The organism is Flavobacterium cucumis, assembly GCF_900148835.1.
In the GTDB taxonomy this organism is placed as follows: domain Bacteria; phylum Bacteroidota; class Bacteroidia; order Flavobacteriales; family Flavobacteriaceae; genus Flavobacterium; species Flavobacterium cucumis.
The window spans coordinates 576,714-807,399 of the sequence record NZ_FRYK01000001.1 but is presented as its reverse complement, the minus strand read 5'-3'; the positions used below and the strand labels follow the sequence as shown (position 1 = coordinate 807,399).

The 230,686-nt window shown below is 32.5% G+C and carries 221 protein-coding genes and 3 tRNA genes (2 of these 224 only partly in view); 132 read left to right on the top strand and 92 right to left on the bottom strand.

Translation table 11 applies throughout. From position 1 onward, the window contains the following. Positions 1–51, bottom strand: the 5' portion of a protein-coding gene (gene rnr, locus BUE95_RS03870) for a ribonuclease R (RefSeq protein WP_073581605.1). 2,127 nt of this gene lie to the left of the window's left edge; 51 of the gene's 2,178 nt are visible here — the first part of the coding sequence; the start codon lies at positions 49–51; the stop codon falls past the left edge of the window. A 124-nt stretch (positions 52–175) separates the two neighbouring features. Here rnr and BUE95_RS03865 point away from each other — a divergent pair, with 124 nt between their 5' ends. From BUE95_RS03865 to BUE95_RS03845, 4 genes are all read left to right on the top strand, one after another. After that, positions 176–412, top strand: coding sequence for a hypothetical protein (locus BUE95_RS03865; protein ID WP_073581603.1), 237 nt, complete (start codon positions 176–178; stop codon positions 410–412). Positions 413–456: 44 nt separating this feature from the next. Next, complete coding sequence (locus tag BUE95_RS03860; RefSeq protein WP_073581601.1) at positions 457–696, top strand: hypothetical protein; 240 nt, start codon at positions 457–459, stop codon at positions 694–696. Positions 697–1,319: 623 nt separating this feature from the next. Then, on the top strand, positions 1,320–1,751 hold the full coding sequence (gene rpiB / locus BUE95_RS03850) for a ribose 5-phosphate isomerase B (protein WP_073581597.1): 432 nt from the start codon (positions 1,320–1,322) through the stop codon (positions 1,749–1,751). A gap of 23 nt (positions 1,752–1,774) precedes the next feature. Then, on the top strand, positions 1,775–2,608 hold the full coding sequence (locus BUE95_RS03845) for an NAD(P)H-hydrate dehydratase (protein WP_073581595.1): 834 nt from the start codon (positions 1,775–1,777) through the stop codon (positions 2,606–2,608). On the opposite strand, the gene BUE95_RS03840 is transcribed toward BUE95_RS03845, so the two are convergent. Continuing rightward, positions 2,573–2,845: a DUF1294 domain-containing protein gene (locus tag BUE95_RS03840; protein WP_073581593.1), complete on the bottom strand. Its 273-nt coding sequence runs from the start codon at positions 2,843–2,845 to the stop codon at positions 2,573–2,575. The two genes, BUE95_RS03845 and BUE95_RS03840, sit on opposite strands and share 36 nt — an antisense overlap. Positions 2,846–2,898: 53 nt before the next feature. Between BUE95_RS03840 and BUE95_RS03835 the strand changes: the two genes are divergently transcribed. After that, complete coding sequence (locus tag BUE95_RS03835; RefSeq protein ID WP_073581591.1) at positions 2,899–5,025, top strand: Tex family protein; 2,127 nt, start codon at positions 2,899–2,901, stop codon at positions 5,023–5,025. A gap of 122 nt (positions 5,026–5,147) precedes the next feature. Here BUE95_RS03835 and BUE95_RS03830 read toward each other — a convergent pair whose 3' ends face one another. Further along, the gene (locus BUE95_RS03830; RefSeq protein WP_073581589.1) at positions 5,148–5,354 is read right to left on the bottom strand and encodes a Sec-independent protein translocase subunit TatA/TatB; all 207 of its coding nucleotides are present in this window, start codon (positions 5,352–5,354) and stop codon (positions 5,148–5,150) included. 130 nt (positions 5,355–5,484) lie between these two features. On the opposite strand from BUE95_RS03830, the gene BUE95_RS03825 reads away from it, so the two are divergent. The 19 genes from BUE95_RS03825 (at position 5,485) to BUE95_RS03735 (ending at position 25,304) form a co-directional block, all read left to right on the top strand. Continuing rightward, positions 5,485–6,357, top strand: a complete 873-nt coding sequence (locus tag BUE95_RS03825; RefSeq protein ID WP_073581587.1) for a murein hydrolase activator EnvC family protein — start codon at positions 5,485–5,487, stop codon at positions 6,355–6,357. Position 6,358: 1 nt separating this feature from the next. Next, entirely contained in the window at positions 6,359–7,849 is a 1,491-nt protein-coding gene (locus tag BUE95_RS03820; RefSeq protein WP_073582420.1) for a GH3 auxin-responsive promoter family protein, read from the top strand. 2 nt (positions 7,850–7,851) lie between these two features. After that, positions 7,852–8,676 carry a carboxypeptidase-like regulatory domain-containing protein gene (locus tag BUE95_RS03815; protein ID WP_073581585.1) on the top strand — a complete coding sequence of 275 codons (825 nt, stop codon included), beginning with the start codon at positions 7,852–7,854 and terminating at the stop codon, positions 8,674–8,676. 42 nt (positions 8,677–8,718) lie between these two features. Continuing rightward, complete coding sequence (locus tag BUE95_RS03810) at positions 8,719–10,410, top strand: DUF6909 family protein (protein ID WP_073581583.1); 1,692 nt, start codon at positions 8,719–8,721, stop codon at positions 10,408–10,410. Positions 10,411–10,416: 6 nt separating this feature from the next. Continuing rightward, positions 10,417–11,370, top strand: a complete 954-nt coding sequence (locus BUE95_RS03805; protein ID WP_073581581.1) for a hypothetical protein — start codon at positions 10,417–10,419, stop codon at positions 11,368–11,370. Then, positions 11,370–12,383: a dTDP-glucose 4,6-dehydratase gene (gene rfbB / locus BUE95_RS03800; RefSeq protein WP_073581579.1), complete on the top strand. Its 1,014-nt coding sequence runs from the start codon at positions 11,370–11,372 to the stop codon at positions 12,381–12,383. The genes BUE95_RS03805 and rfbB overlap by 1 nt, the downstream gene beginning before the upstream one ends. Before the next feature lie 81 nt (positions 12,384–12,464). Then, positions 12,465–13,322, top strand: a complete 858-nt coding sequence (gene rfbA, locus BUE95_RS03795; protein ID WP_073581577.1) for a glucose-1-phosphate thymidylyltransferase RfbA — start codon at positions 12,465–12,467, stop codon at positions 13,320–13,322. 82 nt (positions 13,323–13,404) lie between these two features. Further along, positions 13,405–13,956, top strand: a complete 552-nt coding sequence (gene rfbC / locus BUE95_RS03790) for a dTDP-4-dehydrorhamnose 3,5-epimerase (protein WP_073581575.1) — start codon at positions 13,405–13,407, stop codon at positions 13,954–13,956. Then, the gene (rfbD, locus tag BUE95_RS03785) at positions 13,950–14,816 is read left to right on the top strand and encodes a dTDP-4-dehydrorhamnose reductase (RefSeq protein ID WP_073581573.1); all 867 of its coding nucleotides are present in this window, start codon (positions 13,950–13,952) and stop codon (positions 14,814–14,816) included. The genes rfbC and rfbD overlap by 7 nt, the downstream gene beginning before the upstream one ends. Positions 14,817–14,958: 142 nt before the next feature. Then, a complete protein-coding gene (locus BUE95_RS03780) occupies positions 14,959–15,528 on the top strand; it encodes a hypothetical protein (RefSeq protein WP_073581571.1) in 570 nt (189 codons plus the stop codon). A 44-nt stretch (positions 15,529–15,572) separates the two neighbouring features. Next, positions 15,573–16,781 carry an O-antigen polymerase gene (locus BUE95_RS03775; RefSeq protein WP_073581569.1) on the top strand — a complete coding sequence of 403 codons (1,209 nt, stop codon included), beginning with the start codon at positions 15,573–15,575 and terminating at the stop codon, positions 16,779–16,781. Between the two features lie 387 nt (positions 16,782–17,168). Next, positions 17,169–18,161: an O-antigen ligase family protein gene (locus tag BUE95_RS03770; RefSeq protein ID WP_159433492.1), complete on the top strand. Its 993-nt coding sequence runs from the start codon at positions 17,169–17,171 to the stop codon at positions 18,159–18,161. Next, positions 18,158–18,958, top strand: coding sequence for a glycosyltransferase (locus BUE95_RS03765; RefSeq protein WP_073581565.1), 801 nt, complete (start codon positions 18,158–18,160; stop codon positions 18,956–18,958). Before BUE95_RS03770 ends, BUE95_RS03765 begins: the two co-directional genes overlap by 4 nt. Continuing rightward, positions 18,955–20,163, top strand: a complete 1,209-nt coding sequence (locus tag BUE95_RS03760; RefSeq protein ID WP_073581563.1) for an O-antigen ligase family protein — start codon at positions 18,955–18,957, stop codon at positions 20,161–20,163. Before BUE95_RS03765 ends, BUE95_RS03760 begins: the two co-directional genes overlap by 4 nt. Beyond that, positions 20,150–21,280: a glycosyltransferase gene (locus BUE95_RS03755; RefSeq protein ID WP_073581561.1), complete on the top strand. Its 1,131-nt coding sequence runs from the start codon at positions 20,150–20,152 to the stop codon at positions 21,278–21,280. Before BUE95_RS03760 ends, BUE95_RS03755 begins: the two co-directional genes overlap by 14 nt. Beyond that, positions 21,264–22,013, top strand: a complete 750-nt coding sequence (locus BUE95_RS03750; RefSeq protein WP_234977621.1) for a class I SAM-dependent methyltransferase — start codon at positions 21,264–21,266, stop codon at positions 22,011–22,013. Before BUE95_RS03755 ends, BUE95_RS03750 begins: the two co-directional genes overlap by 17 nt. Positions 22,014–22,215: 202 nt before the next feature. Continuing rightward, a complete protein-coding gene (locus tag BUE95_RS03745; protein ID WP_073581559.1) occupies positions 22,216–23,199 on the top strand; it encodes a UDP-glucuronic acid decarboxylase family protein in 984 nt (327 codons plus the stop codon). Positions 23,200–23,304: 105 nt separating this feature from the next. Continuing rightward, positions 23,305–24,552: an undecaprenyl-phosphate glucose phosphotransferase gene (locus BUE95_RS03740; RefSeq protein ID WP_394333984.1), complete on the top strand. Its 1,248-nt coding sequence runs from the start codon at positions 23,305–23,307 to the stop codon at positions 24,550–24,552. After that, entirely contained in the window at positions 24,552–25,304 is a 753-nt protein-coding gene (locus BUE95_RS03735) for a glycosyltransferase family 2 protein (RefSeq protein ID WP_073581555.1), read from the top strand. The genes BUE95_RS03740 and BUE95_RS03735 overlap by 1 nt, the downstream gene beginning before the upstream one ends. A gap of 30 nt (positions 25,305–25,334) precedes the next feature. Here the strand turns inward: BUE95_RS03735 and BUE95_RS03730 are convergent, their stop codons facing one another. Genes BUE95_RS03730 through BUE95_RS03720 form a run of 3 tightly spaced genes read right to left on the bottom strand, consistent with a single transcriptional unit; the run spans position 25,335 to position 27,231 of the window. Then, complete coding sequence (locus BUE95_RS03730; protein WP_073581553.1) at positions 25,335–26,645, bottom strand: phenylacetate--CoA ligase family protein; 1,311 nt, start codon at positions 26,643–26,645, stop codon at positions 25,335–25,337. Beyond that, positions 26,645–26,947, bottom strand: coding sequence for a HigA family addiction module antitoxin (locus BUE95_RS03725; protein ID WP_073581551.1), 303 nt, complete (start codon positions 26,945–26,947; stop codon positions 26,645–26,647). Before BUE95_RS03725 ends, BUE95_RS03730 begins: the two co-directional genes overlap by 1 nt. A 2-nt stretch (positions 26,948–26,949) precedes the next feature. Continuing rightward, positions 26,950–27,231, bottom strand: coding sequence for a type II toxin-antitoxin system RelE/ParE family toxin (locus tag BUE95_RS03720; protein WP_073581549.1), 282 nt, complete (start codon positions 27,229–27,231; stop codon positions 26,950–26,952). A gap of 94 nt (positions 27,232–27,325) precedes the next feature. Here BUE95_RS03720 and purD point away from each other — a divergent pair, with 94 nt between their 5' ends. Continuing rightward, on the top strand, positions 27,326–28,597 hold the full coding sequence (gene purD, locus BUE95_RS03715; RefSeq protein WP_073582416.1) for a phosphoribosylamine--glycine ligase: 1,272 nt from the start codon (positions 27,326–27,328) through the stop codon (positions 28,595–28,597). Between the two features lie 20 nt (positions 28,598–28,617). On the opposite strand, the gene BUE95_RS03710 is transcribed toward purD, so the two are convergent. Then, on the bottom strand, positions 28,618–28,848 hold the full coding sequence (locus BUE95_RS03710) for a DUF6341 family protein (protein WP_073581547.1): 231 nt from the start codon (positions 28,846–28,848) through the stop codon (positions 28,618–28,620). Positions 28,849–28,894: 46 nt separating this feature from the next. Between BUE95_RS03710 and BUE95_RS03705 the strand changes: the two genes are divergently transcribed. Further along, entirely contained in the window at positions 28,895–29,824 is a 930-nt protein-coding gene (locus BUE95_RS03705; RefSeq protein WP_073581545.1) for a DUF6427 family protein, read from the top strand. On the opposite strand, the gene upp is transcribed toward BUE95_RS03705, so the two are convergent. After that, on the bottom strand, positions 29,819–30,472 hold the full coding sequence (gene upp, locus BUE95_RS03700) for a uracil phosphoribosyltransferase (RefSeq protein ID WP_073581543.1): 654 nt from the start codon (positions 30,470–30,472) through the stop codon (positions 29,819–29,821). The genes BUE95_RS03705 and upp overlap by 6 nt on opposite strands. 74 nt (positions 30,473–30,546) lie before the next feature. Between upp and BUE95_RS03695 the strand changes: the two genes are divergently transcribed. Together BUE95_RS03695 and BUE95_RS03690 are read left to right on the top strand one after the other, a co-directional pair. Then, the gene (locus tag BUE95_RS03695; RefSeq protein ID WP_073581541.1) at positions 30,547–31,152 is read left to right on the top strand and encodes a DUF4254 domain-containing protein; all 606 of its coding nucleotides are present in this window, start codon (positions 30,547–30,549) and stop codon (positions 31,150–31,152) included. A 10-nt stretch (positions 31,153–31,162) separates the two neighbouring features. Continuing rightward, positions 31,163–32,200 carry a glycosyltransferase family 9 protein gene (locus BUE95_RS03690; protein WP_073581539.1) on the top strand — a complete coding sequence of 346 codons (1,038 nt, stop codon included), beginning with the start codon at positions 31,163–31,165 and terminating at the stop codon, positions 32,198–32,200. 42 nt (positions 32,201–32,242) lie between these two features. Here BUE95_RS03690 and BUE95_RS03685 read toward each other — a convergent pair whose 3' ends face one another. Continuing rightward, positions 32,243–33,295: a ferredoxin--NADP reductase gene (locus BUE95_RS03685; protein WP_073581538.1), complete on the bottom strand. Its 1,053-nt coding sequence runs from the start codon at positions 33,293–33,295 to the stop codon at positions 32,243–32,245. A 473-nt stretch (positions 33,296–33,768) separates the two neighbouring features. On the opposite strand from BUE95_RS03685, the gene BUE95_RS03680 reads away from it, so the two are divergent. The 4 genes from BUE95_RS03680 (at position 33,769) to BUE95_RS03665 (ending at position 36,050) form a co-directional block, all read left to right on the top strand. Further along, a complete protein-coding gene (locus BUE95_RS03680; protein ID WP_073581536.1) occupies positions 33,769–34,104 on the top strand; it encodes a PadR family transcriptional regulator in 336 nt (111 codons plus the stop codon). A gap of 1 nt (position 34,105) precedes the next feature. Next, positions 34,106–34,738: a hypothetical protein gene (locus BUE95_RS03675; protein ID WP_073581534.1), complete on the top strand. Its 633-nt coding sequence runs from the start codon at positions 34,106–34,108 to the stop codon at positions 34,736–34,738. Between the two features lie 74 nt (positions 34,739–34,812). Then, complete coding sequence (locus BUE95_RS03670; protein ID WP_143165221.1) at positions 34,813–35,355, top strand: hypothetical protein; 543 nt, start codon at positions 34,813–34,815, stop codon at positions 35,353–35,355. Further along, the gene (locus tag BUE95_RS03665; protein WP_073581530.1) at positions 35,352–36,050 is read left to right on the top strand and encodes a hypothetical protein; all 699 of its coding nucleotides are present in this window, start codon (positions 35,352–35,354) and stop codon (positions 36,048–36,050) included. Before BUE95_RS03670 ends, BUE95_RS03665 begins: the two co-directional genes overlap by 4 nt. Positions 36,051–36,088: 38 nt before the next feature. Here BUE95_RS03665 and BUE95_RS03660 read toward each other — a convergent pair whose 3' ends face one another. Continuing rightward, positions 36,089–36,601: an acyl-CoA thioesterase gene (locus tag BUE95_RS03660; RefSeq protein WP_073581528.1), complete on the bottom strand. Its 513-nt coding sequence runs from the start codon at positions 36,599–36,601 to the stop codon at positions 36,089–36,091. 98 nt (positions 36,602–36,699) lie between these two features. After that, complete coding sequence (locus tag BUE95_RS03655; RefSeq protein ID WP_073581526.1) at positions 36,700–37,641, bottom strand: HU domain-containing protein; 942 nt, start codon at positions 37,639–37,641, stop codon at positions 36,700–36,702. Between the two features lie 326 nt (positions 37,642–37,967). On the opposite strand from BUE95_RS03655, the gene dprA reads away from it, so the two are divergent. The 4 genes from dprA (at position 37,968) to BUE95_RS03635 (ending at position 42,856) form a co-directional block, all read left to right on the top strand. Next, positions 37,968–39,071, top strand: a complete 1,104-nt coding sequence (gene dprA / locus BUE95_RS03650) for a DNA-processing protein DprA (protein WP_073581524.1) — start codon at positions 37,968–37,970, stop codon at positions 39,069–39,071. Between the two features lie 281 nt (positions 39,072–39,352). Further along, on the top strand, positions 39,353–39,571 hold the full coding sequence (locus BUE95_RS03645; protein ID WP_317041528.1) for a GIY-YIG nuclease family protein: 219 nt from the start codon (positions 39,353–39,355) through the stop codon (positions 39,569–39,571). A 56-nt stretch (positions 39,572–39,627) separates the two neighbouring features. Beyond that, positions 39,628–42,201: a phosphoenolpyruvate carboxylase gene (locus BUE95_RS03640; RefSeq protein ID WP_073581522.1), complete on the top strand. Its 2,574-nt coding sequence runs from the start codon at positions 39,628–39,630 to the stop codon at positions 42,199–42,201. Between the two features lie 31 nt (positions 42,202–42,232). Further along, positions 42,233–42,856 (top strand): hypothetical protein, encoded by a 624-nt coding sequence (locus BUE95_RS03635; RefSeq protein WP_073581520.1) that lies wholly within the window; start codon positions 42,233–42,235, stop codon positions 42,854–42,856. 61 nt (positions 42,857–42,917) lie between these two features. Here the strand turns inward: BUE95_RS03635 and trpS are convergent, their stop codons facing one another. Then, complete coding sequence (trpS, locus tag BUE95_RS03630; protein ID WP_073581518.1) at positions 42,918–43,886, bottom strand: tryptophan--tRNA ligase; 969 nt, start codon at positions 43,884–43,886, stop codon at positions 42,918–42,920. A 130-nt stretch (positions 43,887–44,016) separates the two neighbouring features. Between trpS and BUE95_RS03625 the strand changes: the two genes are divergently transcribed. Further along, positions 44,017–44,757 (top strand): lysophospholipid acyltransferase family protein, encoded by a 741-nt coding sequence (locus BUE95_RS03625; protein ID WP_073581516.1) that lies wholly within the window; start codon positions 44,017–44,019, stop codon positions 44,755–44,757. 89 nt (positions 44,758–44,846) lie between these two features. On the opposite strand, the gene BUE95_RS03620 is transcribed toward BUE95_RS03625, so the two are convergent. The 4 genes from BUE95_RS03620 to recA all read right to left on the bottom strand — a co-directional run bounded on the left by BUE95_RS03620 (position 44,847) and on the right by recA (position 48,514). Beyond that, positions 44,847–46,463, bottom strand: coding sequence for a hypothetical protein (locus tag BUE95_RS03620; RefSeq protein WP_073581514.1), 1,617 nt, complete (start codon positions 46,461–46,463; stop codon positions 44,847–44,849). Beyond that, entirely contained in the window at positions 46,460–47,002 is a 543-nt protein-coding gene (locus BUE95_RS03615) for an RNA polymerase sigma factor (protein WP_073581512.1), read from the bottom strand. The genes BUE95_RS03620 and BUE95_RS03615 overlap by 4 nt, the downstream gene beginning before the upstream one ends. 11 nt (positions 47,003–47,013) lie before the next feature. Then, the gene (locus tag BUE95_RS03610; protein WP_159433491.1) at positions 47,014–47,388 is read right to left on the bottom strand and encodes a hypothetical protein; all 375 of its coding nucleotides are present in this window, start codon (positions 47,386–47,388) and stop codon (positions 47,014–47,016) included. A 121-nt stretch (positions 47,389–47,509) separates the two neighbouring features. Beyond that, positions 47,510–48,514, bottom strand: coding sequence for a recombinase RecA (gene recA / locus BUE95_RS03605; protein ID WP_073581508.1), 1,005 nt, complete (start codon positions 48,512–48,514; stop codon positions 47,510–47,512). A gap of 215 nt (positions 48,515–48,729) precedes the next feature. Between recA and trhO the strand changes: the two genes are divergently transcribed. From trhO to BUE95_RS03560, 9 genes are all read left to right on the top strand, one after another. Continuing rightward, complete coding sequence (gene trhO, locus BUE95_RS03600) at positions 48,730–50,088, top strand: oxygen-dependent tRNA uridine(34) hydroxylase TrhO (RefSeq protein ID WP_073581506.1); 1,359 nt, start codon at positions 48,730–48,732, stop codon at positions 50,086–50,088. Further along, positions 50,088–51,329: a peptidase U32 family protein gene (locus BUE95_RS03595; RefSeq protein WP_073581504.1), complete on the top strand. Its 1,242-nt coding sequence runs from the start codon at positions 50,088–50,090 to the stop codon at positions 51,327–51,329. Before trhO ends, BUE95_RS03595 begins: the two co-directional genes overlap by 1 nt. Next, on the top strand, positions 51,329–51,559 hold the full coding sequence (locus tag BUE95_RS03590) for a ferredoxin (RefSeq protein ID WP_073581502.1): 231 nt from the start codon (positions 51,329–51,331) through the stop codon (positions 51,557–51,559). The genes BUE95_RS03595 and BUE95_RS03590 overlap by 1 nt, the downstream gene beginning before the upstream one ends. Before the next feature lie 180 nt (positions 51,560–51,739). After that, positions 51,740–52,903, top strand: a complete 1,164-nt coding sequence (locus tag BUE95_RS03585; protein ID WP_073582414.1) for a PSP1 domain-containing protein — start codon at positions 51,740–51,742, stop codon at positions 52,901–52,903. Then, positions 52,884–53,381: a gliding motility lipoprotein GldH gene (locus BUE95_RS03580; RefSeq protein WP_073582412.1), complete on the top strand. Its 498-nt coding sequence runs from the start codon at positions 52,884–52,886 to the stop codon at positions 53,379–53,381. The genes BUE95_RS03585 and BUE95_RS03580 overlap by 20 nt, the downstream gene beginning before the upstream one ends. A gap of 1 nt (position 53,382) precedes the next feature. Beyond that, positions 53,383–55,674 carry a penicillin-binding protein 1A gene (locus BUE95_RS03575; protein WP_073581500.1) on the top strand — a complete coding sequence of 764 codons (2,292 nt, stop codon included), beginning with the start codon at positions 53,383–53,385 and terminating at the stop codon, positions 55,672–55,674. A 17-nt stretch (positions 55,675–55,691) separates the two neighbouring features. Then, on the top strand, positions 55,692–56,390 hold the full coding sequence (locus tag BUE95_RS03570) for a CoA transferase subunit A (RefSeq protein WP_073581498.1): 699 nt from the start codon (positions 55,692–55,694) through the stop codon (positions 56,388–56,390). 40 nt (positions 56,391–56,430) lie between these two features. Further along, positions 56,431–57,087 (top strand): CoA transferase subunit B, encoded by a 657-nt coding sequence (locus tag BUE95_RS03565; RefSeq protein ID WP_073581496.1) that lies wholly within the window; start codon positions 56,431–56,433, stop codon positions 57,085–57,087. 91 nt (positions 57,088–57,178) lie between these two features. Continuing rightward, positions 57,179–58,342, top strand: coding sequence for a class I SAM-dependent rRNA methyltransferase (locus BUE95_RS03560; protein WP_073581494.1), 1,164 nt, complete (start codon positions 57,179–57,181; stop codon positions 58,340–58,342). A gap of 577 nt (positions 58,343–58,919) precedes the next feature. On the opposite strand, the gene BUE95_RS03550 is transcribed toward BUE95_RS03560, so the two are convergent. The 4 genes from BUE95_RS03550 to BUE95_RS03535 all read right to left on the bottom strand — a co-directional run bounded on the left by BUE95_RS03550 (position 58,920) and on the right by BUE95_RS03535 (position 63,079). Then, positions 58,920–60,521, bottom strand: a complete 1,602-nt coding sequence (locus tag BUE95_RS03550; protein ID WP_073581490.1) for a fumarate hydratase — start codon at positions 60,519–60,521, stop codon at positions 58,920–58,922. A gap of 131 nt (positions 60,522–60,652) precedes the next feature. Beyond that, a complete protein-coding gene (locus tag BUE95_RS03545; RefSeq protein WP_073581488.1) occupies positions 60,653–61,201 on the bottom strand; it encodes a transposase in 549 nt (182 codons plus the stop codon). A gap of 60 nt (positions 61,202–61,261) precedes the next feature. Beyond that, a complete protein-coding gene (locus tag BUE95_RS03540; protein ID WP_073581483.1) occupies positions 61,262–61,636 on the bottom strand; it encodes a hypothetical protein in 375 nt (124 codons plus the stop codon). A 3-nt stretch (positions 61,637–61,639) separates the two neighbouring features. Next, complete coding sequence (locus BUE95_RS03535; RefSeq protein ID WP_073581462.1) at positions 61,640–63,079, bottom strand: nucleoside recognition domain-containing protein; 1,440 nt, start codon at positions 63,077–63,079, stop codon at positions 61,640–61,642. 129 nt (positions 63,080–63,208) lie between these two features. Between BUE95_RS03535 and BUE95_RS03530 the strand changes: the two genes are divergently transcribed. Continuing rightward, positions 63,209–66,196: a S8 family serine peptidase gene (locus tag BUE95_RS03530; protein ID WP_073581460.1), complete on the top strand. Its 2,988-nt coding sequence runs from the start codon at positions 63,209–63,211 to the stop codon at positions 66,194–66,196. Positions 66,197–66,227: 31 nt separating this feature from the next. On the opposite strand, the gene BUE95_RS03525 is transcribed toward BUE95_RS03530, so the two are convergent. From BUE95_RS03525 to BUE95_RS03505, 5 genes are all read right to left on the bottom strand, one after another. Beyond that, positions 66,228–66,941, bottom strand: a complete 714-nt coding sequence (locus BUE95_RS03525) for a 3'-5' exonuclease (RefSeq protein WP_073581458.1) — start codon at positions 66,939–66,941, stop codon at positions 66,228–66,230. Between the two features lie 18 nt (positions 66,942–66,959). Further along, positions 66,960–67,244 (bottom strand): hypothetical protein, encoded by a 285-nt coding sequence (locus BUE95_RS03520; protein ID WP_073581456.1) that lies wholly within the window; start codon positions 67,242–67,244, stop codon positions 66,960–66,962. A 2-nt stretch (positions 67,245–67,246) separates the two neighbouring features. Then, a complete protein-coding gene (locus BUE95_RS03515) occupies positions 67,247–68,404 on the bottom strand; it encodes a serine hydrolase domain-containing protein (protein WP_073581453.1) in 1,158 nt (385 codons plus the stop codon). A gap of 61 nt (positions 68,405–68,465) precedes the next feature. Then, positions 68,466–68,939 carry a methylated-DNA--[protein]-cysteine S-methyltransferase gene (locus tag BUE95_RS03510; protein WP_073581451.1) on the bottom strand — a complete coding sequence of 158 codons (474 nt, stop codon included), beginning with the start codon at positions 68,937–68,939 and terminating at the stop codon, positions 68,466–68,468. 73 nt (positions 68,940–69,012) lie between these two features. After that, on the bottom strand, positions 69,013–69,489 hold the full coding sequence (locus BUE95_RS03505; protein ID WP_073581448.1) for a DUF1573 domain-containing protein: 477 nt from the start codon (positions 69,487–69,489) through the stop codon (positions 69,013–69,015). A gap of 144 nt (positions 69,490–69,633) precedes the next feature. Here BUE95_RS03505 and BUE95_RS03500 point away from each other — a divergent pair, with 144 nt between their 5' ends. Together BUE95_RS03500 and BUE95_RS03495 are read left to right on the top strand one after the other, a co-directional pair. Continuing rightward, a complete protein-coding gene (locus tag BUE95_RS03500) occupies positions 69,634–70,902 on the top strand; it encodes a sensor histidine kinase (protein ID WP_073581445.1) in 1,269 nt (422 codons plus the stop codon). Next, positions 70,895–71,581 carry a response regulator transcription factor gene (locus BUE95_RS03495; RefSeq protein ID WP_073581442.1) on the top strand — a complete coding sequence of 229 codons (687 nt, stop codon included), beginning with the start codon at positions 70,895–70,897 and terminating at the stop codon, positions 71,579–71,581. The genes BUE95_RS03500 and BUE95_RS03495 overlap by 8 nt, the downstream gene beginning before the upstream one ends. A 4-nt stretch (positions 71,582–71,585) precedes the next feature. Here the strand turns inward: BUE95_RS03495 and BUE95_RS03490 are convergent, their stop codons facing one another. Together BUE95_RS03490 and hemB are read right to left on the bottom strand one after the other, a co-directional pair. After that, positions 71,586–71,999 (bottom strand): c-type cytochrome, encoded by a 414-nt coding sequence (locus tag BUE95_RS03490; protein WP_073581439.1) that lies wholly within the window; start codon positions 71,997–71,999, stop codon positions 71,586–71,588. A gap of 7 nt (positions 72,000–72,006) precedes the next feature. Next, positions 72,007–73,002 carry a porphobilinogen synthase gene (gene hemB / locus BUE95_RS03485; RefSeq protein WP_073581436.1) on the bottom strand — a complete coding sequence of 332 codons (996 nt, stop codon included), beginning with the start codon at positions 73,000–73,002 and terminating at the stop codon, positions 72,007–72,009. A gap of 102 nt (positions 73,003–73,104) precedes the next feature. On the opposite strand from hemB, the gene BUE95_RS03480 reads away from it, so the two are divergent. Further along, entirely contained in the window at positions 73,105–73,737 is a 633-nt protein-coding gene (locus BUE95_RS03480; protein WP_073581434.1) for a hypothetical protein, read from the top strand. A gap of 8 nt (positions 73,738–73,745) precedes the next feature. Then, positions 73,746–75,602, top strand: coding sequence for a hypothetical protein (locus BUE95_RS03475; RefSeq protein ID WP_073581431.1), 1,857 nt, complete (start codon positions 73,746–73,748; stop codon positions 75,600–75,602). 54 nt (positions 75,603–75,656) lie between these two features. On the opposite strand, the gene hemF is transcribed toward BUE95_RS03475, so the two are convergent. The 8 genes from hemF to hemA form a co-directional block, all read right to left on the bottom strand. Further along, entirely contained in the window at positions 75,657–76,559 is a 903-nt protein-coding gene (gene hemF, locus BUE95_RS03470; RefSeq protein WP_073581427.1) for an oxygen-dependent coproporphyrinogen oxidase, read from the bottom strand. A gap of 1 nt (position 76,560) precedes the next feature. Further along, positions 76,561–77,664, bottom strand: coding sequence for a tetratricopeptide repeat protein (locus BUE95_RS03465; protein WP_084530216.1), 1,104 nt, complete (start codon positions 77,662–77,664; stop codon positions 76,561–76,563). Between the two features lie 12 nt (positions 77,665–77,676). After that, entirely contained in the window at positions 77,677–78,702 is a 1,026-nt protein-coding gene (hemE, locus tag BUE95_RS03460) for a uroporphyrinogen decarboxylase (protein WP_073581422.1), read from the bottom strand. Positions 78,703–78,789: 87 nt separating this feature from the next. After that, complete coding sequence (locus BUE95_RS03455; protein WP_159433490.1) at positions 78,790–79,398, bottom strand: uroporphyrinogen-III synthase; 609 nt, start codon at positions 79,396–79,398, stop codon at positions 78,790–78,792. A gap of 46 nt (positions 79,399–79,444) precedes the next feature. Beyond that, the gene (locus BUE95_RS03450; RefSeq protein WP_073581418.1) at positions 79,445–80,152 is read right to left on the bottom strand and encodes a potassium channel family protein; all 708 of its coding nucleotides are present in this window, start codon (positions 80,150–80,152) and stop codon (positions 79,445–79,447) included. Between the two features lie 10 nt (positions 80,153–80,162). Beyond that, positions 80,163–81,905 carry a TrkH family potassium uptake protein gene (locus BUE95_RS03445; RefSeq protein WP_073581416.1) on the bottom strand — a complete coding sequence of 581 codons (1,743 nt, stop codon included), beginning with the start codon at positions 81,903–81,905 and terminating at the stop codon, positions 80,163–80,165. A gap of 12 nt (positions 81,906–81,917) precedes the next feature. Continuing rightward, positions 81,918–82,838: a hydroxymethylbilane synthase gene (gene hemC / locus BUE95_RS03440; RefSeq protein ID WP_143165220.1), complete on the bottom strand. Its 921-nt coding sequence runs from the start codon at positions 82,836–82,838 to the stop codon at positions 81,918–81,920. Beyond that, entirely contained in the window at positions 82,835–84,091 is a 1,257-nt protein-coding gene (gene hemA, locus BUE95_RS03435; RefSeq protein WP_073581412.1) for a glutamyl-tRNA reductase, read from the bottom strand. Before hemA ends, hemC begins: the two co-directional genes overlap by 4 nt. A 232-nt stretch (positions 84,092–84,323) precedes the next feature. Here hemA and BUE95_RS03430 point away from each other — a divergent pair, with 232 nt between their 5' ends. The 5 genes from BUE95_RS03430 to BUE95_RS03410 all read left to right on the top strand — a co-directional run bounded on the left by BUE95_RS03430 (position 84,324) and on the right by BUE95_RS03410 (position 89,172). Then, positions 84,324–85,196, top strand: a complete 873-nt coding sequence (locus BUE95_RS03430; protein WP_073581410.1) for a helix-turn-helix domain-containing protein — start codon at positions 84,324–84,326, stop codon at positions 85,194–85,196. Positions 85,197–85,299: 103 nt separating this feature from the next. After that, positions 85,300–86,322 (top strand): ferrochelatase, encoded by a 1,023-nt coding sequence (gene hemH / locus BUE95_RS03425; RefSeq protein ID WP_073581408.1) that lies wholly within the window; start codon positions 85,300–85,302, stop codon positions 86,320–86,322. Positions 86,323–86,325: 3 nt separating this feature from the next. Then, positions 86,326–86,880 carry a CopD family protein gene (locus BUE95_RS03420; protein ID WP_073581406.1) on the top strand — a complete coding sequence of 185 codons (555 nt, stop codon included), beginning with the start codon at positions 86,326–86,328 and terminating at the stop codon, positions 86,878–86,880. Between the two features lie 71 nt (positions 86,881–86,951). Continuing rightward, positions 86,952–88,379, top strand: coding sequence for a sensor histidine kinase (locus tag BUE95_RS03415; protein ID WP_073581404.1), 1,428 nt, complete (start codon positions 86,952–86,954; stop codon positions 88,377–88,379). A 10-nt stretch (positions 88,380–88,389) separates the two neighbouring features. Beyond that, positions 88,390–89,172, top strand: coding sequence for an enoyl-CoA hydratase/isomerase family protein (locus BUE95_RS03410; protein WP_200778603.1), 783 nt, complete (start codon positions 88,390–88,392; stop codon positions 89,170–89,172). Positions 89,173–89,350: 178 nt separating this feature from the next. Here the strand turns inward: BUE95_RS03410 and BUE95_RS03405 are convergent, their stop codons facing one another. The 6 genes from BUE95_RS03405 to BUE95_RS03380 form a co-directional block, all read right to left on the bottom strand. Further along, positions 89,351–89,995: an HD domain-containing protein gene (locus BUE95_RS03405; RefSeq protein ID WP_073581400.1), complete on the bottom strand. Its 645-nt coding sequence runs from the start codon at positions 89,993–89,995 to the stop codon at positions 89,351–89,353. 62 nt (positions 89,996–90,057) lie between these two features. Beyond that, entirely contained in the window at positions 90,058–91,050 is a 993-nt protein-coding gene (locus BUE95_RS03400; RefSeq protein ID WP_073581398.1) for an acyl-ACP desaturase, read from the bottom strand. A 2-nt stretch (positions 91,051–91,052) separates the two neighbouring features. After that, on the bottom strand, positions 91,053–91,787 hold the full coding sequence (locus BUE95_RS03395) for a lysophospholipid acyltransferase family protein (RefSeq protein ID WP_073581397.1): 735 nt from the start codon (positions 91,785–91,787) through the stop codon (positions 91,053–91,055). Between the two features lie 86 nt (positions 91,788–91,873). Next, on the bottom strand, positions 91,874–92,284 hold the full coding sequence (locus BUE95_RS03390; RefSeq protein WP_073581396.1) for a BrxA/BrxB family bacilliredoxin: 411 nt from the start codon (positions 92,282–92,284) through the stop codon (positions 91,874–91,876). 102 nt (positions 92,285–92,386) lie between these two features. Further along, positions 92,387–93,526, bottom strand: coding sequence for a lycopene cyclase family protein (locus tag BUE95_RS03385; RefSeq protein ID WP_073581395.1), 1,140 nt, complete (start codon positions 93,524–93,526; stop codon positions 92,387–92,389). Further along, positions 93,526–95,781 (bottom strand): TonB-dependent receptor, encoded by a 2,256-nt coding sequence (locus tag BUE95_RS03380; protein WP_073581394.1) that lies wholly within the window; start codon positions 95,779–95,781, stop codon positions 93,526–93,528. Before BUE95_RS03380 ends, BUE95_RS03385 begins: the two co-directional genes overlap by 1 nt. 84 nt (positions 95,782–95,865) lie before the next feature. On the opposite strand from BUE95_RS03380, the gene BUE95_RS03375 reads away from it, so the two are divergent. From BUE95_RS03375 to BUE95_RS03360, 4 genes are all read left to right on the top strand, one after another. Then, positions 95,866–96,513: a metal-dependent transcriptional regulator gene (locus BUE95_RS03375; RefSeq protein WP_073581393.1), complete on the top strand. Its 648-nt coding sequence runs from the start codon at positions 95,866–95,868 to the stop codon at positions 96,511–96,513. A gap of 2 nt (positions 96,514–96,515) precedes the next feature. Continuing rightward, complete coding sequence (locus BUE95_RS03370; protein ID WP_073581392.1) at positions 96,516–97,334, top strand: ZIP family metal transporter; 819 nt, start codon at positions 96,516–96,518, stop codon at positions 97,332–97,334. Positions 97,335–97,391: 57 nt separating this feature from the next. Then, positions 97,392–97,781 (top strand): hypothetical protein, encoded by a 390-nt coding sequence (locus tag BUE95_RS03365; RefSeq protein WP_073581391.1) that lies wholly within the window; start codon positions 97,392–97,394, stop codon positions 97,779–97,781. A 104-nt stretch (positions 97,782–97,885) separates the two neighbouring features. Continuing rightward, positions 97,886–98,719, top strand: a complete 834-nt coding sequence (locus tag BUE95_RS03360) for an HAEPLYID family protein (protein ID WP_073582410.1) — start codon at positions 97,886–97,888, stop codon at positions 98,717–98,719. Positions 98,720–98,923: 204 nt separating this feature from the next. Here the strand turns inward: BUE95_RS03360 and BUE95_RS03355 are convergent, their stop codons facing one another. The 4 genes from BUE95_RS03355 to BUE95_RS03340 form a co-directional block, all read right to left on the bottom strand. Beyond that, complete coding sequence (locus BUE95_RS03355) at positions 98,924–101,143, bottom strand: TonB-dependent receptor family protein (protein ID WP_073581390.1); 2,220 nt, start codon at positions 101,141–101,143, stop codon at positions 98,924–98,926. A 254-nt stretch (positions 101,144–101,397) separates the two neighbouring features. Further along, positions 101,398–103,500, bottom strand: a complete 2,103-nt coding sequence (gene feoB / locus BUE95_RS03350; RefSeq protein ID WP_073581389.1) for a ferrous iron transport protein B — start codon at positions 103,498–103,500, stop codon at positions 101,398–101,400. 5 nt (positions 103,501–103,505) lie between these two features. Further along, positions 103,506–103,733, bottom strand: coding sequence for a FeoA family protein (locus BUE95_RS03345; RefSeq protein WP_073581388.1), 228 nt, complete (start codon positions 103,731–103,733; stop codon positions 103,506–103,508). Positions 103,734–103,831: 98 nt separating this feature from the next. Next, positions 103,832–104,527 (bottom strand): SCO family protein, encoded by a 696-nt coding sequence (locus tag BUE95_RS03340; RefSeq protein WP_073582407.1) that lies wholly within the window; start codon positions 104,525–104,527, stop codon positions 103,832–103,834. 128 nt (positions 104,528–104,655) lie between these two features. Between BUE95_RS03340 and BUE95_RS03335 the strand changes: the two genes are divergently transcribed. After that, positions 104,656–108,093, top strand: a complete 3,438-nt coding sequence (locus BUE95_RS03335; protein WP_073581387.1) for a T9SS type A sorting domain-containing protein — start codon at positions 104,656–104,658, stop codon at positions 108,091–108,093. Between the two features lie 3 nt (positions 108,094–108,096). Next, positions 108,097–110,166, top strand: a complete 2,070-nt coding sequence (locus BUE95_RS03330; protein WP_073581386.1) for a M13 family metallopeptidase — start codon at positions 108,097–108,099, stop codon at positions 110,164–110,166. 121 nt (positions 110,167–110,287) lie between these two features. Here BUE95_RS03330 and BUE95_RS03325 read toward each other — a convergent pair whose 3' ends face one another. The 6 genes from BUE95_RS03325 to BUE95_RS03300 all read right to left on the bottom strand — a co-directional run bounded on the left by BUE95_RS03325 (position 110,288) and on the right by BUE95_RS03300 (position 114,988). Further along, positions 110,288–111,211 carry a DMT family transporter gene (locus tag BUE95_RS03325; RefSeq protein WP_073581384.1) on the bottom strand — a complete coding sequence of 308 codons (924 nt, stop codon included), beginning with the start codon at positions 111,209–111,211 and terminating at the stop codon, positions 110,288–110,290. Positions 111,212–111,213: 2 nt separating this feature from the next. After that, entirely contained in the window at positions 111,214–112,083 is an 870-nt protein-coding gene (locus BUE95_RS03320; protein ID WP_234977620.1) for an SDR family oxidoreductase, read from the bottom strand. Positions 112,084–112,146: 63 nt separating this feature from the next. Next, positions 112,147–112,497: a hypothetical protein gene (locus BUE95_RS03315; RefSeq protein WP_073581382.1), complete on the bottom strand. Its 351-nt coding sequence runs from the start codon at positions 112,495–112,497 to the stop codon at positions 112,147–112,149. An 11-nt stretch (positions 112,498–112,508) separates the two neighbouring features. Further along, positions 112,509–112,973, bottom strand: a complete 465-nt coding sequence (locus tag BUE95_RS03310; protein WP_073581380.1) for a hypothetical protein — start codon at positions 112,971–112,973, stop codon at positions 112,509–112,511. 2 nt (positions 112,974–112,975) lie between these two features. Beyond that, positions 112,976–113,461, bottom strand: coding sequence for a DUF6265 family protein (locus tag BUE95_RS03305; protein ID WP_073581378.1), 486 nt, complete (start codon positions 113,459–113,461; stop codon positions 112,976–112,978). Continuing rightward, entirely contained in the window at positions 113,462–114,988 is a 1,527-nt protein-coding gene (locus BUE95_RS03300; protein ID WP_073582403.1) for a carbon-nitrogen hydrolase family protein, read from the bottom strand. A gap of 354 nt (positions 114,989–115,342) precedes the next feature. Between BUE95_RS03300 and BUE95_RS03295 the strand changes: the two genes are divergently transcribed. The 3 genes from BUE95_RS03295 (at position 115,343) to BUE95_RS03285 (ending at position 116,551) form a co-directional block, all read left to right on the top strand. Then, complete coding sequence (locus tag BUE95_RS03295; RefSeq protein ID WP_073581376.1) at positions 115,343–115,663, top strand: single-stranded DNA-binding protein; 321 nt, start codon at positions 115,343–115,345, stop codon at positions 115,661–115,663. Between the two features lie 119 nt (positions 115,664–115,782). Next, positions 115,783–116,106, top strand: coding sequence for a single-stranded DNA-binding protein (locus BUE95_RS03290; protein ID WP_073581374.1), 324 nt, complete (start codon positions 115,783–115,785; stop codon positions 116,104–116,106). 7 nt (positions 116,107–116,113) lie between these two features. Continuing rightward, positions 116,114–116,551 carry an HRDC domain-containing protein gene (locus tag BUE95_RS03285; protein ID WP_073581372.1) on the top strand — a complete coding sequence of 146 codons (438 nt, stop codon included), beginning with the start codon at positions 116,114–116,116 and terminating at the stop codon, positions 116,549–116,551. A gap of 33 nt (positions 116,552–116,584) precedes the next feature. Here BUE95_RS03285 and BUE95_RS03280 read toward each other — a convergent pair whose 3' ends face one another. From BUE95_RS03280 to metG, 5 genes are all read right to left on the bottom strand, one after another. Then, entirely contained in the window at positions 116,585–117,487 is a 903-nt protein-coding gene (locus BUE95_RS03280) for a histone deacetylase family protein (RefSeq protein WP_073581370.1), read from the bottom strand. Next, entirely contained in the window at positions 117,488–118,111 is a 624-nt protein-coding gene (locus BUE95_RS03275; protein WP_073581368.1) for a chloramphenicol acetyltransferase, read from the bottom strand. It abuts the gene before it with no gap. A gap of 289 nt (positions 118,112–118,400) precedes the next feature. Then, complete coding sequence (locus BUE95_RS03265; RefSeq protein WP_073581364.1) at positions 118,401–118,919, bottom strand: ferritin; 519 nt, start codon at positions 118,917–118,919, stop codon at positions 118,401–118,403. Positions 118,920–118,992: 73 nt separating this feature from the next. Continuing rightward, complete coding sequence (locus BUE95_RS03260) at positions 118,993–119,676, bottom strand: HAD family hydrolase (protein ID WP_073581362.1); 684 nt, start codon at positions 119,674–119,676, stop codon at positions 118,993–118,995. A 71-nt stretch (positions 119,677–119,747) separates the two neighbouring features. Next, on the bottom strand, positions 119,748–121,805 hold the full coding sequence (gene metG, locus BUE95_RS03255; protein ID WP_073581360.1) for a methionine--tRNA ligase: 2,058 nt from the start codon (positions 121,803–121,805) through the stop codon (positions 119,748–119,750). A gap of 155 nt (positions 121,806–121,960) precedes the next feature. Between metG and BUE95_RS03250 the strand changes: the two genes are divergently transcribed. From BUE95_RS03250 to BUE95_RS03110, 28 genes are all read left to right on the top strand, one after another. Further along, the gene (locus BUE95_RS03250) at positions 121,961–122,857 is read left to right on the top strand and encodes a S66 peptidase family protein (protein ID WP_073582401.1); all 897 of its coding nucleotides are present in this window, start codon (positions 121,961–121,963) and stop codon (positions 122,855–122,857) included. Between the two features lie 41 nt (positions 122,858–122,898). After that, complete coding sequence (locus tag BUE95_RS03245) at positions 122,899–123,258, top strand: YraN family protein (protein WP_073581358.1); 360 nt, start codon at positions 122,899–122,901, stop codon at positions 123,256–123,258. Positions 123,259–123,325: 67 nt separating this feature from the next. Beyond that, positions 123,326–123,991, top strand: a complete 666-nt coding sequence (locus tag BUE95_RS03240) for an aspartate kinase (RefSeq protein WP_073581356.1) — start codon at positions 123,326–123,328, stop codon at positions 123,989–123,991. Positions 123,992–124,096: 105 nt separating this feature from the next. Beyond that, entirely contained in the window at positions 124,097–126,715 is a 2,619-nt protein-coding gene (gene porW / locus BUE95_RS03235) for a type IX secretion system periplasmic lipoprotein PorW/SprE (protein ID WP_073581354.1), read from the top strand. Between the two features lie 17 nt (positions 126,716–126,732). Further along, the gene (locus tag BUE95_RS03230; RefSeq protein ID WP_073582398.1) at positions 126,733–127,089 is read left to right on the top strand and encodes a bactofilin family protein; all 357 of its coding nucleotides are present in this window, start codon (positions 126,733–126,735) and stop codon (positions 127,087–127,089) included. Between the two features lie 3 nt (positions 127,090–127,092). Beyond that, on the top strand, positions 127,093–127,311 hold the full coding sequence (locus BUE95_RS03225; protein WP_073581352.1) for an AtpZ/AtpI family protein: 219 nt from the start codon (positions 127,093–127,095) through the stop codon (positions 127,309–127,311). A 486-nt stretch (positions 127,312–127,797) separates the two neighbouring features. After that, positions 127,798–128,955, top strand: coding sequence for a F0F1 ATP synthase subunit A (atpB, locus tag BUE95_RS03215; RefSeq protein WP_073581348.1), 1,158 nt, complete (start codon positions 127,798–127,800; stop codon positions 128,953–128,955). A gap of 38 nt (positions 128,956–128,993) precedes the next feature. Further along, on the top strand, positions 128,994–129,188 hold the full coding sequence (locus BUE95_RS03210; RefSeq protein ID WP_014165720.1) for an ATP synthase F0 subunit C: 195 nt from the start codon (positions 128,994–128,996) through the stop codon (positions 129,186–129,188). A gap of 87 nt (positions 129,189–129,275) precedes the next feature. Further along, complete coding sequence (locus tag BUE95_RS03205) at positions 129,276–129,776, top strand: F0F1 ATP synthase subunit B (RefSeq protein ID WP_073581346.1); 501 nt, start codon at positions 129,276–129,278, stop codon at positions 129,774–129,776. A 4-nt stretch (positions 129,777–129,780) separates the two neighbouring features. Then, positions 129,781–130,314 (top strand): ATP synthase F1 subunit delta, encoded by a 534-nt coding sequence (gene atpH, locus BUE95_RS03200; RefSeq protein WP_073581344.1) that lies wholly within the window; start codon positions 129,781–129,783, stop codon positions 130,312–130,314. Positions 130,315–130,337: 23 nt separating this feature from the next. Continuing rightward, a complete protein-coding gene (gene atpA / locus BUE95_RS03195) occupies positions 130,338–131,915 on the top strand; it encodes a F0F1 ATP synthase subunit alpha (protein WP_073581342.1) in 1,578 nt (525 codons plus the stop codon). Positions 131,916–131,988: 73 nt separating this feature from the next. Then, positions 131,989–132,846, top strand: a complete 858-nt coding sequence (atpG, locus tag BUE95_RS03190) for an ATP synthase F1 subunit gamma (protein WP_073581340.1) — start codon at positions 131,989–131,991, stop codon at positions 132,844–132,846. 133 nt (positions 132,847–132,979) lie between these two features. Further along, positions 132,980–133,192 carry a hypothetical protein gene (locus BUE95_RS03185; protein WP_073581338.1) on the top strand — a complete coding sequence of 71 codons (213 nt, stop codon included), beginning with the start codon at positions 132,980–132,982 and terminating at the stop codon, positions 133,190–133,192. Positions 133,193–133,299: 107 nt separating this feature from the next. Beyond that, positions 133,300–135,642 (top strand): S9 family peptidase, encoded by a 2,343-nt coding sequence (locus tag BUE95_RS03180; RefSeq protein ID WP_073581335.1) that lies wholly within the window; start codon positions 133,300–133,302, stop codon positions 135,640–135,642. A gap of 1 nt (position 135,643) precedes the next feature. Next, positions 135,644–136,069 carry a GNAT family N-acetyltransferase gene (locus BUE95_RS03175; RefSeq protein WP_073581333.1) on the top strand — a complete coding sequence of 142 codons (426 nt, stop codon included), beginning with the start codon at positions 135,644–135,646 and terminating at the stop codon, positions 136,067–136,069. A gap of 5 nt (positions 136,070–136,074) precedes the next feature. Then, positions 136,075–136,527 (top strand): hypothetical protein, encoded by a 453-nt coding sequence (locus tag BUE95_RS03170; protein WP_073581331.1) that lies wholly within the window; start codon positions 136,075–136,077, stop codon positions 136,525–136,527. A 30-nt stretch (positions 136,528–136,557) separates the two neighbouring features. Beyond that, positions 136,558–138,018: a lipopolysaccharide biosynthesis protein gene (locus BUE95_RS03165; RefSeq protein WP_073581329.1), complete on the top strand. Its 1,461-nt coding sequence runs from the start codon at positions 136,558–136,560 to the stop codon at positions 138,016–138,018. A gap of 75 nt (positions 138,019–138,093) precedes the next feature. Further along, positions 138,094–138,528 (top strand): dUTP diphosphatase, encoded by a 435-nt coding sequence (gene dut, locus BUE95_RS03160; protein WP_073581327.1) that lies wholly within the window; start codon positions 138,094–138,096, stop codon positions 138,526–138,528. A 125-nt stretch (positions 138,529–138,653) separates the two neighbouring features. Beyond that, positions 138,654–139,664 carry a sugar phosphate nucleotidyltransferase gene (locus tag BUE95_RS03155; protein WP_073581325.1) on the top strand — a complete coding sequence of 337 codons (1,011 nt, stop codon included), beginning with the start codon at positions 138,654–138,656 and terminating at the stop codon, positions 139,662–139,664. After that, complete coding sequence (locus tag BUE95_RS03150) at positions 139,665–141,005, top strand: tetratricopeptide repeat protein (protein WP_073581323.1); 1,341 nt, start codon at positions 139,665–139,667, stop codon at positions 141,003–141,005. It begins immediately after the preceding gene. Then, positions 141,006–141,770, top strand: coding sequence for a lipoprotein insertase outer membrane protein LolB1 (locus BUE95_RS03145; protein ID WP_073581321.1), 765 nt, complete (start codon positions 141,006–141,008; stop codon positions 141,768–141,770). 48 nt (positions 141,771–141,818) lie between these two features. After that, positions 141,819–143,054 (top strand): murein hydrolase activator EnvC family protein, encoded by a 1,236-nt coding sequence (locus BUE95_RS03140; RefSeq protein WP_073581319.1) that lies wholly within the window; start codon positions 141,819–141,821, stop codon positions 143,052–143,054. Between the two features lie 71 nt (positions 143,055–143,125). Then, a complete protein-coding gene (locus BUE95_RS03135; RefSeq protein ID WP_073581317.1) occupies positions 143,126–144,073 on the top strand; it encodes a 2-hydroxyacid dehydrogenase in 948 nt (315 codons plus the stop codon). Positions 144,074–144,191: 118 nt separating this feature from the next. Then, positions 144,192–144,533 (top strand): TM2 domain-containing protein, encoded by a 342-nt coding sequence (locus BUE95_RS03130; RefSeq protein WP_073581315.1) that lies wholly within the window; start codon positions 144,192–144,194, stop codon positions 144,531–144,533. 2 nt (positions 144,534–144,535) lie between these two features. Further along, on the top strand, positions 144,536–144,949 hold the full coding sequence (locus BUE95_RS03125; RefSeq protein WP_073581313.1) for a DUF2752 domain-containing protein: 414 nt from the start codon (positions 144,536–144,538) through the stop codon (positions 144,947–144,949). After that, on the top strand, positions 144,946–145,392 hold the full coding sequence (locus tag BUE95_RS03120; RefSeq protein ID WP_073581311.1) for a magnetosome magnetite crystal formation protein family: 447 nt from the start codon (positions 144,946–144,948) through the stop codon (positions 145,390–145,392). Before BUE95_RS03125 ends, BUE95_RS03120 begins: the two co-directional genes overlap by 4 nt. Further along, positions 145,376–146,164, top strand: coding sequence for a M48 family metallopeptidase (locus BUE95_RS03115; protein WP_073581309.1), 789 nt, complete (start codon positions 145,376–145,378; stop codon positions 146,162–146,164). Before BUE95_RS03120 ends, BUE95_RS03115 begins: the two co-directional genes overlap by 17 nt. Positions 146,165–146,172: 8 nt before the next feature. Beyond that, positions 146,173–146,601, top strand: a complete 429-nt coding sequence (locus BUE95_RS03110; protein WP_073581307.1) for an RDD family protein — start codon at positions 146,173–146,175, stop codon at positions 146,599–146,601. A gap of 41 nt (positions 146,602–146,642) precedes the next feature. Here BUE95_RS03110 and BUE95_RS03105 read toward each other — a convergent pair whose 3' ends face one another. After that, on the bottom strand, positions 146,643–148,433 hold the full coding sequence (locus tag BUE95_RS03105) for a GNAT family N-acyltransferase (RefSeq protein ID WP_073581305.1): 1,791 nt from the start codon (positions 148,431–148,433) through the stop codon (positions 146,643–146,645). Positions 148,434–148,626: 193 nt separating this feature from the next. On the opposite strand from BUE95_RS03105, the gene BUE95_RS03100 reads away from it, so the two are divergent. The 3 genes from BUE95_RS03100 (at position 148,627) to BUE95_RS03090 (ending at position 151,623) form a co-directional block, all read left to right on the top strand. Further along, positions 148,627–149,388 (top strand): exodeoxyribonuclease III, encoded by a 762-nt coding sequence (locus tag BUE95_RS03100; RefSeq protein ID WP_073581303.1) that lies wholly within the window; start codon positions 148,627–148,629, stop codon positions 149,386–149,388. Positions 149,389–149,515: 127 nt separating this feature from the next. After that, on the top strand, positions 149,516–150,481 hold the full coding sequence (locus BUE95_RS03095; RefSeq protein WP_073581301.1) for an OmpA family protein: 966 nt from the start codon (positions 149,516–149,518) through the stop codon (positions 150,479–150,481). A gap of 101 nt (positions 150,482–150,582) precedes the next feature. Continuing rightward, on the top strand, positions 150,583–151,623 hold the full coding sequence (locus tag BUE95_RS03090; protein WP_073581299.1) for an aldo/keto reductase: 1,041 nt from the start codon (positions 150,583–150,585) through the stop codon (positions 151,621–151,623). A 74-nt stretch (positions 151,624–151,697) separates the two neighbouring features. On the opposite strand, the gene BUE95_RS03085 is transcribed toward BUE95_RS03090, so the two are convergent. The 6 genes from BUE95_RS03085 to serS all read right to left on the bottom strand — a co-directional run bounded on the left by BUE95_RS03085 (position 151,698) and on the right by serS (position 159,124). Next, entirely contained in the window at positions 151,698–153,308 is a 1,611-nt protein-coding gene (locus BUE95_RS03085; RefSeq protein WP_073581297.1) for a DUF4139 domain-containing protein, read from the bottom strand. A gap of 67 nt (positions 153,309–153,375) precedes the next feature. Further along, on the bottom strand, positions 153,376–154,728 hold the full coding sequence (gene mgtE, locus BUE95_RS03080; RefSeq protein ID WP_073581295.1) for a magnesium transporter: 1,353 nt from the start codon (positions 154,726–154,728) through the stop codon (positions 153,376–153,378). Further along, positions 154,718–155,497 carry a 16S rRNA (adenine(1518)-N(6)/adenine(1519)-N(6))-dimethyltransferase RsmA gene (gene rsmA, locus BUE95_RS03075; RefSeq protein ID WP_073581293.1) on the bottom strand — a complete coding sequence of 260 codons (780 nt, stop codon included), beginning with the start codon at positions 155,495–155,497 and terminating at the stop codon, positions 154,718–154,720. Before rsmA ends, mgtE begins: the two co-directional genes overlap by 11 nt. Position 155,498: 1 nt before the next feature. Then, entirely contained in the window at positions 155,499–155,825 is a 327-nt protein-coding gene (locus BUE95_RS03070; RefSeq protein WP_073581291.1) for a DUF4286 family protein, read from the bottom strand. 171 nt (positions 155,826–155,996) lie between these two features. After that, positions 155,997–157,745 carry a tetratricopeptide repeat protein gene (locus tag BUE95_RS03065; RefSeq protein ID WP_234977618.1) on the bottom strand — a complete coding sequence of 583 codons (1,749 nt, stop codon included), beginning with the start codon at positions 157,743–157,745 and terminating at the stop codon, positions 155,997–155,999. A 107-nt stretch (positions 157,746–157,852) separates the two neighbouring features. Beyond that, positions 157,853–159,124 carry a serine--tRNA ligase gene (serS, locus tag BUE95_RS03060; RefSeq protein WP_073581287.1) on the bottom strand — a complete coding sequence of 424 codons (1,272 nt, stop codon included), beginning with the start codon at positions 159,122–159,124 and terminating at the stop codon, positions 157,853–157,855. Between the two features lie 242 nt (positions 159,125–159,366). Between serS and BUE95_RS03055 the strand changes: the two genes are divergently transcribed. The 4 genes from BUE95_RS03055 to BUE95_RS03040 all read left to right on the top strand — a co-directional run bounded on the left by BUE95_RS03055 (position 159,367) and on the right by BUE95_RS03040 (position 162,948). Beyond that, positions 159,367–161,295 (top strand): M1 family metallopeptidase, encoded by a 1,929-nt coding sequence (locus BUE95_RS03055; RefSeq protein ID WP_073582396.1) that lies wholly within the window; start codon positions 159,367–159,369, stop codon positions 161,293–161,295. A 70-nt stretch (positions 161,296–161,365) separates the two neighbouring features. Then, positions 161,366–162,694, top strand: coding sequence for an RIP metalloprotease RseP (rseP, locus tag BUE95_RS03050; protein WP_073581285.1), 1,329 nt, complete (start codon positions 161,366–161,368; stop codon positions 162,692–162,694). Positions 162,695–162,765: 71 nt separating this feature from the next. Continuing rightward, positions 162,766–162,839, top strand: a tRNA-Asn gene (locus tag BUE95_RS03045). A gap of 35 nt (positions 162,840–162,874) precedes the next feature. After that, a tRNA-Asn gene (locus BUE95_RS03040) sits at positions 162,875–162,948 on the top strand. Between the two features lie 38 nt (positions 162,949–162,986). Here BUE95_RS03040 and BUE95_RS03035 read toward each other — a convergent pair. Next, positions 162,987–163,580: a 2OG-Fe(II) oxygenase gene (locus BUE95_RS03035; protein ID WP_073581283.1), complete on the bottom strand. Its 594-nt coding sequence runs from the start codon at positions 163,578–163,580 to the stop codon at positions 162,987–162,989. 196 nt (positions 163,581–163,776) lie between these two features. Here BUE95_RS03035 and BUE95_RS03030 point away from each other — a divergent pair, with 196 nt between their 5' ends. The 4 genes from BUE95_RS03030 (at position 163,777) to BUE95_RS03015 (ending at position 166,751) form a co-directional block, all read left to right on the top strand. Then, positions 163,777–165,066 (top strand): NAD-dependent succinate-semialdehyde dehydrogenase, encoded by a 1,290-nt coding sequence (locus BUE95_RS03030; protein ID WP_073581281.1) that lies wholly within the window; start codon positions 163,777–163,779, stop codon positions 165,064–165,066. Between the two features lie 2 nt (positions 165,067–165,068). Then, a complete protein-coding gene (locus BUE95_RS03025) occupies positions 165,069–165,569 on the top strand; it encodes a nuclear transport factor 2 family protein (protein ID WP_073581279.1) in 501 nt (166 codons plus the stop codon). A 144-nt stretch (positions 165,570–165,713) separates the two neighbouring features. After that, on the top strand, positions 165,714–166,151 hold the full coding sequence (locus tag BUE95_RS03020) for a hypothetical protein (RefSeq protein ID WP_073581277.1): 438 nt from the start codon (positions 165,714–165,716) through the stop codon (positions 166,149–166,151). A gap of 18 nt (positions 166,152–166,169) precedes the next feature. Next, on the top strand, positions 166,170–166,751 hold the full coding sequence (locus BUE95_RS03015) for a globin family protein (protein WP_073581275.1): 582 nt from the start codon (positions 166,170–166,172) through the stop codon (positions 166,749–166,751). Positions 166,752–166,800: 49 nt separating this feature from the next. On the opposite strand, the gene BUE95_RS03010 is transcribed toward BUE95_RS03015, so the two are convergent. Next, the gene (locus BUE95_RS03010; RefSeq protein ID WP_073581273.1) at positions 166,801–167,757 is read right to left on the bottom strand and encodes an NAD-dependent epimerase/dehydratase family protein; all 957 of its coding nucleotides are present in this window, start codon (positions 167,755–167,757) and stop codon (positions 166,801–166,803) included. Between the two features lie 221 nt (positions 167,758–167,978). On the opposite strand from BUE95_RS03010, the gene BUE95_RS03005 reads away from it, so the two are divergent. From BUE95_RS03005 to BUE95_RS02985, 5 genes are all read left to right on the top strand, one after another. Then, positions 167,979–168,587 carry a hypothetical protein gene (locus tag BUE95_RS03005; RefSeq protein ID WP_073581271.1) on the top strand — a complete coding sequence of 203 codons (609 nt, stop codon included), beginning with the start codon at positions 167,979–167,981 and terminating at the stop codon, positions 168,585–168,587. A gap of 93 nt (positions 168,588–168,680) precedes the next feature. After that, entirely contained in the window at positions 168,681–171,944 is a 3,264-nt protein-coding gene (gene mfd / locus BUE95_RS03000) for a transcription-repair coupling factor (protein WP_234977629.1), read from the top strand. 130 nt (positions 171,945–172,074) lie between these two features. Then, on the top strand, positions 172,075–172,617 hold the full coding sequence (locus BUE95_RS02995) for a hypothetical protein (protein WP_143165216.1): 543 nt from the start codon (positions 172,075–172,077) through the stop codon (positions 172,615–172,617). A gap of 172 nt (positions 172,618–172,789) precedes the next feature. Continuing rightward, entirely contained in the window at positions 172,790–173,293 is a 504-nt protein-coding gene (locus tag BUE95_RS02990; RefSeq protein WP_073581265.1) for a DUF2975 domain-containing protein, read from the top strand. A 2-nt stretch (positions 173,294–173,295) separates the two neighbouring features. Further along, positions 173,296–173,502 (top strand): helix-turn-helix domain-containing protein, encoded by a 207-nt coding sequence (locus BUE95_RS02985; protein WP_073581263.1) that lies wholly within the window; start codon positions 173,296–173,298, stop codon positions 173,500–173,502. Between the two features lie 181 nt (positions 173,503–173,683). On the opposite strand, the gene BUE95_RS02980 is transcribed toward BUE95_RS02985, so the two are convergent. The 6 genes from BUE95_RS02980 to panC all read right to left on the bottom strand — a co-directional run bounded on the left by BUE95_RS02980 (position 173,684) and on the right by panC (position 179,268). Then, positions 173,684–174,379 (bottom strand): DUF547 domain-containing protein, encoded by a 696-nt coding sequence (locus tag BUE95_RS02980; RefSeq protein ID WP_073581261.1) that lies wholly within the window; start codon positions 174,377–174,379, stop codon positions 173,684–173,686. Between the two features lie 108 nt (positions 174,380–174,487). After that, entirely contained in the window at positions 174,488–175,849 is a 1,362-nt protein-coding gene (radA, locus tag BUE95_RS02975) for a DNA repair protein RadA (RefSeq protein ID WP_073581259.1), read from the bottom strand. 4 nt (positions 175,850–175,853) lie between these two features. Continuing rightward, positions 175,854–177,053 carry an alpha/beta hydrolase gene (locus BUE95_RS02970; protein ID WP_073581257.1) on the bottom strand — a complete coding sequence of 400 codons (1,200 nt, stop codon included), beginning with the start codon at positions 177,051–177,053 and terminating at the stop codon, positions 175,854–175,856. 38 nt (positions 177,054–177,091) lie between these two features. Further along, positions 177,092–178,054, bottom strand: coding sequence for a lysylphosphatidylglycerol synthase transmembrane domain-containing protein (locus tag BUE95_RS02965; protein ID WP_073581255.1), 963 nt, complete (start codon positions 178,052–178,054; stop codon positions 177,092–177,094). A 1-nt stretch (position 178,055) separates the two neighbouring features. Next, positions 178,056–178,406 carry an aspartate 1-decarboxylase gene (gene panD, locus BUE95_RS02960; protein ID WP_008255780.1) on the bottom strand — a complete coding sequence of 117 codons (351 nt, stop codon included), beginning with the start codon at positions 178,404–178,406 and terminating at the stop codon, positions 178,056–178,058. A 13-nt stretch (positions 178,407–178,419) separates the two neighbouring features. After that, positions 178,420–179,268, bottom strand: coding sequence for a pantoate--beta-alanine ligase (panC, locus tag BUE95_RS02955; protein WP_073581253.1), 849 nt, complete (start codon positions 179,266–179,268; stop codon positions 178,420–178,422). Between the two features lie 107 nt (positions 179,269–179,375). On the opposite strand from panC, the gene BUE95_RS02950 reads away from it, so the two are divergent. From BUE95_RS02950 to BUE95_RS02930, 5 genes are all read left to right on the top strand, one after another. Next, entirely contained in the window at positions 179,376–180,182 is an 807-nt protein-coding gene (locus BUE95_RS02950; RefSeq protein ID WP_073581251.1) for a glycogen/starch synthase, read from the top strand. Between the two features lie 15 nt (positions 180,183–180,197). Beyond that, positions 180,198–181,898, top strand: coding sequence for a BamH family beta-barrel-assembly machinery protein (locus BUE95_RS02945; RefSeq protein WP_073581249.1), 1,701 nt, complete (start codon positions 180,198–180,200; stop codon positions 181,896–181,898). Between the two features lie 2 nt (positions 181,899–181,900). Next, positions 181,901–183,748, top strand: coding sequence for a glutamine--fructose-6-phosphate transaminase (isomerizing) (gene glmS, locus BUE95_RS02940; protein ID WP_073581247.1), 1,848 nt, complete (start codon positions 181,901–181,903; stop codon positions 183,746–183,748). A gap of 152 nt (positions 183,749–183,900) precedes the next feature. Next, positions 183,901–185,412 carry a F0F1 ATP synthase subunit beta gene (gene atpD / locus BUE95_RS02935; protein WP_073581245.1) on the top strand — a complete coding sequence of 504 codons (1,512 nt, stop codon included), beginning with the start codon at positions 183,901–183,903 and terminating at the stop codon, positions 185,410–185,412. An 85-nt stretch (positions 185,413–185,497) separates the two neighbouring features. After that, positions 185,498–185,779 carry a F0F1 ATP synthase subunit delta/epsilon gene (locus tag BUE95_RS02930; RefSeq protein ID WP_073581243.1) on the top strand — a complete coding sequence of 94 codons (282 nt, stop codon included), beginning with the start codon at positions 185,498–185,500 and terminating at the stop codon, positions 185,777–185,779. 50 nt (positions 185,780–185,829) lie between these two features. Here BUE95_RS02930 and BUE95_RS02925 read toward each other — a convergent pair whose 3' ends face one another. After that, a complete protein-coding gene (locus BUE95_RS02925; RefSeq protein ID WP_073581241.1) occupies positions 185,830–187,329 on the bottom strand; it encodes an aminotransferase-like domain-containing protein in 1,500 nt (499 codons plus the stop codon). Between the two features lie 76 nt (positions 187,330–187,405). Between BUE95_RS02925 and BUE95_RS02920 the strand changes: the two genes are divergently transcribed. After that, positions 187,406–189,217: a TonB-dependent receptor plug domain-containing protein gene (locus BUE95_RS02920; RefSeq protein ID WP_073581239.1), complete on the top strand. Its 1,812-nt coding sequence runs from the start codon at positions 187,406–187,408 to the stop codon at positions 189,215–189,217. A gap of 166 nt (positions 189,218–189,383) precedes the next feature. Then, positions 189,384–190,469 (top strand): biotin synthase BioB, encoded by a 1,086-nt coding sequence (gene bioB, locus BUE95_RS02915; protein ID WP_073581237.1) that lies wholly within the window; start codon positions 189,384–189,386, stop codon positions 190,467–190,469. A gap of 206 nt (positions 190,470–190,675) precedes the next feature. Here the strand turns inward: bioB and BUE95_RS02910 are convergent, their stop codons facing one another. The 3 genes from BUE95_RS02910 to aspS form a co-directional block, all read right to left on the bottom strand. Next, the gene (locus BUE95_RS02910; RefSeq protein WP_008255794.1) at positions 190,676–190,876 is read right to left on the bottom strand and encodes a cold-shock protein; all 201 of its coding nucleotides are present in this window, start codon (positions 190,874–190,876) and stop codon (positions 190,676–190,678) included. An 81-nt stretch (positions 190,877–190,957) separates the two neighbouring features. Then, positions 190,958–191,188 (bottom strand): hypothetical protein, encoded by a 231-nt coding sequence (locus BUE95_RS02905; RefSeq protein ID WP_073581235.1) that lies wholly within the window; start codon positions 191,186–191,188, stop codon positions 190,958–190,960. Between the two features lies 1 nt (position 191,189). Beyond that, positions 191,190–192,935, bottom strand: coding sequence for an aspartate--tRNA ligase (gene aspS / locus BUE95_RS02900; protein ID WP_073581233.1), 1,746 nt, complete (start codon positions 192,933–192,935; stop codon positions 191,190–191,192). A 91-nt stretch (positions 192,936–193,026) separates the two neighbouring features. Here aspS and BUE95_RS02895 point away from each other — a divergent pair, with 91 nt between their 5' ends. Both BUE95_RS02895 and BUE95_RS02890 read left to right on the top strand, forming a co-directional pair. Beyond that, complete coding sequence (locus BUE95_RS02895) at positions 193,027–194,034, top strand: TlpA family protein disulfide reductase (protein ID WP_073581231.1); 1,008 nt, start codon at positions 193,027–193,029, stop codon at positions 194,032–194,034. Between the two features lie 163 nt (positions 194,035–194,197). Beyond that, entirely contained in the window at positions 194,198–194,542 is a 345-nt protein-coding gene (locus tag BUE95_RS02890) for a toxin-antitoxin system YwqK family antitoxin (protein ID WP_073581229.1), read from the top strand. 51 nt (positions 194,543–194,593) lie between these two features. On the opposite strand, the gene BUE95_RS02885 is transcribed toward BUE95_RS02890, so the two are convergent. From BUE95_RS02885 to BUE95_RS02850, 8 genes are all read right to left on the bottom strand, one after another. Further along, positions 194,594–198,067: an efflux RND transporter permease subunit gene (locus BUE95_RS02885; protein WP_073581227.1), complete on the bottom strand. Its 3,474-nt coding sequence runs from the start codon at positions 198,065–198,067 to the stop codon at positions 194,594–194,596. Between the two features lie 20 nt (positions 198,068–198,087). Then, the gene (locus BUE95_RS02880; protein ID WP_073581225.1) at positions 198,088–199,251 is read right to left on the bottom strand and encodes an efflux RND transporter periplasmic adaptor subunit; all 1,164 of its coding nucleotides are present in this window, start codon (positions 199,249–199,251) and stop codon (positions 198,088–198,090) included. A 4-nt stretch (positions 199,252–199,255) separates the two neighbouring features. Next, on the bottom strand, positions 199,256–200,596 hold the full coding sequence (locus BUE95_RS02875) for a TolC family protein (protein ID WP_073581223.1): 1,341 nt from the start codon (positions 200,594–200,596) through the stop codon (positions 199,256–199,258). A gap of 15 nt (positions 200,597–200,611) precedes the next feature. Further along, positions 200,612–201,214, bottom strand: a complete 603-nt coding sequence (locus BUE95_RS02870) for a TetR/AcrR family transcriptional regulator (RefSeq protein WP_073581221.1) — start codon at positions 201,212–201,214, stop codon at positions 200,612–200,614. 102 nt (positions 201,215–201,316) lie between these two features. Further along, positions 201,317–204,490, bottom strand: coding sequence for an efflux RND transporter permease subunit (locus tag BUE95_RS02865; RefSeq protein ID WP_073581219.1), 3,174 nt, complete (start codon positions 204,488–204,490; stop codon positions 201,317–201,319). Between the two features lie 31 nt (positions 204,491–204,521). Next, entirely contained in the window at positions 204,522–205,589 is a 1,068-nt protein-coding gene (locus BUE95_RS02860) for an efflux RND transporter periplasmic adaptor subunit (RefSeq protein ID WP_073581217.1), read from the bottom strand. 4 nt (positions 205,590–205,593) lie between these two features. Beyond that, positions 205,594–206,934, bottom strand: coding sequence for a TolC family protein (locus BUE95_RS02855; RefSeq protein ID WP_073581215.1), 1,341 nt, complete (start codon positions 206,932–206,934; stop codon positions 205,594–205,596). Between the two features lie 3 nt (positions 206,935–206,937). Continuing rightward, positions 206,938–207,534, bottom strand: a complete 597-nt coding sequence (locus BUE95_RS02850; protein WP_073581213.1) for a TetR/AcrR family transcriptional regulator — start codon at positions 207,532–207,534, stop codon at positions 206,938–206,940. Between the two features lie 139 nt (positions 207,535–207,673). Here BUE95_RS02850 and BUE95_RS02845 point away from each other — a divergent pair, with 139 nt between their 5' ends. Both BUE95_RS02845 and BUE95_RS02840 read left to right on the top strand, forming a co-directional pair. Beyond that, positions 207,674–208,648, top strand: a complete 975-nt coding sequence (locus BUE95_RS02845) for a polyprenyl synthetase family protein (RefSeq protein ID WP_073581211.1) — start codon at positions 207,674–207,676, stop codon at positions 208,646–208,648. A 48-nt stretch (positions 208,649–208,696) separates the two neighbouring features. Further along, a complete protein-coding gene (locus BUE95_RS02840; protein ID WP_073581209.1) occupies positions 208,697–209,050 on the top strand; it encodes a hypothetical protein in 354 nt (117 codons plus the stop codon). On the opposite strand, the gene BUE95_RS02835 is transcribed toward BUE95_RS02840, so the two are convergent. The 4 genes from BUE95_RS02835 to BUE95_RS02820 form a co-directional block, all read right to left on the bottom strand. Further along, positions 209,034–211,673 carry a peptidase associated domain and porin domain-containing protein gene (locus BUE95_RS02835; RefSeq protein ID WP_073581207.1) on the bottom strand — a complete coding sequence of 880 codons (2,640 nt, stop codon included), beginning with the start codon at positions 211,671–211,673 and terminating at the stop codon, positions 209,034–209,036. The two genes, BUE95_RS02840 and BUE95_RS02835, sit on opposite strands and share 17 nt — an antisense overlap. Beyond that, a complete protein-coding gene (locus tag BUE95_RS02830; protein ID WP_073581205.1) occupies positions 211,663–212,388 on the bottom strand; it encodes a GLPGLI family protein in 726 nt (241 codons plus the stop codon). Before BUE95_RS02830 ends, BUE95_RS02835 begins: the two co-directional genes overlap by 11 nt. A gap of 63 nt (positions 212,389–212,451) precedes the next feature. Continuing rightward, the gene (locus tag BUE95_RS02825; RefSeq protein ID WP_073581203.1) at positions 212,452–212,742 is read right to left on the bottom strand and encodes a hypothetical protein; all 291 of its coding nucleotides are present in this window, start codon (positions 212,740–212,742) and stop codon (positions 212,452–212,454) included. A gap of 82 nt (positions 212,743–212,824) precedes the next feature. Continuing rightward, entirely contained in the window at positions 212,825–213,370 is a 546-nt protein-coding gene (locus BUE95_RS02820) for a hypothetical protein (RefSeq protein ID WP_073581201.1), read from the bottom strand. 115 nt (positions 213,371–213,485) lie between these two features. Here BUE95_RS02820 and BUE95_RS02815 point away from each other — a divergent pair, with 115 nt between their 5' ends. The 3 genes from BUE95_RS02815 (at position 213,486) to BUE95_RS02805 (ending at position 218,862) form a co-directional block, all read left to right on the top strand. After that, positions 213,486–216,257 (top strand): 2-oxoglutarate dehydrogenase E1 component, encoded by a 2,772-nt coding sequence (locus tag BUE95_RS02815; RefSeq protein ID WP_073581199.1) that lies wholly within the window; start codon positions 213,486–213,488, stop codon positions 216,255–216,257. 86 nt (positions 216,258–216,343) lie between these two features. Further along, the gene (gene odhB / locus BUE95_RS02810; protein WP_073581197.1) at positions 216,344–217,561 is read left to right on the top strand and encodes a 2-oxoglutarate dehydrogenase complex dihydrolipoyllysine-residue succinyltransferase; all 1,218 of its coding nucleotides are present in this window, start codon (positions 216,344–216,346) and stop codon (positions 217,559–217,561) included. Positions 217,562–217,641: 80 nt separating this feature from the next. Further along, positions 217,642–218,862, top strand: coding sequence for a TCR/Tet family MFS transporter (locus BUE95_RS02805; protein ID WP_073581195.1), 1,221 nt, complete (start codon positions 217,642–217,644; stop codon positions 218,860–218,862). On the opposite strand, the gene BUE95_RS02800 is transcribed toward BUE95_RS02805, so the two are convergent. Next, complete coding sequence (locus BUE95_RS02800; protein ID WP_073581193.1) at positions 218,863–219,300, bottom strand: retropepsin-like aspartic protease; 438 nt, start codon at positions 219,298–219,300, stop codon at positions 218,863–218,865. It abuts the gene before it with no gap. A gap of 99 nt (positions 219,301–219,399) precedes the next feature. On the opposite strand from BUE95_RS02800, the gene BUE95_RS02795 reads away from it, so the two are divergent. From BUE95_RS02795 to BUE95_RS02755, 9 genes are all read left to right on the top strand, one after another. Beyond that, positions 219,400–220,179, top strand: coding sequence for a TatD family hydrolase (locus BUE95_RS02795; RefSeq protein WP_073581191.1), 780 nt, complete (start codon positions 219,400–219,402; stop codon positions 220,177–220,179). 63 nt (positions 220,180–220,242) lie between these two features. Beyond that, a complete protein-coding gene (locus BUE95_RS02790; RefSeq protein ID WP_073581189.1) occupies positions 220,243–221,382 on the top strand; it encodes a lysophospholipid acyltransferase family protein in 1,140 nt (379 codons plus the stop codon). Continuing rightward, positions 221,369–222,400, top strand: coding sequence for an asparaginase (locus BUE95_RS02785; RefSeq protein WP_073581187.1), 1,032 nt, complete (start codon positions 221,369–221,371; stop codon positions 222,398–222,400). The genes BUE95_RS02790 and BUE95_RS02785 overlap by 14 nt, the downstream gene beginning before the upstream one ends. 74 nt (positions 222,401–222,474) lie before the next feature. After that, a tRNA-Ser gene (locus tag BUE95_RS02780) sits at positions 222,475–222,562 on the top strand. 84 nt (positions 222,563–222,646) lie between these two features. Then, a complete protein-coding gene (locus tag BUE95_RS02775; RefSeq protein WP_073581185.1) occupies positions 222,647–223,459 on the top strand; it encodes a MotA/TolQ/ExbB proton channel family protein in 813 nt (270 codons plus the stop codon). A 20-nt stretch (positions 223,460–223,479) separates the two neighbouring features. Next, the gene (locus tag BUE95_RS02770) at positions 223,480–223,905 is read left to right on the top strand and encodes a hypothetical protein (RefSeq protein WP_073581183.1); all 426 of its coding nucleotides are present in this window, start codon (positions 223,480–223,482) and stop codon (positions 223,903–223,905) included. 2 nt (positions 223,906–223,907) lie between these two features. After that, positions 223,908–224,525 carry an ExbD/TolR family protein gene (locus BUE95_RS02765; protein ID WP_073581181.1) on the top strand — a complete coding sequence of 206 codons (618 nt, stop codon included), beginning with the start codon at positions 223,908–223,910 and terminating at the stop codon, positions 224,523–224,525. A 15-nt stretch (positions 224,526–224,540) separates the two neighbouring features. Then, positions 224,541–225,017, top strand: a complete 477-nt coding sequence (locus BUE95_RS02760; RefSeq protein ID WP_073581179.1) for an ExbD/TolR family protein — start codon at positions 224,541–224,543, stop codon at positions 225,015–225,017. A 74-nt stretch (positions 225,018–225,091) separates the two neighbouring features. After that, positions 225,092–225,760 carry a porin family protein gene (locus BUE95_RS02755; RefSeq protein WP_073581177.1) on the top strand — a complete coding sequence of 223 codons (669 nt, stop codon included), beginning with the start codon at positions 225,092–225,094 and terminating at the stop codon, positions 225,758–225,760. On the opposite strand, the gene BUE95_RS02750 is transcribed toward BUE95_RS02755, so the two are convergent. The 4 genes from BUE95_RS02750 to BUE95_RS02735 form a co-directional block, all read right to left on the bottom strand. Then, positions 225,755–226,366, bottom strand: a complete 612-nt coding sequence (locus BUE95_RS02750; protein ID WP_073581175.1) for a hypothetical protein — start codon at positions 226,364–226,366, stop codon at positions 225,755–225,757. The genes BUE95_RS02755 and BUE95_RS02750 overlap by 6 nt on opposite strands. A gap of 6 nt (positions 226,367–226,372) precedes the next feature. Then, positions 226,373–227,836, bottom strand: a complete 1,464-nt coding sequence (gene rpoN, locus BUE95_RS02745; protein ID WP_073581173.1) for an RNA polymerase factor sigma-54 — start codon at positions 227,834–227,836, stop codon at positions 226,373–226,375. An 84-nt stretch (positions 227,837–227,920) separates the two neighbouring features. Next, positions 227,921–229,369: an asparagine--tRNA ligase gene (gene asnS, locus BUE95_RS02740; protein WP_073581171.1), complete on the bottom strand. Its 1,449-nt coding sequence runs from the start codon at positions 229,367–229,369 to the stop codon at positions 227,921–227,923. A 30-nt stretch (positions 229,370–229,399) separates the two neighbouring features. After that, positions 229,400–230,686: the 3' portion of an efflux RND transporter permease subunit gene (locus BUE95_RS02735; RefSeq protein ID WP_073581169.1), read on the bottom strand. 1,125 nt of this gene lie beyond the right edge of the window; the window shows 1,287 of its 2,412 coding nt (coding positions 1,126–2,412); the start codon falls outside the window, past its right edge; it ends in the stop codon at positions 229,400–229,402.

The following is a 230,686-nucleotide window of genomic DNA, read 5'->3' as shown; positions in this document are numbered from 1 at the left end:
TGCAGTAAAATCTTTTGGCTTCTTTCCTAATTTTTTTGGTTTCTTACTCATTGTATCTTTTCTAAATTATTGTGAAAGTTACGAAATTGTTATAAGTAATTACTAACTTGTCTTCAAGTTTTAATGAAAAAATAACTTTTCGTATATTTGTGAAATAACGAAAAATGTAAAAGATATGAATGATTTTGTAGTAGTTGCTATTTTTAACAACCAAAAAGAAACCATGAAATTAAGAAGTGTATTGGAAAGAAAAAAAATTCCATACATAATTCAAGATGAAACAGTAGTATCAGTTGATCCATTACAAAGTATTGGTTTTGGAAATATTACTTTAAAAGTAGAAGAATCAAATGTAGATAAAGTAAAAAGAATACTTATCGATTCTAAGAAAGAAAAATTAATTGTTCAATAAAAATTAAGGATTTACAAATTGTAAATCCTTTTTTATTTAATCTTATGGAAAATTTTATTACCGTAGCAATTTTTAACTACCAACACGAAACAATAATTATTAAAAATATATTAGAGCAAGAGGGTATAACATTCTTTTTTGAAAATGAAACTATTATTGGAATAGATCCATTTGCCAGCATAGCTTACGGAGGCATAAAATTAAAAGTACATCAAAACGATGAAGCAACTGTACTAGAAATTCTAAAAAAACTAAACGAAGACGATCATTTAAAAATTGTTTAATTTTTCAAAATCTGAAAGTTTTCAACATATATTAAAAACAATAAAAAATATTTTTAATTAAATTTAAATTTATGATGATTATTATAGTGTGTTAATATGTGGAATAAGTTTTTATATAAACCTTTTTTTTAAAAGTTATTCCAAGTTATACAAACTAATTAACAATAATACTTTCATTTAATAAATTGAAAATCTGTGCGTTTTTTGTTTTTGAATCATGGTTATTAACAATTGTTAAAAATGATTTTTATAGCAAAAATGTAAATAAGTTTACAACTTGCTTTATGTTAATAACCTTAGAAATTTTATTGATAATTTTTCAACAAAAAAGAATAACTCTTCTTGATTTTTTCAATTCAATTTTGGATTACAATTTTTTTCTATATGTCTTAAAAAAACTTCTAATTTTCTATCTAAAGTTATTAACAATTGGTGTTAATTTAATATTAACTGATTATCAATGATTTACATTTAGAAGTTAACAATGTCTATTTTTTAGATCATTTTATTGTATAATTTATTGATTTTAAACAAATTGATTAAATAATATTCAAAATAGTAAAGTAATTATTAATCCTTCCTAATCTTTAGTATTTTTGCATGTATAAAACACACAACAACTTATGAAAATTTCAATTGGAAACGACCATGCTGGTCCAGATTACAAAAAAGCTATTGTTGAATATTTAGAAGAAAAAGGACACATCGTTTACAACCATGGAACCGATTCTTTTGAAAGTGTAGATTACCCAGATTTTGGTCATCCTGTAGCATACGATGTAGAAAGCAAAAAAGCCGATTTAGGAATTGTAATCTGCGGTTCAGGAAACGGAATTGCCATGACAGCAAACAAACACCAAGATATTCGTGCTGCTTTATGTTGGACTAAAGAAATTGCTGCTTTAGCACGTCAACATAATGATGCTAATATTATTAGTATTCCAGCTCGTTATACTTCAATTCAGCAAGCTATTGAAATGGTAGATACTTTTTTAAATACACCATTTGAAGGCGGAAGACATGGAAATCGCGTAAAAAAAATCGCTTGTAAATAATCCAAAACTTAAAAACAATTCAAATGGAAGTCGTAAAATTAGATTTGAATTGTATTAAAAATAGTTATAAAAAACGACCATGTGACTCTCATAAAGGTTTACATGGTCATGCTTTATTAATTGCAGGAAGTTTAGATAAAATGGGCGCTGCTATTATTGCTTCTAAAGCATGTTTACGTTCAGGTGTTGGCTTATTAACCGTTGCTTTTTATTCTGAAAATAAAAACGTTCTTTTCCATTCAATTCCCGAAGCGATGTATGCTAATACTTGTGTGATGAACGATTTATCACCTTACAATGCAATCGGAATTGGTCCCGGAATTGGAGTAGATGAAATCAGCCTGCAATATATTTACGAATTATACGAAAATAAACTTCCCGTTGTTTTTGATGCTGATGCTTTAAATATAATTGCGAAATATAAAATCGATTGGAAGCATTTTAATTTTCCATTTGTGCTAACACCACATCCAAAAGAGTTTGACCGTTTATTTAGCGAACTCAATTCAGAATCAGAAAGAAGAAGTATAGCCATCCAAAAAGCCAAAGAATTAAATTGTGTTATTGTTTTAAAAGGACATAAAACTTTCATCACTGACGGAATTCAAACTTTTGAAAACACTACAGGAAATTCAGGTTTAGCAAAAGGCGGTTCGGGTGATGCCTTAACAGGAATGATTACTTCGTTTTTAGCCCAAGGTTATACAATTTTACAAGCGGCTAAATTAGGTGTTTATCTTCACGGATTAGCAGCTGATATCACACTTCAAACACAAAGCGAAGAAAGTATGTTAATAACCGATGTTATTGAAAATATAGGTTTAGCTTTTAAACATTTGCATTCCGAAATAAAATAAAACAATCTGAAGTATTGCAATAGCATAAAAAGCTAATGTAAAAGAAAACTTATTGGTTTTGTGTTTGAAAAGGTACATGCTTACAATTCCTCCAATAGTTCCACCAACGCCAGTCAAAAAAAGTAATTTGAATTCTGAAATTCGTCTTTTATTCTTTTTAGCTTGCCATTTATCGTAGCCAAATGTTAAAAAACAAAGGTTATTTATCACAATTAAATAAATAAATAGTGCTTCCAAAAGCTAATAATTTTGTCCAAAGATAGTATTTTAGCAATTCAATTTTATTTACAATGACCAATATTCAATTCATTCAAAACCAAACCAACATTGCTCCAAAAAGCATTGAAGCTACTATAAAATTACTTTCGGAAGATTGTACGATTCCATTTATTTCGCGTTACCGAAAAGACCAAACTGGAAATTTAGATGAGGTGCAAATCGAAGCCATTTCGAAATTAAACAAACAATATGATGAAATCATCAAGCGAAAAGAAAGTATTTTAAAATCGATTGAAGAGCAAAATGCACTTTCACCAGAATTGAAATCAAAAATTGAAAACAGTTTCGATTTACAAGAATTAGAAGATTTCTATTTACCCTATAAAAAGAAGAAAAAAACCAAAGCCGATGTTGCTCGTGAAAACGGATTAGAGCCATTGGCAAAAATCATCATGAGTCAAAAAAATGATGATATTGAGTTTTTAGCCTCTAAATATTTGAATGCAAACGTAAAAAATGAAGACGAAGCGTTACAAGGCGCTCGCGATATTATTGCCGAATGGATTAACGAAAACATCTTTATTCGTAAAAATCTTCGTAGAATGTTCCAACGAAAAGCTGAAATCACCACGAAGGTTGTAAAAACCAAAAAAGATGACGAAGCGGCTCAAAAATTCTCTCAATATTTCGATTGGGCAGAACCGATTTCCAAAGCACCATCACATCGTTTATTAGCCATGTTGCGTGCCGAAGCGGAAGGTTTTGTAAAGTTAAATGTCGCTGTTGAAAAAGAAGAAGCATTAGATTTTATCGAAGAAAATATTATCAAAAATAAAAATTCGGATGCAACCGAACATTTGGAGTTGGCGATAAAAGACAGCTACAAACGCTTGTTAGAACCCGCTATTTCAAATGAAACGTTGCAAGAGGCAAAAGCCAAAGCCGATATCAAAGCGATTGATGTGTTCTCTGAAAATTTACGTCAGTTGTTGTTAGCACCACCCTTAGGTGAAAAACGAATTTTAGCTATCGACCCTGGTTACAGAACCGGTTGTAAAGTAGTGTGTTTGGATGAAAAAGGGGATTTGTTAAATAACGAAACCATTTATCCACACGCACCACAAAACGACACCGCTATGGCGATGAAAAAAATTCGTTCGATGGTGAATGCGTACAACATTGAAGCGATTTCTATTGGTAATGGAACAGCTTCTCGAGAAACGGAATTTTTTATTAAAAAAATTGCTTTCGATAAACCGGTCCAAGTTTTTGTAGTTTCGGAAGCTGGAGCATCGGTGTATTCTGCGAGTAAAATTGCCCGTGAAGAATTTCCTAATTATGATGTAACGGTTCGTGGTTCGGTTTCGATTGGAAGAAGACTTTCTGATCCATTGGCAGAATTAGTAAAAATTGATCCAAAATCAATCGGAGTTGGACAATATCAGCACGATGTGGACCAAACCAAATTACAATCTGCTTTAGATAGTACGGTAATGAGTTGTGTGAATTCCGTTGGGATTAACATTAATACAGCAAGTAAATCGTTGTTAAGTTACGTATCTGGAATTGGTGAAAAAATGGCGGAAAATATTGTCGCCTATCGTTCAGAAAACGGACCTTTTGAAGATAGAAAACAATTGAAAAAAGTACCACGATTAGGAGAAAAAGCGTATCAACAAGCAGCCGCATTTATTAGAATTCGCGACGGAAAAAATCCGTTAGATAATTCAGCGGTGCATCCAGAAGCGTATTCAATTGTGGAAAAAATGGCTAAAGATTTAGGGATCAAAACCAATGAATTAATTGCTAACAAAGAAAAAATAGCTCAAATAAAACCAGAGAATTACATCACAGCTGAAATCGGAATTTTAACGTTGAAAGACATTTTAAAAGAGCTAGAAAAGCCAGGTTTAGACCCAAGAAAAGCAGTAAAAATTTTTGAATTCGACCCGAATGTTCGCTCTATTAACGATTTAAAAACGGGTATGATTTTACCAGGAATTGTGAATAACATTACTGCTTTTGGTTGTTTTGTTGATTTAGGAATCAAAGAAAGTGGTCTAGTTCACATTTCACAACTAAAAGAAGGCTATGTTTCCGATGTAAACGAAGTAGTAAAAATGCACCAACACGTTCAAGTAAAAGTTGTTGAGGTGGATGAAGCTAGAAAGAGAATTCAGTTGACGATGATTTTATAATTCCCCCTCTTTTAGAGGGGTGCCCGAAAGAGCTGGGTGTCAAAAAAAAAATCCCAAACTTCAGATTCTGAAACAAGTTCAGAATGACAAAAAGTTTGGGATTTTAAATATTGAAAAGAAAATTATTCTTTTTCTTTCGTTTCTTCTTCTTTTTTTGAATTAGCAGGTTGCTCGTCTTTTGCTGCGTTTTTGAACTCTTTAATACCAGTTCCAATTCCTTTCATTAATTCTGGAATTTTTTTACCACCAAAAAGTAAAACCACAATGGCAATAATAAGGATTACTTGCATAGGACCAATTACTCCTAAAAATATAGCTAGTGCATTCATTTGTTCTAAAATTTAAAGTACAAAGATATAAAGAAATTAACAAATGATTATTTTTTAACGATTAATTATACAAATCGAAATTAGAAACCCGTTGTATTTAGTATATTTGTGTAATTAATATGTTTTAAAAATGGCTAATAAAAGGCTAAAAAGACAACTTTTATTAAGAAAATTATTCAACAAGAGAAGGTTAGTTATTCTTAACGAAGATACTTTTGAAGAAACTTTTTCGTTAAAATTAAATTTAATGAATGTCTTTGTAGTGGCAACTGTTGGTGCTATTTTAATCATTTTTGTTACCACTTATATCATTGCTTTTACGCCTTTACGCGAGTATATTCCAGGTTATGCTTCTTCAAAATTAAAAGAAGAAGCCTTGGAAATGGCAATAAAATCAGATTCTCTTGAAAAATCAGTGAAAATCAATAATGCTTATATTGCTTCCATAAAAAAAGTACTTACAGGCGATTTAGAATATGTAAAGTTGAATAAAGATTCCATAAAAGCTTTAAATGCAGAGGCACTCGATTTATCGGAACTCACTCCAACTGAAAAAGAAAATGAACTAAGAGAACAGGTAATTAAAGAAGACAAATACAACGTTTTTGAATCTTCAAAACCTAAAGTAAGTTTTGTTTTGTTTCCGCCTGCTCAAGGAAGTATTTTGCAAAGATACAATGCTGTAAATAAACATTTAGCGGTTAAAATTGCCCTTACCAACAATACACCAATTAAAGCAGTGGCAGCAGGAACCATTATTTTTTCCGATTGGACGCCAAGTTCGGGTTATGTAGTGATTGTGCGTCATAAAGATGATATTTTATCGGTGTATAAAAACACAGCTTCGGTAACTAAAACGCAAGGTAATACGGTCAAATCAGGAGAAGTTATCGCTCTAGCTGGAAACGCAAATACAGTTCAAAATTCAGGTGCAACCTTACATTTTGAATTATGGAAAGATGGTTTCCCAATTGATCCAACGCAGTTTATCAATTTCAATTAACATGTCAGTAAAAGCTTTTGCAGCAAAATTATTTGCAAAAAGAATTCATGCCAAAACCCAAAAATGGGCTAATAATCCAGTTGAAACACAACAAAAAGTGTTTCAAGAGTTAATTAAAGAAGCGGCTCAAACGCAATTTGGAAAAGATCACGATTTTGGTGCAATTAAAAATCATTCCGATTTTATTCAAAAAGTGCCAGTTCGCGACTATGAAGGTTTGAAATATTATGTGGATAAAGTGGTAAAAGGTGAAGAGAATGTACTTTGGAAAGGTAAACCGCTTTATTTTGCCAAAACTTCCGGAACTACTTCTGGTGCCAAATATATTCCTTTGACAAAAGAATCAATGCCGTTTCATATTCAAGCCGCTCGAAATGCTATCTTGAGTTATATTCAAGAAACGGGAAAAGCCGATTTTGTATCAGGAAAAATGATATTCTTGCAAGGAAGTCCCATTTTAGAAGAAAAAAACGGTATCAAACTCGGAAGATTATCCGGAATTGTAGCGCATTTTGTCCCAAAATATTTACAAAAAAACCGCATGCCAAGCTGGGAAACCAATTGCATTGAAGATTGGGAAACCAAAGTTAATGCGATTGTAGAAGAAACAATAGAGGAAAATATGACCGTGATTTCTGGAATTCCATCGTGGGTACAAATGTATTTTGAGAAGTTGAAGGAAAAAACTAATAAACCCGTTGGCGAAATTTTTAAAAACTTCAATTTATTCATTTATGGAGGTGTGAATTACGAACCTTATCGAGCGAAATTCGAAAACTTAATTGGTAGAAAAGTAGATTCGATTGAATTGTTTCCAGCTTCCGAAGGCTTTTTTGCTTACCAAGATTCACAGAAAGACAAAGGCATGCTGTTGTTATTGAATTCTGGAATTTTCTACGAATTCATTAAAGCCGACGAATTTTTCACCGAAAATCCAAAGCGTTACACCATTGGCGAAGTGGAATTAGGTGTTAATTATGTTTTAATTATTTCCACTAATGCCGGACTTTGGGCTTACAATATTGGTGATACGATTCAGTTTACGAGCCTAAAACCATATCGTGTGATTGTTTCGGGAAGAATCAAACATTATATTTCTGCTTTTGGTGAACATGTTATTGGAAAAGAAGTGGAATCAGCATTAAAAGAAGCCATGGAAGGAACGGATGTTAGTGTAAACGAATTCACAGTCGCACCACAAATTACACCAAAAGAAGGATTACCTTATCATGAATGGTTTATTGAATTTGAAAATGAGCCTGAAAATCTAGAAGATTTTGCATTGAAAATAGACACTGCTATGCGCAAACAAAATGTGTATTATGACGATTTGATTGTTGGGCATGTATTGAGAACATTAGTCATCACAAGTGTTCCAAAAAACGGTTTCCAAGACTATATGAAATCGATAGGCAAATTAGGTGGACAAAATAAATTACCAAGATTAAGTAACGATAGAAAAATTGCTCAGTTTTTTGAGATAAAAGAATAAAGATGAAAGAAAATAGAGTGATTTGGATTTTTTTGATTGTTTCACAATTTGCTTTTTCGCAAATCCGTGGCGTCGTCAAAGACAGTATTTCAGGCGAACCAATTCCGTTTGTGAATATTTGGGTGGAGAATGAAACGGTTGGAACTACTTCGGAAGCGGATGGGACGTTTTTTTTACAAGCTTCAAAAGAGAAAAACATTGTGATTTCGGTTTTAGGTTACGAAAGAAAAACGTTGAAAGGAACTGAAATTTCGGAAGTTTTTTTAAAACCTACTACTTATGATTTAAGAGAAGTGGTAGTCCTTAATAAAAAGCAAACTAAAAAAGTTGAAATCGGTAATATTGAAAACGCTATTTTTCAATCGTTTGATAGCGGACCTAAAATAGAAGCGAAGTTTTTTCCTTATCAACCTTCTTATAGCAAAACAAAGTTTATAAAAGAAGTTACCATTTTTACCGACAGCAGAATAGACAACGCCACTATAAAAATTCACTTTTACAGCGTTGATGAAAATGGATTTCCAGGCGAAGAATTGTTAACCAAAGATTACGTTGTTACCCTTAAAAAAGGCATAATCAAACATCGTTTTAATATATCCCAATTCGATTTGGTTTTTCCTGAAAAAGGAATGTTTGTGGCTTATGAAAAATTATTAATTGAGAGTAATAAAACGGGCACAAAATACCAACCTTATGTATTGTATAATTATATAGATAGGGAATTCTTTTACACTTATGCATATGGAAAATGGAGCAAACAATCGAGTAATAATTCAGGAAAAATCAGTGTTTATGAACCCTCAATTAACCTGATTTTATCGAACTAAAATAAAAAGCATTACATTTGTAGGTTAGAAAATATAAAATTAATGAAGGACATTAAGAACATTTCGCGCTCAAGAGCGCAAGAGTCGTCAGCAGCTATTGAACGACTGTACATTACCATGAGACATTTATTTAACAGAGGTTTTTATAAACCAATGGGTGTTTCAGGAGAAACATTGAGAGAAGCTTTATTATCGCTTCGACCAGAAATTTATGGCTCTATTGCTGAAGAAAAAGTTGAGTTAAACGGACTTTTATATGTAATTGAGCGTTTACCTATTGGAATTGAAGAATGCCGCTACATCAACTTAACTTCAGATGAAGGCTACTCAAACTCGCATTTTAAAGCGATTGTTCCGCCAAAGAGAAGAAGAAATTGTTATCGTATTGATGACGAACAAATGAATGTGGAAATTACACGCGGTCGTTCGGATATTTATGATATTTTGACGCATTTAACGTTCATCTTTATTGAATCGCACAAAATCAAAGATCGTGTTTTAATTGATGATGAAGGCGCGGTTTCTCGCGATTGGCAAAAATTAGAATTAGCAGTAAAACAAACTAAAAAACTAAGTTTAATTGATCGTGAAAAAGCCATTTCACATGCGGCTAACGTTTTAGGAAGAACTTTTGCTGAGGTGCAAGATATTTACGATGATTTTGCAACAATTGAAGCTCCAGATCGCTTTTTACACGTAGTGTATTGGTTAGGTAAATTAGCAATTGAAGAAGTAGTCGATAATAATAAAAGAACGATTACGTTTAGTCCAATTTTGAGAGAACGATTAGGACATCATATTTATGGTGATATTTGGGCTACTACTATTAAAGACGTCTTACTTAAAAACAATTTAATAGATAGACCCATTCATGTTATAAGTGCAAATATGCATAGTGTGATGAATTCCCTATTTGCGGAACCGGTTTTAGGAAAAAAATACAAAAACACTCCAGAATTTCAGATTTTTGAAGATTTAAGTAGTTCGTCTAACAAAGAGTTACGAAAAAAAGTAGAAGAATTTGCATTAACCCAGGGAATGATTTCTTTACCAGATACCTCGGGTACCAATATTGATGTTCAAATTTTTGATACAGCTAAAATTGATTTCAAGAAAACCATTTTCGCAGAAGCTAAATTAGCTAAAGAAAAGCCGGTTATCATTGTAATGGATTACGCATTTGGGGAACAGGCCTTCGAAACTATTGATGAATTATTGAAGCCTTATAAAGTAGAAAAGAAAAATAAAATTTTCTTAAATGTTGAATCGGTTTCCATTATGGGTAAAGCAGGTATTTTAGAAGGAGGAAAAGGAGACATCATGATTCCATGTGCACACGTAAACGAAGGAACGGCAGATAACTATCCTTTTAATAATGAGTTGACAAAGGAAATGTTTGAAGGTAACGGAATTCCGGTTTATGCTGGACCGATGATTACGGTTTTAGGAACCTCTCTTCAAAACCGAGATTTGTTGAAGTTTTTTCATGAATCTACATGGGAAGCTATTGGTCTAGAAATGGAAGGTGCTTATTATCAAAAAGCCATTCAATCGGCATCTAAGATTAGAAAAAGTATCAATCCAGATGTAAAAGTTAGGTATGCTTACTACGCTTCTGATAATCCATTGGAAACAGGAAGTACTTTAGCTTCTGGAGGATTGGGTACGACAGGTGTAAAACCGACGTATTTAATTACGATCAAAATATTAGAACAAATTTTTAACGTAAAATAAGCATTAATGAGCACAAATTCTCAAGATCAAGAAATCGATTTAGGACAAGTTTTTTCTAAGATTGGTGGTTTTTTCACCAAATTAATTGAACGATTTTTTGACTTTATTTTCTTTCTAAAAAAGAAAATTCTTGTAATAATAGTATTATTTATTACTGGAGTAGTTTTAGCTTTTCTTATTGATTTTAAAGTTTATAAACATGAAGTTTCTGTAATTCCAAATTTTGGTAGTAATGAATATTTATATAAAAAAATTGAACAAATTAATGCCAAATTAAAAGAAAACGATTCCCTTTTTTTTAAGCAGCTTGGAATAAAAAGATACGATAAGATTAAAGAAATAGAAATCGATGCTTATCCCGCTATTTATTCATTTGTTAATAATAAAGATCAAGAAAATAATTTTGACTTTATTAAATTAATGGCAGAGGATGGGAATATCGAAAAAATTATGAAAGATGAGATTACTAGTAAAAACTATTATCATCATAAAATAGCAATTCAAACAAATGGGGTTTTTAATAAAGAAGAGTTTATAACGCCAATTTTAAATTATTTAAATTCTAATCCTTTTTTTGAAACACAGAAACAGGTTTATCAAAAAAATTTAAAAGAAAAAATTAGTCTTAATGACTCCTTAATCAACCAAATCGATAATTTGATTTTGCTTTTATCCACTAATAGTTCTCCTGGGTCTATTTCAATTTCTGAAAAAAATAGTATTCCTGAGTTGATTGAAAAGAAAGACAAATTAATTATCGAAAAGCAAAAATTATTGAATTATGAAATTATCAATAATCAAATTATTAAGGAAGAAAGTAGTATCTTAAATATTAGAGAATATAAACCTCTATTATTGAATAACAAGGTTTTATTTCCTTTAATCTTAATATTGATTTATTTGTTATCCTATTTTTTGTTGGCTACATATAAGAAACAATCGGAAAGAATTAAGAAATAATGAAAAACATTTTAATAACAGGAGGTGCCGGATTTATAGGTGCTAACTTTGTACCATATTTTATTGATAATAATCCAGAATATCATCTAGTAAACTTGGATTTACTAACTTATGCTGGAAATCTTGACAATGTAAAAGAAGTAGAAAAGCATTCCAGATATACATTTGTTCAAGGTGATATTTGTGATAGCAATTTCATAGCAACATTATTTCAAAAATTTCAATTTCACGATGTAATTCATTTCGCAGCAGAAAGCCATGTAGACAACTCAATTTCAGGCCCGGAAGCTTTTATTAAAACTAATGTTTTGGGAACATTTAACCTTTTGGACACTGCAAGAAAACTATGGATGTCGGCTCCTAATCAATACCATATTGGATTTGAAAATTCTCGTTTTCACCATGTTTCTACAGATGAGGTGTATGGAACATTAGGCGAAACGGGTTTATTTGAAGAAACCACTCCTTATGCACCAAATAGTCCATATTCTGCTTCAAAAGCGGGTTCTGATATGATTGTGAGAAGTTATTTTCACACCTATGGAATGAATGTGGTAACCACTAATTGTTCTAACAATTATGGTCCGAAACAACATGATGAAAAGTTGATTCCGACGATTATTCGTAAAGCGATTCAAGGAGATAGTATCCCAATTTATGGAGACGGAAAAAATGTTCGTGATTGGTTGTATGTATTAGATCACTGCAAAGGAATTGAATTGGCTTTTAAAAAGGGAAAAGCAGGAGAAACTTACAATATAGGTGGAAGAAATGAACGCAACAATTTATATATTGTAGATAAGGTGTGTGCTATTTTAGACGAAATGAAGCCAAAAGCATCAGGAAGTTACAAAGATCAAATCACCTTTGTAAAAGATAGGCCTGGTCACGATTTACGTTATGCTATTGATGCTACCAAAATAGAAATTGAACTAGGTTGGAAAGCTGATGAAAATTTCGAAAGTGGAATTTTAAAAACGGTCGAATGGTACTTAAGAAAATATGCCAATTAATCAATTAGTCGATTTATTGACTTCTTAGAACATTGATTATTATTGACTCATGGAATGTTGTCTAATTGACAAATTGAAGTTATGAAAGGAATTATATTAGCAGGAGGCTCAGGAACACGTTTGCATCCTTTAACATTGGCGGTAAGTAAGCAGTTAATGCCTATTTACGACAAACCGATGATTTATTACCCATTATCAACTTTGATGTGGGCAGGAATTCGTGAAATTTTAATTATCTCAACACCTCATGATTTACCTTTATTTCGCCAATTATTAGGCGATGGAACTAAATTAGGATGTCGCTTTGAATATGCAGTTCAAGAACATCCAAATGGTTTAGCCGAAGCTTTTATCATTGGAAAAGATTTTGTTGGAAACGATAAAGTAGCACTTATTTTGGGGGATAATATTTTCTATGGAACAGGTTTAGCAGAATTGCTACAGGCAAATAATAATCCAGACGGAGGTATTATTTATGCGTATCATGTACACGATCCTGAGCGATATGGAGTTGTTGATTTTGATAAAGACGGTAAAGTATTGTCAATTGAAGAAAAACCAGCTCAACCTAAATCCAATTATGCGGTTCCGGGAATTTATTTTTACGATAATGAGGTATTGGATATCGCAGGAAATATTAAGCCAAGTCACCGAGGTGAGTTAGAAATTACAGATGTGAATAAAGAATATTTGAATCGTGGTAAATTGCAAGTCAGTATTTTAGACAGGGGAACTGCTTGGTTAGATACAGGAACTTTCCAATCGTTAATGCAAGCGGGACAATTTGTTGAAGTTATTGAAGAACGCCAAGGTTTAAAAATTGGAGCTATAGAAGAGGCAGCTTATAAAATGGGATTCATAGATGCGAATCAATTAAAAACATTAGCGGAACCTTTGCTAAAAAGTGGTTACGGAAAACATTTGATGAGCTTAATTTAATTTGCCGATATGCCAATAATCAATGTGCCAATGAAGTTAATTGGCTAATAGACATATCGTCCAATTGATACATTATTTTTTTATGACATTTACAGAAACCAAGCTAAAAGGATGTTTTATCCTGGAACCCAAAATAATTAAAGACGAACGTGGTTATTTCATGGAGAGTTTTAACGAAAAGACTTTTCAGGAAGGAATTGGGCAAAAGGTAACTTTTGTTCAAGATAATCAATCTTTTTCAACTCGCGGTGTTTTGAGAGGATTGCATTACCAATGTGGTGAGCACGCTCAGGCAAAACTAGTTCGAGTTTTACAAGGAGAAGTTTTAGATGTAGCGGTTGATTTACGTCCAAATTCGGAAACGTATGGTGAATATGAAGCCGTTTTACTTTCGGCAGAAAACCAAAAGCAATTTTTTGTTCCTAGAGGTTTTGCTCATGGATTTTTAGTATTATCGGAAACAGCAACTTTCTTCTACAAATGCGATAATTTTTACAACAAAGAAAGTGAAGGTGGTTTGATTTTTAATGATGAAACTGTTAATATCAATTGGAATTTTCCAACAAATGAATTGCTTATATCCGAAAAAGACCAAGTTTTACCAAATCTTGAAAATGCTAAAAAAGTATGGTAGTATTAGTCACGGGTGCTAATGGTCAGTTAGGGCAATCTATTCAATCTATTTCAGGAAACTATCCCGAAATAGATTTTGTGTTTTGTTCTTCATCTGAATTAGATATTACGAATTTTGAAAATTGTCAAGCAGTTTTTTCAACCTATAAACCTCATTTTTGTATCAATACTGCTGCTTATACTGCAGTTGATAAAGCAGAAAGTGAATTTGAGAAGGCTCATTTAATTAATGTTATTGGGCCAGAAAATTTGGCAAAAGCTTGCAGAGAACACGATACCATTTTACTCCACATTTCAACGGATTTTATTTTTGATGGTACTTTGACACAACCCTATTTAGAGACAAATATTCCAAACCCACAAAGTGTTTACGGACAAACTAAGTTAGATGGAGAACAGGCAGTTCAAAAAATTTGGAATAAACATTTTATTATTAGAACATCTTGGGTATATTCTCAATTTGGAAATAATTTTATGAAAACCATGCTACGATTAGCATCAGAACGCGATAGTCTTTCTGTTGTTGCAGACCAAATTGGAACACCAACAAACGCAGTTGATTTAGCTGAGGTTTTGATAAAAATAATAGAATCTTGTTATGCAGAACTTGTTTCAGCATCTAATTATGGAATCTATAATTTCTCAAACGAAGGGCAATGTTCTTGGTATGATTTTGCCAAAGAAATTTTTCATCAAAAAGGAATATCAATTGATTTAATACCAATTCCAACCACAGCATATCCTACTCCAGCAAAACGACCTTCTTATAGTGTTTTAAGTAAATTAAAGATTAGAAAGGTTTTTAACATTAGTGGTAAGGATTGGAAAGTAAGTTTGAAAGAGTGTTTATTTGAATTTTAGATTTTAAGAGTCAAAAAAATTATAATTATTTTTTAAACTTTAAATCATTTTTTAAATTTTATATAATCGATTTAAATGGTTTATTACTTAAAAAAACTAATTTTGCAAAAAACAAATACTAAAATCATTAACACTATTTTTTATGAAAAAGCATTTTACAACTCTTTATTTAGTTGGAATTTCCGTTATTTTATCGTTTTTTATAATTTCATGTAAAAATGAAACGGAAGATAAAAACGTTATTAATGAAACTGTTATTGAAGAAAAGCCAATTACTTTTGATATAATTGTTGATTTAAAAATAAAGAAAGACGACGATTTAATTATTTATTATAAAGACGGAACTAATGAGTGGATTGTTGAAGATAAATCTGTTTGGAATACAGTAAAAGGGAGTAATGATTTTCAGAAAGTAGTTTTTAAATTGCCTGAAGGTGTTCTTCCAAATGATTTCAGATTTGATATTGGCAGAAATGAATTTAAAGGACAAGAGCCTATAGAAATAAGAAGTGTTACTTTAAGCTATATAGATAAAAATTTTGTCGTTACTGAGGAAATGTTTAATAATTTTTTTAAACCGAATCAGTTCATAAAATATAATGAAGAAACAAAAGAATTTTCATTTAATGAAGTAGATGGAAATTATGATCCTTTCTTTGAAGTAACACCTCAAATGTATTCTCAGTTAACTAATATTGTTTTAAATAATTAATTTTCATTTTCTGGAGATTAATTATTTTTACTGAGCTAAAAAAAATGAAATTTTTTAAGAAATATATAGAAAAACATGCCTCACTATTAGTAATAATAGCTGGGGCTTTTAGTTTTTTTTTATCTAATATACTCAATAAAGAAATATTTTCCGCTAAAGAGTATGGTTATTACTCTATTTTTATTACATATTTATCTGTTATATATTTGTTTGGAATATTGGGATTAGAACAAAATTTATTAAGATTTTCATCAAAAAAAAATAATACTATTGAGACCCAAATCACTCAAATAAGAGTGATTTTTTTAGTTAGTATTTTAAGCACTTTAGTAGGGTCGTTATTTTTTTTATTTTTTTATCCTGAAATAAAAATATTTTACGCTCTTTTATTAATTATAACTTATTCTATGATTAATAAACTTTTTTTGTCCAATTTATTTAGAGTGAATTTAAATTTTGTCTACTCTCAACTAATTTCAAATTTTTGGAAAATAGTTTTGTTTCTAATATCTATAGTTTTTTTCATTTTTAAAATTAAAAGTTTTGAAAAATTGATATTACTTATTTCGTCAAGCATCCTTGTAATTTTTGTTTTTTCTTTAATTCTTTTTAAGAAAAAAATACAGATTAAATATGTCAATGATATAAATGATAAAACTCTTTATACATCAGCGCTTCATTTTTTTATATCAATTACTTTATTTACAATTTTAATTTTTGCAGATCGTTTTATTATTGAAAAAAAATTTTCGGTAGAAGAATTTGGAAATTATTTTTATCTAACCAATTTTTTTTTAGCACCTTTTTCAATCATTCAGAATTATATAGGATTCAAGCAATTAATTTATTTTAAACACAATTTTTCATTTCCTGAATTTAAATTAATAAATCTAAAGAATTTTATATTAGGAATATTTTTATCGTTTGTTCTGTATTTTTTTTCAACAGCATTAACTAAATTAGGATTAAGTACATTTAAATTTGAAAGTTATTTTTATGATATTTTAATTATTTTATTAATTGGAGTATTACGACTTTTTTCATCCTCAATTTTATCTGCATTTGAAGCGTTAGCAAATGTTGAATCACTTAAAAAGGCGAATATGTATATTATTACAATAACATTTATTTCTTTATCAATTGCTAATATTTTTTGTTTTTCTATCATAACAGTTTTACTTTGTTTTGTCGTAATTTGGTTTTTCCGGTCATTGACTCATTTGTATTTATTAAAAAAACAGCTAAATATTTAAACAATGAAGATCACCTTGAATAAAATTTATACTTTTTTATTTTTTACAAGTCTTTTTTTTCTTCCTTTCAATTCTTGGGAAGGAATCAAAGAATTTGGTGAATTCAAAAGAGAATCTTCAGCTATTTTTCTGTTGATTGGTTTTTTAATATTGGTAGTAGAAATTTTGTGTAATAATAAAATATTGATTCCATATAAAAACTATCTTTTCAGACTAGTTTTATTCTTTTTGATATGGTGTTTAATAGCCACAATTTTGAATTTTCCATCAGTTTTTACAGCTTATTTTAAACAGACTTCTGGTGCCACGCGATTTTTAAGGCAGTATTTTGCATTAATACTTTCTTCTGTTTTGTTTTGTTTTGTTTACACTTATTCAATAGCAAAAATGACACTAGAACAGGTTTTATTCTCAATTAGAAAAGTTTTTTTAATATCATTCTTTATCGTTTTTCTTTATGGTTTTCTTGAAATATTGTATTCAGTTTTTGGGTTTCATCCAGCTTATTTAATCTTAAGGTTCTTTGATTATTTTCCGTTTACTGAATATGATTCGGATATTAATGGTAGAATTTCTTCCGTTTGTTGGGAGCCTCCAGCTCTTGCTACATATCTTATTACAATTTCAGGTTGGATGTTTAGCTATGTATTAACACATAAAGGAATATTAAAGTATGTACCTTCAATGATGATTTTGTTACTTACGTATTATTCTGGTTCTAGGACAGCTTTAGTGGTGATATTAATTCAACTTATTGTGTTTTTGTTTATTGTTTTAAATAGAAAGCAAAAAATGAAAACTTTGTTTTACTTATCTGTCATTTCTGTTCTTTTTTTCGGTTTTGTATTTTTGTCTGATGGAAATAAAGTGATTAGAAATATTGAAAAAAAGATAGAATCACTTGATTTTAAAGGAAATTTAAAGAGTAATATTTCTAATCAATCTCGTTTCGGAATCCAATATGCTAATTTAGTCGTGTTTTCAGAAAATCCAATTATTGGTGTTGGTTTTGGACAACAAGGTTACCACGCCATTAATCATTATCCAGCTTGGGCTAAAAAAGACAATTATGAGTTTAAACAGATTTATTTGAATAAGAAAAACCCTACGTTTGCTCCTGGCTATAACTTATATGTTAGGTTGTTAGCTGAGACAGGAATTGTAGGCTTAGGATTGTTTCTTTCTGTTTTTTTTATAATTTATAAACAATTAAAAAAAGGTTTAGAAAATTTCACTTCGAATGATAAAGTTTTAATTACAGTTTTAATTGTTTCATTTGTTGGATTTACATTAAATTGGCTACAAATAGATACTTTTAGAGTATATGGTTTTTGGTTTTGTTTGGCAATTATGTTTTTAATTAATAAGGAGAAAGCATGAATAAAAATGAAGTAGTTGTTTTAGTACCTCATTATAATGATACTAGCGGATTAATAATTTCATTACAATCTATAGACGCTTCAGAAAATGTTGACGTTTTAGTTGTTGATGATGGTAGTTGTTACAATAAAATAGATGAAGAAGAATTAAAGGATCATTTCAAAGCCAATGGAAAAATGATTTTTTTATATCAAGAAAAAAATAAAGGAATTGAACATGCGCTTAATTTGGGTCTTGAATATATTTTAAAATGCGATTACAGATTCGTTGCTAGATTGGATTCTGGGGATAAATGTTTAAGCAAAAGGTTTAATATTCAAAGTAAATATTTGAAAAATAATCCAAAAATAAAACTCGTTGGTTCAAATGTTATAGTAAATGATACAAAAGGTAATTTATTATATAAAATTATACTACCAACAGATAGTTTGCTGATAAAAAACAGAATGTATATTACATCAACAATTATTCATCCAACGATTATGTTTGATAAAGAAATTATTAAGGAAGTTGGGTTTTATCCAATAAATTATAAAGCTGCTGAAGATTATGCATTTTATTTCAAGATTTTAAAAAAATATGATTTTTCAAATATAAATGAGTTCTTATTAGAGAAAGAATTAAGTCCTAACAGTATTTCTGTTCAAAAAAGAAAATTGCAAGCTTATAATCGTCTTAAAGTTATTTTAGATAATTTTTATTTTGGTTATTATCCTATTTTTGGTTTAATCAGAAATTTTATTTTGTTAATTGTCCCTAACAAGATTCTAATATTCATTAAAAGAGTAATGAAATGAGTAAGAATATTTTTTTTAAAGATAATATTTTTGATTTCCTGTTTGTTTTTTTGATTTTAGTTTTACCTTTTTCAAAGGCTTTAACAAATATCATTATAGCTTTTTCTGCTTTTTTATTCATAGTTAGATTTGAAAAGAAAAAAAATAGTAATTACTTTAAGTCACCTTTTTTTATATTAGCCATTCTAGTTTTATATCTTTATTTTCAAGCCATTATTAATGGTAGTTTTTTCCAAGATTTTGGATTTTATAAAAAATACCTTTATCTGATTATTATTCCAGTTTTATTCTTAGAAATAAAGAATACACAACTTTTAAAGCTTTTTTCAATAATAGTAATTAACATCACAATATTTATTTCAATTTTCAAAATATTTAAATTTTATTATTATTTTAATTATTTACCACTGGCTGATGGTTGGGCTACTAATACAGTTTTATACCTTGAGAGGCCTTACGCTGGACTATTTAGTGTTATATGCTTGATTTTGTCATGTGAGCAAATAATAACAAGAACAAAAAGTAAGTTTTTTTTTATTTTTAGTTTCGCATTATCATTTTTCTTTCTTTTTTTTATTTCCATTAGAATTTCTTTAATTACCCTATTTGTTATTGTTTTAACTTATGTGTTTTTTTACATGAAAATGACTTCAAAAAAGAAGATTTTTTTATCAATATTTCTTATGATCTCATTAACGTCAATTACCTTCTTAAATAAGAACATTGCAAAAAGATTTTTCATTGATAAAAACATTTCAGATATAGTCCAAACTATAATAGAGTTTGAACCCAGAATTGTAATTTGGAGATGTGCAGATCTAATAACCGAACAAAAAGATTTTTCTGTTTTTTTTGGAACAAATTCTTACTCTGACATTAAAAATAGTTTGATAAATTGTTATTCAGATAGTATTACGGATAATTCCAGAAGAAATTGGTTTTTGGTAAATAAGTTTAATACTCACAACCAGTTTATTGATTTATATTTAATAGGTGGTTTAATAGCTTTTTTAATTTTTATTATCTTCCTAACAATTAGTATTATTAACAATCATAAAAGTTTTTTTTCAGTAGCAATTTTTATTACTTTCACAATGGTATTATTAATTGAAAACATTTTTCATAGACAATTTGGTTGTTTAATTTTTAGTATTTTTACTTCTTTATACTTTACTAAAAAAACAATTAAAGATGTCTCAAATTAAAATAGCACATATATTACATTCTGTAGGGGGTGTTGATGTTTCTTTAAGGTTTATATTGAAAAACATTGATGATGATAAATTTGAAAATATAATCATACATGGTTATCATGATACAAATCATAATTTCTTCAATAAAAAAAACAAAAAACTTGTTTCATATAAAGTTCCTATAGAAAGGAATATTTCTTTTTTTAAAGATATCACATCAGTTTTTCAGACTTATAAAATTTTAAAGAGTGAAAAACCTCAAATAATTCATGCTCATAGTGCAAAAGGAGGGGTGATAGGGAGATTTTTAGGTTTTATTTTAGGAATTAATGTCTTATACACTCCTCAAGCTTTTTCTTATTTATCTTCTGAAATAAAATTTAAAAAATTTCTTTTTTTACAAATTGAAAAATTTTTAATCACTAAATCTAATTATCTTTTAGCTTCTTCAAATTCTGAGAGATTGAGAGCTATTAACGAAGTTGGTTATAAGAAAAATAATGTAATCTTATTTAACAATTCTATTCAGGAAGTACTTTCAATAAAACAGTTATCAATTGACAAAACATGGCCAAATAAATACATATGTACAGTTGGAAGACCATCCTATCAAAAAAATATTGAGTTAATGATTAGGGTGGTAAATGAAGTAAGAAAAGAGCAAAACATACACTTAGTAATTATGGGTGTGGGTCATCATTCAGACAGATTGTCTAATGTACAAAAATTAATTCAAGAGTATGGTTTATCGGATGCAGTCACATTAATAGACTGGACAGAAAGAGAAAATATATTTAATATTATAAGTAATTCTAAATTATATATTTCTACATCTCGATACGAAGGTTTACCTTATTCAGTAATAGAATCACTAGCTTTAGGGAAGCCATGTATTGTTTCAGATTGTGATGGGAATAGAGATTTAATTACTAACGGATATAATGGTTTTGTAATTAAAGATGAAAATATTGAAGAATTTAGTGAGAAGATAAAACTAGTATTTAACGACGAAGTACTATCAAAAAAACTATCTGAAAACGCCAAAAAAAGTTTTGATGAGGATTATAATATTGAGAAAAATATTTTAAAACTTCAAGAGATTTACTCTAAATATGCAATTAAAAATTAATTTAATTTCAATGAAAAGTTTTTTAAATAAAATAATTAGAAGAGAAAAATTTAACCCTACTTTATTGGGGCTTTTTATAAATCATAATTTTAATATTAGGAGATTGCTTTATAGATGTTTAAAATCTAATTCTCAATTACTTTCTGGTAAAGTTTTAGATTTTGGCTGTGGTTCAAAACCATATGAGCATCTATTTACTAAAGCAGAGCAATACATCGGAGTAGATTATCAAATTGAGGGAAGAATAGAAAATTTAGACAAAATCGATTTTTTCTATGATGGTAAAAGTATACCCTTTGAAGATAATTCGTTTGATGCTATTTTATGTACAGAAGTACTAGAACATGTTTTTAATATAGAGGAAATACTCGCAGAATTTAAAAGAATTTTAAAGCCAGGAGGTAAAGCTTTAATAACAACTCCCTTTATGTGGGAAGAACATGAGATGCCTCACGATTTCGCAAGATATACTGGGCCAGCACTAAGTCATCTGTATCAAAAAAATGGTTTTGAAATCATTAGTAATATAAAACTAGGTAATACAATTTATGTTATTTTCCAATTTTGTTTAAATTATCTAAAAAACATTTTCCCTGAGAGTAGGTTATTTCGTCAAATCTTACTTATTCCTTTCTCATTTTTTTTAAATTCTTTAGGATTAATTTTAGGATTAATTTTACCAAAAGACCAAGGATCTTATTTTAATAACGTTTTTATATTAAATAAGAAGTGAGAAACTTGTTTTGGTGATCAATATAATTTGAGTTTTACTTTTTTTAATGCTTTAAATTTATTTAAGACTAAAATTAAATCCAAACATTTTATATATTATGTTTTGACATCATTGATGATAAGCTTATTTTTGACCATGTCATTTGTTAAACAAATCAGAATTGTTTGGATTTGACAAACAATAAAAAAGACAATAAATTATTATGAAAAGAATATTAATTACAGGTGCAGCAGGTTTTTTAGGCTCTCATCTTTGCGATAGATTTATTAAAGAAGGTTATTTTGTTATCGGAATGGATAACCTAATTACGGGTGATTTAAAAAATATTGAACATCTTTTTAAGCTTCAAAATTTCGAATTTTACCATCATGACATTACAAAATTTGTTCATGTACCCGGCAAATTAGACTATATTTTACATTTTGCATCCCCAGCAAGTCCAATAGATTATCTAAAAATTCCAATTCAAACTTTAAAAGTAGGTTCGCTGGGCACACATAATTTACTAGGTTTAGCACGTGTTAAAAAGGCTAGAATCCTTATTGCTTCAACATCAGAAGTTTATGGGGATCCTTTAGTACATCCACAAACAGAAGAATATTATGGAAACGTAAACACTATAGGACCTAGAGGTGTTTATGACGAAGCCAAACGTTTTCAAGAATCTATAACTATGGCGTATCATACTTTTCATGGTGTTGAAACTAGAATTGTACGAATTTTTAACACATATGGACCAAGGATGCGATTGAACGATGGCCGTGTTATTCCAGCATTTATTGGACAAGCACTTCGCGGTGAAGATTTAACTATTTTTGGAGACGGAAGTCAAACCCGTTCTTTCTGTTATGTTGATGATCAAGTAGAAGGAATTTTTAGATTATTGCATTCAAATTATCATTTACCAGTAAACATTGGAAACCCAGATGAAATTACGATTAAAGATTTTGCAGAAGAAATCATTAAATTAACTGGAACCGATCAAAAAGTTGTTTATCATCCGCTTCCAATAAATGATCCCATGCAACGTCAACCCGATATTACTAAAGCAAGAGAAATATTAGGTTGGGAAGCAAAAGTATCACGTGAAGACGGAATGAAATTAACCTATGCGTATTTTAAATCACTTTCTCCAGAAGAATTGGCTAAAGAAGAACATAAAGATTTTACAAAATACATTCATTAATTGAAAAACAAAACAGGCAGATACTCCGTTTATATTAGACCAATACAAATTATTCTAGATTTAGTTATTATTAATTTTCTAGTTATAGTTTGTATGAGAACTGCTATGAGTAATATTGGATATCATGTCTTGTTATCCTTTTTTTGGTTGATTGTGTCTTATTATTCCGGGTATTATGAGGTTTACAGGTATAGTAAAGAAATTGAGATTTTTGCCAAATTATTAAAGCAATTTTTTTTAACAAGTTTAATCACTTTTGCTTATGTTGGTTTTAAATATAAGTACGTAACAGTAGATGAAGTAGGGTATTATATCTTATGCTGTTTCTTATTAGTGGGATTCGTTAAATTTTCTATTTTCTTTCTCCTTAAAAAATACCGTATTCTGTATGGTGGAAATCAACGAAATGTTGTTATTGTTGGAAACGGTAAAAGTGTTGACGAGTTAAAAGCATTCTTTACAACAAATCCCGACTATGGTTATAATCTTTCCCAGATATTTGATTTAAAGAAGATAAAGAAAAAAGAAATACTTGAAAGTAAAAACTTTGTAATCGATAACAAAATTGACGAAATTTATTTATCTATAAATACTTTAACACATAGAGAAATTAATAGTTTTATACATTTTGCGGATAATAATTTAAAAACTGTAAAGTTCTTGCCAGATAGTAAGAATACTTTTTTGAGAAATCTAGCGGTCGAATATTATGGTTATATCCCAATAATTTCTTTACGAACGATTCCTTTAGATAAAGAAGTCAATAAGCGATTGAAACGTTTTTTTGATATCGTATTCTCAACAGCGATAATTGTTTTCTTGTTGTCTTGGTTGACTCCAATTTTAGCGTTGATTATTAGATTGGAATCTAGAGGTCCCATTTTTTTTAAGCAAAAAAGAAATGGTTTGAACTATGAAGAATTTTTTTGTTATAAATTCCGCTCAATGTATTTAAACCCTATAGCCGATTTAGAACAAGTTCAAAAGAATGATCCCAGAATTACCAAAGTAGGAAAGTTTATACGAAAAACTAGTATTGATGAATTGCCTCAGTTTTTTAATGTATTGTTAGGAGATATGTCAGTTGTTGGACCTAGACCTCATATGGTAAGCCATACTGAAATGTATGCGAAAAGCGTTGATAAATTTATGGTAAGACATTTTATAAAGCCAGGGATTACAGGTTTGGCTCAAACAAATGGTTTTAGAGGAGAAGTTGAGACAGAGAAGGATATAATTAATCGTGTAAAATATGACATTTTCTACCTTGAAAATTGGTCATTACTTCTTGATATTAAGATTATTTTTGCAACAATAATCAATACCATTAAAGGAGAAAAAAAAGCCTACTAATGAATGCTTTAGTATCAATAATAACCCCCTCATATAATTCTGCAAAATTCATTGCTGAAACAATACAATCGGTACAAAACCAAACCTATTCAAATTGGGAAATGATAATTGTAGATGATGGTTCTTCGGATGAAACCGAAAGTGTAGTTTTATCCATAATTCAAAATGACGATCGAATACAATTTCATAAATTAGGCCAAAATTTTGGTCCAGCAGTAGCTCGAAATACCGGTATTGAAAAAGCGTATGGTGATTATTTGACATTTATCGACGCCGATGATATTTGGTTCCCAACCTTTATCGAAAACAACATCAAAACCATTAAAGAAATTGGTATTCCATTCGTGTTTTCGTCCTATAAAAGAGCTAATGAAAAATTAGAGTTTATTTTTTCGGATTTTATTGTTCCGCATAAAGTTTCCTATACAGATATTCTAAAATCGAATTCTGTAAGTTGTTTGACAGCTTTTTTAGACATTAAAAAGTTAGGCAAAAAGTACATGCCATTAATCCGAAAACGTCAAGACATGGGATTGTGGTTGAATTATTTAAAAGTCATTCCTTTCGCATACGGAATACAAGAAACACAAGCAATTTACAGAATCAGAGAAAACTCACTTTCCAGAAGAAAATCGAATTTGATTCGATACCAATGGCAATTTTATAGAGAAGTTGGGAGACTTAATATTGTTCAATCTACTTATTATATGTTGCATTGGATGTATCGCGGTTTTATGAAGTATAGAAATTAGTTTTCGACTTTGCTCAAACTTACAAATCAATTATAAATTTGATTGAAATTGCTTCAATTTCCCTCTTTTTGTGCGTTCCAAAACTTTTTTTCGGTTGTAAGTAAAATGCAATCCAGGTTCTAAATATTTAGCAATTGCTTTTTCAATTTCTTGAGTTTGTTCCAAAGTCAATTCTACAGAACTCACATAATCAATCTCAAAACTATCTATTTTGGTTTGGCGCACAATGAATTCTTTTACGTTCCCATCATCTTCAATGATGCTTTTGGTTACGTAGTAAAAGGTTAATCCTGGCGATTTTTTTCCACTTGGTAAAAGTGCAACATCGCTGGTTCTTCCAATTAATTTTTTTAGTATGGGTTTTTTCAACGTGCTTTTTTCATCCAGAATTCCAATATCGCCAATTTCATAACGAATAAACGGATGCGCTTTGTTGTACAAGGAAGTAATCACTATTTTTCCTTTTTTTCCATAAGGAACAGGTTGGTTATTTTCATCCAAAATCTCTAAAAACAAGGTTTCCGAATTCACTTGCCATTCGTCATTTGGATGCTGAAATGCAATCAAGTCTAATTCCGAAGCACCATATTCATTGACAACGGGAATTCCTAAATATTTTTCAAGCAAGATTTTGTCTTCTTCAAACAACATTTCAGATGTTACCATACAAACTTTCAACGTTGGGCAAACATCGGTTAAAATGATATTTCGCGCTTGTAAATATTTTCCAAAAAGGACAATCGAGCTTGTATAACCATTGATGTAATTAAACTTTTCGGTTTTAAAATGTTCCAAAACACCATCTAAAATTGTATCCGATAAATCAAAAATCGGGAAACGATATCTTTTGCTTAAAAAGTCTTTCAAACGCTCTTTTCTGTACCCAATAAAATCCATGGGAATGCCATAAAATCGCGCTTGATACGACGAATTAAAATCAACACCATACCAACCAAAACGATACATAATCGAAGCCCAAGTAAAGGCATGCGCTTCTTTATCTTTAGCAAAAACAAATGGATCACCACTTGAACCTGAAGTTTTATTTACAAAAACAGTTTTTTCGGAATAGCCTTTTGAAAGTCGATCTTTTAAAGGTTTTTGTAAATCTTTTTTGGTTAGAACGGGTAATTCGTTCCAATTGTCGAAAGTTTCTTTCCCAACTAAATTATGATAAAAAGGATTGTTTTTCAAATGAAATTCTACAATTTCTCGCTTTTTAGTTTCGAGATAATCAGGATAATCTGCTTCGGAAATCGCTAGAATTTTTTCAAAATCAGCCTGAGCATTCGCAATCGGAAAACCGCTTAATTTTAAAGAAAGATGAAACAAGTTGAACATTAGGCTACTTTTTTATCATCAAAAGGAATGATGTTTTTAAATTCTAATTCTTTCTGTGTTTTTTCAAATTCAATATCATAATCGTCTTGTAGGCCCAACCAAAATTTGGCAGAATTTCCAAAATAATTACTCAGTCTAATCGCAGTATCAGCCGTAATTCTTCTTTTTTCTTTGATGATTTCCGATATTCTAGTTTGAGGAACATCAATATCTTTAGCTAATTTATAAGCTGTTATTTCTAATGGAATCATGAATTCTTCCAATAAAATTTCACCTGGATGTATGTTTTTTAATCTACTCATAATTAATGATAATCTATAATTTCAACGTCAAAAGCATTATTGTTTTCCCACTTAAAAACAATGCGCCATTGATTGTTAATTCGGATACTATAAAAATCTTTTAAGTTTCCTTTTAATTTCTCCAGTCGGTTCGATGGCGGAATTCTTAAATCATTGATATCCATTGAATTGTGTAACATTCTCAGTTTTCGTCTTCCAATTTCTTGAATTTCAATGGATGGCTTTTTTACGGCTATACCATTCCAAATTTTTTCGGTGTTTTTATCTCCAAAAGAAATTATCATACTTTTCGCGTTACTAACGTCAAAGGTAGGAAAAAAAATTATTATTTGTGTTCAAAACGAAGTATTTTTGCCAAACAACATAACAACACACAAAATGACTATTTTACTACTTGGTTCTGGCGGTCGAGAACACGCACTAGCTTGGAAAATGCTTCAATCTTCAAAATGTACTTCTCTTTTTGTTGCACCTGGAAACGCAGGAACAGCATCCATCGCAAAAAATGTGGATTTGAATCCGAACGATTTTGATGCTGTCAAAGCTTTTGTTTTACAGGAGAAAGTGGAAATGGTTGTGGTTGGACCTGAAGATCCATTGGTTTTAGGAATTTATGATTTCTTTAAAAATGACATTCAAATCAATCACATTCCAGTAATCGGTCCATCAAAAGTGGGAGCACAATTGGAAGGAAGTAAAGAATTTGCCAAAGAATTTTTAGTAAAACACAACATTCCAACGGCTCGTTACGAAAGTTTTACAAAAGAAACTGTAGAACAAGGTTGTGCATTTTTAGAAACTTTAGAAGCACCATATGTTTTAAAAGCAGACGGATTAGCAGCAGGAAAAGGTGTTTTAATTTTATCCGATTTAGAGGAAGCGAAAACGGAGTTGAGAAATATGTTGGTGGGAGCTAAATTTGGACAAGCGAGTTCAAAAGTAGTCATCGAAGAGTTTTTAGACGGAATCGAATTAAGTTGTTTCGTTTTAACCGACGGAACATCATATAAAGTATTACCAACAGCAAAAGATTACAAGCGAATCGGAGAAGGTGATACAGGATTAAATACCGGCGGAATGGGTGCGGTATCTCCAGTTCCATTTGCGGATGCAGTTTTATTAGAAAAAATTGAAACTCGAATTGTAAAACCAACCATTGCAGGTTTACAGAAAGACGGAATTGAATACAAAGGATTTGTTTTCATAGGATTAATCAATGTGAAAGGCGAACCAATGGTAATCGAATACAATGTTCGTATGGGTGATCCAGAAACAGAAGTAGTAATGCCAAGATTAAAAAGTGATTTAGTTGAAATTTTTCAGGCCATCTCGAATCAGCAATTAGATAAAATTACTTTGGAAATTGATGAAAGGGCAGCAACAACTATTATGGTCGTTTCAGGTGGTTATCCAGAGGATTACGAAAAAGGGAAAGAGATTTTCGGATTGGAAAATATAATAGATTCTATTCCATTTCATGCAGGAACAAAATTACAGAATGGTAAAGTTGTGACCAATGGAGGTCGCGTGATAGCTGTAACTTCTTACGGGAAAGATTTTCAAGAAGCCATAAAAAAATCTTATCAAAGTATAGCTAAGCTACAATTTGATAAGATGTATTTTAGAACAGATATTGGTAGGGATTTATAATCCTTGCTAGTATCTTAAAATTATTTTAAAAATGAGTGTGCTGTTGTATCTTGGTCATCTTCATTGTTGGCCTTAAAGATGTTCAATTGTTTAATCCAATAGGTCATAGCCGCACAACAAATAATAATAAAAATCCAGTTTAAGATATTTGCAGTCCACCAATCAGTTAATTCTAGTTCTCTTAACCAATCCATAGGTAAGAATAAAAAATCTACGAAAAGTGATTGTATTCCTTCAAAAAATGATTTCATTTTGATAAAGTATTATATTTACACCACAAAAATATAAAATATTCGGATGATAGCAAGCGTTTTTAGTAAAACAAGACCATTTAATTATTTAATGATAGGCATTTTATCATTATTTTTTATTGTGTTGAAGACTATTTCCACAGCTTCACCAAGTGCAGATTGGTTCTATTACGTTGAAGGTTTTGGTTATGGCATTTTAATTTTCTTTTCTTTATTTTTAACGGATTTTATCGCTTTGAAGAACGACTTGATAAAAGGTAATAATTACGCTTTATTGTTGTTTTTTATTTTTTTACTTTTTTTTTCTTCTTTTTTTCAAAACAAAGAGATAATAGTATCTAATTTTATGTTATTATTAGCTTTAAGAAAGTTGATTTCATTAAAATCTTTCTCAGCTACTAAAGAGAAAATCTTTGATGCTTCTTTTTGGATTTTCTTGGCGGCATTATTTCATTTTTGGAGCATATTTTACATAGTTTTAGTATTCATAGCTATTATACTCCACGTTTCTAAAGATTATCGAAATTGGATTATTCCTTTTATATCATTGTTTGCAGTAACGGTTTTGTTTTTTCTTGCGAACAGTATTATGAACAATAGTTTAATGAGTGAAATATTGAGCCAAACGTACGTTAGTTTTGATTTCTATTATTTTGATAATATTTACCAAAGAATTGCATTAGCTCTTTTTTCCTCTATTAGTTTGTTTGCTTTTATTTCGCATCTTTTTGATATTCCTAAAAAAGCGTTGAATTTACAATCTTCTCACAAAACGATATTATTTTCCTTTCTTTTAGGTTTGGGGATTTACATACTTTCAGCTAATAAAAACAATGGATGTCTTGCATTTTGTTTTGCTCCTTTAGCAATAATAGGAGCTAATTTTATAGAAAAAATCGAAAATAATTGGGTAAGAGAAATAGTGTTGTATTCTTTGTTGATTTGTGGGCTTTTCTTTTTTGTAATGCAACTATAATTTAATTCCATAAGCTAAATCTCCAGCATCACCTAAACCAGGAACGATATAATTGTGTTCGTTCAATTTATCATCTAAAGCGGCTACCCACAAATGACAGTTTTCAGGAACATTTTCTTCCAAATATTGAATTCCTTCGGGGGTAGCAATCACAACTGCAATATGAATTTCTTTTGGTTTTTGTTCTAAATGCAATTTATGTAAAACGGCTACCAATGATTGTCCAGTAGCTAGCATTGGGTCAATTAAAATCAAGTTTTTTCCCTCGAAAGAAGGCGCCGCTTGATATTCTACTAAAATTTCAAATTTATCATCATTGTTGTAATGATGACGATAAGCCGAAACAAATCCGTTTTCTGCATTGTCAAAAAAATTCATAAAACCTTGATGTAAAGCCAATCCTGCACGAAGTATTGAACATAAAACTACAGGTTCGGCAATGGTGGTAGTATGTTTAATACCTAGCGGTGTTTGCACATCAATTTTTTTATAATCAAGTGTTTTACTTAATTCGTAGGCCATTATTTCCCCAATACGCTCAATGTTTTTTCTAAAACGCATACTGTCTTTTTGGATGTTCACATCACGAATTTGCGCCAAAAAATGATTGAGAATACTGTTTTGTTCAGAGATATAATGAATGTGCATTGATTTTATTTTTTGTATTTCAGGATAAAAGTACAAAAAAACCTTATTTTTGTAGTCACTTAAATATGAATATTATGTTTGCTGAATTTGCATTTCCCATTTTTGAACAAAGTATCAAAACATATCACATTATTGACGATGTGTATCAACCTGTTTTAAATCCTTATGAAAAGGGAACAATTGAATATTTGTTGTTTGCAAAAAACTGGGTAGATACCGTGCAATGGCATTATGAAGATATCGTTCGTGATCCCAATATTGATCCAGTTGCAGCCTTAGATTTAAAACGTAAAATTGATGCTTCGAATCAAGTTCGTACCGATATGGTGGAATACATCGACAGTTATTTCTTAAATAAATATAAAGATGTTCAGGTAAAACCAAATGCAAAAATAAATACGGAAAGTCCAGCTTGGGCAATTGATCGTTTGTCGATTTTAGCTTTGAAAATTTACCACATGAACGAAGAGGCAACTCGTGCAGAAGCTACAGCGGAACACAGAGCTAAATGTCAAGAAAAATTAAATGTATTGTTAGATCAAAAAAACGATATGTTTACTTCAATTAGCCAATTAATCGAAGACATTGAAGCAGGTGACAAATACATGAAAGTGTATAAACAAATGAAAATGTACAACGACGAGGAGTTAAATCCGGTGTTGTATCAAAATAAAAAATAGTCATCATTTGATGTCTAAATCCAAACACATATTGGTAATAAGGCTCTCTGCCATGGGTGATGTCGCAATGACAGTTCCTGTGTTGAGAGCCTTAGTTTTACAATATCCGAAAGTAAAAATTACCGTAGTTTCCCGACCTTTTTTCCAACCTTTTTTTGACGGAATTCCGAATGTGAATTTCTTCGGTGTGGATTTGAAAGAGCGACATAAAGGTTTTATCGGATTACTTCGATTATTTTCCGATTTACGAAAATTGAATATTGATGTGGTAGCCGATTTACACAATGTGCTTCGTTCTAAAGTTGTCCGAACGTTATTCGCATTAAGCGGAAAAAAAGTTGCTGCAACCGATAAAGGAAGAGTTGAAAAAAAAGCCTTAACGAGTTTAACCAACAAAGTTTTTGCTCCAGTAACGCCAATGGTTGAAAGACATGTGAAAACGCTCAAACAACTTGGATTTTCAATTGATTTATCAAATCCGCAATTTCCAGAAAAGGCTAATCTATCGGAAGAAATCATCTCAATTACGGGAACTAAAAATCAAAATTGGATTGGAATTGCACCTTTTGCGCAATATGAAAGTAAAGTCTATCCGTTGGATTTGATGCAAGAAGTAATTGATGGTTTAGCCGAAAATAAAGACCAAAAAATCTTTCTATTTGGTGGAGGAGAAAAAGAAATTCAATTACTGAATCAATTGCAAAACCAACATAATAACGTAATCGTTTTAGCTGGAAAATTAAAATTCAAACAAGAATTGGAAGTGATTTCCAATTTAGACGTTATGCTTTCAATGGATTCAGGAAATGCGCATATTGCTTCGATGTTGGGCGTGAAAGTTATTACGCTGTGGGGAGCCACGCATCCTTATGCAGGTTTCAAACCTTTCAATCAACCCGATGATTTTTGTTTGACTTCAGATAGAACGCAATATCCATTATTACCAACTTCTATTTATGGAAACAAAAAAGTGGAAGGTTATGATGATGTGATGCGAACGATTTTACCAACTCAAGTTATTGAAAAAATAAATTCCAATTTTATCTAGGTAAAATTGGAATTTAGAATTTATTATTTGGGATTTCAATGATTATACATCATCAAAATCAATCTTAATTGTGGCTGTTGTTGGATGTGCTTGACATGCTAATGTTAATCCTTCAGCAATTTCAGCATCAGATAAAATTTGGTTCTTTTTTAAGATTGCTTCACCTTCGGTAATTCTACAAATACAACTGCTGCAAATCCCACCTTGACAAGAATACGGAACATCTAAACCTTGTTTCAAAGCCGCTTCTAATAAAGTTTGTTTTTGACTCATTTCAAAAGTCGTTTCTTCATCGTCAACTAAAATAGAAATTTTAGTGTGACCATCAGCGTTCGCAACGGTTTCTCCTTCGCTTGATGATGTCGAGAACAATTCGAATTTAATATCTGAATCTGAAATATTGTTTTCTTTTAAAGTATCCGAAACCAAATTAATCATCTCTTCCGGTCCGCACAAATAGAATTTTGAGAATTCCATTTCGGCATGTTTGTTTTTCAAGATGAAGTTTACGGTTGATTTTTCAATTCGGCCAAACAAAGCATTGTCAGCAGTAGATTGACTGTACACATATTGCACGAACAAACGCCCCACATATTGCAATTGTAACTCGTGTAATTGATTGTGGAAAATGGTATCTTTTTCCGATTTATTCCCATAAACTAAAACAAAAGTACTATTTGGCTCTTCTTCTAAAACCGATTTTAAAATCGAGTAAACAGGAGTAATTCCACTTCCAGCTACAAAAGCAGCGTAATTTTTTTGACGTTCTGCTTTAGGTTCGAAAGTGAATTTTCCTTCTGGAGTTCCTACTTCGATTACGTTTCCAACCACTAATTTTTCATTGGCAAACTTAGAGAAGAATCCATTTTGGATGGCTTTAACGGCAATTCGTAATTCACCACTTTTTGGAGCAGAACAAATTGAATACGCTCTTCTAATTTCTTGTCCGTCAAGCGTGATTTTTAAGTTTACGTATTGTCCAGCCACGAATTGGTAATACGATTTTAATTCGTCGGGTACATTAAAAAGAATCGAAACCGCATCGGCCGTTTCTTTGATGATTTCTTTAATGCTTAATTTATAAAATGATGACATGTGATTTATTTTTTACAAAAATACTATTTATCAAGAAAATAGAAGATAGAATTTAGAAAATAGATTTCCGGATATTATTTTAACCACAAGGAACACAAAGAAGGCACTAAGTTCACTAAGATTTTGGATTTTCATGTTTTTTGGAACACAGATTGATAAAATTATTGAAATAGTTATAATCTTTTATGAACTTATTAAAGTAAAACTAAGTTTCACTTTTTATATTCTTATATGACTTTTATGTTTTAATTTACTGACTTTGAATTTTATTTTGAACTTGATTTTTGGACTTGAACTTGCACTTGATTTTGTCTTTCCGAGCTTGCTAGGAATCTCCTATGAAGTAGGCTAATATTTGAGCGAAGCGAAAACAATTGTCCTTGATTTTTGAATTTGTTCTTGAACTTAAAAAAATACTTAAGAATGTTATGCATAAGAAAATTATGCATATATTTGTTATTCAATTTAGGCTTATGAAAAATTCACAATTATATAAAGGTAGTTTAAATACCATCATTATGAAGCTTTTAGAAGAGCAAGGCAGAATGTATGGCTACGAAATCACACAAAAAGTAAAAGAAATCACCAAAGGCGAATTGAACATTACCGAAGGCGCTTTGTATCCCGCTTTACACAAATTAGAAGCCGAAGGTTTATTAGATGTTGAAGTAGAAAAAGTAGATAATCGCTTAAGAAAATACTACAAACTCACCGAAAAAGGCACCACAGAAACCGTGAATCGTTTAGCTGAATTAGAAGAATTCATCAAAAACATGCAAACGATTGTAAATCCTAAATTGAGTTATTAAGATGAAGTTGACTACTGAACAAATAGCAATAATTTCAGATTATATAGATTATTGTGGAATAAAGGAGATAGATATTAAACTAGAGTTAGTAGATCACATTGCTTCTCAAACTGAAGAAGCAATAGTTATGGATGATATTTCTTTTGAGCAAGCATTAAGAGAAGTAATGGCAAATTGGTATCCATTATTTATAAAGGAAAAAAGTTTTCATATTGGGCTATTTTACACTTTTCCAAAGATTGTAATGAAGAAAATAGAAGCAAGAATTAAGAAAACTTACATCTATCTAGCTATATCATTCATATTATGGACACTTTTAACTTTTGCTTTAAAGTTGGAGTTTTCAATAAATGAAATTACAAATTCTGTTGTAAATTTTATTAGTATTGCAATAGGTATTGCTGTTGTATCAATTTTGATTCGTATAAATTTTAAAACAAAACCAACAACGTATAGATTTTTGGTAAACCAATCTTCTCCGGTTTTACTTTTATTACTTTTTATATATGCATTTGATGCTGAAATGAATTCATTAAAAGTATATTTCTTGGCTTTGGTTTTTGTGCAATTTGTTTTTATGTGTATTAATTTTGATAACCACATAAAATGTATTAAAAAATATCATTTAGCATGAGTCTTTCTTCTGAAAACATTCAATTCATAGACAACTATCTTAAAAATAGTGAAGTCATCTATTACGACATTCGAATGGAAATGCTTGACCATGTTGCAACCGCTGTAGAGCAAAAAATGCAAGCTGAAAATTTAGATTTTTATGATGCTTTCAAAAGTTATATGGTGGTGAATAAAAAGGAAATTTTGAAAGGGAATAAAGAGGAAGGATTATATTTTAAAGAACCCTTGAAAAAGTTTGGCTTGTTTGCAATTCAACCATTTCAGATACTTTTAGCGATAGGGATTTTTTCTATAGTTTATTTTTTTTCTAATATATATGGGTTAAATGTATATTCAAACTATCTATATCTATTCATAATTATAACTTATTTGATATTTGGCATTTCACATTTTTTACTAACTAAAAGAAAGAAATTCTATTACATTGATAGAAATTTTTCAATCATTTTTCTACTTTTTCAAATCGCAAATCCACTGCATAGAAATGCTAATGAAAATTTAGTAACTTTTGTTGTTTTTAATTCCAGCATATTATTTGTCTTTTTTGCTTTTCTCCGATTTTATTATTTAGAAATGAAATCTTTTAAACAAAAAAATCAATTTTTATTCCAATGAAACTAACTCCAGAACAAATAGATCGCCTTTACCAGTTCACGCGACAACATTACGTGGAATGGTACGATTTACAAACCGAATTAGTAGATCATTTGGCCAATGCAATTGAACAACAATGGCAAGAAAATCCGAAAATTTCGTTTGAAGATGCCTTGCAAGTGGAGTTTAAAAAGTTTGGCATATTTGGGTTTATGGAGGTTATTAAAGAAAAACAAATAGCATTAGGGAAAAAATATAAAAAGTTTGTTTGGAATGAATTAGTTCAGTTTTTTACGATACCCAAAATTATTTTTACACTACTTTTAACCCTTTTGTTTTATTATCTTTTTCATCTTCTCTTTTCAAAAGATTTATTAAGTGCCTTTCATTTATTAATAGCTTTTATTGGATTTATTTTTGCTTTTCGAATCAATTCGAAGTATCAAAAATACAAGAAAGAGAAAGGCAAAGTTTGGTATTTAGAAGAAATGATTAAAAATTATAGTTTCATGTTATTTTTTGGTTATTTACCTTTTCAATTAGGAAATAGTTTGTTGCGTCTAGATTTTAATTCGGATGGAATAATTGGCTTTATGGTTTTTTTTACCGTCATCTTTTATTTATGTCTCTTCATAATTGTGTTTGAAATCCCATCCAAAGCAGAAGACTACTTAAAAGAAACTTATCCCGAATATGCTTTAGAAAACGTGAATTAAACAAAAAACCTACTCGTTAAAAAGTAGGCTTTCGTTTGTTATTCTACAAATAACGCTTTTAATTCCGTTGCTTCGTTAGGCTTCATTTTTCCTGCCAAAACTAAACTTAATTGTTTTCTTCTTAAAGCGGCATCGTATCGTTGTTTCTCTAATTCGGTTTGCGGTTCAATGGGTGGTACCGGTACCGGTCTCCCTGTTTCGTCAACAGCTACAAATGTATAGATTGCTTCGTTTGCTTTATTTTTAATGCCCGATTCCCGGTCTTCAATCCAAACATCAATAAAGATTTCCATAGAAGTATTAAAAGTTCGTGATACTTTTGATTCCACAGTAACGACACTTCCCAAAGGAATAGCACGAGTAAAAACCACATTGTTTACAGATGCCGTCACACAAACCCGTCTAGAATGTCTACGTGCTGAAATACTTGCAGCTCTGTCCATACGTGCTAATAATTCACCACCAAACAAGTTGTTAAGAGGATTGGTTTCACCAGGCAATACCACATCAGTTAAAGTGGTTAATGATTCTGAAGGAAATTTTGCTTGCATTGTTTTTTTTGCAAATATAATGAGGAATTTGAAAATAAAACGTATAAAAAAACCCCAAAACTGGGATTTCAATACTATTTAAACGAAGTGTTAAAAATTTATTCGATTAACAACCAAGCTTCAGTGTTATGCGTTTTTTGTATGTTCTTTCTTTCAACTTGAGCTTCGCTTAATGTTTTAAAACTAGCATACACCACAGGATACAATTTAGAGGCATTCATAGGAAGCATTTTAGCATTTTCAAAACCAGCAACTTTTAATTCTGCAATTGCTTTTTGTGCATTGGCTTCACTTCTGTAGGCGCTAGCAACTAAATGATAGGGTGTTTCTTCTTCAGTAGTCGTAGTCATATTGAGTACTACAGTTTGTTCAGGTACACTAATTAAAAAAGTAGCTTGTTGAATTTGTTGTTGTACTTTTTCTTGTACATTTTTTCTAACTGCTAAAGTTTTGGATGCAACAAGTTTGTTTTGGAAATCTAGATAAGCATAAGCACCCACTCCTAACATAACAGCAAATGCCGCAGCATATTTCAAATAAGAATAATCTCTTTTTCTTTCAGGAGTGAAAATGATTGGTGCTTTTTCTTCTAAAGCTTCTACTTCTTGCTTTAAAACTTCTCTTGTAATTTCAGGAGAAACAAAGCTACTCAAACCAAATGAATCGGTTAAATAATTTACCGTATTAGCAGGTTCAAAAACCCAGTTCATTTCGGAGTTCACTGAGATTTCGCCAATGTTTTTTAATACTATACGATTGCGATTTTGTAACAAATAGGTCCATTCGTTTACTATATCACCAATTTTGATTACCGCTAGTTCGTACGACATTTTTTCTTGTAATGCCACATGATTAGCCAATAAACCATCATTGTTTTTTACATTAGCATTAAACGAAACCACTTTTTTTGGTGGAAAAAACGAATTTGTATTTCCAGTAACGTGAGCGGACACAGTTTCGGTTAAAAAAGCACCAAAACCAGGTACAGTAACACACTGATAACGATATAATAAGTCGGATATATGTTTTTCTATCTGCATAACAACAAAGTTAGATAATCAATAGCAATATCAAAATTTTATCAACAAAAATTATTAACAATTGCGGTTTTTACTGTAAATAATTGAAAGTGAGTTTATTCGCCATCCTGAGCTTGTCAAAGGGCTGCTGTCCGCTTTACACGGTGCCGCTCCCATCAGGTAAGGTTTTCATTTTCTTTCTTGGTCTTTGTTTTCTATGTAAAATGGAATGTCTTGTGCGGTTAAGATAATTTTCTATGTTTCTATGTGGTAAAAACCTTTGGATTATTCCTAAAAACCATTACTTTTGTTCTTCAATTATACGCCAAATAAATTTTATACACGCCATGACACAGTCAGAATTATACCACACGCTTGCACTCCTGCAAGTGGAAGGAGTAGGAGATGTAATCGCTAAAAAACTCATCCAACATTGCGGAAACGCCACAGAAGTCTTCGCTTCAAAAAAATCTCATCTTCAAAGAATTGACGGCATTGGTTCGGTTGTAATTAAAAATTTACAAGACAAATCGGTATTTGCAAAAGCGGAAGCCGAACTCCAATTCATCGCAAAAGAAAATATTTCCACTATTTATTTTCAAGAAAAAAACTATCCCGAACAATTAAAAAACTGCTATGACAGTCCCGTAATTTTATTCCAAGCAGGGAATATCGATTTGCAAAACCAAAGAATTATCAGTATTGTTGGTACACGTCAAATCACAACCTATGGAATGGAATTTACTAAGAAATTGATTGAAGAAATTTCAATTTTAAACCCACTAATTGTTAGTGGTTTTGCTTACGGTGTTGATATATATGCCCATCAAATGGCAATGGAATGTGGTTTGCAAACGATAGGTGTTTTAGCACATGGCTTAAATCAAATTTATCCTAAAGTTCATAAAAAATACATGGCAAAAATGGAACAAAACGGAGGGTTTTTGACCGAATTTTGGAGTACGAGCAATCCAGATAAAGAGAATTTTATTAAAAGAAATCGCATCGTTGCGGGAATTAGTGAAGCGACCATCGTCATCGAAAGTGCCGAAAGAGGAGGTTCGTTGGTAACAGCAAACATTGCTAACGATTATAACAGAGAGGTTTTCGCTGTTCCAGGAAGAACAACAGATAAATACAGCCAAGGCTGCAATAATCTGATTAAAACACAACGAGCACATTTGTTAACATCAGCAGCTGATTTGGTTTATATTTTGAATTGGGAATTGCAACGCGGAACTAAAAAAGGGGTACAGAAACAATTGTTTGTGGCCTTAACCGATGAAGAGCAAATCATCTACGATTACCTTCAAAAAACAGGCAAAGAAATGATGGACATCATCGCCTTAGCATGCGATTTTCCGATTTATCGTATTTCCTCGATTTTGTTAAATATGGAACTAAAAGGAGTGATTAGACCTTTACCGGGTAAGATGTTTGAAGTGGTTTAAACATCTTCTTGTCAAGCTAAACTTGTTTCAGCTTCTCGTTTATGTATGGAGATTCCGAAACAAGTTCGGAATAACAGAATACGTCTAGAGATATTTTTTGTCAAGCTGAACTCATTTTAGCTTCTCCGAATTTTAAAATAATTAGATTCTGAAACGAGTTCAGAATGACAAAACAATAACAAAATGGCATATAGAACATATCATAATTATTGGGTTTATATTCTCACTAATAAACCAAAAGGAACACTTTAATAGGTGTAACAGGTGGATTAGATGACAGAATGGAACGACATGTAAATCAAGAAGGAAGTAAATTTACCTCAAAGTATAATTTAAAAGTATTAGTTTATTTCGAAGAATTTCAGTTTGTAAATGACGCAATTGCAAGAGAAAAACAACTAAAGAATTGGCATCGACAATGGAAAATTAATCTAATTGAAGAATCAAATCCTAATTGGGAGAATCTTTGGAATCCTTTAGATCCTGAAACAAGTTCATGATGACAAGTATAACATTTTAATTTTAAACTCGTAAATTAGTGTCAAAATTAAAAACCATGTACACACTTCCAAAAATTGAACGATTCCAGCAAAATGTTGCTTCAAAATATACCATTTATAATAGTGTTTTTATCACATTGCCTTTTGATGAGATTAATAATACGGGTGTTTTGTTGCCTTTGTTTTCTGAAGTTTGTGAAAATGGTTATAAAAACGAACAAAGTCCGGCGGAGATTTTTGAAACCTTCGTAATGAAATATTTAGACAATCCTTCTGAAACAGAAAAAATCAGTTTATTGTTTCGATTTATTCAATATGTGGAGCGCCAAGTGGTGCTTTTTGATGCGATTGAAGATGCCGCTTTTCCAATTGTAAACAATATGGAAGGCAAAAGTTCACTTCGTGCCATTAAAGAAAACGCAGAATCGGAAGGAAAAACCAAAGAACTGAGAGAATTTCTAGAAAATTTCAAAGTTAGAACGGTTTTAACTGCGCATCCAACACAGTTTTATCCAGGTTCGGTTTTAGGAATTATTACCGATTTAACAGAAGCTTTGAAATCAAATAATCATATTGTAATTAAAGATTTGTTAGCGCAATTGGGTAAAACGCCATTTTTCAAAAAAGAAAAACCAACTCCTTATGATGAAGCTGTGAGTTTAATTTGGTACTTGGAAAACGTCTTTTATCCAACGGCAAGCGAAATGGTGCATTACCTTCAAAAGAATATTTTCAAAGGGAATGAACTCAAAAATGATGTACTCAATTTAGGTTTTTGGCCAGGTGGCGATAGAGATGGAAATCCGTTTGTAACTACTGAAATCACATTGAAAGTAGCTGAGCGTTTACGTACTTCTATTTTAAAATGTTATTACACCGATATTCGAAAATTAAAACGAAAGTTAACCTTCACAGGTGTTGACGTGATTATTTCCGAATTGGAAAACAAGTTATACCGCTCGGTTTTTTATTCGCAAGGAGAAATTTTTATTTCTTTGGAGGAATTCAAATCGCAATTACAAAATATTAAAAATATCATTATTGAAAAACATCAATCGCTTTATGTGGATGAGGTAGATTTGTTGTTGAATAAAGTCAATTTGTTTGGCTTTCATTTTGCCACTTTAGACATTCGTCAGAACAGCAAAATTCACAAAACGGTTTTTCAGGATATTGATCAAAAAGAGAAAAGTTTGTTTCCAGCAGATTATTTTAGCTTATCGGAACCAGCAAAAATTGATATTTTATCCAAAGCTTCTGCCCAACTAAAAGCTTCTGATTTTGATAATGAAATTACGAAAGAAACCATCAGTTCCATAGAAGCGATTCGTACGATTCAAGAAAATAATGGCGAATTAGGCTGTAACCGTTACATTATTAGTAACAACGAAAGCGCTTTGAACGTCATGGAAACCTTGGCGATGTTTCAGTTGTGCGATTGGAATAACCCTTCGGTTGATGTGGTGCCACTTTTTGAATCGGTGGAAGATTTGCATAAAGCCGATTTGGTTATGGAACAATTGTACACGAATTCGGTTTATGCGAATCATTTGAAAAATCGGGGTAATCAGCAAACCATCATGTTAGGTTTCTCTGATGGCACAAAAGATGGTGGTTATCTAATGGCAAATTGGGCAATTTATAAAGCAAAAGAAGCCTTGACCGAAATTTCCAGAAAATACAATATCAAAGTTATTTTCTTTGACGGTCGTGGTGGACCTCCAGCGCGTGGTGGTGGAAAAACGCATCAGTTTTATGCTTCGTTAGGTCCAAAAATTGAAAGTCAGCAATTGCAATTAACGGTGCAAGGACAAACCATTAGTTCTAATTTTGGAACGTTAGATTCGTGTCGTTATAATTTAGAGAATTTGGTGAGTGCGGGTGCGAAAAATCAGGTTTTCAACACCAATCAAAATGAATTGACGCTTTCTGAAAATGCCATTTTAGAACAATTAGCTGAAATTAGTTTTAAGAAATATATTGATTTTAAAAATCATCCGTTGTTTGTGCCTTATTTGGAAAAAATGAGCACGTTGAATTATTACGCTAAAACCAATATCGGTAGCCGACCATCCAAAAGAAAATCAGAAGCGAAATTAAATTTAGATGATTTAAGAGCGATTCCTTTTGTGGGTTCTTGGAGTCAATTGAAGCAAAATGTGCCTGGATTTTTTGGACTTGGAACGGCATTAAAACATTTTGAAGACCAAAACCGTTGGGACGAAGTAAGTCACTTGTACCAAAATTCGTTGTTTTTCAGAACGTTGTTGGAAAACAGTATGATGGCGTTATGTAAATCGTTTTTCCCGTTGACAGCTTATATGAAAAATGATCCTGAATTTGGCGCTTTTTGGACGATAATTCACGATGAATATTTAGAAACTAAACGCTTGTTATTGAAAATTTCTGGTTTCAAAGAATTAATGGAAAACTATCCCGACGGAAAAGCTTCCATAGAAATGCGTGAAAAAATGGTGGTGCCTTTATTAACGATTCAGCAATACGCCTTGTTAAAAATTAAAGCGTTACGAGAAAGCCCAACACCAGACGAAAAGTTAATTGCAGTTTATGAAAAAATAGTAACGCGCTCGTTGTTTGGTAATATTAACGCAAGTAGAAATTCGGCTTAGTTTTTGTTGTTGATTTTATAAATTCAGGTTTATGCAAAAACTAATTCTACTTACATTTTTTTCTTTCTTTATAATTTCTTGCACCGAGAAAGAGAAAACCTATGAAGAATTAGAAGCAGAAGTTTTGTGTGATGTGTTGCCACAATTGGCTCATGAATTTATTACAACAAAACTTCCTCCGCCTCCACCACCTGAAGAAGATTATGATAAGTACAATTATAAGCCTCTTTCAATTGAAGATTTTAAAAAACTAAGAGAAATTCAGAAAGATTCAATTAAGTTATTGGCTAAAGAAAAGCATAAGTTAATTATTGGAATTAATTATAATTTATTTGAAATAAATGGAAAAGAGTTAGATATAAAGAAAAAGTTTTTCATAGATTCTCAAGTTCAAAGAAAGTTTAAAATTAATGAGTTAGAAAAATCAAATTTAAAGTTTAAATACTTTGAACCTGATTCAATAAGATTAAAAGGAGAATTTATTAATGATGAAGGTGTTTCGTCATTAATTTCAATATCAAGAGTATTGTTTAATTCATCAAAGAATGAATCATTTTTTGAATTATTTCCTTTTGGATATATGCCTTCTAAAATTGTGATTATTTCCAAAAAAGAAAACAACAGATGGGTTGTAAAAGAAATTATAGAACAATAAAAAACCTCAAAATTTAGACTTCTAAACTTTGAGGTTTTTATATATAGAAATTTGAATTTTATTAATATCCCAACTTCTCTCTAACTCTTTTCAAAACGCCATTTGCCACTGCACTTGCTTTTGCGGCACCTTCCAATAATAATTTATCTACTTCTTCTAAGTTGTTGCTGTAGTAATTGTATTTTTCTCTTTCGGTTTTGAATTTCTCTTCTATCAATTCAAATAAGGCTTGTTTCGCGTGACCGTAGCCGTAATTTCCACCTAAATAGTTGGCTTTCATTACTGCTGTTTGTTCTGGTGTTGCTAACAATTTGTACATAGCAAAACAATTACAAGTATCTGGGTTTTTTGGATCTTCTAATGGCGTACTATCAGTTTGAATTCCCATAATTTGTTTGCGAAGCGCTTTGTCATCCACAAAAATATTAATGAAATTATTTCTCGATTTACTCATTTTTTGTCCGTCTGTTCCCGGAATAATCATGATTTGCTCATCAATTTTCGCTTCAGGTAATACAAACGTTTCACCCATTTGGTGATTAAAACGCGAAGCCACATCGCGCGTTATTTCTAAATGTTGCAATTGATCTTTTCCAACAGGAACAAAGTTAGCATCATACAATAATATATCGGCAGCCATTAACATCGGATATGAAAATAATCCCGCATTTACATCATCTAATCTATCGGCTTTATCTTTGAAGGAATGCGCTAATGTTAAACGTTGGAACGGAAAAAAGCAACTCAAATACCAAGAAAGCTCTGTAGTTTGAGGTACATCAGATTGGCGGTAAAAAACCACACGATTTGTATCTAAACCACACGCCAGCCAAGCCGCCGCAACACTATACGTATTTTGTCTTAATTCTGCTCCATTTTTAATTTGCGTAATCGAATGCAAATCGGCAATGAAAAGAAAAGACTCGTTATCAGGATTGTTTGCCATTTGAATAGCAGGTATAATTGCTCCTAATAAATTACCTAAGTGAGGCGTTCCTGTACTTTGAACTCCAGTTAAAATTTTTGCCATTTTTTTTGTTTTAACGCTAAGCGTTGCTAAGTTGTTATTTAGAAATGCAAAGGTAAAGTAAAAACAGAAAAGTAAAAAGAGATAGGTTTTATTAAAATGATTACTTTTGGAAATCAAATCATCTTGCTTAATGAAATTTTTGAAATATCCGCTCACCCTTTTATATCGTATTTGGTTTTACATTTTGGTTTTAGTGCCAATTATTGTGTTATTTCCATTTATTCTAGTTACAATTTTAAGTGAAAAAACCTATCCGTTATTTTTTAGAATTGCGCGTATTTGGGCAAAGTTTATTTTAATTGGAATGGGATTTCATTACAAAATAGAAGGCGATGAAGTTTTTGAAGATGGGAAAAGTTATATGCTAGTAGCTAATCATACTTCGATGACGGATATTATGTTAATGCTGATTGCAGTGAAAAATCATCCTTTTGTATTTGTAGGAAAAAAAGAATTGGCTAAGATTCCGATTTTTGGATTTATCTATAAACGTGTTTGTATTTTGGTTGATAGAAGTAGTAGCAAAAGTCGCTATGCGGTTTTTGAACGCGCTCAAAAACGAATTCATCAAGGATTAAGTATTTGTATTTTTCCTGAAGGTGGTGTTCCCGAAGAACATATAGTATTAGATGAATTTAAAGATGGCGCTTTCAGAATTGCAATTGAACACGGTTTACCAATTGTACCAATGGTGTTTTTTGATAACAAAAAGCGTTTTTCGTATACTTTTTTCAGCGGAAATCCAGGAAAAATGCGTGCTAAAATTTATCCAATAATTGAAACGAAAGGAAAAACATTAGAAGATAGAAATGCATTGAAAAAACAAGTAAGGGAAGTTATTTTACAACCTTTATTGGAGGATTTAAAATAAAAAAGTCCAAACGCATTTGGACTTTTTCAGTTTCATTTTAACTAGAAATGAAACAACTTAACTATAAATTTAAGCTTAACCAACAAAGCTTAAAAACTAAAACTAATTCCGGTATACAAGCCTATAAAATAAGGCTTGAAGTTACCGGAATTTTCACTAAACGTATTGATCTGGTATTTAAACATAGGTTGGAAATTAGCATTAAAACTTTTCCAGAACGAGTATTTAAAACCCAAACCGACATTACTACTAAAATGTATGCTGTTTAAATTATTTGCTTTTCCTACTTCCATTTCGATGCCATTTGCCACTAACGAAATGTTGTTTTGATTTAAAAATAAGGTACTCATTCCACCAATTACTTCGACACCAAATTTTTTATCTAATACTTTGTAACTTAACTCTAAAGGCACTTCAATGTAACCTATGTTTTGTTGTAACGCTCCCACGTTGTTTTCAAGAATTACATTTTCTACATCACCCAAAAAAGCTTCTGTAGTATTATTTTTAGAGGTAAAAATCATATTTGTAGCATCGGCATTTCTTGATATAGAAGGAATATTACTTTCAACCGCTCTAAGTCTTGCATCAAAAACTACATCATTTGTGTTGTAGCTCAAATTAATATTGTTTATACCTGTTCTTAAACTTAATTTATTATTTATTGTATAACTTCCAGCTATTCCAAAACTTAAAGTAGTTGCATAATTTTTGCTGTTTGAATCGAATTGCTCATCAATAGAAGATCCTTGCGCTAAAGAATTAAAATAAACAGGCGACGCATTTGTGCTAATCGCCCATTTACTTCTTTTTTCTTCTTTTTCATCTTCATTTTTCCCAGCCTCTTTTTCTTTAAGCAATTCCTCTAATGGATTTAATTCTTTTGGAATTTCAACAATTAGAGTACTATCTTTAGACAAGATTTCATTTAGAGTAGCGGTAGGGCTTATTACCTTACTTTTTGTGAAATTTATGCCATTGTTAACAATCGTGTTTGATGTTTTGTTAAAAAAAGAAACATCTTGTTTTTCTTTGTCAATAGCGGTATTACTATCACTATTATTTTTATCTACGAAATTATTCTCAACAAGGTTTTCAAAACCATTATTGTTTTTATTTAATTTAGGATTTAACCCATTATTAGCTTTGTTTTTTTCGGAATTAACAAAGATGTTAACCCTGTTATTTTGCTTATGTAAAGGCTCCTCTTTTTCGTTTGAAGATGCTGTTTGAGTTAAAGAAGATTTAACATTGTCTTTTATTACATTATTTGAAACGACATTATTTTTACTGTTATGATTGAAACTCGAATTAATGCCGTCATTATTTTGATGTACTAAATTATCTATAGGTTTTTCAGTCGTATTTTTATTTGATTGCGTATCAGTAATGATTTCAGTATTGTTTGGTGTGTTAAATTTAGAATCAGTTGCGTCTTTTTTGGCATCTTTCGTGTTTACAATAGTAGAATTAGAGTCGGGTATCTCTATTTGATTTTCGTCAGAGAAATTCCAAATTAAACCAGCTATTAAGAATAATGAAGCTGCAATTCCCGAAATTTGAAACCAAACAGGCACAATTCTTTTTTTCTTCTTTTTCTCATTTAAACGACTAGCAATCAAATCCCAAGAGTCTTGTGGCGGTAAAGCTTCAAAATCTTTGAATTTTTCTTGAAATAATCGTTCTATGTTTTTGTTGTCTTTCATTTACTTTTTTTTACCTCAAAACTATTATTTGACTCTATCTTGCTTTTCAGAATAGCTTTTGCTCTAGCTAAATTTGATTTAGACGTTCCGATGTTAATTTCTAACATCTCAGCAATCTCTTTATGAGAATATCCGTCCAAAACATATAAATTAAAAACCAATCGATATCTGTCGGGTAATTCTTGAATAATCTTAGTTAAAAATTCCAGACTAATGTTATCATCATCAATTTCAACTTCTTCTTCCTCAGCAATTTTTTCTGAAATTATTTCAAAAACGTTATGTTTCCTATATTGTTGTAAAACGTAATTTATCGTAATTCGCTTGGCCCACCCTTCAAATGAACCTGTATTTTTGTATTGATTAATTTTTTCAAATATCACTAAAAAACTTTCCTGTAAATTGTCTTGAGCCTCTTCATAATTGCGAGAATACTTTAAGCACACAGAGAACAACTTTGGTGCTAACAAGCGATAAAGTTGTTCTTGTGCTTTAGTATTATTGACTTTGCATTCATGTATAAGTTGCTCTAAGATCAATTTATTACGTGTTAATTAACTGGAATGTCGTGGATAATAAATGTGTCATTACCTTCATCGTCAGTGCCTGTCCAAAATTTAAAAATATAGTTTCCAGTATTTGTAACATGAAAATTAAAGGTTTCCTCAACTAACACATTTACAATCGGTGCACAATTACTTCTATTTTCAACTAAATTTTTAATAGCACAAACTCTTGTATTTAAATCTTTCTCATAATAAATACCATAAGATGTATGACAATTAGTAGGTTTGAAATATTTCATAGTGATTTGATAGGTTTCTCCTAAAACAAATTCAGTTGGCATTTCAACGGACGCTACAGGTAATACATCAACAGTAAAACTAGGATCATCTAATTCACAAGAATTAAATAAGAATAGCATACTTATTAATAAAACTAATTTTTTCATTTTAATAAATTTGTTTTTCTATAAGATTATGTAGTTGTGAAAAGGTTGCGTTAAGTAATAAAAAAAATCACGCTCCAGGCGTGATTTAATTTTTTTAAGCATTGTTTTCTTTGATAAGTTCTTTAATTTTTTGCTCCAATTCATCCATTAATTCTGGATTGTCTTTAATTAATGCCTTCACAGCGTCTCTACCTTGACCTAATTTGGTTTCACCATAACTAAACCACGAACCACTTTTTTTAATGATTTCGAATTCTACAGCAAGATCTAAAACCTCACCTACTTTAGAAATGCCTTCACCATACATAATGTCAAATTCAGCCGTTCTAAAAGGTGGTGCTACTTTATTTTTTACAATTTTAACTTTGGTTCTGTTACCAATAACGTTTTCACCATCTTTAATCTGGGTAGATTTACGAATATCGATACGTACGGAAGCATAAAATTTCAATGCATTTCCACCAGTAGTAGTTTCTGGACTTCCAAACATTACTCCAATTTTATCACGTAATTGGTTAATGAAGAAAACTGTACAATTGGTTTTATGAATCGTTCCTGTTAATTTTCTAAGTGCTTGCGACATCAAACGAGCGTGTAATCCCATTTTAGAGTCTCCCATATCGCCTTCAATTTCACTTTTTGGCGTTAATGCAGCAACAGAGTCAATAACTACAATATCAACAGCACCTGATCGGATTAAACTTTCTGCAATTTCTAATGCTTGTTCACCATTATCAGGTTGTGAAATAATTAAGTTATCAATATCAATTCCTAATTTTTCAGCATAAAAACGATCAAAAGCATGTTCGGCATCAATAAATGCTGCAATTCCACCTGCTTTTTGAGCTTCAGCAATGGCGTGTAAAGTTAACGTAGTTTTACCTGATGATTCTGGACCGTAAATTTCGATGATTCTTCCTCTTGGGTATCCATTTACACCAAGTGCTAAATCAACACCTAACGAACCTGTAGGAATAGCTTCCACTTCTTCAACTGCGCTATCACCTAGCTTCATTACGGTACCTTTTCCGTAGGTTTTGTCAAGTTTGTCTAGTGTTAGTTGTAAGGCTTTTAATTTTGCTTCTTTGTCTGAACTCATAATATTTGGCTTTAAATTGATAACAATTCTTTTTTGGTAAAAATACAGCTTTTTTCAATTGCTCCAAAAAATGTTAATATGTTTTCAAACCTATTTAAAGATTTGATTTTTAATCAATTTTATTACCTTTGCATCCGAATTCTTCCATTTAGAATTCACCACATAATTCTGTACAGACGCGATAAATCGCGTCTCTAACTTAAAACGTTTATAGCATGCAACTGTACAACACCTTAAGCGCAGAAGAAAGAGCTCAATTAATTGATGAAGCCGGAAAACAACGTCTTACATTATCTTTCTATGCGTATGCCAAAATTGAAGACCCTAAAAAATTTCGCGACGCTTTATTTATCGAATGGAACAAACTCGATGCTCTTGGTCGAACGTATGTAGCCAAAGAAGGTATCAATGCTCAAATGTCGGTTCCAGCCGAAAATTTCGAAGCTTTTAGAGAAACTTTAGAAGCTTACGATTTTATGCGTGGCATTCGATTGAATGTTGCCGTAGAACACGATGACCATTCTTTCTTAAAACTAACCGTAAAAGTTCGAGATAAAATTGTAGCCGATGGTTTAAACGATGAAACGTTTGATGTAACCAATATCGGAGTACATTTGAAAGCTAAGGAATTCAACCAAATATTAGAAGACCCAAACACGATTGTAGTTGATTTTAGAAACCATTACGAAAGTGAAATCGGTCATTTTAAAGGAGCAATAACTCCTGATGTAGAAACTTTTCGTGAATCGTTACCAATTATCAACGAACAATTAAAAGATTTCAAAGAAGATAAAAACTTGGTGATGTATTGCACCGGAGGAATTCGTTGTGAGAAAGCGTCGGCGTATTTCAAACATCAAGGGTTTAAAAATGTGTTTCAACTTGAAGGCGGAATCATCAATTACGCGAAACAAATCAAAGAAGAAGGTTTGGAAAGTAAATTCATCGGAAAAAACTTCGTTTTCGATCGCAGATTAGGAGAAAGAATTACCGATGATATTGTTTCGCAATGCCACCAATGTGGAAAACCTTGTGATAATCACACGAATTGTTTGAACGACGGTTGTCATTTATTATTCATCCAATGTGACGAATGTAAAGCAGCCATGGAAAATTGTTGTTCTACTGAATGTTTAGAAATCACACATTTGCCATTGGCCGAACAAGTTAAACTTCGTAGAGGAAAACAAGTAGGAAATAAAGTCTTCCGAAAAGGAAAATCGGAGAATTTGAAATTCAAACATTCAGGTGAATTGTCAGATAAACCTTTGGCTGTAGCCGAAAAAACAAAAGACATTCGTCAGAAAATAAAAGTAAAAAAAGTATTGCTTGGTAAAGCCGAACATTATTATGTGAAAGCACAAGTGGGACTTTTCGTTATAGAAAACCAAGAGCTTAAAGTTGGTGACAGCATTCTAATTTCGGGACCAACAACTGGAAACCAAGAATTGGTTTTAGAAAAAATGTTCGTGAACGGAACTGAAAATGCAGTGGCTAAAGTTGGCGACAAAGTAACTTTCGAAGTGCCTTTTAGAGTAAGATTATCGGATAAATTATTTAAAATTATCAGCTAATGACAACTTCTGGAAGAATAGAATTGATGGCTCCTGCAGGAAATTTCGAATCCATGCAAGCGGCCTTGGATAATGGTTGTGATTCCATTTATTTTGGCGTCGAACAATTAAATATGCGCGCTCGTGCAACCGTGAATTTCGTTTTAGACGATTTACCTGAAATTGCGCGTCGTTGCAACGAAAAAAATGTTAGAACGTATCTAACGCTAAATACCATCATTTACGATCACGATTTATCGATTGTAAAAACGCTTTTAACTAAAGCTAAAGAAGCCGGAATTACAGCTGTAATTGCATCTGACCAAGCAGTTATTATGACGGCTCGCACGATGGGAATGGAAGTGCATATTTCCACTCAATTGAATGTTACTAATATCGAAACTGTAAAATTCTACGCAATGTTTGCCGATACGATTGTATTGTCTCGTGAGTTGAGTTTACGCCAAGTGAAGAAAATCACAGATGATATCAAAAAAGAGCAAATAAAAGGACCAAGTGGCAATTTGGTAGAAATTGAAATCTTTGGTCACGGTGCTTTGTGTATGGCGGTTTCAGGCAAATGTTATTTAAGTTTACATTCGCATAATTCTTCAGCAAATCGTGGGGCTTGTAAACAAAATTGTCGTAAAAAATACACGGTTATCGATCAAGAATCAGGTTTTGAAATCGAATTGGATAACGAATACATGATGTCGCCAAAAGACTTATGTACATTAGACTTTCTCGACCAAGTCATTGATTCCGGCATCAAGGTTTTAAAAATTGAAGGTCGTGGACGTGCTGCAGATTATGTAGCAACCGTTATTAAAACCTATCGTGAAGCTATCGATTCGTATTATGAGGGAACGTTTACCAAAGAAAAAATCAACAGTTGGATGGAAGCTTTGGCAACCGTTTACAATCGTGGTTTTTGGAGCGGTTATTATTTGGGACAAAAATTAGGCGAATGGTCAGATAATCCTGGTTCTAATGCGACTCAGAAAAAAGTATATGTTGGGAAAGGAATGCATTATTTTCCAAAATCAAGTATAGCCGAATTCAAAATTGAAGCTTACGATATCAAAAAAGGTGATAAAATTTTAATTACGGGTCCGTCAACAGGAGCGCAAGAATTAATTTTAGAAGATTTCTTCGTAAATGATGCAACTTCAGATAAAGCAAGTAAAGGTGATAGTTGTACTTTAAAAGTACCGTTCCGCATTCGTTTATCGGATAAAATGTATAAAATTGTAGAAAACTAATGGTTGTTGTTACGCTTCAAAGAGACAAATGTATTGGCTGTAATTACTGTGTTGAAATGGCACCCGCACAGTTTCAAATGTCAAAAAAAGACGGAAAATCAGTATTAATAAAATCGGTTGACGCTAAAGGTTTTTATACCTTAAAATCACCCGACCATATGATTGTTGAAAATTGTGAGTTAGCGGCAAAAGCTTGCCCTGTGCATATTATTACCGTAAAAGAAACTTAATTTTTTGTTTTACAATACTATATGAAAACCTATTTCGTTTAACTATGAGATAGGTTTTTTCTTTTTGGTGAACTTCGAGATTGATTTTTGAAAGTTTCCATAAAAAATCAATATCTTTACGCTCAAAAACATTTTAGAAACGTAGTCCAACAAACGGACAATCAACATATATTCAAAATTATGGCATGTACAAACTGTTCCACGGGTGCTAAAGACGGCACACCAAAAGGATGTAACAATAACGGGACTTGCGGCACCGATAGCTGCAACAAACTTTCGGTTTTCGATTGGTTGTCAAATATGACGTTACCAGGTGGTCAAGAACCATTTGATGCGGCTGAAATCCGTTTTAAAAATGGAAGAAAAGAGTTTTTTAGAAATACCGAAAAGCTAACTTTAGCTATTGGAGATATTGTTGCTACTGAGGCTTCACCGGGGCACGATATCGGAATTGTGACTTTGACAGGAGAATTGGTTAAAATTCAAATGAAAAAGAAAGGCGAAAATCCCAATAAAGAATTAGCTAAAATTTACAGAAAAGCTTCTCAACGCGATATTGACATTTGGACAGAAGCTCGAAATAAAGAAGAAGCGGTTCGTATGCGTGCTCGTGAAATTGCTATCAATTTGAAATTAGAAATGAAAATTTCGGATGTAGAGTACCAGGGCGATGGCTCTAAAGCTACGTTTTATTATACAGCAAATGATCGTGTAGATTTCCGTCAATTAATCAAAGAATTTGCACAAGAGTTCAAGATAAGAATCGAGATGAAACAAGTAGGTTTCCGCCAAGAAGCCGCTCGTTTAGGAGGAATTGGTTCTTGCGGAAGAGAATTATGCTGTTCTACTTGGTTGACTGATTTTAGAAGTGTAAACACTTCGGCAGCACGTTACCAACAATTATCGTTAAATCCTCAAAAATTAGCGGGTCAATGCGGTAAACTAAAATGTTGTTTAAATTATGAATTAGATACGTATTTAGATGCATTGAAAGACATGCCCGATATGGATACGAAATTATATACTGAAAAGGGTGATGCTTATTGTCAGAAAATTGATATTTTCAAAGAAATCATGTGGTTTTCTTATGCCAATGCTCCGGCACAATGGTTAGTTTTACCAGTTTCAAAAGTAAAAGAGATTGTGGCAGTTAATAAGAAAAAGGAGCGAGTAGCCGCCTTGGAAGATTTTGTGATTGAAAACATTCAAGAAGTAGAGAAAAAATTTGAAAATGTGGTAGGACAAGATAGTTTAACTCGTTTTGATCAACCCAAGAAAAAGAATAACAATAAAAACAAAAAACGTAAACCATCAAATTTTAAAAATGCTCCTAAAAAAGACTAAATTTATTGGGTTAGTACTCTTTGCTTTGCTTTTTCTCTCTTGTGACGAAAAGCAGTTTTTCAGCGAATACAGTGAATTAGATGGAACTTGGAAAAAGTCAGACACCTTACGTTTTGAATTTCAACAAACGGATACAATAAACCCGTATCATTTGTTTTTAAATGTAAGAAATAATAATGACTATCCTTTTAACAACTTGTATTTGATTGTTACCATGAAAGAACCTGGAAACGCGCCAAGCGTAAAAGTTGACACTTTGGAATATCAAATGGCTAATCCAGATGGTACTTTACTAGGAAAAGGTTTTTCAGATGTAAAGGAAAGTAAATTGTGGTATTTGGAAAATTTTAAATTTAAAAGAACTGGAAAATATCAGGTTGAGGTAGTTCAGGCCGTTAGAGAAACGGGTAAAGTTGATGGGGTGTCTGAGCTAAAAGGAATAACAGAATTAGGATTAAGAATTGAAAAAATAAAATAGTATGGCCACCAAAAAAGCAAATACAAGCGATTTTTCATTGTATAAAAGAAAGTTTTGGCAATTATTCGCCTATGGATTTTTAGGAGTGATATTGTTATTCTTGTTTGCATCTTGGGGATTTTTTGGAAAAATGCCTTCATTTGATGATTTAGAAAATCCAGACTCAAATGTGGCTACAGAAATCATTTCTTCAGATGGTGTTGTTATTGGTAAATTTTATAAAGAGAACAGAACACCTGTTAAATATGAAGAATTGCCACAGCATCTAGTGAAAGCTTTGGTGGCTACCGAAGACGAGCGTTTTTATGAACATTCTGGTATTGACGCTAAGGGTACATTGAGAGCAGTTATTCGTTTAGGAAGAGATGGAGGAGCAAGTACAATCACGCAACAGTTAGCTAAAAATTTATTTCATGGAGAAGGTTCAAAGTTTATTTTGTTTAGAGTTATCCAAAAAGTAAAAGAATGGATTATTGCTATACGTTTAGAGCGTCAGTATACGAAGCAAGAAATTATTGCTTTGTACCTAAATCAAGTAGATTTTGTAAATGGAGCAGTAGGAATTCGTTCGGCAGCTAAAATATACATGAACAAAGAACCAAAAGATTTGACAATTGAAGAATCGGCTTTGTTTGTAGGGATGTTAAAAAACCCATCATTATACAATCCAAATCGTAAAAAAAGAGCCCAATTGGTTTTGGATAGAAGAAATACAGTTTTGGGACAAATGGAAAAAAACGGTGTAATTTCTGAAGCAAAAAAGGAGGCGTTAAAAAAACTTCCCATAAAATTAGATTTTAGACCTGAAAGCCATTCAGAGGGAAGTGCGACTTATTTTAGAGAGTATCTAAGAGATTATATGAAAAAATGGGTCAAAGACCATTTAAAAGAAGATGGAACAGAATATGATTTGTATCGCGATGGATTAAAGATTTATACTACCATTGATTCAAAAATGCAACAATATGCTGAAGAAGCAGTTATTGAGCATTTAAAAAATTTGCAAAAAGAATTTTTTTCTGCTACCAAAGGAAAAGAAAATGCGCCATTTGTAGATATCACGCCTGAGCAAACGAAGCAAATCATGATGCAAGCAAAGAAAAATTCGGAGCGATGGAGAAAAATGGATTTGAATGGGAAATCAGAAGAAGAGATTTTAAAATCTTTTGATGTTCCTACGAAAATGAAGATTTTTACTTATGAAGGCGAGAAAGACACCCTTATGAAACCAATAGATTCCATTTTGTACTACAAGCATATGTTGCAAACCGGTATGATGGCTATGGAACCTAGAAGTGGTCATATCAAAGCTTGGGTAGGTGGAGTAAATTATAAATATTTTCAGTACGATCACGTGGGACAAGGTGCCAGACAAGTTGGATCAACTTTTAAACCCTTTTTGTATGCAACTGCAATTGAACAATTAAATATTTCACCATGTGACTCTATTATTGATAGTTATTTTACGATGCCAAAAGGAAAATGGGGAATAGATGCCGATTGGTCACCAAGAAATTCGGATGGAAATTACAGAGGAACCATAACATTGCAAAAGGCTTTAGCAAATTCTGTTAACACGGTTTCAGCAAAATTGATTGATAGAGTGGGACCACAAGCTGTGGTAGATATGGCAAAAGAATTAGGCGTTACTTCTACTATTCCGGTTCAGCCTTCTATTGCGTTAGGAGCTGTAGACATTACAGTGGAGCAAATGGTTGGTGCTATGAGTACATTTGCCAATCAAGGGGTTTACGTAAAACCAACATTTATCATTAAAATTGAGGACAAAAACGGGGTAGTAATAGATCAACCAATACCTGTTACAAAAGATGTTGTAAACAAAGATGTTGCTTATGCCGTTGTTAAATTAATGGAGGGTGTTACTACTTCAGGGACTGGTGCCCGTTTGAAATGGGGTGGCGGTGGCATCATGCAATACGATTACAGTTTTGGAAATCCTATTGCTGGTAAAACAGGAACTTCTCAGAACAATTCCGACGGTTGGTTTATCGGAATGGTACCCAATTTAGCTACTGGAATTTGGGTTGGAAATGAAGATAGAGCAGCGCATTTTAGAGATACCAGAAGAGGTCAAGGTGCTACAATGGCACTTCCAATATGGGGTCTTTTTATGAAAAAATGTTATGCAGATAGTGATTTAGATGTATCAAAAGAACCTTTTGAACGTCCTGATGACTTAAAAATAAAAGTAGACTGTTGGGTGCCTAAAAAAGTAGTAGATACGACTGCTGTTCCAACAGACGAACCTAATATGGATGAATTCGGATTATAAACAACAACAAACTAAATATGATTTCTAGAAAAGTAAATAACGTTAAAGAAGCTTTAGAAGGAATTCAAGACGGAATGACTGTAATGTTAGGCGGTTTTGGTCTTTGCGGTATTCCTGAAAACAGTATTGCCGAATTAGTTCGTAAAAATGTAACCAATTTAACTTGTATTTCAAACAATGCAGGTGTGGATGATTTCGGATTGGGCTTACTATTACAAAAACGTCAAATCAAAAAAATGATTTCTTCTTATGTAGGAGAAAATGCAGAGTTCGAACGTCAAATGCTTTCAGGGGAATTGGAAGTAGAACTAACACCACAAGGAACTTTAGCTGAAAAATGTCGTGCTGCTCAAGCCGGAATTCCAGCATTCTTTACCCCAGCAGGTTACGGAACCGAAGTAGCGGAAGGGAAAGAAGTTCGTGAATTCAATGGAAAAATGCACGTTTTAGAACATGCCTATAAAGCCGATTTCTCAATCGTAAAAGCATGGAAAGGTGATGAAGCAGGTAACTTAATTTTCAAAGGAACCGCTCGTAACTTTAATGCACCCATGGCTGGAGCTGCTAAAATCACTATCGCTGAGGTAGAAGAATTAGTGCCAGCAGGAACTTTGAATCCAAATGAAATTCACATCCCAGGAATTATGGTCAACCGTATTTTCCAAGGAGAGAAATTTGAAAAAAGAATTGAGCAAAGAACAGTTCGTCAAAAGTAATCAGTGTTCAGTTTTTAGTGTTCAGTAAAAAGAAATAATTATGTTATCAAAAGAAGATATAGCAAAAAGAATAGCACAAGAAGTGAAAGACGGTTACTATGTAAACTTAGGAATCGGAATTCCCACTTTAGTTGCCAATTATGTTCGTACGGATATTTCAGTTGAATTTCAATCGGAAAATGGAGTTTTAGGTATGGGACCTTTCCCTTTTGAAGGTGAAGAAGATGCGGATATCATCAACGCAGGAAAACAAACGATTACGACTTTACCAGGAGCTAGTTTCTTTGATTCGGCTTTTAGTTTCGGAATGATTCGCGCTCAAAAAGTAGATTTAACGATTTTAGGAGCAATGGAAGTTTCTGAAAATGGAGATATTGCCAACTGGAAAATTCCAGGAAAAATGGTAAAAGGAATGGGTGGTGCTATGGATTTAGTAGCTTCTGCAGAAAATATTATCGTAGCCATGATGCACGTAAATAAAGCGGGAGAATCGAAAATCTTGAAAAAATGTACACTTCCATTAACCGGTGTTGGTTGTGTAAAAAAAGTCGTTACGGAATTAGCGGTTTTAGAAATCACACCAAAAGGATTTAAATTGTTAGAACGTGCGCCAGGTGTCTCAGTTGAAGATATCATAAAAGCAACAGAAGCCGATTTAATCATTGAGGGAGAAATTCCAGAAATGAGTATTAATTAGCCAATGAGGCAATTGTGCAATAAACCAACAAATAATTTTAATATTTAGACCTGACAGGTTTCAAAAACCTGTCAGGTCTTTTCGAAATAAAATGAGAGCAAAAGTAATTTTAAAATCAGGTAAAGAAAAATCAATTCAACGTCGTCATCCTTGGATTTTCAGTGGTGCGGTTTACGGTGTGAGTCGTGACATAAACGATGGCGAAATGGTTGATGTGGTAGATTCGAAAAACCAACATTTAGGAACGGGATATTTCAGTGATAAAGGAAGTATTGTAGTTCGTATTTTGGCATTCGGCGAAGAGACTTTTTCTGAAAACTTTTGGAAGGACAAATTACAATCGGCTTGGTATTTACGTACGCAACTATTGGATTTTGAAGTTACAAATGCTTTTCGTGTGATTCACGGAGAAGGCGATGGAATTTCGGGATTGATTATTGATTATTATGATAAAAATTGGGTAATTCAAGCACATTCTACTGGCGTTTTTCTTCAAATGGAGCAAATCGCTGAAGCCATAAAATCGAATTTTCCAGACTATTGCGAAACGATTTATTGCAAAAGTTCAGGAACTTTACCGAATACAGGAACTGATTATTTCTTATTCGGAAACAAAGTTGAAGCAGTTGCGAAAGAGAACAACATTTTGTTTTCTGTAAATTGGGTAGAAGGACAAAAAACAGGTTTCTTCTTAGACCAACGCGAAAACCGAAAATTACTAGGCGAATTCTCAAAAGGTAAAAAAGTATTAAACACGTTTTGTTACACAGGCGGATTTTCAATTTACGCCATGAGTGCAGGAGCTGAATTAGTAACTTCGGTAGATATTTCTCAAAAAGCTGTAGATTTAGCGGCGAGTAATATGGAATTAAATTTTCCAAATGCCAATCATAAAGCTGTAGCTGATGATGTGTTCAACTTCATGAAAGAACACACGCAACAATACGATGTTATTGTTTTAGATCCACCCGCTTTCGCGAAAAGCATCAAAAGCAAACACACCGCAACTCAAGCCTATAAACGTTTAAACATTGCAGGATTAAAAGCCTTAGCACCAAACGGAATTTTATTCACCTTCTCTTGCTCGCAAGTAATTGACGATGTTTTATTTTACAACACTGTAGCCGCAGCAGCCATAGAAACCGGAAGAAATATCCGAGTGTTACACAAATTAGAACAAGGACCCGATCATCCAACGAATATTTACCATCCAGAAGGACATTATTTGAAAGGATTGGTGTTGTTTGTGGAGTAGTTTTTAAAGTGGTCAGTGGTCAGTTTGAAGTGTTCAGTATTTCCCGAATAGTTTGTCATTCCGAAGGAATCTCATTTATTTAATTATTAAACTTAACAAGGTCTAAATCTCACATGAAATCAATTTCAAATTTTCAGAAAGCATCCATTATTATAGTTTTAATTTTAATTATTTCTTATAGTTTTCCTTCAATGTTTATTAAAGGTGGAATGGATGTAGATTTTCATTATTTAAACTTTCTATTTGTTTTAATAGTTGGAACAATATTAATTTATAATTTTTATAAAATCAGTTTTTTTAAGAAACTATTGTTTGTATTCACGATTTCATTATTAGCATTTATATTAGGAATTTCATTGGTTGAAGGAATAATTGAAAAAGTGTATGGTTCAGATTATGAGCTTTATATAAGTTTTAATAATCTTGAATTTAGAACAAATATTCTTTTTTATAGTGTCCTCATTTTTATAGAATTGTTCTCTTTTCAAATCATAAAGAGATTTTGAAAATAAAAAAACCTGCAAGTTTTTCAACTCACAGGTTTGTCTTAATACTTAATTCTTTTATCTTAATACTTTTACAGATTCATAAAAAAATCATTTCCTTTATCATCCGTAATAATAAACGCAGGGAAATCTTTTACTTCAATTTTTCTTACCGCTTCCATTCCTAATTCTGGGAAATCTACTACTTCAACCGATAAGATGTTTTCTTTGGCTAAAATGGCAGCAGGACCACCAATCGAACCTAAATAGAATCCGCCGTGTTTTTTACAAGCGTTCATTACGTCTTTGCTTCGGTTTCCTTTGGCTAACATAATCATGCTTCCGCCAGCCGCTTGGAATTCGTCTACATAAACGTCCATTCTTCCTGCGGTTGTTGGTCCAAAACTTCCTGATGGCATTCCGTCTGGAGTTTTTGCTGGTCCAGCGTAATATACTGGGTGATTTTTGAAATACTCTGGCATTGGTTTTCCAGCATCTAATAATTCTTTGATTTTAGCATGCGCAATATCACGAGCTACAATCAAAGTTCCGTTTAATTTCAATCGTGTTTTGATTGGGTATTTTGATAATTCTGCTAAAATTTCAGCCATTGGTTTGTTCAAATCAATTTCTACTGCTGGCTCTAAATGAGGCGCTGTTTCAGGTAAAAACTGCGCTGGATTGGTTTCCAATTGTTCTAAGAAAATACCCTCTTTCGTGATTTTTCCTTTGATATTTCTATCAGCCGAACAAGAAACGCCCATTCCCACCGGACAAGAAGCCGCGTGACGTGGTAAACGAATCACACGAACATCATGCGTTAAATATTTTCCGCCAAATTGTGCTCCAATATGACTTTCTTGGCAAATGATTTGAATTCTTTTTTCCCATTCCAAATCTCGAAACGCTTGACCTGCCATGTTTCCAGAAGTTGGAAGATTGTCGTAATAACCTGCTGATGCTTTTTTCACGGCTGCTAAGTTTGCTTCTGCTGAAGTTCCACCAATAACGATGGCCAAGTGATACGGAGGACAAGCTGCTGTTCCTAAATCCATAATGCGCTCACGAACAAATTCGTCTAACGATTTTTCATTCAACAACGATTTTGTCTTTTGATATAAAAACGTTTTGTTTGCCGAACCACCACCTTTTGTTAAAAATAAGAACTCATACGAATTTCCTTTTTTCGCATAAATATCAATTTGTGCTGGTAAGTTTGAACCCGAGTTTTTCTCTTCAAACATTGTAATCGGAACAATTTGCGAGTAACGAAGGTTTTTATTTTGGTAGGTATTGTAAATTCCTTTTGACAACCATTCGCCATCATCAACACCTGTGTATACGTTTTCACCTTTTTTGGCAACTACAATCGCAGTTCCGGTATCTTGGCAAGAAGGCAATTGACCTTCCACAGCTACAGCAGCGTTTTGCAATAAATTATAAGCCACAAAACGATCGTTGTCTGTCGCTTCTGGGTCTTCGATAATGTTTCTTAATTTTTGTAAATGTGCCGAACGTAACATAAACGAAACGTCGTCCATAGCTTCTTGTGCTAATAATTCTAATCCCTTTGGATCAACCACTAAGATATCTCTATCGCCAAGTTGCTCCACTTTTACGTAATCAGAAGTTAATTTTTTGTATTGAGTATCGTCTTTTAAAATTGGATACGGGTCTTGATATAAAAAGTCCATTTGTGTATGTTTTGAAAGGTAAAGTTACGGATAACCTATAAGGTTTCCAAAAGCAATCTTGAAAGTTTTGAGTCTACTAACCTGCAAGGTCTTTTTTGACCTTGTAGGTTTGTTTGAAAGATTATCTGTTTTTATTCAAGCATATGTTTTTCAGATAAAATTTCATTTTTAAAGTCATGGCAATAAATAAAGTTATCTTTAGAATCGAATAATTGAATTACTTCGTTCCTAAGTAATTTCGTTGGTTTATCTGAAATTATTGATTGATAAGAAGAGAACGGAAAGTTTTTGTAGTTAATATCTAAATGATGTTTAGGATTTAAATGAACATATTGAATCAAATTTAATAAATAAGTTTCATTTATAATTTGTATTCTTTTAAAATGTTTTTCAAACAAACTTCCAGTTCTATTGTTTTGTTTGTTAAAAGCTTTTGCATATGCATTGAAAAAATTTGAAAGAGCTTGAGTAATTTCTTTTTCATTTACAATTCGAATAATAAAATGAAAGTGATTATCCATTAAACAATAAGCAAAAGTATCGGCTTTGTTTTCCAAATATTTTGAATAGAGTTTTAAAAAATACTGTTTGTTTTCGTCTGAATTAAAAATAGTTTCACTATTTATGTCTCGGTTGTAAATGTGATATACTTTGTCTTTTTCTAAAACTTCTAGTTTCATAATTTACTTTTTAAACACCTACAAGGTTTTGGAAACCTTGCAGGAGTCGAATTTAAAAAATTATTTGCTTGCTTTGAAATAACAATAAATTCCAGTAACAAAAATTAATAAACCAGCTAAAAATTGAAAAGAAACATCTTTATCTTCAAAGAGGAAAATATCTTGTGTATCATTTGTTATTAGTTTGATTTGATCTCCAACATTTATTGAGCAAAGATCTTCTAACCTTTTACTTTGTTTCTTTTCGTTAAAGTAAAAAGTAAAATAAGCTTTAGAAATTTTAGAAGATTCGCTACACGAAATAGGTACTGAGAAAACACTAACAGTAATTTTGTTTCCAGAATTTAATATTTTGTATTCCTGAAATGTTTTGTAAAATGAAACAAAACTGATTAGAATAATTAATATTGAAGCATATTTAAGCATTTTATCCATCCCTTAAAAAAACCAACTCGCTACAAAAATCGCCGTAATCACACAGATTAAATCAACTAAAAGCATCATTCCTAAGGTATAACGTGTGTTTTTTACGTTGATACTTCCAAAATAAACCGCAATTACATAGAAAGTCGTTTCGGCACTACATTGGAAAATACAACTTAATCTTCCGGTTAAGGAATCAGGACCAAATTGTTTCATTGCATCAATCATAAAACCACGCGAACCACCTGAACTAAAAGGGCGTAACATCGCAACAGGAAGTGAATCAGTGATTTCTTTAGCTACTCCAAGATGTGCGAATAAAAAGGAAATTCCGTTGGCGATAATTTCAAACAAGCCGCTATTTCTGAATAAAGAAATTGCAACTAACATTCCCATCACGTAAGGAAAAATAGTTACACCAGTTTTTAAACCATTATTGGCTCCCGCTACAAAAGTGTCGAAAATGGTTGTTTTTTGATCTACAAATTTCTTTTCTTGGACGAAAGAAAATATCAAAGTTCCACCGATAATCAAGATCAACAACAATCCAGAAAGATTAGAAGTAAAGTAATTTTTTCCGATTAAATCTAAACTGTTTACGTAGAATAATAATCCCACAATCGCACCGATAACTCCCATTAAAGCCGCTAATAACGAAGCGCTTTTGAAGTTAATTTTTTGTTTAATCCCAACTAATATAAAAGCAGCAATCGTTCCAATAAAAGAGGTAATAATACAAGGCAACATCACATCGGCAGGATTAGCAGCATTTTCCGCAGCACGATAACCAATTATGGAGGTTGGTATTAGTGTTAAACCTGCGGCATGCAAACACATAAACATAATTTGGGCATCACTCGCTTTATCTTTATCCGGATTTAATTCTTGTAAACTTTGCATCGCTTTCAAACCAAAAGGCGTTGCGGCTGAATCCAATCCTAAAAAGTTAGCAGAAAAATTCAGTGTCATATAGGAAATCGATTCGTGGTTTTTAGGAATCGAAGGGAAAACTTTTGCAAACAACGGACTTAATTTCTTAGCCAATCTTTCCGAAGCGCCTGAAATGATAAGCAATTCCATTATTCCACAAAAGAAAGCTAAGTAAGCAATTAAAGGCAGAATCAAATCGAATAAACTGCTTTTGGTCATAGGAAGTAAACCATCGGCTTTTTGTTTTCCGCTGTAGATTTTTACGGTTTGTTTGTTGTAGACGTATGTAGTGTCGGCATCGGCTTCATTTTTATTTAAAACGAATGTTTTATCTTCCTTTTTTTGAACACTATCTTGTACAAATTGAGGCAGTTCATTTAAATATTTTTCACCAATTAAAAGAGGTTCACCTTGTTGACCATTCAACACATAATCAATAGAATAATATTGGGATGAAAACAATCCAAAAACAATAAAAAAGATAGACGATATAAATATCACTAACCAGAATCTACTTAAAACCATAAAGCGTTATTTTTTGTAAAAGTAACATAATTCAAAATATTTAAACAAACATTAAAAACACAAAATTTTAAAAAATCATAATTTATAATTCTATATTTGTGAAATTTTTACAATAAAAACATTAAAAATATGATAATTAGAAAACTACTTTTTATTTTCTTTTCTTTTTCAGGATTTTTATTTGCCCAAACGAAAGAGGACGTTCAGGTAATTACAAAAGATTATGACTTAGGGAAATTGAAAACGCTACAGAATCTTTACGAGAAAAAAGAGACGGAAGAAAAAAAAACGGCTTATGAAGCTGCAAAAAGAAATGGATGGCCTATTACAATAAAAGGCGAAGATGGTTCTTTTCAAGAATTAATGAAATTAACCCCAGATGGATTTCCTATCTATTATTCTACTCATAATGTAGCCGCAGCAAGATCAACGCGAACCAATTTCCTCAACGCAGGAGGAGGACTTGGTTTATCATTAGATGGTGAGGGTATGGTAGCTCGAGTTTGGGATGGAGGAACTGTAAGAAGAACACATAATGGTTTTGGAGGTAGAGTCACAACAGTAGATGATTTGTCAGGAATTAATTACAATGACCATGCAACACATGTTACGGGTACAATTATTGCAGCTCCATGGAATGGATTGTCGGCAGAGATTAAAGGAATGGCAAAAAATGCTACAGCTAGAACTTTTAATTGGAATAATGATGAATCTGAAGCAGTATCAGAAGTATTAAATGGAATGTTAGTTTCAAATCACTCCTACGGTGTTCCAATAGGAAGTGGTGGATCTACACTTCCAGCTTGGATAATAGGTGCTTATATTGAAGATTCAAGAATATGGGATGAAATTACTTTTTCAGCGCCATACTATTTACCAGTGATTTCTGCTGGGAATGATGGTGCTAATAATAATAATCCAAATCCGATTACTCAAGGGACAGATAAGTTAATTGGAAATAAAACAGCAAAAAACACATTAATTGTTGCAAATGCTCAAGATGCCACTATTGCATCTGATGGTTCATTATTTAGTGTAATAATAAACAGTTCAAGTAGTCAAGGTCCAACAGATGATAGAAGAATAAAACCAGATATTACTGGAAACGGTACAGATTTAACTTCAACTGTTTCAACAAGTAGTACTTTAACTAATAGTAATATTGCTACAGACACTTATTCAGGTACTTCTATGGCAAGTCCTAATGTTGCAGGTACTTTATTATTATTACAACAACATTTTAAAAATGTTACAAGTGGTTTTATGAAGTCTTCTACTTTGAGAGGTTTAGTTTGTCATACTGCGGATGACGCAGGAGACACAGGACCAGATGTTAGATTTGGATGGGGTTTATTGAATGCAAAGAAAGCTGCTGAAACAATATCTGGAAACGGTTTAACATCTTGGATTTCAGAGGAAAAATTAAATCAAGGTCAGACCAATACAATGACTGTAAAATCTGCTGGAGGCGTTAATAATCCACTCGTAATTTCAATAACATGGACAGACTTGCCTGGGATTGCTAACAACGGTGATTTAGGCGATAATAATTCAACTCCTGTTTTGATAAATGACTTGGATATAAGAGTAACAAGAAACGGATCTACCGTTTACTATCCTTGGAGATTACAATCGGGCCCCAATTCACCTGCTTTAAGAAATGGAGATAATTTTGTAGACAATATAGAGGTGGTTAGGATAGATAATCCTTCAGCAGGAGATTATGTCATAACCGTTTCTCATAAAGGAAATTTAGTAACAGGCTCTCAAAATTATTCTTTAATTGCAACAGGAATTACGTCAGGGTTTTCTCTTATTCCAACATCGGAAAATGTACAACTGTGTAATAATCAAACAGCAACGTATACTTTTTCATATAAACAATCGATTTCTGGAACAACAAATTTCTCTGCTGTAGGAGTTCCTTCAGGAGCAAATGTATCTATTTCCCCTTCAAGTTTAAGTGCTAATGGAATTGTAACAATGACGGTTTCAAACTTATCATCATTAACTCCAGGAGATTACAGCATTGGTATTGTTGGTAATAATGGAACAGAAACAGAAACTAGAACACGATTTTTAAAAATTTATAGTTCAACATTCGAACCTACTACGTTAACTTCTCCTTTAGATGGTCTTAATGGAACTTTGACATCTCTCAGTCTTAATTGGGAATCAAATCCTAATGCAGAAAATTATAGAATTCAAGTTTCAACAAGTTCAACATTTGGAACTTTAGTTGTAAATGAATTAACAACTGACTTAAACTATATTGTTTCTGGTTTAAATGAAGATACAATATACTATTGGAGAGTTATCCCATCCAACCGATGTGGCGTAGCTCCTTCAAGTTCAGTTACCGTAAATAATTTTAGAACTGGGGTAGTTGTATGTGATAATATCTTTACAGCTACTGATTTTTCAAATGCAACCATTGATGTTGTGGAGAATAGTACAGCTTCAGTTCCTATTGTTGTTACTGGCGGAATTACAATTGCAGATTTAAATGTGACTCTAGATATATCTCATACTTGGATTGGTGATATGATAATCACCTTAACTGGTCCTATTGAGATTGGTAGCCCAGAGATTGTTTTGTTTTACCAACCATGTATCGGTAATGATTCTACTTATCCTGATATTCAAGCAACTCTTGATGATTCTGGAGGAGCAATTACTTGTTCGACTACTTCACCCGTTGTAAGTGGTGTTTTAGAACCCATTGAAAGCTTAGCTTTAGTAAATGGTTTAGTAGCTGATGGGACATGGTTATTAAATGTTTTGGATGTAGGTAATCAGGATGGGGGTATTATTAATTCGGTTACTTTAAATTTTTGTAAAGTTATACCATCTGTATTGAGTACCACCGATAATATATTTAACTCTTTAAAAGTTTATCCAAACCCAGCTAAAGGAATCGTAAATATCGATTTGGCTGGAAGTGTTTCGGGTGAAACAGTTTATGAGTTATTTGATGTTCAAGGAAGAAAAGTTATTTCAAAAGTTTCTTCAAATACTGTTGAAACACTAAATATTGAAAATTTATCTGGGGGGATTTATCTGCTAACGATTGAAAATAGCGGTGCAAAAACTACTAAAAAATTAATTATCAATTAATAAAAAAAGGGAGCTATTAAGCTCCCTTTTTTTATACATGTATAATTTCATCTTCAATAAGTAAATCCTCTCGTCTTAACTTTAGAAAAATTTGAGCAACTGCGATGACGTCTTTTTCACAATAGGTTATGATTCTGTCTATGTCATTCTCAACGTAATATACATGTGCCACTTCGCTACCGTCAATATCATCTTTAGGAGATGGAATTCCGAGAACTTTTGTCAGAAGTTTTAAAGAAGTAAAGTGTTTGTAATCTCCAAATTTCCATAATTCTAGAGTATCTAAATGAGGAACCTCCCAAGGTTTTTTTCCAAATAAATTCAATTTATCGGGTAGTGCAATTTCGTTAATGATCATTCTTCGGGCAATAAATGGAATGTCAAATTCTTTTGCATTATGCCCACATAAAATATGTTGAGCACCGTTAAAATGAGTGTTTAGAAGGTTAGTAAAATCTTGTAAAATCTTCTTCTCTTCACCCCAAAAACTAGTAACTCGAAAATTTCTTATATCTGCTTTATTAATAAAATATCCGACAGAAATAGTGATGATTTTTCCAAATTCCGCCCAAATTCCGGCTCTTTCATAAAAATCTTCTGCAGAGACTTCATCTTTTCGTTGGTATTGTGTTTTTTGTTCCCAAAGTTGTTGGGTTTCTAAATCTAATCCTCGATAGTTTTTATATTCAGGAACCGTTTCGATGTCGAGAAATAGAATGTTGTTTAAGTTAATTTTTTCAATCATGAGAGTAGTAGTTGTTTGTTAGAATACGTTATATTTTAATCCAATGAAGAGTAAAAGAATAATAATTATAATAAAGCTTAAACCAAATATTAAGGTTTCTTTTCTTTGTCTTTGATTAACTTTGTTTCTGATTTTACCTAACTCTTCCTCTGAGATTTGATTAACATTAGTTGTGAATTCGTTTGTTGATGAATTTTTATTTATCAAATTTAATTTTCTAAAAGATAAATTTTCTCTGAGTGAATTCTTTTTTGATTCACTAGTTTTTTCTCTGTTTTTAAATGCCAAAAAATGCCCACTCATCTTTATTTCTTTTTCGTCAACATGTTATATGTTTCTTCTACATAAACATATAAATCTTCGCTATGAGGATCATAAGAAGTTTGTATACCTTTCAAATGACCTAGTCGTACAATAATTAAATCGTCTTCAGGAATTACAATTACAAATTGACCTAAATGACCACGCATATAGTAAAAATCTTTGCCTAAAAAGTTGTGCATCCACCAGCCATAGCCATATTCTGGACTATTTTCAAAGCGTGGTGTAATACATTTTTTTACAAAACCACTATCTAATATTTGTTGATCATTCCACTTTCCATTGTTTAAATATAATTTTCCAAAGCGAGCAAAATCTCTAGCATTACTTGCAATGCAACAATACGCCTTTTCAATACCATCAGGAGCTTCGTCTAACTGCCAGAGCGCCTCATTCTCTGCTCCCATAGGTTGCCAAAAATGTTTTGAAACATAATCTGATAAGTATTCGCCTGTAGCTTTTTCTACACACATCGCTAATAATTGGGTTGCTCCACTTAAATATTTGAATGATTGTCCGGGTTTGTCTTTAATATCCAATCCTAAGATAATATCTTTCAAATTATCGTCAAAATAGGCACGGGTAACTATAGAGAACGGACTATAGTATTTTTCATCCCAATTCATTCCAGAAGCCATAGAAGACAAATCGCCAACGGTAACATCTTTCGCATATTCTCCTTTTAAATCAGGGAAAAAATCGATTACTTTTTGGTCTAAACTTTTAATTTTTCCTTCCATAATGGCTTTTCCCATTGCCATAGTAACCACACTCTTTGCCATAGAAAAAGAATTGCTTTTGGAATTTTTGTCAAATCCATCAAAATAACTTTCGTGCCAAATACTATCATTTTTAATAATCAAAAAAGCTATGGTTTGTAATTCTTTATGCGTTTTTTGAAGTGTTTCGGTAGCAGAAACAAGGTTGTAATCTGTAGCTATTGCCCAAGGTTGTGCAATACCTTTTTTGATTTTTCTATTTGGGAATTCCTTATAATCTTCTAAAAAAGCGGTTGTATATCCCTTAAAATATATTGTTCTTACAGCTCTTAAAAGATAGTCGACATTAAAAATATACAATAAGACAATAATGCTAAGTAAAAGAATAGCTAACCATTTAAGGAGTTTTACAAGAAACTTCATGTGTTAATTTTTTAGGATTGTGTTATAAAAGTAGCAAAAAGTTAGAATTATTTGTAATAATTTAAAACAAACTTTCTTGTTTTGCAGGGTTTTCGTGTTCTAAAAGCCATTTTTTACGCCACAAACCTCCTGCATATCCTGTAAGTGAGCCATTACTTCCAATGACACGGTGACAAGGGATTACAATCCAAAGTGGATTTTTTGCGTTGGCAGAAGCTACAGCCCTAATTGCTTTTACATCACCTAGTTTTTTTGATAATTCTAAATAGGAATTTGTTTTTCCAAAGGGGATCTTTAGTAATTCTTGCCAAACTTTTTTCTGAAATTCGGTGCCAGATGGGTTTAAGCGAAAGGTAAATGAAGTGCGCGTCCTATTAAAATATTCTTGAATTTGTGTAACAGCAATTTTAAGTTCTTCTGGAACCAAAATTGTAATTTCACATTCTTGATTTAATACTTGAATTTTTGAAATTCCGTTTTCATTTCCTTCGATTATTGTGCAGCCTAATGGCGTTTTTATGATTGCGTTTCTCATTTTGTAAAAATAAAAAAACCATCTGAAATTTCAGATGGTTTAAATAAGATGCAAAAGTTGAATTAATAATATTTTAAGATCTTATGTCTGCTTTTTTATCATTTGAAGCGGATGTATCGATAACCTTCCCTTTAAACGAAACAGTTTTTGAAGTGTCTACGCCACCTTCATTAGTAATGATGGTAACCGATTTTTGAAAAGCACCTGCAGAAGCAGCATTAAATGTAGCAGCAACCATTCCTTTTTCACCTGGTTTTACAGGAGTCTTAGTATAGTTAGCAGCAGTACAACCACATGCAGGTTTTACAGTCGTAATCAAAACAGTTTCATTTGTAGTATTAGTAAAAGTGAATTCATACGTTACAGGCTTTCCTTTTTCTATATCACCAAAATCATGAATTTCTTTGTCCCATTTGATCGCAGATTGTTTAGGTGCGGCAGCAGGTGTTACAGTTGCAATAGGAGCTTGCATAACTTTAGCCTCTTTGTTTTGTGCAAATGAAAAATTGGCAATAAAAGCTAAGGCAATTGATAATTTTAATAATTTCATATGTTATTTTTTTTGAGTTGTTATATTTTTGCATTACAAAACTAAAAAATCATTAAAAACTTCTTGTTAATTACTTTTTAATGATTGTTAACGACTTGTTAACAGGCTTTTCTTGTGGCCTTTTTTTGTAATATAGCATCAGATATGAAATTTAATAAATTAAAGGTTGTAATTTTTATTGGTTTTTTTGCAATTGTTGGGGTCATAATCATGCAATTGTTTTTATTAAATCAAGCCTATATTTTTCAAAAAAAGGATGTAGAAGATAAGATTCATTTTGCTCTGCAAGATGTAGTGGAGCGTATTTATAGAGATAATAAAACCGAATTACCTACTGCAAATTTGATTAAGAAAGTTAGTGAAAATTATTTTATTGTAAATGTTAATGATGTTTTTGAAAATCAAATCTTAGAACATTATTTAGAAACGGAGTTTGAGAAGGTTAAGTTGGAAATGGACTTTGAATACGCGATTTATGACTGTAGTTCACAATCTATGGTTTATGGGAATTATGTTTCTTTTAAGGGTGAAAAGTCAAATGTTTGTGAAGATTGTTTTTCGAAGAACACGGATTTGACTTATTATTTTGCTATTCGTTTTCCCCATATAAAGCAAAGTTATTTTAAAAGTTTGAGCCAATATTGGGTATTTACTGTTGTTCTGTTCTTCGTTTTAATTATTTATGTTTATTCCGTTTTTTTAATGTTAAAACAAAAAAAGTATACGGATTTACAAAAGGATTTTATTAATAATATGACCCATGAGTTTAAAACTCCTTTGGCCTCAATATTGATTGCTTCCAATTATGCTAATTCACAAAAAGAAATACAAGAGAACTCGAAGTTATCGAAGTACATACAAATTATTATTAATCAAAGTAATAAGTTAAATCAACACATTGAGAAAATTCTATATGTAGCTAAAACAGAAAGTAAGCAGATTGAGATAGAAAAATCAAGTATTGATTTAAAAGCAATACTTGAATTGGTTAGCGAAAATATAAATCTAAAACATCAAAAAGAGATTAAAATACAATTTCAGTTAGAAAGAAATTATTTTATTCATGCTGATGAGTTTCATTTCTATAATCTTATTTACAATATCATTGATAATGCTGTAAAGTATTCTGGACAAAATCCAGTAATTAGGGTTGTAACAAAGGAAACTTCAAAGGATTTATTATTACAATTTTCAGATAATGGATCAGGAATTCCTGAAAATGACCTACCTTTTGTTTTTGATAAATTTTATCGTGTTGCACGTCAAGATAGCAAGGATATTGAAGGCTTTGGAATAGGGCTTTCTTATGTAAAGGGGGTATGTGAATGGCACGATTGGAATGTGTTTGTTGCGAACAATAAAGACGCAGGTATTACCGTTTCAATTCAAATTAATAAGACCGATTATGAGTAAAAAGCGCATTTTGTATGTTGAAGACGATGAAACCCTTGCGTTTTTAACATCAGATAATTTAGAGCAACATTTTGAAGTTATACACGCTAATAATGGAAAAGAAGCCTTCTTGTTGTTTTGTAGTGAACCTTTTGATTTGTGCGTTTTGGACATTATGTTGCCAGATATGGATGGCTTTGAAATAGCAACCGAAATAAGAAAGCGCAATCAAGAAATTCCCATAATTTTTCTATCAGCTAAAACCATGAAAGAAGACCGAATTAAAGGTTTAAAACTGGGTGCTGATGATTATTTAGTAAAACCATATTCCATTGAAGAGTTGATTTTGAAAATAGAAATTTTTCTAAACAGAAGTCAAAAAACCTCGGATAATTCTAATCAAAAACAGTATGTATTTGGAAGTTTTCACTTTGAACCCGAAAATTATTTACTAAAAAAAGAGACTCAAAAAATTACCTTAACCGAGAGAGAAGCTTCTCTTTTACAATTGTTTTTAGACAACCCAAATACCGTTTTAAAGCGTGAAAAAATCTTAATGGAATTGTGGGGAAGTGATGATTATTTTTTAGGCAGAAGTTTAGATGTATTTATTTCTCGATTACGAAAAATTATAAAAGAAGAAACCCACGTGAGAATTGAAAACATTCCGCGCGTGGGCTTTAAACTCGTTGTTGAGTAATATTTTATTCGAAACTCATCATATATATTTCTAAGGCTCTTCTTTCTTCGCTAGTCATGGCTTTTGTGATGACAAAGTTTGCTTTCATGATTTCATATTGCGACGCATCTACAATAGGTTCGCCCTCACCATTTATAAATGAAGCGATACTAGCTCCTTTTTCTTTGTAAATTTTGGTAATTTCTTTTATTGAGGGTCCAACCACTTTTACATCAGGTTTGTGACATGCTGTACACGTCCCTTTACCTTCAAAGAGTTCTCTGCCTTTGGCTACTAAGGGGTCAATGGTAGTTTCTGTAGTCGGTATTGAGTTTTCTTCAACCGTGTTGCCGTATTTGTCGGTTTCTTTTTTATCACTACAGTTCGTAATGCTAAAAACTAGAACAAGAACAAATAAGGATTTTGATATAAATTTCATTATAAAATTATTTGTTTAATAAAATAGCCGCTTCTTTAGCAAAATAAGTTGAAATTAAACTAGCACCCGCTCTTTTGATACACATTAATTGTTCCATCATAATTTTATCGTGGTCTAACCAACCTCTTTCAGAAGCCGCTTTAATCATCGCATATTCTCCTGAAACATGAAAAACTGTTACGGGAACATCAACAGCATTTTTAACTTCACGAACGATATCCAAATAAGCAATTCCAGGTTTTACCATCACCATATCAGCACCTTCTTCCACATCCCATAAGGCTTCTTTAACTGCTTCGATACGATTAGCATAATCCATTTGGTAGGTTTTTTTGTCTTTGGGCACCTCAACATCAGCATCTTTTGGAGCAGAATCTAAAGCGTCACGAAACGGACCATAAAATGCCGAAGCATATTTAGCCGAATAACTCATGATACCAACGTTATGAAATCCAGCGGTATCTAAACCTTGACGCAAACGTAAAACACGACCATCCATCATGTCGCTAGGCGCTACAAAATCAGCACCCGCTTTTGCGTGAGATACCGCCATTTTTACTAAAGCATCGTTGGTTGCATCATTTGCAACATCTCCTTTTTCAATAATACCATCATGACCATAGATCGAATACGGGTCTAAAGCAACATCAGGCATTACAATCATTTCTGGGCAAGCCGCTTTTATAGCACGTATGGCCCTTTGCATCAAACCATTGTCATTCCATGCTTCTTTTCCAGTATTGTCTTTTAAATCATCACTAACTTTTACATAAATGTTTACGGCACGGATTCCTAAAGCGAATAATTCTTTCACTTCTTCCACGGTTAAATCTAATGTACGACGAAAAATACCAGGCATAGAAGGGATATCTACTTTTGTGTTTTCTCCTTCCATGATAAACATGGGAAACATAAAATCAGCTGGGCTTAAGCTGGTTTCTCTAACTAAACTTCTTATAGATTCGTTTATTCTTAGACGACGACCTCTGTGTATTGGAAACATAATTTATAATTCAAAAATTAAAGTGTAAAGTTACTAATTTTTAACCGATTTCTTTCTTCTATAAAATTTAGAAACTCGTAAAAATAATCTTATTTTTGTCTCATGAAACGACTTTTTATTTTAAGTATTTGTTTGCTGTTTTCAAGCTGTTTCGAGATAACTGAAAAAATCAAACACACAAGTAATCAGAGTGGTGAATACAGTTTGGTAATCGATTTTTCAAGTTCTTGGTTTAAGACAAAGTCCGCTATTTTACTTGAAGAAGTAGATGGTGTAAGTATTCCAAATGAAGAAGACATCAAATCAAAATTAGCCCAATTTAGAGCAGAGGCTTCCACAATTAAAGGTGTTTCTAAAATTGCTACTTCATACAATTTTAATACGTATGTTTTTAAAATTAACTTTTCCTACAATTCTTTAGAAACGTTGAATGCGGTTTTAAATGTAATGGATAAGAAAAATAATAGGATTCATTTTAAAAATAATAATGGAAGATTTGAGCGAATTGCGTCCTACCCTTTGCCAAAAGATTTAACTAAAGACCAAGACAGAAAAGAAGATTTGTTAAAAGCAAACATTATAGCTGTTTATACTTTTGACAAAGAAGTAGCAACAGTCCAAAATATAAATAGTAGCCTTTCAAAATCCAAAAAAACAGTGTTTTTAAAACAGAATATATGGAGTGTTTTAAACAACAATAAACTGATGAACAATTCCATAAGTTTTAATCCTTAATTTACATTATGAAAAAGATTTTTCATTGCTTATTCTTATTTCCAATCTTAGTATTAAGTCAACAAGAACTGGAGCGATATGATTATTTTGTGCAATTTAATACACCCGGTTTTACTAAAAAAGTAAATATGGATAGCTTGTTTAATCACAAAATTTTTAAAAGTGCAAGTGAAGCTAATTCTAATTTTAACTCAAACGATTTTATCGCTTTTATAGATAAAACCAGTCCAGTAACGATTCATGGAAATTTTACAGATAGTATTCCCTATTATCAAATGACATTTCAAATGAAGGATATAAAAGGATGGCGTGTTTTTATACAAAAGCAAGTAAATAACAAAAATGCAGTAGCTACCGATTCTATCCAAGAGGTTATTACTAAGTATTCGAATTATTCTGTTTATTCGCCTAAAAGCGATGATTTTTCAATAGCATGGAATGACAACAACCTTATTGTCTATGGTATTTGGGATACAAATAAAAACATTGCTTATAATGCTTATTCAGATACTTCTGTTGTTGTCGATGAGACAATAATAGAAGAAGGGGAGTACTATGAGGATGAGTACTATGAAGATCCATCCGTTGAGGTTTATGAAGAATCTCCTGTAACAGAAATGGAAACAAATCAGACAGTGTATGATGAGGAAGCGATAGTTCAAGATCAGGCTTATGAAGATGAAGAATATAAAGAATGGCTAGCTACTTTTGAAAAAGAAAAAGTCCAAGAGCGCATTCAAAAGCATAAAAAACAAGAAGAGCAGATTGCAATTTTGTTTCAAAACGGATTTGTTTTGCCAACTTCATCAAAAATAAATAAGCAAGCAGATATCGCATCTTGGATTAATTATGAAGCAGTGTATGGAAAGATGAGTTCTTTTTATAATTTATTAGGATCAATTCCTCATAATAAAGAAGCGAACTACTCAAAGAATGCAATCAAAGGAATGAATTTAGATTTCTACTTCGAAAACAACAAAGCCCGAATTGAACAAAAAGTTGAATATTCAGAATCGTTAGCCAGGATAATGCAAAAAATAGTTACTAGGAAACCGAATAAGAATATTTATAATTATTTTCCCAAACAGGATCCTCTAGCTTATTTAACATATCATGCTAGTACTGAAGAACTACTTAAAAATTATCCAGAAATCATGGAGCAGCTTTTAGGTAATTTGCCAATGGATAAAGAAGATACAGCAATTATAGTAGATTTGATTTCAACAGTTGTTGATGAAGAAGCTACTGCAAGTCTTTTTGATGGCGATTTCTCAATGTTTTTACATGCCATGGAAACGTATGAAAGCACTTTTATGTCTAGAACTTATGATGAGAACTACGAGGAAGTGGAAGAAGAAAAAACCATAACCAAAACCCGACCTATATTTACGTTTATCATGACCTCTACTCATCCCACTATGGGAGAAAAGTTATTGGATTTAGGGATTAGAAAGAATCTTCTACAAAAAGTAGATGGTTATTATTTAGTTAAGCAATCCGACGACTCAGGGGAACTGATTATTATTAAAAAAGGAGATGTATTTGTCTTTACAAATGGATTGCATTTTTTGAATAGCGGTTCTAAATCTAATTTTACTAAAAAAATTAAGAAAGATTTAGTTAAAAATTATTTCTATGGGAATTTTGAAGTTCAACGCTTTTTTAGATCCTATTTGTTAGATCAAAATTTAGGAAGTGATACCGCTAGAATGATACGTTTGGGAGATCAATTTAAAAATATTGAAATGAAGTCTTCTAATAAAATAAAAGACAACGTCATGATGTTAGAAATGAGTATTAATTCTAATTTTTCAGATAAAAATATAATACTTCAAACTTTAGATTTAGTTGATTTTTTAGACTAAATTCTAATGGAACAAAAATAAAACTCCGCTAATTGCAAATGGCGGAGTTTTATTTTATACCCAATCGATGGGTTTTGCTAATATTTTAAGTAGTTTTTCTTCTTCACTTCCTGCTTTAGGATGATGGTCATATACCCATTGTACGTGTGGCGGTAAACTCATCAAAATACTTTCGATTCTTCCGTTGGTTTTTAGACCGAAAAGCGTCCCTTTATCGTGAACTAAATTGAATTCTACATAACGACCGCGACGAATTTCTTGCCAAGTTCTTTGCGCATCCGTATAGGGTAAATCTTTTCTTTTTTCCACAATGGGAACATACGCTTGTAAGAAAGAATTTCCAACTTCTGACACGAAATTGAACCAATTTTCCATCGACATTTGCTCGGTTGCTTTTAAATAATCGAAAAACAAACCACCAATTCCACGTGCTTCAAATCGATGTGCATTCCAAAAGTATTCGTCGCATTTCTTTTTATAGTTTGGATAAAATTCTGGATTGTGTTTGTCGCAAGCATTCTTGCAGGTTTGATGAAAATGTTTTGCATCTTCCTCAAACAGATAATACGGTGTTAAATCTTGTCCGCCACCAAACCATTGGTTAATGATGTTGCCGTTTTCATCGTACATTTCAAAATAACGCCAATTTGCATGAACGGTTGGTACCATTGGATTTTTAGGGTGAATCACCAAACTTAATCCACAAGCAAAAAAATCAGCTTCTCCAACACCAAACATCTTTTGCATGGTATCAGGCAATTTGCCGTGAACGGCTGAAATGTTCACACCGCCTTTTTCAAAAACTTTTCCATTTTCAATAACACGTGTGCGACCGCCGCCACCTTCTGGTCGTTCCCAAATGTCTTCCCGAAATTTGGTGCTACCATCAATATCCTCTAATCCTTTACAGATTTGATCTTGTAGGTTTTGTATGTAGGTGTAGAATTTGTTTTTCAATTTAAAAGTTTTTTTTTCGAAGTTTTATAATCACAATAATTCCAGCAATAATCAATGTAATGATTAATCCAATTAATAGTTTGTTAGATTTTTTGTCTTTGTTTTTTGTAATCCTATTTTGATTGTTTTGAATAATGTTATTTTTATTTGTTGAATCTGTTTTTGTATAAAAATATTGTGCGAACTCAACATCTAAATCTTTATTTTTAACAACCCAATTTCTTTCTTTCTTTTCAATTTCTATATATCTGTTTTTCCCAATTTCAATACCTTTTTTAACTTCTTTAAGTAATGCTTCATAAGTATTTTTGTCACGTTCCTGCATGCTCAAAAACATTTGAATGTTTTCTTTGGTTTTAAGAGAAACTGAGCCAATATTATATAAATCAGAAGCCATATAAGCCATAGAGGCTAATCTTTTAGCGCTAGGGGTGTCATAAGATTCATTAAGTAAAACATCTCCAAGAGCATTCAAAAGAATAGGAGAATTATAATTACCAAAGTGCATCATACCTAAAATTCCTTTTACAGCTTTTTTAATTTCATCTTCAGGGAGAAAATCTTTCTTTAAATTATTTTTGATGTTGTATTTTTCTAATATAAAGGTGTAAAAATTATTAGATTCAGACTCCTTTTTTTTATTTAATAGAATAAATTCAACAAGGTATTTTTGATATATTTCTCTTCCAAAGTGTGCATCGGGATTTATTTTGATAGCTTTATTAATGTATATTAATCCTTCTTCAAATTGTCCGTCATGGATATAAAAAGTACCAAGATTTGCATATGTTTCATATAAATTAGGAGCAAATTTTTCCTTTTGCTTCATAAGTGCAATAGCTTTTTTATCATTCCCTAATTTTGAATAAGCTACTGCTAAATCATCAAAAAGTAAAGGGTTTTTACTTCCACTATCAATTTGAGGTTGAATTTTGGCAATACGCCATTGGTAATATGAATTGGAATGTCTATTAAAATTTCCAGTCATTAATTCAAAAGCATCCGGAAATTTTTGTTTTTCCATTGCATAAGTATCTCTATCCCAAAGGCACGCATTAATAAAGTTTGAAAAGAATAAAATAAATACAGTTAAAATTACTCTCATTATAAAACGTCTTTATTTTTGATACTCCTTTACTGCTTCAACAAAAGCCTTCGCATGATCCACAGGAATATTTGGTAAAATACCGTGACCTAAGTTTACGATGTATTTGTCTTTTCCAAATTCGTCAATCATTTCGTGAACCATTTTTTTGATGGTTGGAATTGGTGATAATAATCTACTTGGGTCGAAATTTCCTTGTAAGGTAATGTCACCACCTGTTAAATAACGTGCGTTTCTTGGCGAACATGTCCAATCTACTCCTAAAGCAGAAGCTTTTGATTTTGCCATATCATTTAATGCAAACCAACAACCCTTTCCAAATACAATAACTTCCGTTTCTTCGGCTAACGCTTCTACAATTTGATTGATGTATTGCCATGAAAATTCTTGATAATCTGCTGGAGAAAGCATTCCGCCCCAAGAGTCGAAAATCTGAATGGCGTTACAACCTGCTTTTACTTTTTCTTTTAAATATAAAATCGTAGTGTCAGTGATTTTTTGCAATAATAGGTGTGCTGCTACAGGATTTGAAAAACAAAATCCTTTAGCCGTATCAAAACTTTTAGAACCTTTTCCTTCTACAGCATAACAGAAAATCGTCCATGGTGAACCTGCGAAACCAATTAATGGCACTTCGTCGTTAAGCATTTCTTTGGTTAATTTTACTGCATCCATAACGTAACCCAAGGTTTCATGGATATTCGGTACAAAAACTTGATTTACTTGTTCAGCAGTACGAATTGGATTTGGAATTATCGGACCTAAATTGTCTTTTAATTCCACGTGAATTCCCATTGCTCTTGGAACCACTAAAATGTCTGAGAATAATATCGCAGCATCCGGTTTTACAATTCGGATAGGTTGAACCGTAATTTCAGCTGCTAATTCTGGAGTTTCACAACGCGTGAAAAAATCGTATTTATCACGTAATGCTCTGAATTCTGGTAAATATCTTCCTGCTTGACGCATCATCCATACAGGCGGACGTTCTACAGTATCTCCTTTTAATGCTCTTAAAAATAAGTCGTTCTTTAACATGTTTTTTGTTTTAATTGCAATTAGTTTCTTCTTTTTTGTAATTTCTATTTCTCGTAATCCCGTAAAGTCGAGAGCAAAGGCACTAATTTATTTATAATATTTTATTACTTCATCAATTACATAATCAACGCTAGGTTGTGATGCAATTATTATATTTTTTGTTAAATGTTCTATTGCTTTCGATGTTGTGGTACCGATGCAAAAACTAGTTTTATTATCCAATTTGTTCTTTTCTAAAAAGCTATTTACTCCCGAAGGACTAAAAAACAAAACACCATCATATGATTCTTTTATCTTGTGTGGTTTCAGTTTGGTTTCATATACGACAATTTCCATATATGCGATTTTGTTTTGTTGAAAAAAATCAGGAATTGTATTTCTTCTGATATTGCCACAAAAGAAAGTAAACGAGTGATTTTTGTATTTCGAAGCGATGATTTGAATCAAATCTTCGGCATAATCAGCACTTTCCAAAACTGTGAATCCCTTCTTTTCGAGAAAAGCGCGTGTTTTGTTTCCAACACACAAACAAGACTTTGAAAGAACGCTTTTTACTTTCGATTTTAAAACACTTTTCACAGCTTGTTTGCTAGTAAAAACTAAGTAATCGTTTAGTAAAGGTGTTTCAAATGCAATAGCTTTCGTTTGAATAAAATTCTTTTCCACAAGATCAACATTAGCACTAGAAAGTTTCATTTTTAGTGCTTTTGTAAGTTTTTTTGTAGAGAGAATTCGGGTCATTTTAACTTCTAATTTGATGTTCTTCTTGTCCTAAGCAATAGGTTTCGATGTCTTTGTTGTATCCATAAACTACTAAAATGTCTTCTTCTTGAACAACGGTATCTGGAGCTGGACGACCAATAGATTCTTTAATGATAGATTTTTTACCAATTAAATTGCGTTTCTCTCTTTTACGTATAATTGTAATTAATGTTAAACGATATTTGTCGATAGAATCTAATTCGGCTAATGTTTTACCGAAGAATTCTGGTTTTGCTTTTACCTCAGAAATGGTATAATTATCATCTAATTGGTAATTTTCCAAGGTAGATTTAAAATTGATTTGCTTGGTTAATCGATCTGCTGATTCTTGTTCCGGATGAATGATACTGTAAATTCCCATTGCTTCTAGTACCGTATCGTGAATTGGAGACAACGCGCGACTTATAATTTTTACATCGGATAATTTTTTGATGATAGCTGTTGTAATAATTGCAGCACCTTCGTTTTCACCAATGGCAACTACCACTTTGTCAGCATCTTTTAGTGGTAAAGCTTCATAAGACAATTCATTAGTAGAATCTAAGGCAATCGCATGCGAGATTTTATCTTTTACTAAATTTACTTTTTCGATGTTTTTATCTACACCAATTACTTCGTTTCCTGTTTCTGTTAGGCTAATTGCAAGTGACATTCCGAAGTTTCCTAAACCAAATACGATAATTTTCATTTGGACAAGATTAGTTAATTAATATATTTTCTTTTGGATATTCGTAGAATTGATGATTCAACCTTCGTAATAATCCCACCATTAAATTGAGCATTCCAATTCTTCCTATAAACATACAAGCTATTAGGACATATTTACTTGGTTCGGATAGAGTAGGTGTAAAATTTAAAGTAAGTCCTACAGTACTATATGCTGAAAAGCATTCAAAGGCAACGGTTAATAAAGGTGTTCCTTTAGGTTCGAAAATTAACAAAGCAACGATGGATACACCAATAGTTATCAAAGATATGCACAAGATAGCGAAGGCTCTTGATGTTGACTCTGATGAAATTCTCCTTCCAAACAATTGAATTCTACTTTTTCCACTTGCAACGGCGAAAATATTCAAAGTGGCCAATGCAAATGTACTCGTTTTAATCCCTCCCGCAGTTGATGCTGGCGAACCTCCTATCCACATCAAAAAGATGATGAACAAGAGTGATTGTACATTCATTTGTGTAAAATCAACCGCATTAAAACCAGCAGTTCTTGGGGTTACAGCATTGAATGAGGCCGCTGTTATTTTACCAAAAATAGAGTTGTGTTCTAATAAGGTATTGTTATATTCTGAAATAAACAAAAAGATAAAACCACCAACCAACAAGAATAATGTGGTATAAATTACAATTTGCGTATTTAATGTAATGATTCGAACTTTTTTGTGAATGATTGTTTTATCAAAAAACTCTATTACATGCGTTTTTATTTTCTGATAGAAATTGAAGACAATATTGTGTCCTAAACCACCCAAAACAATCAAAGTCATAATTATCCATTGTAAAAAATAATCAAAACGAATAGCTTCATCGTAAAGTCCAGCAGATAAAATAGAAAAACCAGCATTACAAAAAGCGGATATAGAGTGAAAAATAGAGAAGAAAAATTTATTTTCAATATTTGTTACTTCTATTATTGAAGAGTAAATAAAAAGAGCTCCAATTGCTTCAACGCCAATAGTGAATATTACTACGTTCAATGCCGCTCTAAAAACGTCTTTTAATCCTTCGTGAGCAATAAAGTCTTTCGTGTTTAGTCCTTCTTTAAAAGAAGAACTACCCCTAAAAAAGAAAGCAAAGAAAGAGGTGAATGTTAGTATTCCGATTCCACCTAATTGAATTAAAACTAAAATTATTGATTGCCCTATTACAGTAAATGCATTTGATGTATCTACAACTGTTAAACCTGTAACACAAACAGCGCTTGTTGCTGTAAATAAAGCGTTTGTGAAAGTAATTCCGTTAGTGGTGGCACTTGGAAGCATTAATAAAAAACCGCCTGTTAAGGCTAAAATCATAAAACTTCCAACGAATACTATGGCGGGATTAAAATAGATGTCATAGATATGACGAACCAACACGAGAAGCCTCAATAAAAAATAAAAGATAAGCCCCCCTTCAAATACTGGTTTGACTTTTTGGAGAATATAATCAAGAGGAAAGTTTAAATTGGTGATAGCAATCATTCCAGAAGTTAGTAAAATTCCGGTTATTAAAATCATATTCGCCAATGCTACTTTCTTGTTGCTCTTATATTTAAAAGTAAAAAACTTGAATGAGTTAAAAGCAAGTAAGCCAATAGAAAGAAAAACCAACCCAATGACATGTGGTGAATTATAGTTTTCTTCGAAATCATATCCAAAGTCAAAAACTATAAAAAGTAGTACAATGATATCAAAAAAGCGATATAAATAATTGAGTAACGATTCTTTCTCCATTTTGGAATAAAATTACTTTTTTAAATCCCGACGAATGCTTTCCATTAAAGTGCTTCCGCCGTTGTTTAAAATTGCTTCGGCACAATTTTTTCCGAAGTTTTTATAAGAATCAAAAGTACAACTTTTTTTGATTGTGTGTTTTTCTTTTCCGTCCAAAGAGAACAAAACGCCTTCAAAATCAATTTTATCTGAAGTAAATGTTGCCAAAGCACCAATTGGAGCCGTGCAACCGCCTTCTAGTGTTTTCAAAAATTCACGTTCAATGTGGGTAGAAATTTCGGTTTCGGAATGGTTTAATTTAGATAAGGCTTCTTTACAGAAGTTATCTTTTTCCATTGCTACGACTACCATCGCACCTTGTGCAGGAGCAGGAACCATCCAATCCAAATCGATATAATTTTCTGGTTTTAGATTGATTCGTTCTAAACCTGCTGCTGCAAAAACAGCTCCATTCCAATTGTTTTCTTGCAGTTTTTGCATACGAGTATTAACGTTTCCACGTAAATCCACTACTTTATGATTTGGATATTTATTTAACCATTGGGCTTGTCTTCTTAAACTTCCAGTTGCGATAGTTCCTTCCGAATTTAAAAAATCTAAATCCCCTTTGTGAACTAAAATGTCAAGGGTATTTGCGCGTTCTAAGACTGCTGCTTGTATAATCCCGATAGGTAGAGCCGTTGGTACATCTTTCATCGAATGCACGGCGATATCCACTTGGCCATTCAACATAGCAATATCTAATGTCTTTGTGAAAATACCTGTGATGCCTAGTTCGTAAAGCGGTTTATCAAGAATGATATCACCTTGTGATTTTACGGCAATAATTTCGGTTTGATAGCCTAAATCGTTTAATTTTTTTTGTACTGTGTGTGCTTGCCAAAGGGCTAATTCGCTATCACGAGTTCCTATACGGATTGTTTTGCTCATTATTTTGAAACCGTTTCTAATTGGAAAATTTTTTCAATCCATTCAATGCTTTCGTCTACCATGGTTTCATCATCTTTTAGATGATTTGCAAAGTGATTTGTGATTTTTTGAATGATTCTAGCCGTAATTAATTCGGCCTGTTCCTCGTCAAAATTAGCTAATTTTTTACGTTGAAAATTCAACTCTCCTTCTTTTATTGTATTCAGTTTTGCTTTTAAGGCATGGATGGTTGGTGCAAATTTACGTTGTTTGGTCCAAGCCATAAATTCGTCTTTAATCTCTTCAATAATAGCTTCGGCTGCAGGAATGTGTTTTTTTCTGTTTTCCAGGGTTTCATCTGTAATTTGTGCGAGTTCATCCATGTGAACTAGCGTTACCCCTTCGATATCTTTTACATTCTCATTCACATTCTTAGGGATCGATAGATCTAAGATTAGTAAAGGTTTTTTCAGATTTAGAATTGCTTTGTCAACGGTAGGATTTTGTGCTCCAGTAGCTACTACTACTACATCTGCTTTCTGAAGTTCTATTTGTAAGTCAGCATAATCTTTAACAATAACGTCAAGTTTTTTAGCCAATCTTTCTGCTTTTTCCTTGGTTCTATTGATTAATGTAATTTGTTCGTGCTTGGTGTGTTTTACTAAATTTTCACAGGTATTTCTACCGATTTTTCCTGTTCCAAAAAGTAAAATATTTTTGGAAGCAATATTTTCTACATTTTTAAAAATGTATTGAACCGATGCAAATGATACCGATGTAGCACCAGATGAAATTTCAGTTTCGTTTTTAATTTTTCTGCTTGCTTGAATTACAGCATTTACTAATCGCTCTAAAAAGGAGTTCGCTAGATTTAATTCTTTGCTTTTTACAAAAGCATTTTTGAGTTGACTTATGATTTCGAAATCTCCAAGAATTTGGCTGTCTAAACCTGTTCCAACGCGAAACATATGATTGATTGCTTCACTATTTTTATATACAAATGCTACTTTTTGGAAATCTTCAACGGTACCCTGACTGTTTTCACACATCAATTTTATTAATTGAAATGGGTGTTGAGCAAATCCATAGATTTCTGTTCGATTACAAGTAGAAGTTACAATTAGACTTTCAATACCTTCTGCTTTTGCTTGTAATAACAGATTGGTTTTGGATTGATCGTCCAAACTAAACTTTCCTCTCATTTCAGCATCAGCTTTCTTGTAACTTAGTCCCACTGCATAGAAAGTAGGATGCTTTGCAAATGTATTGTTTTCCATATGATGTACTCTTTCCTAAAAGTTTAACAAAATTATATTTTACCTTTTTATAAAAACAACGCTAAAAGGACTTTTTGTGTCGCTCAAAGATATTTTAAAGACAAATCTATCTATTTAGTATTATTTCCATTAAATTTGTAATGTATTCAAGGGTTGACTGTTTGTTTATGTAGAATAATTCTAAATAACAACTTAACAAATCAACTGGTATTATATACGAAAAAATATCGCTATGGGTTCTGTAGAAGAAATAAAAATTGAAAATGAATTTATTTTATTGCGTTTCCAAAACGACAATAATGAAATGGTAAAAATAGAAAAACCTGTTAATCAAGGGCTTATACAATTTCATTTTGGTATTAAAGGAAAGGGAAAATTTATTTTTAATCAAGGGAATTATGCTTTAGATTTAAAAGAAGAAAAGTCACTTTTGTTTTATAATCCACAAAAAGAATTGCCAATTCATTTAGAGTTAGCCCCTAATACTTGGATGATTTCAGTCATAATATCCATTAAAAAATTTCACGGTTTATTTTCATCGGAAGCTGAAAATATTCCTTTTTTGAGTGAAGAAAATAAAGATAAGAAATACTACAAGGAAAATGACATAAGCCCTTCAATGTCTATTGTTTTAAGCCAGATATTTCACTATAACTTAAACGCATTCATCAAGAACTTATATTACAGAGGAAAAGGTTACGAGTTGTTGAGTTTGTATTTCAATCGTGCTGAAGATCCTAATGCAGAACAGTGCCCGTTTTTGATAGATGAAGAAAATGTCTTAAAAATTAGAAAGGCAAAAGATATTGTTTTGTCAAATATGGCGGAGCCACCAGGCCTTCAAGAGTTAGCCGATTTAGTAGGATTAAATCTTAAGAAACTTAAAATTGGTTTCAAACAGATTTATGGTGATACGGTTTATGGATTTCTTTTTGATTATAAGATGGATTATGCACGTCAACTGTTAGACAGTGGTTCTTATAATGTTAATGAAGTAGGTTTGAAAATAGGCTATAGTACAGGAAGTCATTTTATTGCTGCTTTTAAGAAAAAGTTTGGCACAACACCTAAAAAATATTTAATGAATTTAAACACGAACATTTAGTAAAACCACAAATCATCAATTTCGTAGATACATAAATAAAGAAAAAAGTATTAAATTTTGTTTGTTGAAAATTAGAATAAGTACTTTTATAAAAAAATAGGATATGAAAGGAGTATTATTAGTAAATTTAGGTTCGCCTGATAGTCCAGAACCAAAGGATGTTAGAAAATATTTAGATGAATTTTTGATGGACGAACGTGTTATAGACGTTCCGTATTTTTTAAGAGCACTTTTAGTAAAAGGCATTATTTTGAATACACGTCCCAAAAAATCGGCCAAAGCCTATAAAAAAATTTGGTGGGAAGAAGGATCGCCGTTAATTGTGTTGTCAAAACGGCTACAAAATAAAGTTCAAGAGCAAGTTAGTGTACCTGTATCATTAGCCATGCGTTATGGGAATCCAAGTATTGAGTTTGGTTTAAAAGAATTACACGATAAAGGTGTTGATGAAGTTTTGTTAATTCCATTATATCCTCAGTTTGCAATGGCTACAACAGAAACGATTTTAGTGCTAGCTGAAGAGATTCGGAAAGAACAATTTCCAAATATGGAATTTACAATAATTCCTGCTTTCTATAAGCAACCGGATTATATAAGGGATTTATCAAATTCCATAAAAACGGCTTTAGATAATTTTAAATCCGATTATTTGTTATTCTCCTACCACGGTGTGCCAGAACGTCACATTAGAAAATCTGATGTAACTAAATCACATTGTAAAATAGATGGTAGTTGTTGTAATACACCTTCAAAAGCCCATGAATTCTGTTACCGTCATCAATGTTATGAAACAACGAAACAAGTTGCTGCATTTTTAGGTTTAGAAGAAGGTAAATACAGTACTTCTTTTCAATCTCGTTTAGGTCGTGACCCTTGGTTACAACCTTATACAGATGCTACCATTGATGGTTTGGCACAGAGAGGAATTAAAAACTTAGCTGTTGTTACCCCAGCTTTTGTTTCCGACTGTTTAGAAACTTTAGAAGAAATTGGTATGGAAGCTGCAGAAAGTTTTGAAGAAAATGGAGGAGAACATTTCTTGTCAATTCCATGCTTGAATGATAGTGAGGATTGGGTAAAAACGATGAGCCGTTGGATTGATCAATGGGCATTTCAAAATCAATAGAGAATGGAATTATACAATTACATAAAATCATTGCATTTAATTTTTGTGGTCACTTGGTTTGCAGGTTTATTTTATATTGTTCGTTTATTTGTTTACCACGCTGAAGCTAAACAAAAGCCGCAACCTGAACAAGATATTTTAATCAAGCAATACCAATTAATGCAATATCGTTTATGGTACATCATTAGTTGGCCAAGTGCTGTTTTAGCTAGTCTTTTTGCTTTTTGGATGTTGTTTTTTACCGAAGTTGGTCAAGTTTGGTTAAATCAACCTTGGATGCATGTAAAACTAGCTTTTGTTTTTTTATTGTATTTGTATCATTTAAAATGCCATCAAATTTTTAAGCAATTACAAAGTAATGATGTAAAACACTCCTCCAATTTCTTTAGAATTTGGAATGAAGGCGCTACAATTATTCTTTTTGCCGTTGTTTTTTTAGTAATTTTAAAAAATGCAATTAACTGGGTTTTTGGTGTAGTTGGAATTATTACTTTTTCGATGGTTTTAATGCTTGGTTTTAAACTTTACAAAAAAATCCGAGCAAAAAATAACAGCTAATTTTAGCACAATTAATGGATAGAATTTTAAATTTTAAGAACCTTTCTTTGCGTGTAAGAATATTTTTATCCATGATATTCTTAACGTTAATTGCCTCTATTCTTATAGCTACCGTTTCGATTTATCAATTTAGAAAAGAGGCTAGAGAATACCATCAAGATCGATTAGAACGGAAAGAAACGGCTATTGCTGAACACATAAATTATGTTTTGTTTACGGATAACGCAAAGAATTATTATTATCCACTTACGCCCGAGAATATTCCACTTATTTTTAAAGATAAAATCTATGAAATTTCTGATGTACATAGCATGGAAATTAATTTCTTTGATTTAAAAGGGAATTTATTAATTTCATCAAAAGCTATATTTAAATTGGATGCAGATAAGCCAAAAATAAATCCGTCTACTTTAAAAATTATTCAATCTTCTTTGGAGAAGCGTTATGTAGAATTTTCTAATGTCGACGGGAAAACATATCGATCTTCTTATTCCTATTTAAAAGATAATAAGTTTAAGCCTTTAGCCATTTTGAACTTACCCTATGAGGAAGACACTGAATTTTATGACAATGAACTTCAAAATTTTTTAATTCGATTTGGACAAGTTTATACATTCATGTTTTTTATAGCTATCGTTCTTTCTTATTTTTTATCGAGCTATATCACAAAATCTTTGAAAATTATAAGTGATAAAATGCAAGAAACCCAACTAAACCAACTAAATGAGAAAATTGTAATTGAAGATGGGAGTAAGGAGATTAATTTACTGATTCGCTCTTACAATAATATGGTGGATAAACTAGAAGAAAGCGCCACTATTTTGGCTCAAAGTGAAAGAGAACAAGCTTGGCGTGAAATGGCAAAACAAGTAGCACATGAAATTAAAAACCCATTAACACCAATGCGTTTAACCGTGCAAAGTTTTCAGAGAAAGTTTAATCCTAATGATCCCGAAATTTCAAAAAAACTAGACGATTACACCAAAACTATCTTACAGCAAATCGATACAATGACCGCTGTTGCAGGAGCATTTTCAAATTTTGCAACCATGCCAGCACAACAGAATGAAACGTTAAATGTAGTTCGAATTGTAAAAATGGCGCTAGAAATTTTTAATGAAGATTACATTCAGTTTTCGGCATTAGAGGAGGAAATTATTGCCAAATTAGATAGAACCCAGTTAATACGTGTTATTACTAATTTGGTAAAAAATGCTATCCAAGCTATTCCAGAAGAACAAGTTAATAAATTGATTTTTGTAACAGTGTTTAGACAAGGAGATGATGTGAAAATTGCAGTAAAAGACAACGGAAAGGGGATTTCTAAAGAAAATCAAGAGCGCGTTTTTGAACCAAAATTCACTACAAAATCAAGTGGAATGGGACTTGGTTTAGCCATTATTAAAAATATTATAGAAAATTATAACGGAACCATTACCTTTGAAACGGAACTTAATGTTGGAACTGAATTCTTGGTTTCTTTCCCAATAAATAAATAATCAAAAACAAATAAAGATGGAAAACATACTTATCGAAAAACAAGATGCAATTGCAATTGTAACGATTAATAGACCTACAAAATTAAACGCTTTGAATAAAGCAACCATTCAAGAATTAAACGATGCGTTTAAATCGTTGAACGAAGATAAATCTGTAAAAGCAATCATTGTAATTGGAAGTGGAGAAAAGGCATTTGTTGCTGGAGCTGATATTTCAGAATTTGCTAATTTCTCAGTTAAAGAGGGAGGAAAATTAGCTGCTGAAGGACAAAGATTGTTGTTTGATTTTGTTCAAAATTTAAGTACTCCGGTAATTGCAGCGGTAAATGGTTTTGCTTTAGGTGGTGGACTAGAATTAGCGATGTCATGTCATTTTAGGGTAGCATCAGATAACGCAAAAATGGGATTACCTGAAGTAACTTTAGGAGTTATTCCGGGTTATGGAGGAACGCAACGTTTAGCACAATTAGTAGGAAAAGGTCGTGCTATGGAAATGATCATGACAGCAGGAATGATTGATGCCGAAACCGCTAAAAATTATGGATTAGTAAATCATGTTGTAGCACAAGCAGAATTACTAGATTTTACAAAAGGAATAGCTACTAAAATTACTAAAAATTCTAGTGTTGCCATTGCAAAAGCGATTCAAGCGGTTAATGCTAATTATACCGATGGTGTTAACGGTTACCAAATAGAAATTGAAAACTTTGGTTTTTGTTTTGGAACCGAAGATTTTAAAGAGGGAACTACGGCATTTTTAGAAAAAAGGAAAGCGGAATTTCCTGGGAAATAAGATTTTGTTTTCAGTCATAGTTTTCAGTTTTCCTTATTAAATTTTTTAAATATCATTTTATTTGTTTTAGCCTACTAAAATTGATGTGAACGGATATCAAAAAAGTAACAAATCAAAATGAGATTCTTAATTGCGGTAATTTTTATTGTTACTGAAAACTGAAAACTGCGACTGATTGCTAAGCTTCCCCATCCCACTCCGCATAAAACTGACCTAAAAAAATCACCATAAAATCATGACGTTTTTGAGCGATTTTTTTACCAGTTTCAGTATTCATTTTGTCTTTTAGAAGTAATAATTTTTCGTAAAAGTGATTCAAAGTTGGGGATTCACTATTCTTATATTCTTCTTTACTCATATTCAAATTGGGTTGAATATTAGGATTGTACAAAGGGCGATTTTTAAAACCACCATAATTAAAAGCACGTGCAATTCCAATGGCGCCAATCGCATCCAATCGATCTGCGTCTTGTACGATTTCTAATTCTTTAGAGTGGAATTTCGCTTCAAAACGACCACCTTTAAAGGACATGTTTTCAATGATACTAATAATGTGATTTATCTTGTCGTCAGCAATATCTTGTAAAATTAAGAATTCTCTTGCTATTTTGGGTCCGATACTTTCATCACCATCATGAAATTTGGAATCTGCTATATCGTGAAGCAATGCAGCTAGTTTTACTACTTCTAAATCGCATTTTTCACTATCAGCGATGAGGAGCGCATTATTGTAAACTCGTTCTATGTGAAACCAATCGTGTCCTCCTTCCGCATTTTGAAGTTTTTCTTTTACAAAAAGTATGGTGTTGTGTATTGTTTTCATATGATATTTTATAAAAAATTCCAATTTAAAAGTAAAATTGGAATTTTGAATTTTAATGATTCTTATCTAGCTAAAGCAGGTTCAACCCATTTAAAAACATGACCCGTTTCAGGAATTACTAAACGCTCAGAGATTTTAATCATTCTTGCAGGTAATTTCATCAGGTAATCGCGAGCTTTTTCAGCTTCATCCGTTAATCCTGAAATTTTATCAATTTCCCATTTATCAATTAGCTTTTGCATAATATCAACATAGTCAACAGCTGTATACACACCAATTCGTTGCGCTGAATCTGAGAATTGTTCAAAAGCTGAGCTTATTTTTTGACCAGACTCTCTTAAGAAATGAGCGGGCATTACAATTTTATGTTTCATCATGTGATGAAAAGCCAACATCATTTCACTTGGATCTACTTTAAAAATTTGATTAACAAATTCACTGTAAGCTAAGTGATGACGCATTTCGTCTCCAGCGATCATGTTGCAAATTTTATGAAGTTTTTTATCGCCGTATTTTTTTGCAATTAAAGCTACTCGATTGTGAGAAACATAGGTGGCTAATTCTTGAAAACTAGTATATACAAAATTTTTGTAAGGATCATTGCTAGTGCCAATATCAAAACCGTCGTTGATTAAATGCTGTGTAGTAATTTCAACTTCCCGCATATTTACTCTTCCAGAGAGGTATAAATATTTGTTTAGTAAATCGCCATGACGATTTTCTTCACCGGTCCATTGACGAATCCATTTGCTCCAGCCGTTTCCTGCCCCCTCTTGGTTTACGCCTTCAACTTCCATCAGCCAGGATTCATAAGTAGGTAACGCTTCTTCAGTTATTGTGTCGCCTACAAGTGTTACCCAAAAATCATAAGGTAAATCTTTAGCAATCTCTCTTAATTCTTTAACTTCTTCAAAGAAATTTTCGTTTTGAGAATTTGGTAATAAATCCGTTGGTTGCCAAATTTTTTCAACCGGAATTAAAAATTCATCGACAAACGTGTCGATTTTTTTTTCTAGAAATTGCATTACTTCTAGACGAACATTTTGGATAGACATGGTTATATTTTTATGTATTCTTTAATTGTATTTTCTGTTTTTTCTACAAGCTCTTCAAAATTGTGTTCAGAAACTTTCATAGGCTTGTGTATGATTAGTTCTAATTTGACTCCTAGTCCTAAAGGGAATGTACCAAATTTAGTTATTTTCCATGAATTATTGATAGTAATAGGAAGAAAGTAAGCATCTGGAGCAAATTTATAGAGCATTTTTAATCCATTTGTAGCAAAAGGTTTAGGTGTTCCAGTTTTGCTTCTTGTTCCTTCCGGAAATATTACCACGGAATAATTGTTAGTATTTATTAATTCGGCTACTTTTTTAATTTCTGGTAAAGCTTGTTTTGGATCTTTTCTGTCGATTAAGGCGGAGCCTCCATATTTTAAATTATACGAAACACTAGGAATTCCTTTTCCAAGTTCAATTTTACTAATGAATTTAGGATGTGCTTTTCTCAAAAACCATATGATAGTTGTGATGTCATGTAAACTTTGATGATTAGCTACAATAATCAAAGGTTTGTTTTCAGGAAGATTTTCTATTCCTTTAATGTGGTAAGTTGTGCCTAAAACGTGAGCCGTTCTTACTAAAAACCAATTCAAATATGCCACACTTATTCTGTGTGCATTGTATCCAAATGCATTGAAACAAACCCATTGAATAGGATGAAAAATTAATAACCAAAGTAAAAATAGAATGTAATAAACTATTGATAATGGGTATGAAAGAATTTTTTTCATAAAAAATCAATTTTGACAAAAGTAAGCTATAAAATAAAAAACCACCAATGTTTTGGTGGTTTTTTAATAGCGCCAAAAATATTGCATTAGCAAAATTCGTTATAAGCGTCTTTTAAGTTTTCTGCGATTAATTCTGCTGGACGTCCCTCAATATGATGGCGTTCTAACATGTGGACTAATTCGCCATTTTTGAACAATGCCATACTTGGAGACGACGGAGGAAAAGGAAACATTTCAGTTCTAGCCGCATCAACTGCTTCTTTGTCAACCCCTGCAAAAACAGTGATTAAGTTAGCTGGTTTTTTACCCCCATCTAAACTCATTTTTGCTCCTGGACGTGCATTTCGAGCAGCACAACCACATACTGAATTAATTACTACTAAAGTAGTTCCTTCAGCTTTGATAGCGTTTTTTACGTCATCTGCTGTATATAAATTTTTGAAACCTGCATCTGTTAATTCAGCACGCATTGGGTTTACCATTTCTTCTGGATACATAATGTATATTGTTATAAGTTAACGAGCGACAAAGTTACAAAGTTTTTCGCTTGTAACAGAAAACCAATTCATAAAGATTTGTTATGATTGGATAGTTTACTCTTATTTCAAGATTCTACCAATTAACGCTTTCACAAATATCATTTTTGGGCATCTCCAAATGACTTGTAAATCTTCCCAAATTGAAGTTTCTTCGTCTAAAAATTTAAAAATCACGGTTGAATCACCTTTTTTAAACATCGATGAAAATATTTTAGAACCTAATTTGTTTTTCGAACTTAAAATATCTAATAGTAATAAATCATAAAACCAAAATTTATCTTTTTTATGAAATTTCGTAAAGTCGGATTCTGATTTTAGAAAATGAACTAAGGCTTTTGATTTTTTGGATGCGTTTTTAAAAGTATAACCCGTGCTTGCTTTGGTCCAACCGCCAGCCGAACCAATGTTAATGATGTTTTTCGTATTGTGTTTCCAAAACGGATAACATGTCATCGGGATATTTCCTTGTTCTTTTTCGATGATTTCGTACTCTGTTATGCCTAAATTTTCAATGTATTTCTGAATTTCAGCTTCGTATTCCTCTCTCAAAAGTAAGTCTTTTGAAAACAACGTGTATTCCAATAAAGCTTCATTTTTCAATGTTGGTAAAACATACATAAAACGTGTATTGCCTTTTTGTTCCACCGAAAAATCCATAAAAGTGGCGCAATTTGGAGTAAAAACCGCTTCTTTACTTTTGATAAACCAACCGATAAAATGTTGTTGAATTAGCGGGAATTTGTTTTGCGATTTTACAACTTCTGGATTGTAAATCGAATTGAAAATTTTGTTACAAGTGAGGGTTTCAGCTTCCGTTTTTACAACACAATGATTATCTAATTCCGAATAATCAACTACTTTTTGATTTAGAAAATGAATGTTTTTGTGTTCGGAAATCTTCTTAAAAATCAATTCATAAAAATCCAAACCATTTATTTTTTTGTACTGATAAGGTGATAGTTCTAAAATCCGATCGAATTTTTCGTTGGCAAAAATGGCTTGATTCCATTTTTTTGAAACGATTTCATCAAATGAATTGCTTTCATCCCAAAAACACCAAGTCCTGTCGTTTACTTTTTTAGTATTCTCATCAATTAATAAAATGGATTTTTCTTCAAATTTTCCAGATAGAAGCATTTCATAAACCGTCATTAAAGCCGATAATCCTGAACCTGTGAAAATGTAATGATAATGTTGCATTAAAAAATGGTGTATCGAATTCCTAAAAAAGCTCTAATTCCTTGGTTGGGCGCATACACATAACTTGGGTCAAAAGTTAGCGCGTATGGATTAGTTGGTGTTGCTAAAACATTTCCGTTGGTATCATATTCCACACCTTCGTCAAACGGATCGTTTGCTCTAGCTATTAAAAATGGAATACTTTTATTTGGCGTCCAATTCAAAATATTTTTTACACCTCCATAAAGTTCAAAACTACGAAATTTTTTATAAGTAAACTGAATGTTTTGCAAACTCCAAACAGGAGAATATTCGGGTCTTGGATCTAAATCACCTAAAATGGGTAATCGCATCGGTCCATATAAATTCCCAGTGTAATCGATAGCTAAAAACCATTTTGGAATATCGTACGTTATGGCCCAATTAACACTATATTTTTCCGTTAAAACAGGTTGAGTTGTAATTCCGTTTTGGACGTTTTTAGGTTGCATAATCGTAAAACCAAGAATAGCTTTTAAACCAAAAGGTGTTACTAAATCGATATTACCACTAATTCCTAACGTCTGTGCATAGCCATTCAAGTTGGAATAAATAATTTGGTTTGGATTGGTGTCGTAATCTGGAATAATTTGGTTGTTAAAATAGGTGTACCAAGCCGATGTTTCAAACCCTAAAAAAGTGCCGTTTTCAAATCTGATTTTCTTTAAATAGTTAAAATTGATGTTGTAAGAAGTTTCAGGCTTTAAATATTCGGTAATTATAACGTCTCTCGAACCCGTTAAAGCAGCGTGCTCTTCAGTAAATAAATTTACAATTCGAAATCCAGTTCCGGCATTAATTCGGAATACATCATTTTCGGTTGGATTCCATTTGTAGGCAATTCTCGGAGTGAAAATATTGCCATGATTGTTGTTGTAATCGTATCGAGTACCTAATAAAATATGATGTTTCTCAGCTAATTTAATTTCATCTTGAAGAAAAACACTATAGATTTTTGTTTGTTCTGCAGTTGTCGTAGCAGTTGTATTGTCGTTGTAATATTGGTAACGAAAAGCGGATCCTAATAACAAATTATGATTTTCTAATTTTTTATCCCAAGTATATTGTCCGAAAGCAATTTTTTGATCCGCCAAGTAAATTGTATTTCCATACACCGAATTTTGATCATGAGCAGTTACAGAAAACGATAAATACATGTCTTCGGTTGTTGGTAATTGATATTTACTCAAAAGTTCTACTCGTTTTGTATAAATGCTTTCTCCATAAACTTCTGAACCACCGCGATAGGATTTGTTCCATTGCATTTCACCACCCCAACGGTCTTCGTAAAATAATCGTCCTGCGATGGTGAATTCTTTGTTGTTTTTTCGATCGAAATTCCATTTATTGAAGATGGAAATTCGTTTTTGTAACGTTACATCTGTAAAATTATCTTTGTTATTGTCAATGGGCTGGTTATAGTTGTAATAATTGATACCAACTAAAGTTGTTGCTTTTTTTCCAACTGTACTTTTCCATCCTAAATCGACATTGTTTTCTAACCAAGAAGTTGAAAAAATATCAGCAGAAAACAAAGGGGCGTTCAAAGGTTTTTTGGTGATGATGTTGATTAATCCACCAACCGCTTCACTTCCATACAAACTTGAGGCTGGACCTTTTACTACTTCAATTCTATCAATTAACGAATTCGGAATTCCTGATAAACCATAAACGGTTGAAAGCGCACTTACAATTGGCATTCCGTCAATCGTAACCATTGTGTACGGACCTTCTAATCCGTTAATGTGAATATCGCCAGTGTTGCAAATGTTGCAATTGAGTTGAGGTCGGACACCATTCACGTTTTGTAATGCTTCAAAGACATTGGAAGTTGGATTTTTTTTCAGATACGCAGTGGTGTAAACCTCAACAGGAACTGGGGTTTCCATTCTTGAAACTGGTTTTAATGTTCCTGAAATCACTACATCTTCTAATGTGTTTGAATCTTCGATTAGGTTTAAATTAAGGGTTGTTTCGGTGTCTTCTGTTAGCGTTATTTTCTTTTTTTCGGGTTTAAACCCAATGTAGGAAACGGTAATTGTATAAGAACCATTAGGAATATCTTTGAATTCATATAAACCATTTTCATTGGTTTCCACTCCTTTTTTTAGTTCTTTTATATAAACAGAGGCAAATGCTAGAACTTCATTGTTAGCGGTTACTTTTCCTTTTATGGTGTTTTGTGAAAATGAGAAAGCAGAAAAAAGCAGAGTTGTATAAATTAATATTTTAAACATTTTAAAATTAAATTTAGACAAAACTAAAAATAAAACATTTACAAAACTAAAAAAACTTTATATATTTGTCAAAATGAATTGATTATGACCATTTCGGAAGAAAACTATATTAAAGTTATTTATCATTTGTCGTTGGTGTCTCCAAAAGGCGTTAACACAAACGCTATAGCAGGAATGCTCGATACCAAAGCGTCATCCGTTACCGATATGATGAAGAAACTTTCAGATAAAGATTTAGTAACTTACCAGAAATATCAAGGTGTTACTTTAACCGATAAAGGCTTACATTCAGCAAAAATGATTGTAAGAAAGCACCGTTTATGGGAAGTTTTTTTGGTGGATAAATTAGGTTTTTCATGGGATGAAGTGCACGAAATTGCAGAAGAATTGGAACATATAAAATCGGAACAATTGATTAATAAGTTGGATGCTTTTTTAGGGTTTCCAGTCGCTGATCCACATGGTGATCCTATTCCAGATGCAAAAGGTATAATTAAGAAAATCGAAAAGCAATTGTTATCGGAAGTAGAAATTAATGCATCATTTCATTGTGTAGGAGTGAAAGATTCTTCTACCGATTTTTTAAAATATTTAGATAAGCAAAAAATTGCATTAGGTTCGGTTGTAAAAGTAATTGACAAAGAAGATTTTGATGATACCTTAACCGTAGAAATCGATGGAAAACGCTTAACGATTTCCAATAAAATTGCTAATAATTTATACGTTCAATAATTATGTTTGATTCAATTATCCATTTTTTTGAGAGTATTGACCCTATTTTGGCGGCATTTTTGGCTACAACATTTACGTGGGGTTTAACAGCATTTGGTGCTTCGTTTGTGTTCTTTTTTAAGACCATGAACCGAGTAGTTTTAGATGGAATGCTAGGTTTTACTGGTGGTGTAATGGTTGCTGCTAGTTTTTGGAGTTTGTTGGCGCCAGCTATCGAAATGAGTCATGGAGAAGGTTTTTTAAAAGTAATTCCAGCTGCAGTTGGATTTGCTTTGGGAGCGTTATTCATTTTTGGATTGGATAAAATATTGCCCCACATGCACATTAACTTCAAAGAGACAGAAGGAATAAAATCGCCTTGGCAACGCACTACACTTTTAGTTCTAGCCATTACATTGCACAATATTCCAGAAGGATTAGCAGTTGGTGTTTTATTTGGTGGCGTTGCTGCTGGAATTCCAGAAGCATCAATTGCTGGGGCGGTTACTTTAGCTATTGGGATTGGAATTCAAAATTTTCCTGAGGGAATTGCGGTTTCTATGCCGTTACGTAGAATGGGAATGAGCAGAACAAAAAGTTTTATGTATGGACAATCATCTGCCATTGTTGAACCTATTTTCGGAGTTTTAGGTGCGGTTGCGGTTACTTTTTTCACACCTATTCTGCCTTATGCACTGGCTTTTGCAGCAGGAGCGATGATTTTTGTGGTAGTGGAAGAAGTAATTCCCGAAACGCAACAAGATAAAAATACGGATATTGCTACCTTAGGTTTTATAGGTGGATTTATTGTCATGATGATTTTAGATGTTGCTTTGGGTTAAGCTATAAATCTTTGTTAAAACGTTTTACATTGTATATTCGATGTTTATTTTTGCTTTATGGTACGATTAAGAAATAGAACTAGTTTTGTAAAATTCCTTTGGATTTTCATGGCGTTTTATTTCTTGAATTGTAGTGTAGATGCACCTGATGTCCAAATTTTTTCTCAACAAGAAAATCTAAAATTCAACGATCAAGAGAGTATTGTAGAACTTTTGGTTGAAAAAGTATTAGGTTTTGAAAACGCTATTTCAGAGCAAGATGATGTTGAGAATAATGCTCAAAAATCAACAAAAAAATCAATTTCTTTAGATTTTTTTGTTTTCCATCAAAATGATGGTTTTAAGTGTAATAACTTTAATTGGAATTCCAATGAAAAGGCCATTTTACAATTGCCATTTTTTGATAGTGTTTCCTTAGAAATTAATTCGCCACCACCGCTTATTTAATTTGATTTTTTACAAATGATTTTAACTCCAATAATGGAGTAATTTTTAAATGTCTATTATCAAATTAGAATATGAAAACAAACTATTATGTTTTAGTAGGGTTGATGGTTGCCCTTTTTACAATTCCATCACAAGCACAAACTGAAAACGAAATAAAAGACAGTTTGTATATACAAGAAGTTGAAAATCCAAAACTTCGACCTAAAATCTTACATGCCGAACCACTTTATATTGATTTAATTCGAGATTTAGGAGCGCGAAAAGGGGAAAAGGAATGGAATGTTGGTTTTGGTTTAGCTGATGCTAATTCGTATGATAGATACACTGCCTTGGTAGAATACGAATGGGCACCAATAGACCGTTTGGGTTTAGAAATCGAACTACCTTTTTCGTTCTATTATCCATTAGCAAATGATGTTCAAGCGCCAAATAGCAAACTTAACGGATTAAAATTGGCGGCCCAATATTCTTTTTTAGTCTCGGAAAAGTATAAAACTACTTTGGCAATTGGCTACATTCATGAATTTGAAATGACGGAGTTTAAAAATTATGATAGCGACCGATTTTTTAAAGGAAATCTATACAATCCTTTTTTTGTAGCCGCTAAAAGATGGGGTGATAATTTTCATACATTGTTGTACACTGGACCTGTTTTTGAGCATAATTTTAGTGAGAATTCTTGGCATACGAATTACCAAATCAATTCCAACTTTCATTATATGATTTCTGGAACGCGTAATTTTATTGGAATAGAATTCAACAAAGAAATTAATCATAATAACGATTTTGATATGACAATTCGTCCACAAATGCGAGTAGGTATTGCTGAAAATTTAATGGTAGGTATTGTAACTGGAATTCCCGTAAATAGAGAAAATGAACGCTTTAGTTCGTTTTTAAGATTGATATACGAACCAAGTCATAATAAGAAACATTAATTAATGACAAGCACAATCGTCGTTGCAAGGTTTTGATTTTTTTTTGCGTTTTTTCCAAAAGAATTTTTTAACCAAAAAACCTACGGCAATGGCAAGAGAAAGGTAAACTAAGATTTGTTGTGTATCCATAGTACAAAAGTAGAAAAAGCAATCTCAAAATTCATGAGATTGCTTTTTTTATTAATTTAAAACTAAGTGAAATTATTAAAATTGTGCAGCAATTCCAACAGAAGCACTAAACGGCATTCCAGGTCTTAATCCTGCTGGAACTCTGGAAACCAAATACGTAGCATCGAATAGGTTGTTAATATTTCCAGTTAAGCTGAAATGTTTATTAAACTTATATTTCGAACCAAAATCAACAACAGTATTATTAGGAACAGAAAATTCATTTGGAATGCTACCTTGACCAGCAATTGTTCGGAATTCTCCATTAAATCTTGCACCTAAAATCAGTTCAAATTTAGCGTGTTCTAAGGCAATCGAAGCATTAAATTGGTGTTTTGAAATGTATGGAATTTCATCTCCTTTTTCAATTTCACCCCAAGATCCATCTGAGCTGTCAAATTCGTTCACAAATTCAGTATCAGTTAAGGTATAACCAAAAGTAACAGGTAATTTAAATTTGCTTTCTTCTTTTAGAACTTGGTAGTTTAATAATAATTCAATTCCTTTCACATGTGCTTCACCTGCGTTAAATTGATCTAGTGTTCCAGAACCACCGCTAGCAGCTAAATCACTTCCTAATAAATTAGAATAGTCGTTAAAGTATCCTACAATTTCTCCAGATAATTTGTTGTATTTAAATCGAGTACCTAACTCGTAGTTCACACTTTTTTCTGCATTCGTTCCAGGAGTGTTTGTTGGGGGAGCAAAACCTTTATGAACGCCTCCAAAAAATGATAAATTGTTATCAATTCTGTAATTTGCTCCTAAACCAGGCAACCAAACCTTTACATGGTTGTTGTTTTCTGTTAAATTAACACCTGTTCGTGTTACATCATTTGTCCCATAATTTTGGTTTAGTAGGTCAATAGTTTCAAAACGAATACCTGGTGTTACCGTCAATTCTTTATATTTTAGTTTATACAAAGCATGAGCAGCTAGAGCACGAGCATAGGCAATTCTATTGTCTTGTGTTCCTGGAGTTCCAGCAGTTGTTAATACCATCGAACCATCTAACATAGCATAGCTGTCATTCCATTGGAATCTATCTTCGCTGTCTTTGTGATAACGAACTCCTACTTCTAAGTCATGGTAAACTTCCCCAGTTAAGAAATGAAAATCTAATTTAGTTTGAACTCCTTGAGCTAAATATCCTCTGTTGTTAGCACGAACTCGCAAAGCATTATTTGGAGAGTTTTGCGCTCCTGTTACATAGTCAAAAGCTAATGCATTTGATGTTGGGTCTTCTAAAATAGCATCAATAGCATAAGTTGTCCCACCAAATCGTATATCGTTTAGTTTATACCAATTTCTAGAAAATTTATTGCGGTAAGCCGTTGTGGTTATACTAAAATAATTACTTGTTTTTAAAGTATGTGTAACTGAAAACTGATTGTTTTTCGTAGTGATATTATCTTTTTCAGAACCTGCATAACGCATGAAAGGAGAATTATTGAAATCTTCTTCTGTTAAACCCAAATACGTTTCATTCGCGTCTTCATCTGCGTACACCATTTTAAATTCAATAGCATTGTAAATTTTACTCGTTGGTTTAGATTGTACTCTGAATTTAGCCATTACATCATTCTTGTCAAATCCCGTGTTAGCACCATTTGGTAAATTTTTAAATCCGTCTGAATTGTAATTTAAAAATTGGACAACAGCCCCTACCGTTTCGTTTGCAATTCCAACACTTGCAACAGTACGGCTGGTATTAAAACTTCCATAATCCGTTAAAAATCCTGCACTAAACTTTTTAGGAATCGCTGCCGAAACAAAGTTGATAGTACCACCCGTAGTAAAAGGACCGTACTGAATTTGGCTACTTCCTTTTAAAATTTCTACAGCACTCATACGAGCAACAGATGGGAAATAATAAGCTGCTGGTGCTGAATATGGAGCAGGAGCAATTAAAACGTTATCTTCCATTAGAGTGATTTTCGCACTTCTGTCAGGTGAAGTTCCTCTTAAGCTGATATTTGGTCTTAAACCAAAACCGTCTTCCTCATAAACATTAACTCCTGTTACTGTTCTTAAAACACGGTTGATATCGGTATAATTGAATTTTTGTAAATCTTCTGCCGAAATGTAAGAAGCTGAACCTGTTTTGTTTGCTGCTTCAAATTTACTTCCAATGATTTGGTTAGCAGAAATAACAACTTCTTTTAATTTTTTAACGCTGTCGTTTTTTGTTTGACTTTCTTGAGAAAATGCTATTCCTGAGATTATTAAGGCGAGTGTTACTATTATATACTTCATCTTTATTTAGATTAATTCTACAAAGCAAAATTAATCACTTTAATTTATTTAGACAAATTATAAATAGACAAATCATATTTTTAATTGAGAATTATAAATAAAGGAAAATTTTAATATTTTATTTTATTTTTTATAATAAACAAGTATTTTTTCTTGCTTTATTTTATGTTAAAATAGTAAAAATGATGTGTAAAATATATTTTTAAAAAACGTATAAAACATGATTTAAATCTAGCTTTATTCGTTCAAATCGTTTATTTCAAAATTTGAAATGCAATTAATGAAGTTAAATAAGCAAATCCACTCATGAAAACCAATTGAATTATTGGCCATTTCCATGAATTGGTTTCTTTTTTTACAATGGCTAATGTAGAAATGCATTGCATCGCAAAAGCATAGAATAACAATAAGGAAATTCCAGTAGCAAAATTGAATATTTTTTTCCCAGTTTCAGGATGTACCTCAGCAGCCATTCTCTTTTTTATTGTGGTTTCTTCTTCACTGTGACTCCCAACACTGTATATAGTAGCTAAAGTTCCTACGAAAACTTCGCGAGCTGCGAACGAACTCACTACTGCAATCCCAATTTTCCAATCATATCCAAGAGGGCGAATCACGGGTTCAATAGCTTTTCCCATGTAACCAATATAAGAATTTTCTAGTTTGAAAGAGTTTACTTGATCTTCAAATTCTTCAGAAGTTATGGTTTTGTTTTTATTTTGTTCGGTTACTATTTTTTCAGCATTGTTAAAATCATCACTTAATCCGTGTGAACCTAAAAACCATAATATAACAGACAATGCCAAAATAATTTTACCAGCACCAAAAACAAAAGCTTTGGTTTTTTCTATAACGTTTATCCCAACATTCTTAAATAGCGGAATTTTATAACTTGGCATTTCAACTACGAAATACGATTTGGCATTTAGTTTTAAAAATTTATTCAATAAATAAGCAGAGAAAATGGCCATTCCAAAACCTAATAAATACAGGGCCATTAAGGTTAATCCTTGTAAACTCAGAAATCCTAAGACTCTTTTTTCGGGTATAATTAAGGAAATTAAAATTGCATAAACGGGTAATCTCGCAGAACACGTAGTGAAAGGTGTGACTAAAATTGTAATTAATCGTTCTTTCCAATTCTCAATGTTTCGCGCACTCATTATCGCTGGAATGGCACAAGCTGTTCCTGAAATTAAAGGAACAATACTTTTTCCAGATAAGCCAAATTTGCGCATGATCTTGTCCATCAAAAATACTACGCGACTCATGTAGCCACTTTCTTCCAAGACGGAAATGAATAAGAATAAAAAAGCAATTTGAGGAATGAAAATCACAATACCCCCAATTCCTGGAATTAGTCCTTCACTGATTAAATTGGTAAATTCTCCAGCTGGAAGATATTCTTTGGCAAGCGAACTCAAATTGGCAAAAGTTTCATCGATGTAATCCATTGGAATACTACTCCAATCAAATAAAAACTGAAAAATCAACATTAAAATTCCGAAGAAAATAATGTATCCAAAAACTTTGTGCGTTAAAATACGGTCAATTTTTGCTCTAATATCAGTTGCTTTAGAAACATCAATTTTTTGACCTAGTTTAAGAGTATCGTTGATAAATTGATAACGTTTTATAGTTTCTTTTTGTTGTAATTTTTTCAAATCGGAATGCGATTTGGTAAAGGAACTTTTGATTTCGTTTCGATCTAAATTCAAAAAGTTAACATCCTGAGTAATTACTAACCAAAGCTTGTATAACAACTGATTTGGAAAGGCTCTTCTTAAATTGTTGAAATAGTCTGGATCAATAGAAGATGCATTCAAACACGGTTCGGTTGAAAGCGTTTCATAATTGAGAATTAAGTTTTTTAGGTTGTCAATTCCGATTTTTTTGCGAGAACTAATTAAAGCAATCTTTGTTTTTAATTCTTTTTCTAAAACGGGAATATCTAATTCAATTCCTTTCAACTCCATTCTATCCGCCATATTAATGACTAAAATAGTTGGAATTTCTAAATCTTTAATTTGGGTAAAAAGAAGTAAGTTTCGTTTTAAATTTTCCACTTCGGTCACTACAACGGCTACATCTGGAAAATCTTCGTCGTTTTTATTCAGTAACAATTCAATCACCACATTTTCATCAATAGAACTTGCGTTTAAGCTGTAAGTTCCAGGTAAATCAATGATTTTAGCTTTTGTGGTTTCATTTAATTTACATACCCCTTGTTTTTTCTCAACGGTGATTCCAGGATAATTTCCCACTTGTTGATTTAATCCTGTTAATTCATTAAAAACCGATGTTTTGCCCACATTTGGGTTTCCAATTAAAGCAACTTTGATAGGATTTTTATTCATGAGAATTACAATTTGGCAACAATGATTTCTTTAGCCGTTTCTAGTCGGATGGCTACATGGGAATCATTTACATTAAAGTATAAAGGATCACCGAAAGGTGCAACTTGAATTAAAGTAATGGAATTTCCAGGCAAACATCCCATTTCTAGTAATTTCAGTGGGATTTCATCTAGGTTTATTGAAGTTATTTTAGCAACTTCTCCAATTTTAAGTTCAGAAGAACAAATTTCCATTTCCTTATTTAGATTGAATTAAAATACAAAAGTAAAAATTATAATCGGACAAAAATTGATTTTTATCATAATTAGCAAATTTAAACATGAATTTAACATTATTGATTTTCGCAAAGCCATAATATATCTTCCAAAAGTTGTTTCATATTTTTTGTTTGTGTGTCATCTGTGGATTCATCCAAGTTGGTGCCGTCATAGAAACCTCGAATGCGTTTGTTCTTATCTATTAAAATAAAGTTTTCAGTATGAACCATATCATATAGTTCTTCTGGTTTACCTGTTTTTACCGCTAAATACGATTTTCGAGCTAAATAATAGATGTCTTTTTTATCGCCAGTTACTAAATTCCAATGTGAATCCTCAACTCCTTTTTCAATGGCATACTTTTTTAAAACTTCAGGGGTGTCGATATCTGGAGTAACAGAAAATGACAATAGTTTTACTTCTGGATTATTCCTCAATTGGTTTTGCAACCAAACCATGTTATCGGTCATTTTGGGACAAATAGTAGGGCACGTGGTAAAAAAGAAATCGGCTACATAAATGGTGTTTTCGTAGTCTTTTTGCGTAATTATTTTTCCGTTTTGATTGGTAAAAGCAAAGTCAGCTATTTTATGATCATTACCAATATGTTGGACTGTGGAATCCACTAATTCCGGATTAATATCTCTTGGCGAATAAATAGGGAGCATTTTTTTTGGGGAAAGCAAACTGTAAATACCAAAATATATTAATAAAGAGAGTATACCAAAAACAATAAAAAACTTTTTATAAGGCGCAAGAAAATCTAGCATATTTTTTTTTACAAAATTAATCATAAATCAAATGGCTTTTGTTAAAACGACAATAGAGATTTGTTAAAATTATAATATGTTGATTTTCTTAGTTATATTTGTAATATGACAATTGATTATAAAAATTTATGGTAAAATATTACTTAGTCTTAAGTGTTTTGTGTTCCTTTTTGGGATTTTCACAATTTAATTCTGCTGCTCCTTGGATGAATAATCAAAATGGTAATGAGTTTGAAAGGAAAAAAGAATTGTCTATTCAGGAAATTTCTTCAAGATTTAACGAATTTTGGAAAACTCGTGATAGAAGTGTTAGGGGGTCTGGTCATAATCCTTATAAAAGATGGGAACACCATTGGAAAAATAAAGTGAATGAGCAAGGGTATTTGATTTCTCCGCAAGAGTTGTGGTCGGCATGGAATCAAAAAAATAGTCAGAGAACTACAAGAAATACCACGTTTGCTTCACCAGTCAGTAATTGGCAACCCGTAGGGCCGTTTTCTCATGTAAACACGGGCTCTTGGTCATCAGGTCAAGGAAGGGTTAATATTGTTGCCGTTGATCCTAATAATCCCAACACAATATATTTAGGTGCACCGGCTGGAGGTATTTGGAAATCTGTTAACGCTGGTGTTGATTGGATTCCACTAACGGACGCATTGCCTCAAATTGGAGTGTCAGGAATTGCGATTGATCCAACCAATTCCAATGTGATTTATATTGCTACGGGAGATAAAGACGCAGGCGATTCATATTCTGTTGGAATTTTTAAATCTACAGACGGAGGATTGAGTTGGGCAGCGACTGGTCTAACATTCTCAAGCGCAAATTCAAGAGCTGGGGATATTATTATACATCCAACAAACAATCAGATTTTGTGGTGTGCAACTAGTAATGGTATTTATAAAACTACAAATGCAGGATTGAATTGGAGTATCGTTAAATCGGGAAACTTTTCACAAGGTAATATTCGATTAAAACCTAATAACTCAAATGTAATTTATGCTACTGGAAGAACAAGTGAAATAATTGGTGGAGAATCCATAACCACATTTAGATTTTATATTTCAACAGATTCGGGAGATACGTTTAATTATGTACAGTCTAATTTACCCAGTATTTCTGGAAGATTAGTTATGGATGTTACACCAGCGAATCCTAATTACATTTATATCTTAAGCGCAGGTATTTCACCTGATTACAGTTTTCAAGGTGTTTTTAGATCTACTGATGGTGGTGTGACTTTTGTGGAAAGAAATTCGGTGACTAACGTTCTCGAATCTAATCAGGCTTGGTTTGACTTAGCAATAGCTGTTTCTGATGTAAATGCTGAAGAGATTTATACAGGGTGTTTAAATGTTTGGAAATCTACAAATGGGGGGACTAACATGAGTAGATTAAACAATTGGAGTTCGCCAACCGCACCTTCATACACGCATGCAGACATTCATTATTTGGGTTTTCAGGCTGGGAAATTGTATTGTGGTAGCGATGGAGGAATTTATGTATCACAAAACGGAGGTGCAAATTTTACAGATTTAACTGCAACAGCACAGATAAGTCAGTATTACAAAATTGCAGTTTCTAAGCAATCTAGCGGAAACATGGTAGGCGGTTTACAAGATAATGGGGGTTATGCATACAGTGGAGAGCAATGGAAAAATTTCTACGGTGCAGATGGAATGGATACGGCAATCGATCCAAACAATCAAAACCTTTATTATGGTTTTATTCAATATGGAGGAACAATGTATATTAGTACTAATGGTGGTAACAGTAGATCAGGTTCAGTAGCTTCACCTGGAGGGATAGATGGTAATTGGGTAACACCCTTGGTTGTTAATTCGACTGGAGAGCTATTTTCAGGATTTAACTTTTTGTACAAATTATCGGGTACCACTTGGCAGCAATTAAATAGTGTTCAAACGGGTTCAGGAAATATTGATTATATTGAAATAGATCCAACAAATGATACTATTATATACATCGCCAATGGAACAGGTTTATATAAGAGTAATGATGGAGGTTTAAATTTTTCTCAAGTTTACACTGCATCTAGTTCAATTTCATCGGTTGAGGTTAATCATTCTAATAACAGTATAGTTTATCTAACAACAGCAGGTTTAACGGGAAGGGTTTTGAAATCTTTAGATGGTGGTAATACCTTTACAAATATTTCATCAGGCTTGCCCAATATAGGAAAAAACATCATCGTTCATCAATCTAGACATTCTCAAAATCCACTATTTTTAGGAACAAGTTTAGGTGTCTACTATCTAGATGATACAATGATAAATTGGGAGCCATTTGACATGAATTTACCAAATGTTTCCGTTGAGGACTTAGAAATTAATACCGAGGATGCTAAATTAATAGCTGCTACTTATGGAAGAGGCGTTTGGCAGACAGCAATTCCTGTTGAAATTCCAGAAAATGATTTAAAATTTGTTGCAATCCAAAATCCGGGACTTGAAATAAATTGTGATGGCAGTGTTACTCCAATTGTGGAGGTAAAAAATAATGGGAGTACTGCCGTATCGCAGGTCACGACAGATTATAATATTGATGGAACGAATTACAATTTTGTTTGGAATGGTTCTATAACATCTGGATCTTCAACATTAATAGCACTACCTTCAGTAAATTTAGCAAGAGGAATTCATACCATCAGTGTATCATCATCAATTGCAAATGACGCTTTTTCTGATAATAATACAGGACTAACGCAATTTTACGTTAATGACTCAGGTTCAGTGGGGGTTGTCAACACTTTCACAAATGCATCTGATGAACTAATTTCATATAATGAAGGAGCTACGGGTTCTTTATGGACAAGAGGAATTAGAAGTTCTGGAGCAATGAGTTCAGACGGAAATTTTGTTTATACAACTAATTTATCAAGAAATTATCCAAACGAAACTAAATCCTATTTAGTTTCACAATGTTATAATTTATCAAATGTAGTTAATCCTCAGATTAGCTTTAAAATGAAGTTCAATTTAGAGCTAAATTGGGATGTGGTTTATGTAGAATATTCTACAGACTTTGGTGCTTCTTGGAATGTTTTAGGAACAGCTGTTCCAGGATGGTACAATAGTGATAGGACTTCTGCCACTTCAGGTGAAGATTGTTTTAATTGTCCCGGAGCACAATGGACTGGTATCGACACTACGGTTAGGACGTATTCATACCCACTTTTGAGTTTAAATACAGAAACAAATGTCATTTTCAGAATTGTATTTCATTCCGACGAAGCGGTTGGCGCTGAAGGGGTTAATATTGATGATTTTGTAATAAATGGCACACTTTCTAATCAAAGCTTTGAAATGGATAATATTTTATTATATCCCAATCCATCAAAAGGCATTTTTAATTTAGTTACAGGAGCAAATGAAGTTTCAGCAATTGAAGTTTATGATGTGACTGGGAAAGTTATTTTATCAAAAAATGATGTTAGCAATTCTAATGCTCAAATCTCAATTGATTTAACTTCTGCATCTCTAGGGATTTATTTTGTTAAAATAACAGCTAATAATCAATCAATAGTAAAACGAATAATAAAAGAGTAAATTATGAACAAAGTTATTTTAAAAGGAAGCTTAAGTTTTCTTTTCTTATCAGTTGTATTGTCTTCGTGTAAGTCTTCACAAGAAGCAACAAGCCAAAAAGAAACTGTAGGAATTAACCAAGGTTTTATGGATAAATCGGTAAATCCAGCAGACGATTTTAATCGTTTTGTAAACGGAACTTGGTTAGATAAAACAGAAATCCCTGCGGATAGAACGCGTTGGGGTAGTTTTGATGAATTAAGAAAGAATACAGATAATGATGTTATGGCAATCTTAAAAGAAGCCATTAACGATAAGACCATCGACCCAAATTCTGATCAAGCAAAAGCAATTAGTCTCTACAAAACAGTTTTAGATACAGTAAATAGAAATAAAGCCGGAATAGAACCTCTAAAACCGTATTTAGCAAAAATTAACGCGGTGCAAAATGCAGATCAATTGGTTGTTTTGTTAGCTGAAATGGAGCCAGAAATGGGATTAGGTTTCTTTGGAAGTTACATTGGAGCGGATGCTAAAAACAGTAACAAAAATGTAATTTATGTAGGAACAGGTAGTCTTGGTTTACCTGATAGAGATTACTACGTTTCAGATGCGCCAGACAACAAAGAAAAACGCGAAAAGTATGTAGCTCACGTAACGAGAATGTTACAATTCATCGGAGAATCTGAAGCTACAGCTAATACAAATGCAAAGAAAATTTTAGCATTAGAAACTAAAATGTCAACTGCAACTTTAGATAGAGTGGAGCGTAGAGATAGAAGAAAAACGTATAATCCAATGAGTTTTACTGATTTACAAAAATTAGCACCAACCGTAAAATGGGATACGTATTTTCAAAGTGTTGGGATTGGGAAAGTAGATTCGTTAGTAGTTTCGCAACCAAAATATTTACAAACAGTTGAAACTATTTTAAAAGACAACCAAGTTGAAGATTGGAAAGCTTATATGCGTTGGACTGCCTTAAGGGGTTCGGCAGGTTTATTGTCAACTGAGATTGAAAATGCAAATTTTGATTTCTACGGAAAAACATTAACTGGAGCGGTAAAACAACGTCCGGCTGAAGAAAGAGCTTTGGCAACAGTTAATGGAAGATTAGGGGAAGCGTTAGGAAAACTTTACGTAGCAAAAAAATTCCCACCAGAAGCTAAAGAAAAAGCACAAGCGATGATTACTAACGTAATGAAAGCTTTTGACAATCGTATCGATAATTTACCTTGGATGACTAAAGCTACTAAGGAAAATGCCAAAATTAAATTGAACAAATTCCGAGTAAAAATTGGATATCCTGATAAATGGAAAGATTATTCAGAATTACAAATGAAATCTCCAGAACAAGGTGGAACGTATTTCGATAATTCAAGAATGTATGCGAGATGGAGTCATAAGAAAAATATTGAAAAAATAGGAAAACCTGTTGATAAAGAAGAATGGGGCATGTCGCCTCAAACGGTAAATGCTTATTTCAGCCCAACCAACAACGAAATTGTATTCCCAGCGGCTATTTTACAACCACCATTCTACGATTACAAAGCGGATGAAGCTGTAAATTATGGAGGAATTGGAGCGGTAATTGGTCACGAAATTTCACACGGATTTGACGATTCAGGTTCAAGATATAATGCGGATGGAAATTTAGTAAACTGGTGGAGTGATGAAGATTTAAAACAATTCACTACGTTAGGAAGTGCTTTAGCAGATCAATATTCCGCTTTAGAGCCATTACCTGGAATTTTTGTGGATGGAAAATTCACTTTAGGTGAAAACATCGGAGATTTAGGTGGCGTTAACGCAGCATTTGATGGTTTACAAATCTATTTGAAAGAAAATGGTAATCCAGGTTTAATCGACGGATTTACTCCAGAGCAACGTTTCTTTATTTCTTGGGCAACCATTTGGAGAAGTAAAATGAGAGATGAAGCTATCAAAAACCAAGTGAAAACGGATCCACATTCACCAGGAATGTATCGAGCTTATGTACCATTACAGAATGTGGAAGCGTTCTACAAAGCGTTTAATATTCAATCAAACAATGGAATGTATTTAAAACCAGAAGACCGAGTGAAAATTTGGTAATATTTTTTAAAGTACATAGAATCAAATCCCATCTTTAGATGGGATTTTTTTGTTTATAAAATAGTTTTAAATGACTAGTTGAATTACAATCCGTGAAAATCCTTTAATCTGTGGCTAAAAGCTATTTCTTTTTAATCGCTCGATTGACTAAATATAATCCAATAATAGTTATTGTTCCGCCAATAATAATCGCAGTAGTCAAAGGTTCATTAAACAACAAATAACCAAAAAACAACGCTACCATCGGATTGATGTAAGCATACAAACTGCTGATTTCAGTTGGTAAATTTTCCAAAGCATAAATAAATGCTATAAACGTCAACACTGAACCAAAAACCACCAAGTAAACAATAGACCACCAAGAAATCGCAGGAATTTCACTTAACGGAACCGAAGTGCCATTAAATCCAATTACGCTTGAAATCACAACGCTCGAAATCAACATTTGCAATCCCAAACTAAAGTACGGATTGAAATTCGTTTTATTTTCCTTGATATAAATCGAAGACAATGCCCAAGTAAACGTTGCAATTACCGAAAGTAAAATTCCAAAACGGAATTCAGGTTGTAAGAAATCGTTGAGGTAATCGTAGAAAATGACACAAATTCCGCCAAAAGCTACAATCAAACCTACAACCGCTTTCCAAGATGTTTTTTGACCACGAAACAAACTGATAATGACAATCCAAAGTGGAAATATCGAGCCAATAATCGCACCCAAACCACTCGAAATGTATTTCACGCCCCAAGTACTTAAACCGTTACTTAGCATAAAATTCAATACACTCAAAACAAGAATGTTTCGCCATTGTCGTTTGTTTGGCCAGGGATGTTTTTTGATTAAGAAATAAAGTAGATAAATCAAACCGCCAAAAAGTTGACGGATCGCGACTAATTGCATAGGCGGCATATGTTTTACACCTTCTTTGGAAGCAATCCAAGTGGTTCCCCAGAAAAAGCTAATCCAAATTAATGCTAAAATCGGCAAGCCAATTGCATTTTTCTTTTGCTTGATGTAATTGTGAAATACGCTAAAATAAGCCATTACTAAATTTCTTTTTGGAACGAATAACCTAAAATTGTTTCCACTTTTTCACTAGAAATAATTTTACCTTTCGATTCTGAATCTTCCGCAAAGGTAGGCAATGGTAAATTGAATATTTCAGCTTTTTTGTGATAATATGCTTTGCGTGTTGGATGCTGAGGTGCGACAGCGTTGAAGATTTGATTCCATTCCCAATTGTCATCTCGAGCGAAGTCGAGAGCCTTTTCTATAATTCCAATACAATCTTCTCTTTCAATCATATTCACTGGCGCATCTGGATTTTCAACATTTGTTCTACCTGCTAAAAATTTCACCGGATGACGATCATAACCAAGCAAACCACCAAAGCGAATTACCGTAGTTTTAAAATGCGGATTCGATTGTAAAAGAGTTTCGGTAATAGCTAATTGTTTGCCACTTTCGGTATCGGGATTGGGTTTTGTTTCTTCTGTGATTTCAACAATTGGAAAATCATCACCATAAACCGAAGTCGAACTCACAAAGATAACTTTATGAACAGCTGATTTTTCGATAAACGGAATCAACGTTTTTACTTTATTTACAAATGTCATTTCGTTAGAAGTCGAAGTTTCTCTTCTCAATCCAGGCGGAATATCAATCACTAAGACATCGGTTTCTTTCAGAAAATCTTCTATATTTCCAATGATTTGATGTTCCTTCAATTGAATTTGGAAAGGCGAAATTCCAGTATTTTTCAAAACTTCTAATTTACTTTCCGAAGTCGTTGAACCTTTTACTTTGTAACCTTTTGAAAGCAATGATTTGGCTAAGGGTAAACCCAGCCAACCGCAACCGAGTATGGAGATTTTTAGATTCATTTCATTTTTGTCTTGCTGAACTCGTTGCAGCATTTTGTTTAAGATTAAATTATAAAAATGAGATACTGAAACAAGTTCAGTATACAGAAATGATAGTTAATTATCTTTTTTTACCAACATATAAAAATCATCTTCTAAAGCACGATAGCCTTGGTCGTACAAAAAGAAATAGGTGTTACCCGTTTTGGTTTGTAACATGCTTGTAAAAAACTCAAAATCGAAACCTTTGCTTAGTAATTTGGTTTTGGTGGTTTTTCCTTTCTCTTCTGGGTTGAGTTCACACAAAATGCGGTAATTTTTACGCAATTTGTTATTAATGTTGCGCATCAGATTGTTCTGATCTTTGTTCATTTTGTTGTTGTACGCATTGCGGCAGCCATCCGAACAAAACTTTTTGTCTTCGCGACCTATGATTTTATCGCCACATTCTAAACAGGTTTTACTCATAGTATTATTTTTTAAGCGGAACCATTAACTGATAAATTAATTAACTCATCCGTTTCTAAATTATATTCGATGTTCCAATAATGACTTCCACCATCTGAAACCATTATTATTTGTTGCAACCATTTGGTTTCTTCTTCATTCTTTTTCCAAAGTGAATTTATATAAAGAATTTTTTCGCCTTTATCATTTATGAAACCAAAATATTGTCTTTTGTATTTTTTTAGATTTCTATGAATAATTGGTGAGTTGTATTGATTTTCTAAATTTCTATTGGCTTCTTTAAGTTTTGATTTTAACGCTTTTTCAGCTTCAAATATTTCTTCTTTTGTTGGTGTAAATCTTTTTCCCGGCATTATTTCATAACTTGATTCTGGAAAAATCGCAACTTCAAATTGTTTTGTTTTGAAATGTTCCGCAACATTTTGAGCTTTAACATAATAAAAACTGGTTAAAAATAGTATAATAATGTATTTCATCTTTACTTCTTAAAATTAAACTTCATTTCTTTACCACTTTCTTCAAAAACCACGTAAATATTAATTTCGTTATCCGAAATTTTCTCAAATGTAAATTTGTCGAAATACACACGTGTTGGGGTGACTTTTACCAATCTAAAATTTTCGCTAACTTCCGCTTTTTCCCAACCTTTCAATTCGCCGTCAAAGTGTTTTAGTTGTAACAAAAGGGTTTTGTCTTTTTCAATAATGTGTCCCAATTCATAAAAAGCAACTTTTCCATCAACAACTAATTTAAAACTAAACATCATCGAATTTCCAATCGGTTCGCTCCACGTTTCTTGACAAATGCCGCCTAAAGCTTCGCCTGTCCAATTGCCTACAATCCATTTTACATCTTGTAAAGTGGCTTTTGGCGAACCTTTTTCATCGTTGTAATTTAAGGTGTTTTGTGCGTTACTAAAAGTGTTCCCTAGAACCAAAAATAGCAGTAAAAGCAGGTTTTTCATTTATTTTAATTTTTTTAATTGATACAAATCAACTCGGCGATCTTTCATGGTTCTAACGCTTCCGTGTTCGTGGAGTTCTTTAAGTAAATCGATGTCAACATCAACAATTAAAGTCATTTCAGTGTTTGGCGTGGCTTCTGCTTTAATTCCGTTACTTGGAAAAGCAAAATCGGATGGCGTAAAAACCGCTGCTTGCGCATACTGAATATCCATATTGTTTACTTTTGGTAAATTTCCAACACAACCTGCGATGGCAACATAACATTCGTTTTCAATGGCACGCGCTTGCGCACAATGTTTTACTCGCGTATAACCATTTTGGGTATCGGTTAAAAAGGGAACAAACAAAATATTCATGCCTTGATCGGCCATCAAACGAGAAAGTTCAGGGAATTCCACATCATAACAAATTACAATTCCAATTTTGCCACAATCGGTGTCAAAAGTTTGAATGGTGTCGCCACCCGTAATTCCCCAATGGAAAATTTCGTTAGGTGTGATGTGAATTTTGCGATACATTTCATGTGTTCCGTCTCTTCGGCATAAAAAACCAACGTTAAAAACATGTCCGTCTTCTAAATACGGCATACTTCCTGTTATGATATTGATGTTGTATGAAATGGCAAATTCTTGCATTTTCTTTCGAATAGCCTCGGTGTATTTGGCTAACTCTTTAATCGCTTCCGCTTCTGTTAAATGATTGTAATCTGCCATTAAAGGAGCGGTGAATAATTCGGGAAACAAAGCAAAATCACTTCCATAACCCGAAACTGCATCTACAAAAAATTCGGCTTGCTCGAAAAACTCTTCTAAGTTTCCTAACGAACGCATTTGCCACTGAATTAAACCTAATCGAACTATGCTTTTCTTTGCATTAATTAGTTTGGGATTGTCTTCGTAGTAAATATTGTTCCATTCCAGTAAAACAGCATATTCTTGCGATTCTTTATCGCCTTCTAAATAGTTTTTTAATACACGAACTTCGTGAAAATCATTACTTAATTGAAACGATAAGACGGGATCATAAATCTCTTTTCGTTTAACTTTTTCAATGTATTGCTTAGGATTAAGTTCATCAGCGTATTTTACGAAGTTTGGAATTCTACCAGCAAAAATGATTGATTTTAAATTAAGTTGTTCACACAATTCTTTTCGGGAATCGTATAAACGGCGTCCCAAACGCAAGCCACGATAATTGGGGTTGATGAACACATCTATTCCATACAAAACTTCACCATCAGGATTATGCGTTGAAAAGGTGTAATTTCCAGTAATGGATTTATAGGTTTTGGTCTTAAAGGCAAAATCTTCAGTAACCAATATTGAAAGAGCGGAACCTACCACTACACCATCTGCAACAATTACCAATTGGCCTTCGGGGAAAAGCTCCAATAATTTTTCAATATGATCTTCTTTCCAATACGAATCTACCATTTCTGGGTAGGCCTCAATCATGGATTTTTTTAATTCTTTATAATCTTCAATGTGAAGATTACGTAATTCTACTTTATTAATTGTATTTGGCATATAATATTGATTTTCAACAAATATAATAATAATATTTTCCGTTTGCAAACGCTTACAAATATTTACAACCGAAAGTAAACAGCTAAATACCGAATACCATTTTTTTCTTGTCACATCTTTGCACTGTCGAAATGAAACAACGAGTTCAAGTTTTAAAACAAGAGCAAGTTTATATTTCGAAACATTAGATTTTTTTAATTTATCCAATTTTTCAATATGTGTTCCAAAAAGAATCAATATTTATAATCATAAACATTTAAATTTTTACACGCCATGAAATGAGCATTTACCTTAAGCTAAAACTAAACAAAATGCGAATTACATAAAACCTTAATAAATAAATATATAAGCCTTATGAAAAACAGAGTACAATTAATCGGACACGTAGGTCAAGAACCTGAAATCAAAAACTTAGAATCTGGAAGAGTAGCTAACTTCACAATCGCTACGAATGAAAATTACACCAACGCCAAAGGTGAAAAAGTAGAACAAACTGAATGGCACCGCGTTTCCGCTTGGGGGAAAACAGTAGATATTATTGAAAAATTTTTAACCAAAGGAAGTCATGTAGCCATCGAAGGTAAATTAACTCACAGAAGTTACGACGATAAAGACGGAAACAAACGTTACATCACAGAAGTGGTAGCAAATGAATTGGTTTTATTAAGCAAATAAACAAGTTCAAACTCAATTACAAGTTCAAAATTCAACACATAGATTTTTCAGATTTTTTTAATTTCTTAAATCTGTGTTCCAAAAAATTCAATTAACACAACATTAAATATTTATACGCCATGAAGAACTCAGTACAATTAATCGGAAAAGTTGGTCAAGAACCTGAAATCAGAAATCTTGAAGGAGGAAAAAAAATAGCAAATATCAGCATTGCTACAAGTGAAGTATATTACCGTGAAAACGGTGACAAAGTAGAACAAACACAATGGCACCGAGTAACCGCTTGGGGAAAAACGGCAGACATCATCGAACGTTTTGTGACTAAAGGGAAAGAAATCGCTATTGAAGGGAAACTAACGCATAAAAGTTATGAGGATAAAGATGGAATAAAACGTTTTGTATCTCAAGTGTTTGCGAAAGAAATTTTGTTAATTAGTAAATAAGTGAGTTATGCAAGTTAGTATATTTTCAATTCGTTTGAATAGCACTTTTTTAGAACACGACCAACATCAATTAAATACTTTTTTAAATTCGGTTTCGTTTAAAAAATCGAGCACACAATTTGTGGATGGTGAAGAAGCATATTGGTCTGTTATTGTTCATTATGAATCAGAAGAACAAGAAAAGCCAAAACGATTAGAGCGAAAATCTTATGATGATTTGAATTCAAAAGATAAACAAGTTTATGGGTATTTGAATCAATGGAGAAATGAAAAATCAGAGGCTTTGAAACTGAAAAAGTATTTGATTTGCCACAATTCAGAATTAATCGATTTAGCCATGTACAAGCCAAGTAGCTTAGAGGAATTACAACAAATCAAAGGTTTTGGAAAACAAAAAGTGGAAAAATTTGGAGAAGATATTTTAGCTATTTTGAATGCTGTTTAAGAAAGACCACCAACGAAAGTTGGTGGTTTATTTTTATAACAAAATATCTTTAGCTACTCGATACGTATTTGCATGTGCATCAATAATGGTTTTGATTTCCGGTGAATAACCGCCACCCATGCTTACTTGAAGAGGGATTTCGTAGCGTTCACAATTTTGAAAAACAATTTCGTCTCTCTTTTTACAGCCTTCAATAGTACAACCCAATTTTCCTAGTTTGTCGGAAGCTAAAATATCAACTCCAGCCAAATAGAAAATAAAATCAGGTTTTTGTTGCTCTATTAAATTAGGAACAATCGTTGAGATGGTTTTTAGAAACTCGTCATCTGAAGTATTATCATCAAAAGCAATGTCTAAATCAGAAGTTTCTTTTTTGAACGGATAATTCGTTTTCCCATGAGTAGAAAAAGTAAAGACATTATCATTTTTTTGAAAAATTTCCGCTGTTCCGTTGCCTTGATGTACGTCTAAATCGATAATTAAGGCTTTTTTTGCCAGTTTATTATCTAGTAAATATTGAGCAGAAATAGCTTGGTCATTTAACAAACAAAATGCTTCACCTCGATTGGAATAGGCATGATGTGTTCCACCAGCGATGTTAAATGCTACTTTGGTTTCAAACGCTTTTTCAGCGCCAATGATGGTTCCTTGTGCAATTCTCAATTCTCTTTCTACTAATTCTTTGGAAAGAGGAAAACCAATTTTTCTAGCTGCTTTTGGATCTAACGTTAAATCCATTAAATCGGAAACATATTGTTTGGTATGAACTCTCAAAACAGTTTCAATCGGGATAATTTCAGGTTCAAAAAAATCACTTTTTTGAGCAATGCCTTCGTGAATTAATTGTTGCGGTAACAACTCATATTTCAACATCGGAAAACGATGTCCTTCAGGTAATGGATGTTTAAATATGGGATGAAATGCGATAGGCAACATTTATGAATTCATTAAATTTTGAAATTCTTCTACAAACAATCCCATGTGATAACCGTCAACTAGTCCATGATGCGCTAAAACTGCTAACGACATAATTTTCTGTCCATTTTCTTCCACTACTTTTCCAAAGGAAATTTTTGGACAGCTGTCTTCAATTTTAAAATTTCGAGAATGTGTTAAACTCGTAAGATTAATCCAAGGAACAGCCGAAAAATGAATAATGTTTTCGGGGTATTCTCTCGTAAAAACCCCAATGGTGGATTGTATTCTTTCAATTTCTTTTTGAGCCATTTTGTTGAATTCATTTATGTCTTCATGGAATTTCATAAAAGAAAAACCAAACGTTTTGTCTTCTCGCATGATGGTTGCCGAAGCATCAATTTCATTGTACAAATAGACCTCTTTATTTTCAATACGAAGACGGAAATTTTCAACTTTGTTAATTGCTTCAAGTGTTTTGTGTAAATAATATACAAAAAAAGGAATTTCAATTTCTTTAGCTCTTTTCATGGCAATTGTACAATTAACAGGTGTTGTAATACCAAAAAAAGGTTCATCAAATGCGGAAAAGAATTCAAAGTGTTCTTTTCTATTCCAGGTATTTATGTCTATTTCTGTTTTCAATTTTCTGATTTTTTAAAATTAAAAAACCTCCTCGGTTTAAGAGAAGGTTTAGGATGCTTTTTTTATTAAATCAAACATAGGGCAACGTTTACATCGTTTGTGTTCGCCTTTTTCAAATTTGCCACAACATTTTGATTTGCAGTTTTCTGCAATTTTTATTTCAGTCAAAAGAAGTTCTTTGTTTTTTTTCTTCTTTTTCTTCTTGTCCTTCTTTTTTTCGTCTTTGCTCATCAGAAATCTAATTTGACACTGCAAAGATAATATTATTTTTAAATATTCTAAATAAAAATTACTGAGGATTTATAGCAATCGAACTAGTTACCGAAATTTGTTGGATATCACGATCAAACAAATATAATCCACCACGATCTTCACCAATTAAGTTGATTTTATCTAGGATGGTTTTGGCTTGAGCTTCTTCTTCAATTTGCTCCGCTACATACCATTGTAAAAAATTGTGTGTTGAGTAATCTCTTTCGCCTAATGCGATGTGAACCAATTCATTAATTGAATTTGAGACAAACAACTCGTGTTGGTACAATTCTTCAAACATTTCTTTAAAGGTTCCAAATTTTGTTTTTGGTGCTTTTAAATCGGTGATTTCTGCATGTCCACCTCTTTCGTTTACATATTTTACCAATTTCAACATGTGTGTACGCTCTTCATCTGATTGATTGTACATAAATTGCGCAACGCCTTCCAAGCCTTGAACTTCTGCCCAACATGCCATTGATAAATAAATTTGTGAAGATTCAGCTTCTATTCTAATTTGCTTATTTAAAGCGTCTAAAATGTTTTTTGTCAACATAGGAATTCAATTTTTTATAAAATTAGGCAATTTTATCAATAATCAACTGATAAGGATTTGTTAAAACAACAATTTATAATAAGTCTAAAATTTGATTAACAGCCGTTAATGAATGAAAATTGGGATGAACAATCTCGAAATCAATTTTCTCGTATTCCCAAGTAGTGTGATATGGAATGTGAATTGCATGTCCACCAATGTTCAAAACAGGTAATACATCCGATTTTAATGAATTTCCAATCATTAGAAAATCTTCAGGTTTGCAATCCAAACGGTCTAACATTTTCTCGTAATCCAACTCGGCTTTGTCACTCAACACTTCAATATGATGAAAAAAAGGTCCAATTCCAGAATCGTGTAATTTTCTGTGTTGGTCTTTTAAATCGCCTTTTGTGGCAACGACCAATTTATATTTTCCTTTCAATTGTTCCAAAACGGATTCAACATTAGGCAACAATTCAACTGGTTTTTGCAATAAATCTTTTCCAATAGCTAAAATTTGCTCAATTCCTTTTCCGGATATTTGATGATTGGTTAATTGCAAAGCGGTTTCAATCATCGATAAGGTAAATGCTTTGATTCCGAAACCATACAAAGGCAAATTTTTTACCTGATGATTCAAAATCAATCCCAAAATTTCCTGACTCGAGGCATAATCTTGAAACAAAACACAAAAGCGTTCTTGCGCCTCATCGAAATAAGGTTCGTTGTGCCATAAAGTGTCATCTGCGTCGAAAGCGATTATTTTTGGGTTCATAGTTGTAGTTTTTTACCACAGATTCGCAGATTTTTTTAAATTTTTTAATCTGTGAATCTGAGGTTATTTCATTAAGATATCATCGCACCATTAATCACACCTTCCGCATCTGGATTTACGAAAACCAATTTCCCTTCGGCGTTATTCGTTAATAACAACATACCTTCGCTTTCAACACCACGTAATGCTCTTGGTGCTAAGTTTACTAAAACGGTTACGCGTTTTCCAATAACTTCTTCCGGTGTAAAATGCTCTGCAATTCCAGAAACGATAGTTCTTACATCAATTCCAGTATCTACTTTTAAAACTAACAATTTGTTAGCTTTTGGCATTTTTTCAGCTTCGATGATGGTTCCAATTCGTAAATCTACTTTGGCAAAATCTTCGAAAGTGATAATGTCTTTTTGAGGTTCAGCTTTTGCGTTTTCCACTTTATTTGCAGTTTTAGTTGCTTCTAATTTGTCTAATTGTTTTTGGATTTCGGCATCTTCAATTTGGGCAAATAAAATTTCGGCTAGACCAATTTGATGTCCTGCGGGTAACAAGTCTGCTTTAGAAGTAACATCGTTCCAACCTAAAGCATCAATTTTTAAAATATTCGATAATTTTTTAGCTGTAAAAGGTAAAAATGGTTCCGATAAAACCGCTAAAGCAGAAGCAATTTGTAATGCTACATACATTTGCGTTTGTACTCTTGCCGGATTTTCTTTTACCATTTTCCATGGTTCCTCATCCGCTAAATATTTGTTTCCTAATCGCGCAACGTTCATTAATTCACCTAACGCTTCTCTAAATCTGTAACGCTCAATTGAACTTGAAATTACAGCTGGATACGCTTTTAATTCGGCTAATGTTTGTTCATCAACTTCTGAGAATTCGTTTGGAGTTGGAACAATTCCATTGTAATATTTATTGGTTAAGACCACAACACGATTGATGAAATTTCCAAAAATCGCAGCTAATTCGTTATTATTTCTTGCTTGAAAATCTTTCCAAGTAAAGTCGTTATCTTTAGTTTCTGGAGCATTTGCTGTTAAAGCATAACGCAATGCATCTTGTTTTTCTGGAAAATCTTGCAAATATTCGTGCAACCAAACCGCCCAATTTTTAGAAGTTGATAATTTGTTTCCTTCTAAATTTAAAAATTCGTTTGCTGGAACATTATCAGGCAAAATATAACTTCCTTCCGCTTTTAACATCGCTGGGAAAATAATGCAATGGAAAACGATATTATCTTTTCCAATGAAGTGAACCAATTTTGTATCGGAATCTTTCCAATACGGTTCCCAATCTTTTCCTTCGCGAGCTGCCCATTCTTTGGTAGAAGAAATGTATCCAATTGGCGCATCAAACCAAACATATAATTTTTTTCCTTCGGCACCTTCTACTGGAACATCGATTCCCCAATCTAAATCGCGCGTTACCGCTCTCGGTTCTAAACCACCATCAACCCACGATTTTACTTGTCCGTAAACATTCGGTTTCCAATCGTTTTTGTGTCCTTCCAAAATCCATTCTCTTAAGAACGATTCGTAACGATTTAAAGGTAGAAACCAATGTTTAGTTGATTTTAAAATTGGAGTTTCGCCTGTAATAGTTGATTTTGGATTGATTAAATCGGTTGCATTTAAAGTAGAGCCACATTTTTCACATTGATCGCCGTATGCTTCTGGATTGTCGCACTTTGGACAAGTTCCAGTCACGAAACGATCGGCTAAGAATTGGTCTGCTTTTGCATCGTATAATTGTTCGGTAGTTTCTTCGATGAAATCACCATTATCGTATAATTTTCTAAAGAATTCAGAAGCTGTTTTATGATGAATCTCAGAAGAAGTTCTCGAATAATTATCAAAAGAAATTCCGAAATCTTCAAACGATTTGCGAATAATTCCGTCGTATTTATCAATTACTTGTTGAGGCGTGATTCCTTCTTTTTTAGCTTTCATTGAAATCGCCACACCATGCTCGTCGCTTCCGCAAATGAAAGCCACATCTTTTCCTTGCAAACGTAAATATCTCGCATAAATATCAGATGGAACATAAACACCCGCTAAATGGCCAATGTGAATAGGGCCATTCGTATAAGGTAAAGCCGCTGTAATCGTATATCTTTTTGGATTTTCTAACATATCATCATAAAATTTGATGCAAAAATAATCGATTAGTGACGAAATCCCGAATTTTAATTGGATTTTGTTTACTTTTGAGTTAATAAAATCTGACGATGTATAGATTTATTTTGATACTTATTTTAATTTCAAACTTTTCTCATTCGCAAAAGAAAATGAAAATTCCACCTTATCTTAAAAAAGGCGACACAGTTGCTATTGTTTGTACCGCACGTAAATTTTTTCCAGAAGATGCAAAACCTGCTATTGAATTATTAGAATCATGGGGATTAAAAGCCAAATTTGGTAGAACCATAGGTTTAGATAGTTGCCAACTAGGTGGAACTGATGCCGAAAGAATTGCCGATTTTCAAGAAATGATGGATGATGACAACATCAAAGCGATTTGGTGCGCGCGTGGAGGTTATGGAACAGTTCGAATTATCGATTCTTTAGATTTTACCAAATTCAAAAAACATCCGAAATGGATTATGGGATTTTCTGATGTTACGGTTTTACACAGTCAATTGAATGTAGAAAGAGTTGCGACCTTGCATTCGATTATGCCGTTTACAGTTCCAAAAGCACCTGAAGAAGTGAAAGAAACGTTACGAAAAGCGCTTTTTGGAGAAGTTGTTTCCTATACAATTCCATCAAAACCATATGATGTAAAAGGAAAAGTTTCGGGCGAATTAGTAGGTGGAAATATTTCGATTTTATATAGTTTGTTAGGTTCTAAATCTTCGATTGATACGAAAGGAAAAATTCTTTTTATTGAAGATTTGGATGAATATTTATATCACATCGACAGAATGATGTACAACTTAAAACGCAACAATTATTTCGAAAATGTAAAAGGAATTATTGTTGGAAGTATGGCCGATATGCACGATAACGAAATTCCGTTTGGAAAAAACGAAGTGCAAATTATTACTGCAATTGCTAAAGAATACAACATCCCAATTGCTTTTGAATTTCCAGCGGGACATCAAAAAGACAACCGAACTTTGATTCTTGGGAATAAGGTTGATTTTGAAGTAAACGAAAAAGAAGTAAAACTTCAATTTCGCTAAAATTAGCACATCGACACATTGAAAATTGACACATTGTACAAATGGCAGAACACAACGATTTAGGAAAATTTGGAGAAGAATTAGCAGTGGATTTCTTGAAAAAAAGCGGTTATGAAATCTTAGAAACCAATTGGACTTTTGATAAAGCCGAAATTGATATTATTGCTCAGAAGGAAAATATTTTATCAGTTGTAGAGGTTAAAACGCGTTCGAGTCTAGACTTCGGTTTGCCTCAAGAATTTGTGAGACCAAAGAAAATTCAATTATTAGTTAAAGCTGTTAATGAATATGTAATTCAAAATGATTTAGACGTTGAAGTTCGATTTGATATTGTTGCAATTCACAAGGAAAACACGGATTTTGTTATAGAACATATAGAAGAGGCGTTTTATTATTTTTAATGTTAAATTTGTAACAAATTGTTTTTTATCCCTATCTTTGCAATTAAATAGTAGAAAAAACAAAAAAATGAAAACCATTTCATCAGTAGTTGAACATTATATAAAATCAAAACCATTCCTTTTAAGTTCGCTATCACAAGGAATCATAAACTTAACTTCTTTAGCAAGAATTATGATGCCTGAGTTAGAGGCGCATTTAGGGAAAGATGTCAAACAAGGGGCCATTGTAATGTCATTAAAACGACTTTCAGAAGAGTTAGATTTTAAGATTAATTATAAAATATCCAAAGTTTTAAAAAACATAGGAGAAATAACGGTTCGTTCTTCCTTAACGGATTATACGTTTGTAATTTCAGATACTTTGTTGGATAACCAAGCAAAACTGTTGTCCGAAATCAACCGATTGCAAGATATTTTTTATACTTCGTCTAGGGGTGTAAATGAAACGAATATTGTGACTAGCGCTTCAGTAGAGCCTATAATTGACGCTTTGTTCAAGGGAGAAAAGCTAACGCATAAAATTGATAATCTATCTTCAATTACCGTTAAGTTACCACAAGAAAATATTTCTACTCCGGGGGTTTATTATTATATTTTTCAACGACTGGCTTGGGAGGGAGTTATTATTCATGAAGTAATTTCAACAACAAATGAGTTCACAATTATTGTAAGTGATGAGCAAATTGATGTGGCTTTTAAAGTAATTAAGGATCTTAAAAATGTGTTTGATTAACAAAAAATAACATATTTGTTTTTACATAAAAAAAAGAAACGTATTTTTACCATTCTCTTCATACTAAAAATGTGTTTTAGTAGTTAAGAACAAAAACGTTTTACTTTGAAAAGCAATATATTAAAATATACTTTATCGATTGGCTTATTCCTTTTTCTATTGGCATGTTCTGTGAAGAAAGATAAGTTTCTTAATCGAAACCTCCATGCTGTTACTACAGAATATAATACCTTATATAATGGTAATTTGGCTTTAGATAAAGGCTTGAATGAACTAAAGCTTACCTTTAAAGATAATTTTTGGCAAGTCCTTCCCATAGAAAGAATGCAAACAGATTTTGATGCAGTTTTGCCAGGACAGTCAAAAAATTCAAATTTTGAGCGCGCTGAGGAAAAAGCGGTTAAAGCGATTCAAAAACATTCCATGAATATAGGTGGAAGAGAAAAAAATCCGCAGATGGATGAAGCATATCTCTTATTAGCCAAGTCTCGTTATTATGACAATCGATTTATCCCGTCATTAGAAGCTTTAAATTATATACTTTATAAATACCCATCAAGCGACAGAATTTATCATGCAAAAGTTTGGCGTGAAAAAGTAAATATTCGACTAGATAATGATGAAATTGCGATTAAAAATCTTAAGAAATTATTAGAGGATAAGAGAATTTCTGGTCAAGATCTAGCTGATGCAAATGCTATGTTGGCTCAAGCGTATTTAAATATCCAAGCTAAAGACAGTGCGATTACGGCTGTAAAAATTGCAAAGAGTAGTACCAATAGTAATGAAGAAAAGGCAAGATATTCTTTTATTTTAGGGCAACTTTACGAAGCTTTGAATTATCAAGATAGTGCTTATACTGCTTTTCAGGATGTTATTGACATGAACAGAAAGTCTCCACGCAGATATGTAATGCAAGCTCATGCTAAACAAACGCAACAATTTGATTTTAAAAATGGGGATACCTTGGTTTTTATTGAAAAATTCACAAAGCTTTTGGACGATAGAGAGAACAGGCCTTTTTTAGATATTTTGAATCATCAAATGGCACTTTTTTACGATAAACAAAAGAATAATAATCGCGCTAAGTTTTATTATAATAAATCTGTAAAATCTTTCTCTGAAGATGACTATTTGATTGCTTCTAATTATAGAAATTTAGGGGAAATTTATTTTCGTGAGGCGAATTATAAAATAGCAGGTAAGTATTATGATAGTACTTTGATTAAATTAGATGATAAGACACGCGAGTACAGAAAAATTAAAAAGAAAAGAATCAACTTAGATGATGTTATAAAATATGAAAGCATCGCTCAGCACAACGATAGTATATTGTCGGTTATTGGGATGAATGATGCGGACAGAATAGCGTATTATGAAAATTTTATTTTAAAACTTAAAGTTGAAGATCAGAAAAAAGAAGATTTAGCTGCCGAAGTTGCAAAAAAAGAGGAAAATCTGAAACAAAATTTAGCTGCTAATTCTAGTCCTTCTAATATAGTTGTTTCAAATAATGCAAATCCTATTGGCAATCCAGGACCGGGGGTTGGTTTGCCTCCAGGGATTGGTACTAATGACAATAGTGTGTTTTACTTTTATAATCCTATAACCGTAGAATACGGAAAAAAAGAATTTCAAAATCGATGGGGCTCAAGATCATTAGAAGACAATTGGAGGTGGACGACAGAGGGTAATAATTTAAATTTTGTGAAAACGGATACCAACCAGGAAGAAGACGGTAAAAAAGATGAAATTATAGTTTCCAATCCAAAATATGACCCTCAGTTTTATATCAAACAGTTGCCTACAGACACAAAAGTAATTGATAGTTTGTCAAAAAATCGAAATTTTGCGTATTATCAATTGGGAATCATCTACAAAGAAAAATTTGGAGAGAACGAGTTAGCAGCATCACGTTTAGAACAATTGCTTTTAAATAACCCAGAAGAACGTTTGCTATTGCCGACAAAATATAATTTGTATAAAATCTATCAAGTTATTTCTCTTCCAAAAGCTGAAATTATGAAGAATCAGATTTTAGCAGAATATCCAAATAGTAGATATGCCGAAATTATTAAAAATCCAACAATAGCGATTGCTGAAGAATCCAATCCAGAAGCGGTTTATTATGCGACGTTTAAAAAGTATGAAAACAATCAGCTAAGGGAAGTTTTCTTTGAAATGGATTCGCTTTTAGAAAAATTTTCAGGTGAAGAATCAGTCGCAAAATTTGAATTGCTTAAGGCAAAAGTTTTAGGAAGATTAAAAGGTCTTGAAGTTTATAGAAAAGCCCTGAATAATATAGCTTTGACTTATCCTAATATTCAAGAAGGAAAAGAGGCAGAAAAAATACTTCAAAACGATTTACCTTTTCTTGAAGCAATGAATTTTGACTCGAAAAAGAATTCGGACTATAAAATTATTTTTCAAAAGCCTATACCTTTTAATGCCAATTCTAAAAGTGTAGTTGAAAAAATTACAAAATACATAAACGACACAAATGCCGTGGCGTTAAAGTTGTCTACAGATATATATAATGTTGAGAATGACTTCATTGTGGTGCATGGATTTGATAACAAAGAAGCAGCTCTTTCAGTGTTGTCGGTGTTGCGCGACTTTAAAAATTATAAAATTAGCGATCAAGCGTATATTATTTCAACAGAAGATTATAAAATTGTTCAAATGAAGAAAAAGTTTGAAGAATGGATCGCTTTAAACAAATAACCCAAATACCTATTATTATGTTTGAAAAACCTAAAAACCAAGATCATTTACTTGGAAAAACTAATAGAATAGTAGAAGGAACTGTAATTACAGGAGATGTAACCACTTTAGCAGACTTTAGATTAGACGGAAAATTGAATGGTAATTTTACCTCACAAGGAAAAATTGTAATAGGCGCAACGGGAGAAGTAATTGGAGATGTTATTTGTAAGAGTATCGATATTGAAGGTACATTTTCTGGAAAATTACAAGCAGAAGGAATGCTTAATGTGAAGTCTAAAGCCTATATACGAGGTGAAGTCATCGTAGGTAAGCTATCAGTAGAACCAGGGGCTCGATTTGAAGCAAGTTGTGAAATGAAAAGTATAAACTAAGATTTGGACTCTCCTAAAAAGCAACCGAATAAATGGTTGCATTTAATTCACATTCCATTTCAAATGGGATTAGTTATATTTGTTTTTTCATATTTGGGAGAATTGGTCGATGCTTACTATAAAAATAAGTCACAGATTAATTTCAAAATAGCCACTTTAATAGGAGTTTTTATTGCAATATATTTAGTAATTAGTCAAGTGAATCAAATAAATAAAAAATAAAAGTTTTATGTTCATATACATTAAGTCATTTCTTGCAGTTTTAATAGTTGGTATTGCTCATTTTTTTTATTGTCAATTTTTTGTTACCGATTTTAATAGCTCAAATTTTTTAGTGTCCTATTTGTCTCAAGCAGTACTAACTTTTTTGATACTTTTAGGGTTAATTCAGATTGAAAAAAACGCAAAGGAACAACTCGGTTATGTTTTTTTAGGTTTGACTTCGGCAAAAGTTATTGCGAGTTATCTGATACTCACACAATTTCTTTTTCTAACTCAACCAATTCCTAAAGAAGTGAAAATCAATTTTTTTGTCATATTCTTGATTTTTTTATGCTTAGATGCCTATTTTGTAATAAGATTATTAAACAAAAAATGATTTTGAAATAAAAAATCAATAATTCTTTAAAAAATGCATTTAAGAAACTTGGAATATTAATTAAAATTGTACTTTTGCAAAAATTTTTAGGAAACATAAGAATTATAGTTATGATGATTTTAAGGAAACCCATTTCCATTTTAACAGCGATATTGTTTTTAACAAGTTCAATGGTTTTTTCTGCAAGTGAAACTACTGATTCTTTACAAGTAGCCACAGCGCCTGCAACAACAGAAGTTGAAGCACATGAAACGCATGCAGAAGAAGCAAAATCGCCTAAAGAAGTTGTTAATGCTCACATTGAGCACCACCTTCAAGATGATTATTATTTTACTTTTTTCGCTGATGAGGCAGAAGGTAAACATTACGGGTTCCCGCTTCCAGTAATTTTAATTGATGGAGGATTAAAAGTTTTCTCAGCTTCAAAATTCCACTATGGTGAAACAGTTGCTGAAGTAGATGGTAAATTCTACAAATTATACCACGGAAAAATTTACGAAACAAATGCTGCTGGTGATTTAACTATGGACGATCACCACCACCCAACCAATAAAATGCCTTTGAATTTCTCGATGACTAAAAATGTAGTATCGTTGATTCTTACTGCGGCAATTTTATTCTTCTTATTTGTTGGATTAGCAAAAACATACAAAAACGGACATAACAATTTACCAAAAGGTTTCAGCAGAGTATTAGAGCCTTTAGTAATCTATGTGCGTGACGAAATTGCAAGACCAAATATTGGTGAGAAGAAATATAAAAAATTCATGCCTTATTTGTTAACGGTTTTCTTCTTAATTTGGTTATTGAACTTATTAGGATTAACACCGCTAGGAATTAACGTAACTGGAAATATTGCTTTCACTTTATGTGCGGCTTTATTTACTTTCTTCATTACACAATTCAGTGCGAATAAAGAGTATTGGGGTCATATTTTCTGGATGCCAGGAGTGCCTGTTCCAATGAAAATTATTTTAGCGCCAATTGAGGTGTTAGGTATGTTTACAAAACCATTCTCGTTAATGATTCGTCTTTTTGCTAACATTACAGCGGGTCACACAGTAGTAATGGGATTAATTGCAATTGTGTTTTTAATGAAAGAACAATTAACAGTAGGTGGAGCTACAGCAGTTTCATTAGCGTTAACTTTGTTTATTTCGGTTATAGAAATATTAGTAGCGTTTTTACAAGCGTATATTTTTACCATGTTGTCATCGCTATTTATAGGTATGGCGGTACAAGATCATCATCACGACGATCACCATTAATTAGTATAAATTTTGTTTAATTATATAAATCAATTATCATGACAATTCCAAATTTAGTAGGAGCTGGTTTAATCGTAATCGGAGCTGGTTTAGGTTTAGGTAAAATCGGTGGATCTGCAATGGACGCTATTGCACGTCAACCAGAAGCTGCTGGAAAAATCCAAACTGCAATGATTATCATTGGAGCGTTATTAGAAGGTTTAGCATTCGGTGCTTTAATCTTAGGAGCTTAATTAAAAAAAACAACACCTGTAGCGGTTGGCTACAAGTGTTGTTTAATTAAACAAAGTATTAAAAAGAATTTTATAAAGACTATATAAATGGATAAGTTAATCAACGATTTTTCTTATGGTTTGTTTTTTTGGCAAGCTATTATCTTAGTAATATTAATTTTATTATTAGCTAAATTTGCTTGGAAACCTATCTTAGCAGCATTAGCCGCTCGTGAAGAAGGAATTTCCAATGCATTGTTAGCTGCAGAAAATGCTAAGAAAGAAATGCAAAATCTTAAATCAGATAATGAAAAATTATTAGCTGAAGCAAGAGCGGAAAGAGATGCTATGATCAAAGAAGCAAGAGAAATCAAAGAAAAAATGATTGCTGATGCTAAATCTGAAGCGCAAGCACAAGGTGAAAAAATGATTGAATCAGCGAAAGCTTCAATCGAAAGTGAGAAAAATGCAGCTATGGCAGAATTGAAAAATCAAGTTTCTTCTTTGTCATTAGAAATTGCTGAGACATTATTAAAAGGAGAATTATCTAACAAAGAAGCTCAAACTAAATTAGTTGAGAAAATGTTAGGTGACGCTAAATTAAACTAATATCATGGCAGGAACTAGAGCAGCAATTCGATATGCTAAAGCCATTTTGGATATTGCCAAAGAAAATAATTCTGTAGATGCAGTAAATGCTGATATGGCTTCAATTGTAAATGCAATTAAAGAAAGTGCAGAATTAAAAGACTTTTTGCAAAGCCCAATTATTAAAGGGGAAATCAAACATTCTTCTTTAAATGAAATTTTTGCTTCTGCTCAAAAAGAGACAAAAGGATTATTTCAATTGCTTTTAGCAAATAAAAGATTTGAATTATTAAATGATGTCGCTTTACAGTATAATACTTTATACGATGAACTTAACGGGATTGAAGTTGCTAAAGTTACAACGGCTGTTCCTATGACGTCAGAGTTAGAAGCTAAAGTATTGGCGAAAATTGCATCTTTTTCAAATAAAAAGATTACCATTCAAAATATTGTAGATCCAACTATCATTGGTGGATTCATTTTAAGAATGGGAGACCAACAATACAATGCATCTGTAGCTAACAGTTTGCAAAATTTAAAAAGAGAGTTTAGTAATTAATATACCATTAAAGATATATCAAAATGGCGGAAATTAAACCTGCTGAAATTTCAGCAATATTAAAACAACAATTATCAGGTTTTGAATCTGGTGCATCGTTAGAGGAAGTTGGAACAGTACTTCAAGTTGGAGACGGTATCGCTCGAGTTTACGGATTATCAAACGCTCAATACGGTGAGTTAGTACAATTCGAAAACGGATTAGAGGCTATCGTATTGAACTTAGAAGAAGACAATGTTGGGGTAGTACTTTTAGGGCCATCAACAGGTATCAAAGAAGGTTCTACAGTAAAAAGAACACAACGTATTGCTTCTCTTAAAGTAGGAGAGCAAATGGTAGGTCGTGTTGTAGATACTTTAGGTAACCCAATCGACGGTAAAGGTCCAATCGGTGGTGAGTTATATGAGATGCCATTAGAAAGAAAAGCTCCTGGAGTTATCTTCCGTCAACCCGTAACTGAACCATTACAAACAGGAGTAAAAGCAGTTGATGCCATGATCCCGGTTGGTAGAGGCCAACGTGAGTTGGTTATTGGTGACCGTCAAACTGGTAAATCAACAGTTTGTATCGATACTATCTTAAATCAAAAAGAATTTTACGATGCAGGAAAACCTGTATTCTGTATATATGTTGCAATTGGGCAAAAAGCTTCAACTGTAGCAGGGATTGCAAAAATGTTAGAAGAAAAAGGGGCAATGGCTTATACCGTTATCGTTGCTGCTAATGCTTCTGACCCAGCTCCAATGCAAGTATATGCTCCTATGGCAGGTGCTGCAATTGGTGAGTATTTTAGAGATTCTGGTCGTCCAGCTTTAATTGTTTATGATGATTTATCTAAACAAGCAGTAGCGTATCGTGAGGTATCTTTATTATTAAGAAGACCACCAGGACGTGAGGCTTACCCTGGAGACGTTTTCTACTTACACTCTCGTTTATTAGAAAGAGCTTGTAAAGTTATCGCTAACGACGAAATCGCTAGAAATATGAACGATTTACCAGATTCTATTAAAGGAATTGTTAAAGGTGGTGGTTCGTTAACAGCGCTACCAATTATCGAAACTCAAGCAGGTGACGTTTCTGCTTATATCCCAACAAACGTAATTTCGATTACAGACGGACAGATTTTCTTAGATGGTGATTTATTCAACTCGGGTGTTCGTCCTGCTATCAACGTAGGTATTTCAGTATCTCGTGTTGGAGGTAATGCACAAATCAAATCCATGAAAAAAGTAGCTGGTACATTAAAATTAGACCAAGCACAATTCCGTGAATTAGAAGCTTTCGCGAAATTTGGTTCTGACTTAGATGCAGTTACTTTAAATGTAATTGAAAAAGGTAAGAGAAATGTTGAAATTTTAAAACAAGGTTTAAACTCTCCTTTTACAGTAGAAGATCAGGTAGCAATTATTTATGCAGGTTCTAAAAACTTGTTAAGAAATGTACCTGTTGACAAAGTAAAAGAATTCGAAAAAGATTATTTAGAGTTCTTAAATGCAAAACACAGAGATACATTAGACGCACTTAAATCAGGTAAGTTTGATGACGCTATCACTGACGTTTTAGAAAAAGTAGCTAAAGAAATTTCAGCAAAATATAATTAATTTTCAGTGAAAAGTGAATAGTGATTAGTGAAGAGCTAATTACTATTCACTAATTACTAATTACTATAAAAACATGGCAAACTTAAAGGAAATACGTAATAGGATTACTTCTGTTTCATCTACGATGCAAATTACATCGGCGATGAAAATGGTTTCTGCGGCTAAATTAAAAAAAGCGCAAGATGCTATTACGGCTATGCGTCCGTATGCAGAAAAACTTACGGAGCTATTACAAAACTTAAGTGCTACTCTTGAAGGAGAAGTAGGTGGGGCTTTTACAACTCAAAGAGAAATAAAAAGAGTGCTTGTTGTAGCTGTTACTTCTAATAGAGGTTTGTGTGGTGCGTTTAATACAAACGTTATCAAACAAGTTAAAGTAGTAGCAGATGCTTACCAAGGAAAACAAGTTGATGTTTTTGCTATCGGTAAAAAAGGAAACGACGTTTTACGTAAAACACATAATGTGATTGACGTTCAAAACGGTGTTTTCGATCAATTGACTTTTGACAATGCTGCAGCAATTGCACAACAGTTAATGGATAAATTCGTAGCAGGTGATTACGATAAAATCGAAATTGTTTACAACGAATTTAAAAATGCAGCGACTCAAATTGTTAGAACGCAACAGTTTTTACCTTTAGCTCCAATTGTGGGTGGCGAAGTAGTAGCATCTGATTATATTTTTGAACCATCTAAAGAAGAAATTGTGTTGACTTTGATTCCAAAATCATTAAAAACACAATTATACAAATCTATTAGAGATTCATTTGCAGCAGAACACGGAGCACGTATGACAGCAATGCATAAAGCAACCGATAACGCTACAGAATTAAGAGACCAATTAAAATTAACATACAACAAAGCACGTCAAGCAGCTATTACAAATGAAATCTTAGAAATCGTTGGTGGAGCAGAAGCTTTGAATAATTAATTTTAATTTAGATATTATAAAGAGTCCCGATTTATTCGGGACTTTTTTGTTTTATATTTGTGTATCAGCTATATCTTGAGTTTTCTAATTATATGCACTTATTCTAAATAAGATTCTAACTAAACTTTATATTATGATAAATAATAGTCTCTTGTATAGTATTTTGTTTTTAGCAGCAGCTTTTATTTATTTTAAATTCCATAAATGGTGGCTAAATAAGAGAAAAGAGAAAGAAGAAGTTTTAAATAAAGATTTTAAGAAAGTTGGAATTGTAAAGGATTGGATTATCATAGGTCTGTGCTTAATTACTTCAGTAATTTATTTTATTGAGTTTTTGTTGGAATAATTAAATTCATTTCGATACAAATTCTTCTCTTACTTCATTTCATTTAACAAAACCTTTTTTTCCTCATTTACTTTTATTGGTATATTTGTAAGAATAACAATTCACCAATGAAAAAATATACATCTTTCGTTCTACTACTTTTTACCTTTTTGGCTTCGGCACAAACTCTTCGTTTAGAAGACATCATGAAAGGAAATGAATTCATCGGACACCAACCCGATAATCACCGTTGGTCTATTGATGGGCAAACCGTTTTGTTTGATTGGAATCCGAATAATGAAATAGGAAATAGCTCTTATTTCTGGAATGCTACGTTGAAAACCCCACAAAAAGTAACGACTTCAAATCCAATTTATGATTTGGATTTTATGGTAGCACAAAAAGAGTATGACGTGGTGTATTATACGAATCAAGGGGTTTTGTATTCGTATACCAAATCCACTAAAAAGACCAAAAAAGTCATTCAATTAGCCGATAGAATTAACTCGGTAGAAAGAAGCACGAATGCTGATGTGATTTTCTTTCAGCAAAATAGAAATGTATATCAATTCAATACCAAAGATTTTTCGATTGTTCAGTTGACCAATTTTAAACCTGGAAAAGAAAATAAAGCATCAAAAGAAGAAGATTCGTTCTTAAAAAATCAACAAAAAGAATTGTTTCAATTTGTGCGCGATGAAGAAGCAGCTTCAAAATGGTATGAAGAAAAATCTAAAAACAGGAAAGAGAAATTTCCAAAAGAAATCTTTTACGATAAATCTTCTTTGGAGCAAATTAAAGCATCACCAGATGGAAAATTTGTAACCTTCAGACTTTCCGATTATCCAAATCAAGCTTCCACAAATGTAGAAAATTTCATCACTGCTGATGGATTTACACGTCAAGAAAGAGCACGAGCAAAAGTCTCAGTTGATAATTTTAGTAAACATAAATTCGGAATTTTCAATGTAGCGAAAGACACTACGTATTACGTTTCGTTTTCCAATTTAACGGGAATCAAAGAGGCACCAAAATACTATCAAGAATACGAAAATCTAAAAGACAAATCGGATTACGAAACCGCGGTTGTAATGATGAGTCCGGTATACAGTCCAGATGGGAAAAATGCCGTTTTAGAAATCAGAAGTCAAGACAACAAACATCGCTGGATAGTGCAATTGGATTTAATTTCAGGAAAAATCTTAGAGTTAGACCACCAACACGACGTAGCTTGGATTGGCGGACCTGGAATTCCAGGCTATAGTTTCGGTGGTGGAACATTGGCTTTTATTGATAATTCCACTTTTTATTTTCAATCGGAAGCTACTGGTTTTTCGCATTTGTACACGTACAATCTGGAGACTAAGAAAAAAGAATCGTTAACAAATGGGAATTGGGAAGTTCGTGAAGTGAAATTATCCAACGATAAAAAATCATTTTACATTACGACTACGACAACACATCCAGGAAATAGAAGTTTTTATAAATTGGACATCACTTCTAAAAAAATGACTGGAATTTTAACGAATGATGGTAACTACGAAGTTGAATTATCACCAGATGAAAAAACGCTTTTAGTGCGTTATTCTTATAAAAACAAACCTTGGGAATTGTACGTTGGAACTAACAAACCGAATTCGGAATTAAAACAAATTACGTTTTCAACTACGCCAGAATTCAAAAAATACAATTGGAAAACACCAGAAGTTATCACTTTTAAAGCCGAAGACGGAACCAATGTTTACGCACGTTTGTATCAACCAAAAGTAGAAAACAAGAACAAAGCCGCAGTTATTTTTGTTCACGGTGCAGGATATTTGCAAAACGCGCACAATTATTGGAGTACTTATCACAGAGAATACATGTTTCACAATATGTTAACCGATTTAGGTTACACGGTTTTAGACATCGATTATAGAGCTAGTGATGGTTACGGGCGTGATTTTAGAACGGGAATCTACCGTCACATGGGCGGAAAAGATTTATCCGACCAACTGGATGGAAAGAACTATTTGGTTCAAAATTTAGGAATTGATGCCGATCGAGTGGGAATTTACGGTGGTTCGTATGGCGGTTTCATCACCTTAATGGCATTATTAACTGAACCTGGCGAATTCAAAGCTGGAGCTGCTTTGCGTTCGGTTACCGATTGGGCGCATTACAATCACGGTTACACGTCAAATATTTTGAATTTCCCAGAAACCGATCCTGAAGCATACAAGAAAAGTTCACCTATTTATTTCGCCAATAACTTACAAGATAAATTGTTGATGTTACACGGAATGGTCGATGACAATGTACAATTTCAAGACATTGTGAGATTAACACAACGTTTTATTGAATTAGGGAAAAAAGATTGGGATTTAGCAGTTTTCCCAGTTGAAGCACACGGTTTTACAGAAACCTATTCTTGGATAGACGAATACCGAAGAATTTTAGACTTATTTAACGAAAATCTATTACAAAAATAAAATGCCTCAGTTAATTGAATTAGGAAATAAAGCCGATATGTTGGAACAACTATCCATTATCCAACAGTTATATCCCGATTATACGCTTGAAATTTATGGTGATTTGTTAGACAAAATGATCCCGCATAATTATAAACAATTAATTGTAGTAGAAAACGGTATCACGATGGGTTTAGCTGGATTTTGGATTGGAACAAAATTGTGGTGCGGAAAATACTTAGAAATGGATAATGTGGTCGTACATGAAGATTTTCGTTCTAAAGGAATAGGAAGTATTATGACGAATTATCTCAACCAAAAGGCCATTGATGAAAATTGTAATATGATTGCTTTAGATGCATATACTACCAATTTTGGAGCACAAAAATTCTACATGAATCACGGATTTGTCCCCAAAGGATTTCATTTTGTGAAATATTTAAAATAGGAATTATGAAGCATTATATTTCAATACTATTCTTGATTTTAGTTACGAGTTGTTCTAGTCAGGATGTAATCATTAAAGAATCAGCGATTGAGGCTTCTTATCAATCTTGGGTAGCTGGTATTCGTGGTGGGGGAAGTGGGATTAATTTTTATATTGATTTAAAATCGGAACTGCCTCCTAATATTGAACTAAAAAAAGTAATTTTTAGAGGATACGAAGTCACTTTTGAGAATCAAGATGAATTACATTTAATTGCGAGAATAAAAACTGAAGGCAATCAACAAAAATCTGAAGAGGATGATACTCAAATTTATACCAGCCCAAAAAATGCCTTAATATTAGCTGACAAGGAAGCTATTTTAGTATTTTCAAAAAACGGTAAAGAATACCAACAAAAAATTACGAATGTAATTGAAAAACCAAGCTTGGAATATCCTTCGGCAAAGCCAAAGTTTTAATTACATTTGTTTATCTAAAACCAAACGAAATTGAGTCTCTACAAAAGTCTTTTTAAACAAACGGCAATCTATGGCATCGCAACCGTTTTGCCAAGAATTATCAGTTTCATTCTAAACCCAATTTTTGTCTACTATCTAACTGATAAAGAAAAAATGGGGGAAGTTTCAGTTATTTTTTCTTATTTGGTTTTCTTCAATGTGATTTTATCTTACGGAATGGAAACCGCTTTTTTCCGATTTTATAATTCCGAAAACAATAAAAGCAAAGTAATTTCTACGGCAACTATTTCACTCTTTTGGTCAACGATAGGGTTTTTAGTTTTGTTTCTTTTATTTCGAAAAGATTTAGCACTTTGGTCAGAAATTAATGTGGAATATATCGTTTTTACTATTTGGATTTTAGCTTTAGATGCGTTGGCCATTATTCCGTTTTCTAAAATTAGAGCCGAAGGTCGTCCTATAAAATATGCCGTAATTAAGATTTCAAACGTCTTAATTAATTTATTACTAAACGTTTTCTTTTTGATTCTTCTTCCCGATTTAGCAAACGAATCTTCGAATCTAATCATTCAAACCATTTATCACGATGATTTTCAAATTGGTTATATTTTCGTTGCGAATTTAATAGCAAGCTTAGCTACTTTACTTTTCGTTTTACCCGATTATTTCAAAATCAAATGGCAATTCGATGCCGATTTGTGGAAAAAAATGATGCAATATGGTTTGCCTATTTTAGTAGCCGGAATTGCTTTTGCCATCAACGAACATTTCGATAAAATCTTGTTAGATTGGATGGAAGTCGATATGGCTGATATCGGAGCTTATTCCGCTTGTTACAAAATCGGAATGTTTATGGTCTTGTTCCGCACGGCTTATACATTAGGAATCGAACCCTTTTTCTTTAGTCACGCTAAAAATGAAAACGCACCGCAAACTTATGCCACGATTACTAAATATTTTGTCATTTTTGGTTCTTTCATTTGTTTAGGTGTTATCGTTTTTGCAGATATTTTAAAGTTGATTTTGGTTCCAAAAGAAACATATTGGGATGCTATGGATGTGGTGCCGTTAATTGTTTTGGCTAATTTCTTTTTAGGGATTTATACCAATTTATCGGTTTGGTACAAATTAATTGATAAAACTAAAATTGGTGCTTATATTTCGATTGTAGGAGCAATTGTAACTTTAATTTTAAACTTGATTTTAATTCCATTCATTAGTTATATGGGTTCTGCAATTGCAACCATTTTGGCTTACGGAACCATGATGTTCATTTCGTATTACATGGGACAAAAGAAATACCCAATTCCGTATGATAAAAAAGCGATTTTTACGTATTTAGGATTAGCGATAATGCTTTCCGGAATTTCGTTTTACGTGCCCATTTTACGAGAAACTTACGTTTTCGGAATTGCAGCTATCTTGTTTTTTGCTTACTTTGTGTACCGAAACGAAAAAGAAACCATTTTAACAATTATCAGAAGAAAATAATAACTTTGAATTATAGATTTAGTAAGGATTTCTCCAATTTCTAAAATTTGTGTTCCAAAAAAAATAGAATTAAAAATGCAAATCAAAATCATCAATAAATCCAATCACGAGTTACCCAACTACGAAACCATCGCTTCGGCAGGAATGGATTTACGTGCGAATATTTCAGAACCAATCACTTTAAAATCACTAGAAAGAACCATCATAAAAACCGGACTTTTTATTGAATTACCCATCGGTTACGAAGCGCAAGTACGACCAAGAAGCGGTTTGGCTGCTAAAAAAGGAATCACTGTGTTAAACTCACCAGGAACTGTCGATGCGGATTACCGTGGAGAAATAGGTGTGATTTTAGTAAATTTATCCAATGAAGATTTTGTAATCGAAAACGGAGAACGCATCGCCCAGTTAATCATCGCCAAACACGAAAGAGCGGAATGGATTGAAGTAACCGAATTATCAGAAACTTCAAGAGGCGAAGGTGGTTTTGGTAGCACGGGAGTGAAGTAAAGCCCCCTAATCCCCAAAGGGGGAATTGACAAAATTGTGTGAATAGTTAAATATAAATCGAATTAATTAATAAAATCCTATTGACCCCTAATAGGAATTCCCCCTTCGGGGGTTAGGGGGCTAACATGAAAATAATCGTACCAATGGCAGGTCGTGGTTCACGTCTTCGCCCACATACCTTAACCGTTCCAAAACCATTAATTCCTGTAGCAGGAAAACCAATCGTTCACCGTTTAGTGGAAGATATTGCTGGCGTTTTAAATCAGAAAATAGATGAAGTTGCGTTTATTATTCATGAGAGTTTTGGTAAAAAAGTAGAAGAAGATTTAATTGCGATTGCTCAAAAGTTGGGCGCAAGAGGAACTATCTATTATCAAAATGAAGCATTAGGAACGGGTCACGCGATTATGTGTGCTAAAGATTCTTTATCTGGTCCAGCGGTTATTGCGTATGCGGATACTTTAATTCGTGCCGATTTTGATTTGGATACTACTGCTGATAGCGTAATTTGGGTAAAACAAGTGGATCAGCCTGAAGCTTTTGGTGTAGTAAACTTAAATGACAATGGTGAAATCATCGAATTGGTAGAAAAGCCAAAAGAATTTGTATCGGATTTAGCAGTTATCGGAATTTATTATTTTAAAGACATTGCCGTGTTGAAAAACGAATTGCAATCGGTTTTAGATAACAACATTATTCACGGTGGCGAATATCAAATTAATGATGGAATCAAACAAATGATGGCAAAAGGCATGAAATTTGTGCCTGGACAAGTAGACGAGTGGATGGATTGTGGAAATAAAGATGTTACAGTAGAAACCAATACTAGAATGTTAGGTTTTTTACATAACGATGGCGAACATTTAGTTGATTATGATGTAAAATTAGAGAATTCAACTATCATTCCTCCATGTTATATTGGTGAAGATGTAGTGTTGATTAATGCTACAGTTGGTCCAAATGTTTCGTTAGGAAAAGGATGTCACGTAGTTGATTCTACGATTAAAAACAGCTTGATTCAAACTCATGCACATATTAAAAATGCCAATTTAGATAACGCGATGATAGGAAATCATGTTAGTTTTGATGGTAGTTTTACAAGTGTAAGTATCGGAGATTATTCGGTTTTAGAATAAATGATAAAAAGAAAACACATAGCTTTATTTACGTTCCTGCTTTTCAGTTTTGGGAATTACTTGTTCGCGCAAGATAATCCTGATGCAATTGCTTTGGTGGATGACCAATTGGAAAATAATTTTTACGAAGCCATGAAACAACGTGGTATTGAAAATTACGATAAAGCAATTGTGGCGATTCAAAAATGCATCGAAAAAGAGCCTACAAATGCCGCTTTTCAATATGAATTGGGTAAAAATTACTTGAGTTTGAAAAATTATGTGTATGCTGAAAAAGCATTTAAAAAAGCAGTTGAGTTAGACAACAAACAACGTTGGTATTGGAACGGATTGTACGATGTGTATTATCAAACCAAAGATTTTCAAAAATCGATTCCAATTGTTGAGAAATTAGTGGAGTTTGATGCTAACATGAAAGAAGATTTGGTTTCGCTTTACATGAATACCAACCAACACGGAAAAGCGTTAGACTTGTTGAAAGACATGGAATCGAAATCCAAGTTGACCAGCATGATGGAATACTATAAATTGAGAATCCAAGAATCAAATAATTATGCGAAACCCCAAAAAGAACAACTTGAAGATGCAATTAAAAAGAATCCAAAAGTAGAGCAAAATTATATCGATTTGATTGTGTTGTATTCAGGTTTTAATCAAGAAGACAAAGCTTTTGAAGTAGCGAAACAATTGGAAAAAGAAATTCCAAATTCCGACTGGGCACATGTTAGTTTGGTGAAATTTCATTTGAATAACAACGATGGCGAAAATGCTTCCAAATCAATGTTTAAAGTTTTGGAAAACGAACGGATGGATTTAAAAATCAAGCATCGTGTTTTTAATGAGTTTTTAATTTTTGCGGTAAAAAATCCAACGTATTTGAAAGATATAGATAAAGCGATTCCGTATTTTGATGATGACAAAGAAATCAATGTGGCTAAAGAACTAGCTAAATTTTTCTGGAAAAAGAACGATTTAGAGAAAGCATCGTTTTATTTTGAGAAAGGACTTAAGAAAAATCCAGAAGATATAGAAGCAATGGAATTGTATTTGGAAATATTAATCCAAAAACTAGATTTTCACAAGGTTACTCAAAATGCGGAAGAATTCTTAGAGTCTTTTCCAACGCAACCTAATTTTTATCTCTATGTAGGGTTGGGTTATAATAAGTTAAAAGAATTTAAGAAAGCGAAAACCGCTCTAGAAAATGGCTTGGATTTTGTAGTGGAGAACCAGTCATTAGAAGCTAATTTTTACAAACAATTAATCATCAGTTGCGAAAATTTGAATGATAATGCTAAAAAGCAAGTGTATACCAACAAATTAAAGCAATTACAAAAATAAATGAAGCCAATACTATCAACTTTTTTAATCGTTTTTTTAATCGGATGTAAATCGAAACAAGCCGTAGCTACTGCAGCTGCCAATGAGAACACCGAAGTTTCTAAAGTTATAAAGGGTCATTATACTAATGATTTTGATTTTAAGACGTTGAATATTAGAGCTAATGCTCGCTATGAGGATGAAAAGCAATCGCATTCGATGAACGCTGATATTCGTATCAAAAAAGACGAAATTATTTGGATAAACATCAAATTTTTTGGCATTCCAATGGCAAAAGCTATCATAACTCCAACAAAAGTAAGTTATTATGAGAAATTAAATGGGACTTATTTTGAGGGCGATTTCAGTATGTTAAGCAATTGGTTGGGAACCGATTTAGATTTTAATAAAGTACAAAATTTATTTTTAGGCAAAGCCATTGATGATTTAACAAAGGACCGATGGAATTCTGAGGTAGTTGATGCTTTGTTCAAATTGTCTTTATCGACTACATCGGCAGTTACAAAAGAGTTTTATTTTGAAGGAGCTAATTATTTATTGAAAAAAGAAACCATTAATCAAGTTAGTAAAAACAGAAGTTTGGAAATTCAATATCCATCTCACAAGAAGATAAATGATATGTTTTTACCCAATGAAGTACTAATAAAAGCCTCTCAAAAAGATAAGATTTCAATTGAAATTGAGTATAAAAACACAACATTTAATGAAAATTTGAGTTATTCTTATTCTATACCTAGCGGATATACCCAAATAGAATTGGATTAATTTTTGAAATCTAGAAAACAAATTTACCTTTGTAAAAATCTTCTATACATGAATTATTTTTTTAAAATTGTTATTTTCTTTTTCTTTATAAATCTATCTTTTGCACAATCTTCCGAACAACAAAAATTGGAAGAGCGTAAAGCTCAAGTCTTAAAAGAGATTTCAGAGACTAAAGCTAGGTTAGAAGCTGAAAAAAAGAAAGAAAAATCGGTTTTGAAGCAAATAAGTCAGCAAAGGAATTTAATTCAATTGCGACAAAAATTACTTAGTACTACGGCGAAACAAACCCGTATTTTAAGTGATGAAATCTATTTAACACAATTAGAAATGAACAAGTTAAATAGAGAATTAAAAGTTTTGAAAGAGGATTACGAAAAGATGATTGTGAAATCATACAAAAGTAGAAACGAACAAAGTAGAATTATGTTTATTCTTTCTTCGGAGAATTTTCTGCAAGCATATAAGCGTATTCAGTATATGAAACAATATGCAGGATTCAGAAAGATGCAGGGTGAAGAAATTAAAGAAAAACAAATTAAATTAGCCCAAGCAGAAAAGCGTTTGTCGGAGCGTAAAAAAGAAAAAGAAATCGTCTTAGAACAAACTGAAAAAGAAAAGCAAGAATTAGAGAAAGAGAAGAAGGAGCAAGAACGTTTAGCCAAAATCATTCAAAAAGATAAGAAAAAGTACGCGGCTGAAATAGATAAAAAACAAAAAGAAGCAAAATCAATCGATGCTAAAATTAAAAGTTTAGTTGCAGCTGAAATTGCCGCTGCTAATAAAAGAAATGCAGCAAAAACAGGGAAATCAGCTCCTAAATCAGGAAGCAGAGAGGCTTCGAAGTTTGTATTAACAGCCGAAGGCAAAGTAGTTTCAGATAATTTCATAGCCAATAAAGGAAAACTTCCTTGGCCTGTTGCTGATGGTTATATTTCACTAAAACATGGAGATCAACCGCACCCCGTACATAAGAATTTAACGATACACAATAGTGGTGTTGAGATTTCAACAAAACCAGGATCTTATGCGAGAGCTGTTTTTGGAGGTGAGGTATTACAAGTTCAAGTGATATCAGCAAATAATAAAGCCGTCTATATTCAACATGGAGATTTTATTACCGTTTATTTGAACTTATCAACTGTTAGTGTGACGAAAGGACAAAAAGTAAGTATAAAACAAAGTATAGGAAAAATTCATACCGATTCTTCAGGAAGTGCTGTTATTAAATTTTTAGTACTTCAAAACACGACTACTCTTAATCCTGAAATTTGGTTGAATATGTAAAATAGTATGAGGTCATTATGGCCTCATTTTTTTTAAATCAATTTTTTACTTTTACCTTCTAATTCCAACATATGAATTTAACTAGTTTTAAAATACTTCACATCGATAGTAATCATCCGTTGTTATGGGATCAATTAGAACAAGCAGGTTTTCATAACGAAGCCGATTTTACTTCATCCAAACAAGAAGTGGAAGCTAAAATTGAAAACTATCACGGAATTGTCATTCGTAGTCGTTTTAAAATTGATAAAACATTTTTAGATAAAGCGACTAATCTGAAATTTATAGCGCGTGTTGGTGCAGGTTTAGAGAGTATCGATTGTGATTACGCCATAACGAAAGGAATTCACCTAATTGCTGCTCCAGAAGGAAATGCTAATGCTGTTGGCGAACATGCTATCGGAATGTTGTTGTCGTTGTTTAATAATTTGAACAAAGCCAATAACGAAGTAAAATCAGGTCAATGGAAGCGAGAAGCCAATCGCGGCTATGAATTAGAAGGCAAAACTATTGGGATTGTAGGGTATGGCAACATGGGGAAATCATTCGCTAAAAAATTACGTGGATTTGATGTGACAGTGTTATGTCATGATATTTTACCCAATATAGGTGATGCCTATGCGACTCAAGTTTCACTATCCGAACTTCAAGAAAGAGCTGATGTTTTAAGTTTGCACACCCCTTGGACACCCGAAACCGATAAAATGATTAATTCGGATTTTATTAATCAATTTAAGAAACCGTTTTGGTTGATTAATACTGCAAGAGGAAATTCAGTGGTAACTGCTGATTTGGTGGAAGGGTTGAAATCAGGAAAAATTTTAGGTGCTGGTTTAGATGTTTTAGAATATGAAAAACTATCTTTTGAAACGCTATTTGAAGGAGCAAAGCCAGCCGCTTTTGAGTATCTTTTAAAAGCTGAGAATGTTTTACTTACACCACATATTGCAGGTTGGACTTTTGAGAGTCATCAAAAGTTAGCGCAGACAATTGTAAATAAGATTAAGAATATTTTTTAAAAATTTGTAACTTTTTAACAAGTATTCGACTAATGTAGAAAATATTTTTATATTAGCATTTTATGGCGCACCCGAAAAGCCTTACGAGTAGGAGACAACTAAAACAAACAATTTTACAATGGAAGCACAAAAAGTAGACATGTTTATGATGACAAACGCTAAATTTTTTGAAGGTCATCAATTAAATGCCATCAGAGAACGTTTATTACAAATGGACGATGATAAATGGCCAATGGTGCAAACACTTCAATTCAAAGATCCAACAACCTCTTTATTAATTTCAATTTTTGCTGGAGCTTATGGAATTGATCGTTTTTATATTGGTGATACTGGCATGGGAGTTGGAAAACTACTTACTTGTGGTGGTTTAGGCGTTTGGGCTATCGTGGATTGGTTTTTAATCCAAGGGGCTACCAAAGAGAAAAACATGGAATTATTCAACAGAACTTTTATGTTCTAATAATGCATAAAAACAAGCTATATCTATTTCTTTTATGCGCTTGTTTTGTAGGGTATAGTTGGTTGCTTTTTTCGTTGCAACACGAACACGATATTCAAAGTCAAGAATTTACCGTTTGTTTGTTTAAAAAAGTAACCACTGTTCCTTGTCCTTCTTGCGGAACTACACGTTCTGTAATGCAACTTTCACACGGAAATTTTCTTTCCGCAATTTTAATCAATCCTTTTGGTATTATTGTTGCACTAATAATGATAATAGCTCCTGTTTGGATTGGCTATGATTTCATTCAAAAAGAGGAAACGTTTTACACCGCTTATTTAAAAATTGAAACGATACTCAGAAAACGAAAAGTCGCAATTGTACTTATCATTCTGGTAATAGCCAATTGGATTTGGAACATTAAAAAAAAACTATGATAACAACCGCAAAATTTAATTATCAACCTCACGAATCGGAATTAGAGCGCGCATCAAATAGTTATTTGATGTCGTTAGTGGCCGTAATTGGCGGGTTACCATTGCCTATTTTAAATTTAATGGCAAGTATTTTCTTTTATTTAGGAAACCGAAAAAGTACCGCTTTTGTAAAATGGCATTGTACACAAGCTTTGGTTTCTCAATTGGGATTGTTTTTCTTTAATAGCGCTGGTTTTTGGTGGACGGTTTCTATTTTGTTTTATGATGAAACAGCAACCAATTATTATTTTGCTTACATTATTACGTTAGTGATTTTTAATTTAATTGAGTTTTTCTCTACCTTAATTATTGCGACTAAAGTAAGAAAAGGACAACACACAGAATTCTTCTTTTTTGGGGATGTTACTAATTTAATTTGCAAAACGAATGAAAACAATAAGTAAAGGATTAGTAATCGTAGCACTCTTTTTTGGTGTTTGGATGTTGTTGTCGCAAATTGATTTTGTGAAACATTTTAAAGTAAAAGAAGCTAAATCAGGTACCGAAAAAACAATTGGTGATATTATTTGGGACGAAATCGAAAACACCGAAACCATCATTTTTGATGATTCGATTGTGAATACGTTGGATTCTTTGTTATTACCAATCTGTAAAGAAAACGGAATTGAGAGAGACAGTTTAAAAGTACACATCATTGACAAAGATGAGGTAAATGCTTTTGCAATGCCGGATAATCATTTGGTAGTGTATACAGGATTGATTAAAGCTTGTAAAAACGAGCAAGCGTTATTAGGGGTTTTAGGTCACGAAATTGCGCATATAGAAGGCAATCACGTAATGAAAAAATTGTCGAAAGAAATCGGTCTTTCGGTTTTATTATCGATCACAACGGGTTCAAATGGTGCGGTTTTAAGTGAGATTTTAAAAGCACTTTCATCATCAGCTTACGACCGAAGTTTAGAAACTGAAGCCGACATGCAAAGCGTGAAATATTTGCTTAACGCGAATATCGATCCAAGACCATTTGCTGATTTTCTTTATGAACTGTCTTTAGATAATGAGTTACACAAATACACGTATTGGGTTTCCACGCATCCCGAATCAGAGGCGAGAGCCAAAACCATTTTGAATTATCTAAAAAATAAAAAAATAAAATCAGAGCCTATTTTGACCAAAGAGGCTTGGGAAGATTTTAAGAGAAATATTGAAAAGTAATTCTTGTTATGAATCAATCAGAAGATAAAAAAAATATTGGAAAAAGATTTATTGCGGGCTTTATTGATTATGCGCTTTTATACTCCTTAATTTTTGCATATCTATACTCGTTTGGTGAACCAAATAATGAGGGAGGTTATTCAGTTACTGGAGTTGCCGCTATTGTTCCTTTTGTTATGTGGTTTGCAATTGTTGTATTAACCGAAGTTTTCTTTGGAGCTACAGTAGGTAATTCGATAGTGAATTTGAAACCTAAATCACTAACGTCAAATAATGGAGAATTAACCCTTGGTCAATCTATCACAAGGCATTTATTTGACCCTATAGATATGTTTCCTTTTGGAATAATCGGAGTTTTAACCATAAAGAATTCAAGTAAAAATCAACGTTTGGGCGATATTATTGCAAATACGACTGTTGTGGATGTAAAAAAATAGAAAAGATTTTTATCAAGAAAAGAGAAAGGCTAATCGATTGATTAGCCTTTCTCTTTTCTTTCCAATTCCGCTTGAAATTCTTCCATGACGGGTTTTACGGTGCTTTCTGGTAAATCGGCAATTTTAATGTACATTAAGCCATCTACCGAGTTGTTGAATAATGGGTCCACATTAAAAGCCACTACTCTTGCGTTTTGTTTGATGTATTTTTTAATTAAAACCGGCAAACGTAAATTTCCTGGTTCTACTTCATCAATTATTTTGTCAAACTTATTCAAATCGGCTTCCGTTTCGTTGAAGACAAAATCTTTGTCCGCGTCTTTTAGTTTTACTTTGTATTCTTTTTTCGGATGAACGTATTGTGCAATGTAAGGGTCATAATAATGCGACTTCATAAATTCAATCATTAACGATTTAGAAAAATCAGAGAATTGATTGCTAATACTTACTCCTCCAATCAAATATTTATGCTCAGGATAGTGTAAGGTAGTATGAACGATTCCTTTCCATAGCAAAAATAGAGGCATAGGTTTTTGTTGGTATTCTTTAATGATGAAAGCTCTACCCATTTCAATAGATTTACTCATCATATCATACAGTTCTGGTTCAAAACGGAACAATTCATGCAAATAAAAACCATCAATTCCATGTTTAGGATATATCTGAGCGCCTAATCCCATTCTGTAAGCACCTGCAATACATTGGGTTTCGTCATCCCATAGAAACATATGATGGTAATATTTATCATAAGCATCAAGATCTAAAGATTCATTTGTCCCTTCACCTACTTCTCTAAAGGTTATTTCGCGTAAACGTCCAATCTCATGAAGAATATTTGGGATTTTATCTGCAGTTACAAAGAAAACCTCGTAGTTTTTACTTTGTAATAAACGATAATCACCTTTTTTTAAAAAGGCCATTTCCTCTATAATTTGATCATGATTTGCAGGTTTTGCAATTTGTTTAGGCGGTTTTGGAATTGTTAATTTAGGTAAATTAATTTTGCTTTCATCTTCAAAAGCATTAGAAAGCATATAGGTTTTTTTTCTTAAAAATTCACCATAATTTTTAATGTCTTGGTATTCGTTTTGTTCGGCTACAGAAATAGGTTTTCCAATACGAACTTTAATAACGCGATCCTTTTGCGTTAGTAATTCACTCGGAAGTTTAGCAGTTCTTAGCGTATCATCAATTTTAGACAGCAGATAAAACAATCTACTATTTTTGGCATGAAAATAAATGGGTACTACAGGAACTTGAGCTTTTCTTATAACTTTGACAGCGCCTTCTTCCCAAGGTTTGTCAACCACTAATTTGCCATCTTTATAGGTGGAAACTTCGCCAGCAGGGAACATGCCCAGTGGTTTCCCATCACTTAAATGACGTAAGGTTTCTTTTATCCCTACGACACTCGATTTAACATCTTTGTGGTTTTCGAATGGGTTTACAGGCATTATGAACGGTTTTAACGGTTCTATGCGGTGTAATAAAAAATTAGCAATGATTTTGAAATTAGGTTCTCTTTCTAACATTAATTTCAAGAGTAAAATACCGTCGATGCCACCAAGCGGGTGGTTGGAAATGGTAATGTAGGGACCTTCTTTTGGTAACCGTTTTAAATCCTCCTCTGGGATTTCAAATTTAATTTGTAAATCGTTTAAAATGGCATTTAAAAATTCGACATCTTTTAAATGTTTATGTCGGTTGTATAATTTATTGAGCGTTGAAATTTTAAGGACTTTCATGAGCAACCAGCCCGAAAAAGTTCCTAAAACACCATATTTATCAGCATTGATTGCTTTTGCAACTTCTTTAGCAGTAACTAAACCCATTTATAATTTGTTTATTGAGCAAGAAACAAAGATAAGAATTCTGTTGAATTTTAGCACTTTTAAATTCGCAATAAAAAGAGTTATTTGAAGGGTGTTTTACATAATTGAATACTAAAGTTTTATAAATTGTGTAAAATCCAACTTTATTTTTAAAAACCTTTTTAGTACTTTTGAAGAAAAGCTACAGAACTAGATGAAAATCATATCTTATAATGTAAACGGAATACGTGCTGCCATTACCAAAGGTTTTTTAGAATGGTTACAACAAGCAAATCCTGATGTAATTTGTTTACAGGAAATAAAAGCAACAGAAGATCAGATCCCAAAATTAGAAATTGAGGCAGCAGGCTATCCTTATCAATATTATTTTCCAGCAGAAAAAAAGGGCTATAGTGGCGTTGCTATTTTGTCTAAAATTGCACCTAAAAATGTGGTTTATGGTACAGGAATTTCCCATATGGATTTTGAAGGAAGAAATCTGCGTTTAGACTTTGAAGAGGTATCTGTTATGAGTTTGTATCTTCCCTCTGGCACAAATATTGATAGGTTAGAGCATAAATTCAAGTATATGGATGATTTTCAAAGCTATGTAAATGAATTGAAAGCAGAAGTTCCTAACTTGGTAATTTGTGGTGATTATAATATTTGTCACGAAGCAATAGACATTCATGATCCAATTCGCAATGCGAAAATCTCGGGTTTTTTACCAGAGGAACGTGCATGGTTAGACGGTTTCATGAAAAGTGGTTTCATTGATACTTTTCGTCATCTGAACAAAGAGCCCCATAATTACAGTTGGTGGAGTTATAGAGCAAATGCTCGAAATAATAACAAAGGTTGGCGAATCGACTATTGTTTGGCGGCTACACCTTTGAAAGATAAAATTCAAAGAGCATTAATCTTACCCGAAGCGAAACATTCCGACCATTGCCCTGTTTTAGTAGAAATAAAATAAAAAAAATAAGTTCAAATTTAATAACGATAAAAAGTGAAACGTCTCTGTTTGTCTCTTTTTAACAGCGTCTAAATAATAAAAACTCGGAGAATCTCTGTGTAATACTAAAATGTAAAAACAATATATAATGATTAGAAAATTTGCCCTTGCTTGCGTAGTTTTAAGTTTAACTACTTCATGTGTTTCTAAAAAAATCTATCAAGATTTGGAGAACAAATATGCCGATTTGAAGAAAGAGCATAATGCTTTATCAGATGAAAACGGATTGTTAAAAACAGATAAGAATCAGTTAGAATTAGATAAAAATAATTTACAAACAGAATTAGATAAAACTAAATCAGAACGAGATAAATTAGCAGCAGATTATGCAGCTACAAAGAAAAATTTAGATAATTTGAAAGCCTCTTATGAAGCACTTGAAAAAGATAGTAATGCGGCTTTAGAGGCAAATATTAATAAAAACAGACAGCTTTTAGCTGAATTAGAGGCGAAACAAAAAGCGCTGACTGCTGAACAAGAGCGTTTGAATAAATTGAAAAAAGATTTAGAGACTTCTTCAACTCGTTTGGCAGAGTTAGAGAAAATGATGGCTGATAAAGAAGCTGCAATGAAAAAGTTGAAAGAAACGTTATCAAAAGCGCTTAATGCGTTTGAAGGAAAGGGTTTAACGGTAGAACAAAGAAACGGAAAGGTTTATGTTTCAATGGAGAACAAACTACTTTTTGAATCAGGAAGTTGGACAGTTGGTTCAGAAGGGAAAAAAGCGGTGAAAGCATTAGGAGACGTTTTAGGTCAAAACCCAGAAATCGCTGTGTTAATTGAAGGACATACAGACAATGATAAAATTGTAGGAACAATCGGTGGAGGTGTTGAAAACAATTGGGATTTATCAACAAAACGTGCAACAGCTATTGTAAATATATTAGGAGAAAATAAAGCGATTGACAAGAAAAATTTGACAGCAGCGGGTCGAGGAGAATATGTACCATTAGGTAGTAATGAAACGGCTGAAGGGAAAGCAAAAAACAGAAGAATTGAAATCATTTTGACTCCTAAGTTAGATGAGATTTCAAAACTTTTGAATGAAATGTAATATATCATAAAACTTTGATTAAAAAGGCTTGTATTGTAAATTCAAGCCTTTTTCTTTGATTTAAACTTTGTAACTTTGAGTTTTAAATTTTAATTTCTAAAATGAACTACACAACATTACCAAATACCGAACTTAAAGTCAGTAAAATCTGTTTAGGAACGATGACTTTTGGGAATCAAAATACTGAAAGTGAATCGCATTCGCAGTTAGATTATGCCATCGAAAAAGGAATCAATTTTATTGATACTGCTGAGATGTATCCAATTGGCGGTAATGCTCAAATTTTTGGAAGCACAGAACGTTTCATTGGAACTTGGATTAAGAAGATTGGTGCATCGGAACGTGAGAAATTAGTTTTAGCAACAAAGATAGCTGGACCTAATAGAGGAATGGAATACATTCGTCAACCCTTGGATTTTTCAAAGAAAAGTATTCATGAAGCAGTGGAGTTGAGTTTAAAAAATCTCCAAACCGATTATATTGATTTGTATCAAATGCATTGGCCAGAGCGTGTGATGAATATGTTTCAAAAACGCGGAGTTCAGGAATTAGACACAAAATGGCAAGACAATATTTTTGATGTATTATCTGTTTATGACGGATTAATTAAAGAAGGAAAAATCAAACATATTGGACTTTCAAATGAGAATCCATGGGGTGTGATGCGTTTTTTAATGGAAAGTGAAAAGCACGGTTTACCAAGAATTGCCACGATACAAAATCCTTTTTCGTTATTGAACCGATTGTATGAAGTTGGTTTGTCGGAAATTGGAATGCGAGAAAATGTTGGGTTGTTAGCGTATTCGCCATTAGGTTTCGGATTTTTATCAGGTAAATATTTGAACGGTTATCCAGAGAATTCTCGTATGAAATTGTTCCCAAATTTTGTTCGCTATACCAATGAAAACTGCTTTAAAGCAACCAAATTATACAAAGAATTAGCGGAAGCCAACGGATTAACATTAACCCAAATGGCGATTGCTTTTGTACATCGTCAAAAATTTGTGACTTCTACTATTATTGGTGCTACAACTATGGAACAATTGCAAGAAAACATTCAGGCTTTTGAAACCATTTTATCAGACGAAATTGTAGCTGAAATAGAGAAAATTCAGGAACTAATTCCGAATCCAGCGCCTTAATAAAAGTAATCAGTGTTCAGTTATAAGTTATCAGTTATATACTGAACACTTACTACTGAACACTGAACACTTATTTATAAGTTATCTATAAACTTATCCTTCGGATATTTGATTTTATAACTGATTCGGTATTTCTTGGTTTCTCCAGCACCCAATTTTACATCCCAAGTTAAAATTCCGGTTTCTGCGTTTACTTTTGCTTTTCCGTTGTCTAGTAATTCAATAGTAATTTCTTTATCAGAGCTAATAGGATATTGATCTTTCAATACCATTTCAATCGCTTCTTTTTTGTTGTTTTTTACGGTAATATCATATGTAAACGTTTGTTCTTTGTAACTCGATAGGAATTTAGTTCCCGACTTATCAGCAATTTTTTCACGTTTAATAGCGATTTTTTTATCTCTTCCCATGCTTAAATTTATAGTATCAGAAGTTTGATTTGGATTGATCATGGTTTTACCCACATACATTCCTTCGAAGATAATATTTGCTTCACCAGGCAACAGGTTGAATTTAGAATATTCACTAATTTCAGCTAGCAAAAAGGCTTCTTTTTCAGCTTTTGGAACGGCGTAATATTTATACGTTGCAGGTAATTTCAAATCTTTTAAGGCTACACTGTGCGCTTTTCCATTCGATAAAATATCATATGGGATGTCGATATCGAAAGAAATGTTTAATTGGTTTTCGTTGATTGTCGTGTAGTTGGAGATTGATGATTCGTCATCCATTTCCTTTTTTTTGTCATAAGCTACACCTGAAACTTGACCTTGAAGTGAATTATAAACAGCATTACTATTATTATAAACTCTCGGATATCCAAAACGTAACAACCAAGCTTGTAAAATAGGAGCCGTATTGTTTTGATTTGGATTACCACTTGAAAGTGTAAGTTTTACTTTTTTCCAATCGATTCCTGTATTTTGTATCACTTTTGCTTTATACATTAAGTTGATTGGTGAATTGATATTGTCGGCACGTAAATCGTAAAAGGGAGACCAAGAAGCGTTGTTCGTTAGGTAATTGATGTCTAAATTCACAGAGCTTGCTACATCAGTCATTACTTGTAACACTAATTTTCCTTGCGAAGTTTTCTCTTGTTTTTGGGTGTTCAATTCTAATTTTGAATTCAATTTTGAAAGTACGTCTTTTAATTTTTTCTCTTTTTCGATAAGAATATCAACTAAATTGCTCAATTCGTTTCTTTTGGTTCTGTAATAATCCACTAGTTTGATTAATTCGGTTACATTTAAACCCGAATTTTCTCCCGCCACGTTTTGATTTTTATCTAATAAATCTATAGTTTTGGAATACGACACTTTTTCATTGGCAATTTTTCCCATCTCTTTTTCGATGAGTACAATGCTATCACGCACTTTTTTGATCATCGGATTACTTTCATCAATTTCATATTCCGAAATAAAATTTCGAGTAAACTGAACCGATAAAACCGTAACATTAGCTGGAGCACCAATTTGAATTGTGTTTTCATTAATATAATCAGCAACGTTTTTAATAACAATTTCACTAGTTCCCGTAGGAAGTGTAACGGAAGCCGATTGTAATAATTCAGCTGAATTGCTATAAACGGTTGCGCTTTTAATTTTAGCTGTAGTAAAAATTGGTTTTTGAGCAAAAACGAATGTTGCAAAATAGAATAGTGTTAGTACAAGTATTTTTTTCATCTTTTTAAACTTTAGTATTTTTAGTATAGAGTGAAATAAAATGGAAAAGGTTGGGAAGCAAGTAAAATTATATTCCCAAAATAATCTTAGCAATCGTAAAATAAGTCAAAATCCCTAAGATATCGTTACTTGTAGTGATAAACGGACCTGTTGCTAGTGCTGGGTCTACTCCGTATTTATTTAAGATGATTGGGATAAAAGTTCCAATTAGCGATGCCATAATAATTACCGAAAGCAAAGCAATTGAAACGGTATAACCTACGTGTATTTCGTAACCTAACAAGAAATAGCTTCCAGCTAATAAAATTACAGAAAGTATCACTCCGTTTAATAAACTCAACGAAAGTTCTTTTAATAAACGTTCGACAACTGGACCAATAATAGTGTTGTTTGCCAAACCTTGCACAATAATCGCAGAAGATTGTACCCCAACGTTACCAGCCATCGCGGCAATTAGTGGTGTAAAGAAAAATAGCTCGGGATGTAAATCCATTACTGGTTCAAAGATTCCTAAAACGTGTACGGAAATAAATCCTCCTAACAAGGCCAAAACTAGCCAAGGTAAACGTGCTTTTGTAAGTTGTAAAACACTATCATCTGCTTCAACGTCTTGCGAAATACCGGCTGCCAACTGGTAATCCTTGTCGGCTTCTTCTTTAATTACGTCTACAATATCATCAATAGTAATTCTCCCTACTAATCTTCCTAATTCATCAACAACTGGAATGGCTTCCAAGTCATATTTTTGCATGATTCGTGCTACTTCTACATCTTTTGTATCTACTTTTACGTAATCTACTTTTTTGATGTAAACATCACTAATAGGTGTTTTTGTTGAGGTTGTCAATAAGTCCTTTAATGACAAACGACCTTTTAATCGTTCTTCGTCATCAACCACATAAATGGAATGAACTCTTGAAACGTTTTCAGCTTGCGCACGCATTTCCTTTACACAAGTTAAAACATTCCAGTTTTCGTTAACTTTCACCAATTCTTTTCCCATCAAACCTCCAGCAGAATCTTCATCGTAGCGTAATAAGTCGACAATGTCTTTGGCATGTTCTACATCTTCAAGTTCCGAAATTACTTGTTCTTTTTTGTATTGCGGTAATTCGGCAATAATATCAGCAGCGTCGTCTGTACTTAATTCGTCAAGCTCTTCTGCGATTTCTTTTGGTGAAAGATTGCGTAAGATTTTTTCACGAACTTCTTCATCTAATTCTAGAAGAATTTCGGCTGTTTTTTCAGAATCTAAGGTGTTAAAAATATAAGCAGCGCCATAATCATCGAGTTCTTCCATGATTTCGGCAATATCAGCAAAGTGAATATCTTCAAGAAGCAAAAGCAATTCTTGCGACTTGTTTTCACTTATAAGTTGCTCTATTTCAGATAGAAACTCTCTGCTGATTTTAAACTCCATCGGCTGCTATTTTTTGGGTAATATCTATAAATTGTTCCACCGTTAATTGTTCCGGACGGAGGTCAAAGATAGTGTCTAATTTTAAATTATCAGAAAAATTGAATGTTTTTAAGCTATTTCGCAAGGTTTTTCTTCGTTGTTGAAAAGCAGTTTTTACCACTCTAAAGAATAATTTTTCATCACAAGGTAATGAATAATCGGCTTTTCTTCGTAATCGCAAAACACCAGAATCTACTTTTGGCGGTGGATTAAAAACATCTGGTGGAACCGTAAATAAGTATTCCGCTTCATAAAAAGCCTGGGCTAAAACGGATAGTATTCCGTAGGTTTTACTTCCTTTTTTCTCGCAAATTCTCTCGGCTACTTCTTTTTGAAACATTCCAGCAAATTCTGGAATTTGATCGCGCATTTCTAACGTTTTGAATACAATTTGCGTTGAAATGTTGTAGGGGAAATTGCCAATGATGGCAAATGGTTCACCATTAAAAACTTCGTTTAAATTGTATTTTAAAAAGTCTTTCGAAATGATGTGATTTTCTAATTTTGGATAATGAACGCCCAAATATTCCACCGATTCTTTATCGATTTCAATTACATAGGTTTCGGTTGGTTTGTCCAATAAATATTTGGTTAAAACACCCATTCCTGGACCAATTTCCAAAATTTTTGAATAGCCTTCTAGCGAAAGCGTATCAGCAATGTCTTTTGCGATGCTTTCGTCTTTTAGGAAATGTTGTCCTAAGTGTTTTTTCGCGGTTACTTTTTCCATTTTAATTCGTTTCTCCGTAGAATTCTTCCATGATTTCTAACTCTGTTCTAAAAGCCACCATTTTATCCGCAAAAAGTTGTAAGCCTTCCTGGCGTAATCTTGGCGCGTGGTTTTTGTAGTAGTCTTCTAATTTGGCTCTAGAATCTGTGAAATATTGCACTGCATAAGTTGTACCGCCCATTTCTTCTTCTACCAAAACCTTAACCATTTTAGCATTGGTAAACAAACCGGTTGCTAAAACATCGTTAATATGTTTGTTTTGCATCCATTTTAACCAAGCAGAATGAATGCTTTCGTCTACGTTTATGGTTACGTTGTATATAATCATTTTTAATAAATTTCAAATTCAATATTTTAACGCAAAGAACGCTAAGTTTTTCGCAAAGTTCGCAAAGAATAAATTCAAAACCCTACTTTAATATAATAAAACTAAATGTCTCTGAGTATCTCTCCTCAATACAAAGTTAGAAAAAGGATCTCTGTGAATCTCTGTGTAAAATCAAATTGTCGAATCACCTCGCAACGTTCTATATTGTTTTCTACTTTCGGTATAATACAAACTATCGGGATGTTCTAAAACTATTTTTTCGTATAATGCTTTTGCTTTTTCGTTATCTAAAAGCTGCTTTCTGTAAATCTCTGCCGAAAAATATAAGGCTTCATCTTTATAAATTCCGTCTTTGTGATTTTCTAAAATGTTTTGAAAATACGTTAAGGCTTTGTTGAAATCTCCTTTTTCTTCGTAAATTTTTCCAACTTTGAATAAGGTTCCTTCTTCGATGCTTTCGCCTTTATGTTTTTGTAAAATGGCTAAAAAGAATTGAAGCGCTTCTTCTTTTTTATTCTGATATAACTTCAAATCAGCCGTAGCATAGGATTGTAGCGCTGTTCTTAAACTGTCTTCAGCTGAATTGTCCTGAATAAGTAAAAACATTTCAACGGCATCATTTGCAATTAATAAACTTGGTGATTGTTTCAGAACTTTAACTTGTTGTAAGGTCCAATCAAAATCTTTTTTGTAAAAGTTGGTTTTAGCTAATTTTAGACTGGCTTCGTGTGCTAAAACATCGTTTTTCAAATTATCTTCTACTTGCGCATAATACAAAATGGCTTGATTGAATTTTTCATCATACACCATAATATCTGCCAATTCCATTTTGACTTTAGCTTGTTCTCTTAGGTTTAGCGGAAGTTTTAAGGTGTTCTGCAATAACTCAATTCCTAATTTTGATTGCTTCAGATAAAACGTTTTGAAATGAGCCGAAAGAATTTGTAAGTCTGTAGAATATGGATTAATGCCATATTTCTTCAGCAATTCCTGAAGTTTTATATCGATAGTGGGATAGTCTTTTAAAGTTGCGGATGCTATTTCCATAGAAATTAGGAAGTGATGTGCTCTCATTTGTAAATCTAAATCCTGAGTATTTTCCAAAACAAATTCTAAGATAAGTTTGGCATCTTCAAATTGTTTTTCTTCCATTGCCATTCTTCCCAAAGTAACAATATTGTAAAAACTTTCAGGATTTCTCTTATAAACCGCTTTCTCTTGAACAAAAGCTTTTCCGTATTCTTTTTGCTGCACAAAAAACCAACTCAAAAATTGGTTCCAATATACCTCTTGTGATTTTTGGGTTCTTAGTAATAAGTTTTTTCTAACAGTAGCTGAGAAAGTGCCATCTGCATCGTCTGTTAAAAACCGAGTTAATTGATTTTGAACCATTGGAGTTCCTTCAGGATTGTTAAAGCTGTAGTCTAATAATTTATTTAACATGACCTCAAGATTACCTAGCTGTCCTTGTAGCATGGCTGATTGGTAATCAAAATTTAAATTTGGGTTCTCTTTTTGTGCAGTTTCATATGTTTTTAATGCCCAGGTTAATAGTACTTTTTTCTCAAAAGAATTGGCAACTTGATAGGCATAATTTGGTTCTTTTTTAACTTCAAGAATGGCTAAATCATAGTTTTTTTCTGCTATTTCAATTTTTTTTTGGAGTTGGTAATTATAACCTAGTTCTACAAATAAAAAAGGCTGGAAATATTTTTCTTTTCTTTTCGCTATTAAAATTTCTGCTTTTTCATATTGTTGAAGTTGTTGATTACATTCAATTATTTTTTGAAAAAAAAAGTAATTTGTAGGTTGTTTTGTTGAAATTTCTTCAAATAAGGGCAGTGCTTTTTGAAATTCGCCTTTATCAAAATAATCTAAAGCCAATTGTTCGTTTTGTGCCGAAACCCAAAACGAAGACATTAAAAGTGTGAAAAAAGCAATTTTTTGCAACATAAATAAAATAAATAATGTACTAAAGTAACACTTTTTAGTATCAAATTAGTATATTATTTTATAAAGATTAACGTTTAGTTAATGATATCAAATCCAGTATATTTTCTTAAAACTTCAGGAACTACGATGCCTTCTGGTGTTTGGTAGTTTTCTAAAATTCCAGCTAATACTCGAGGTAATGCTAATGAACTACCGTTCAATGTGTGTGCCAATTGGTTTTTACCTTCTTTGTCTTTGAAGCGTAATTTTAAACGGTTTGCTTGGAATGTTTCAAAATTAGAAACCGAACTAATTTCTAACCAACGTTCTTGCGCAGTTGAATACACTTCGAAATCATAGGTTAAAGCAGAAGCAAAACTCATGTCGCCGCCACATAATCTCAAAATGCGGTATGGTAATTTTAGTTCTTGTAGAATTCCTTTTACGTGTTCCACCATTCCGTCTAATGCTTCATACGATTTATCAGGATGTTCAATGCGAACGATTTCTACTTTGTCAAATTGGTGTAAACGGTTTAATCCGCGAACGTGTGCGCCATAAGAACCAGCTTCACGGCGGAAACATGGTGTGTATCCTGTACAAAGAACTGGTAAATCGTTTTCATTTAGCAAAACATCTCTAAAGATATTTGTCACTGGAACTTCTGCTGTTGGAATTAAATATAAATCATCGACACCAACATGGTACATTTGTCCTTCTTTGTCAGGTAACTGTCCTGTCCCAAATCCAGAAGCTTCGTTAACTAAATGTGGTACTTGGTATTCTTGATAGCCAGCATCTGTATTTTTATCTAAGAAATAAGTGATTAAGGCACGTTGTAATTTAGCTCCTTTTCCTTTGTAAACAGGAAAACCAGCTCCAGTGATTTTAACACCCAATTCAAAGTCAATCAAATCGTATTTTTTTGCCAATTCCCAGTGTGGTAAAGCACCTTCGAATAATTTTGGAATTTCACCTTCTTGATACACGTTTAAGTTTTCTTCTGGTGTTTTTCCTTCAGGAACGATATCGGCTGGTAAATTTGGTAATTTGTATAACTCTTCTTGTAGTTTATTGGTGTATGTATTCAAGATTTCGGTCAACTCTTTATCTTTTTCACGCAGTTGAACCGATTTTTCTTTTAAGATTTCAGCTTTCGCTTTTTCACCGCTCTTCATTAAATCCCCAATATCTTTGGATAGCTTGTTCGACTCGGATTTGATAGTATCTAATTCCACTTGAGTTGCTCTTCTTTTTTCGTCCAATGCAATTACTTCTTCAATGGCATTTTTAGCATCTAAGTTTTTCTTAGCTAATCGTTTTACTACTTCGTCTTTGTTTTCTCTAATGTACGCTATTTGTAACATAATATATAGGATTTTAAGGATGCAAATTTAAGAAATTGGATTTAGATAATTTATAAAAAACTATTTCACTTACGTGTTTTTAAGAATTGATGAAAATCCGACAAAAAGCTTTATCAAAGCAAAGATATTATTGTATATTCGCTTTCTTTTTATGCAAATTGATAATTTTAACCTTAATTTTGTTGGTTTTTAATAAAGTTGAATTGCTAAAAGTTACCCCAAAATTTTATAATCTACTAAGAATGAAAAAAATTACCTTAAGTTTCTTAATCTTATTTGTTCTTATCGGTTTTGCTCAAACAGATAATTCTGAATTTGATAGAATGGTGGTGGCGGAAATGAAATCAGCTTCCTCTTTACAAGAGTTTAGAGTAAATCCCAATACTCAAAATTATGATGTAACCTATCATGAATTGCGTTTTACGGTAAATCCTGACAATACAACACCCTATATTAATGGGGTGGTTCAAACAACTTTTACAGCCTTGTCAGACATGAATGTTGTTACTTTTGATATGGCAACCGCTTTAGTAGTAAGTTCGGTAACAATGAATAGTTCCAATCTTTCTTTTAGTCAAAGCAACTACGAGCTAAATATTAACTTGCCAGCAACATTAACAACTGGAAGTGCTGCAACAGTAGAAATTACTTATGCCGGTTCACCTCCACAAGCAGAGGGGGCTTTTACAAGAAGTATGCATGGGGGAACACCAATAATTTTTACACTTTCTGAGCCATTTGGCGCTAGAGATTGGTGGCCATGTAAGCAAGACTTGACCGATAAAATTGCAAGTTTTGATATCTATATCACGTGTCCTGAAACTTATATTGGGGTTTCTAATGGATTGTTACAAAGTTCTGTTACTTCTGGAGGATTAACAACGCGCCATTTTAAGCACAATTATCCAATTCCGGCGTATTTAATTTCGTTAAATGTTACAAATTATACCTCATATAATATTCAAGCCGGTTTAGGTACAGCCGAGAGGCCATTTTTTCCAATTAACAATTATTTATATCCAGAGAGTAATACTACAACAATTCGAAATGCAATTGATGTGACTGTTCCAATTATGAATATTTTTGAGCAAAAATTTGGTTCTTATCCTTATAGAAATGAGCAATATGGTCATGTTCAGTTTAATTGGTCTGGAGGTATGGAACATGCTACTATGTCCTCAATGGGAAGTTGGGGTAGGAGTTTAATCGCTCATGAACTAGGGCATCAGTGGTTTGGGAATAAAGTAACATGTGGTTCTTGGAAGGATATTTGGTTAAACGAAGGGTTAACAGAGTATACAGCAGGAATTGTGGTAGAAGAATTAGATGGGCAAACTTCGTTTGTGTCCTGGAAAAACAATAAAATAACAAACATAACTTCTCAAACTGGAGGCGCTTTGTACTTAACAGAAGCTGAAGCGCTAGATGTAAATAGAATTTTCAGTAGTCGTTTGTCTTATAACAAAGGTTCCATGGTGACTCACATGTTGCGTTGGGTAATGGGAGATACTAACTTTTTCCTAGCCTTAAGAAACTATTTAAATGATACTAACTTGGCTTATGCTTATGCGCAAACAAACGACTTAAAAGGACATTTAGAAGCGGTTCATGGAAGTAGTTTAGATGCGTTTTTCAATGATTGGGTTTATATGCAAGGGTATCCAACTTATACAGTTGATGTTCAAGCACTAGGGTTTGGACAAGCTAGAATTACCGTCAATCAAACCCAATCACATCCAAGTGTTTCATTTTTTGAAATGCCTTTACAAATAAGATTAACAGGGGCAGGAGGAGCAATTCATGATGTGGTTGTTAATAATACGTCAAACGGACAACAATTTGTGGTGTCTGTACCGTTTTTAGTGACAGGAGTTGTTTTTGATCCAAATAAGCATATTATTTCAAGAAATAGTACCACAACATTATCAAATGATAGTTTTGAATTAGAGGAAGCGATTTCGGTTTACCCAAATCCAGCAAATGATGAACTACATATTATGATGCCAACAACTACACAATTGGAAAGAGTAGAAATCTATAATACGTTAGGGCAATTGTTAGCAACGCATCAAGCGGCAGATTTTAGAATCGATAATTTGAGTTCGGGAATGCATGTGATGAAAATCACGACTTCTGAAGGCGCAATTCATAAAAATTTTATAAAAAAATAGTTCTAAAATAAAATAATGATGAAAAGTAAGGTGAAAACCTTACTTTTGTCGTTTAAATAAATGCATAAAAATGATTCAAGTAGCACAAATATTATTCATATTATCCGTTTTAGTAATCCTTCATGAATTTGGTCATTACATAACCGCAAGAATGTTCAAAGTCCGAGTAGAGAAATTTTACTTGTTTATGGATGCTGGTTTTTCTTTAGTGAAAAAGAAAATTGGTGAAACCGAATGGGGAATCGGATGGTTACCATTAGGAGGTTATGTAAAACTTTCAGGAATGATCGATGAAAGTATGGATACTGCACAAATGAATGCTCCAGCAGAACCTTGGGAATTCCGTTCAAAACCAGCTTGGCAACGTTTAATCATCATGTTAGGCGGAATTATTGTGAATGTAATTTTGGCTTGGTTGATTTTTACCATTATGTATGCAACTGTTGGACAGAAATTTATTGCTACTGAAAAAATTCAAGAAAACGGATTAGCATTTGGCGAAGTAGGTCAGAAAGCAGGTTTTAGAAATGGCGATAAAATTCTTTCTGTAGACGGAAAACACCAACCAAGTTTTAACCGAATGACATTGGATGTTTTACTTGGTGATAAAGTTGAGGTAGAACGTAATGGTGAAAAAGTAGATGTGATTTTAACCGATGAAATGAAAGGTGAAATCATTAGTAAAGAGGGTAAAGAATTTGTTGGACCAAGAACTACTAATATTAAAATAGATTCAGTTGTTCCAAATTCAAATGCAATGAAAGCGGGTCTTAAAGCGGGTGATAATATAGTAGAAGTTAATAATTCAAAGATTGTCTTTTTTGATGAACTTAGAGATGCTTTGGCTAGATTTAAAAATGATTCGGTTGTTTTAAGTGTGAATAGGAATAATCAAATATTGACTATTAAAGCATTAGTTACAAAAGAAGGGACATTAGGTTTTGTTCAAAACACAAGACTTCTTAAGGATGATTATGAGGTTAATAATCAATTATCAATAGGTCAGGCAGTTCCGGCCGCAGTAAAAGAATCTTGGTCGTTATTGGTTTATAACGTAAAACAGTTTAAATTAATCTTACGTCCAAAAACAGAAGCCTACAAACACGTTCAAAGTCCAATTGGAATTGCGCGTCGTTTACCAGATACTTGGAATTGGGAATTCATTTGGAATTTCACCGCTTTATTCTCAATCGGATTGGCTTTTATGAACTTATTACCAATCCCAGGATTAGACGGAGGACACGCTTTATTTACAATAGTTGAAATGATAACGGGAAGAAAATTATCAGACAAAGCAGCAGGTTATGTTCAGACCGCCGGAATGATTATCTTGCTGACCTTAATGGCTTTAACTTTTGGAAAAGATATCTATCAATTAGTAGTAGATAAACTTTTATAATTTTTTCAATAAATAATTTGCGATAACAAAAAATCAGTTTATATTTGCACTCGCTAAAAAGATAAACACCTTCCTCCTTAGCTCAGTTGGTTAGAGCATCTGACTGTTAATCAGAGGGTCCTTGGTTCGAGCCCAAGAGGGGGAGCAACTTTTTAGCAAAACATAAACCTTTGAGGTGATTCCTCCTTAGCTCAGTTGGTTAGAGCATCTGACTGTTAATCAGAGGGTCCTTGGTTCGAGCCCAAGAGGGGGAGCAACAAAAAACCGGTACATTGTATCGGTTTTTTTTATTTTAATCCCTTCTCAACCAACCTGTAACGCTCAAACGAGGTCTGTGACTTTCTAAAACTTCGTGAACCAATTCGTTGCTTTTAAAGAAAACCGTTTTTCTGTTGGTTGGAGCAATTTTTTGAGTCTCATCGCCATCATAAATGCATAATTCGCCACCATCTTCAGGTTGCCAATTTTCATTCAAATACGTAATCATCGAAAATTGTCGGCTCGAATTATCTAGAAACTGATCCAAATGTTTTCTGTAAAAACTACCTTTATCAAACAACGCAAAGTGAAATTCATAACCAGTAATTCCAGTATAGCAACTGCGGTTTAAATACGACACAAAAGCATCCACTTGATCTAAAAAAGCGTTTTCATGTTGGTTATTATTTGTTCGGTCTAACCAATAAATCGCATCGCTTCTTATTGCAGAATTTTGAGTTAATTTTGCAGCATTTCCTATTCCGGCGGCTTTTAATAAGTTTTGTTCTTTTAATTCAAACAATCTCTTTACCAAGTGTTGCGCCAATTCTTCCGATACAAAATGTTCCACAATGCCCACTTTTGAATCCAAATAACTCGAAATTAAGATTTCAAAACAATCTTCCATTTTATTTACGTTGTAAAATACTTTACAAAGATATCATTTCCTTTTTTAATTTGGGTGTTCCTTCAAGGGGCGGGCCGTCCGTTCCAATCTTTATTTATAAAATTTAGCCATGTTACAAATAAAGGATTTCCGCTGCAATCCCTAAAGCGAACTGCCTTTTCAATTAAAATTAGTATTTTTACAAAAACCTTTCAGCATGCAACATCTTTTAAAAGTTTCAGAAAACACCCAGCTTTCTTGGTGCAATTTCAGTATTCAAAATCGAATTTCTTTTCTGCTACAATTAGCTAAACTACTTTTAGAAAATAAAGAGAAATATGCAATCTGCATTACCACCGAAATGCACAAACCCATTTCACAAGCCATTGCTGAGGTTGAAAAATGCGCTCTTTTGTGCAATTACTATAGCGAAAATGCCGAAACCTTTTTAGCCACAAGAAACATAAAAACTGAAGCTTCTGAGAGTTTTGTTACTTACGAACCTTTAGGGGTTATTTTAGGCGTGATGCCATGGAATTTTCCATTTTGGCAAGTATTCCGATTTGCGGTTCCAACACTTATCGCAGGAAATACCGTTGTAGTAAAGCACGCCAGTAATGTTCCGAAATCAGCCAAATTAATTCAGGAAATTTTTGAACAAGCTGGTTTTCCAAAAGGTTGTTATCAAGATTTACGAATTTCAAGTGACGAAGTAGCAAAAGTCATCGGAAATCCAATTGTTAAAGCCGTTTCCTTAACTGGTAGTGAACAAGCTGGAATTGCAGTTGCTACCGAAGCAGGAAAACATTTAAAAAAGTGTGTTTTAGAATTGGGGGGAAGCAATGCTTTTATCATTTTAGAAGATGCTAATGTCGAAAAAGCTGTTGCAACAGCCGTGAATGCTCGAATGCAAAACGCAGGCCAAAGTTGTATCGCAGCCAAACGCTTTTTAGTTCATAAGAACATTGCAGATGAGTTTGTGGCAAAATTCAAAGTTGCTCTTAAAAACTTAAAAACTGGAAATCCGTTAGACAAAGAAACACAAATCGGTTCGTTAGCACGAGTAGATTTGGCAGAAGAATTAGAAGTTCAAGTGCAAAAATCTATTGAAATGGGGGCTAAGTTGATTGCTGGAGGAAACAGGAAAGACGCTTTCTATGAACCTACAACTTTAACAAAAGTAACAACAGAAATGCCAGTTTTCAATGAAGAAACTTTCGGACCTGTGGCTGCCATCATAACTTTCAAAACCATTGAGGAAGCAATTAAATTAAGTAATCAATCGGAATTTGGTTTGGGCGTTTCCATTTTTACTCAAAACATTGATTTCATCAAAACCAAGATTTCAGCTTTTAATGAAGGCGCCGTTTTTATCAACGAAATGGTAAAATCTGATCCAAGATTACCTTTCGGAGGCATCAAAAAATCAGGTTACGGAAGAGAATTAGCCGAAGACGGCATCAAAGAATTCGTGAATGTAAAAACGGTTGTAATTAATATTTTTTAAAAATGAAAAAACTAACCATTCTAATCTTAGCAACGCTAGTTCTGTCTTGTAGACCTTGCCAAGAAAAACTACAATCAGAAAAACAAAATATTACTGTTATTTTAGATAATTGGCATAAAGCGGCTGCAACAGCAAGTTATAAAGTTTATTTTGATGTTATGTCTGATAAATCTGTTTTTATTGGAACGGATGCCAAAGAAAATTGGAATAAAGAACAATTTCAAGTTTATGCAAAACCTCATTTTGATAAAGGAAAAGCTTGGAATTTTAAAGCTATCGAACGCAATATCTATTTTAGCGAAAATCGGAAAGTCGTTTGGTTTGATGAATTGCTGAGTACTCAGATGAAAATTTGTCGTGGTTCTGGAGTTTTGGCTTTAGAAAACGGACAATGGAAAATTAAGCATTACGTACTTTCTATGACGGTTCCTAATGAGAATGTTGAGGAAATAGTAAAAATAAAGTCGGTTTTAGAAGACAAGATTCTTTCCGAAAAAAAATAAAAGTAATGCCAATCATTTTTAATCCCAGGATATTTCGTCTTGGGATTTTTTGTTTCCAAATGTTAAAAATTCTTTTTTTTCAATTTTCTAAAACCGAAATGATTTTGATTTCGTAAATGAGATTAAACAAAAATCTCAATAAAAATGAAAATTAACAGAAAAGTCAAAATTGCTTTAGGAAGTATCTTTGGTGTCTTCCTAATTTTATTTGTGGTTTTAGTAGTTCATATTGCTACAGCGAAACCTTTAGAAGTAGATAATGCTTCTTTGCAAATTAGCCGAATTGATTTTAAAGAACCTATAGATTCGCTAAAAGCAAAAGAAATTCATAGAAATTTAAAAAAGATTCCTGGTGTTAAGACGGATAGATTAAATCCAGAAACAGGGGTTCTAGTTTACTTTCACGACTTAAAAGTAGCTAATTCTAAAGAGATTTACGATCAACTTATTGCGATGGGGAATTATAAGGCAGAACGCTTTGTATTGCCAGAGCGACTAAAAAACAAGAAAGCTTGTCCTGTTATGAATGAAGACAGTTTTAGTTATAAGTTTTCTAGAGGAATACAACGAATTTTTAATTAATTTTTAAATACTATTACTATGAAAAATTTTTCTAGATTAGCCATGTTGGCTTTATTTATTGGTTCAGGAACTTTTGTTGCTTCTTGTAGTGACGATGATGAGAGAGCCCCAGAACCGGTTTCTCTTTACACAAAATTAGGAGGAACAAGAATGGTTGTAGATCCTAACAATACATCACAAATGATTGAACAAGGACGTTTGAGTTATCGTTCGGTTGTGGATTCTACTATTACTTTAATTGTTTCTGATATTGTAGTGGGAGCAGAAGGTAATTTAGGAGAACATTTTGCACCAGTGATTTCTGAGGCATTAAGTGGGAATACTACTAACGTAGCTATTTTGAGTGATAATTTAACGGACTTCTTTTCAGCTAATACTGGAGGTGGTGCTACAAATACATACACTGGATTGGATATGGTAAGTGCTCATGATCCAGCTTTGAATCCGCGTATGGGAAAAAAATCTAATGATGCAGAATACGATAAATTTATTGGATATGTTGGTGCGGCTGCGGGCTTAAATGGTGTAACTGACCCAGAAATTATAAATGAGGTTGTAGCAGTTTTAGAATCATTGAGAGCTCCTATCGTTCAGGAGTAAGTTTGTTTTTTGTTTTAATGGAAACGCTCCGATTATTTCGGAGCGTTTTTTATTTCTTGTAGATGTGTTCGTTTAAATTTTTAAACATAGCTACTGTCATGTTTTGTAAATTGAAATCGTTATTCCAACCCCAATCTTCTCTCGCCGAAGTATCGTCAATACTTGCTGGCCAACTATCAGCAATTTTTTGACGGAAATCAGGGTCGTAGTTTAATTCGAAGTTTGGATAGTGTTTTCTAATCTCTTCTCCAATTTGCTTCGGGGTAAAACTCATCGCCGCTAAATTGTAAGACGAACGAATTTTAATTTGTTCCGCTGGCGCTTGCATAATTCCGATTGTCGCTTTGATGGCATCGTCCATATACATCATTGGTAATTCTGAATTTTCAGATAAGAAACTAGTAAATTTTCCATCGGTAATGGCTTTGTGATAGATGTCTACTGCGTAATCTGTAGTTCCGCCACCTGCTTCGGTACTCCAACTAATTAAACCTGGATAACGAATGCTTCTTACATCTACACCATATTGTTTGTGGTAATATTCACACCATCTTTCTCCTGTTTGTTTCGAAATTCCATAAACCGTTGAAGGTTCCATTACTGTGTATTGAGGTGTGTTTTGTCTTGGAGTTGTTGGTCCAAAAACGGCAATACTCGAAGGCCAAAATATCTTTTTAATTTTTCCTGCTTTCGCTAAATTTAAAACATGGAACAATGAATTCATATTCAAATCCCATGCAAATGCTGGATTTTTCTCAGCTGTGGCCGAAAGTAAAGCTGCCATTAAATAGACATCTGTAATTTGATATTTTTCAAGTAAGTGCTCAATTTGGTTATAATCAAGAGCGTTTACTACTTCAAAAATTCCGTTATTAACTACATCATTTTCTAATTTTCTAATATCTGATGCAATAACGTTATTAACTCCGTAGGTTGCTCTAAGTTTTGCAGTAAGTTCGGTGCCAATTTGTCCACAAGCACCAATAATTAAAATTTTTGTATCCATTTTGTTGTGTAAATGAGGTAACAAATATACTATTTTGCCTTTATTTTGCTGTTGGATTTTTGTGATATTTTTACAAATTGCGACCTAAATTTAAATATTTAATAAATTAACATCTTGTAAATAGTTTTTCTTAATTGATTAACAAATTTGGTGTTAAGATAGTATTATAAAAAATACAGCATTCGGCAAACATTTGTACCTTTGCTTTTTAATTTATCCGAATGAAAGTTTTCTTATATAGTTTATCGCTTTTAGTTTTGACCTTGATTTCGTGTGAGAATGAAAATCAGCAATTAGAGGCCCAAAAAGTAGCTCAAAAAAATGAAGCTGTTTTTAAAAATATTTCTAAAATGTGGCAATTTAATTTTCCCACACCACGTGTCGAGGTTAAAACTACTTTAGATCGATGGAATGAGTGGCGTCAGTTTGAAATCGAAATGCTTCAAAAACCCCAATCTACATTATCAGCTTTTCAAATGAAGACAAAGAATTTATCAAAAAAAGCAGATACGTTAGCATTATCGATTCCTTTTGAATACAATAAGCCTCAAATTTTAAGTAGAATAACGACTTTAAATACCAAATTAAAATCATTAGAGACTTTCATGAATTTACGTATAATTCCTGAACAGCGAATTGCTAAATTAATTCCTGAAATTAACGAAGAAATCAAAGGATTATATAAACAATGGGATGAAATCATCATCAAAAAGGCGATTCCAAAAGAAATTGGAGAAGATCTTATGCTGCAAGCTTTGGATACCACAAGAAACGCCAACCCAGATGAGATGCGAAAAAAGATGGAAATTTCAGATAAAAAAATAGAATAAGTTTTGAGCAAGTCAGACATTATATCCCTTTACGATAAGTCGTCCAAAATTGCCGTTTTACAAAGTACATTCGCAGCGCGCCAAAAATCTCAAATGACGGGTTTGGTAGGATCTTCATTTTCTTTTGTGACAAATTCACTGTTTAAAAGATCCGAACTTCCGTTCCTGATTTTATTCAGTAATAAGGAAGAAGCGGCCTATTACTTGAACGATTTGGAGCAATTAATCAATACTGAAGACGTCCTCTTCTATCCAAGTTCGTACCGAAGACCTTATCAAATTGAAGAGACCGATAACGCTAATGTTTTATTACGTGCTGAGGTCTTAAACCGAATCAATTCCCGCAAAAAACCAGCGATTATTGTTTCTTATGCTGAAGCCATTTTCGAGAAAGTTGTTACTCGAAAAGAATTAGAAAAAAACACTTTAAAACTTTCAGTTGGCGATAATTTGTCTATCGATTTTATCAACGAAACCTTATTCGAATACAATTTCAAACGTGTTGATTTTGTTACCGAACCAGGCGAATTTTCCGTTCGTGGAGGAATCATCGACGTGTTTTCATTTTCCAATGATAATCCGTACCGAATTGAATTTTTCGGAAATGAAGTCGATAGCATTAGAAGTTTTGATGTGGAAACCCAATTGTCAGTTGAAAAGCTGAAAAAGATTTCCATCATTCCTAATGTCGAAAACAAATTATTGCAAGAAAACCGCGAAAGTTTCTTAGATTATATCAACGAAAAAACGGTTTTAGTCATTCAAAATACTGAATTATTAGGCCAACAATTGGATAAATTATTCGACAAAGCCAATGAAGCTTTTGAAAAATTATCCAAAGATATCCAACACGCAAAACCCGAAGAGTTATTCTTAGATCAAAAACAGTTTTTGAAAAGAGCTCTTGATTTTTCGGTAATTGAATTTCACAATCAAGCGGTTTTTAAAATTGATAAAAAAGTGGAATTTCACTTTCAACCGCAACCTTCGTTCAACAAACAATTCGATTTGTTATTGAATAATTTAAGTGAAAATCATTTCAACGGTTACAAAAATTATTTGTGTTGTTCCAATGAAAATCAGGCGAGTCGTTTTCATGATATTTTTGAAGATATTGATGAAGCCAATTCAGAAAGTATTCGCAAGCAATACAAAACTATGGTGTTACCTTTGTTTGAAGGTTTCATCGATGAAGAAAATCAAATTGCTTGTTATACCGATCATCAAATTTTTGAGCGTTACCATAAGTTTTCCATTAAAAACGGTTATTCAAAAAAGCAAACCATTACATTAAAGGAGTTAACTTCGTTGTCGGTAGGTGATTATGTAACGCACATCGATCATGGAATTGGAAAATTTGGTGGCTTGCAGAAAATTCAGGTCGAAGGTAAAACGCAAGAAGCCATAAAATTGGTTTATGCCGATAACGATATTGTGTATGTGAGCATTCATTCGCTACATAAAATCTCAAAATACAATGGTAAAGATGGTGCACCTCCAAAGATTTACAAATTAGGAAGTAACGCTTGGAAAACCCTAAAACAAAAAACAAAAGCACGTGTAAAACACATTGCGTTCAACTTAATTCAGTTGTATGCGAAGCGAAGATTAGACAAAGGTTTTCAGTTTGCACCCGATAGTTATTTGCAAAAAGAATTAGAAAGTTCGTTCATTTACGAGGATACGCCCGACCAAATTACCGCAACAGCAGATGTAAAAGCGGATATGGAAAACGAACGTCCGATGGACCGATTAGTTTGTGGTGACGTAGGTTTCGGGAAAACAGAAGTCGCGATTCGTGCGGCTTTTAAAGCGGTAGATAATGGGAAACAAGTTGCTGTTTTAGTGCCAACGACCATTTTAGCGTATCAACATTATCGCACGTTTTCTGAGCGTTTGAAAGATATGCCCGTTACCGTTAGCTATTTAAACCGATTTAGAACAGCCAAACAAAAATCGGAGACACTTCAAAAACTACAAGAAGGAAAAGTCGATATTTTGATTGGAACACACCAATTGGTCAATAAAAATGTCGTGTTTAAAGATTTAGGTTTGTTGATTATCGACGAAGAACAAAAATTCGGCGTGAACGTAAAAGATAAATTAAAAACCATCGCTACGAATGTCGATACGTTAACCTTAACCGCAACTCCGATTCCGAGAACGTTGCAGTTTTCGTTGATGGCGGCTCGTGATTTATCGGTAATTACAACGCCTCCGCCAAATCGTTATCCGATTGAAACACAAGTTATTCGTTTTAATGAAGAAGTCATTCGCGATGCGGTTTCGTATGAAATTCAGCGTGGTGGACAAGTCTATTTCATCAATAATCGAATTGAAAACATTAAAGAAGTTGCCGGTATGATTCAACGCTTGGTGCCAGGTGCAAAAGTCGGCATCGGTCACGGTCAAATGGATGGGAAAAAATTGGAAGAATTGATGTTGGCTTTCATGGAAGGTGAATTTGACGTTTTGGTCGCTACTACGATTATCGAAAGTGGTTTAGATGTACCGAATGCGAATACGATTTTCATCAATAATGCCAATAATTTCGGATTGTCTGATTTGCACCAAATGCGTGGTCGCGTGGGAAGAAGTAATAAAAAAGCGTTTTGTTATTTCATTACGCCACCGTATTCGATGATGACGGGTGAAGCGCAAAAACGTATTACGGCTTTGGAACAATTTAGCGAACTAGGAAGCGGTTTTAATATTGCGATGAAGGATTTGGAAATTCGTGGTGCGGGAGATTTATTAGGTGGTGAACAAAGTGGTTTTATCAACGAAATTGGCTTTGATACCTACCAAAAAATCATGAATGAAGCCATAGACGAATTGAAAGAAAACGAATTCAAAGAGTTATACCAAGAAGAAAATGACATCGAAACCAAAGAATTTGTTAAAGACATTCAAATTGATACCGATTTCGAATTGCTGTTCCCAGATGAATACATCAACAGCATTACCGAGCGTTTGAATTTATACAACGAGTTGAGCCAAATTAAAGACGAAGCCACCTTACAACAATTTGAACAAAAACTAATTGACCGCTTTGGCGCGTTACCAAAACCAGCGATTGCTTTACTAAATAGCGTACGCATCAAATGGAAAGCCACGGCTATGGGAATTGAACGTTTGATGATGAAACAAGGCAAAATGATAGGCTATTTCATTGGCGACCAACAAAGTGATTTTTACCAAAGTAATCGTTTTATGAACGTACTACAATTTGCGCAACGCAACGGTAATGTATGTAAGATAAAAGAAAAAGAAACCAAGAACGGCTTACGTTTATTACTGACTTTTGATAATGTCAAAAGTGTAAATAAGGCGTTGGAGTTGTTGGAAGGGATTTAAGTTGAATTGAATTGTTTTAAAATTTTATCTTTTTATTATTATGAAATGTTTATTCTGTTTTTTTAGTTTGTTTATTTTATTTAGTTGTAATGAGAATACAATTAATGAAGCAGACATGTTTAAAGGGAAGTTGAATGATAAAGAATACAAAGCAATTGAACTCTCTGTTACTCATTTTAATAATTATCTAAAAAAATGTTATCCAAATCTGACTTATAATGAATCTTATCAGCAATTTGTTCAAGATTTTGTAAAAGATGAGGTTAAAAAAGGTTTTTACACAATTGCATACGAAGATAAAATCAATAATAATTTATTAAAAAACACAAGCATTTTTATCAAAATTAAAGATGCTAATAAAAATTATTCAAACCCATTCAAAGGCGAAGATGAAAACTTTGATGAATATTATCCAAATCTTTATATTCTAAATTCAAAATCACTTTTTTTTAAAATTATTGAAAAAAATGCCACTAAAAATTTAAAAAGATATTTAAGTGATGTTAAAAAGAATAAAGAGTATTATAGCCAAAATTTTCCTAATACTTTTTTATTAAATATTAACCAACAAGATTATAAGAATAGTGCAACTAAATTAGTTATCATGTATAATTTTTATTATAATACAGAAATTAATTTGAATACCTTATTTGATAATTCAAAGAATAGGTAATTTCGTTTACTTGGATATTCTTTCACAATAATCATACAATTTTAGACCTGACAGGTTTCAAAAACCTGTCAGGTCTTTCTGCTAAACAGTATAAAAATTATCAAAATTTAATATTTTATTATTGTAAAACAATAATTTTATATATTTGTCTCGAACTTTAAAAAGTAAAGAGATGAGAAAATTAAATTTTTTAAAAGGAATTGTTGATTTTGTTTGGATTACCATGTTGATTACGATTCCATTTTTATTGTTTTTTGTTGGAATGATGCTTTTTAGTAATGAATCTCTTGATATTCCGATTGAAATTAACGGTACAACTTTAGAAGTAGTCGATTTTAAATCAAAGTTGATTTTTGTGTTTTTAATTATTTCGGCTTCACTAATTGTTTATGGTTTGTTTCTTTTTCGAAAACTATTGCGTTTGTTTCAATTGCGAGTTATTTTTGATGAAGAGGTTGTTACCCTTTTAAAAAGAATAGGATTTGTTATCACTTCATCTGCTCTGTTAGGAGGAATTCCTAATTTTATTTCGGAGTTAATGGAAAATACAATTTCATTGAGTTTAGGATTGAATCCTTTTGTAATGTTATTTTCATTAGGTTTGTTTTTCTTAGTTTTGAGTGAAGTTTTTGTCATCGCCAAACATTTAAAAGAAGAAAACGATTTAACATTTTAATTATGCCCATTATCATCAATTTAGATGTCATGTTAGCTAAAAGAAAAATGCGTTCGGCAGAATTAGCTGAAAAACTTGACATTACAACCGCTAATCTATCCATTATAAAAACAGGTAAAGCAAAGGCAATTCGATTGACTACTTTAGAAGCCATTTGTGAAATTTTGGATTGTCAACCCGCAGATATTTTAGAATATGTAAAAGAGTAATTTCTACCCAAACAACTCACTAACCATAACTTCTATATTCTCTACTAAAAACAATTTTGACCTGATGATGCTAATATCTCACTAGAGCATTTTGTTTGATCGCATTTTAGAACCATAGGTTATATAAAAAAAGCTCCTAATTATTTATAAATTAGGAGCTTTTATATATTTTGATTTTTTATTATTTAAACAAATTCCAGTTATATTCCATGAAACTAATTTTAGTGTCATCAGAAATTCTAGTATTTGAATAAGTGTTTATGAAAGAAACCATGGTGTTACTTCCCATAAAATCGGTTATGTTCCATTCGAAAATTTTAGAAATTGAACAGTTTTTAGCTGTTATATTATTTTTTGAAGGATCATTGATAAAGGAATTAGTAGCTAAATTTAATTCATTTTCTAAAGTATCAGCTGAATAAGCAGCATTTTTAAGCTTCGGAGAAGAAATGGCAGTAGAGTATAATACAAAAAGTACTCTTGGGTCACCAAGTGGTTTTAAAATCTCATTTTGAATGTGGTCTAATGATATTTTTTCACCATCATAAGAAATAAACTTCATTTGAAAAGGATCTCTGATGTAGTTGATACTTTTCAGTGGGTAATTTTCTGCAAAAAGTTTAATAACATTTACATTGTAAACATTAATCCAAAATGTTTTTATTTCACTTTTTGTCCAACTCTTGTTTGGGGAAATTTTTGAAAAATTGGAAGCAATTAAATTTATTTGACCCATATTTTTCAAAACTTTGTCATAATCAACAATTCCTTCTTCGGAAACATGTTTCTTCAAAAATTCGTCATATAATTTATAGTCAATGGTTTGACTATTACCTAAGAAACCGATAAAAAAGATAAGTAAAAGTAATTTTTTCATATAAATGTTTATAATTTAAAATGTTATTATCCCGTCAATTAAGGTTTGCAAAGATATAAAAAAAATAAAAAAATTAAACTTTTATTGAATTTTTAATATATTTTCGTTTTAGCCAAACAATTCACTTACCATATCTTCAATTTTTGACACTAATATAATTTTAATTTCTGTCTTTTTCAGAGCGATTTTATTGTGCTTGGAAACAAAAATTGAGGTGAAACCTAATTTCTCAGCCTCTTGTATTCGCTGATCAATTCGATTAACGGGTCTGATTTCTCCAGAAAGCCCCACTTCACCAGCAAAGCAAAAGCCTTCTGCGATGGCTATGTCTTCGTTAGAAGATAAAATAGCGGCAACAACTGCTAGATCAATTGCAGTATCTTCAACTGAAATTCCTCCTGTTACATTTAAGAATACGTCTTTTGTGCCCAATCTAAAACCCGCTCGTTTTTCTAACACGGCTAAAATCATGTTCAAGCGTTTCGCATTGTAACCTGTGGTGCTTCGTTGAGGTGTTCCGTAAACAGCAGTGCTAACCAAAGCTTGAATTTCAATCATCAACGGACGCATCCCTTCTAAGGTAGTTGCAATTGCTGTTCCTGAAAGTTGTTCGTCTTTATGAGAAATCAAAATTTCTGATGGGTTGTCGACTTCTCGTAAACCAGAGCCTTGCATTTCGTAAATTCCCAATTCAGCTGTAGAGCCAAAACGGTTTTTTAACGATCGTAAGATACGATACACGTGATTTCGATCGCCTTCAAATTGTAAAACGGTATCGACCATGTGTTCCAAAATTTTTGGTCCAGCTATAGTTCCATCTTTTGTAATATGACCTATTAAAAGAACGGGTGTATTGGTCTCTTTAGCAAATTTTATTAACTCAGCGGTACATTCTCTAATTTGAGAAATGCTTCCAGCAGACGATTCAATATAATCGGTATGTAAGGTTTGAATCGAATCGATAATAACAATATCAGGCGCGATCTCCAATATTTGACGGAAGATGTTTTGGGTTTTCGTTTCGGTTAAGATATAACAATTATCACCATTTGAGGTAATGCGTTCAGCACGCATTTTTATTTGCTTTTGGCTTTCTTCTCCTGAAACATAAAACGTTTTATAAGGAAGTTTTAATGCAATTTGCAGTAATAATGTACTTTTTCCAATTCCTGGTTCACCTCCCAGCAAAGTCAAAGAACCTGGGACCAATCCGCCCCCCAAAACCCGATTCAACTCGTTATCAGTAGTGTTTAATCGGATTTCTTGTGCGGTATCAATTTCTTTTACAAGTAAAGGTTTTGTAGCTACTTTCGAGGTACTAACAGTTGTTTTCCAAGCCACTTTTTCTTCTTTTTGAACCAATTCTTCAACGATGGTATTCCATTCTTTGCAAGCATTACATTGGCCTTGCCATTTTGAATATTGGGTGCCGCAATTTTGGCAAAAAAAAGCAGTTTTTACTTTACTCATAGTTTTACTCTTTCTTATCTGTTGCAGTTTCTTCAATTATTTCTGTTGGGGCATCTTCTTCGGGTGCGTCTTCTTTACCCTTTAACGCATCTGCTCGCGACATTAAATAATCTTTTGTTAATTCTCTAACTTCTTCTAAAGCAAATGATTTTTGATATGTTTTTAGTGCTTTTTTAAAATTACCAGTTTTCTCAAAATACAAAGCTTGATGATAAGTTCCTAATGTAGTTTTTGGATATTTTTTATCTGCATAATCCGCTAGTGGCTGGAGTTCCAAAAATGCTTTGTTTTTTAAAATTGCAGCTTCAATAGCTTTAAAGTCTGAAAGGCGTGGTTTTACTTGAAGCCCCATATTTTCTAAATAATTGTATTTTTCGATTAGATAATTGGCGTATCCAGATTCTAAATTAACAATCTTATTTTGGAATTCTAACATAGAAATAGGTTGGTAACCTTCAAAAATAAAATACAATGCATTCGGGATTGCTTTAGTTACTACTGAATAATGTGAAGTATTCTTAAAAGCATCGTTTTGGTATTTTAAATTTGGATTCTGAATAGCTTTGATATTTTTGTCTAGAGTAGTTGCTTTTTCATTGATTTCAGGTAAATCACCATCCGCGGTAGCTTGATAATAAAACAAGGGTTTGTTGATTTTGGATAGCCGTTCAGCAACTCTCGTTTCCATTGCGGGAGCCATTTCTGGCGCAAGCGATATGTAACCATTAAAAACGGGATTGTCTTTATATAGGTAGAAATTTAAAAATCCAGCTGTTGTGTCGTGACCTGCAATAATTCTGAAAGGAAGCGTTCTGTATTTTTGTTCTATCAATGGAATTAGTTCAACACCAATAAATTCGAAAAAGTCAGCTCCTTTTTCTATCGGAAATCCTTTTAAATCAAATTGGCTGTCATCAAATCGTACTTCGTTATAGTTTTGATCGATAGCTACAATAATCATTTCTGGTAGATCATCCCAATAATTACCATAGTTTAACGTTCCTTCAAATGGTGGGAGTAAATATTCTCCATCCAAGAGCAGCAATAAAGGGTATTTTTTATCTTTATTGTTTTCATATGAAGGAGGTATTACAATCGTGAAATTGCGGGTGCCTAGTTTTTTTGTTTGAATGGATTCTTTAATTTTTTGAGAAAATATAGAATTGGAAAGCAATAATAATAGTATCAGAAGCTTCATTTTCATCTTTAGTGAGATTTGGTTAGCGCAAGCAATTTACTAATTTATTTTTTATTTAAAATAGGTAAAAGTAAATAAGATATTAGCCCTAAAAAAATGGTTAAAAGGGTTTGTGATGTCCAAACTAGCCAGCCAAAGGCAACTCCTACATCGTTTGGTATTCCATAAAGAGCGTAAATCATGGCGATGGCTAATGGGAAAGCACCTAAACCTCCGTTAGTAAAACCGACAGCAAGTGTTCCGAAAATAAAGCCCATTACGACTATATCGAAACTGATGGTTGCGGTTTCAGGCAGGGCGAAAATAGTAACGTAAAACATCATCAAGTAGGAAAACCAAATAAAGAAGGAATGAAAAATATACTTCCATTTATCCTTCATTTTTAAGATGCTTTGCATCCCTTCGATTAGGCCAGATAGTTTTTGTTTAAGTTTTAAAATAACATTCCATTCAGCGTAAATCCAGACCAAAACAAGAATAATGAAGAGAATAAGTCCTATAATTGCAGACCCAATTAAGGCTTCAAATTGAACCCCTTTATCAATTAAAAATTGGTAAATTTTATCAAATTGTAAGATCAATCCAATGGCGATAAAGAGCAGAACGATAATCATGTCAACTATTCGTTCTGCGACAATTGTTCCAAAGCCTTTGTCAAAAGGTACGTTTTCGTACTTTTTTAATAATGCGGCCCTAGATATTTCACCAGATCTTGGAATAGTTAAATTAACCAAATAAGACACGCAAACGGTCATTAGGTCGTTTCGAAATTTGGTTTGATATCCTAAATGTTGTAACGCGAATTTCCAACGGTATGCTCTTGACCAAAAACCAAAAAGGGCAATAAATAGTGATAAATAGATATAAAAGTAATCGGCTTTAATGAAGCTGATTTTTATTTTTTCTAATTCATCATCAGAAAGTGTATTGTATTGATAATAAATAATACCTAGCCCAATAATGAGAGGGATAGAAAGGCTTAAAAATTTTCGAATACTAGCTTTCAAACTAGGTTAATGAATTATCCTTTTCGTTAGGAAAAACTAAAGTTGGTTTGAATTTTTTAGCTTCTTCAAAGTCCATAATTCCGTATGAAATAATGATTACAATATCGCCACGGTGAACTTTTCGAGCAGCCGGTCCATTCAATGTGATTTCGCCAGTATTTCTTGGTCCTTTAATGGCATATGTTTCCAGACGTTCTCCATTATTGATATTAACGATTTGTACTTTTTCACCTTCAATGATGTTAGAAGCTTCCATAAGGGCTTCATCGATGGTGATACTTCCTATGTAATTCAAATCGGCACCCGTTACGGTTACTCTATGAATTTTTGATTTTACTACTTGAATTTGCATGTTGCAAAGGTAATTAATTTAGTGAAATATTATCAATTAATCGGATATTCTCAACAAAAATTGCTATAAAACCTCGATATTTTGTGTTAGCCTCTTTTTTTAAAACTGGAAGAAGGGTGTTTTCATCTGCTATTTCAAAATATTCCAATTGAAATTCTGGATGTTTTTTAAATTCGTTTGTAACATAAATTATTATGTCTTCAATTGCTTTTGTTTTAAAAAGGATTTTAGCATTATTTAATATTTGATAAACAATAGCGGCTTTTTCTCTAGCCATTGGAGAAAGTCTTTCGTTTCTTGAGCTCATAGCTAATCCATTTGCTTCTCTGTGAATAGAGCAGCCAATGACATCGACTGGGATTTTATATTTAGAAACTAATTTTTTTACGATTTGTAATTGTTGAAAATCTTTTTCTCCAAAATAAGCTCTTTTTGGTTGTATAATTTCAAATAGTCTTTTTACAATTGTTCCTACACCATTGAAATGACCTGGACGATGTTTTCCTTCCATTTGGTTTTCTAATCCGTCGTAGTCAAAATTTTCAGAAACAGTATTTCCTTCGTAGATATCCGTCACTTCAGGAGCGTAAACAATAATATTGTTGCTCAAATCTTGCATGATTTGTATGTCGCGTTCTAATGTTCTAGGATATTGATTTAAATCATCAGCGTTGTTAAATTGTGTTGGGTTCACAAAAATACTCATTACAGTTACATCGTTTTCTGAAAGCGATTTCTTTAATAATGACAGGTGTCCTTGATGAAGAGCTCCCATGGTAGGGACAAATCCAATGGATTTATTTTGATTGATTAATGGGCTTAAAAAAGCACTTAAATCAGACTTTTTGTTAAAAACGAGCATTTTCTACTTTGTTATTTCAGGTGCAAACTTACTATTTTAGTGGATAAATCCATAAAATTTTGTAATTTTGCAAGGTTTTTTAAAACAATAATTAACTAGAATACATTATGGAAGACAAGAGGATATTGTATGTATCATCTGAAGTGGTGCCTTATTTAGCTGAAAACGAGGTGTCGTTACAATCGTATGAAATGCCAAAAATGATTAATGATTTAGGTGGACAAATACGAATTTTTATGCCTAGGTATGGCAATATTAACGAGAGAAGACACCAATTGCATGAAGTTATACGTTTATCAGGAATGAATTTGGTGGTAAATGACATGGATATGCCTCTTATAATAAAGGTAGCTTCAATTCCAAAGGAAAGAATTCAGGTTTATTTTATTGATAATGATGAATATTTTAAAAGAAAGGCTACATTTTCAGATGAAGAAGGAGCTTTGTATCCTGATAATGATGAGAGAGCCATTTTCTTCGCTAAAGGAGTGGTTGAAACAGTAAAAAAATTAAATTGGGTTCCAGATGTTATTCATGTTCACGGTTGGATGGCTGCAATGTTACCAGTATATTTAAAACATTATTACAAAGATGAAGGTATCTTTGCTGAGACTAAAATTATTTCATCGGTTTATGCACAGGGTTTTCAGGGGAATTTAGATAAAGAATTTATAAATAAAGTTTTGTTTGACAACATAGATAAGAATTCGGTTTTAGACTTAGAGAATCCTACTTATGAAAATCTAATGAAGGTCTCTATAGCGCATTCTGATGCTGTTGTTTTTGGTTCTGAGACATTGACCCCAACTTTAACAAAATTTATAGAAAGTTCGAACAAACCTTTTTTACCTTTCGCATCAAAAGATACAATTAAAGAATTGTATACTTCGTTTATCAAGAATCACGTATTATAATATGATTTTATCATTATGAAAAAAAGTTTTTTAAAAATATCCTCTTTGTTCTCTTTCTTTGTTTTATTAGTTTCATGTGATAAGGATTTTAATTCTTTGGGTTCCGATGTTGTTGGAGAAAATAATTTTGATTTAGAATTATATGATGAAACTTCGGTTATAGCCTATACAAAACCTACTGGGCCAGTTCAAACTAATAATTTACCGATAAATTCTCTTGGAGTTTATAGCAATAGTGTTTTTGGAAAAACAGCTGCACATTTTGTAACTCAAGTGGAATTGGAAACTCCAAATCCAACATTAGGAACGAATATTGATATTAAAGCTAATGACTCAGTATATTTATACATTCCTTATTTTAGTACTTCAGAGACTACTGCGGGTGTTACCACTTATGAGCTTGACTCTATTTATGGTGATCCAAATAGTACTTTGAATCTTAAGATTTATGAAAGTAGATATATACTTAGAGATTTAAATCCAAATCCAGACCCCAATGATAATTTATCTTACAATCAGAGGTATTTTAATGATGATAAAGGTTTAGTTGAGGGTAATCTAGGAATGCAACTTAATACTAGTGCTAACACAGTAGAGAATACTCAATTTAAATTTGACAAAAGTGAAATCATTATTTACAAAACAGATGATGGCGGTAATTTTTTGAATAGCAGTGGTGAAATCGTAACAGCTATTGAGGATAGAGTTGTAAAGGAGAGAAAACGACCAGGGATGTGGGTTAATCTCGATAAAGATTTTTTTGAGACACAGATTTTGAATGCTGGTTCGGGCAAATTATTTAACAATACTGCTTTCAAGGAGTATTTTAGAGGGCTTTATTTTCAGGTAGAAGAAAACAGTGGTCAAGAAGGGGTAATGTCAGCTTTAGATTTTTCACAAGGAAAAATTACGGTTCAGTATCATTCGGATGTTACAACAACATCTAATGGTGTTTCAGTTACTACATCAGCTAAAAGAGAGTTGGTTCTTAATTTAAGAGGAAATACAGTTAATTTCTTTGATTACTCTGATGATTCAGCGTATCAAACTGCTATTGTTGATAATTCAAATACTACTACTGGGGCTGAGCGTTTGTTTTTAAGAGGGGGTCAAGGTTCCGTAGCTTTTATCGATTTGTTTGGTCCGGATAATGATTCTGATGGAATTCCTGATCAATTGGAGGAACTAAGAGATAACAATTGGATAATAAATGAAGCCAATTTGGTTTTTCATATTGATGATACTGAGAATGGTATGCAACCAGTTGTTGGTAAGCCAAAGGAGCCTAGCAGAATATATTTGTATGACGCAACAAATAATAGACCTATAGTTGATTACACCTTTGATCCAACAACATTTGTAAACCCGAAATTTAATAAATTTATATTTGGAGGTATAATAGAGTTAACAGGTGAAGGAGAAAATAAAAAAGGAGTTTCATATAAGGTTAGAATAACCGAATATATCAATAGAATTATTAATAGTGATGATGAAAGTATTAATAAAAACGTTAGGTTAGGCTTAACTGTTACGGAGAATATTGGAATTCCTCAAAATACTGCATTGCGAACACCTATTCCATTGGGTTCAGGACAAGTTAAGTTTGTTCCTGTTGCATCAGTGATGAATCCATTAGGAACAGTTTTGTATGGAAGTAACAGAACTGATTCAAAGAAATTAAAATTGCAAATATTTTACTCTAGACCAAATAATTAAGTATGTGTGGAATTGTAGGTTATATAGGACATAGAGATGCATATCCTGTTATTATAAAAGGATTACATCGACTAGAATATAGAGGTTATGATAGTGCAGGTATTGTGCTATATGATGGAAATACTTTAAAATTATCTAAGACCAAAGGGAAAGTTTCTGATTTAGAAGCGAGAGCGGAAAGTGAGAAAACTACTATTGGTAAAGTTGGAATGGGACATACACGTTGGGCAACCCATGGAGTTCCCAATGATGTTAATTCGCATCCCCATTTTTCAAATTCTGGTAAATTGGTTATAATTCATAATGGTATTATTGAAAATTATGAACCTTTAAAGCAAGAATTAATTAAAAGAGGATATACTTTCAAATCAGACACTGACACTGAAGTGTTGGTGAATTTAATTGAAGAAGTTAAGAAAAAAGAAAATTGCAAACTTGGTAAGGCAGTGCAAATTGCCTTGAATCAAGTAATTGGTGCTTATGCGATTGCAGTAATTGATGTTGAAAAACCAGACGAAATTATTGTTGCTCGTTTAGGAAGTCCATTGGCAATTGGTATTGGAGAGGATGAATTTTTTATTGCCTCTGATGCAACTCCTTTTATAGAGTATACGTCCAATGCTATTTATTTGGAGGACGAAGAGATGGCAATTGTGCGTTTACACAAACCATTAAAAGTTAGAAAAATTAAAGATGATTCATTGGTAGATCCTTACATTCAAGAACTTCAGTTAAACTTGGAGCAAATTGAAAAGGGAGGGTATGATCATTTCATGATGAAAGAAATCTATGAACAGCCAAGTGTAATCAAAGATACTTACCGAGGAAGACTTTTGGCGAACAAAGGAATTATTCAAATGTCAGGTGTTGAAGATAATTTGGAAAAATTCTTAAACGCAAAACGAATTCTAATCGTTGCTTGTGGGACTTCATGGCATGCAGGGTTAGTTGCAGAATATATTATCGAAGAATTTTCAAGAATCCCAGTTGAGGTTGAATATGCGTCAGAATTCCGCTATAGAAATCCAATTATTAATAAAGATGATGTAGTTATTGCTATTTCACAGTCAGGTGAAACTGCGGATACTTTAGCAGCAATTAAGTTAGCCAAAGAAAACGGAGCATTTGTTTTTGGAGTTTGTAATGTGGTGGGTTCATCAATTTCACGTGAGACTCATGCCGGAGCTTACACACATGCAGGTCCAGAAATTGGAGTAGCCTCTACAAAAGCGTTTACTACTCAGATCACAATCCTTACTTTGTTAGCATTACGTTTAGCTAAAGCAAAAGGGACAATGAATAATTCTGATTACCAACGTTATCTTTTGGAATTAGAATTAATGCCAGAAAAAGTTCAAGAAGCTTTATTGACAAATGATGTAGCGAAACAGATTGCCGAAATTTATAAAGATGCAACCAATTGTCTGTATTTAGGTAGAGGTTACAATTTTCCTGTTGCCTTAGAGGGGGCTTTAAAATTAAAAGAGATTTCATATATACACGCAGAGGGTTATCCGGCAGCAGAAATGAAGCATGGGCCAATTGCATTGATAGACGAACATATGCCTGTAATTGTAATAGCTCCTAATAAAGGACATTACGATAAAGTGGTGAGCAATATTCAAGAGATAAAATCGAGAAGTGGGAAGATTATAGCTGTAGTAACTAAAGGAGATACGCAGGTAAAAGCTTTAGCAGATCACGTGATTGAAATCCCTGAAACAAACGAACCATTTACACCTTTGCTGACGACAATCCCATTGCAGTTGTTGTCTTATTATATTGCAGTTTTAAGAGGTTGTAATGTAGATCAGCCTAGGAATTTAGCAAAATCGGTTACTGTAGAATAACATTTTAAAAGCGAAATTGTAAAATTTCGCTTTTTTATTGCAAAAAATTCAAAAAATAAATTGCAAAATTGTTTTAGAAAAAACTATCTTTGCACTCGGAAAAATACATCATTTTTTCAACATTAATTAGCTATTAAATAAATACATAAGCAATGTCTAGAATCACAGGAAAAGTTGCACAAATTATCGGACCAGTTGTTGACGTCGTGTTTAATGATGCAAATGCTGAGTTACCAAAAATTTACGATTCATTAGAAATCACTAAAAAAGACGGTACTTTATTAGTATTAGAAGTTCAATCTCACATTGGTGAAAATACTGTACGAACCATTTCTATGGATTCTACAGATGGTTTGTCTAGAGGTGCTGAAGTAGTTGCTACTGGAGCAGCTATTCAAATGCCTATTGGAGGTGAAGTTTTTGGTCGTTTATTTAATGTAATTGGAGATGCTATTGATGGTTTAGGAGATTTACCTAAAGCAGGTGAAAGCGGTTTGCCAATTCACAGACCTGCTCCTAAATTCGAAGATTTATCAACTTCTACTGAAGTTTTATTTACAGGTATCAAAGTAATCGACTTGATTGAGCCTTATGCAAAAGGGGGTAAAATTGGATTATTTGGAGGTGCTGGAGTAGGTAAAACGGTATTGATTCAAGAATTGATTAATAATATTGCAAAAGGTCACGGAGGTTTATCAGTATTTGCTGGTGTTGGAGAGAGAACTCGTGAAGGGAATGACCTTTTGAGAGAGATGTTAGAATCAGGAATTATTAAATATGGTGATGAATTCATGCACTCTATGGAAAATGGAGGATGGGATTTGGCTAAAGTGGACAAAGAATTAATGAAAGATTCTAAAGCTACTTTCGTTTTTGGTCAGATGAATGAGCCACCAGGAGCACGTGCTCGTGTAGCACTTTCTGGATTAACAATTGCTGAATATTTCCGTGATGGGGCAGGAGATGGTCAAGGAAAAGACGTGCTTTTCTTCGTTGATAATATTTTCCGTTTTACACAAGCTGGTTCTGAAGTATCTGCGTTGTTAGGACGTATGCCTTCTGCGGTAGGTTACCAACCTACATTAGCAACAGAGATGGGTGCGATGCAAGAGCGTATTACATCAACAAAAAAAGGATCTATTACTTCGGTACAAGCGGTTTATGTACCTGCGGATGACTTAACTGACCCTGCACCAGCAACAACGTTTGCTCACTTAGATGCAACTACGGTATTATCGCGTAAAATTGCGGAATTAGGGATTTATCCAGCCGTAGATCCATTGGATTCTACTTCTCGTATCTTAACTCCGGAAATTTTAGGTAAGGAACATTATGAGTGTGCTCAAAGAGTAAAAGAGATTCTACAGAAATATAAACAATTACAAGATATTATCGCTATCTTAGGTATGGAAGAATTATCTGAAGATGACAAGTTAGCGGTTTCTCGTGCACGTCGTGTACAACGTTTCTTATCTCAACCTTTCCACGTGGCGGAGCAATTTACTGGTATCCCTGGGGTGTTAGTTGATATTAAAGATACTATCAAAGGATTTAATATGATTATTGATGGTGAGTTGGATCACTTACCAGAAGCAGCATTTAACCTTAAAGGTACTATCGAAGAAGCTATTGAAGCTGGAGAGAAAATGTTAGCAGAAGCATAATTTAGTTTTCAGTGTTCAGTTTTTAGTATTCAGTTACTAAGCTTTTCACTAATTACTAATCACTAATCACTAATCACTAAGAAATATGATTTTAGAAATAGTATCACCAGAAGCTACATTGTTCAAAGGAGAAGTTACTTCGGTTTCCGTTCCTGGAATTAACGGCGAGTTTCAAATGCTAAATAATCACGCGCCTATTGTTTCGTTATTGGCAAAAGGGAATGTGAAAATTAATGCTCAAAATATTAAAATTGAAAAAGAATTCGCTTCTAAATTCAGTAAAGTAAATGAGCAAACGTATTGGTTACCTATTAATTCGGGTACCATCGAAATGAATGAAAATAAAATTATTGTTTTAGCTGACTAAGACATTAGATTTATAGAAATAAAGTCCTGCAATTTGCGGGACTTTTTGTTTTATGAACTAGTAATAATATTATATGCAAGTTTTAATTTGCGTATTACAATTTCAATTTCTTCTTCATTCAAATGTCCAAACCCAAATCGAATAGCACATGTGTTTTTATCCTGATAAAGTAAGGTTTTAGGTAGAAAAACATCTAATTTCGAAACTTGTTCGGCAAGTTGAACTAATGATATAGATGGAGTAAATTCAATCCAAATTGCCAAACCTCCTGACGGTTTTTTAATTTGTATAGAATCATTAAAGTAGCGTTTAAAACAATCAAAAGTATAATCCCGTCTTCTTTTGTAAATAACTGTATTCTTTTTGAGTAATCGATGGATTTCGCCTTCGTAAATTAATTCAGAAAGCAATTGTTCTTGAATCAAGTCACCTTGTTTGTCTAGAATTTGAAGATAGTTTTTTGCTTCCGAAATCACATTTTCAGGAGCCACAACAAATCCAGTTTGAAAGCTCGGAAATAAGGATTGTCCAAGCTTTCCAAGATAAATTACCATTCCGTTTCCGTCGGAACTTGCCATTGGAACCATTGCGGAACCTTCTAATTGAAAATCATAGTCAAAATCATCTTCAATAATGGCAAATTGGTATTTCTTGGCAAGTTGTAAAAGCTGTAATCTTCGTTCGGCAGACAAAGTATTTGTTGTAGGATAATCGCGATTAGCACATACATAAACACATCGAATTTTGCCTTTTGTAAAGTGTTTTTCAATATAATTAATGTCTAATCCATTAGCATCTGTTGGAATGGTTTTAATGTCGGCTCCCACTTCCTGAAAAATCATATTAGCATTGTAATTACTAAGATTTCCAACTAAAACCACATCTTTTCTTCGAATCAAAAGCCGGGAAATTACATACAAACTCAATTCAGTACTTCGTGTACTCACCAAATTATTTGGCGTAATATGAAATCCTCTTGAGGCATTTAGGTAATTACACAGTTGATTTTCGAATGTAGCATATTTTGTTTTGGAACTTGAATTCCATTTCGTAATCAAAGATTTTCGTTTCATTGAGGCACTATACCATTTCGAAAATTCATGAATGGGATGTAATCTTAAATCGGGTTGACCATCATTTAATATGTATTTTGCTTCTGAAAAAGTATCGGTTGCAACTAAATGAAAAGAAGTTTGAAATGGAAATCCTGTTGTTTTTGGATAACGATATGCATCTTCAACTTGATTTGTTATCGCTTTTATTTTAGCTGTTTTTGGTTTTGGTAATAAAACAAAAGTACCTTTATTAGGAATGATTTCTACCCAACCTTGAGCCGCCAATTCTTCATAGACCGCAACAGCCGTATTTCTATGGATGTGCAATAATTGACTAAAAATTCTTGTGCCTGGTAATGCCGATCCTTCTTTTAAATAACTTCTTTGGATCGCATTGATAATTTGTTGTGAAATTTGAATATACACCGATGTAGTACTCGTTTTATCGAAGTAAATAAGTTCTTTTAATAAAGAATTAACCGGACTATCTTTCATTTTAAAACTGGACTACATTAATCGTCCGGAAAGTTACGAATTTTGCGGCGTTTAAATTTAATACAACATCAAAACAATGAAAATTAAATATCTTTTATACTCCTTTTTTATTTCTACTTTAATTGTAAATGCACAAGAGGAATTAAAAACAGATACTCTTCGAGATGTTATAGTTTCGTCTTCTCGAATTAGTTTGCCTTTCAAAGAGAATTCCAGAACAATCCAAATTATTACAGCAGCTGATATCAAGAAATTAGGTGTAACTAATGTTGCTGATGCTTTGCAACAAGTTGCGGGAATTGATGTGAGAAGACAAGGTGTAAATGGAATGCAAGCCGATTTGTACATTAGAGGTGGAAGTTTTGACCAAACATTATTACTTATTGATGGGATTAAAGTTGATGATCCACAAACAGGACATCATACGATGAACTTAGCATTACCAATTGAAGTTATCAAAAGAATTGAAGTGATTAAAGGGCCTGCTGCTCGAGTTTTTGGGCAAAATGCTTTTACGGGTGCGATTAATATAGTTACAAATGATGACTTAGAAAGTTCGCTAGTGGCTAAAGTACAAGGAGGTTCTTTTGGACAAATTATAGCAGAGGTTACAGGAGCAATTAATTTAGAAGATAGTAATCATATAGTTCATTTTTCCAAGCAATCGTCCGAAGGATACAGAAAAAATACTGATTTTGATAACACAAATTATGTATTGAGAAGTAAATTCAATAAGTTGAAATTACCAATTAATTTAATATCGGCTTTTTCTGAGAGAAAGTTTGGGGCTCAAAATTTTTATGGTGTCACTAGTGCATCTGCTTTACCTTATGAGGTTACTCAGGCTAGTCTAATAGGTTTTTCTACAGAGGTTAAAAAAGGAAACTTTATTTGGAAGCCAAGAATCTATTGGAGAAGAAATCAGGATGAATACATTTTTATCAGAACAAATCCTTCTGCATATAGAAATTTACACATTACGAATAAAATTGCTGCAGAATTAAATGTGTCTTATGATTCAAAAATTGGAACAACTGGTTTCGGAATTGAATTTTCAAAATATATGATTCAAAGTAATAATTTAGGCGATGCCGAGCGTGAAATTGCTACTTTATTTCTTGAGCATCGTTTTAAATTATTTAATGATATTTTAGATGTTACACCTGGTGTTGCAGTTTCGTATTTCTCAGATTTTGATAATAGAGCTTTTCCAGGTATTGATTTGGGGATTAGATTATCTGATAGAATTCGTCTCTACTCTAACGTTGGATATACCTACAGAGTTCCAACTTATACCGATTTGAATTATAATGATCCTTCAACAGTAGGAAATCCAAATTTGGAGGCAGAACGGGCTTTTGCACAAGAATTAGGATTAAAATATCATGCAGATAAAGTAGATTTTAATATAGCCTTTTTTAATAGAAATACAGCAAATTTCATTGATTACAGAAGAGCAACTCCAATCGATTTATGGAGGCCTGTAAATATTGATGTTGAAACAAAAGGTTTCGAATCTTCGTTGAAGTATAATTTTACACTAGGAAAAGTTAACAACCAATTCAATATGGGTTACACTTATATTGATGATAGTATTAATACAGATTTGATTTCAAAGAATGGTGTTAATTCTATGCGTCATCAATTAGTTTTTAATTATGGTATACAATTATTTAGAGGTTTTAATCAAAATATTTCTTATCGCTATGTAGAGAGAACTTCAAGAGTTTCATATAATATTTATGATTTGAATACCTCATTTAGAAATAACAATTTTGAAGTTAGTGTATTAATTCAAAATATTTTCAATTCAGCGTATTTTGAAAACACATTTGTACCTATGCCAAAAGGGAATGTCTTATTTGGTGTGAAATATTTCTTTGAGTAGATGCAGTTGTTAGTTAAGTTGAAAAGGGGCTGCTTTGATGCAGCCCTTTTTGAAAATAAAGAATATGGCAGTAAACTATTTTAAAGACAGGTTTAAGGAAATGCAGAAAGAACTTTAAATTTCAAAAGATATTTTTTGTAAAATGATTTAATTAATGTTTTAAAAAATGAATATTATAAAAAACAACTGGACCAAAGAAGAAATTATAGCAATATATAATAAACCTATGATGGACTTATTGTATGAAGCAGCCACAATACACAGAACCAATCATAATCCAAATGTAGTTCAAGTTTCGACATTGTTATCCATAAAAACGGGAGGCTGTCCAGAAGATTGTGGTTATTGCCCACAAGCGGCTAGATACCACGCGGATATTGAAACAAACGATTTAATGTCGGTTCAACAAGTAAAAGCTCAAGCTTTACGAGCCAAATCATCGGGTTCTTCAAGAGTTTGTATGGGTGCAGCTTGGCGTAATGTTAAAGACGGGCCTGAATTTGAACAAGTGTTAGAAATGGTAAGAACGATCAATAAGTTAGATATGGAAGTATGTTGTACCTTAGGTATGATTACTGAAAATCAAGCAAGACGATTGGCAGAAGCGGGCTTATATGCTTATAATCACAACTTAGATTCATCTGAAGAATATTACAAAGAAGTAATTTCTACAAGAGGTTATGAAGATCGTTTAGAGACTATTGCTAACGTTAGAAAGACAAATGTTACCGTTTGTAGTGGCGGAATAATTGGAATGGGAGAATCTATTGAAGATAGAGCAGGAATGTTGGTAGCATTGGCTTCTTTAGATCCACAACCTGAGTCGGTACCAATTAACGCTTTAGTTGCTGTTGAAGGAACACCATTAGAAAATCAAAAACCAGTTGAAATTTGGGATATGCTTCGAATGGTAGCAACAACAAGGATTGTAATGCCAAAAACACAAGTTAGATTATCTGCAGGCAGATTACAAATGACAAGAGAAGGTCAGGCGATGTGTTTCTTTGCTGGGGCAAATTCTATTTTTTCAGGAGATAAATTATTGACAACTCCAAATCCTAATGCAAACGACGACATAAAAATGTTTGAGTTGTTAGGATTAATTCCACAAAAACCTTTCATTAAAAAAATGCAGCCCCAAACGGTTGAAGCAGAAGATTCTGTTTACCAAGCATTAGGTGAAAAACCAAGATGGACTAGGCCAGAACATAAAATTGAAAGAAATATTGAAGCAGCTGTTACTAAAAAATAACTTAGCTTTCTTTAAAAAAGGATAATAGCGTTATAGTCTTTAGTGAGTATTTGTTTAGAATTGTCATTTTGAACTCAGATCAGAATCAAATGATACAAGCTAAAAATAAATAAATTTGACAACAATAGTAATAAAATTACTATATAAAAAAAGTCCCGATTCAATCGGGACTTTGTTCTTTCTAGGTAATCAAAAAATAATATATATTAGTCTTCGATAACTACTACTTGAGCAGCTACTTTACCTTTTCTTCCTTCTTCTTCTTCGTAACTAACAGCATCACCTTCATTTAAAGATTCAACTCTCATTCCGCTAGCGTGTACGAAAATGTCTTTTCCAGTTTCATCATCAGTAATAAAACCGTAACCTTTTGATTCATTGAAGAACTTAACTTTACCTGTTCTCATTTTGTATTGTAAAAAATTAATAATTATCAAAGATATACTTATTTATAATACAAACAAGAAAAAGTTATTTTTTTTTCAAAATTATTGATTATCAGTATCTTCCTTTTTTTGAGTGAAATTAGTCATCAGGTATTCTTTAACATTTTTGTTTTTATATCTATGATAAATAAACAAAGGCATCAATACGAAAGCAATAAGTAAAACTCCTATTCCAATCCATTTTTCACCCTCTAGTCCATTGTTTTTTTGAAAATATCCATATGATATAAATCCTCCAATTACTGCAATTATAAGAATAAGAATTTTTTTCATTTTATCTCAATTTAATGTGTAATTCTTGTAATTGCGATTCATCGATAGTTGAAGGTGCATCAATCATCACATCTCTTCCTGAATTATTTTTTGGAAAAGCAATGAAATCACGAATCGTTTCTTGACCTCCTAAAATTGATACTAATCTATCCAACCCAAAAGCCAACCCTCCATGAGGTGGAGCTCCAAATTCGAAAGCACTCATTAAAAAACCAAATTGGGCTTGAGCCTCTTCTTTGCTAAATCCTAATAAATCAAACATTCTCGATTGTAGGTCTCTATCGTGAATACGAATAGAACCTCCACCAATTTCGTTTCCGTTTAATACCATATCATACGCATTGGCACGAACTTTTCCTGGTTCGGTTTCAATTAATGCCATGTCTTCTGGTTTTGGTGATGTAAATGGATGGTGCATGGCGTGGTATCTTCCGCTTTCTTCGTCCCATTCTAATAATGGAAAATCTACAACCCATAATGGAGCAAATTCGTCTGGTTTTCTCAAACCTAAACGAGTAGCAACTTCCATTCTTAAAGCTGATAATTGCGTTCTTACTTTGTTTGCGTTTCCAGATAAAATTAAAATTAAATCACCTGGTTTTGCATTGGTAATTTCGGCCCATTTTTTCAAATCTTCTTGATCGTAGAATTTATCTACTGATGATTTGAAAGTTCCATCTTCTTCACATTTCACGTATACCATTCCCGAAGCTCCAACTTGAGGGCGTTTTACCCAATCAATTAAAGCATCGATTTCTTTTCTTGTGTATGAAGCACAGCCTGGAGCTGCAATTCCTACAACTAATTCGGCCGAATTAAATACTGGAAAATCTTTATGTTGCGCTACAGCGTTTAACTCACCAAATTTCATTTCAAAACGAATATCGGGCTTGTCGTTACCGTAAGTTTTCATAGCGTAATCGTAAGTAATTCTTGGGAATTTATCTACTTCAATTCCTTTGATTTCTTTTAGCAAATGACGCGTTAAACCTTCGAACATATTTAAAATGTCTTCTTGCTCCACAAACGCCATTTCACAGTCGATTTGTGTGAATTCTGGTTGACGGTCTGCACGTAAATCTTCATCACGGAAACATTTCACAATTTGGAAATATTTATCCATTCCACCTACCATCAATAATTGCTTGAATGTTTGTGGCGATTGTGGAAGTGCATAGAATTGCCCTTCGTTCATTCTACTTGGTACTACGAAATCACGTGCACCTTCTGGAGTAGATTTGATTAAATAAGGTGTTTCTACATCACAAAAACCTTGATCAGAAAGATATTTTCTAACTTCCATCGATACTTTATGGCGGAACAATAAGTTGTTTTTAACCGGATTTCTTCTGATATCTAAATAACGATATTTCATACGAATGTCTTCTCCTCCGTCGGTTTCGTCTTCGATAGTAAATGGAGGCAATTGCGCCTGGTTTAAAATCGTTAACTCAGCTACCAAAATTTCAATTTCACCTGTTGCCATATTGGGGTTCTTTGATTCACGCTCAATAACGGTTCCTTTGACCTGAATAACAAATTCCCTTCCAAGCGATTTTGCTTTTTCAAAGACAGCTTTGTCAGTTCTTTGTTCGTCGAAAATTAATTGGGTAATACCATAGCGATCGCGTAAATCGACCCAAATCATAAAACCTTTATCTCTCGATTTTTGAACCCAACCAGCAAGGGTCACTTCTTTATTGATATGTGAAGCGTTTAATTCACCACAGTTATGACTTCTATACATTTCTTGAAATTTTTTGCAAATGTAGTAACAAATATTAATTTTATTCGTTTAATTTTAATAGATTTGATACAATAAACAACACTTTTAAAACATGAAAAAAGTATTCTTTTTGTTTTTTGCAGCTATTCTTTCTGGATTTGCTCAGAACACAAGCAACACGGTTTCTTTAAACATAAAAATTGCCAATAGATTTTCCGACACTATTATCATTTCTCAAGGAAGAACATTCAAGCAAAAAGTTGGAATTAACAAGAATGGAGTATTTCAAACCTCTTTTGAAACTTCAAAAGATGGAGGTTTGTACCGTTTAAATGATGGAAACGAAGGAACAACAATGTTTCTTAAAAACGGTTATGATTTAACCTTAACTCTAGATACTAAAGACTTTGATGAAACTATTGTTTACAAAGGAAAAGGTGCTAATGAAAACAATTATTTAGCTAAAAAAGCATTATCTGATGAGAAGTTTGAAATGGATTTAGAAGCATTGTTTGATGCTGACGAAGCTACTTTTAAAGAAGCATTAGCAAAAAAGAAAGCGAATGATATTAGTATGATTGATGGTAAAGGTTTTGATGAGACTTTAGTAAAAATGTTACGCCCTTCTTTTGATCAAGAAGAAAAATTCTTATTGGATTATTACAACCAAAAAGTTGCTGCTAAGAAAATGGAAGGAATTGCCTCTCCATCATTTGATTATGAAAACCACAAAGGTGGAAAAACTAAATTGGAAGATTTAAGAGGAAAATATGTGTATATCGATGTTTGGGCAACTTGGTGTGGACCATGTATTGCTGAAATTCCTCATTTAAAGAAAGTAGAAGCTAAATACCATGGTAAAAATATTGAGTTTGTAAGTATTTCTGTTGATACAGATAAAGATTATGAAAAATGGAAAAAAATGGTAGTTTCTAAAGAATTAGGAGGAATCCAATTGTTTGCTGATAAAAACTGGACTTCAGATTTTATAAAAGCTTATGGAATTAATGCGATTCCAAGATTTATTTTAATTGGGCCTGATGGAAAAGTAATCAAAGCAGATGCAGCGCGTCCTTCATCAGCATCTTTAACGGAATTATTAGATAGTTTAGTGAAATAATTTTATCTAAGTAGTTATACTATTTAAAGCCAATACATTACGTATTGGCTTTTTCAATGTTAAGTTTTCGTCTAATGTTACCAAATTGTTAAGTAAAAGTTTTTTTATTGTAAAATATATTTTATATTTGTTACTGTAATGTTAACCTAAAAAAGAAAAGAGTATGAAAAAAGTAGTAATTGCGGTAGTTTTATTGGTTTCGAGTTTGTCATTTGCACAAGAAGTGAAACCAAAATTTCAAGTGGTTGACCAAATGATAAAAGCAACATATTATTATGAAAACGGACAAGTAAAACAAGAGGGATATTACTTGGACGGAAAATTACATGGAAAATGGGTTGCATTTAATGAAGATGGTACAAAACAATCTATCGGTGAATATAATAAAGGAGCTAAGTCTGGAAAATGGTTTTTTTGGAGCGAAGATTCTTTAAGTGAAGTTGATTTTTCAGATAGCAGAATTGCCGAAGTAAAAAAATGGTCAAAAGATGTATTAGTTAAAAACTAATTCAATTTGAAGTATAAAAAAAGTCCCGATGTAAATCGGGACTTTTTTGTTTTAGACTGATGGTAAAACTTCAGTTTCTTTTTTATTTCTGTTCTTAATTCTAATTTTCATTCGGTTAAGTAGGTAGAACATAACTGGAACGATAATTAATGTAAGGAATGTTGCAAAAATTAATCCGTAAATAACGGTTTTAGCTAAAGGTCCCCAGAAAATTACGTTATCTCCACCCATATAAATATTAGGATTGTAGTTGATGAATAATCCAAAGAAATCAATATTTAATCCAATAGCTAAAGGAATTAAACCTAAAACAGTTGTAATTGCTGTTAACAATACTGGACGCAATCTAGAGCGACCACCTTCAACAATAGCTTCAAAATAATCTTGTTTGCTTAAAATTTCGCCTTCTTCCAATCCAAGTTCTGCTATTTTTCTATCAATAAGAAGTTGGGTGTAATCTATCAATACAATACCGTTATTTACTACGATTCCTGCAAGCGAGATAATTCCCATCATCGTCATAATGATGACAAAATCGTTTTGGAAAATTACTAATCCCAAGAACACTCCAATGAAACTCAATAAAACGGTAAACATAATAATGGTAGGTTTTGAAATGGAGTTAAATTGAGCAACCATAATTAAGATAATTCCTCCCATTGCAATTAACAAGGCATTGAATAAGAAAGATGAGTTTTTAGCTTGCTCTTCTTGTTCACCTGTAAAAGCAAAATTCATGTTTTTTGGCATTTTGTAAGTTGCCATTTCTTTTTTCAATGAAGCAACAATTTCATTCGCATTATATCCATCCAAAACATTAGAATATACCGTTATAACGCGTTTTAAATTTTTACGTTTGATGGTGTTAAACGAAGCAGTATTACTTTTTTCTACTAAAGCAGCAATAGGCACTTGTTGTAATCTTCCAGTAGCTTGATCTCTAAAAGTAACGGGTTGGTTGAAAATAGCATTGTTATCATTTTTCAAATCTTCACCAAATCGAACATTGATTTCAAAATCATCTTTGTCGTCTTTATAGGTAGAGATTTTTTCACCATAAACAGAACGACGCAGGGTTTGACCCACTTGTGCAGTTGAAACGCCTAATTGTCCAGCTACTTTTCTATCTACAATAACTTCTAATCCCGGTTTTGATTTGTTGACATCTAGTTTCAATTCTTCAATTCCGCCAACGTTTTTAGCATTGATAAAATCTTTTATTTTTTCAGCTTCTAAAAGCATTTCGTTATAGTTTTCACCAGAAATTTCAATGTTTATTGGATAACCCGATGGTGGACCGTTTTGATCTTTTTCGACAATAATCGAAACTCCTGGATAGCCTTTTACTGCTGCACGAATTTCTGTCATTAAATCACTACTTTCAACCCCTTTTCTGAACTTGAATTCACGCATCGATAAAGTGATTTTTCCTCGATGTGGCATTTCGTTCTGAGAACCACCATCTGTTTGTGGATTTCCAGCACCTTCACCCACTTGTGCTACTCCAGATTCTACCATGAAATTGAAATTTTCTTCATCGGTATATTTGTTAGCAACGGCATATACTTTTTTCTCAATTTCTTTAGTAAACGCATTCGTTTTAGCGATATCAGTTCCTTCAGGAAATTCGATGTACGTGATGATTTGGTTAGGTTGGTTTTCAGGGAAGAAAAGTGTTTTCGGTTCAGCAATTTTTATCAGTATTATCGAAAATACTAATAATCCAATTGTACCAAATAAGAAGGCATATGGTTTTTTTCCGCTTAATGCATAAGTCAAGAAATTTTTATACTTTTCTTCCAATTTAACTAATACCACATCCATAAAATATTGTTGGGCTCTTGACAAGTAATACTTATAAACCCATAACATAATGGCAAAGAAGATCATTAAGTTTCCAATTCCTCTTAATCCACCGGCCTTTGTTGAAAAACCTAAGATAACAAGAACTACTCCAATAATTCCAATTATAGTACTTAAGCGGATTAAGGTTTTCTTTGACATTTCATTTTCTTCTAACTTCATGAACTCACTAGTCATTACAGAATTAATTACCAAGGCAACAAATAAAGATGAAAACAAAACGACAGATAAGGTCATTGGGAAATAAATCATGAATTTTCCCATAGTTCCTGGCCATAATCCTAGAGGGAAGAAAGCCGCTAAAGTAGTTGCTGTAGAAGCTATAATTGGCCAAGCAATTTCTCCAACTCCCTCAATCGCAGCTTGTTTTTTGCTCAAACCTTGACTCATTAAAGAATGTACGTTTTCAACTACTACAATTCCATTATCAACTAACATTCCGAGTCCCATTACTAAAGCAAAAAGCACCATGGTATTCAAGGTTACCCCAAATGATGATAATATTATATATGACATAAACATCGATAATGGGATGGCTACTCCAACAAACAATGCACTTCTAAAGCCTAAAAAGAACATTAAAACGCCAACAACAAGTAAAACCCCAAAAATGATATTGTTTACTAGGTCATCTACTTGGTTAATAGTTCTGGTTGACTGATCATTTGCCATCGTAATTTTTAAATTGGAAGGGAAATAATTGTCTTGTGCTTCCTTAACTATTTGTTTGATGCTCTCGGTAGCCTCAATCATGTTTTTTCCACTACGTTTTTTTACATCAAGCATAACCACGGCATTGCCAAACTCTCGTGCATAAGTAGTAGCTTCTTTTGGTTTAAACATAATGGTAGCAATATCTTTTAGATAAACAACACCGTCTTGTTTTTTAACGACAACATCTTCTAATTCTTTAGGGTTTGTAATTTCTCCAACAACACGAATGTTTTTCTTAATTCCGTTATTAACAACATTTCCTCCAGAAATTGTGGTGTTTTCTCTTGAAACGGCACCAACAATATCGTCAAAACTTACTTGAGCTGCCGTCATTTTGTAGATATCAACCGCAATTTCTACCTCTTTTTCTTGAGCTCCACGAATGGCAGCTTCTTTTATTTGTGGTAAACGTTCGATTTTATCCTCTAAATATTCCGCATAATCTTTTAATTTATCTAACGGAATATCACCCGATAAGTTAATGTTTAAAATGGGTTGTTCTTCGGCAATGTTTAAGTCAAAAACGTTAGGCTCAACTTTTTCACCACCAGGTAATGTTGGCCAGTCGGTTTCTGATTTTACTAAATCTACTTTATCTTTTACTTTTTGTTTAGCAGCGTCTACGGATATGTCTTCATCAAATTCTATTAAAATCATAGAATAATCTTGAAGTGTATTAGAAGTAATTTTAGTTACGCCCGAAATATTATTAAATTCTTCCTCTAATGGTTTCGTGATTAATTTTTCAACGTCTTCTGCAGCGTTTCCTGGATTAATGGAACTAACATAAATTTTAGTTTCAATAATTTCTGGGAAATCTTCACGAGGCATAGAATAATACGAAATTAATCCGCCAAGTAAGATGATAGCAGTAATTACATACACAGTCATTTTATTATTTATGGCCCATGTAGAAATTCCGAAACTCTTGGTTAGCTTGTTACTCATACAATTTATATTGTGTTGATTTATCTTTTTATAATTTCTATTTGGTCACCATTTTGAACACTTCTTGCTCCTTCAATTATAATGGTTTCACCTTTGTTCAATCCTGATTTTACTTCTACATTAGCACCAGAGGTTAAACCAATCGTGATGGTTTTTTTAAGAGCTTTCGGTTCTTTAGAAGTGATGTCAACGGTGTAGATAATTTTTTCTCCAATTGCGTTTTCAGTAACAATACTTTCAGGAACTAGAATGGCATTTGGTTTTTTATAATCTTCAATTTTTAATACGGCTACTTGATTTGGACGAAGTAAATTATCTTTGTTAGGAACCGCAACTTCAATACTAAAGTTTCGGTTGTTTGGATTAATATAATTTCCAACTTGTCTTACCTTTCCTTGATATGTTTTTCCTATCGATTTAATTTGAACATCAACAATAGCCCCCACTTTAATTTTTCCAATAAAACTCTCTGGTATATTAGCAGAAACATACATATCTGTTAAGTTAACTATACGCATTAATTGTTGTCCAGGACCTACAACCTGACCTTTGTCTGTAATAACTTCATCGATAATTCCGCTAAATGGTGCTCTTACAATTGTTTTTGCTAATTGTGCTTTCATTTGTGCTACGGCTTTCATTTGCACCTCATAATTGGTTTTAGCTTGTAAAAACTGAATTTCTGAACCAATTTTTTTATCCCAAAGATTTTTTTGTCTTTCAAAAGTTGTTTTAGCTAAAGCAGCTTGCGTTTCCATTTGCGCTAGTTGATTGCTCAAACCCCCATCATCTATTTTAGCTAATGTTTGCCCTTTGCTTACTTTTTGACCCGCCTTAACATAAACCTGACTCAATACTCCTGAAAATTCTGGATAGATAATTAAGTTTTGACGGGTATCAACATTTCCTTGAATATCGATATAATGAGTGAATATGGTATCTTTAACCACCGCAGTTGAAACCAATGCTACTTTTTTAACCGTATCCAATTCGGCCAAAGCAGCATCTAATTTTGCTAATTCTGTACCTATTGCGTCGTATTGTTTTTGAATTTCAGCTCGAGTTGCTTTAATTTTTGTTACGTCTTTAGTTTCAATAGCTTTGTCTACTGAAGCCGTTTTAGCATCGCCACTACAAGAAGCAATAACTAAACTTATTAAACCGATATATACTAGTTTTTTCATAGTCTTATTTTGTATTTGTTATTTTGTCTAAAGTTGCTTTTTTATTGATTACATCTACCATTGCTTGTAAGTAGCTTTGCTGTGCGCTGTATAATTGTCGTTGTGCTTCAGTAAATTCAAAACTTGTCGAAATTCCTTCTTTAAATTTTATTTGCTGTTTGCTTTCAATTCGTTCTGCCAATCTTAAATTTTCTTTTGAAACGGTAAATTGTTCCACGCTGTATTCGTAATCGGTTTTGGCTGATTGAAATTCCAATAATAATTTTTGTTCGGTTTCTTTGAGTTTTGTTTTTGCCTGCTCGTAGGCGATTTTTGCTTGTTGAGTTCTAGCGGTTCTTCCCAAACTACTGAAGATAGGAACGTTTAATCCAACACCAACATTAGTAAAATTTAACCATCTTTGATCTCTTTCTAGAAAACTAAAAGTGTCGCTAAATGCGTTATATCCGAAATTTAAATTTGCAGATAATGAAGGAAGTGCTTTACTTTTCTCCAATTTCAATAATAATCGAGATGATTCTTCCGAATTTAATCCAATTTTATAATCAATACTATTCTGAACATTAAATTCGGCATTTAGAGCAATAAGGTCGACATTTTGTGTTGCTAAATTATCTAAACTATCCGTCAATGTTAGTGATTCATTTAGTTCGATTCCTAAAACAAATTTTAACATATTAAGTGCAATTTCAGCTCTTTTATTGGCATTTGATAAAGAACTTTTAACTTGACTTAGTGTTATTTGAAGTTGTTCAACATTTTCCTCCTCGGTTAATCCATTTTTATAGGTCTCGTTGGTATCAAAAACTACTTTCTCTAGTGTTTTTTTATTATTCTCTAACACTTTTACACTTTCACGAGCTAATAAAACATTTCCGTAAGCATTAATGACAATTTCTCTGATTTCTAACTCGGTTTTCTCCTTTGCGTTTTGAGAAATTTGTAAATACACTTTTGCAGATTGTAAACCCACTAAATAAGAACCATCAAAAATTAATTGACTTAAAGTTGCATTTGCCACCATGTTGTGTCTGGTTCCAAAGGCTACTTCAGTAAATTCACCAGGGTTTCCTCCAAAAAATTCTGCAGGAACAACTGATTTTTGAATTTCTATGTTGTTCTGATAGTTTAAATTAGCATTTAGTTGAGGTAGACCAATTGTAGTAGTCTCCCATTTTTTCTTTTTAGCAGCTTCAATGTCTCTATTAGCATTGATTGTTGTATAATTGTTTTGTATAGCATACTCAATTGCTTGTTGTAGGCTAAAATTGTACAATTCTTTCTCTTCTTGTGCTAAAGAAAAGAGCGAGAATAAGAGTAGTAGTACTATAAATTTCTTTGTCATATAAAATAATTGTGTTTATTGATTTTGATTTTGTATTTCTAGTTGTTTTTCTAACTCTGCAATCCCTTCTAATGTAGCCATTGCTCTGATGTGATACTCCAAAGCTTTTAATTCTAGCTCTTGTGCATCTTTTTCCAACATAGTATTCTCATTAATATTGAAAATTAGGGTGTAATAAAATTTGACATAATTGTCAATGTCTAAATTTTGTCGGTATAATCCTTCATTTATACCTTTTAAAATATTATCACTAAAACATTTGATGCAAATTTCAATTTGCATGTTTACTACTTTGTCGTATATTTCTGGATAATGTTTCTTTAATTGATATATTGGTGAAGATTCGGCGGTTTTAAACATTTCTTTAAACATCCGTTTGACTTCAAAATTTTCTTCAATAGCATTAAAGTTTTGAGCAACAATTTTATTTATGGTTTCATCAATTTCATGGTGCACTACTTGAATACTTTCTTCAATTAGAATATCTTTATTAGAAAAATATTTGTAAATGGTTTTTTTTGAAATACACATTTCACAAGCAATGTCATCCATAGTGATGCTCTTGAAACCTAATTTCAAAAACATTTCTTTTGCTTTTTGTAAAATACGGTCTTTCATATTTTTTTAGCAAAGGTACATTTGAAATTTTAATTTTGAATAATTTTATTTGTAAGGGATAAAAAAAAACAGTTTCAAATCGAAACTGTTTTTTGTTTATAATTATACTTCGTGCTTCGGAGTAAAACCGTCTTCACTTAATTCCTTATGAACATAATCTGCGGTCATTAATTCGTCATAATTAACTTTTACATCTTTTCCTAAGCGAACTCGAATACTATCAAAAATTGCATATACAACTGGCACCACTATTAATGTTAAGAATAATGAAGAAATTAAACCTCCAATGATTACCCAAGCCAATCCGTTATTCATTTCGGCAGCAGCACCTTTAGCAAGCGCAATCGGAATCATACCAATTACCATTGCTATTGTTGTCATTAAGATTGGACGTAAACGTGCATGGTTGGCCTGAACTAAAGCGTTAAATGTAGATTCTCCAGCTTCTTTTCTGTGGTTTGCAAAGTCTACCAACAAAATGGCATTCTTTGTTACCAATCCAATCAACATGATAATACCTAAAATGGTGAAAATATTTAAAGAATTATTAGTCAACGCTAGTGCAAACAAAGCACCAATGAATGATAATGGAATTGAGAACAATACGACAAATGGAGTAACAAAGTCATCATACAAGGCAACCATAACCAAATAAACTAAGATAATAGCAGCTAATAATGCAATTCCAAGAGTACCAAAACCTTCTGTTTGGTTTTCCATATCACCTCCCCAAACATAATTTACTCCTGTTGGGCGTTCCATTTTTGAGAATACTGTTTCCCATTCAGTTGCAATGGTACCTGAAGGTCTACCTACAGATTGCGCTTCAATGGTAACGGAGGTACTTTTATCTCTTCTTTCCAACATACTTGGACCTGAACTTTCAATAACCTCAGCAAATTGAGATAATTTAATTTGTTGCCCCATATTATTTACAAAAATCAGATTATTTACATCATTAATATTCGAACGGTCATATTCGTTAAATCTAATATTAATGTCATATTCATATTCTCCTGCTCTAAATTTTCCATCAGTATTACCGTTGAATGCCGTTTGCATTGTTAAACCTACGGTTTGAAGATTTAAACCTAATGCGGCCATTTTATCTCGGTCTACCTGAACTTTGATTTCTGGATTTCCGGCTTCTGAAGTCAGTTTTACCTCTGATGCCCCAGGAACTTTTTTCAATTCGGCAGCAGCTTTTTGTGCAAATAGCATTACATCGTCAAAATTCGGACCTGTTACGGTTAATGCAATTGGGGCTTTATCAGCACCAAGCAATCCCATAGGAACCGTTTTAACTTTAGCACCAACTAATTCTTTTTCTAATTGACGTTTAATTTTAGCAGCATAAATAAATGAGTTGTCATCTCGCTTAGCTTTTTCAACTAAAGAAATAAGAATTTCGGCTTTGTAAGCAGTTGATTGTGTTGCTCCCATACCATCACTAGTTTGGCCAACAGTGGTGATCATATCTACGATGTTTTTATCTTTTTTAAGATAGGCTTCCGCTTTTTGCGTCATGAAATTGGTTTGTTCAATCGAAACATCTTTTGGCATTTCAATTTGAACCAGGAATTCTCCTTTATCCGTTTTAGAGAAGAACTCACCACCAATAAATCCACCTCCTAATAATCCGAAAATTGAACCAAAGAAAATAACAGTAACGATAGCTAACGTTGTTTTTTTGTAATTTAAAGACCAAGTTAAAATGTCCGTTACTTTGTGCGTAAATTTGTCTAGATAGTTTTCAAAACCTAAAATAACTTTTCCAAAAATCGATTCTTTATTTAAATGCTCTAATTTTCCGTAACGTGAGAACAACCAAGGTACAATTGTAAATGAAGCCAGTAATGACAACATTGTGGCAATAATTACCGTAACACAGAATTGTGTAATAATATTAGAAACTAATCCAGTACTCATCGCGATTGGTAAAAATACTACCACGATAACTAAAGTAATAGCGGTAACAGTAAATCCAATTTCGGCTGCACCATCATAAGCTGCACGTACTTTATTTTTACCCATTTCCATGTGACGGTGTATGTTTTCCAATACAACAATTGCGTCATCCACTAAGATTCCAACCACTAATGATAGACCCAACAAACTCATTAAGTTTAATGTATACCCCATTAATGAAATCCCAATGAAAGTTGCTATTAATGAAGCTGGAATAGATACCATTACGATAGCAGCATTTCGTAAACTATGCAAGAAAAATAACATTACAAAAGCCACTAAAAAGATTGCAAGAAATAAATCGTGCATTACATTATCGGCAGCAGTTAGAGTAAATTCACTACTGTCGTTCGCTACTTTTAATTTTAAGTTAGATTTTGCGTAATCTTGTTCGATTTTGGCAATTGCTTCCTTTACTTTTTTACTAACTTCTACTGCATTTGCATCGGATTGTTTAATTACCTGCAAAAGAATCGATCCTTTCTCATTAATTCTTGAGATTTTAGAAACGTCTTTTTGGGCATCTTGAACATCAGCCACATCACCTAAACGCACTTGAACGCCATTGTTTGAAGTAATTACTAAGTTTCGTAATTCTTCAACTGATTTGTATTTTCCAGATAAACGAATCGTTGTACTATTCTCTCTTGTTTTAATATTACCTGTTGGAAAATCTAAGTTAGACGATAAAACCGCTTGTTGAACTTGAGGAACTGATAAACCAAATCCTTGTAATTTAGAAGCATTCAAGCTTACCTTAATCTCTCGTTCTTCACCACCTACTAAGTTTACTTGCGCTACTCCTGGAACACGGGAAACGATAGGTTGAATTTTTTTATCCAATAAGTCGTAAAAAGCGACTTCATCCATACTAGCAGTTGCGCCAATGGTCATAATTGGTAAATCACTCAATGAGAATTTACTCAACGAAGGCGGGTCAACATCTTCTGGTAAATCTTTTAAAACAGCATTAATTTTTCTTTGAGCATCATTCAAAGAATAATCGGCATCGGCATCTGCAGTTAGCGTAATCATTACTACCGATAAACTTTCATAAGACTTTGATTCTAATTTTTTGATGTTTTCCATGGTAGAAACCGCATCCTCAATTTTCTTGGTTACGGTATTTTCCACTTCACTAGGCGAAGCTCCAGGATAAACAGTTGAAACGGTTACTACGTTAATTTCAAATTTTGGAATTAACTCATAGCTCAACTGTTTATAACTGTATAGTCCACCTAACAATAGTATCGTAAAAAGTACGATTACCATAGAAGGTCTTTTAATTGATATATCTACAATTTTCATATAATTGATTTTATGTAAGCGTCTTTCTTTATTATTTTACAATTGAAACTTTAGTACTGTCACTTAAGTTAATTTGACCACTTGTTACGACAACATCCCCATTGTTTAAACCGCTTAGGATTTCAACCTTGTCTCCAAAAACTCTTCCAGCTACTATTTTTTTCATAACAGCAACGTCTTTTTCAACAATGTAAACTTGGTTGCTACTAACACTTCCAACAAAAGCGCTTCTTGGAATTGTCATTAATTCGGGTTGTTTTCCTTCTGGCGCACCAAAAATTACAGAACCATACATACCCGCTTTGATTTCACTGTTAGGGTTATTGGTAATAGCCACTTCAATCGGAAAGTTTAAAGATGAATCTGCTTTTGAAGCAATAAATGTTACTTTTCCAGAAAAGTCTTTATCAGGTAAAACACTTGCTTTTACTTTAACAACCGAACCAATTTTCAATTGTGCCACTTGTCGCTCACTAACATTTACTTTTAATTTTAACGAACTAGTGTTTACAATCTCAAACATTTTAGTTGGAGGCATAGCGCTTAATATAGTTCCTACTTCTATGAATTTTTTATTGATAATCCCACTGAAAGGTGCTTTTACTCTTGTGTCCCCAACGTTTATGTTAGCTTGTGTTAATCTAGATTTAGCATTAATCATGTTAATTCTAGCTTGATCCAATTGTTGTTTAGTAACGCCTCCTGTTTTGTAAGCACTTTCAAAGCGATTATAATCATTTAAGGTATTTTGATAGTTGGCATTTGCTGTTTCAGCTTCAACATTTACAACATCTCCTCTGATAATTGCTAAGGTTTGACCTTTAGCTACTTTATCACCTTCTTTAACTAAGATTGAAATAACTTTTCCAGAACGTTCCGCCGCAAACTCCAGTTCTTGAGCAGGAGCAAAGTTCCCATTTGCAATGAAATTATCTTCGATAGGGTTTGTTGCGACTGTTGCTACTCGAACAGCGACACTGCTATTTTCTTGAGCTACAATGGCAGTATCTGCTTCATTTTGCTTTTTATTGTTTATAAGAGTTACTATTGTAGCTCCTACTAGTCCTACCCCTAAAACGATATAAATTATTTTTTTCATTTGATTATTGGTTTAATAAGTTTTTTAGTTCTCCTTTTGATTTTATAAATTGAATTTCAGCTAATTTGTATTCCAATATTGCATTGGTGTAATTGTTTTGTGCTTCCACCATAGCATTTTCTGCGTCTAATAAATCGGTTAAGGAAGCTAAGCCTTGTGTATAATTATTATTAGTGTTGTTTAAAACTTCTTGAGCTAGTTGTGCATTCTCTTTTTGATTATTTATGGTTATTAAACTATTTTCAAGTTGTTTTTTTGCATTATCAAATGCTAAATCTAATGCTAACTTCGTATCGTCAAGATCTACTTTTATGATATTTAAAGCATTGTTTGCCTGTCTAACCTTTGCTCTTGTTCCAAAGCCGGTGAATAATGGAATTCTTAGATTTAATCCAACAGATGCAAAATCCGACCAATAAACACCATCTGCTGGTTTTGCAAAAAGAGGCATTTCTGGACCTTGACCTATGTAATTATAACTTCCGCTTAATGAAAGCGTTGGGTAATAAGCTGCCTGCACCGCCTTTTTCTGATAGGTTAATAATTGTTCTTGTTTTTTTAATAACAAGTATTCGGTTCTACTTGTAACATCTGCCTTAGCAGACAAATCTTGAGGAGTAACTTCAAATGCATTGCTAGGAATAATGATTTTGTTTTCCATTGGCATTCCCATATAAAATTTCAAAGCATTTTCTTGTAGGGTAATGGCATTTAAAATTTGCTGGCGAAGTGAGTTGATATTATTAACTCGAACAGTAATACGATCAAAATCTATTTTTTTAGCTAATCCATTATCGAATTGTCCTTTGATGATGTCTTTAACTTTATTCGTGTTTTTTAAATTAGTGTCAACAACTATTAGTTTTTGTTGTTGTACATAAACTTGATAATAAGCGTTCGCAACACGTTCAATAACTTGTTCTTCTGTTAATTGCGCATTAATTTGATAAAATTCTCTTGTAGATTTTGCAGCTTTCAATCCAGTAAAAACTGATTGGTCAAACAAAGCTTGATTTAAAGAAACACCAGCAATTGAGTTCCATTTTTGTCCAAGAGGTGCTAAAATAGTAGTTCCTGGAGCTCCAAAAAAATCGCCTGGTAATGCATTTAATTGAAGTATAGGATTGTAGGTCATGCTACCATTAGCCGAAATTTGAGGTAAAGCTCTCGAACGTACCTCTTGAATTTTAAATTCGCTGTTTTCTACCTCTAATTTGGCCTTTTTTGCCTCCGCTTTATTTTCAAGTGCGAAAGAAATAGCATCTTTTAGTGTTAGTGGTACAAGATCTTGTGCATCCACTGACAAAGTAAAAGTTAATAAGGATATCAGAATTGTTTTCTTCATTGTTTATATTATTGGGTTTTTAAGATTTTTTTCTAGTTCAATTATTCCAGCCAAGGTTGCCATGGCTCTAATGTGGTATTCTAAAGCTTTTAGTTCTAATTCATGGGAGTCTTTTTCTAGTACTGTATTTTCGTTTATATTAAAAATCAGTGTATAATAAAATTTGACATAATTTTCAACATCTAAATTTTTTCTGTAGAGACCTTCTTTTATTCCTTTTGAAATATTCTTTCTAAAACATTCTTCACAAACCCCAATCTGTATGCTTAAAACATTCTCATATATATCTGGATAATGTTTTTTTAACTGATAAATAGGAGAAGACTCAGATGATTTAAACATTTCTCTAAACATTCTCTTTATTTCAAAGTTTTCTTCGATAGCGTTGTAGTTCTTTTCTGAAATCTTATCTAAAGTTGTTTGGATCTCTTTATGAACTGCCTGAATGCTTTCTTCTATTAACACATCTTTGTTGGAGAAATATTTATAAATGGTTTTTTTTGAAATACACATTTCGCAAGCAATATCGTCCATTGTAATGCTCTTAAAACCAAGTTTTAAAAACATTTCCTTTGCTTTACTAATTATTTTGTCTTTCATTATTTGTTAAATTCGGGGACAAATGTATGGTGGAAACTTTTAACACCAAAATAGTTTCCTTTGTTTTTACATAAATTTAACATTTGATATATTCGTCTCGTTTCAGAATATTAAAGTATTTTAGCAAAAAATTCAAGAAATGCATTCTATATCCTATTATCAAGAGAAAATGGCAAATCATTTTTCTCAAATAGTTGCCAATAAAGAACCAAAAAATCTTTACGAACCTGTACGATATATTTTATCACTTGGTGGAAAAAGAATGCGCCCAGTTCTAACCTTAATGGCAACAGAAGTTTTTAATGTAGGTTGTGAAAAAGCGATTCCTGCAGCTACTGCAGTTGAGGTCTTTCATAATTTCTCATTAATTCACGATGATATTATGGATGATGCGCCTTTAAGAAGAGGTAATCAAACGGTTCATGAAAAATGGGATTTGAATACCGGAATTTTATCGGGTGATGCGATGTTGATTTTAGCGTATCAATATTTTGAAAATTATGAGCCAAAAATATTCCAAGAATTAGCAAAATTATTCAGTAAAACTGCTTTAGAAGTTTGTGAAGGCCAACAGTATGATGTTGATTTTGAAACACGTGACGATGTTACAATCCCTGAGTATTTAAAAATGATTGAATATAAAACTGCTGTATTAGTGGGAGCCGCTATGAAAATGGGAGCTATTGTTGCAGAAACATCAGAAGATAATGCAAATTTAATTTATGATTTTGGATTAAATTTAGGCATTGCTTTCCAATTACAAGACGATTATTTAGATGCTTTTGGAGATCCAGAAACCTTTGGGAAACAAGTTGGGGGAGACATTATTGAAAATAAAAAAACGTATTTATATTTGAAAGCAATGGAGTTTGCTAATGAAGAAGATAAAAAACAATTGTTGGATTTGTTTTCTATTCAACCTTCAGATAACAAAGATAAAATCGAATCCGTAAAGTCCATTTTTAATACTTCAGGAGCAAGTGAGGCAACTAAAAAAGCTATTCAAGAATATACTTTCAAAGCATTTGAAACTTTGGAAAAAATGGATGTTGAAAATGAAAAGAAAGCCATTTTAAAAGTTTTTGGAGAAAATTTGATGGGAAGAAACGTGTAATAATGTGTCAATTGTTCAATTCGACAATGTGTCAATAATAGTGTAAAAATGAATTTTATTAATCCTGTAGATATTGACACCTTAATTTCGCAAGCCGAAGAAGAAAATTTGTATTTCAAATTGATTGAACAAGTAAATAAAGATTTTGCTTTGGCGAATGAATCTTTAGATGTGCCATCAAGTATTTTTCCGTTCGAGTTTAAGAATTTAATGCAAGAGAAAATCTACAAACTCATTCAATACAAATTTGCTGAATATTTGAATTTACTCTACATCATCGATGTGCCAGAAGAACAAATCAAAAAGTTAGATGGTTCTGATTTGGTAGAATTATCGGAACAGGTTACTTTTTTGGTATTAAAACGTGAGTGGCAAAAAGTGTGGTTTAGAAACCGAATGTAACTTTTAACATTACATATCTTTCAATTAGATTGTGTGATGACCTATTATTTGAAAAGTTTGTAACACTACTCATAAAAAACATTTTATTATTTGTTAGATTTTTCCCAACTAAAGAATAAGTGATTTTTTTATTTTTTGAGATGTAATTTATTTCAGATTCTAAGAAAAAATAATTGTTGTTTTCCTTCAGACTCGGAGAAATAAAGTTTCCAATTATATTTACATTTAAATGTTCATTCTTTTTAAATATAATTTTTGTTTGATTTGATAAACTCTGAAAATTATTTGTTAAATTTTCTTTGATGATTTTGAAATTATTGTTTACAAATGAAGTTTTATTTTCAACAACTAATATTTTTTTTATTCCTCGTCTAGCAGTGAAGTTTAAAAATAGATTTTCATTTTTTATTTCTCTAATTTCAGAATTATTAATGATGTTGTTATCAAATGAAAGATTGAAGTTTGAGTTCAATTGAAATGTTGTTCTAAAGGGATGAAAGTAAGTTTCTCCAGTAATAGATAATCCATAATCTTTATTCCCAAAATTTCCATAAAAACGATTAAATATTGTTATGTCTTGATTGATAATAGTGTTGTAAAAATAATTATTTGGGCGATAGTTATGACTTAGGTTTATACTTAATTGCGTTAGGTTAAAAAAGTCGTTATAGTTATATGTTAGGCTGTATGAATGCGTTTTAAGGTATTCTAAAGAAAGTTCATTAGAAATAAAACCGCGATAACTTGTTTGAACCACTCCAGTAAAAGTTTTGTCTTCATCAGGAAGCATCTGATTATAATCATAACTAAAAGTTGTGCTGTTTTTTTTGTCAAATCTGTATTTTAAAGCTAGTTTAGGTGTAAAAAAAAGGTTGTTATTTTCTTCTTTTAACGAACTTTCTTTAAAATAAATAGAATTGTAAATAGCATTAATACCTAATTTAATAGAATATTTTTCTGTATTAAATACTAGTACAGGATTTATATTGAAATTAGTGATTTTATATAAATTATTATTAACAAAATCATTATTTAAAATTTGATTTGATTCGTCAAGTAATTTTGAATTTAATCGGTTTTCGTTAGTAAAAAAACTTGAATGAACACCATATTTAAATTTGTTTTTACTTAAGTAATAAGATGCATTTACATTAAAGTAATCTTTTGAAAATTCACTGTTTTGTTGAAAAGCTATTAAATTATTGAAGCGGTCTATTGTTGTTCCTGGATTAGTTAAAAGTGTTTGTGGACTTTTACTACTTACGTGATGCAAAGATGAAACTAAGGCTTTGTTTTCAGAAATTTTATAAGTTGAATTAATAAATTGATTCAAATTGAAGTTTTCTGAATCTACATTATTGTTCTGTAATAATGTATTGTTAATACTCGAATCGTTAAAATTTGTTTTATTGTAGAATAACTTTCCTAAATATTCCCAATGGAGATTCTTTTTTTCTTTGTTTGAAAACTGAGCTTTTAAATCGTATAACTGTGGTGTTTTAATTTGATTATTGGTTTCATTAACTTCAAAAGTTTCATTTTCTAAAGTAATTACCGAATTACTTTTGTTTATCCTTTGGAGTTTATCATCATAAAAACCAAAGTTTAGTCTTAAATTAGAACTTTTGTTAACTTTATATAGAAAATTTAAACTGCTATACAAATTATTGTTTAATCGGTGAAAGCTATTATCTATTTCAGAATTAAAATTACCTTCATTAATTAAAGATTGTGTATTTAAGTTTTTGTTTTTTAAGTTTTCGAGCGATAATACTTGAGAATCAAAATCATATGGGGTGTTATTTTGACCTACATTATTGTAAGAAGCAATTCCAAAGCCTTTGATTTTACTGTTTACTAAAATACCTGTAAGATTACCGTAATAACGATTTTCAACTCCATAACCTAGGGTTGTATTTCCTGAAAAGTCTGTTTTCCCTTTTTTAAGCAAAAGATTTAAAGCAACTTCATCAGATTCTCTAATTCCTTTTAAAAGGCTGTTTTCTTCAAATTTTTCTATCCCTTGTACTTTGTCTATCATGTCAACATTTATGTTTTTGCTTCCTATAGTGTAGTTAGCATCAAATAAATCATCACCATCTAAAAGCATTTTTTTTATGGGCTTACCTTTAAATTTTATTTCACCATTATCTTCAACTTTTATACCAGGTAATTTTTTTAATAAGTCTTCAATAATTCTTTCGCTGCCATCTTTAAAGTTTTCAGGGTTGTATACGAGCGTATCTTTTTTAGTTACAATTGGTATCTTTTTTTCTACAATAACTTCTTTAAGTTTAGTAACTCTTCCGCTTAATTTTATGTCAATAATAATTTCATTATTTTTACTAACATAATCTTTTAAAGGGATTGTTTTTGGTTCATGTGTTAAATTAGTTACTTCTAAAAAAAGAATTTCTTCGTTATCTTTCAAAACGATTTTGTAAAAACCTCTTTCATTAGTCGACGTATATTGCTTAATGGTGTTGTTGTTGTCTTTTAGTAATACATTAGCAAAAGGTACCGTTCCAATTGAATCTGAAACGGTGCCTTTTATTTTTATTTGAGCTGTTAGATAAAAACTAAAAAACGTAGAAATTAACAATAAGACTTTTCTAATCCACATAATATTCAAAAAATCCTTTACTCATAGGTCTTGTTTCTCCTTTTTCATTAACTACTTTAAATAAAGATTCTTCATATTTTTCTTGATATAGTTTTTTATACTCTTGGTAGCTAATGTTTTTCAATCTAGAGTCAAAATATGGAATAGAATATTGCTTTTCACTATTTAAATTTATTTGAATTACTTCAATTTTTATAGTTGCTATGTCATCTTCAGAATAAACTTCTAGGATTAGACCTGGTAAGCCATAAAATTTATATGGGCCGTCATTAATTGGGATATCATTCGTAAAATAAACCTCAAATTTTCTACCCCTAAAAATAGTTGTTGCTTTTTGACAATCATATCCTAAAACTGTTTTCTTTTCAGATCCTAACTTCCATTCAAATGAATCTAAAGAGTCATTTATATTAAAAAACTTAAACCGAATATGGTCTCTATATAAAATAGTATTACTTGTCCGATTTTTATAATATACATTATTATTAGTCATAGAATGTAGGTTTTCTCGGGCGTCACTATTTTCAATAAAGTTTTCTCTACTTCTTTTAAAATCCTCTTCATAAAAAGACAATTCATTATTACCATCTAAATATGTTTTTAATTTAGTTTTAAAGTTAATACGATTGTCTGTTTGTTCCATCTCATAAACAATTGAATAACTTTGAGAATACAAAAATTGGCTAAATAAAAAAATAGATATTATAATTTTCATTTTATTGTTAAATAAGATAAAAAAGGGTTATCCTTATTAAATTAGAAATAACCCTTAAATTCGTTAATCAGCTGATTTTAAAATTTGTGGATTTCTTTTGCTTAGCCTTCTCGCAGCTTCAATACAATTTGGTGAAGAATTTAAATTATCACCGTTAGGTGTATTACTACAATATTCTTCTTGGTCATAGTACTGTCCGTTATAGGTTAGTGTAGCTGTACAACAATAAACCATAGTTTCGTTTTTCTCTTTTGAATTCTCTTTTTTCTCTTTTGACTTCTCTTTTTCTGTATTTCCAGCAAAAGCCTCAGATGTAATTAAAGACAATACTAAAATAAAAATTAATTTTTTCATAAAAAATGTTTTTAAGTTATAAGTCAAAATTAATGAGGAGAGATATATGTTGCAAGGATAAACATGTTAAATGTTTGTTAAACTAAAAGAATAGTCTTACAAAAGGCATAAACGCTTCTGCGTAAATATTGTCTCTATCGCGATGAAGAATGTTGTAGCGAATGCCTAAAGTTACATTTTCATTTCGATAACCAGCTCCTAAAAATAAAGCGGTATTCCAAAAATTTTGTGAGGCGCTTTCAATGCCATTTTCAAAAGTTCTATTTACTCTGAGTTGTTCTAATTCTGTTGAGATTTGAAACTCAGTTAATGGATTAAACAATGCAATTATACTTCCACCATACATATTAGCATTGTAAAAATTACGTTGTTTTACATAGTTATATTGTGTTCCAAGTCCCAATGCTACGTAGTCGTTGAAATTGTAAATCGCACTAGGAGCTATCATGATATCAGTATATCCGCTCCCAAACCCTAGTCCTAATCCACCACCAAATTGTATACGGTTCCAAAAATCACTTTTTGTTTTATTTTCAGTATTTTCTTGTGCATAAATTTCAGCATTGAAACTAATTAAAATCATTAAACTTAATAAAAATGTTAAATTTTTTACGAAATTCTTTTTCATAAATCCATTTTAAAAAAATTAATGTTATAAAAGTATAAAAATCCTTGAAAGATTATCATAAAATGTTTTACTTTTGCGTAAATTTTTAATTAAAAGGTCTTTTAGACAACACACTATGGATAGGTTTTCCTTTTTAAACGCTGCACATACGGCTTTTTTTGCCGATTTATACGAACAATATTTACAAAACCCAGATAGCGTAGAGCCAAGCTGGAGAAGTTTTTTTCAAGGATTTGATTTCGCGCAAGCCAATTACGGTTCAGATGAAGTTGCACAGCAAATTGCTTATGTAGCTTCGAGTGATTCGGGCGAAATTTCTGAGAAAATGCAAAAAGAGTTCAATGTTCTGAAATTAATTGAAGGATATAGAACACGGGGTCATTTATTCACCAAAACAAATCCAGTTAGAGATAGAAGACTTCACGGACCTTCTTTGGCTTTGGAAAATTTTGGTTTATCTCAAGCGGATTTAAATACCGTTTTTGATGCGGCCAAAATGGTTAATATGAAGCCAAGTTCGTTGGCTGATATTATTAAACATTTAGAAAATGTATATTGTCAGTCAATCGGAGTAGAGTTCATGTATATTCGAGATCCAAAAGTACAAGATTGGATTAAAAATCGTTTAGACATCAACGACAACCAGCCTAGTTTTTCAGCTGACCAAAAGAAGCACATTCTTAAGAAATTAAACGAAGCGGTTTCTTTCGAAAACTTCTTGCATACCAAATATGTAGGTCAAAAACGTTTCTCATTAGAAGGTTGTGAGGCTGCAATTCCAGCATTAGATGCTTTAATTGAAGGGGCTGCTGATAGAGGTGTAGAACAATTCGTAATGGGAATGGCACATAGAGGTCGTTTGAACGTTCTAGCTAACATTTTTGGCAAAAACACACAAAATATTTTCTCTGAATTTGACGGAAAAGACTATGACGAAGACGCGAACTTTGATGGTGATGTAAAATATCACTTAGGGTTAACTTCAGATAGAGTAACGGATTCAGGTAAAAAAATCAACTTAAATTTAGCTCCAAATCCTTCGCACTTAGAAACAGTAGGTGCTGTTATTGAAGGTATCACAAGAGCAAAACAAGACAGATATTTTGCTGACGATTTTTCAAAAGTATTACCAATTGCTGTTCACGGTGATGCCGCTGTAGCTGGTCAAGGTATTGTGTATGAAATTATTCAAATGGCGAAATTAGATGGTTATAAAACAGGTGGAACAATTCACTTAGTAATTAATAATCAAGTAGGATTTACAACGAATTATTTAGATGCGCGTTCGTCCACGTATTGTACGGATATCGCTAAAGTGACTTTGTCGCCAGTTTTACACGTTAATGCAGATGATGCAGAAGCGGTGGTACATGCAATGTTGTTTGCTTTAGATTACCGTATGGAGTTTGGTGGAGACGTTTTCATCGATTTGTTAGGATACAGAAAATACGGTCACAACGAAGGTGATGAACCTCGTTTTACCCAACCAATTCTATATAAAGCCATTTCAAAGCACAAAAACCCAAGAGATTTATATGCTGACAAGTTACTTCAGGAAAATATTATTTCGGCTGGTTTTGTTAAAGAAATGGAAGAAGCTTACAAAGCAAAATTAGATGAGAATCTAGAAGCATCTCGTAAGAAAGATTTAACAGTAATTACACCTTTCATGGAGAATGAATGGGAAGGTTACAAACAAGTTTCGGATGATGTAATGCTACAAAAATTCGATACCAAATTTGACAAAAATCAATTAGCAGAAATTGCTAAAACGATCACTGAACTTCCTGCTGACAAGAAATTCATAAGCAAGATTACGAAGTTAATTGGTGATAGAAAGAATATGGTTGAAACCAATAAATTAGATTGGGCTATGGGCGAATTATTAGCTTATGGTTCCTTACTAAAAGAAGGTTTTGATGTGCGTATTTCAGGGCAAGATGTTGAGCGTGGAACATTCTCACACCGTCATGCAGTTGTTAAAGTTGAAGATTCGGAAGAAGAAGTAATTCTTTTAGACAAAATAAAAGATAAAAAAGGAAACTTTTATATCTACAACTCACACCTTTCAGAATATGGAGTTTTAGGTTTTGAATACGGCTATGCGTTAGCATCGCCAAAAACTTTAGTAATTTGGGAAGCACAGTTTGGAGATTTCTCCAACGGAGCTCAAATCATGATTGACCAATACATTTCGGCAGGTGAAGATAAGTGGAACAACCAAAATGGATTGGTAATGTTATTGCCTCACGGGTATGAAAACCAAGGAGCTGAGCATTCATCAGCACGCATGGAACGTTACTTACAATTATGTGCAAAACACAATATGTACATTGCAGATGTAACTACGCCAGCCAACTTCTTCCACTTGATGAGAAGACAATTAAAAACAGAATTCCGTAAGCCATTAGTAGTATTCTCACCTAAGAGTTTATTACGTCATCCGGATGTAGTGTCTTCAATGGATGATTTAGCTAACGGACAATTCCAAGAGGTATTAGATGATCCAAATGCAACAGACAAAAAAGGGATTAAAACGTTGGTTTTCTGTACAGGTAAATTCTATTATGATATCATTGCAAAACGTGCTGAATTAGGTAGAAATGATGTGGCGGTAGTTCGTTTAGAGCAATTATTCCCATTAGCAGTTGATCAAATCAAAGCGATTATCGACAGTTATCCAAATGTGGATGATTACGTTTGGGCACAAGAAGAGCCTAAAAACATGGGAGCTTATGGTTATATGTTGATGAATTTTGATTTAGTAAAATTAAGATTAGCGTCACCAAAAGCATACAGTGCACCAGCAGCGGGAAGTTATGAGCGTTCTAAAAAACGTCATGCTAACGCAATCGCAATGGTTTTTGATAAAAAATTATTTCAATAAAAATAAAAAACAGCTAATAGTTTAGGTTTAAGGCTAACACAACTTTTAAACTTTTAAACTTATTTTAAACTTTTAAACTAAAAAACATGATTTTAGAAATGAAAGTCCCTTCTCCAGGGGAATCAATTAAAGAAGTAGAAATTGCTACATGGTTAGTAAAAGATGGTGATTATGTAGAAAAAGACCAAGCGATTGCTGAGGTTGATTCAGATAAAGCAACATTAGAATTACCGGCTGAAGCAAGTGGAATCATTACATTAAAAGCAGAAGAAGGTGATGCAGTAGCAGTTGGTGCAGTAGTTTGTTTAATCGATACAGGTGCAGCAAAACCAGAAGGTGGTGCAGCTCCAGCAAAAGAAGAAGCAAAAGCAGTTGAAGCTCCAAAGGCTGAGGCTCCAAAAGCAGCTCCAGTAGCAGAAAAAACGTATGCAACCCAAGCGCCATCTCCAGCAGCTAGAAAAATATTAGAAGAAAAAAACATCGAGCCTTCTGTAATTGTAGGAACAGGTAAAGGTGGAAGAATTACTAAAGATGATGCTGTAAACGCAGTACCATCAATGGGAACTCCAACAGGAGGAAACCGTGGTTCAGAAAGAACTAAATTATCAATGTTACGTAGAAAAGTAGCAGAGCGTTTAGTATCTGCTAAAAACGAAACAGCAATGTTAACTACTTTCAACGAAGTAGATATGTCAGCAATTTATGCTATTCGTGATCAATATAAAGAAGAGTTCAAAGCGAAACATGGTTTAGGATTAGGCTTTATGTCTTTCTTTACAAAAGCGGTGACTCGTGCTTTACAACTGTATCCAGATGTAAACTCTATGATTGATGGTCAAGAGAAAATTTCTTATGATTTCTGTGATATTTCTGTAGCAGTTTCGGGTCCAAAAGGACTAATGGTTCCAGTTATGAGAAATGCAGAAACATTATCGTTCAGAGGTGTTGAAGCTGAAATCAAAAGATTGGCTTTAAGAGCTCGTGATGGACAAATTACAGTAGACGAAATGACAGGTGGAACATTTACCATTTCTAATGGTGGTGTTTTCGGAAGTATGTTGTCTACACCAATTATCAATCCTCCACAATCAGGTATTTTAGGAATGCACAATGTGGTAGAAAGAGCTATCGTTAAAAACGGTCAAATCGTAATTGCTCCAGTTATGTATGTTGCTTTATCATATGATCACAGAATTATTGACGGACGTGAGTCAGTTGGATTCTTAGTGGCGGTTAAAGAAGCATTAGAAAACCCAGCAGAAATTTTAATGGGTGGAAATGTAAAAAAAGCATTAGAACTATAATTCAATAAATTCCAATTATTAAATCCCAAATTCAAATAGAGTTTGGGATTTTTCTTTTCTTTGTGATTCAAATTTTAGCTATGAAAAAATCTAAGAAGCAAGCAGCCGTTGGTTTTATCTTTATTACCGTTTTGTTAGATGTTATAGGGTGGGGTATCATTATTCCTGTAATCCCAAATTTAATCAAAGAGCTTATTAATGGAGATATTAGTGAAGCTGCAAAATATGGAGGTTGGTTAACTTTCGCTTATGCAATTACTCAATTCATTTTTGCACCAGTGATAGGGAACTTAAGTGATAAGTACGGTAGACGCCCCGTATTGTTAACTTCTTTGTTCGCTTTTTCTTTAGATTTTTTATTGTTAGCCTTTGCGCCAACAATAACATGGTTGTTCATTGGTAGAATTTTGTCTGGAATAACAGGAGCAAGTTTCACAACCGCTTCTGCTTATATTGCTGATGTTAGTACGCACGAAAACAGAGCTAAGAATTTTGGATTGATGGGTGCTGCTTTTGGATTAGGGTTTATTATTGGTCCAGTTTTAGGAGGATTGCTAGGACAGTTTGGAACAAGGATTCCTTTTATTGCCGCGGCTATTTTGTGTATGTTAAACTTTTTATATGGCTATTTCATTTTGCCAGAATCATTAAGTAAAGAGAAACGTAGACCGTTTGAATTAAAAAGGGCTAATCCGATAGGTGCTCTGTTACATCTGAAAAAATATCCAAATTTAATTGGATTAGTATTGGCTATTTTTATTCTTTATGTGGGTTCGCATGCCGTACAAAGCAATTGGAATTATTTTACCATGTATCAATTTAATTGGGACGAAAAAATGGTAGGTATTTCTCTAGGGATTATCGGATTATTAGTTGGAATTGTTCAAGGAGGTTTAATTCGTTGGATAAATCCAAAAATCGGAAATATAAAAAGTATTTATTATGGATTAGCGTTATATACTATCGGAATGTTCTTGTTTGCTTTTGCAACAGAAAGTTGGATGATGTTTGTTTTTTTAGTTCCGTATTGTTTAGGAGGAATTGCTGGTCCAGCATTACAAGCTGTCGTTTCTGAACAAGTAGATCCGTCAGAACAAGGTGAAATTCAAGGAACATTAACCAGTTTAATGAGTGCTTCTTCAATCGTAGGTCCACCTATGATGGCCTCGATTTTTTATTATTTCACTCATGATGAGGCACCTTTTTTATTCCCAGGAGCACCATTTGTTTTAGGTGGAATTTTAATGTTGATTAGTACGATTTTAGCTTTCCGAACACTGAAGAAAAACCACACGAAATAATTATTTCAAAAACAAATAATGATTACAATAATCAATAATTGCTTTTCCTTTTAGTAAGATATCAGCACCAATAATTCCATCAACGGGTTTGGTTTTATAATGAGTTAAAGCCTCATTTACATGACTCATGTCAAAAACGATTAGGTGAAATTTTTTGTTTTTCCATCTTCCCAATTGAATTTCATTGTTTCTTGCTAATTGAGTTTCAATTCCTGTTGCGCCTGCTCCGGCGGCTTTAGTTTCTGAGAATTGGGCATCTAATTTGAAATGTTCAATACGATCAAATCCTACACAACTATTACTCGCTCCTGTGTCTAAAATAAAGTTTCCCTTGACGCCGTTTATTTTCCCTTTTATTAATAAATGTTGGGTTTTTAGCACTGTAAACTTTATTTTTTTATATTTTTTCTCTTTTAAAAAGTCCTGCAAATCTTCCATGATTCAAAAATAAACTAAAATTTATGATTTTAGATTAACGATTTTAGATTTCAGAATATAACTTTGTGACATAAATACAAAATTATAAAACTCACAATTTTGAACTCGCAATTAATCTTAACCGATACCCACACCCATTTATATTCAGAAGAATTTGATTTAGATCGTAACGAAATGATGCAAAGAGCCATCAATGCTGGTGTTTCTCGTTTCTTTGTGCCTTCCATAGATTCTAATTACACTTCAAAAATGTATGAATTAGAGAATCAATATCCAGAAAATGTTTTTCTAATGATGGGTTTGCATCCTACTTATGTAAAGGAGAATTATTTGGAAGAATTGGCGCATGTGGAGCAAGAATTGACTAAGAGAAAGTTTTATGCTATTGGCGAAATCGGGATTGACTTATTTTGGGATAAAACTTTTTTGAAAGAGCAACAATATGTTTTTAAATACCAAATCCAATTAGCAAAGAAGTATAAATTAGCAATCAACATTCATTGTCGTGATGCTTTTGATGCCGTTTTTGAGATTTTGGAAGATGAAAAAGCAATCGATTTATTTGGGATTTTCCATTGTTTTACAGGTGATTTAGATCAAGCCCGAAGAGCAATTTCTTTAGGAATGAAATTAGGTATAGGAGGAGTAGCTACATTTAAAAATGGAAAAATAGACCAGTTTTTAAATGAAATCGATATAAAGCATATTGTTTTAGAGACGGATGCACCTTATTTGGCACCTGTTCCGTATCGTGGAAAACGAAATGAGAGTAGTTATACTTTATTGATAGCGCAAAAGTTAGCCGAAATTTACCAATTACCAATTGAAGAAATTGCAAAAATTACTACTGAAAATTCAAAACAAATTTTCGGAATTTAATCAAAATATAAAGTAAAAAGTGATAAAAATTTCGTTCATTTGTGTTTAGTTTTGAAAATAAATATGACAAAATTCGATTCTATTCGCCCTTATTATGATTCTGAAGTAAACGACGCTTTAAAGTCATTGTTGCATCATCCTATGATGAAAGCCATGATGGATTTTACGTTTCCAGAAGTAGATGATGAAGTTTGGAAAGAACAATTGAGTACTACTCATTCTATTCGTGATTTTCAAGTCAATTTTGTTTACCAATCAATTCAAAGAGTTCTAGAGAGAAGTTCGGAGGGACTCACTACCTCTGGTTTTGAAAAATTAAGCCCTAACATTTCTTATTTGTTTATTTCCAATCATCGAGACATTATTTTAGATACGTCCTTATTAAATGTTTCACTTTGCGATCATGGATTGATCATGACAGCTTCCGCTATTGGGGATAATCTAGTGAAGAAAGATTTTCTTTTAAAACTTTCAAAATTAAATCGAAATTTTCTAGTACAACGCGGTTTATCGCCAAGAGAATTATTGCAAAGCTCTAAGCTGATGTCAGAATATATGTATCATTTACTGTCAAAAGAAAACCGTTCTGTTTGGATTGCCCAACGTGAAGGAAGGACAAAGGATGGTAATGATGCCACTCATCAAGGCGTTTTAAAAATGATTGCGATGGCATCAGATGAGGCGAATTGTATGGATTTTTTCAAGAAATTAAGAGTAGTACCTGTTTCTATTTCGTATGAGTACGATCCAACAGATGCTTTGAAAATGCCGCAATTAATAGCGCTTTCCAAAGACGAAGTTTATATTAAGGAGAAAAATGAAGATTTTATTACCTTATTAAGTGGAATCATCGGGCAAAAAAAGCGTATCCACATTCATGTTGGCGATGTTTTAGAAAGTGAATACGAAAAAATTATTGTTGAAAAGGATAATAACAATAAGCAGATTCAAGCTTTGGCACAAGTAATTGACGATTCTATTTTGCAATCCTATAAATTATGGCCAACAAATTTTATAGCTTATGATATTTTATACAAAACAACTCGGTTTACACATTTGTATAACGAAAAAGAGCGTCAACTGTTTGAAAGAAGATTAGAAATGCGAATTGATGCCGACAATGAAACCATGAGAGAAGGTTTCTTGGCTATGTATGCTAATCCGGTTGTGAATAAATTGAAATACACCAATGACATCTCATAAACCAAAAATACTTTTAATCTACACGGGTGGCACCATCGGAATGGTAAAAGATTTTCAAACAGGAACTTTGAAAGCTTTTGATTTTAATGAGTTATTAAGCCGAATTCCCGAATTGCATTTATTAGATTGTCAAATTGAAACCATTTCTTTTGAAGTGCCTATTGATTCATCTAATATGAATATTGACAATTGGCAAAAAATGGCTACAATAATTGAGGAAAATTACTCGGAGTTTGATGGATTTGTTGTTTTGCATGGTTCTGATACGATGTCCTATAGTGCTTCTGCATTGAGTTTTATGTTAGAAGACTTGGAAAAACCAGTTATTTTTACGGGCTCACAATTGCCAATTGGGGATTTAAGGACGGATGCCAAGGAGAATCTAATTACCGCAATTCAAGTAGCTTCTCTTCAAGAAAATAAAAGACCAGTAATTCAGGAAGTGTGTTTATATTTTGAATATAAATTATATAGAGGAAATCGCACCACTAAAATCAGTGCCGAACACTTTAATGCTTTTACCTCGCCTAATTTCCCTGAATTGGCAGAATCAGGTGTACATTTGAAAGTGAATAATGATATTATTTTAAAGAAAAAAACCAATAAAAAATTAAAAGTACATACTGATTTTGATGATAATGTGGCTATTTTAAAGATTTTTCCCGGAATCAATCAGCAAGTATTGCATGCATTTTTTTCAATTCCAAATTTGAAAGGGATTGTTTTAGAGACTTATGGCTCAGGGAATGCACCAACAGAAGAATGGTTTGTGGCAACACTAGAAAGAGCTATAAAGAATAATATTCATGTTGTAAATGTAACACAATGTAGTGGCGGAAGTGTAGCCATGGGGAATTATGAAACTAGTACTCAGTTAAAAAGCATAGGCGTTATTTCAGGAAAAGATATAACAACTGAGGCGGCAATTACTAAGTTAATGTATCTTTTGGGGCAAAATATATCTAATGTTATGTTAAAAAGTGTTTTCGAAACCCCTATTAGAGGAGAAATGACATAAAAATAACAATTTAAATTTTTATACATCATTTTTTTTATGTTATTTAGCACCCTTGAAAAAAGTAAAGCTTCGTTAGAGAGGTGGCCGAGTGGTCGAAGGCGCACGCCTGGAAAGTGTGTTCCCGACAAAATCGGGACGAGGGTTCGAATCCCTTCCTCTCTGCTAAATGATACTTATTTTAAAGAAAAATTATAAATATTTTTATATCTTTACCCATTAACTAATTAAAATTTAAGAACAAAAGCGATGAAAAGATTATTTTCTATTTTAGCAATCACAGGGCTTATGACTTTTGGAAATGTTCAAGCTCAAGATGCAGACACAACTCAAGTTACAGCACCAGAAACAGAACAAGTTGTTGATACGACAGCTACAGAAGAGGAAGCTGCAGTAGTGGCAACTGAAGAAAATGTAGTTGAAGAAGAAACTACTTTTACACAAGGAATGAAAAAACGTTTTATTGAAGGTGGTCCTGGTTTCATGGGAATCGTATTGATTTGTTTGATTTTAGGTTTAGCAATTGCAATTGAAAGAATTATTTACTTAAACTTGTCAACAACTAACACTAAAAAATTAATCAGTGAAGTTGAAACAGCATTAAACTCAGGTGGTGTAAACGCTGCTAAAGAAGTTGCTAGAAATACTTCTGGTCCAGTTGCATCTATCTTTTACCAAGGTTTAGACCGTTATTCTCATGGTTTGGATTCTGCTGAAAAATCTATCGTTGCTTACGGTGGTGTTCAAATGGGTCAATTAGAGAAAAACGTTTCTTGGATTTCATTATTTATCGCTTTAGCACCGATGTTAGGTTTCATGGGAACCGTAATTGGTATGATTGAAGCGTTTGACCAAATTCAATCTGCAGGATCTATGGAGCCATCTTTAGTAGCAGGAGGTATTAAAGTAGCTTTATTAACAACTGTATTCGGTCTTATTGTTGCTATTATTCTACAAATTTTCTATAACTATATCACAGCTAAGATTGATTCAATCGTAAATGATATGGAAGATGCATCTATCAGCTTAGTTGATATGTTGTCTGATTACAGCAAAAAATAATTAATAAATATATAACTGTTATGAATTTACACAAAGTAACAAAAATAGCAGCTATTGTAATTTCAGTATTGAGCTTAGTTTTCTTAGGAGGATTAATGGCTTCTGATGATGCTGCAAACAGTAGTTGGATTACCCCTCTTATATATTTATCTTATGTAATTCTAATAGCTTGTATAGCTTTAGTGTTAATTTATGTATTTAAGAATTTATTTTCGGATAAAGAGAATATCAAGAAAACATTCATTTCGATAGGGTTGTTTTTCGCATTGATTTTAGTTTCATTTATTATTGCAGATGGAACAGAGGTTAAATCAGCTTCAAATGAGATCATTGCTTCTGAAAGCACTTCTAAATGGGTGAGTACTGGTCTAAATATGTTTTATTTATTAGCAGTAGTTGCCATAGGAACAATGTTTTGGACAGGTTTAAACAAAATTAAAAAATAATTATGGCTAGAAAAGGAAGAGGTTTACCACCAGAGGTAAATGCCGGTTCTATGGCAGATATAGCTTTCTTACTTTTGATTTTCTTCTTGGTAACTACTACTATTGGGGTTGACCAAGGGATTAACAGACTCTTGCCTCGTTTCGACCCAAATCCTGTTGTGCCAAATATAAATGAAAGAAATATTTTAACAGTTTTAGTTAATAAAGACAATCAATTATTAGTTGAAGAAAAATTGGTTGATATTAAAGAATTAAGACAAGTTGCAATTGACTTTCTTGAAAATAACGGCAAAGGGGTTTGTAATTATTGTGAAGGAAAAAGAGATGCTAGTTCATCTGATAGTCCTTTAGATGCAGTAATTTCTCTAAATAATGATGGTCAAACATCTTATGAAACGTACATTGCTGTACAAAATGAATTAGTAGCAGCTTATAACTATCTAAGAGATAGAGAGAGTAAGAAAAGATATGGTATGTCTTTTACTGAGTTAGACTATATCTATAATGATCCAGCAACAAGAGCAGTCGAAGGTTTGAGAGAAGATTTAGAACCTAAAGTAAAAAAGATTCAAGAGATGTTTCCAATGAGACTTTCTGAAGCTGAACCAAAAAAGAATTAAAAGAATATTATAACTATGTCTAAGTTTAAAAAGAAAAAATCAGGAGAATTACCTGCGATTTCAACAGCAGCATTACCGGATATTGTATTTATGCTTTTATTCTTCTTTATGACTGCTACAACTATGAAAGATAGTGATTTGAAAATAGAAAACACACTACCAAAAGCAGATCAAACAGCAAAATTGCATAAGAAAGAATTTATTATGTATATCTATGCAGGAAAACCAAATGAAAGATATCGTGCGACTCTTGGTGGTTCAGATAGAATTCAGTTAGCTGATAAAATGTCTTCACCTTCTGATATCCGTCAGTTTGTGCTTACAGAAAGAGCTCAGAGAAATTCTGCAGATGAAAAGTATTTAACAGCTTCTTTGAAAATTGATAAGAATGTTAAAATGGGATTAGTAAGTGATATTAAACTTGAATTACGTAAAGTGGAACAACTTAAAGTTAATTACACTACTACACAAGGTAATCCAGTTAAAGAGTAATCTTACTTTTAATTATATAAAAGGCACGCATTTTTGCGTGCCTTTTTTTGTTACTTTTGTAAAAAACATTTAGAATGCGTATTTGTTTAAGTATATTGTTTTTCTCAATATCATGTTCTCTGTTTTCTCAATCAGATGTAAAAGTCGTAGATTCATTATTTAGAGAAGATCAATTCTATTTGTCTATCTCTTATAATTTTATTCAAAAAAAACCTGATAATTTTAGTCAGTATTCATTTTCAACTGGTTTTACTGGTGGTTTTCTCCGAGACATGCCTATTTCTAAAAATAGACATTGGTCAATTGCATTAGGAGCGGGTTACTCTTACAATAATCTAAAGCAAAATATAGAAATTTCAACCGTTAGTCCAAATTCTTCTGTTTCAAATTCTGGAATAGTGCGCAGTAGAATTATTCTTCATTATCTAGAGCTGCCATTAGAGTTACGATGGAGAAATGCTTCTCCTTCAAGTCATAAATTTTGGCGAATTCATACGGGTTTTAAGGTAAGTTATTTATTGGATGGTAACCTTAAATATGAATCTGAAATTCTTGGTGATGGAAATGAAAACATAAAGGATATTGTAAATAGATTGCAATATGGACTTTATTTGTCTTTCGGGTTCAATACATGGAATCCTTACATGTATTATGCTTTAAATCCTATTTTTGATAAAAATAAGACGGCAACAGTGAATGAAATTTCTTCTCTTAATATCGGACTTAAGTTTTATATCCTATAGCCAATAAGAATATAAAAGCAATTGTGGACCAGCACCAATGATAACTCCTGCTATAAGTTCAGGGTAAGTATGTGCTTTCATGTATAATCGTGAGGATGCAACTAATCCCATACAAACAATACAAAACGCTACAAGATTTATAAAAGGCATTTGGTAATACATGCTTAAGCCAAAAATAAAACAGGTTAATGAACTAATTCCAATCATGTGTAAACTGGCTTTGTATTTTAGAATTACACTTGCTAAAACGATTACACTACTAAAAAACCCGCCAAGAAAGAAGAAATACAGTTCTGCTACTGTATCTCTTGAAACACTAAATTTAATCAGAACAAACAATAAAATTGACTGAACAGCAATCGGCATTTTCCTTTCACTAATGCTGGCTTCCGTAAACGAACTAACAACTCCTAATGATCGAAATAAGAAATACATTGACAAAGGTAATAACAAGGTTAAGATTGCTACTTGAATTAACGTTACAATGATTTGCGAGTTGTAAAAAAATGAATTGGTTATTAAAAAGAAAAATAAAGTTCCATATAAGGAAACAAATATGGGGTGAAAAATATAGGAGAAAACGGGTAATATTTTTTTTAAATCCATCTTTCTTTATATTTTCTTTCGCAATCGTGCAACCGGAATATCTAGTTGCTCACGGTATTTTGCGATAGTTCTTCTTGCTATTGGGTAACCTCGTTCTTTTAAAATTTCAGCTAGTTGATCATCAGGAAGTGGTTTTCTCTTATCCTCTTCTGAAATTACCTGCTGTAAGATGTTTTTAATTTCAATAGTTGAAACTTCTTCTCCTTGGTCGTTTGTCATGGATTCACTGAAGAATTCTTTAATTAATTTAGTTCCATAAGGTGTATCAACATATTTGCTATTTGCTACACGAGAAACGGTTGAAATATCTAATCCTACCATATCGGCAATATCTTTTAGAATCATCGGACGAAGTTTGGTTTCCTCTCCTTCTAAAAAATATTCTTTTTGATAATGCATTATAGCATTCATCGTAACAAATAAGGTTTCCTGACGCTGTTTAATTGCATCAATAAACCATTTTGCTGAATCTAATTTTTGTTTGATGAACTGAACGGCATCTTTTTGTGTATTAGACTTTTCGGAAGTATCTTTGTAACTCTGCAACATTTCTTGATAATCTTTAGAAACGTGTAATTCTGGAGCATTTCTACCGTTTAATGAAAGTTCTAATTCCCCATCAATAATTCGAATAGTGAAATCAGGTACAATATGTTCTATCGCTTTTTGATTACCATCGAAACTTCCTCCTGGTTTTGGATTTAGTTTTTCAATTTCGTCAATTGCTTTACGAAGTTGTTGTTGGGAAACATCAAATTTTTGCAACAGTTTATCGTAATGTTTTTTGGTAAATGCATCAAATTGTTGATCAATCACATTTATAGCTAAAGTAATTGAATCTGAAGGTGTTTTGTGTTTTAATTGCAATAACAAACATTCTTGTAAATCGCGTGCTCCAACACCGGCAGGTTCTAAATCTTGCACTAAATGTAAAATCCGCTCTACAGTCGCTTCATTAGTATAAATGCCTTGGGTGAAAGCCATATCGTCTACAATATCTTGAATTGTGCGTCTGATGTAACCCATATCGTCGATGCTACCTACCAAAAATTCTGCAATATCACGTTCTTCATCAGTTAAAATAAAGGTATTTAACTGATTAATTAAATCCTGATGAAAGCTTACTGGGGCCGCAAATGGCATTGTTTTGTCTTCATCGTCATCACTGTAATTATTGGTTTGGTACTTATAATCTGGCGTTTCATCATTACTTAGATATTCATCTATATTGATGTCACCCGTATCAATGTGTTCGCTGTCGTAGTCTTCGTAATCATCAGTGTTACTTTCATAATCATCTAAATCGTAATTGTCTTCCGTGCTACTTTCTTCCAAAGCAGGATTCTCCACTAATTCTTCCTGAAGACGTTGCTCAAAAGCTTGAGTAGGCAATTGAATCAATTTCATCAACTGAATTTGTTGAGGCGATAATTTTTGAGATAATTTAAATTGTAAACTGTGTTTAAGCATTTTTTTTGTATAAAAGTTTAAGGTTTAAAGTTTCAAGTTGTCTAACAAAAACAACCTGAAACCTGAAACTTGAAACAACTATTTTTAGAATTCTGCGTTTTGCGGTGTTCTTGGGAACGGAATAACGTCTCTAATGTTGCTCATTCCCGTTACAAAAAGGACTAATCTTTCAAAACCTAATCCGAAACCAGAGTGAACAGCTGAACCGAATCTTCTTGTATCTAAATACCACCAAAGTTCTTCTTCGTCAATTCCTAAAGCTTTCATTTTTTCAACTAATACATCGTAACGCTCTTCTCTTTGTGAACCTCCAACGATTTCTCCAATTCCAGGGAATAAAATATCCATTGCTCTAACAGTTTCTTTTCCTGGCTCAGTATTGTCGTTCAAACGCATGTAAAACGCTTTAATTTTTGCGGGATAATCGAATAAAATTACCGGACATTTGAAGTGTTTTTCTACTAAAAAACGCTCGTGCTCACTTTGTAAATCAGCACCCCATTCGTTAATAATATATTGGAATTTTTTCTTTTTATTTGGTGTTGAATCTTTTAGAATATCAATAGCTTCGGTGTAAGAAACACGCTTGAAGTTGTTGTCTAATACAAAGCTTAATTTTTCTAAAAGCGACATTTCACTTCTTTCAGCTTGTGGTTTTGCTTTTTCTTCTTCTAACAACCTGCTTTCTAAGAATTTTAAATCATCACCACATTTAGCAACGGTATATTTGATAACGTATTTAATGAAATCTTCAGCCAAATCCATATTGTCAGCTAAATCATTGAAAGCGACTTCTGGTTCAATCATCCAAAATTCAGCTAAGTGACGTGAAGTGTTTGAATTCTCTGCACGGAATGTTGGCCCAAAAGTATAAATTTGACCTAAAGCCATTGCAAAAGTTTCTCCTTCTAATTGTCCAGAAACGGTTAAATTCGTTTGTTTTCCGAAGAAATCTTCTTTGTAGTTAATGCTTCCGTCTTCATTTCTTGGAGCAGAGCCATCAATTGGTAGAGAAGTTACTTGAAACATTTCTCCGGCACCTTCTGCATCTGAACCCGTAATGATAGGCGTATTTACATAGAAAAAACCTTTTTCTTGAAAATATTGATGCACTGCAAATGCTAATGTTGAACGCACACGCATAATAGCTCCAAAAGCATTTGTTCTTACACGTAAATGGGCATTTTCGCGTAAAAATTCTAAGGAGTGTTTTTTGGGTTGCATCGGGAATTTCTCCGCATCGCTATCACCTAAAATCTCTAATTTTGTTACTTGAATTTCTACTTTTTGTCCGGCACCACGGCTTTCAGCTAGGGTTCCAGTTACGCAAATAGCAGCTCCTGTAGTTATTCTTTTTAACGTTTCATCGGGTGTATTTTCAAAATCTACAACACACTGAATGTTGTGAATGGTTGAACCATCGTTCAATGCAATAAATTGATTATTTCTAAATGTTCTAACCCAACCTTTTGCTGTTACTTCATGTAATATTTTCGTGCTGTTTAAAAGGTCTATAACTTTTGAGTGTTTCATTTCGATTTATGATTTTAAAATACAAATATACTATTTCTCGATTGAATTTTCTTCTTCAATATCTTCTGCTAAAATATCCAATGTAGGTTCCAAAAATTCTTGCTGGTTAGCTATGGTTTTATCTAGTGAAAGTAATAATGCAGGTAGCAAAATTAGATTAGATAACATTGCGAAAAGTAAAGTAGTTGCTACTAATCCCCCCAATGCAACAGTTCCTCCAAAGCTAGATAAAGTAAAAACTGAGAACCCAAAAAATAACACTACAGAAGTATAAAACATGCTAATCCCTGCTTCTTTTAATGTAGCATAAACCGAACGTTTTATTTTCCAATTATTCGCTTTTAATTCTTGACGGTATTTTGCTAAAAAGTGAATAGTGTCGTCTACAGAGATTCCAAAAGCAATACTGAATACTAAAATTGTAGAAGGTTTAATTGGGATTCCAAAATAACCCATTAGCCCAGCAGTCATTACCAATGGTAGAATGTTAGGTAATAAAGATACAATTATCATTTTAAATGAGCGGAACATATACGCCATTAACATAGAAATAAGAACAATAGCAAAAAGTAAAGATTGTACTAAATTGTCAATTAGGTAATGGGTTCCTTTTTCAAAAACATAAGCTTTTCCAGTTAGGGAAACTTCATAACGTTCTTTTGGAAAAATATGATTTATTTTGTCATGTAAACGTTCTTCAATTTTTTTCATTTTATCGGTTCCGATGTCTCGCATAAAAGTGGTTATCCGAGCATATTGACCTGTGCTATCAACATAGCTTTTAAGCATGTTTTCATTCCCTTTTTGGGTTGAATTTTTAATATAAGTTAAGATAAATGCTTCCTCTTGTTTTGTAGGTAATTCATAGAATTCAGGATTGCCGTTATAGTAAGCTTGTTTGGAATATTTCACTAAATTTACAATTGAAACAGGTTTTGATAATTCAGGAATTTCAATAATTGTTTCTTGTAGTTCTTCAATTCGCCTTAATGTAACAGATTTAAGCGCTCCTTTTGGTCTTTTTGTATCAATTACAATCTCGAGAGGCATAACCCCGTCAAATTCTTTTTCATAAAACAGAATATCCTTAAAGAAAGGTGCTTTTTTGGGCATATCTTCAATAATACTTCCTGATATTTTGATTTGGTAAATACCTATAATTCCCAATACTAAAATCCCAATAGCCGTAGAAAAAACAGCGACTCGATGATGTCTAATCGTGTTTTCAATCCAATAAATGAATTTTGCCATGTAATTTTTTCCTAAATGAGCAAGATGCTTCTCTTTCGGCATTGGTAGATAACTATAAACTATAGG

Excerpts from the sequence above, each read along its gene's own strand:
- BUE95_RS03865 (WP_073581603.1), top strand. The coding sequence starts at position 176 with ATGAATGATTTTGTAGTAGTTGCTATTTTTAACAACCAAAAAGAAACC.
- BUE95_RS03860 (WP_073581601.1), top strand. The coding sequence starts at position 457 with ATGGAAAATTTTATTACCGTAGCAATTTTTAACTACCAACACGAAACA.
- rpiB (WP_073581597.1), top strand. The coding sequence starts at position 1,320 with ATGAAAATTTCAATTGGAAACGACCATGCTGGTCCAGATTACAAAAAA.
- BUE95_RS03845 (WP_073581595.1), top strand. The coding sequence starts at position 1,775 with ATGGAAGTCGTAAAATTAGATTTGAATTGTATTAAAAATAGTTATAAA.
- BUE95_RS03835 (WP_073581591.1), top strand. The coding sequence starts at position 2,899 with ATGACCAATATTCAATTCATTCAAAACCAAACCAACATTGCTCCAAAA.
- BUE95_RS03830 (WP_073581589.1), bottom strand. The coding sequence starts at position 5,354 with ATGAATGCACTAGCTATATTTTTAGGAGTAATTGGTCCTATGCAAGTA.
- BUE95_RS03825 (WP_073581587.1), top strand. The coding sequence starts at position 5,485 with ATGGCTAATAAAAGGCTAAAAAGACAACTTTTATTAAGAAAATTATTC.
- BUE95_RS03820 (WP_073582420.1), top strand. The coding sequence starts at position 6,359 with ATGTCAGTAAAAGCTTTTGCAGCAAAATTATTTGCAAAAAGAATTCAT.
- BUE95_RS03815 (WP_073581585.1), top strand. The coding sequence starts at position 7,852 with ATGAAAGAAAATAGAGTGATTTGGATTTTTTTGATTGTTTCACAATTT.
- BUE95_RS03810 (WP_073581583.1), top strand. The coding sequence starts at position 8,719 with ATGAAGGACATTAAGAACATTTCGCGCTCAAGAGCGCAAGAGTCGTCA.
- BUE95_RS03805 (WP_073581581.1), top strand. The coding sequence starts at position 10,417 with ATGAGCACAAATTCTCAAGATCAAGAAATCGATTTAGGACAAGTTTTT.
- rfbB (WP_073581579.1), top strand. The coding sequence starts at position 11,370 with ATGAAAAACATTTTAATAACAGGAGGTGCCGGATTTATAGGTGCTAAC.
- rfbA (WP_073581577.1), top strand. The coding sequence starts at position 12,465 with ATGAAAGGAATTATATTAGCAGGAGGCTCAGGAACACGTTTGCATCCT.
- rfbC (WP_073581575.1), top strand. The coding sequence starts at position 13,405 with ATGACATTTACAGAAACCAAGCTAAAAGGATGTTTTATCCTGGAACCC.
- rfbD (WP_073581573.1), top strand. The coding sequence starts at position 13,950 with ATGGTAGTATTAGTCACGGGTGCTAATGGTCAGTTAGGGCAATCTATT.
- BUE95_RS03780 (WP_073581571.1), top strand. The coding sequence starts at position 14,959 with ATGAAAAAGCATTTTACAACTCTTTATTTAGTTGGAATTTCCGTTATT.
- BUE95_RS03775 (WP_073581569.1), top strand. The coding sequence starts at position 15,573 with ATGAAATTTTTTAAGAAATATATAGAAAAACATGCCTCACTATTAGTA.
- BUE95_RS03770 (WP_159433492.1), top strand. The coding sequence starts at position 17,169 with ATGACACTAGAACAGGTTTTATTCTCAATTAGAAAAGTTTTTTTAATA.
- BUE95_RS03765 (WP_073581565.1), top strand. The coding sequence starts at position 18,158 with ATGAATAAAAATGAAGTAGTTGTTTTAGTACCTCATTATAATGATACT.
- BUE95_RS03760 (WP_073581563.1), top strand. The coding sequence starts at position 18,955 with ATGAGTAAGAATATTTTTTTTAAAGATAATATTTTTGATTTCCTGTTT.
- BUE95_RS03755 (WP_073581561.1), top strand. The coding sequence starts at position 20,150 with ATGTCTCAAATTAAAATAGCACATATATTACATTCTGTAGGGGGTGTT.
- BUE95_RS03750 (WP_234977621.1), top strand. The coding sequence starts at position 21,264 with ATGCAATTAAAAATTAATTTAATTTCAATGAAAAGTTTTTTAAATAAA.
- BUE95_RS03745 (WP_073581559.1), top strand. The coding sequence starts at position 22,216 with ATGAAAAGAATATTAATTACAGGTGCAGCAGGTTTTTTAGGCTCTCAT.
- BUE95_RS03740 (WP_394333984.1), top strand. The coding sequence starts at position 23,305 with ATGAGTAATATTGGATATCATGTCTTGTTATCCTTTTTTTGGTTGATT.
- BUE95_RS03735 (WP_073581555.1), top strand. The coding sequence starts at position 24,552 with ATGAATGCTTTAGTATCAATAATAACCCCCTCATATAATTCTGCAAAA.
- BUE95_RS03730 (WP_073581553.1), bottom strand. The coding sequence starts at position 26,645 with ATGTTCAACTTGTTTCATCTTTCTTTAAAATTAAGCGGTTTTCCGATT.
- BUE95_RS03725 (WP_073581551.1), bottom strand. The coding sequence starts at position 26,947 with ATGAGTAGATTAAAAAACATACATCCAGGTGAAATTTTATTGGAAGAA.
- BUE95_RS03720 (WP_073581549.1), bottom strand. The coding sequence starts at position 27,231 with ATGATAATTTCTTTTGGAGATAAAAACACCGAAAAAATTTGGAATGGT.
- purD (WP_073582416.1), top strand. The coding sequence starts at position 27,326 with ATGACTATTTTACTACTTGGTTCTGGCGGTCGAGAACACGCACTAGCT.
- BUE95_RS03710 (WP_073581547.1), bottom strand. The coding sequence starts at position 28,848 with ATGAAATCATTTTTTGAAGGAATACAATCACTTTTCGTAGATTTTTTA.
- BUE95_RS03705 (WP_073581545.1), top strand. The coding sequence starts at position 28,895 with ATGATAGCAAGCGTTTTTAGTAAAACAAGACCATTTAATTATTTAATG.
- upp (WP_073581543.1), bottom strand. The coding sequence starts at position 30,472 with ATGCACATTCATTATATCTCTGAACAAAACAGTATTCTCAATCATTTT.
- BUE95_RS03695 (WP_073581541.1), top strand. The coding sequence starts at position 30,547 with ATGTTTGCTGAATTTGCATTTCCCATTTTTGAACAAAGTATCAAAACA.
- BUE95_RS03690 (WP_073581539.1), top strand. The coding sequence starts at position 31,163 with ATGTCTAAATCCAAACACATATTGGTAATAAGGCTCTCTGCCATGGGT.
- BUE95_RS03685 (WP_073581538.1), bottom strand. The coding sequence starts at position 33,295 with ATGTCATCATTTTATAAATTAAGCATTAAAGAAATCATCAAAGAAACG.
- BUE95_RS03680 (WP_073581536.1), top strand. The coding sequence starts at position 33,769 with ATGAAAAATTCACAATTATATAAAGGTAGTTTAAATACCATCATTATG.
- BUE95_RS03675 (WP_073581534.1), top strand. The coding sequence starts at position 34,106 with ATGAAGTTGACTACTGAACAAATAGCAATAATTTCAGATTATATAGAT.
- BUE95_RS03670 (WP_143165221.1), top strand. The coding sequence starts at position 34,813 with ATGGAAATGCTTGACCATGTTGCAACCGCTGTAGAGCAAAAAATGCAA.
- BUE95_RS03665 (WP_073581530.1), top strand. The coding sequence starts at position 35,352 with ATGAAACTAACTCCAGAACAAATAGATCGCCTTTACCAGTTCACGCGA.
- BUE95_RS03660 (WP_073581528.1), bottom strand. The coding sequence starts at position 36,601 with ATGCAAGCAAAATTTCCTTCAGAATCATTAACCACTTTAACTGATGTG.
- BUE95_RS03655 (WP_073581526.1), bottom strand. The coding sequence starts at position 37,641 with ATGCAGATAGAAAAACATATATCCGACTTATTATATCGTTATCAGTGT.
- dprA (WP_073581524.1), top strand. The coding sequence starts at position 37,968 with ATGACACAGTCAGAATTATACCACACGCTTGCACTCCTGCAAGTGGAA.
- BUE95_RS03645 (WP_317041528.1), top strand. The coding sequence starts at position 39,353 with ATGGAACGACATGTAAATCAAGAAGGAAGTAAATTTACCTCAAAGTAT.
- BUE95_RS03640 (WP_073581522.1), top strand. The coding sequence starts at position 39,628 with ATGTACACACTTCCAAAAATTGAACGATTCCAGCAAAATGTTGCTTCA.
- BUE95_RS03635 (WP_073581520.1), top strand. The coding sequence starts at position 42,233 with ATGCAAAAACTAATTCTACTTACATTTTTTTCTTTCTTTATAATTTCT.
- trpS (WP_073581518.1), bottom strand. The coding sequence starts at position 43,886 with ATGGCAAAAATTTTAACTGGAGTTCAAAGTACAGGAACGCCTCACTTA.
- BUE95_RS03625 (WP_073581516.1), top strand. The coding sequence starts at position 44,017 with ATGAAATTTTTGAAATATCCGCTCACCCTTTTATATCGTATTTGGTTT.
- BUE95_RS03620 (WP_073581514.1), bottom strand. The coding sequence starts at position 46,463 with ATGAAAGACAACAAAAACATAGAACGATTATTTCAAGAAAAATTCAAA.
- BUE95_RS03610 (WP_159433491.1), bottom strand. The coding sequence starts at position 47,388 with ATGCTATTCTTATTTAATTCTTGTGAATTAGATGATCCTAGTTTTACT.
- recA (WP_073581508.1), bottom strand. The coding sequence starts at position 48,514 with ATGAGTTCAGACAAAGAAGCAAAATTAAAAGCCTTACAACTAACACTA.
- trhO (WP_073581506.1), top strand. The coding sequence starts at position 48,730 with ATGCAACTGTACAACACCTTAAGCGCAGAAGAAAGAGCTCAATTAATT.
- BUE95_RS03595 (WP_073581504.1), top strand. The coding sequence starts at position 50,088 with ATGACAACTTCTGGAAGAATAGAATTGATGGCTCCTGCAGGAAATTTC.
- BUE95_RS03590 (WP_073581502.1), top strand. The coding sequence starts at position 51,329 with ATGGTTGTTGTTACGCTTCAAAGAGACAAATGTATTGGCTGTAATTAC.
- BUE95_RS03585 (WP_073582414.1), top strand. The coding sequence starts at position 51,740 with ATGGCATGTACAAACTGTTCCACGGGTGCTAAAGACGGCACACCAAAA.
- BUE95_RS03580 (WP_073582412.1), top strand. The coding sequence starts at position 52,884 with ATGCTCCTAAAAAAGACTAAATTTATTGGGTTAGTACTCTTTGCTTTG.
- BUE95_RS03575 (WP_073581500.1), top strand. The coding sequence starts at position 53,383 with ATGGCCACCAAAAAAGCAAATACAAGCGATTTTTCATTGTATAAAAGA.
- BUE95_RS03570 (WP_073581498.1), top strand. The coding sequence starts at position 55,692 with ATGATTTCTAGAAAAGTAAATAACGTTAAAGAAGCTTTAGAAGGAATT.
- BUE95_RS03565 (WP_073581496.1), top strand. The coding sequence starts at position 56,431 with ATGTTATCAAAAGAAGATATAGCAAAAAGAATAGCACAAGAAGTGAAA.
- BUE95_RS03560 (WP_073581494.1), top strand. The coding sequence starts at position 57,179 with ATGAGAGCAAAAGTAATTTTAAAATCAGGTAAAGAAAAATCAATTCAA.
- BUE95_RS03550 (WP_073581490.1), bottom strand. The coding sequence starts at position 60,521 with ATGGACTTTTTATATCAAGACCCGTATCCAATTTTAAAAGACGATACT.
- BUE95_RS03545 (WP_073581488.1), bottom strand. The coding sequence starts at position 61,201 with ATGAAACTAGAAGTTTTAGAAAAAGACAAAGTATATCACATTTACAAC.
- BUE95_RS03540 (WP_073581483.1), bottom strand. The coding sequence starts at position 61,636 with ATGGATAAAATGCTTAAATATGCTTCAATATTAATTATTCTAATCAGT.
- BUE95_RS03535 (WP_073581462.1), bottom strand. The coding sequence starts at position 63,079 with ATGGTTTTAAGTAGATTCTGGTTAGTGATATTTATATCGTCTATCTTT.
- BUE95_RS03530 (WP_073581460.1), top strand. The coding sequence starts at position 63,209 with ATGATAATTAGAAAACTACTTTTTATTTTCTTTTCTTTTTCAGGATTT.
- BUE95_RS03525 (WP_073581458.1), bottom strand. The coding sequence starts at position 66,941 with ATGATTGAAAAAATTAACTTAAACAACATTCTATTTCTCGACATCGAA.
- BUE95_RS03520 (WP_073581456.1), bottom strand. The coding sequence starts at position 67,244 with ATGAGTGGGCATTTTTTGGCATTTAAAAACAGAGAAAAAACTAGTGAA.
- BUE95_RS03515 (WP_073581453.1), bottom strand. The coding sequence starts at position 68,404 with ATGAAGTTTCTTGTAAAACTCCTTAAATGGTTAGCTATTCTTTTACTT.
- BUE95_RS03510 (WP_073581451.1), bottom strand. The coding sequence starts at position 68,939 with ATGAGAAACGCAATCATAAAAACGCCATTAGGCTGCACAATAATCGAA.
- BUE95_RS03505 (WP_073581448.1), bottom strand. The coding sequence starts at position 69,489 with ATGAAATTATTAAAATTATCAATTGCCTTAGCTTTTATTGCCAATTTT.
- BUE95_RS03500 (WP_073581445.1), top strand. The coding sequence starts at position 69,634 with ATGAAATTTAATAAATTAAAGGTTGTAATTTTTATTGGTTTTTTTGCA.
- BUE95_RS03495 (WP_073581442.1), top strand. The coding sequence starts at position 70,895 with ATGAGTAAAAAGCGCATTTTGTATGTTGAAGACGATGAAACCCTTGCG.
- BUE95_RS03490 (WP_073581439.1), bottom strand. The coding sequence starts at position 71,999 with ATGAAATTTATATCAAAATCCTTATTTGTTCTTGTTCTAGTTTTTAGC.
- hemB (WP_073581436.1), bottom strand. The coding sequence starts at position 73,002 with ATGTTTCCAATACACAGAGGTCGTCGTCTAAGAATAAACGAATCTATA.
- BUE95_RS03480 (WP_073581434.1), top strand. The coding sequence starts at position 73,105 with ATGAAACGACTTTTTATTTTAAGTATTTGTTTGCTGTTTTCAAGCTGT.
- BUE95_RS03475 (WP_073581431.1), top strand. The coding sequence starts at position 73,746 with ATGAAAAAGATTTTTCATTGCTTATTCTTATTTCCAATCTTAGTATTA.
- BUE95_RS03465 (WP_084530216.1), bottom strand. The coding sequence starts at position 77,664 with ATGAGAGTAATTTTAACTGTATTTATTTTATTCTTTTCAAACTTTATT.
- hemE (WP_073581422.1), bottom strand. The coding sequence starts at position 78,702 with ATGTTAAAGAACGACTTATTTTTAAGAGCATTAAAAGGAGATACTGTA.
- BUE95_RS03455 (WP_159433490.1), bottom strand. The coding sequence starts at position 79,398 with ATGAAACTTTCTAGTGCTAATGTTGATCTTGTGGAAAAGAATTTTATT.
- BUE95_RS03450 (WP_073581418.1), bottom strand. The coding sequence starts at position 80,152 with ATGAAAATTATCGTATTTGGTTTAGGAAACTTCGGAATGTCACTTGCA.
- BUE95_RS03445 (WP_073581416.1), bottom strand. The coding sequence starts at position 81,905 with ATGGAGAAAGAATCGTTACTCAATTATTTATATCGCTTTTTTGATATC.
- hemA (WP_073581412.1), bottom strand. The coding sequence starts at position 84,091 with ATGGAAAACAATACATTTGCAAAGCATCCTACTTTCTATGCAGTGGGA.
- BUE95_RS03430 (WP_073581410.1), top strand. The coding sequence starts at position 84,324 with ATGGGTTCTGTAGAAGAAATAAAAATTGAAAATGAATTTATTTTATTG.
- hemH (WP_073581408.1), top strand. The coding sequence starts at position 85,300 with ATGAAAGGAGTATTATTAGTAAATTTAGGTTCGCCTGATAGTCCAGAA.
- BUE95_RS03420 (WP_073581406.1), top strand. The coding sequence starts at position 86,326 with ATGGAATTATACAATTACATAAAATCATTGCATTTAATTTTTGTGGTC.
- BUE95_RS03415 (WP_073581404.1), top strand. The coding sequence starts at position 86,952 with ATGATATTCTTAACGTTAATTGCCTCTATTCTTATAGCTACCGTTTCG.
- BUE95_RS03405 (WP_073581400.1), bottom strand. The coding sequence starts at position 89,995 with ATGAAAACAATACACAACACCATACTTTTTGTAAAAGAAAAACTTCAA.
- BUE95_RS03400 (WP_073581398.1), bottom strand. The coding sequence starts at position 91,050 with ATGTCTATCCAAAATGTTCGTCTAGAAGTAATGCAATTTCTAGAAAAA.
- BUE95_RS03395 (WP_073581397.1), bottom strand. The coding sequence starts at position 91,787 with ATGAAAAAAATTCTTTCATACCCATTATCAATAGTTTATTACATTCTA.
- BUE95_RS03390 (WP_073581396.1), bottom strand. The coding sequence starts at position 92,284 with ATGTATCCAGAAGAAATGGTAAACCCAATGCGTGCTGAATTAACAGAT.
- BUE95_RS03385 (WP_073581395.1), bottom strand. The coding sequence starts at position 93,526 with ATGCAACATTATCATTACATTTTCACAGGTTCAGGATTATCGGCTTTA.
- BUE95_RS03380 (WP_073581394.1), bottom strand. The coding sequence starts at position 95,781 with ATGTTTAAAATATTAATTTATACAACTCTGCTTTTTTCTGCTTTCTCA.
- BUE95_RS03375 (WP_073581393.1), top strand. The coding sequence starts at position 95,866 with ATGACCATTTCGGAAGAAAACTATATTAAAGTTATTTATCATTTGTCG.
- BUE95_RS03370 (WP_073581392.1), top strand. The coding sequence starts at position 96,516 with ATGTTTGATTCAATTATCCATTTTTTTGAGAGTATTGACCCTATTTTG.
- BUE95_RS03365 (WP_073581391.1), top strand. The coding sequence starts at position 97,392 with ATGGTACGATTAAGAAATAGAACTAGTTTTGTAAAATTCCTTTGGATT.
- BUE95_RS03360 (WP_073582410.1), top strand. The coding sequence starts at position 97,886 with ATGGTTGCCCTTTTTACAATTCCATCACAAGCACAAACTGAAAACGAA.
- BUE95_RS03355 (WP_073581390.1), bottom strand. The coding sequence starts at position 101,143 with ATGAAGTATATAATAGTAACACTCGCCTTAATAATCTCAGGAATAGCA.
- feoB (WP_073581389.1), bottom strand. The coding sequence starts at position 103,500 with ATGAATAAAAATCCTATCAAAGTTGCTTTAATTGGAAACCCAAATGTG.
- BUE95_RS03345 (WP_073581388.1), bottom strand. The coding sequence starts at position 103,733 with ATGGAAATTTGTTCTTCTGAACTTAAAATTGGAGAAGTTGCTAAAATA.
- BUE95_RS03340 (WP_073582407.1), bottom strand. The coding sequence starts at position 104,527 with ATGCTAGATTTTCTTGCGCCTTATAAAAAGTTTTTTATTGTTTTTGGT.
- BUE95_RS03335 (WP_073581387.1), top strand. The coding sequence starts at position 104,656 with ATGGTAAAATATTACTTAGTCTTAAGTGTTTTGTGTTCCTTTTTGGGA.
- BUE95_RS03330 (WP_073581386.1), top strand. The coding sequence starts at position 108,097 with ATGAACAAAGTTATTTTAAAAGGAAGCTTAAGTTTTCTTTTCTTATCA.
- BUE95_RS03325 (WP_073581384.1), bottom strand. The coding sequence starts at position 111,211 with ATGGCTTATTTTAGCGTATTTCACAATTACATCAAGCAAAAGAAAAAT.
- BUE95_RS03320 (WP_234977620.1), bottom strand. The coding sequence starts at position 112,083 with ATGCTGCAACGAGTTCAGCAAGACAAAAATGAAATGAATCTAAAAATC.
- BUE95_RS03315 (WP_073581382.1), bottom strand. The coding sequence starts at position 112,497 with ATGAGTAAAACCTGTTTAGAATGTGGCGATAAAATCATAGGTCGCGAA.
- BUE95_RS03310 (WP_073581380.1), bottom strand. The coding sequence starts at position 112,973 with ATGAAATACATTATTATACTATTTTTAACCAGTTTTTATTATGTTAAA.
- BUE95_RS03305 (WP_073581378.1), bottom strand. The coding sequence starts at position 113,461 with ATGAAAAACCTGCTTTTACTGCTATTTTTGGTTCTAGGGAACACTTTT.
- BUE95_RS03300 (WP_073582403.1), bottom strand. The coding sequence starts at position 114,988 with ATGCCAAATACAATTAATAAAGTAGAATTACGTAATCTTCACATTGAA.
- BUE95_RS03295 (WP_073581376.1), top strand. The coding sequence starts at position 115,343 with ATGAAAAACAGAGTACAATTAATCGGACACGTAGGTCAAGAACCTGAA.
- BUE95_RS03290 (WP_073581374.1), top strand. The coding sequence starts at position 115,783 with ATGAAGAACTCAGTACAATTAATCGGAAAAGTTGGTCAAGAACCTGAA.
- BUE95_RS03285 (WP_073581372.1), top strand. The coding sequence starts at position 116,114 with ATGCAAGTTAGTATATTTTCAATTCGTTTGAATAGCACTTTTTTAGAA.
- BUE95_RS03280 (WP_073581370.1), bottom strand. The coding sequence starts at position 117,487 with ATGTTGCCTATCGCATTTCATCCCATATTTAAACATCCATTACCTGAA.
- BUE95_RS03265 (WP_073581364.1), bottom strand. The coding sequence starts at position 118,919 with ATGTTGACAAAAAACATTTTAGACGCTTTAAATAAGCAAATTAGAATA.
- BUE95_RS03260 (WP_073581362.1), bottom strand. The coding sequence starts at position 119,676 with ATGAACCCAAAAATAATCGCTTTCGACGCAGATGACACTTTATGGCAC.
- metG (WP_073581360.1), bottom strand. The coding sequence starts at position 121,805 with ATGTTAGAAAATCCAAAAAGATATACGATTACAGCGGCTTTACCTTAT.
- BUE95_RS03250 (WP_073582401.1), top strand. The coding sequence starts at position 121,961 with ATGAAAATTCCACCTTATCTTAAAAAAGGCGACACAGTTGCTATTGTT.
- BUE95_RS03245 (WP_073581358.1), top strand. The coding sequence starts at position 122,899 with ATGGCAGAACACAACGATTTAGGAAAATTTGGAGAAGAATTAGCAGTG.
- BUE95_RS03240 (WP_073581356.1), top strand. The coding sequence starts at position 123,326 with ATGAAAACCATTTCATCAGTAGTTGAACATTATATAAAATCAAAACCA.
- BUE95_RS03230 (WP_073582398.1), top strand. The coding sequence starts at position 126,733 with ATGTTTGAAAAACCTAAAAACCAAGATCATTTACTTGGAAAAACTAAT.
- atpB (WP_073581348.1), top strand. The coding sequence starts at position 127,798 with ATGATGATTTTAAGGAAACCCATTTCCATTTTAACAGCGATATTGTTT.
- BUE95_RS03210 (WP_014165720.1), top strand. The coding sequence starts at position 128,994 with ATGACAATTCCAAATTTAGTAGGAGCTGGTTTAATCGTAATCGGAGCT.
- BUE95_RS03205 (WP_073581346.1), top strand. The coding sequence starts at position 129,276 with ATGGATAAGTTAATCAACGATTTTTCTTATGGTTTGTTTTTTTGGCAA.
- atpH (WP_073581344.1), top strand. The coding sequence starts at position 129,781 with ATGGCAGGAACTAGAGCAGCAATTCGATATGCTAAAGCCATTTTGGAT.
- atpA (WP_073581342.1), top strand. The coding sequence starts at position 130,338 with ATGGCGGAAATTAAACCTGCTGAAATTTCAGCAATATTAAAACAACAA.
- atpG (WP_073581340.1), top strand. The coding sequence starts at position 131,989 with ATGGCAAACTTAAAGGAAATACGTAATAGGATTACTTCTGTTTCATCT.
- BUE95_RS03185 (WP_073581338.1), top strand. The coding sequence starts at position 132,980 with ATGATAAATAATAGTCTCTTGTATAGTATTTTGTTTTTAGCAGCAGCT.
- BUE95_RS03180 (WP_073581335.1), top strand. The coding sequence starts at position 133,300 with ATGAAAAAATATACATCTTTCGTTCTACTACTTTTTACCTTTTTGGCT.
- BUE95_RS03175 (WP_073581333.1), top strand. The coding sequence starts at position 135,644 with ATGCCTCAGTTAATTGAATTAGGAAATAAAGCCGATATGTTGGAACAA.
- BUE95_RS03170 (WP_073581331.1), top strand. The coding sequence starts at position 136,075 with ATGAAGCATTATATTTCAATACTATTCTTGATTTTAGTTACGAGTTGT.
- dut (WP_073581327.1), top strand. The coding sequence starts at position 138,094 with ATGCAAATCAAAATCATCAATAAATCCAATCACGAGTTACCCAACTAC.
- BUE95_RS03155 (WP_073581325.1), top strand. The coding sequence starts at position 138,654 with ATGAAAATAATCGTACCAATGGCAGGTCGTGGTTCACGTCTTCGCCCA.
- BUE95_RS03150 (WP_073581323.1), top strand. The coding sequence starts at position 139,665 with ATGATAAAAAGAAAACACATAGCTTTATTTACGTTCCTGCTTTTCAGT.
- BUE95_RS03145 (WP_073581321.1), top strand. The coding sequence starts at position 141,006 with ATGAAGCCAATACTATCAACTTTTTTAATCGTTTTTTTAATCGGATGT.
- BUE95_RS03140 (WP_073581319.1), top strand. The coding sequence starts at position 141,819 with ATGAATTATTTTTTTAAAATTGTTATTTTCTTTTTCTTTATAAATCTA.
- BUE95_RS03135 (WP_073581317.1), top strand. The coding sequence starts at position 143,126 with ATGAATTTAACTAGTTTTAAAATACTTCACATCGATAGTAATCATCCG.
- BUE95_RS03130 (WP_073581315.1), top strand. The coding sequence starts at position 144,192 with ATGGAAGCACAAAAAGTAGACATGTTTATGATGACAAACGCTAAATTT.
- BUE95_RS03125 (WP_073581313.1), top strand. The coding sequence starts at position 144,536 with ATGCATAAAAACAAGCTATATCTATTTCTTTTATGCGCTTGTTTTGTA.
- BUE95_RS03120 (WP_073581311.1), top strand. The coding sequence starts at position 144,946 with ATGATAACAACCGCAAAATTTAATTATCAACCTCACGAATCGGAATTA.
- BUE95_RS03115 (WP_073581309.1), top strand. The coding sequence starts at position 145,376 with ATGAAAACAATAAGTAAAGGATTAGTAATCGTAGCACTCTTTTTTGGT.
- BUE95_RS03110 (WP_073581307.1), top strand. The coding sequence starts at position 146,173 with ATGAATCAATCAGAAGATAAAAAAAATATTGGAAAAAGATTTATTGCG.
- BUE95_RS03105 (WP_073581305.1), bottom strand. The coding sequence starts at position 148,433 with ATGGGTTTAGTTACTGCTAAAGAAGTTGCAAAAGCAATCAATGCTGAT.
- BUE95_RS03100 (WP_073581303.1), top strand. The coding sequence starts at position 148,627 with ATGAAAATCATATCTTATAATGTAAACGGAATACGTGCTGCCATTACC.
- BUE95_RS03095 (WP_073581301.1), top strand. The coding sequence starts at position 149,516 with ATGATTAGAAAATTTGCCCTTGCTTGCGTAGTTTTAAGTTTAACTACT.
- BUE95_RS03090 (WP_073581299.1), top strand. The coding sequence starts at position 150,583 with ATGAACTACACAACATTACCAAATACCGAACTTAAAGTCAGTAAAATC.
- BUE95_RS03085 (WP_073581297.1), bottom strand. The coding sequence starts at position 153,308 with ATGAAAAAAATACTTGTACTAACACTATTCTATTTTGCAACATTCGTT.
- mgtE (WP_073581295.1), bottom strand. The coding sequence starts at position 154,728 with ATGGAGTTTAAAATCAGCAGAGAGTTTCTATCTGAAATAGAGCAACTT.
- rsmA (WP_073581293.1), bottom strand. The coding sequence starts at position 155,497 with ATGGAAAAAGTAACCGCGAAAAAACACTTAGGACAACATTTCCTAAAA.
- BUE95_RS03070 (WP_073581291.1), bottom strand. The coding sequence starts at position 155,825 with ATGATTATATACAACGTAACCATAAACGTAGACGAAAGCATTCATTCT.
- BUE95_RS03065 (WP_234977618.1), bottom strand. The coding sequence starts at position 157,745 with ATGTCTTCGTTTTGGGTTTCGGCACAAAACGAACAATTGGCTTTAGAT.
- serS (WP_073581287.1), bottom strand. The coding sequence starts at position 159,124 with ATGTTACAAATAGCGTACATTAGAGAAAACAAAGACGAAGTAGTAAAA.
- BUE95_RS03055 (WP_073582396.1), top strand. The coding sequence starts at position 159,367 with ATGAAAAAAATTACCTTAAGTTTCTTAATCTTATTTGTTCTTATCGGT.
- rseP (WP_073581285.1), top strand. The coding sequence starts at position 161,366 with ATGATTCAAGTAGCACAAATATTATTCATATTATCCGTTTTAGTAATC.
- BUE95_RS03035 (WP_073581283.1), bottom strand. The coding sequence starts at position 163,580 with ATGGAAGATTGTTTTGAAATCTTAATTTCGAGTTATTTGGATTCAAAA.
- BUE95_RS03030 (WP_073581281.1), top strand. The coding sequence starts at position 163,777 with ATGCAACATCTTTTAAAAGTTTCAGAAAACACCCAGCTTTCTTGGTGC.
- BUE95_RS03025 (WP_073581279.1), top strand. The coding sequence starts at position 165,069 with ATGAAAAAACTAACCATTCTAATCTTAGCAACGCTAGTTCTGTCTTGT.
- BUE95_RS03020 (WP_073581277.1), top strand. The coding sequence starts at position 165,714 with ATGAAAATTAACAGAAAAGTCAAAATTGCTTTAGGAAGTATCTTTGGT.
- BUE95_RS03015 (WP_073581275.1), top strand. The coding sequence starts at position 166,170 with ATGAAAAATTTTTCTAGATTAGCCATGTTGGCTTTATTTATTGGTTCA.
- BUE95_RS03010 (WP_073581273.1), bottom strand. The coding sequence starts at position 167,757 with ATGGATACAAAAATTTTAATTATTGGTGCTTGTGGACAAATTGGCACC.
- BUE95_RS03005 (WP_073581271.1), top strand. The coding sequence starts at position 167,979 with ATGAAAGTTTTCTTATATAGTTTATCGCTTTTAGTTTTGACCTTGATT.
- mfd (WP_234977629.1), top strand. The coding sequence starts at position 168,681 with ATGACGGGTTTGGTAGGATCTTCATTTTCTTTTGTGACAAATTCACTG.
- BUE95_RS02990 (WP_073581265.1), top strand. The coding sequence starts at position 172,790 with ATGAGAAAATTAAATTTTTTAAAAGGAATTGTTGATTTTGTTTGGATT.
- BUE95_RS02985 (WP_073581263.1), top strand. The coding sequence starts at position 173,296 with ATGCCCATTATCATCAATTTAGATGTCATGTTAGCTAAAAGAAAAATG.
- BUE95_RS02980 (WP_073581261.1), bottom strand. The coding sequence starts at position 174,379 with ATGAAAAAATTACTTTTACTTATCTTTTTTATCGGTTTCTTAGGTAAT.
- radA (WP_073581259.1), bottom strand. The coding sequence starts at position 175,849 with ATGAGTAAAGTAAAAACTGCTTTTTTTTGCCAAAATTGCGGCACCCAA.
- BUE95_RS02970 (WP_073581257.1), bottom strand. The coding sequence starts at position 177,053 with ATGAAAATGAAGCTTCTGATACTATTATTATTGCTTTCCAATTCTATA.
- panD (WP_008255780.1), bottom strand. The coding sequence starts at position 178,406 with ATGCAAATTCAAGTAGTAAAATCAAAAATTCATAGAGTAACCGTAACG.
- panC (WP_073581253.1), bottom strand. The coding sequence starts at position 179,268 with ATGCTCGTTTTTAACAAAAAGTCTGATTTAAGTGCTTTTTTAAGCCCA.
- BUE95_RS02950 (WP_073581251.1), top strand. The coding sequence starts at position 179,376 with ATGGAAGACAAGAGGATATTGTATGTATCATCTGAAGTGGTGCCTTAT.
- BUE95_RS02945 (WP_073581249.1), top strand. The coding sequence starts at position 180,198 with ATGAAAAAAAGTTTTTTAAAAATATCCTCTTTGTTCTCTTTCTTTGTT.
- glmS (WP_073581247.1), top strand. The coding sequence starts at position 181,901 with ATGTGTGGAATTGTAGGTTATATAGGACATAGAGATGCATATCCTGTT.
- atpD (WP_073581245.1), top strand. The coding sequence starts at position 183,901 with ATGTCTAGAATCACAGGAAAAGTTGCACAAATTATCGGACCAGTTGTT.
- BUE95_RS02930 (WP_073581243.1), top strand. The coding sequence starts at position 185,498 with ATGATTTTAGAAATAGTATCACCAGAAGCTACATTGTTCAAAGGAGAA.
- BUE95_RS02925 (WP_073581241.1), bottom strand. The coding sequence starts at position 187,329 with ATGAAAGATAGTCCGGTTAATTCTTTATTAAAAGAACTTATTTACTTC.
- BUE95_RS02920 (WP_073581239.1), top strand. The coding sequence starts at position 187,406 with ATGAAAATTAAATATCTTTTATACTCCTTTTTTATTTCTACTTTAATT.
- bioB (WP_073581237.1), top strand. The coding sequence starts at position 189,384 with ATGAATATTATAAAAAACAACTGGACCAAAGAAGAAATTATAGCAATA.
- BUE95_RS02910 (WP_008255794.1), bottom strand. The coding sequence starts at position 190,876 with ATGAGAACAGGTAAAGTTAAGTTCTTCAATGAATCAAAAGGTTACGGT.
- BUE95_RS02905 (WP_073581235.1), bottom strand. The coding sequence starts at position 191,188 with ATGAAAAAAATTCTTATTCTTATAATTGCAGTAATTGGAGGATTTATA.
- aspS (WP_073581233.1), bottom strand. The coding sequence starts at position 192,935 with ATGTATAGAAGTCATAACTGTGGTGAATTAAACGCTTCACATATCAAT.
- BUE95_RS02895 (WP_073581231.1), top strand. The coding sequence starts at position 193,027 with ATGAAAAAAGTATTCTTTTTGTTTTTTGCAGCTATTCTTTCTGGATTT.
- BUE95_RS02890 (WP_073581229.1), top strand. The coding sequence starts at position 194,198 with ATGAAAAAAGTAGTAATTGCGGTAGTTTTATTGGTTTCGAGTTTGTCA.
- BUE95_RS02885 (WP_073581227.1), bottom strand. The coding sequence starts at position 198,067 with ATGAGTAACAAGCTAACCAAGAGTTTCGGAATTTCTACATGGGCCATA.
- BUE95_RS02880 (WP_073581225.1), bottom strand. The coding sequence starts at position 199,251 with ATGAAAAAACTAGTATATATCGGTTTAATAAGTTTAGTTATTGCTTCT.
- BUE95_RS02875 (WP_073581223.1), bottom strand. The coding sequence starts at position 200,596 with ATGACAAAGAAATTTATAGTACTACTACTCTTATTCTCGCTCTTTTCT.
- BUE95_RS02870 (WP_073581221.1), bottom strand. The coding sequence starts at position 201,214 with ATGAAAGACCGTATTTTACAAAAAGCAAAAGAAATGTTTTTGAAATTA.
- BUE95_RS02865 (WP_073581219.1), bottom strand. The coding sequence starts at position 204,490 with ATGAAAATTGTAGATATATCAATTAAAAGACCTTCTATGGTAATCGTA.
- BUE95_RS02860 (WP_073581217.1), bottom strand. The coding sequence starts at position 205,589 with ATGAAAAAAATAATTTATATCGTTTTAGGGGTAGGACTAGTAGGAGCT.
- BUE95_RS02855 (WP_073581215.1), bottom strand. The coding sequence starts at position 206,934 with ATGAAGAAAACAATTCTGATATCCTTATTAACTTTTACTTTGTCAGTG.
- BUE95_RS02850 (WP_073581213.1), bottom strand. The coding sequence starts at position 207,534 with ATGAAAGACAAAATAATTAGTAAAGCAAAGGAAATGTTTTTAAAACTT.
- BUE95_RS02845 (WP_073581211.1), top strand. The coding sequence starts at position 207,674 with ATGCATTCTATATCCTATTATCAAGAGAAAATGGCAAATCATTTTTCT.
- BUE95_RS02840 (WP_073581209.1), top strand. The coding sequence starts at position 208,697 with ATGAATTTTATTAATCCTGTAGATATTGACACCTTAATTTCGCAAGCC.
- BUE95_RS02835 (WP_073581207.1), bottom strand. The coding sequence starts at position 211,673 with ATGTGGATTAGAAAAGTCTTATTGTTAATTTCTACGTTTTTTAGTTTT.
- BUE95_RS02830 (WP_073581205.1), bottom strand. The coding sequence starts at position 212,388 with ATGAAAATTATAATATCTATTTTTTTATTTAGCCAATTTTTGTATTCT.
- BUE95_RS02825 (WP_073581203.1), bottom strand. The coding sequence starts at position 212,742 with ATGAAAAAATTAATTTTTATTTTAGTATTGTCTTTAATTACATCTGAG.
- BUE95_RS02820 (WP_073581201.1), bottom strand. The coding sequence starts at position 213,370 with ATGAAAAAGAATTTCGTAAAAAATTTAACATTTTTATTAAGTTTAATG.
- BUE95_RS02815 (WP_073581199.1), top strand. The coding sequence starts at position 213,486 with ATGGATAGGTTTTCCTTTTTAAACGCTGCACATACGGCTTTTTTTGCC.
- odhB (WP_073581197.1), top strand. The coding sequence starts at position 216,344 with ATGATTTTAGAAATGAAAGTCCCTTCTCCAGGGGAATCAATTAAAGAA.
- BUE95_RS02805 (WP_073581195.1), top strand. The coding sequence starts at position 217,642 with ATGAAAAAATCTAAGAAGCAAGCAGCCGTTGGTTTTATCTTTATTACC.
- BUE95_RS02800 (WP_073581193.1), bottom strand. The coding sequence starts at position 219,300 with ATGGAAGATTTGCAGGACTTTTTAAAAGAGAAAAAATATAAAAAAATA.
- BUE95_RS02790 (WP_073581189.1), top strand. The coding sequence starts at position 220,243 with ATGACAAAATTCGATTCTATTCGCCCTTATTATGATTCTGAAGTAAAC.
- BUE95_RS02785 (WP_073581187.1), top strand. The coding sequence starts at position 221,369 with ATGACATCTCATAAACCAAAAATACTTTTAATCTACACGGGTGGCACC.
- BUE95_RS02775 (WP_073581185.1), top strand. The coding sequence starts at position 222,647 with ATGAAAAGATTATTTTCTATTTTAGCAATCACAGGGCTTATGACTTTT.
- BUE95_RS02770 (WP_073581183.1), top strand. The coding sequence starts at position 223,480 with ATGAATTTACACAAAGTAACAAAAATAGCAGCTATTGTAATTTCAGTA.
- BUE95_RS02765 (WP_073581181.1), top strand. The coding sequence starts at position 223,908 with ATGGCTAGAAAAGGAAGAGGTTTACCACCAGAGGTAAATGCCGGTTCT.
- BUE95_RS02760 (WP_073581179.1), top strand. The coding sequence starts at position 224,541 with ATGTCTAAGTTTAAAAAGAAAAAATCAGGAGAATTACCTGCGATTTCA.
- BUE95_RS02755 (WP_073581177.1), top strand. The coding sequence starts at position 225,092 with ATGCGTATTTGTTTAAGTATATTGTTTTTCTCAATATCATGTTCTCTG.
- BUE95_RS02750 (WP_073581175.1), bottom strand. The coding sequence starts at position 226,366 with ATGGATTTAAAAAAAATATTACCCGTTTTCTCCTATATTTTTCACCCC.
- rpoN (WP_073581173.1), bottom strand. The coding sequence starts at position 227,836 with ATGCTTAAACACAGTTTACAATTTAAATTATCTCAAAAATTATCGCCT.
- asnS (WP_073581171.1), bottom strand. The coding sequence starts at position 229,369 with ATGAAACACTCAAAAGTTATAGACCTTTTAAACAGCACGAAAATATTA.